Annotated in this window: 172 protein-coding genes, 1 tRNA gene and 2 pseudogenes; 26 read left to right on the top strand and 149 right to left on the bottom strand. The window is 42.7% G+C overall.

Going from position 1 to position 164721, the window contains the following annotated elements; translation table 11 throughout:
- From J2T50_RS07590 to J2T50_RS07570, 5 genes are all read right to left on the bottom strand, one after another.
- Positions 1–481, bottom strand: a 481-nt coding sequence (locus J2T50_RS07590) for a transposase (protein ID WP_253365343.1), incomplete at its 3' end; no start/stop codon positions are given.
- Positions 482–561: 80 nt separating this feature from the next.
- Positions 562–2166 (bottom strand): potassium/proton antiporter, encoded by a 1605-nt coding sequence (locus tag J2T50_RS07585; protein WP_253365342.1) that lies wholly within the window; start codon positions 2164–2166, stop codon positions 562–564.
- 143 nt (positions 2167–2309) lie between these two features.
- Positions 2310–3008 (bottom strand): Bax inhibitor-1/YccA family protein, encoded by a 699-nt coding sequence (locus tag J2T50_RS07580; protein ID WP_253365341.1) that lies wholly within the window; start codon positions 3006–3008, stop codon positions 2310–2312.
- 19 nt (positions 3009–3027) lie between these two features.
- Entirely contained in the window at positions 3028–3516 is a 489-nt protein-coding gene (locus J2T50_RS07575) for an HD domain-containing protein (RefSeq protein WP_253365340.1), read from the bottom strand.
- A 48-nt stretch (positions 3517–3564) separates the two neighbouring features.
- Positions 3565–4305 carry a TrmH family RNA methyltransferase gene (locus J2T50_RS07570; protein ID WP_253365339.1) on the bottom strand — a complete coding sequence of 247 codons (741 nt, stop codon included), beginning with the start codon at positions 4303–4305 and terminating at the stop codon, positions 3565–3567.
- A 78-nt stretch (positions 4306–4383) separates the two neighbouring features.
- On the opposite strand from J2T50_RS07570, the gene J2T50_RS07565 reads away from it, so the two are divergent.
- Positions 4384–4659 carry an acylphosphatase gene (locus J2T50_RS07565; RefSeq protein WP_253365332.1) on the top strand — a complete coding sequence of 92 codons (276 nt, stop codon included), beginning with the start codon at positions 4384–4386 and terminating at the stop codon, positions 4657–4659.
- A gap of 72 nt (positions 4660–4731) precedes the next feature.
- Positions 4732–5643: a membrane protein insertase YidC gene (gene yidC / locus J2T50_RS07560; protein ID WP_366515780.1), complete on the top strand. Its 912-nt coding sequence runs from the start codon at positions 4732–4734 to the stop codon at positions 5641–5643.
- Between the two features lie 99 nt (positions 5644–5742).
- Here yidC and greA read toward each other — a convergent pair whose 3' ends face one another.
- From greA to rsmH, 25 genes are all read right to left on the bottom strand, one after another.
- Positions 5743–6225, bottom strand: coding sequence for a transcription elongation factor GreA (gene greA, locus J2T50_RS07555; RefSeq protein ID WP_253365331.1), 483 nt, complete (start codon positions 6223–6225; stop codon positions 5743–5745).
- A 72-nt stretch (positions 6226–6297) separates the two neighbouring features.
- Positions 6298–7977, bottom strand: a complete 1680-nt coding sequence (gene mltG / locus J2T50_RS07550; RefSeq protein ID WP_253365330.1) for an endolytic transglycosylase MltG — start codon at positions 7975–7977, stop codon at positions 6298–6300.
- A 67-nt stretch (positions 7978–8044) separates the two neighbouring features.
- Positions 8045–8536: a GNAT family N-acetyltransferase gene (locus J2T50_RS07545; RefSeq protein WP_253365329.1), complete on the bottom strand. Its 492-nt coding sequence runs from the start codon at positions 8534–8536 to the stop codon at positions 8045–8047.
- Positions 8537–8587: 51 nt separating this feature from the next.
- The gene (gene murC / locus J2T50_RS07540) at positions 8588–9919 is read right to left on the bottom strand and encodes a UDP-N-acetylmuramate--L-alanine ligase (RefSeq protein WP_253365328.1); all 1332 of its coding nucleotides are present in this window, start codon (positions 9917–9919) and stop codon (positions 8588–8590) included.
- Complete coding sequence (zapJ, locus tag J2T50_RS07535; protein ID WP_253365326.1) at positions 9916–10572, bottom strand: divisome accessory protein ZapJ; 657 nt, start codon at positions 10570–10572, stop codon at positions 9916–9918. Before zapJ ends, murC begins: the two co-directional genes overlap by 4 nt.
- Positions 10573–10632: 60 nt before the next feature.
- Positions 10633–13728 carry a pilus expression-regulating Snf2 family helicase gene (locus tag J2T50_RS07530; protein WP_253365324.1) on the bottom strand — a complete coding sequence of 1032 codons (3096 nt, stop codon included), beginning with the start codon at positions 13726–13728 and terminating at the stop codon, positions 10633–10635.
- Positions 13729–13857: 129 nt separating this feature from the next.
- Positions 13858–14076, bottom strand: coding sequence for a hypothetical protein (locus J2T50_RS07525; protein ID WP_253365322.1), 219 nt, complete (start codon positions 14074–14076; stop codon positions 13858–13860).
- Between the two features lie 262 nt (positions 14077–14338).
- The gene (gene der, locus J2T50_RS07520) at positions 14339–15649 is read right to left on the bottom strand and encodes a ribosome biogenesis GTPase Der (RefSeq protein WP_253365314.1); all 1311 of its coding nucleotides are present in this window, start codon (positions 15647–15649) and stop codon (positions 14339–14341) included.
- 10 nt (positions 15650–15659) lie between these two features.
- The gene (locus tag J2T50_RS07515) at positions 15660–16376 is read right to left on the bottom strand and encodes an NADPH-dependent oxidoreductase (protein ID WP_253365306.1); all 717 of its coding nucleotides are present in this window, start codon (positions 16374–16376) and stop codon (positions 15660–15662) included.
- Positions 16369–17271, bottom strand: a complete 903-nt coding sequence (gene dnaI, locus J2T50_RS07510) for a primosomal protein DnaI (RefSeq protein ID WP_253365304.1) — start codon at positions 17269–17271, stop codon at positions 16369–16371. Before dnaI ends, J2T50_RS07515 begins: the two co-directional genes overlap by 8 nt.
- Positions 17268–18422 carry a replication initiation and membrane attachment family protein gene (locus tag J2T50_RS07505; protein WP_253365303.1) on the bottom strand — a complete coding sequence of 385 codons (1155 nt, stop codon included), beginning with the start codon at positions 18420–18422 and terminating at the stop codon, positions 17268–17270. The genes dnaI and J2T50_RS07505 overlap by 4 nt, the downstream gene beginning before the upstream one ends.
- Positions 18423–18425: 3 nt before the next feature.
- The gene (gene nrdR, locus J2T50_RS07500) at positions 18426–18899 is read right to left on the bottom strand and encodes a transcriptional regulator NrdR (protein ID WP_253365301.1); all 474 of its coding nucleotides are present in this window, start codon (positions 18897–18899) and stop codon (positions 18426–18428) included.
- Positions 18900–19016: 117 nt separating this feature from the next.
- Positions 19017–20126 carry an AI-2E family transporter gene (locus tag J2T50_RS07495; protein WP_253365299.1) on the bottom strand — a complete coding sequence of 370 codons (1110 nt, stop codon included), beginning with the start codon at positions 20124–20126 and terminating at the stop codon, positions 19017–19019.
- Positions 20127–20319: 193 nt separating this feature from the next.
- A complete protein-coding gene (locus J2T50_RS07490; RefSeq protein ID WP_253365297.1) occupies positions 20320–21009 on the bottom strand; it encodes a response regulator transcription factor in 690 nt (229 codons plus the stop codon).
- Positions 21010–21012: 3 nt separating this feature from the next.
- Positions 21013–22437, bottom strand: a complete 1425-nt coding sequence (gene gnd, locus J2T50_RS07485) for an NADP-dependent phosphogluconate dehydrogenase (protein ID WP_253365295.1) — start codon at positions 22435–22437, stop codon at positions 21013–21015.
- Positions 22438–22513: 76 nt separating this feature from the next.
- Positions 22514–23050: a DUF177 domain-containing protein gene (locus J2T50_RS07480; protein WP_253365293.1), complete on the bottom strand. Its 537-nt coding sequence runs from the start codon at positions 23048–23050 to the stop codon at positions 22514–22516.
- A gap of 65 nt (positions 23051–23115) precedes the next feature.
- Positions 23116–24006, bottom strand: coding sequence for a cation diffusion facilitator family transporter (locus tag J2T50_RS07475; RefSeq protein ID WP_253365292.1), 891 nt, complete (start codon positions 24004–24006; stop codon positions 23116–23118).
- Between the two features lie 77 nt (positions 24007–24083).
- Positions 24084–24386, bottom strand: coding sequence for an ArsR/SmtB family transcription factor (locus J2T50_RS07470; protein WP_253365291.1), 303 nt, complete (start codon positions 24384–24386; stop codon positions 24084–24086).
- A gap of 10 nt (positions 24387–24396) precedes the next feature.
- Entirely contained in the window at positions 24397–25314 is a 918-nt protein-coding gene (gene trxB / locus J2T50_RS07465; protein ID WP_253365290.1) for a thioredoxin-disulfide reductase, read from the bottom strand.
- A gap of 12 nt (positions 25315–25326) precedes the next feature.
- On the bottom strand, positions 25327–25551 hold the full coding sequence (locus J2T50_RS07460) for a DUF4059 family protein (RefSeq protein ID WP_253365289.1): 225 nt from the start codon (positions 25549–25551) through the stop codon (positions 25327–25329).
- Between the two features lie 12 nt (positions 25552–25563).
- Complete coding sequence (locus tag J2T50_RS07455; RefSeq protein ID WP_253365288.1) at positions 25564–26907, bottom strand: DEAD/DEAH box helicase; 1344 nt, start codon at positions 26905–26907, stop codon at positions 25564–25566.
- 116 nt (positions 26908–27023) lie between these two features.
- Positions 27024–28022 (bottom strand): phospho-N-acetylmuramoyl-pentapeptide-transferase, encoded by a 999-nt coding sequence (gene mraY, locus J2T50_RS07450; protein WP_253365287.1) that lies wholly within the window; start codon positions 28020–28022, stop codon positions 27024–27026.
- Position 28023: 1 nt separating this feature from the next.
- Complete coding sequence (pbp2x, locus tag J2T50_RS07445; protein ID WP_253365286.1) at positions 28024–30291, bottom strand: penicillin-binding protein PBP2X; 2268 nt, start codon at positions 30289–30291, stop codon at positions 28024–28026.
- 1 nt (position 30292) lies between these two features.
- Positions 30293–30616 (bottom strand): cell division protein FtsL, encoded by a 324-nt coding sequence (gene ftsL / locus J2T50_RS07440; protein ID WP_253365285.1) that lies wholly within the window; start codon positions 30614–30616, stop codon positions 30293–30295.
- Positions 30617–30625: 9 nt separating this feature from the next.
- Positions 30626–31579, bottom strand: coding sequence for a 16S rRNA (cytosine(1402)-N(4))-methyltransferase RsmH (rsmH, locus tag J2T50_RS07435; protein WP_253365283.1), 954 nt, complete (start codon positions 31577–31579; stop codon positions 30626–30628).
- Between the two features lie 206 nt (positions 31580–31785).
- Here rsmH and J2T50_RS07430 point away from each other — a divergent pair, with 206 nt between their 5' ends.
- From J2T50_RS07430 to J2T50_RS07415, 4 genes and pseudogenes are all read left to right on the top strand, one after another.
- On the top strand, positions 31786–31986 hold the full coding sequence (locus tag J2T50_RS07430) for a helix-turn-helix transcriptional regulator (RefSeq protein WP_253365281.1): 201 nt from the start codon (positions 31786–31788) through the stop codon (positions 31984–31986).
- On the top strand, positions 31983–32498 hold the full coding sequence (locus J2T50_RS07425; protein ID WP_253365279.1) for a DUF3278 domain-containing protein: 516 nt from the start codon (positions 31983–31985) through the stop codon (positions 32496–32498). The genes J2T50_RS07430 and J2T50_RS07425 overlap by 4 nt, the downstream gene beginning before the upstream one ends.
- A 102-nt stretch (positions 32499–32600) precedes the next feature.
- Positions 32601–33951: pseudogene (locus J2T50_RS07420) on the top strand (TrkH family potassium uptake protein).
- Positions 33952–33961: 10 nt separating this feature from the next.
- Positions 33962–34642 carry a potassium channel family protein gene (locus tag J2T50_RS07415; protein ID WP_253365277.1) on the top strand — a complete coding sequence of 227 codons (681 nt, stop codon included), beginning with the start codon at positions 33962–33964 and terminating at the stop codon, positions 34640–34642.
- A 47-nt stretch (positions 34643–34689) separates the two neighbouring features.
- On the opposite strand, the gene J2T50_RS07410 is transcribed toward J2T50_RS07415, so the two are convergent.
- From J2T50_RS07410 to J2T50_RS07330, 17 genes are all read right to left on the bottom strand, one after another.
- Positions 34690–34947, bottom strand: coding sequence for a DUF896 family protein (locus tag J2T50_RS07410; RefSeq protein WP_253365275.1), 258 nt, complete (start codon positions 34945–34947; stop codon positions 34690–34692).
- A gap of 103 nt (positions 34948–35050) precedes the next feature.
- Positions 35051–37090 carry a glycine--tRNA ligase subunit beta gene (gene glyS, locus J2T50_RS07405; RefSeq protein ID WP_253365273.1) on the bottom strand — a complete coding sequence of 680 codons (2040 nt, stop codon included), beginning with the start codon at positions 37088–37090 and terminating at the stop codon, positions 35051–35053.
- Between the two features lie 10 nt (positions 37091–37100).
- A complete protein-coding gene (locus tag J2T50_RS07400) occupies positions 37101–37739 on the bottom strand; it encodes an FMN-dependent NADH-azoreductase (RefSeq protein WP_253365271.1) in 639 nt (212 codons plus the stop codon).
- On the bottom strand, positions 37739–38653 hold the full coding sequence (gene glyQ / locus J2T50_RS07395; RefSeq protein ID WP_253365269.1) for a glycine--tRNA ligase subunit alpha: 915 nt from the start codon (positions 38651–38653) through the stop codon (positions 37739–37741). Before glyQ ends, J2T50_RS07400 begins: the two co-directional genes overlap by 1 nt.
- A gap of 273 nt (positions 38654–38926) precedes the next feature.
- On the bottom strand, positions 38927–39763 hold the full coding sequence (locus tag J2T50_RS07390) for an aldo/keto reductase (protein ID WP_253365267.1): 837 nt from the start codon (positions 39761–39763) through the stop codon (positions 38927–38929).
- A 9-nt stretch (positions 39764–39772) separates the two neighbouring features.
- A complete protein-coding gene (locus J2T50_RS07385; RefSeq protein ID WP_253365350.1) occupies positions 39773–40465 on the bottom strand; it encodes a methionine ABC transporter permease in 693 nt (230 codons plus the stop codon).
- A gap of 12 nt (positions 40466–40477) precedes the next feature.
- Complete coding sequence (locus J2T50_RS07380; protein ID WP_253365265.1) at positions 40478–41542, bottom strand: methionine ABC transporter ATP-binding protein; 1065 nt, start codon at positions 41540–41542, stop codon at positions 40478–40480.
- Complete coding sequence (locus tag J2T50_RS07375) at positions 41535–42902, bottom strand: M20/M25/M40 family metallo-hydrolase (RefSeq protein WP_253365263.1); 1368 nt, start codon at positions 42900–42902, stop codon at positions 41535–41537. The genes J2T50_RS07380 and J2T50_RS07375 overlap by 8 nt, the downstream gene beginning before the upstream one ends.
- Positions 42903–42982: 80 nt before the next feature.
- A complete protein-coding gene (locus J2T50_RS07370) occupies positions 42983–43834 on the bottom strand; it encodes a MetQ/NlpA family ABC transporter substrate-binding protein (protein WP_253365261.1) in 852 nt (283 codons plus the stop codon).
- 228 nt (positions 43835–44062) lie between these two features.
- A complete protein-coding gene (locus tag J2T50_RS07365; RefSeq protein WP_253365259.1) occupies positions 44063–44743 on the bottom strand; it encodes a gamma-glutamyl-gamma-aminobutyrate hydrolase family protein in 681 nt (226 codons plus the stop codon).
- Positions 44744–44842: 99 nt separating this feature from the next.
- Entirely contained in the window at positions 44843–45862 is a 1020-nt protein-coding gene (gene add, locus J2T50_RS07360) for an adenosine deaminase (protein ID WP_253365257.1), read from the bottom strand.
- Between the two features lie 142 nt (positions 45863–46004).
- Positions 46005–46883, bottom strand: coding sequence for an ATP-binding cassette domain-containing protein (locus tag J2T50_RS07355; protein WP_253365255.1), 879 nt, complete (start codon positions 46881–46883; stop codon positions 46005–46007).
- A complete protein-coding gene (locus tag J2T50_RS07350; protein ID WP_436300700.1) occupies positions 46876–47739 on the bottom strand; it encodes an ABC transporter ATP-binding protein in 864 nt (287 codons plus the stop codon). Before J2T50_RS07350 ends, J2T50_RS07355 begins: the two co-directional genes overlap by 8 nt.
- Entirely contained in the window at positions 47726–48571 is an 846-nt protein-coding gene (locus J2T50_RS07345; RefSeq protein ID WP_253365251.1) for an ABC transporter permease, read from the bottom strand. The genes J2T50_RS07350 and J2T50_RS07345 overlap by 14 nt, the downstream gene beginning before the upstream one ends.
- Positions 48568–49527, bottom strand: coding sequence for an ABC transporter permease (locus J2T50_RS07340; protein ID WP_253365249.1), 960 nt, complete (start codon positions 49525–49527; stop codon positions 48568–48570). The genes J2T50_RS07345 and J2T50_RS07340 overlap by 4 nt, the downstream gene beginning before the upstream one ends.
- Before the next feature lie 64 nt (positions 49528–49591).
- Positions 49592–51163 (bottom strand): ABC transporter substrate-binding protein, encoded by a 1572-nt coding sequence (locus J2T50_RS07335; protein WP_253365247.1) that lies wholly within the window; start codon positions 51161–51163, stop codon positions 49592–49594.
- Between the two features lie 155 nt (positions 51164–51318).
- The gene (locus J2T50_RS07330; RefSeq protein WP_253365245.1) at positions 51319–52035 is read right to left on the bottom strand and encodes a YebC/PmpR family DNA-binding transcriptional regulator; all 717 of its coding nucleotides are present in this window, start codon (positions 52033–52035) and stop codon (positions 51319–51321) included.
- A 191-nt stretch (positions 52036–52226) separates the two neighbouring features.
- Here J2T50_RS07330 and J2T50_RS07325 point away from each other — a divergent pair, with 191 nt between their 5' ends.
- Positions 52227–52538: a PadR family transcriptional regulator gene (locus tag J2T50_RS07325; protein WP_253365243.1), complete on the top strand. Its 312-nt coding sequence runs from the start codon at positions 52227–52229 to the stop codon at positions 52536–52538.
- 9 nt (positions 52539–52547) lie between these two features.
- On the top strand, positions 52548–53153 hold the full coding sequence (locus tag J2T50_RS07320; RefSeq protein WP_253365241.1) for a DUF2812 domain-containing protein: 606 nt from the start codon (positions 52548–52550) through the stop codon (positions 53151–53153).
- 75 nt (positions 53154–53228) lie between these two features.
- Here J2T50_RS07320 and J2T50_RS07315 read toward each other — a convergent pair.
- The 7 genes and pseudogenes from J2T50_RS07315 to dhaS form a co-directional block, all read right to left on the bottom strand.
- Positions 53229–53357, bottom strand: a pseudogene (locus J2T50_RS07315) (transposase); the annotation flags it as partial.
- Between the two features lie 208 nt (positions 53358–53565).
- Entirely contained in the window at positions 53566–54993 is a 1428-nt protein-coding gene (locus tag J2T50_RS07310) for a glycoside hydrolase family 1 protein (RefSeq protein WP_253365239.1), read from the bottom strand.
- A 17-nt stretch (positions 54994–55010) separates the two neighbouring features.
- The gene (locus J2T50_RS07305; RefSeq protein ID WP_253365237.1) at positions 55011–56873 is read right to left on the bottom strand and encodes a PTS beta-glucoside transporter subunit IIBCA; all 1863 of its coding nucleotides are present in this window, start codon (positions 56871–56873) and stop codon (positions 55011–55013) included.
- A 1-nt stretch (position 56874) separates the two neighbouring features.
- A complete protein-coding gene (gene licT / locus J2T50_RS07300) occupies positions 56875–57717 on the bottom strand; it encodes a BglG family transcription antiterminator LicT (protein ID WP_253365235.1) in 843 nt (280 codons plus the stop codon).
- 486 nt (positions 57718–58203) lie between these two features.
- Positions 58204–60297, bottom strand: coding sequence for an AAA family ATPase (locus J2T50_RS07295; protein WP_253365233.1), 2094 nt, complete (start codon positions 60295–60297; stop codon positions 58204–58206).
- 296 nt (positions 60298–60593) lie between these two features.
- A complete protein-coding gene (dhaQ, locus tag J2T50_RS07290; protein WP_253365231.1) occupies positions 60594–61580 on the bottom strand; it encodes a DhaKLM operon coactivator DhaQ in 987 nt (328 codons plus the stop codon).
- Between the two features lie 10 nt (positions 61581–61590).
- Complete coding sequence (gene dhaS, locus J2T50_RS07285; protein ID WP_253365229.1) at positions 61591–62130, bottom strand: dihydroxyacetone kinase transcriptional activator DhaS; 540 nt, start codon at positions 62128–62130, stop codon at positions 61591–61593.
- Between the two features lie 159 nt (positions 62131–62289).
- Between dhaS and dhaK the strand changes: the two genes are divergently transcribed.
- Genes dhaK through J2T50_RS07265 form a run of 4 tightly spaced genes read left to right on the top strand, consistent with a single transcriptional unit; the run spans position 62290 to position 64968 of the window.
- Complete coding sequence (gene dhaK, locus J2T50_RS07280; RefSeq protein WP_253365228.1) at positions 62290–63282, top strand: dihydroxyacetone kinase subunit DhaK; 993 nt, start codon at positions 62290–62292, stop codon at positions 63280–63282.
- A 10-nt stretch (positions 63283–63292) separates the two neighbouring features.
- On the top strand, positions 63293–63868 hold the full coding sequence (dhaL, locus tag J2T50_RS07275) for a dihydroxyacetone kinase subunit DhaL (RefSeq protein ID WP_253365226.1): 576 nt from the start codon (positions 63293–63295) through the stop codon (positions 63866–63868).
- Positions 63869–64243: a dihydroxyacetone kinase phosphoryl donor subunit DhaM gene (gene dhaM / locus J2T50_RS07270; RefSeq protein ID WP_253365224.1), complete on the top strand. Its 375-nt coding sequence runs from the start codon at positions 63869–63871 to the stop codon at positions 64241–64243.
- Positions 64244–64254: 11 nt separating this feature from the next.
- Entirely contained in the window at positions 64255–64968 is a 714-nt protein-coding gene (locus tag J2T50_RS07265) for an MIP/aquaporin family protein (protein WP_253365222.1), read from the top strand.
- 45 nt (positions 64969–65013) lie between these two features.
- Here J2T50_RS07265 and J2T50_RS07260 read toward each other — a convergent pair whose 3' ends face one another.
- The 29 genes from J2T50_RS07260 to J2T50_RS07120 all read right to left on the bottom strand — a co-directional run bounded on the left by J2T50_RS07260 (position 65014) and on the right by J2T50_RS07120 (position 86352).
- On the bottom strand, positions 65014–65733 hold the full coding sequence (locus tag J2T50_RS07260; RefSeq protein ID WP_253365221.1) for a MerR family transcriptional regulator: 720 nt from the start codon (positions 65731–65733) through the stop codon (positions 65014–65016).
- Between the two features lie 65 nt (positions 65734–65798).
- Positions 65799–66161 (bottom strand): PH domain-containing protein, encoded by a 363-nt coding sequence (locus J2T50_RS07255; protein WP_253365220.1) that lies wholly within the window; start codon positions 66159–66161, stop codon positions 65799–65801.
- 47 nt (positions 66162–66208) lie between these two features.
- Complete coding sequence (locus tag J2T50_RS07250) at positions 66209–67321, bottom strand: nucleotidyltransferase (RefSeq protein WP_253365219.1); 1113 nt, start codon at positions 67319–67321, stop codon at positions 66209–66211.
- 91 nt (positions 67322–67412) lie between these two features.
- Positions 67413–68474 carry a phosphatidylglycerol lysyltransferase domain-containing protein gene (locus J2T50_RS07245; RefSeq protein ID WP_253365218.1) on the bottom strand — a complete coding sequence of 354 codons (1062 nt, stop codon included), beginning with the start codon at positions 68472–68474 and terminating at the stop codon, positions 67413–67415.
- Between the two features lie 19 nt (positions 68475–68493).
- The gene (locus tag J2T50_RS07240; RefSeq protein WP_253365216.1) at positions 68494–68916 is read right to left on the bottom strand and encodes a hypothetical protein; all 423 of its coding nucleotides are present in this window, start codon (positions 68914–68916) and stop codon (positions 68494–68496) included.
- Entirely contained in the window at positions 68913–69908 is a 996-nt protein-coding gene (locus tag J2T50_RS07235; protein ID WP_253365214.1) for a lysylphosphatidylglycerol synthase domain-containing protein, read from the bottom strand. The genes J2T50_RS07240 and J2T50_RS07235 overlap by 4 nt, the downstream gene beginning before the upstream one ends.
- Complete coding sequence (locus tag J2T50_RS07230; protein WP_253365212.1) at positions 69905–70633, bottom strand: alpha/beta fold hydrolase; 729 nt, start codon at positions 70631–70633, stop codon at positions 69905–69907. Before J2T50_RS07230 ends, J2T50_RS07235 begins: the two co-directional genes overlap by 4 nt.
- Before the next feature lie 154 nt (positions 70634–70787).
- Positions 70788–71528: a class I SAM-dependent DNA methyltransferase gene (locus tag J2T50_RS07225; RefSeq protein ID WP_253365210.1), complete on the bottom strand. Its 741-nt coding sequence runs from the start codon at positions 71526–71528 to the stop codon at positions 70788–70790.
- A complete protein-coding gene (locus J2T50_RS07220; RefSeq protein ID WP_253365208.1) occupies positions 71515–71991 on the bottom strand; it encodes an HIT family protein in 477 nt (158 codons plus the stop codon). The genes J2T50_RS07225 and J2T50_RS07220 overlap by 14 nt, the downstream gene beginning before the upstream one ends.
- A 51-nt stretch (positions 71992–72042) precedes the next feature.
- Positions 72043–72396: a ribosome silencing factor gene (rsfS, locus tag J2T50_RS07215; protein WP_253365206.1), complete on the bottom strand. Its 354-nt coding sequence runs from the start codon at positions 72394–72396 to the stop codon at positions 72043–72045.
- Positions 72393–72908, bottom strand: coding sequence for a cysteine hydrolase family protein (locus tag J2T50_RS07210; protein WP_253365204.1), 516 nt, complete (start codon positions 72906–72908; stop codon positions 72393–72395). Before J2T50_RS07210 ends, rsfS begins: the two co-directional genes overlap by 4 nt.
- 3 nt (positions 72909–72911) lie before the next feature.
- Positions 72912–73502 carry a bis(5'-nucleosyl)-tetraphosphatase (symmetrical) YqeK gene (gene yqeK / locus J2T50_RS07205; protein ID WP_253365202.1) on the bottom strand — a complete coding sequence of 197 codons (591 nt, stop codon included), beginning with the start codon at positions 73500–73502 and terminating at the stop codon, positions 72912–72914.
- Entirely contained in the window at positions 73499–74131 is a 633-nt protein-coding gene (locus tag J2T50_RS07200; RefSeq protein WP_253365200.1) for a nicotinate-nucleotide adenylyltransferase, read from the bottom strand. The genes yqeK and J2T50_RS07200 overlap by 4 nt, the downstream gene beginning before the upstream one ends.
- A gap of 9 nt (positions 74132–74140) precedes the next feature.
- Positions 74141–74452, bottom strand: a complete 312-nt coding sequence (yhbY, locus tag J2T50_RS07195) for a ribosome assembly RNA-binding protein YhbY (RefSeq protein WP_253365198.1) — start codon at positions 74450–74452, stop codon at positions 74141–74143.
- Between the two features lie 17 nt (positions 74453–74469).
- A complete protein-coding gene (locus J2T50_RS07190; protein WP_253365196.1) occupies positions 74470–74805 on the bottom strand; it encodes a DUF6054 family protein in 336 nt (111 codons plus the stop codon).
- Positions 74806–74821: 16 nt separating this feature from the next.
- A complete protein-coding gene (gene yqeH, locus J2T50_RS07185) occupies positions 74822–75928 on the bottom strand; it encodes a ribosome biogenesis GTPase YqeH (RefSeq protein WP_253365194.1) in 1107 nt (368 codons plus the stop codon).
- A complete protein-coding gene (locus tag J2T50_RS07180) occupies positions 75929–76438 on the bottom strand; it encodes a YqeG family HAD IIIA-type phosphatase (RefSeq protein WP_301282830.1) in 510 nt (169 codons plus the stop codon).
- A 117-nt stretch (positions 76439–76555) separates the two neighbouring features.
- Positions 76556–76792 carry a GlsB/YeaQ/YmgE family stress response membrane protein gene (locus tag J2T50_RS07175; RefSeq protein ID WP_253365190.1) on the bottom strand — a complete coding sequence of 79 codons (237 nt, stop codon included), beginning with the start codon at positions 76790–76792 and terminating at the stop codon, positions 76556–76558.
- A gap of 161 nt (positions 76793–76953) precedes the next feature.
- Positions 76954–77307: a hypothetical protein gene (locus tag J2T50_RS07170; RefSeq protein WP_253365188.1), complete on the bottom strand. Its 354-nt coding sequence runs from the start codon at positions 77305–77307 to the stop codon at positions 76954–76956.
- Between the two features lie 120 nt (positions 77308–77427).
- Positions 77428–77778, bottom strand: coding sequence for a 30S ribosome-binding factor RbfA (gene rbfA / locus J2T50_RS07165; RefSeq protein ID WP_253365186.1), 351 nt, complete (start codon positions 77776–77778; stop codon positions 77428–77430).
- Positions 77779–77863: 85 nt separating this feature from the next.
- A complete protein-coding gene (gene infB / locus J2T50_RS07160; protein ID WP_253365184.1) occupies positions 77864–80653 on the bottom strand; it encodes a translation initiation factor IF-2 in 2790 nt (929 codons plus the stop codon).
- Positions 80654–80670: 17 nt separating this feature from the next.
- Positions 80671–81009 (bottom strand): YlxQ-related RNA-binding protein, encoded by a 339-nt coding sequence (locus tag J2T50_RS07155; RefSeq protein ID WP_253365181.1) that lies wholly within the window; start codon positions 81007–81009, stop codon positions 80671–80673.
- Positions 80966–81262, bottom strand: coding sequence for an RNase P modulator RnpM (gene rnpM / locus J2T50_RS07150; protein WP_253365179.1), 297 nt, complete (start codon positions 81260–81262; stop codon positions 80966–80968). Before rnpM ends, J2T50_RS07155 begins: the two co-directional genes overlap by 44 nt.
- Before the next feature lie 13 nt (positions 81263–81275).
- Positions 81276–82421 (bottom strand): transcription termination factor NusA, encoded by a 1146-nt coding sequence (nusA, locus tag J2T50_RS07145; protein ID WP_253365177.1) that lies wholly within the window; start codon positions 82419–82421, stop codon positions 81276–81278.
- Between the two features lie 38 nt (positions 82422–82459).
- Positions 82460–82930, bottom strand: a complete 471-nt coding sequence (gene rimP / locus J2T50_RS07140; RefSeq protein ID WP_253365175.1) for a ribosome maturation factor RimP — start codon at positions 82928–82930, stop codon at positions 82460–82462.
- 165 nt (positions 82931–83095) lie between these two features.
- Positions 83096–83734 carry a tRNA (guanosine(46)-N7)-methyltransferase TrmB gene (gene trmB / locus J2T50_RS07135; protein ID WP_253365173.1) on the bottom strand — a complete coding sequence of 213 codons (639 nt, stop codon included), beginning with the start codon at positions 83732–83734 and terminating at the stop codon, positions 83096–83098.
- Positions 83731–84525 carry a cell cycle regulator CcrZ gene (gene ccrZ / locus J2T50_RS07130; RefSeq protein ID WP_253365171.1) on the bottom strand — a complete coding sequence of 265 codons (795 nt, stop codon included), beginning with the start codon at positions 84523–84525 and terminating at the stop codon, positions 83731–83733. The genes trmB and ccrZ overlap by 4 nt, the downstream gene beginning before the upstream one ends.
- Before the next feature lie 49 nt (positions 84526–84574).
- On the bottom strand, positions 84575–85621 hold the full coding sequence (locus tag J2T50_RS07125; protein ID WP_253365169.1) for an ABC transporter permease: 1047 nt from the start codon (positions 85619–85621) through the stop codon (positions 84575–84577).
- The gene (locus J2T50_RS07120) at positions 85618–86352 is read right to left on the bottom strand and encodes an ABC transporter ATP-binding protein (protein WP_253365167.1); all 735 of its coding nucleotides are present in this window, start codon (positions 86350–86352) and stop codon (positions 85618–85620) included. Before J2T50_RS07120 ends, J2T50_RS07125 begins: the two co-directional genes overlap by 4 nt.
- Positions 86353–86413: 61 nt before the next feature.
- Here J2T50_RS07120 and J2T50_RS07115 point away from each other — a divergent pair, with 61 nt between their 5' ends.
- Positions 86414–86827 (top strand): HIT family protein, encoded by a 414-nt coding sequence (locus J2T50_RS07115; protein ID WP_253365165.1) that lies wholly within the window; start codon positions 86414–86416, stop codon positions 86825–86827.
- A 1-nt stretch (position 86828) separates the two neighbouring features.
- A complete protein-coding gene (locus J2T50_RS07110; protein WP_253365164.1) occupies positions 86829–87119 on the top strand; it encodes a chemotaxis protein in 291 nt (96 codons plus the stop codon).
- Positions 87120–87150: 31 nt separating this feature from the next.
- Here the strand turns inward: J2T50_RS07110 and lytR are convergent, their stop codons facing one another.
- The 4 genes from lytR to J2T50_RS07090 form a co-directional block, all read right to left on the bottom strand.
- Positions 87151–88305 (bottom strand): glycopolymer--peptidoglycan transferase LytR, encoded by a 1155-nt coding sequence (gene lytR, locus J2T50_RS07105; RefSeq protein ID WP_253365163.1) that lies wholly within the window; start codon positions 88303–88305, stop codon positions 87151–87153.
- 2 nt (positions 88306–88307) lie between these two features.
- A complete protein-coding gene (locus tag J2T50_RS07100) occupies positions 88308–88829 on the bottom strand; it encodes a GNAT family N-acetyltransferase (RefSeq protein ID WP_253365162.1) in 522 nt (173 codons plus the stop codon).
- Positions 88822–89262, bottom strand: coding sequence for a tRNA (adenosine(37)-N6)-threonylcarbamoyltransferase complex ATPase subunit type 1 TsaE (gene tsaE, locus J2T50_RS07095; protein ID WP_301282827.1), 441 nt, complete (start codon positions 89260–89262; stop codon positions 88822–88824). Before tsaE ends, J2T50_RS07100 begins: the two co-directional genes overlap by 8 nt.
- A gap of 85 nt (positions 89263–89347) precedes the next feature.
- Complete coding sequence (locus J2T50_RS07090; RefSeq protein ID WP_253365156.1) at positions 89348–90796, bottom strand: NCS2 family permease; 1449 nt, start codon at positions 90794–90796, stop codon at positions 89348–89350.
- A gap of 149 nt (positions 90797–90945) precedes the next feature.
- Between J2T50_RS07090 and J2T50_RS07085 the strand changes: the two genes are divergently transcribed.
- The gene (locus J2T50_RS07085; protein WP_253365154.1) at positions 90946–91758 is read left to right on the top strand and encodes a Cof-type HAD-IIB family hydrolase; all 813 of its coding nucleotides are present in this window, start codon (positions 90946–90948) and stop codon (positions 91756–91758) included.
- Between the two features lie 37 nt (positions 91759–91795).
- Here the strand turns inward: J2T50_RS07085 and J2T50_RS07080 are convergent, their stop codons facing one another.
- Positions 91796–93256 (bottom strand): carbohydrate-binding domain-containing protein, encoded by a 1461-nt coding sequence (locus J2T50_RS07080; RefSeq protein ID WP_253365152.1) that lies wholly within the window; start codon positions 93254–93256, stop codon positions 91796–91798.
- 247 nt (positions 93257–93503) lie between these two features.
- On the opposite strand from J2T50_RS07080, the gene J2T50_RS07075 reads away from it, so the two are divergent.
- From J2T50_RS07075 to serS, 5 genes are all read left to right on the top strand, one after another.
- On the top strand, positions 93504–94493 hold the full coding sequence (locus J2T50_RS07075; RefSeq protein WP_253365150.1) for a PTS sugar transporter subunit IIB: 990 nt from the start codon (positions 93504–93506) through the stop codon (positions 94491–94493).
- A gap of 74 nt (positions 94494–94567) precedes the next feature.
- Positions 94568–95377 (top strand): PTS mannose/fructose/sorbose transporter subunit IIC, encoded by an 810-nt coding sequence (locus J2T50_RS07070; protein ID WP_253365348.1) that lies wholly within the window; start codon positions 94568–94570, stop codon positions 95375–95377.
- A gap of 15 nt (positions 95378–95392) precedes the next feature.
- On the top strand, positions 95393–96304 hold the full coding sequence (locus tag J2T50_RS07065; protein WP_253365148.1) for a PTS system mannose/fructose/sorbose family transporter subunit IID: 912 nt from the start codon (positions 95393–95395) through the stop codon (positions 96302–96304).
- Between the two features lie 59 nt (positions 96305–96363).
- Positions 96364–96738, top strand: a complete 375-nt coding sequence (locus J2T50_RS07060) for a DUF956 family protein (RefSeq protein ID WP_253365146.1) — start codon at positions 96364–96366, stop codon at positions 96736–96738.
- A gap of 209 nt (positions 96739–96947) precedes the next feature.
- A complete protein-coding gene (gene serS, locus J2T50_RS07055; RefSeq protein WP_253365145.1) occupies positions 96948–98231 on the top strand; it encodes a serine--tRNA ligase in 1284 nt (427 codons plus the stop codon).
- A 59-nt stretch (positions 98232–98290) separates the two neighbouring features.
- Here the strand turns inward: serS and J2T50_RS07050 are convergent, their stop codons facing one another.
- From J2T50_RS07050 to J2T50_RS06965, 18 genes are all read right to left on the bottom strand, one after another.
- Positions 98291–99109, bottom strand: a complete 819-nt coding sequence (locus tag J2T50_RS07050; RefSeq protein WP_253365144.1) for an endonuclease/exonuclease/phosphatase family protein — start codon at positions 99107–99109, stop codon at positions 98291–98293.
- Positions 99110–99121: 12 nt separating this feature from the next.
- Positions 99122–99937: an endonuclease/exonuclease/phosphatase family protein gene (locus J2T50_RS07045; protein ID WP_253365143.1), complete on the bottom strand. Its 816-nt coding sequence runs from the start codon at positions 99935–99937 to the stop codon at positions 99122–99124.
- A 66-nt stretch (positions 99938–100003) separates the two neighbouring features.
- Positions 100004–102190, bottom strand: coding sequence for a PTS transporter subunit IIBC (locus J2T50_RS07040; protein WP_253365142.1), 2187 nt, complete (start codon positions 102188–102190; stop codon positions 100004–100006).
- Between the two features lie 217 nt (positions 102191–102407).
- Entirely contained in the window at positions 102408–106295 is a 3888-nt protein-coding gene (locus J2T50_RS07035; protein WP_253365141.1) for a pullulanase, read from the bottom strand.
- Between the two features lie 316 nt (positions 106296–106611).
- Entirely contained in the window at positions 106612–107382 is a 771-nt protein-coding gene (locus J2T50_RS07030) for an acetyl-CoA carboxylase carboxyl transferase subunit alpha (protein ID WP_253365140.1), read from the bottom strand.
- Complete coding sequence (gene accD / locus J2T50_RS07025) at positions 107375–108244, bottom strand: acetyl-CoA carboxylase, carboxyltransferase subunit beta (protein WP_253365138.1); 870 nt, start codon at positions 108242–108244, stop codon at positions 107375–107377. Before accD ends, J2T50_RS07030 begins: the two co-directional genes overlap by 8 nt.
- A 10-nt stretch (positions 108245–108254) precedes the next feature.
- Positions 108255–109628, bottom strand: a complete 1374-nt coding sequence (locus J2T50_RS07020) for an acetyl-CoA carboxylase biotin carboxylase subunit (RefSeq protein WP_253365136.1) — start codon at positions 109626–109628, stop codon at positions 108255–108257.
- An 18-nt stretch (positions 109629–109646) separates the two neighbouring features.
- Complete coding sequence (fabZ, locus tag J2T50_RS07015; RefSeq protein WP_253365134.1) at positions 109647–110069, bottom strand: 3-hydroxyacyl-ACP dehydratase FabZ; 423 nt, start codon at positions 110067–110069, stop codon at positions 109647–109649.
- Positions 110066–110530, bottom strand: a complete 465-nt coding sequence (gene accB, locus J2T50_RS07010; RefSeq protein WP_253365132.1) for an acetyl-CoA carboxylase biotin carboxyl carrier protein — start codon at positions 110528–110530, stop codon at positions 110066–110068. Before accB ends, fabZ begins: the two co-directional genes overlap by 4 nt.
- Positions 110531–111766, bottom strand: coding sequence for a beta-ketoacyl-ACP synthase II (gene fabF / locus J2T50_RS07005; RefSeq protein ID WP_253365130.1), 1236 nt, complete (start codon positions 111764–111766; stop codon positions 110531–110533).
- Between the two features lie 27 nt (positions 111767–111793).
- Positions 111794–112525 (bottom strand): 3-oxoacyl-[acyl-carrier-protein] reductase, encoded by a 732-nt coding sequence (gene fabG, locus J2T50_RS07000; protein ID WP_253365128.1) that lies wholly within the window; start codon positions 112523–112525, stop codon positions 111794–111796.
- Positions 112515–113447 carry an ACP S-malonyltransferase gene (fabD, locus tag J2T50_RS06995; RefSeq protein WP_253365126.1) on the bottom strand — a complete coding sequence of 311 codons (933 nt, stop codon included), beginning with the start codon at positions 113445–113447 and terminating at the stop codon, positions 112515–112517. The genes fabG and fabD overlap by 11 nt, the downstream gene beginning before the upstream one ends.
- 1 nt (position 113448) lies before the next feature.
- Positions 113449–114414, bottom strand: a complete 966-nt coding sequence (gene fabK, locus J2T50_RS06990; RefSeq protein ID WP_253365124.1) for an enoyl-[acyl-carrier-protein] reductase FabK — start codon at positions 114412–114414, stop codon at positions 113449–113451.
- Between the two features lie 164 nt (positions 114415–114578).
- Complete coding sequence (locus tag J2T50_RS06985; protein ID WP_253365122.1) at positions 114579–114803, bottom strand: acyl carrier protein; 225 nt, start codon at positions 114801–114803, stop codon at positions 114579–114581.
- 57 nt (positions 114804–114860) lie between these two features.
- A complete protein-coding gene (locus J2T50_RS06980; protein ID WP_253365120.1) occupies positions 114861–115835 on the bottom strand; it encodes a beta-ketoacyl-ACP synthase III in 975 nt (324 codons plus the stop codon).
- A complete protein-coding gene (fabT, locus tag J2T50_RS06975) occupies positions 115835–116269 on the bottom strand; it encodes a fatty acid biosynthesis transcriptional regulator FabT (RefSeq protein ID WP_253365118.1) in 435 nt (144 codons plus the stop codon). Before fabT ends, J2T50_RS06980 begins: the two co-directional genes overlap by 1 nt.
- An 80-nt stretch (positions 116270–116349) precedes the next feature.
- Positions 116350–117141, bottom strand: coding sequence for a trans-2-decenoyl-ACP isomerase (fabM, locus tag J2T50_RS06970; protein ID WP_253365116.1), 792 nt, complete (start codon positions 117139–117141; stop codon positions 116350–116352).
- Between the two features lie 150 nt (positions 117142–117291).
- Positions 117292–117942, bottom strand: coding sequence for an HAD family hydrolase (locus tag J2T50_RS06965; protein WP_253365114.1), 651 nt, complete (start codon positions 117940–117942; stop codon positions 117292–117294).
- A gap of 159 nt (positions 117943–118101) precedes the next feature.
- Between J2T50_RS06965 and J2T50_RS06960 the strand changes: the two genes are divergently transcribed.
- On the top strand, positions 118102–119457 hold the full coding sequence (locus J2T50_RS06960; protein WP_253365112.1) for an aspartate kinase: 1356 nt from the start codon (positions 118102–118104) through the stop codon (positions 119455–119457).
- 42 nt (positions 119458–119499) lie between these two features.
- On the opposite strand, the gene nagA is transcribed toward J2T50_RS06960, so the two are convergent.
- The 7 genes from nagA to J2T50_RS06925 form a co-directional block, all read right to left on the bottom strand.
- Positions 119500–120648: an N-acetylglucosamine-6-phosphate deacetylase gene (gene nagA, locus J2T50_RS06955; protein ID WP_253365110.1), complete on the bottom strand. Its 1149-nt coding sequence runs from the start codon at positions 120646–120648 to the stop codon at positions 119500–119502.
- Positions 120649–120748: 100 nt separating this feature from the next.
- On the bottom strand, positions 120749–121852 hold the full coding sequence (gene alr / locus J2T50_RS06950; protein WP_253365100.1) for an alanine racemase: 1104 nt from the start codon (positions 121850–121852) through the stop codon (positions 120749–120751).
- A complete protein-coding gene (gene acpS, locus J2T50_RS06945) occupies positions 121842–122204 on the bottom strand; it encodes a holo-ACP synthase (protein ID WP_253365098.1) in 363 nt (120 codons plus the stop codon). Before acpS ends, alr begins: the two co-directional genes overlap by 11 nt.
- 60 nt (positions 122205–122264) lie before the next feature.
- Positions 122265–124796, bottom strand: a complete 2532-nt coding sequence (gene secA / locus J2T50_RS06940; RefSeq protein ID WP_253365096.1) for a preprotein translocase subunit SecA — start codon at positions 124794–124796, stop codon at positions 122265–122267.
- An 82-nt stretch (positions 124797–124878) separates the two neighbouring features.
- On the bottom strand, positions 124879–125820 hold the full coding sequence (gene manA, locus J2T50_RS06935) for a mannose-6-phosphate isomerase, class I (protein ID WP_253365094.1): 942 nt from the start codon (positions 125818–125820) through the stop codon (positions 124879–124881).
- Positions 125821–125927: 107 nt separating this feature from the next.
- Complete coding sequence (gene scrK, locus J2T50_RS06930; RefSeq protein ID WP_253365093.1) at positions 125928–126806, bottom strand: fructokinase ScrK; 879 nt, start codon at positions 126804–126806, stop codon at positions 125928–125930.
- 104 nt (positions 126807–126910) lie between these two features.
- Complete coding sequence (locus tag J2T50_RS06925) at positions 126911–128800, bottom strand: sucrose-specific PTS transporter subunit IIBC (protein WP_253365092.1); 1890 nt, start codon at positions 128798–128800, stop codon at positions 126911–126913.
- Positions 128801–129004: 204 nt separating this feature from the next.
- On the opposite strand from J2T50_RS06925, the gene J2T50_RS06920 reads away from it, so the two are divergent.
- Both J2T50_RS06920 and J2T50_RS06915 read left to right on the top strand, forming a co-directional pair.
- Positions 129005–130444, top strand: coding sequence for a sucrose-6-phosphate hydrolase (locus J2T50_RS06920; RefSeq protein WP_253365088.1), 1440 nt, complete (start codon positions 129005–129007; stop codon positions 130442–130444).
- 1 nt (position 130445) lies between these two features.
- The gene (locus tag J2T50_RS06915) at positions 130446–131411 is read left to right on the top strand and encodes a LacI family DNA-binding transcriptional regulator (RefSeq protein ID WP_253365087.1); all 966 of its coding nucleotides are present in this window, start codon (positions 130446–130448) and stop codon (positions 131409–131411) included.
- 60 nt (positions 131412–131471) lie between these two features.
- Here J2T50_RS06915 and J2T50_RS06910 read toward each other — a convergent pair whose 3' ends face one another.
- From J2T50_RS06910 to J2T50_RS06890, 5 genes are all read right to left on the bottom strand, one after another.
- Complete coding sequence (locus J2T50_RS06910) at positions 131472–134381, bottom strand: EndoS/ChiA family endoglycosidase (protein ID WP_253365085.1); 2910 nt, start codon at positions 134379–134381, stop codon at positions 131472–131474.
- Positions 134382–134692: 311 nt separating this feature from the next.
- Positions 134693–135115 carry a transcription antitermination factor NusB gene (nusB, locus tag J2T50_RS06905; protein ID WP_253365083.1) on the bottom strand — a complete coding sequence of 141 codons (423 nt, stop codon included), beginning with the start codon at positions 135113–135115 and terminating at the stop codon, positions 134693–134695.
- A complete protein-coding gene (locus tag J2T50_RS06900) occupies positions 135105–135497 on the bottom strand; it encodes an Asp23/Gls24 family envelope stress response protein (protein ID WP_253365080.1) in 393 nt (130 codons plus the stop codon). Before J2T50_RS06900 ends, nusB begins: the two co-directional genes overlap by 11 nt.
- 48 nt (positions 135498–135545) lie before the next feature.
- The gene (efp, locus tag J2T50_RS06895) at positions 135546–136106 is read right to left on the bottom strand and encodes an elongation factor P (RefSeq protein WP_253365078.1); all 561 of its coding nucleotides are present in this window, start codon (positions 136104–136106) and stop codon (positions 135546–135548) included.
- Between the two features lie 105 nt (positions 136107–136211).
- Positions 136212–137288, bottom strand: a complete 1077-nt coding sequence (locus J2T50_RS06890) for a M24 family metallopeptidase (RefSeq protein ID WP_253365076.1) — start codon at positions 137286–137288, stop codon at positions 136212–136214.
- A 231-nt stretch (positions 137289–137519) separates the two neighbouring features.
- Here J2T50_RS06890 and J2T50_RS06885 point away from each other — a divergent pair, with 231 nt between their 5' ends.
- Entirely contained in the window at positions 137520–138356 is an 837-nt protein-coding gene (locus J2T50_RS06885; protein ID WP_253365074.1) for a hypothetical protein, read from the top strand.
- Positions 138357–138439: 83 nt separating this feature from the next.
- On the opposite strand, the gene J2T50_RS06880 is transcribed toward J2T50_RS06885, so the two are convergent.
- From J2T50_RS06880 to uvrA, 3 genes are all read right to left on the bottom strand, one after another.
- On the bottom strand, positions 138440–139144 hold the full coding sequence (locus tag J2T50_RS06880) for a DUF4811 domain-containing protein (protein WP_253365072.1): 705 nt from the start codon (positions 139142–139144) through the stop codon (positions 138440–138442).
- Position 139145: 1 nt separating this feature from the next.
- Positions 139146–140645: an MDR family MFS transporter gene (locus tag J2T50_RS06875; protein ID WP_253365065.1), complete on the bottom strand. Its 1500-nt coding sequence runs from the start codon at positions 140643–140645 to the stop codon at positions 139146–139148.
- Positions 140646–140800: 155 nt separating this feature from the next.
- Entirely contained in the window at positions 140801–143629 is a 2829-nt protein-coding gene (gene uvrA, locus J2T50_RS06870) for an excinuclease ABC subunit UvrA (protein ID WP_253365063.1), read from the bottom strand.
- 127 nt (positions 143630–143756) lie between these two features.
- On the opposite strand from uvrA, the gene J2T50_RS06865 reads away from it, so the two are divergent.
- Positions 143757–144701: a magnesium transporter CorA family protein gene (locus tag J2T50_RS06865; RefSeq protein WP_253365061.1), complete on the top strand. Its 945-nt coding sequence runs from the start codon at positions 143757–143759 to the stop codon at positions 144699–144701.
- A gap of 24 nt (positions 144702–144725) precedes the next feature.
- The gene (locus J2T50_RS06860) at positions 144726–145370 is read left to right on the top strand and encodes a DUF1129 domain-containing protein (protein WP_253365055.1); all 645 of its coding nucleotides are present in this window, start codon (positions 144726–144728) and stop codon (positions 145368–145370) included.
- An 88-nt stretch (positions 145371–145458) separates the two neighbouring features.
- On the opposite strand, the gene rpsR is transcribed toward J2T50_RS06860, so the two are convergent.
- The 28 genes from rpsR to J2T50_RS06720 form a co-directional block, all read right to left on the bottom strand.
- Positions 145459–145698 carry a 30S ribosomal protein S18 gene (gene rpsR, locus J2T50_RS06855; RefSeq protein WP_049618463.1) on the bottom strand — a complete coding sequence of 80 codons (240 nt, stop codon included), beginning with the start codon at positions 145696–145698 and terminating at the stop codon, positions 145459–145461.
- A 35-nt stretch (positions 145699–145733) separates the two neighbouring features.
- Positions 145734–146228 carry a single-stranded DNA-binding protein gene (locus J2T50_RS06850; RefSeq protein WP_253365054.1) on the bottom strand — a complete coding sequence of 165 codons (495 nt, stop codon included), beginning with the start codon at positions 146226–146228 and terminating at the stop codon, positions 145734–145736.
- A gap of 9 nt (positions 146229–146237) precedes the next feature.
- Positions 146238–146528 carry a 30S ribosomal protein S6 gene (rpsF, locus tag J2T50_RS06845; RefSeq protein WP_253365053.1) on the bottom strand — a complete coding sequence of 97 codons (291 nt, stop codon included), beginning with the start codon at positions 146526–146528 and terminating at the stop codon, positions 146238–146240.
- Between the two features lie 132 nt (positions 146529–146660).
- Entirely contained in the window at positions 146661–148322 is a 1662-nt protein-coding gene (locus J2T50_RS06840) for a DAK2 domain-containing protein (protein WP_253365052.1), read from the bottom strand.
- A gap of 2 nt (positions 148323–148324) precedes the next feature.
- Positions 148325–148690: an Asp23/Gls24 family envelope stress response protein gene (locus J2T50_RS06835; protein WP_222347130.1), complete on the bottom strand. Its 366-nt coding sequence runs from the start codon at positions 148688–148690 to the stop codon at positions 148325–148327.
- A gap of 134 nt (positions 148691–148824) precedes the next feature.
- Entirely contained in the window at positions 148825–149013 is a 189-nt protein-coding gene (gene rpmB / locus J2T50_RS06830) for a 50S ribosomal protein L28 (RefSeq protein WP_001140949.1), read from the bottom strand.
- Positions 149014–149306: 293 nt separating this feature from the next.
- The gene (locus J2T50_RS06825) at positions 149307–150188 is read right to left on the bottom strand and encodes a class II fructose-bisphosphate aldolase (protein ID WP_253365050.1); all 882 of its coding nucleotides are present in this window, start codon (positions 150186–150188) and stop codon (positions 149307–149309) included.
- 159 nt (positions 150189–150347) lie between these two features.
- A tRNA-Leu gene (locus J2T50_RS06820) sits at positions 150348–150433 on the bottom strand.
- A gap of 68 nt (positions 150434–150501) precedes the next feature.
- A complete protein-coding gene (gene pyrG / locus J2T50_RS06815) occupies positions 150502–152106 on the bottom strand; it encodes a CTP synthase (protein ID WP_253365048.1) in 1605 nt (534 codons plus the stop codon).
- Between the two features lie 145 nt (positions 152107–152251).
- Positions 152252–152842 carry a DNA-directed RNA polymerase subunit delta gene (rpoE, locus tag J2T50_RS06810; RefSeq protein WP_253365046.1) on the bottom strand — a complete coding sequence of 197 codons (591 nt, stop codon included), beginning with the start codon at positions 152840–152842 and terminating at the stop codon, positions 152252–152254.
- A gap of 85 nt (positions 152843–152927) precedes the next feature.
- The gene (locus tag J2T50_RS06805; protein ID WP_253365346.1) at positions 152928–153074 is read right to left on the bottom strand and encodes a FeoB-associated Cys-rich membrane protein; all 147 of its coding nucleotides are present in this window, start codon (positions 153072–153074) and stop codon (positions 152928–152930) included.
- 3 nt (positions 153075–153077) lie between these two features.
- Positions 153078–155231 (bottom strand): ferrous iron transport protein B, encoded by a 2154-nt coding sequence (gene feoB / locus J2T50_RS06800; RefSeq protein WP_253365345.1) that lies wholly within the window; start codon positions 155229–155231, stop codon positions 153078–153080.
- A complete protein-coding gene (locus J2T50_RS06795; RefSeq protein WP_253365044.1) occupies positions 155231–155701 on the bottom strand; it encodes a ferrous iron transport protein A in 471 nt (156 codons plus the stop codon). The genes feoB and J2T50_RS06795 overlap by 1 nt, the downstream gene beginning before the upstream one ends.
- Positions 155702–155843: 142 nt before the next feature.
- Positions 155844–157127 (bottom strand): trigger factor, encoded by a 1284-nt coding sequence (gene tig / locus J2T50_RS06790; protein WP_253365042.1) that lies wholly within the window; start codon positions 157125–157127, stop codon positions 155844–155846.
- A gap of 202 nt (positions 157128–157329) precedes the next feature.
- Positions 157330–157641 (bottom strand): hypothetical protein, encoded by a 312-nt coding sequence (locus J2T50_RS06785; protein WP_253365040.1) that lies wholly within the window; start codon positions 157639–157641, stop codon positions 157330–157332.
- Positions 157642–158071: 430 nt separating this feature from the next.
- Positions 158072–158398 carry an ATP-binding protein gene (locus J2T50_RS06780; RefSeq protein WP_253365038.1) on the bottom strand — a complete coding sequence of 109 codons (327 nt, stop codon included), beginning with the start codon at positions 158396–158398 and terminating at the stop codon, positions 158072–158074.
- Between the two features lie 201 nt (positions 158399–158599).
- Complete coding sequence (locus J2T50_RS06775) at positions 158600–159154, bottom strand: hypothetical protein (protein ID WP_253365036.1); 555 nt, start codon at positions 159152–159154, stop codon at positions 158600–158602.
- Positions 159155–159387: 233 nt separating this feature from the next.
- Positions 159388–159642: a tyrosine-type recombinase/integrase gene (locus J2T50_RS06770; protein WP_253365344.1), complete on the bottom strand. Its 255-nt coding sequence runs from the start codon at positions 159640–159642 to the stop codon at positions 159388–159390.
- A 76-nt stretch (positions 159643–159718) separates the two neighbouring features.
- Complete coding sequence (locus tag J2T50_RS06765) at positions 159719–160090, bottom strand: hypothetical protein (protein WP_253365034.1); 372 nt, start codon at positions 160088–160090, stop codon at positions 159719–159721.
- Positions 160091–160335: 245 nt separating this feature from the next.
- Complete coding sequence (locus J2T50_RS06760) at positions 160336–161178, bottom strand: ATP-binding protein (RefSeq protein ID WP_253365032.1); 843 nt, start codon at positions 161176–161178, stop codon at positions 160336–160338.
- Positions 161179–161187: 9 nt separating this feature from the next.
- Complete coding sequence (locus tag J2T50_RS06755; protein ID WP_253365030.1) at positions 161188–162042, bottom strand: conserved phage C-terminal domain-containing protein; 855 nt, start codon at positions 162040–162042, stop codon at positions 161188–161190.
- 11 nt (positions 162043–162053) lie between these two features.
- Entirely contained in the window at positions 162054–162248 is a 195-nt protein-coding gene (locus J2T50_RS06750) for a hypothetical protein (protein WP_253365028.1), read from the bottom strand.
- Positions 162236–162496, bottom strand: coding sequence for a hypothetical protein (locus J2T50_RS06745; RefSeq protein WP_253365026.1), 261 nt, complete (start codon positions 162494–162496; stop codon positions 162236–162238). The genes J2T50_RS06750 and J2T50_RS06745 overlap by 13 nt, the downstream gene beginning before the upstream one ends.
- Positions 162497–162556: 60 nt before the next feature.
- Positions 162557–162934 (bottom strand): hypothetical protein, encoded by a 378-nt coding sequence (locus tag J2T50_RS06740; protein WP_253365024.1) that lies wholly within the window; start codon positions 162932–162934, stop codon positions 162557–162559.
- A 218-nt stretch (positions 162935–163152) separates the two neighbouring features.
- Positions 163153–163434: a hypothetical protein gene (locus J2T50_RS06735; protein ID WP_253365022.1), complete on the bottom strand. Its 282-nt coding sequence runs from the start codon at positions 163432–163434 to the stop codon at positions 163153–163155.
- 70 nt (positions 163435–163504) lie between these two features.
- Positions 163505–163768 carry a hypothetical protein gene (locus J2T50_RS06730; RefSeq protein WP_253365020.1) on the bottom strand — a complete coding sequence of 88 codons (264 nt, stop codon included), beginning with the start codon at positions 163766–163768 and terminating at the stop codon, positions 163505–163507.
- 142 nt (positions 163769–163910) lie between these two features.
- Positions 163911–164198, bottom strand: a complete 288-nt coding sequence (locus J2T50_RS06725; RefSeq protein ID WP_253365018.1) for a hypothetical protein — start codon at positions 164196–164198, stop codon at positions 163911–163913.
- A gap of 88 nt (positions 164199–164286) precedes the next feature.
- Positions 164287–164721: Rha family transcriptional regulator (locus J2T50_RS06720; RefSeq protein ID WP_253365016.1), on the bottom strand; the 435-nt coding region annotated here is incomplete at its 5' end.

Below are 164721 nucleotides of genomic sequence, written 5' to 3'. Positions count from 1 at the left end.
CTACTTCGTCCCTCAATCGAAGTTCTCTCAACTTTTTTAGATAGGCCACCTCCGTTCTTAAACGCTCGTTTTCTTCCTGAAGACGCTCTAATTCAGTCATTTCCTCCCATGTTTTCTTTGGTTTACGTCCCATCTTTGGTGGTTTCCCTCTTGCTTTCTCAACAATAGTATAACCACTTTTCTTGTATTGGGAAAGCCAATTGGACAGGGTTCCCCTATTGGGGAGGGCATAATCAAGAGAGACCGATAATATAGATTGACCATCCAATAAAACTTTATCAATCATTTCCTTTTTCAGTAAAGGAGAATAGTGGGTATTTTTCCCTTTTTTAACAATGTCTAAGCCATAGCGTTTCATTAGCCGAAGCATATATTTAATAGTAGATTCCCTAACATCGAACATTTTAGACAAGTAGGGAATTGAATAGCCTTCTTGTCTTAATTGATAGAGTTGAATCTTATCTTCATAACTTAATTTCATAGAAAAAGCCCCCCATTCGTTAGACAAGAAATCTAACGAATGGGGGGCAGTTCAATCCCGCCAGAGGGTTCTTTTTCTTTTTATAAATTAGCACTTTCTAAATACAGGACCTTATCCCCGGCTAACAATTTGTTATCTCCTCGGGGGATAATGTACTTGCCACCACGATTGATGAGAATAACCAACATTTCTTTTTCAAAATCCTTCAGTTTTGTACCAATATGTGCATTGTCTTCTTCAATTTTCACTTCATTGATATGGATGTCACTCCCTTGAGTAAAGGATTTGGCAATACAAACAATCTTATCTCCTTCTCGGATAACGGTTTTCCCATTTGGTAATATGCGCTCTCCGTTACGATTGATGAAAACGACTAACAGGGCACGACTAATATCCATTTCCTCTAATTTCTTGTCTTTCCAAAAATGATCCCCATCCACAACAAAAGTTATAAATTCAATAGGAGTTTCATTAGAATAGTCCGTAAACGATTTGAGGGGATCTTGAAGAAGGTCAATCATATCCAATTTGGTTGATACAAATGGAAGCAAACTCCCTTGAATCAAAATAGACAGAAGAACAATACCAAAAGTAACATGGAAAATATCCAATTGAGTAGTTCCAACAATCTGATTACGTGCCATAATCGCAAAAACAATCGAAGCTGCTCCCCTTAGACCAGCTACAGATATGACCGCCTTTTGCGCCATTTTGGGTTTGAAAAAAGCCATTGCTCCTTCGACCACCAGAGGGCGAGCAATAAATGTTAAAAAGAGAAAAATCAGAAAAGCAATCGGCATATTTTTCACAATCAAGTGAAAATCGGATAAAAATCCTAATGTAAAAAAGAGAGCAATCTGCATGAGATTCGTAAAGGCATCGTAAAAATAGACAAGAGCAACTTTATTCTTCATCTTACTATTTCCAAGAAGGATGCCATACAGATAAACTGCAAGATAGCCGTTCCCATTGATATAGGATGTCGCACTGAAGGTCAAAATACTAATCGCAAAAATCAAAATAATATCAAAGCCCTCAGCTATCTTAATTTTTGTCAAAAACAACTTACAGATTTTAAACGCTAAAAAACCAAACAGCAGACCAAAAATAATTTGACTAAAAACACTCACAATCACTTGACTCTGAGACATGTCCTTGTTCAAGAGACCGATCGCTATAATCGTCAAAAGATAGGACGCGGGATCGTTGGATCCGCTTTCTATTTCCAGAAGAGATGATGTTCGATATTTCAGACTTAATCGCCGCGAACGAATAATAGAGAAAACCGACGCCGCATCCGTAGACGATATCACACTTCCCATGAGAAAACTCTCTAGTAAACCAAAATGCAAGATAAAATGACAAAACAAAGTCACACTAGCAGCTGTCAAAACAGCTCCAAAAGTTGATAATACGATGGCTGGCTGAACAACTTTTTTTGCCTCTTCCCAACGCGTTCCAAATCCACCATAAAAAATAATAAAAATCAAACAAATCGAAGCTATCTTCTCCGTCAGCAAATAATTCGCAAAATGGATATTCAAACCACTCGGGTGAGTAAAGAAAATTCCCACTCCTAAGAAAAAAATCAACGTGGGAATCCCCACCTTATTTGAAAACTTATTTAAAAAAATAGACGATAATACAACAAAACTACTCAAGATTAAGACAATATTTAAATCCATACTTCCCCCTTTATTTCTATTTTTATTTCTATTTCTTACTTTTAGTATAGTATATAGTAAAATGACTCAAGATGAAAGTTACGGGCTTGGTAAGAAAATGAAACAAGCTCCCCTGGTATCCAAGGAAGCTTTTTAGATTGTATTTAGTCTCTTGAACCAAAGATACGGAGGAGGTTCAAGAACAAGTTAATAAAGTCCAGATAGAGCTGCAAGGCCATTGATACGACCCAACCTTGCCCAACTTGACCGTTTGTTTCTTCAAAAACATAGCGAATACGCTGATTGTCATAAGCAATCAATCCTGCAAAAATCAAGACAGAAACGATTGAAATCATGAAGCTCATTCCTGAACTTCCAAGGAAGATATTGACCAGACTAGCAATAATCACTCCCCACAAAGCTGCGCGTAAGGCTTGCCCCATGGCTGATAAATCTTTTTTGGTCGTTGCCCCAATCACGGCCATAACCACAAACATAAGCGCTGAGGATAAAAAGGCATTAAATACCGCAGTCTGAGTATAAAGCATGAGCACAAAGCTAATGGTTACCCCATTGAGCACCGAATAGCCTAAAAACATAGGTAGTGCTGCTGGACTATTTTTAGCAGCCATAGCTGACGCTGCAAATACAAGACCAATCTCAGCTAGCATCAAAATCATGATGAAGCCTGACCCACCACCAACCAAGAGGTTGATGGTCGCTTGTCTAAAAACGGTCAGGGCCAAAAACGATGTCACAGCTGACAACCCGATACCGGCTGCTACAAAGCCATAAATTTTGGCAAAAAAGCGATTGAGACCAACTGTGTCGACCTGATTAATAACAAATGGATTATCGTTCATTTCTATCTCCCTATTCTTCTTATGGTAATTTCAAATGTCTTGGTTTTCTTCGCTTAAACCGATGCTGCAAGGGCAAGGTCGCTTCACGAACTGCCCAATACTTGTCCACACAGGTCACAATCCAAGACTCTTTGTAACGCGGTGGCGCAATGGTTGCTCCAAACATGTGTTTGACAATAATATCCTCTTCAACTGGATTGATATTCGTCAGCTTCTTTGCATTTCGCAGGGCAATACGCGGATGAACCCAGGCATGACTCTTGGCAAACTTTTGGTCGCGCCAGTCATAGTAAAATAAATCATGGAGGAGACCTCCACGTGCGGCCGACCGAGCATCCCAACCGAATTTTTTAGCTAATCGATAACTGGTATAGGATACATTGATGGAATGCTCCAATCGATTGGAATAATAGTGATGGGTAATGTCTACTAGCTTCTGCACCTTTGGTGAAGCCAGCAACTGCCCCACATGCTCCATATATTCTGGATCTTTCTTATAAGAAGTCATAAGCTGCCTCCTTTGATTCCTATTATACCACATTTTAACATCATCACCTTAAATAAAGCTAAACAGTAAGATTCCGGCTGCTACAGCAACGTTTAAACTTTCTGCTTGACCAGGCATGGTGATATGAACCAATTGGTCTGCTTTCTGAATCATTTCATGAGAAATCCCTTGCCCTTCATTTCCCATGACCAAGAGAAATTCATTGGGTACAGTCACCTGTTTGTAGTCTACTGAATCTTTTGAAAGGGTCGTCGCCAAAACAGGTACTTGATTTTCCTTACATAAATCAAGGAGCTGACCTCTTGCTACCCGGTAAATCGGCAAGTGAAAATGACTTCCTTGCATGGAGCGTAGCACTTTTAAGTTATAAATATCAGCAGATTTGTCTGAGATAAAAACCGCATCTAGCCCTGCAGCATCCGCTGTGCGAATCATAGTTCCCACATTTCCTGGGTCTTGCACATCTTCTAAAAAGAGGTACTTCCCAGATAAATTTGCCGGTAAATCCTGCTTAGGAAGTGCAATCTGTGCAACGACTCCTTGAGGAGTCTGACTATCTGCCAATTCGATCAAAATCTCACGAGTGACAAAAACGACCGATCCTAGCCCTGCTACCTTTTCCGCAAATTCTTCTAGTACAAAAATTCGCTCAATGATGGCACCACTTGCAAGGGCCTCATCCAACAAATGCCAACCCTCTATCAAATACGATTCCTTGCGGTATTTTTTCTGATGTAATTTCTTGGTTTGTTTGACCAACTGATTGGCCTTTGACCGTATAACTTCCATAGTTTCCTCTTTTTCTTTGACTATTTCCCATGATATAATAAAGTGAAATACTTGTCAAAAAGAAAGAAGGTCTGGACCATGCACAAGATAAAAATGGTTGCATCAGGGCGGGTACAAGGCGTGGGTTTTCGTTGGTCTGTCCAATTTTTAGCCTCCGAATTAGGGGACATCTACGGGCGAGTCTGGAACAACGAGGACGGAACTGTCACTATCCTTGCTCAGTCTGAACAATCGGAAAAGATCAGCCAGTTCATCCAAGAAATCCGCAAAGGACCCTCTCGCATGTCCAAGGTCACCTACCTAGACGTTCAATTGTCTAACTTTCCTGATTACTCTGATTTTAAGGTACAATAATCATCTTTAACTTGTATATTTTTCTCAAAAACAGTAAAATAGAGAGTATCTTGACAAAAAAGGAAAAGAAAAGTGAAACAATCTAAACGTTTATTCTTATCGGGCTTAGCCCTATCCATGTTACTATTTCTATCTGGCTGTGTGCAGCAGAAAAATGGCGTTCCAACTGGTGAAGGTTGGGTCTACAAGTTTTTAGTTGAGCCAATGAGCCACTTAATCAAGTTCTTCGCGGTTAACCAAGGACTTGGTTTTGGACTAGCTATCATTATCGTAACTCTCCTCGTGCGTACCTTGATTTTACCATTAGGAATTTACCAATCTTATAAAGCCAGCTACCAATCTGAAAAAATGCGCTATTTGAAGCCAATTTTGGATCCTATCCAAGAACGCATGCGTAATGCCGCTACTCAGGAAGAACAACTGGCTGCTCAACAAGAATACATGGCCGCTCATAAAGAGCTCGGTGTCAGCATGTTGGGTGGTATGGGATGCTTGCCTATACTCATTCAGATGCCATTCTTTACAGCACTTTTTTACGCAGCGAAATTTACAGATGGTATCGCAGAAGCAAGTTTCTTTGGTATCAACCTTGGAAAATCTAGTCTGATTCTCGTAGCAATTGCCGGTGTCCTCTACCTTTTCCAATCTCTTCTAATGACCGTTGGACTTGATGCGGAGCAAAAGAAGCAAATGCGTTCCATGCTCTTTATTAATCCAATCATGATTGTTATGTTCTCCATCAGCGCTCCTGCAGGCGTAACTCTTTACTGGGTTGTGGGTGGTCTCTTCGGTATCATCCAACAAGTCTTGACAACTTTCATTATCAAACCAAAAATCCGTGCTCAGATTGAGGAAGAATTTGCTCAAAATCCTCCAAAAACTCCAACACCATCAAAAGCAAAAGACGTGACACCAACCGCAAGCTCTGCCATTATCACATCAAAAAAAGACAGACGTAACGCTGGAAAACAACGTTCAAAATAAAGGGAAATGGACTAGGATAGCTTCCTAGTCTCTTTTCAAACCAAAAAGAATCCAGGACGAACACTCCTGGATTCTTTTTTATTGTCATAAAACGAGCTATTACTTCGTTTTTTCAACTTTCAAGATTTTGATATCATAGCTGCCAGCAGGTGTCTGAACAGTTGCCACTTCACCTGTTTTCTTACCAATCAAGGCATGACCAATTGGGCTTTCGTTTGATACTTTATTGGCAAAAGCATCCGCTCCAGCTGCACCGACGATGTGGTAGACTTCTTCATCCGTTTCGCCAACTTCTTGAACCGTTACTGTTTTACCAATCGCCACTTCATCTTTTGCAACAGCATCGCTATCAACGATTTCTGCGTAGCGGATTTTTGTTTCCAAAGTTGAAATTTGACCTTCTACAAAAGCTTGTTCATCTTTTGCTGCTTCGTACTCACTGTTTTCTGACAAGTCTCCGTATGAACGTGCAATTTTGATGCGTTCTACGATTTCTGGACGACGAACTAATTTTAAGTCTTCCAATTCTTGTTCTAATTTCAATTTTTCTTCCAACGTCATTGGATATGTTTTTTCTGCCATGTTATTTCCTTCTCTCTATTTTGTGAAAACAAAATTATGCGGGAAACCCACATAACCTTGTTCTAATCAATTTTAGTTCCCAATCTGACTGTTCACGTATGTTGCAACATTTTGTTCGTGTTGTTCTAAGGTTTCAGAATAGTAAACTGTACCAGTTTTGACATCCGCTACAAAGTAATAGTTATTTGTTTTGTTTGGATTGAAGGTCGCTTCAATTGCCACTTGGCTAGGGCTGTCTACTGGACCAGGCATCAAGCCTGTATTTGCATAAATATTATAAGGTGAATCAATACTTGTGTCAACAGCTGCATCTTCTGCTAGGGTTGTCTTTTCACCCAATTTGCCCATCGCATAAAGGATAGCAATGTTAGACTGAAGTGGCATGCCTGCATTGATACGATTATAGAAAACACCTGCAATGGTACGGCGGTCTTCATCTGTCGAACCTTCCTTCTCAACCAATGAAGCCATTGTAAGGAGTGAATTCACATCCAGACCTTTTGCTGCCAATTGGTCATAATAAGGTTGCAAACGCTCGTCCATAGCTACAATCATTTTTTCAACTAATTGCTCCATGGTTGTCGAGTCTGAGTACTCATAGGTTGCTGGGAAGAGGTAGCCTTCTAAGCGATAGATGACTCCGCTATCTGCAGCTGGAAGATTAGCAAATAGTTTTGGATAAGCAGCGACCATTTTATTGATGAAAGCCTCGTCAGCTACTAGTTTCAAGAACTCATCTGAAGAGAATTTAGTCTTGTCGTCTTTTTGTTTTGTGTTGACATTGTCAGTGATTGCTTGTGCAATTTGCTTAATCGTCGAACCTTCTACAATCAAGATTTTACCTGCAATCGGCTCTTGTGGAGCTGCAGTACCGCTTTCTTGTAGAGCTTTTGACAATTCATCAACAGACATAGACTGAGACAAATTATAGTAGCCACTTTGGAAGTTATTGTAGCTCTTCAACTTCGCATAGTAATTAAAGATAGTAGCATTCTTAATCAGATGTTTCTTTTCAAGAATCTTACCGATTTCAAGTGTTGTCGATCCTTCTGGAATCTCTACCTGAAGTGTTTTTGTCGCTTTTGTGTTGATTGGCTCAAGGCTAGATTTTACATAAGTATAGCCTGTTACGCCTGTCACTGCAACTGCAAGTAATACAACCGCGATAACGGTCATAACGATACGAGTTGCTGTTTTTTCTCGTTTTTTCCGGTGATGATTCACTGATGCTCGGCTCCGCGTATGTTTACGAGTGGATTTGTTTTCCTCTTCGGTAACGGTAGGAACGATGGTTTCTTCCAAGGTATTGGTATGTTCTGCTAGAAGCTCCTTGTGCTCTTCCATCGAAAAATGATGAACAACTGTCGCATCTAGGTCTTCTACAGGTGCCAAAGGTGTCTCCTCTGGTTGAGGAACTTCATTCAAGGGTTGCGTCTCCACAAATACCCCATCAAGCATCTGAGTTTCCTTAGCAGGCGCATCTTCGACGACTTCCTCTGTCGAAATCGTTTCGGTAACTTGATCTACTAGTGGAATTTCTTGTGTTACTTCTATTGACGAATCCGCTTCCTCAACAGGTGTAACTTCTACTTGATTGACATCAAAGCGTCGTCTCAAATCATCTACTGAGACACTCGTTTCTTCTGCCGGTTGTTGTGCTAGACGTTCCTGTTTCAATTGTTCTAAATCTCTTAAAATCTGGTCTCGAAACGAGGATTCTTGTGTGTCTTTATTTTCTACATTATCTGCCACACGTATTCTCCTTTCACACAATTACATGATATTATATCTTAATTAAGCCATAAAAGCAAGAAGAACCTTACTCTGATGGGCTTTCCCAGTACATTTCCACCCACTCTTCTCCACCTAATTGCGACGGAGAAAGACCAATTTCAGCAAATCCATTCATTTGGTAGTAGCCAACCAATTCTTCCTTACATGTTAGGCAAATTCCTTTGAAATCAGAAGCCACAGCTACTTCCTTTAAACCAGCTAGGAGCAAGGTTCCCAGCCCCTGTTTTTGATGAGTTGAGGCAATAGAGAGACTCGATATCCCTAGATAGGTTAAATCTCCCGCTGGAAGGCTCGTTTGCTCAAAGACAGCATCCGTTAAACTAGCTGTTGCCATCGGTGTTGCTAATAAATGTCCAACCAGACTTCCATCATCTTCGATGACCAGACAGGTCTTGCCTAATTTTTCTGCATAAAATGCGAGAACAGGAGAGGGTATTTGTTCCGTCAGAGGAAAATTCCCTTCCTCTAAAGCTCTGATACCTCCCAAGTCTCCTTCCTGTACAGACCGTATTTCCATTTTTATTTCTCCATAGAAAGAACAGACAGCATATCTGCCGCCTATCGTCTCTCATTGTACGTTATTTGAAAGATTTGATAAAAGTTGTTCAAATGAATACTCATAGGATTGGATATCGCCAGCCCCCATGAACACATAAACTGCATTGTCATGGTTCAAGAGTGGTGATGTATTCTCAACTGTAATCACCGCACCTTTTTTCTTGATTTTAGCTGCCAAATCTTCAACCTTGACTTGCCCCTTATCTGTTTCACGTGCTGATCCATAAATTTGTGCCAAATAGACAGCGTCCGCATCGTTCAAGGCTGCAGCAAACTCGTCCAAGAGGGCAATTGTCCGCGTAAATGTATGCGGTTGGAATACCGCAACAATTTCTTTACTTGGGTATTTTTGACGTGCAGCATCAATCGTTGCCACAATTTCTGTCGGATGGTGAGCAAAGTCATCAATGATGACTGTTCCGTTCACAACTTTTTCAGTGAAACGGCGTTTTACCCCACCAAATGTCTTCATATGCTCTGCAACCAAGTCCAAATCAAAACCTGCTACATAGAGGTTGGCAATCACAGCCGTTGCATTTAAAATATTATGACGACCAAAAGTTGGAATTTGGAAGCTGCCTAATTCTTCTTGACCATGGCGAACTTTGAAAGTTGAACCAGTTGTAGAGGGCTGCAAATCATAGGCTACAAAGTCGTTATCGTCTCCAAAACCATAGTAGTAAATTGGCGCTGGAGCCGTAATCTTACGCAATTCAGCATCTTCTCCGTAAACAAAGAGACCTTTTGTAACTTGCTTAGCATAATCATTAAAGGCGTTGAAGACGTCTTCCAAGCTAGTGAAGTAGTCTGGATGGTCAAAGTCAACGTTTGTAATGATGCTGTATTCTGGGTGATAAGGCATGAAATGGCGTTCGTACTCGTCTGATTCGAAGACAAAATACTTGGCATTGGCTGAACCGCGACCAGTACCGTCACCAATCAAGTAACTTGTATCTGTGATGTTGCGCATAACATGAGCCAACAAGCCAGTCGTTGATGTCTTCCCGTGGGCCCCTGCTACACCAAAACTTGTAAACTGGCGCATGAATTCACCCAAGAACTCATGGTAACGTTTATAAGACAAGCCTTGTGCATCTGCATAAGCAATCTCAACGTTATTATCTGGACGAAAGGCATTTCCGGCAATCAATTCAACATCGGCAGAAATATTGTTTTCATCAAAGGGAAGAATGGCAATCCCTGCCTGCTCCAAACCACGTTGCGTGAAATAATATTTTTCAACATCACTACCTTGAACCTTGTGGCCCATTTGATGCAACATTAGCGCTAAAGCGCTCATTCCAGAGCCCTTGATTCCGATAAAATGATAGGTTTTGGTCATGATTCCATATCCTCTTCCATGTGTGTTAAATTTAATTCCTGAGCTACACGGCGTTCATGTCTCACTTGTCGTTCAGGGTAATCATATACTTGGCTCCGCTTCAAGAAATCATAGGAATTTCGCTGAAGAGGGGCTTCTTCTTTTACACGGTCCTTTTTTTCCAAAGAATAAACCGCTGGCATATCGGCCAAAATGTAAGTGTCTTGACGCAGTTTATCTGCAAGGTAGCTCAAGTGTGTCAACTTGTGTTCTGGCACCAATGGTGCTGTAACTGGTTGACGCAAAGGCTTGTGCAAACTTGCTTTCTCATCCTGTAAATAAGCCGCAGATTTTTTCCGTTTCAAGTCTTCGCGAGCCTGCTCACGGGCCAACTGCCCCTGTGTTTTTTCAGAATAAACAGCTCGAGGAGGTGTCGGTCTTTGCAGACGTTCTCGTCTAGAGTAACCACTCGGCTGACTAGAAAAGAGCGGCGGCAATAAATCTTCCTGCACCACTTCCGTAGCGGCAACTGGATGGCTAAAATCCTTGTCTTGATAAGGCCCCTTGATATTGCTGATAAGATCGGACTCATCGTATAAAGTCATTTGTGGAGCTGGCTCCACCAAAACTTCATCATCTGCAATCAATGGAAACAGTGTCTGTCGTCTCGTCATACATTTTTTCCTTTCAAACTGGTATTATAGCATATTTCCTGCTTTTTCGGGAGTTTCAGCTCAGGAAAGCCCCAAAATCTCACGAATATCATCCACCGTCAAGCTAGCACGGCTTTCATTTCCATCAAGAACCGTCGTCACAAGATTTTTCTTATTTTCTTGCAATTCTTGAATTTTTTCTTCGATGGTGCCACGGGTAATCATACGATAGAATTCCACCGTTTCTGTTTGCCCCATGCGGTGGGCACGACTAATGGCTTGCTGCTCGGCTGCAGGATTCCACCACAAGTCAATCAAAATAACTGTGTCCGCTCCTGTTAGATTCAGCCCAACACCGCCCGCTTTCAGGGAAATCAAGAATGCATCTCGACTGCCCGTGTTAAAAGCAGTGGTCATTTCTTGGCGAAGATGGGTCGGAGTTGAACCAGTCAATTTATAACTGCTCAAACCTAAATGGTCCAACTCTTTCTCAATGATGTCCAGCATCTGTTTAAATTGAGAAAAAATTAAGACACGGTGATTGCCTTCCTTGAGTTGGATGAGAAGCTCTTTGAGATTTTCCAATTTGCCACTTTCTCCATCAAAATCATCCATAAATAATTTTGGTGTGTCACAAATCTGACGCAAACGCGTAATGCCAGACAAAATCTCAATTTTCTGGCGATTGATTTCAGCCTCGCTAGCCGAAGCCACACGCGCCTGAATTTGACGCAACTGGGCCAGATAAATGACCTTTTGGTCGTCTGACAGTTCATTGAGAACATTGACCTCTATCAAGTCAGGCAATTCTTCAAGCACATCCTCTTTCTTGCGACACAGGATAAATGGTCGAATAATCCGAGCCACATCCTCTGCAGCCAACTTACCAAAAGCGAGCTTGGCCGGCAATAGACCTGGCAAGACAATTTGGAAGATGGACCAGATTTCATTGAGGTTATTTTCAATTGGAGTCCCAGATAAGGCAAAACAATTGCCCACTTCAAACTCGCGTAATTGCTGAGCTATTTTTGTCTGGGAATTCTTCATCACTTGCGCTTCGTCCAAGAAAAGGTAATCGTAAGACTGGGCTTTGTAAAGGGCGACATCTTGTCGGAAAGAAGCATAGCTGGTCACGACCACTTGGTGGTCTTCCTCAAGCAATCGCTCGCGCTCAGCCTTGTTGCCGTAAATAACAGCCACATCTAGCTGCGGGGCAAACTTATGGCATTCTTCCTGCCAGTTATAGATCAGGCTCGATGGTGCCAAAATCAAAACTCGGGAATCCTTTGTCGTATGGCTCGCGATAAATGCGATAGATTGCAAGGTTTTTCCTAAACCCATATCATCTGCCAATATCCCACCAAATCCGTACTTATCCAAAGTCGACAACCAATGAACACCCAGTTGTTGGTAATCTCGAAGATTGGCTTGAATTGGTAGGGCGGGCAATTCTACTGCTTCTGGATGCGCTAATTCATAAGCCATGGTTCGGAAACTCTCCGTAAAGGAAATATGGTCCTGACCAGAAAAGGCATCCGCTAGCTGATAAGATGCCAGACTAGACAGGGTCATCGATCCTTGTCCACTTGACTTGGCCCGTAAAAAGGTCAAGGTTTGACTGACTCTTTTTAATTCATCATCAAAGACCAACAACCGACCTGTCCGGCTAGTGAAGTAGGCTTGCGCTGACATCAAGGCTTCTAAGGCATCCTCTACCTCATCAGCTTCAATCCCTGCAAAATCAAAGGAAACATCTAAAAGTGAGCCGCTACGGTCCACTTGGATGCTGGTCGCCTCCTCCACCAAGACATCACGCAAGTCATCAGACAAGTCCACCTGACCGAACCGCTTCATAGCTGGCAAGGTTTGTACAAAAAATTGGTACCAATCTTGGCTTGATAAACCCGTTCGTTGCCGTTTAAACTGACCACGAAAGCCTGCATGATCTAAAAAGCGATAAACCCCTTGTAAATGCTGGTAATGATAGGCAAAGGCCAATTCTTGCAATTCCTCTTGACTGCTTACCTGGCAATTGGGAAAGGCGAGAGAAAGTTGCAAGAGAAGCTGATTGTCCTCTCCCTTATCTAAGCGAAATTGCGGTTGAAAATCCTGAATTTCAAATCGTTTGGGTGCAGACACAGTCCCTATTTTTTTGAATTCCAAGAGGCTGAGCGCCAACTTATCTCGGTCTTGAAAATCAACTTGAACCGTCTTACGCCCCTGCTCATCCTTGGACAAGATATCCTTTACCGTTTTCAACAAGGTATCTTGCTGGGCATCCACTTGATAAAGGCAATTCCCAACCAAAAAGTAGCGCCCCGATAAGAGCTCACGTTTGGGCTTCTCTTCAATCTTCAGCTCGATTACCTGCGTGTCCACCTCGACCGAGAAGCGATACAAATTCGCCCTTGCATCAAAATCCACCAACCTCAAGGTGTCATATTTTTCATCATCACAATGAAATTCAAAGCTAGCTAATTGCTGAAGCAAGTCCAAGCCGTCTTCAAAAAAGGCCAGTGGCAAACGAAGATGACGTCCAAAATGCGCGAATACTTCACTTTCAAAAACTGATTTTTCAGGAATGATTCGCCACAAAAAATCCAGCAAGCCTTGACTAGCATCGTCAAAAACAGCATAGGACAACTTTTCGTAATAATTTTTTCCTATCTGGTAGGAGCTTCCTTTTTTGACAATTTTCAAAAAGGCGCCAATATCTCGAATGATATAGGAACGGCTATCCGGCAGGCGGCTGATTTTCAAGGTCCAATCAATATTTTGGTCATACAGCAAGAGCTGGCCCTCTACCGAGAGTTGGTAGCGAACTTCCAGCGTCTCATCTCCAGGCAAGACCTTATCCAGAAAAAGCCCTCCAAAATAGGTCCGTCGCTCGCGCTCTTCTTCCTTGGCTTCATCGCGGGACAGAGTTTCAATTGTTTCTTTGCCGTCCGCATCATTTTTCAAGTAGTATTCTACAGCTGCAAGATGGGGACAGTAGGCACGCTGCGCAAACAAGTCACAGGAACAACTTATTTTTTCCTCATCGAGCGCATAGCAAAAATCCTCTGCATCTACCTTGAAAAAAAGACAAGAGTCGGCACTTTTTTCTACACTCAACTTACCGGCCTCGTACAATTCAATTCCCTCTTGACGGACCCGTCCCGGCATCATTCTAGCCATAGATTCTCCTTTTCTTTATCCCTCTATTATAGCATACTTAATCCCTTTATTGGTGTTTTTTCATGATAAAAAGAAGGCTTTCACCTTTTTCTCTTTCTATCCAAAACAATCAAAATTGCCAGCAGCTACCTACTGAGGAAATTGAAACAGATTCTTTTCGAGGACAAAATCAAGGGCAAATACCTTGGTATGATCTCCATGAAAAGTCACAACCAACTGGTCTGTTGTTAATTCCTTAATCTGCCCCGCTCCAAAACGAGGATGTACCACCATACGTCCTCTGTAAAATTGCTTCTCCAAGACCTGTCGAAAACTCGGCAAGGGCTGGTCATAGTCTTGACTGCGCACCTGATAAATATCACACCTTGATGAGACATAGCAACGATTTTTCAGTTTTAAACACAAGCCATTTTCAAAAAATTGGTAGCGAGCTCTGTGGCGCTTTTCATCTCCTTGACTACGAGTGAATTTTCCTACATGCCACGAGGTTCCCGCCAGCTATCCCAAACCCATAGATTCTCCTCCTTTACACAATATAACATTCTATTTTATCAATAAATAGGGGAAAATGCTCAGTTTCAATAGAAAAACCTCCAAAAGGAGGTTCTGATTATTTACGTTTCCGAGCAATCAAATGAATCGGAGTGCCTTCAAATACAAAGGCTTTGCGGATTTGATTTTCCAAAAAGCGCATGTAAGAGAAGTGCATGAGCTCTTCTTCGTTGACAAAGACGACAAATGTCGGTGGTTTGGTAGCCACTTGTGTCGCGTAGAAAATTTTCAGGCGTTTACCCTTGTCAGTCGGTGTAGGATTGATGGCAATGGCATCCATGATGACATCATTAAGAACCGCTGATGGAATTCGAGTATTTTGACTTTCACTAATCTGCTTAATGAGGTCAGGCAACTTATGCAACCGTTGCTTGGTCAGGGCAGATACGAAGATAATTGGAGCATAAGACAAGTATTGGAACTGGTCACGAATATCGTCTTCCCAGTTCTTCATGGTGTGATTATCCTTTTCAATCGTATCCCACTTGTTGACCACGATAATCATCCCTTTACCCGCTTCATGGGCAAAGCCGGCAATCCGCTTGTCGTACTCACGAATGCCTTCTTCTGCGTTGATGACCATCAAAACCACATCTGAGCGGTCAATGGCACGCATGGCACGCATGACAGAGTATTTCTCTGTATTCTCGTAGACCTTACCAGATTTGCGCATACCAGCGGTATCAATCATGGTAAACTCTTGTCCTTCGCTATCCGTGAAATGCGTATCAATGGCATCACGAGTCGTTCCAGCCACTGGACTAGCAATCACACGGTCTTCTCCCAAGATGGCGTTAATCAAACTAGATTTTCCGACATTGGGACGACCAATCAGGCTGAATTTGATGATGTCTGGATTTTCTTCCTCAATTTCATGCGGTAGATTTTCCACAATGGCATCCAAAACATCCCCGGTACCGATCCCGTGTACGGATGAAACGGGGTAAGGATCGCCAAGACCCAAGGCATAAAAATCGTAGATATCACTACGCATCTCAGGATTATCAACCTTATTTACCGCTAAAATAACGGGCTTATTAGTCTTGTAAAGGATACGAGCAACGTACTCATCAGCATCCGTAATTCCTTCCTTACCAGACACGACAAAAACGATGACATCTGCTTCATCCATGGCAATCTCCGCTTGGTGCTTGATTTGGTCCATGAATGGCGCATCAACGTCGTCGATCCCACCTGTATCGATAATGGAAAACTTACGATTGAGCCAATCAGCTGTTGCATAAATACGGTCGCGTGTCACACCTTCCACATCTTCTACGATGGAAATGCGTTCTCCAGCAATCCGGTTAAAGAGAGTTGATTTGCCGACGTTTGGACGTCCGACAATCGCAATAGTTGGTAAAGCCATGTGGCCTCCTTTATTTCAATAATTTCTGTTCTTTTAAAAATGCTGCCGTCATCGGATGTTCTGGCTGACCAAACTGCATGGCTACACGTTCAGACCATAATTCAGTCTGGCGAGCACCTGCATAATCCGTCATGACCTGGTCAAAGTCCTTGATGACTTGGGCGTCCTGCTCCTGATAAAACTCTTCAAACACCAGTACTTCCTGCGGTAAGCGAGGCTTCACTTCATTTAATTTTTTAGGAACACCCAAGGCAATTCCAAAGATAGGATAGGTATAATCTGGCAACTGCAAAATCTTGGCAATCTCATCCGCATTTTGACGAATCATGCCAATAAAAACTCCCCCATAGCCCATACTTTCAGCAGCCAGTAAGACATTTTGCCCTGCCAAGGCTGCATCTACTGAGGTCACCAAAAGATTGTCCGCACCATCCGCATGAAAATTTTCTGCATGAAGTCGCGTCGCTTTTTCAGCCCGATTGAGGTCTCCGATAAAAATCAAAAACGTGTCACATTTCAGAATCCAAGGTTGTGGTTGTGCGGCATAGATGGCCTGCTTTTGCGTGTCAGACTGCACTTTTACAATGGAGTAGGACTGAAAATTTTTCCAGCTAGACGCTGCTTGTCCTGCTTCAAGGATAGCTTTCAAGTCTTGGTCGGGGATTTTTTGATCCGTGAAGGAACGAACCGAGACATGTTTTTTCATTAGGTCAATGGTTTCAGTCATGGCGTCGATTGCTCCCTTCCAAATGAATTTCTCTAGCAAGATAACGAATGCGCTCCATCACCCGGCGGGCCTGCCAAGTCTCATCTCCTATTTTCCCAGAAGAAAAATGGCGTTCCAAATCTGCAAATGAAAAATTTGAGGTAAAGAAAGTCGGAAGATTTTCCTGCATGCGGTACTGCAAGATGACCTGCAAGACATCATCTCGCACCCAAGACGAATGCTGCTCCGCACCGATATCATCTAAAATCAAGACTTGAGCTGCTTTGATGTCGTCAATCCGTTCTTTAACCGAACCAGAGCTAATCGCATTTTTGATATCCACGACAAAAGTCGGATAATGAAGCATGGTCGTTGCCAACTCATGACGGACCGATAGCTGATGAGCTAAATAAGCCATCAGATAGCTTTTGCCGATACCAAAATTCCCAAAAACATAGAGGCCTTTATTGTCACGACCGACCCGCTCTAAAAACTCACTAATGGCTTCATAAATCGGCATCCGATTGACATCTTCGAAGTCCAAATCTGCTGCCGTAACGGACTTGAGACTCGCTGGCAAAGAAATCAATTGAATGCGATTTTTGATGGTTTCCGCCTTGCGGTAATCCAGCAATGCTTGCGTCTCTTGGTAGGAAACATCGGCATAGCCTTCATTCATGACCAAGACAGGCTTGTAGCCCACCGCAATATAGGCAGAGTCTTTGGCCAAATATTTTTTTCGTTCATTGAGATACTCAAAGAACTTGGACAAGGAGCGACTGACCTGGTCTTCTGTCAGCTGATGCTGAGCAATAAATTCTGCAACCTCTGCATCGCTAACAATCTCAGCATAAAGCTCTTGAAAGGACTTACGTCCACCATTTTCTCGCTTCATATTTTCTTGAACTGGATTCATAGGTCACCTCCTTTTCCTTCCTCCCCCATCATCCGACGACGGAGTTCTTCAAGTCTTTTCTGATCTTGAACTGTTTTTTCTTGCTTCACTTCTTTTTTGCTCCACTCGGGTACATTGCTAGTTTCTACCGGTGTTTTCTGGCTAGGCTTGCTCATTTTTACACCCTCACGCAAGGCCAAAACTGCAGCTTCTGCCGTATCAACCCCACGATAAGAAAAGTCATTAGCCACCTTTAAGGCATACTTTTCATTCAAGTTGGCCGAATCCACACGATTATAGGTATAAAGCACAATGGCGTTGATGACCTCATCGAGTAAGCCCAGTTGCGCCATGTTTTTAAGACAAGTACGTTCTGTAGTTGTCAAGGCTGCTTTCCGGCTGTTTTTTAAGAGTTGTAAAAATTCTAGCGGCTTGTGTTTTTTACTTTCTTGAATGAAGGATACTTCTTGGGGTGAAAATTGCCCCTGGCTGACTGGCTTAGATTGCCATTTTTTAGCCATTCGTTTGGTAGAAATGACAAAATCCACAGCCGTTTCTTTGGCCACTTGATAAGATTCAAACCAAGTCCATCCAGCTTGCTCCGCCAAATGATGTAAGGCAACTGTATCTGTTTTCTCATCTTCAAAACGCAGATTGTCCCGTCCCATCAATTGCTTAAAGGACTGCATGTCAAATTCCTTGGACTGGCTCAAGTTTGACACCACTTGTCCCTCAACTGAAAAAACTTCTGAAAATTGCTTGCTGATTTTTTTATCTACAGATGGCAAATCTTGTTCTAGCAATTGAACGGCAGGCTCACCAATTTTTTTGACTAACAGCGAATGGTAAAGGGGGTGCTTGAGAAATTCCTGCTGCGATAAAGGACGAAGCAACTGCAAACTCACTCCATCCTCCAACTGATAGATGTCCAACAGCTTCATGGCAGATAAGACATTGAGAGCCGCTTCCACCGCCTGCGTCCCCAAACCTAGATGATTGAGCACACGACTAAATTTATACCGCCCACGACCATTGTCATAAAAAGACCAGAGATAGTGGTAGAGTGCCGTTGCCTCCAGCCCCAAAATCGGCTGGTAGCAAGCGGCCAAACTAGCAAAATCCGGCGTAAATTGTTGCCCTGCTAGGTAAGCATAGGTATCGTTTGGTTTCATAACTTAGTCCTGCTTTTTATGCTTGGCACTTTTTGTAATCTGCTTGAGCAAAATTTCCAACTCGCTCACATCCTTGAAGGAACGATAGACTGAAGCAAAACGAACATAGGTAATCTCATCCAAATCAACCAACTCTTCCATGACCAGATTCCCAATGACATCACTTTCTACCTCGTTATCACTCTGAGCACGAACCTTTTGTTCAATCCGATTGACAACTTCATCGATTTCAGCGCTAGAAACTGGACGTTTTTGGGCGGAACGAATAATCCCATTGAAGATTTTTTCACGAGAAAATTGCTCGCGCGTCCCATCTTTTTTTACGACAACTAGCGTCTTTTCTTCTACACGTTCATAAGTTGTAAAACGATAGTCACATTTTTCACATTCACGACGGCGGCGGATGGTATTGCCATCTTCCGCTTGTCGACTATCCACTACACTTGACTTCAAACTATTACATTTGGGACAACGCATCTTCTTTCCCCCATTTTATCATTATCATCTCATTGTACCACATTTCTAAGGAGAATAAAAGGGAGTGAGCTAGGCTCACCCCCTGACAAGATACAAGGTAACCAATACCAATTACAATCAGGCTTCGTCTGCGCTTTTTTCAGCCAATCGTTCATAGGTCCATTCCCGAACCAGACGATAAATAACTGCAAAAATCGGTGTAAAGAAGACCATCCCTATCAAACCAAATAAATTCCCACCAATCAAGGCAGCAGCCAAGGTAAACAAGGTTGGCAAGCCAACGGATTGACCGACAACACGTGGGTAAATGACATTTCCCTCAATCAACTGAATAATCTGGAAAAGCACAATCGACCACAGAGCCAGCAGCGGATTTTGGACAGAGACAAAGAGCGCACTGATCAAGCAAGCAGAAAGCGGACCGATGTAAGGCACGAAGGACAAAACGCCAGCTAAGATACCAGCCATGGCCGCATAAGGAATCCCAGATAAAGAATAACCCGCAAATACCAAGACCCCGATAATACAAGCCTCTACAATCTGACTCATCAGAAAACGGTCGTAGGTATCAATAATGACTTCACCCACATAAGTTAGGTTATGCACCACTTTTTCTGGGAAAATAGCCACCAACAACTTAGATGACATGGCTTGCAAATGCTCCTTGCTAGCCAAGATGCTCAAGGTGAAAAAGAAAGCCATAATCAAGGTTAGAACATTTGAGAAAATACCTGTAACATTTGTCGCCAATCCTGCTAAAAAGGACGTCACATAAGAAGAGACATTGTCCCAACCTGTAAATTTGCTAACATAGCTGTTCACTTCCTGTCCTACCTTACTGGACAGGACACCATTTTCTTGCAAGGCAGAAACCAGCTTTGGAATAGCTTCATTGGTCACACTAACCAATTGTGAAATCGTAGTTGTCAGCGTTGGTAGGATAATCATGACCAAACCTGTCACAATCAAGGCAAACGCTACCAAAACTCCCGCAATCGCTAGGGGACGACTAGATTTTTTCAAAAAAGGAACTTTTTCAATCAAATTCTCTAATTTTTTCATCGGTACATTGAGCACAAATGCAAAAATCGCACCAATCAAAAGAGAGTTGACGCTCCCGAGCAAGAGCGAAATCAGTTTCAAGATTGCTTCATACTGCAAAACAGCTAATAAAACTAGGGACGCAAAGGTAATCAGCAAGATTTTTTCCTTAAATGTGGTCTTCATATTACTTCCTTTTTACACAAATTTTAAACTATAGTCATTTCGTTTTATTTGATTGCTTCGCTAACTCGGTTTGCCGTACTTCAGTACAGCCCACACCTCTTTGCCTCGCACTAAAATAAAACAACTATATTAGAATCTAATCTAGATAAAAATCAGATGAGAGAACCCTCACCTGATCTTCGCTATAGGGATATTAGTCACGCATGGCATAACCAACTCCACGGATGGTTTTGATGTAGGATAACTGCCCTGGAATATCTAATTTTCCACGAAGGTAGCGGATATAGACATCCACTACATTGGTCTCCGTTCCGGATTCGTACTGCCAAACCTTTTCCAGCAACTGCTCACGCGTCATGGTTTCTTGGCTGTTCATCAAGGTTGCCAAGAGGTCATATTCGCGGCGGGTCAAAGCAATGAGTTCGGAACCGCGCGTCACCGTTCGATTTTGAAAATCAATTTTTAGGTCACGGTAAGCTGCATGCAATTTTACTTGCTTGCAATGCTCGTCGATAAAATCTCGACCACGAAAAATCATATCCACCTGACTCACCAATTCCTGGATGACAAAAGGCTTGATAATATAAGAAACAGCATAGGCTCGGATATCTTCACCGAACTGCTCCGCTTCCTCAGGTTCTGCTACGACAATCATCACTGTCGCAGGCTTAGTCTTGAGGATGTTTCCAGCCAATTCTTTACTGGTCATATCTGACAGTTGGAAACTCATAATGATAAAATCAAAATCTGTTTCATTTGCAAGCTGGAGCGCTTCTTCTCCTGTCGCAGCATAATCCACAATGTATTCTTTCTTCTGTAATTCCATTGATACAAAATGCGATAAATTTCGCTCTTTACCTGCAATTAAAATCTTTTTGGTCATATCTTATTTTTCATCATACCATGAATAATGGAAGAAGCCTTCTTTGTCTTTACGTTGGTAAGTGTGAGCACCAAAGTAGTCACGTTGAGCCTGAATCAAGTTGGCTGGTAAGTTTTCAGCGCGGTAGCTATCAAAATAAGTGATGGCTGCTGAGAATGTTGGTACTGGTACACCTGCCTGCACAGCCAAACTCACCACATCACGAACGGATTGTTGGTATTTAGCTGTTACATCAAGGAAGTATTCATCCAAGAGAAGGTTGGCCAAGTCTGCTTCACGGTTGTAAGCGTCTGTAATCTTTTGCAAGAAACGTGAACGGATGATACAACCTGCACGCCAGATTGACGCAATGTCTGCAAATGGCAAGTCCCAGTTGTTTTCTTTAGAAGCCACACGAAGTTGTGCAAAACCTTGTGCGTATGAAATAATTTTTGAGAAGTAAAGCGCTTGACGAATCTTTTCAATCAATTCAGCCTTATCGCTGTCGTAGCTCACTGCAACAGGTTTTGGAAGAACCTTGCTAGCATGCACGCGCTCTTCTTTGTAAGTAGAGATGTAGCGAGCAAACACAGACTCTGTAATCAATGACAATGGCACACCCAAATCAAGTGATTGTTGGCTTGTCCATTTACCAGTTCCTTTGTTACCGGCAGCATCCAAAATATAGTCTACAACTGGTCCATCTTGGCCTTCATCATCTTTACGTTTCAAGATATCAGCTGTAATCTCAATCAAGTAGCTATCCAATTCACCTTGGTTCCACTCAGTGAAGATGTCTGCCATTTCATCAACAGATAGACCAAGCAAGTGTTGCATCAAGTCATAGCTTTCGGCGATAAGTTGCATATCTCCGTACTCAATCCCGTTGTGAACCATTTTCACATAGTGACCTGCGCCATCAGAACCGATGTAGGTCACACATGGAGCACCATCTTCTGGAGCTTTAGCTGAGATTTCTTCAAGGACATCTGCTACCAATTCGTAAGCTTCTTTTTGACCACCAGGCATGATAGATGGGCCTTCGAGGGCACCTTTTTCACCACCAGAAACACCTGTACCGATGAAGTTGATACCAGAGTCAGCCAATTCATTTGAACGACGGATGGTATCTTCAAAGTAAGTATTCCCACCGTCAATCAAGATATCGCCCTTGTCCAAGTATGGAAGAAGCGCTTGAATTGTCGCATCTGTACCTTTACCAGCTTGCACCATGAGCATGATACGGCGAGGTTTTTCAATCGAATTTACGAAAGACTCCACATCATAACTTGGTACTAATTTTTTACCTGGGTTGCTCGCAACCACATCTTCTGTTTTGTTTGCTGAACGGTTATAGATGGCAACTGTATAGCCACGTGATTCAACGTTGAGGGCGAGGTTACGACCCATTACGGCCATCCCTACTACACCAAAGTTTGCTTTTGTCATGAGTTTGCTCCTCTGTAATAGTTTATCTTTTTCATTGTACAACAAAAAGGAAGATTTTGCAAATATTCTGTCAATTTCATTCTTGGTCGAAAAGCCCTTGTAACTGGGCAAATGGACTGCTTGCTTCTTTTTTCTCTTGCTGACTTTCTTGGAAATCATCTTCTGTCAAGACAGCCCAATCATTTCCAGATGGCATAGCAAAACCAGCTTCCTCTTCTGGTGTCAAAATTTTCAAGGGAACTGCCAGCAAAATATTGTCTGCAACACTTTCATCAAGGCGGATTTGTTCATCCTCTACTACCAATACCATATCTGCGTCCACCAAGTCTTTTTCCTTTAGGACGGATTCATCTGCCACAAAGATTTCATTGACTGCAATCGTCTCTACTCTCTCCACCGGCGCTAATGAACGGCTAGAGGCCAAGGTAATGGTGTAAGACATGCTGTAATCTAAAAAGTAAAATCCAGCTTCAAATCGAACACTTCCTTGAGCCAAAACTGGCGTCAAATCCAGAATCTCAGCATTACGACCCTTGAGTTCCTCGGTCACATCCAGGCTCTTTTCAAACTGAATACCCTCTGGATTTTTTTGAATATCATAAATATGAAACATCTATATCAACTTCCTATCACTATTTAGAGTTTTCATTTATTATACCACACTCAGCCATAAAGCTGTCAGTGTTGATGCCTGTGTTCAGATAAAATTACTTTGCGACAATGTTCTTGGTGTTCTTCCATATTTTGATCAAATTGAACTGTTGCTTCGACAATATTGTGACAATGAAGGAGTTCGACCACTTCTTGACGGACCGATTTTTCATCTGCGGCATCATCAATCCACAGATGAAGCGTTGCCACATGTTGCCGTCCATCTAAAGACCAAACGCTCAAATCTACTACTTTTTTCACATGTTCAACTGTTTCAACTTCATTTTCTATCTGCTGTAAATCAATGTCTGCTGGAACAGCTTCCATAAAAACTAAGAAATTTTTCCAAAAACGAGGAAGCGCCTTACTCAATATAAAAATAGAAATTGCAACGGAAAGTAATGGATCCAAAAAATACCAGTCTGTCACTTGGAGAACCAGAGCTACGATAATAACTGCTATCCATCCTAAGATATCTTCCAGAAAGTGTAGACTGAGAACTTCTTCGTTTTCTGATGACTTCTCAGAAAGGACAAAACTCCCCACAGCATTGATGACAATGGCAATCACACCAAGCAATAGCATGCCAATTTTATCTACAACAGGTGGATTAAACAAGCGTGGTACAGTTTCAACCAATACAAAAATTGAACCTACTATTAAAATCACCGATGTGACCATTGCTCCTAGGAGGGCAAAGCGGTCATATCCCAAGCTAAAGCGATCATTGCCTTTCTTCTTTGAAATTTTTTCTAAGAAATAGGATAAACCGATTGCAAGGGCATCTCCCATATCATGAACAGCATCCGCTAATAGAGCCGCCGATTGAAACAAGGTCCCAAATATAAATTCAACAATTGAAAAAGAGAAATTAAGCCAAAAAGCTATCAAGGTACTAGATACAAATTTATTTTTCATGATTTACCTCGCATGAATATGCTTTCATATATTATATATGATTAGACGTTCATTTGTCAAACAAAAAAAGAAGGATTTTATTCCTCCTCTTGGCTATGAGCTAGAGCCAGCTCAAACATATGACGAACATGCTCATCTACCATTTGGTAGACAACGTACTTGCCCATTTTTTGCCCCTTAACAATATGATTTTTTCGTAATTTACTTAGTTGATGAGAGACAGCTGACTGTTCCATACCTAATTCATAGATAATATCTTCAACTTTTAACGAACCTCGTTTAGAGAGTAAGTAAAGAATTTTCAGACGTGTCTGATCACCTAAAACTTTAAAAAGCTGGGCTGTTCTTTCTAATGACTGCATATCATCTTGGTAAGACATATAAGCAACCTTATCCTTCCAAAGCTGTCAAATAGTTGTAGACCTGCTGACCAGCCATGGCACCATCCCCTACAGCCGTTGTAACTTGGCGAAGGTATTTTTGGCGAATATCACCAGCCGCAAACACACCTGCTTGACTGGTTTCCATGAGGTCGTTGGTCACAATCCAACCCGCTTCATCAGTGATACCCAAGTCCGCAACAGAGTCCGTCATCGGATCCAATCCAACATAGATAAAGACACCACCAAAAGCATGCTCTGACACTTCACCTGTCTGAACATTTTTAAGGACAACAGATTGGACCTTGCGGTCATCGCCTTTGATCTCTTCGACAACACTATCCCAGATGAAATTGATTTTTTCATTGGCAAAAGCACGGTCTTGCAGCACTTGCTGGGCACGCAATTTATCACGACGATGCACGATTGTCACTGACTTAGCAAATTGTGTCAAGAAAGCTGCTTCTTCCACCGCAGAGTCTCCTCCACCTACGACCAATAAATCTTGGTCACGGAAGAAAGCCCCGTCACAAACTGCACAGTAGGATACACCACGGCTATTGTATTCTGCTTCACCCGGTATGCCCAACAAACGGTGTTTGGCCCCCATTGCAAGGACAATTGACTTGGTTTCCAGGGTCTCGTCTTCTGTAATCACTTTTTTGACAGGACCGTCAGTTTCCACACGAAGGACTTGTCCAAAAAGATGCTCCACACCGAATTTTTCAAGCGGTTCAAACATTTTCTCAGATAATTCTGGTCCGGAAATATTGGCATAACCTGGGTAATTTTCAATATCAGCCGTATTTTGCATTTGGCCGCCGTAAATCCCACGTTCCAAAAGAGCAACCTTGAGATTGCTACGACCTGCATAGAGCGCTGCGGTCATCCCTGCAGGCCCTGCTCCAATAATAATTGTATCGTACATATTTTCTACTTTCTAAACCCTAAACATGATAAGAATTCCAACGATTCCAAAAGCAAGAATCGGAATTGTCATGATATTGATCATCAACAAATCAATCAAAAACTGACGACGGTCATTCACTGTCTGATCCAGTCCTTTTCCAGCCCGTCTCGCAAACCAAATCAGACTCATCACGACAACAATAATCGCTGAAAAGAGGAGACTTTGAAGATAAAAACCTAAAATCGTTTGCAGCATGATTCACCTCAATTAAAAACTTTGGCGTTTGGCTTTGCGCTCCGCACGACCTTTAGCACGCGCTTCCACACGCTTGGTCTTACGGCGTTTTTCGTCAACTGCCCACTTGATTTTTTTCTTGTAGCCCGGTTTGATTTTTTTCTTTTTCTTCTTGACCAAGCCAATCATTTCTAAATCTAGTTTTTCATTTGATTTTTCACGATTGACACGACGGTCACGGTCATAAGTATCTTGAAATTCGCCATCTTTGATTTCTTTTGGTTGGAACTTGATATTCATCTTTTCCAACTCACGGATATCTGCATCATCACTTGGTTGATAGAGGGTGATGGCAATCCCCGACAAGCCATTTCGTCCTGTCCGTCCTACACGGTGGACAAAGAAGGATAAATCTTGCGGAATCGCGTCATTGATAACATGACTAACTCCTTCAATATCAATCCCACGCGCCGCCAAATCTGTGGCTACGATATACTCATAATCCAAGTTTTTCACTTGATTCATGATGCGTTTACGCTCACGCGGTGGCACATCTCCGTGAATCTTAGCAACCTTGAGACCATTTGACAAAAGATAGTGGTGCAAATCATCCGCACGTTCTTTTGTGTTAACAAAAATCATGGCCAAATAAGGTTGCATTGTCTTGGTCATTTGCAAGATTTGTGCATTTTTATCACGACCTTTTGTCGATACCAACCAATTCTCGATTGTATCCGCAATAACCGTCTGCGTCTTGATTTTTTCCATGACAGGATTAGACAAGTATTTCTTCAAAAACGGTTGTAATTTCTGCGGAATCGTCGCTGAAAAGACCATGAATTGCAACTGTTTTGGCAAACTCGAAGCAATCTTATCAACTGTTTCCAAAAAGCCCATGTCCAAGGTCATATCAGCCTCGTCCACGACAAATGTGCTTGCTTTATGGATTGCTAGGTCACCTGATTTGACCAAGTCGTAAATCCGTCCAGGAGTTCCAATCACGATATGGGGTTGACTTGTTTGCAGCTTGTCAATTTGGCGATTTTTATCTGTTCCGCCGACATAATTAACCACACGAATTTCTGTCTCTGAATGCTCAGCAATCTGCTTAGCCGCTTGGTAAATCTGCGTTGCCAACTCGCGCGACGGCGCTGTGATAACTGCCTGCACGTAGTCTTGTTCCTCATCCAATTTTTGGAAAATTGGAATCAAAAAGGTGTGCGTCTTTCCTGAACCAGTCTTAGACTCCCCGACCAAGTCACGCCCAGACAAGACAACTGGAATCAACTTTTCTTGTACTTCAGTTGCTGTGACAAAATGAATATCCGTCAAAGCATCTTGAATATAATTTTTTAATTTAAATTCTGTAAATTTCATAGTTTCCTCATTTTTCTACTTGTTTCTATTATACCAAATTTTTCCCTATACTGACATAATCTGAACTGACCTTCTCTGACAAAATAAAAAAAACCTAGGACTGAGTCCTAGATCCTTTATAAATACAAACAAGCAAGTGTCACGAGACTCATGACAAGACCCACTCCCCAAAGGAAAAAGTCTACTTGCCATTCAGACCACTTTTCAGCCTTACCTGACAAACCACCCAATTCCAAGTGATGATGGAAAGGAGTCATACGGAAGATACGGCGACCTTCCCCATATTTTTTCTTGGTGTACTTGAAGTAGCTGACTTGCAACATAACCGATGACGTTTCAAGGACATAGACCAAACCGATAAGGAGCAAGGTCCATTCCTGATGAAGAGCGATAGAGATGGTTGCGAGCATTCCCCCAAGAGCCAAACTTCCCACGTCTCCCATAAATACCTTGGCAGGTTTATGATTATAGACGAAGAAACCAAGAAGGGCTCCAATCATGGTGACACAGACAAGAAGGATGTCAAACCGCCCTTGATGGAAAGCAATAACTGAATAAGCCGCCAAACTAATTACCACTGAGATGGAAGCTAAACCGTCAATCCCATCTGTCAAGTTAACCGCATTTGAAAAACCAACTAACCAAAAAAGGACAAAGGCAATGTACAGAATCCCCAAATGGAGATGATAACCAAAAATATTGAGTTCCCCTCCGCCAAAACCTGCTACGTGAACACCGTAGAAAACCAATCCTCCAATGATTTGCAGAATCAATTTTTGTTTTGGATTGAGGCCCTCGTTAATCTTACGAAAGATTTTTAAGAAATCATCCAAAAATCCAACTGTTCCGTATAAAACAAGGATGAACAGAATGCCAAAAACCGCTCCTGTCATCATGTGGAATACAAGAGCAAACAGAAAGCTAACAAGGATAGCTACTACCAAGAAGACCGTTCCACCCATAGTTGGTGTTCCCGCCTTAAATTGGTGCTGTTTTACATCTTCGTGCATTTGCTGACCTTCTATTCGCTTTTGCTGATAAAAGGTAATAAATTGTGGCATGAGGAGGACTGTCGCTACAAAGGCGAGAATCCCTGCTGAAATAGCCAAAAACATATTATTCTCCTAGTGTAATGGTTAATTTTTTTAATTTCTTCAATGCTGTTCCGGTGTCGCTACTTTGTGCGGTGACATGACTACCATTGCCTTGATAGGTCACTTCTATCCCCGTCCATTTTCCAAACACCTGAACATTTTCCTTGGTCCAACCGTACATATCTGGCAACTCGGTGAAATCTGATGTCAACAGCAAGATTTGCTGATTAGCAGCTAGATTACTACCTTTCTTGACAGATACTTTCTTGATTTTTGAACCATTTCCCAAGATAATGGGTTGCACCAAATGGCGACGCAACTCATCTGCAGTGATACCTGGGCTATGGTTCGTCAAATCCTCCAACTTATACTCTGTTTCACCCGTAACCGTTGACAGACCTTGAGCTGGACCATCTAAGTTTAAACTATCTTTGAGCAACATGGCTTCTTTCAAAACTGGATTGACAATGGATTGCCATGAAAGAAGATTAAAGTTCTGTGGTTGTTGAAGAGTCACATACATGATAAATTGCGGATCTTCCGCAGGAACCATTGCAACAACGGAGTTGACATAGTCATTGGCACCTTCCATATAACCTGTACCGTCTGACTTGGCAATTTGGGCCGTACCAGATTTGACTGCTATATTGTAGCCGTCAACTGAGATCACTGCTCCTCCTGCCGCGTGGGAATACAGAGTTCCATAGTAGGGGTCCGTACCGACTGAAATCATATAATTCCTAGTCTGTCTAGCAGCGTCCGCTGAGACTGGATTTCCAACAACTTCTTTTTGAGAAATCCGAGAAGTATTGGTATTGGGGTCATAGGTTCCAGTGATGAATTTTGGCTCTAACATCACACCATCATTGGCGATAGCATTAAAGGCGCGAAGCATTTGTAAATGGGTGACGTTGATAGCCTGACCAAAGGAGGTCATGGCATAGGAAACAATATTGGCCTCTGGCAACATCCCTCCTGATTCGTCCGACGGATCAATTGACATTCCAAAACGCGTCGGATAGCCATATCGGAATTTTGCTAGATAGTTTAACCACTTCTCATCTCCCATGGCCTGCTCCAGTCGTGTCATACCGACGTTACTTGACAGGGCAAAACCTTGAGCGAAGTTGAGATATTGAGCATCGCGACCAGTATTGACCGTCCAGTCCTTGATGGTCGCATCGGCAATATCATATTTGTCATTGTAGTAAATTTCATTGGGATTGAATTTTCCGCTATCAATGGCAGATGCCAAGGTCATAACTTTCATGGTTGACCCCGGCTCATATTGAGATTGATAAAGGAGAGATAGCCAAGAAAAATCTTTGGCATTCAGACCTTCCTTGGTATCAGCGTCAAAACTTGGACGCTGAGTGGTGGCTAGAATTTCACCCGTCTTGGCTGAAACCAAGGTGGCACTAGCATTGACCGCTTTTGTATCGGTAAAGAACACATCCATATTGGTTTCCATGGACCGTTGCAAATCCGCAGACAGGGTCGTATAGACATCTTGACCGTTAATCGTCTCTTTTTTCACATCGGCAGTGTCCGGTAAAATCCGTCCCTTGCTGTCTTTTTCATAGACGATTTTTCCATCTTGCCCAGACAAAATCGCATTTAAGGCTGACTCCATACCCGTCTGGCCTAGTAAGCTTTGCGAACCATCTTTATTATCCACCAATTGGGCCAATCCTACAAAAATACTGGCAAAATTCCCGTTTGGATACATCCGACCTGGGCTGGTATCAAAGTTTATCCCTTTAATGCCAGCCTTTTTCATCAAATCTTGGATTTCAGTCATCGTTGAGTAGGAAATATTTTTACCAGCTGTACCGAAGTAAACCTGACTCAGATTGGGCAATTTTAACTGCTGGATGACAAAGTCTTTTTTCATCCCCAATTTTTTATCGAGAATCTCCGCCACCTTATCAAACTGACTATCTTGTACATAGAGCGGTTCTTTCAAGGCTGAGACATATTCTTTGTCAATGATGGCATAAATGGTGTAGGTCGTCGAATCTTGAGCAATTGCCATTCCTGTTCGGTCATAAATCGTCCCACGTTTGGCCTGCTTTGTAACCGTCATCTGGTGAACACTAGCTGCCCCCGCAGACAAATCTTGCCCAAACTTCGAGTCCGTCCCGATAATAATTGCAAAGTTAATCAAAAAAATAAAAAAGATAAAAACAGTCAAAAGAATGAGGCTTTGCCCCACTCTTCTACGATTTCTAGAGGGATAGGAACGATGTTTTAGCACGTACCGTAAAAATTTATTTTTCCTATTTGCCATATTACTCCGTCACTCCAATATTATTGTTGTTGAAGGTCAAGCCTTCCTTCTTCGCAATTTCCGTCAAATGTTCCTTACGCGACAATTCGTTGACAGCCTGCTGGGCATCATTCAACTCTGCTTGTTTGGAACTAATATTTTGATTGACAGTTGCCATGTCAGATTGGAGCTGCAGCAACCGAGTTTGGAGGAAAATAATCCCAATGGCTAGTACAATCCCTGAAAAAACGATACTACCATAAAAAGCCTTTTCCACTCTTGAAAAAGTTCTGATTTTTTCTTCAATAACTCGTCTTGCGACATCTCTACGTTTGTCTTGTAACATGGATTTCTCCTAGTTTTTATGTACTTTCTTCGCAACGCGCAACTTAGCAGAATGAGAGCGGTTATTGGCTTCTAACTCTTCTTCGCTTGGCAAAATTGGTTTGCGATTAACCAATTCCAATGGTACCTTCAAGTCGTCTGGGATGAAAGGCAAGCCTTTTGGTACATCCACCGTACTGTATTCCTTGAAAAGCTGCTTGGTCAGGCGATCTTCCAATGAATGGAAGGTGATAACCGATATCCGACCATCCAGTGCCAACAAATCAATAGCTTGTTGAATGGACTCATCCGCCGCACCTAGCTCATCATTGACCTCAATCCGTATGGCCTGAAAAATCTGTTTAGCAGGGTGTCCCTTTTTCTTGAGCTCTTTAGCTGGTTTGGCTGACTTGATAATCTCAGCCAACTCCGTCGTTGTCTCGATGGGTTTGACTTGACGTGCTTGCTCAATCTTACGCGCAATCTGCTTGGAAAATTTATCCTCTCCATATTTGAAGAAAATCCGTACCAAGTCATGGTAATCGTACTGATTGACAACTTGAAAGGCCGACAAGCTCTGCTCACGATTCATTCGCATATCTAGCGGCGCATCTTTTTTATAAGAAAAACCACGCTCACGCTCATCTAATTGTGGACTGGACACACCCAAATCGTAACAAATCCCATCAATCTCTGTCACACCTAACTCTGCTAAACGCGTTTTGAGATTACGAAAATTATCCTTGATAAAGGTCACCATGCCTTTTTCAATAAACGAAGCTAGGCGGATGTGGGCATTATCAATGGCCGTCTGATCTTGGTCAAACGCATAGAGATGCCCCTCTTGGCTCAACTGACTAAGCAGGTACTCGCTGTGTCCAGCTCCCCCCAAGGTCGCATCTACGTATACACCATCCGGCTTAATATCTAATAAATCAACCGTCTCATGCAATAGAACAGTTGTGTGATTAAATTCCTTTGTCATATCTGTTTATTATACCATACTTCCAAAAAAAGCTCCTTAAATTCCTATTTTGAAAACTTTTTCACAAAACATGTCATATATAGTTGACATGTCGTCTCATTCTTTTTATAATAACAGTATCAACTATATTTAACTTTTGGTGACGGTAACACCAAAAAATTTTAGGCAAATGTGTCGCATATATCCGACACAATCTAGGAGGTCCTATGAATCGCGTCAAAGAATTTCGAACCGAGGCTGGCTTATCTCAATTGGCTTTAGCCCAAGCTATCGGAGTTTCCAGGCAGACCATCAACATGATTGAAAATGATAAATACAATCCCTCGCTCGACTTGTGTATCAACCTAGCACGAGCCCTCAAAACAGACTTAAACAGCCTCTTTTGGCTAGAAGGAGAAAAACGATGAAAAAAGAAACAGTTACTGAAAAAATGATTAAACACTTTTACGGCATCACAGGTCCGATGGATGAATACAAACGCCGCGAGGCAGATCGCATTGGAAATATCTGCTTTATCTATCTGACTTGGCTGATTCTGATCGGCAATGTCATTGCTCTTTTTCTCAGCATAAAATTTCCTAAATTCACCGCCATCGCCTACCCTATCTTTTTGATGTTTGGACTATTTATTATCTTTTTCTACGTCATGCTCAAGGTCGACGCTTCCAACCTTACCACTATCGACGAGGAGGAGTTGACTCCTAGCGAACAGAAAAAAATGAAAAACGGTGGCTTAAAAGCTGGTCTATTTTTTGGTTTCTTCATGTATCTCTTTAGCGCTTTTCAAGTATCTTGGTCTGAAAATAAAGATTTTCTCTCACTTCTCTTAAGACCGCTGAATATCATTATCGGTATTATCATGGGGATTCTATTTGGACTAATCATGTCACTAATTGTGCAGGCGCGTAAATTTAAATAACCTAAAAAGTTGCCTAATCTGGTAACTTTTTCTTTCTTTTTTAGAAGAATGTGGTAGAATATCTTCATATTTTAATTTTAGAAGAAACATTTCGAGGAAATCATGCCTATTTTTAGGATTAAACTAACGCCTACTCAACGCATTATTATGAGTTTTTTAGGGGTTATTCTGACAGGGTCACTTTTGTTGACTCTTCCCATCTCCCAACAAGCGACCTCACAGGCTCATTACTGGGATAATCTCTTTACAACTGTATCAATGGTCTGTGTAACAGGACTCTTTACCGTTCCTGTCGCAGCCACCTATACAACTTTCGGTCAGATTATCTGTATGATGCTCATGCAGATTGGAGGGCTAAGCCTAATCAGTTTTATCGGACTGTTCTCCTTGCAAGCACGCCGGAAGCTCAGCTTTATCAATATTGCAACCCTGCAAGAAAGTCTCAGCCGAGACGATACTCGTAACTTCAAGCAGTTTATCTTTTCTGTCTTTCAGTTTACTTTTGCGGTCGAATTACTTGGTGCCTTGCTACTATCTCTGCATTTCGTACCGAAATTTGGTCTAGCTAAGGGGCTCTTTACATCGCTCTTTCTTGCCATTTCTGCTTTTTGTAATGCAGGATTTGACAATATGGGGGCTAACAGCTTGATTGATTACGCTACTGTACCAATCGTCAACTTGGTCATCGCAGCACTCATCATCATGGGGGGCTTGGGTTTCTCCGTCTGGTTTGACTTACAAACCCACTTGACCAAGCAAGGACACTGCCGAAAATTAGCCTTTCATACCAAAGTTGTTGTGATGCTGACTGCATTTATCTTATTCGTCGGGACCACACTGTCTCTTCTTATCGAGTACAACAATCCATCTACAATCGGAAATCTTTCTTTCGGCCACAAGGTGATTGCTAGCTTCTTCCAAACTGTTACCATGCGGACTGCTGGCTTTGCAACAATTGATTACACCAAGGCACATCCTGTTACCTTATTCCTCTACATCTTCCAGATGTTCTTGGGTGGGGCACCAGGTGGTACAGCAGGTGGTTTGAAAATTACAACCTTTCTGGCCTTAGTTCTATTTGCCCGCAGCGAGATTCTCGGTTTGACCCATACCAATTTTTATGGGACGAACAATTGATACCGTTACAATTCGTAAGACAGTCGCTCTTTTCAGCGTCTTTCTCATGACTTTTATCCTTGCCCTCTTTGCCATCAGCGTAACAGATCCACAGAAACCTCTGCTCTTTCTAATGTTTGAGGTCATGTCTGCACTTGCGACCGTTGGAGTTACGGCAAACTTGACGCCGACCCTGACACATGCCAGTCAGTTTATCATCATGGCACTCATGTTCTTTGGCCGCATTGGTCCAATGTCCATCCTCATGAGTATCTCAAATCGTAAATCTTCTCGAGAAGATAACATTCAATATGCAAAATCAACAATGATCGTCTAAAGGAGACAACATGCCAGTACAAACTATCGGAATTCTTGGTCTGGGAGTTTTTGGAACCAACATTGCTAAAACATTAGCCAAATACAACAGCCATATCATCGCTGTCGATAACCATGAAAGTCAAATCAATCAAATGGAAGCCATTCTCGCTCGTGGAGTTGTGGGAGACATCACCGACAAAGACTTACTACGCGCAGCTGGCATCGGCTCTTGTGATACCGTTGTGGTCGCAACAGGAAATAACTTAGAATCTAGCGTCCTTGCTGTCCTTCATTGTAAAGCGCTGGGCGTTCCAAAAGTGATTGCAAAAGCTAAAAGTAAAACAACTCGCGAGGTACTTCTCAAAATCGGTGCCGACCGCGTCATCTCACCTGAGCGCGAAACGGGGATTTCCCTTGCAAAACACCTCCTTCACCATGACACAACTGAGTTAATCGAACTAGACGGCAATATCAGTATCGTTGAATTTCAACCACCTGCAAAATGGATTGGCAAAACACTTGCCCAGCTGAATCCGCGTCAAAAATACATGATGAACATCATCGGATACCGCAGCAAATACGGAAGCGACCGCCAACTGCATATCCAACTCTCGCCTGATTACACCTTTAACGAAGACGAGTTGATTATGGCTGTCATGGACAATAACACGGTTGACCATTTTGAAGAGTACACCAACAAAATCTTATAATCAGAATCATAAAAAAGAGTGGAATTTTCTCCACTCTCTTTTTGTTTCTATGAATTTGGATCGTCCAAACTACGGCCGTGCAGACCTTTTTTACGTTGGACTTGGCGCAATTTCTCAGGTGTCACATCATTTCCTTCTTCATCAACCAGCTTGATTCCTTCAACATGGTGACGCACAGAACGACGGAAACCTTCAATGTATTCCTCACGCAACCGCGCTTGCTCAACTTTTTCCTCACCAGTCAGTCCGACTGATTTTTTCTTTTTCGCAAGCTCATTGATACGAGCGATTTTTTCAGGTGTCATGATTCCTCCTTTTTCAACTATTTCTTACGAGTCGTAGACGTGCTTCTATTGCTACAAATCTCTCCACGGTGAATAGTTTGGCTTGGCTTACTTGGTTCGCTCTTTATTTCGTGTTCAACAAATTGAAGACTGCGACCTTCTTAGCTTTGGCAACGAGGCTTGCAAGAAGAGCCAAGCGATTGTTCTTGATTTTCTCGTCTTCTGCCATGACCATGGTATTGTCGAAGAAGTCGTTGATGACTGGACTAAGTGCGAATAGTTTGTCTAAGTTTGCTACCATATCGTCTGTCAATTCAAGCGAAGCGACTGCTTGGCTGAGAGCTGTTTCTTGAGCATTTTCAAAGAGAGAGCTGTCCACCGCCACAGAAGCGTCAGCTTTTTCAGCTAAGTTAAAGGCACGTGACAAGCTTTCAACCGCTTCCTTGTAGCCGTCTGTTTTGCTCTTTTGGGCAATGGCTGCGCTAGCTTCAAGAACAAGACGAACTACGAAAGTATCCGATGCCAATACAGCTTCACGGATATCCTTAGCAATCGCTGCATCCATCATCTTCTCAATACGAGCAGAGATGAAGGTCATAACCTCGTCTTGATGTGAATAGGTCAAGCTGTCAAATGACAAACCGTACAGGCTAGCAATCAACTCATCAAGCGGAATTTCCCAGCCAAAGGCATCCAAGATACGAACGATACCTTGAGTCGCACGACGAAGCGCGTAAGGGTCATTCGAACCACTCGGAATCAAGCCCACTGAGAAGAAGGACAAGAGCGTATCCAACTTATCTGCAAGAGCCAATACAGCTCCTACTTTTGTCTCAGGAAGTGCTCCATCAGCGGATGTTGGCATATAGTGTTCACGGATAGCTGTCGCAACAGCTGCATCTTCACCGGCAAGGAGAGCGTATTTTTCCCCCATCAAACCTTGAAGCTCATCGAACTCTCCGACCATACCAGTCAAGAGGTCAAATTTGTAGATAGCTGCAGCACGAAGCACAGCTGCCTTTTCGTCTGCTGAGAGCTCAGCTTGGTCAGCAAGATAATCTGCGATGACTTTTGTGCGATCCATGTGTTCATGAAGAGAACCGATTTTTTCATGGAAGGTAACGTGTTTGAGTTTTTCAACCAAGTCTGCAATGACTAATTTTTGGTCTTCATTCCAGAAGAATTCCCCATCTTCTAGACGGGCAACCAATACTTTCTCATTTCCTTTGATGACATTCTCGATGTGCTCAGCGTTCCCGTTACGGACAGAGATGAAGTTTGGCAAGAGCTTGCCATTTAGGTCACGAACAACAAAATAACGTTGGTGGTTCTTCATTGAGGTAACCAACACTTCTTCAGGTACATCCAGATACTTGGTGTCAAATGAACCAACAAAGGCAGTTGGGTATTCGACCAAGTTGAGGACTTCGTTGAGAAGATCGGCATCAATTTCTACCTGAACATTGCGTTCTGCTTCGATAGCTTTGATTTGGTCTACAATCATAGCTTCACGTTCAGCTGCATCTGCGATGACAAATTGCTGACGCAAATCATCTTCATAAGAATTAGCTGAAGCAATTTCAGTTTCTTGCCCCAAGAAACGGTGACCACGACTCACACAACCTGAGTGGATATCGAGGAAATCCATATCCAATGCTTGGTCGTCAAGAAGAACTGTCAAAGTATGTACAGGACGGATGTATTCAAAGGTATTTCCAGCCCAGTGCATGTTAACTGGGAAAGTCAAGCTTGCAAGAACTTCTGGCACGCCAGCAAGCACTTCAACTGCATCTTTTCCAGTTTCATGTTTTGTGACATAAACATATTCTTCGCCCTTGATTTCACGGAATTCGATATCATCAACGGTCAAGCCTTTTCCACGAACAAATCCTTGTGCCGCTTTTGAGAAATTTCCTTCAGCATCCAAGGCAATTTTCTTAGATGGCCCTTTGAAGTCTTCTGTCAAATCTGTTTGTTTGTCTGCCAAGCCCTTAACACGAACTGCCAAGCGACGAGGTGTTGAAAATGTCTGAATGGACTCGAAAGACAGGCGATTGTCCGTCAAAAATGTCGCCATTTTTTGGCCCAATTGTTTCTCACTTGGGGTCACGACATAGGCTGGCAATTCTTCCAAACCGAGTTCTACTAATAAATCTTTTGTCATGTGTTACTCCTTACTGGTAAAATGTTGCAAAAACAGCATCCAAATCTTTAGCGGCCTTTTCCAAAACCTTGTCGGCGCCCAAGACACTTGTGCCTTCGGCACGGATAATTTGAAAATCAGAAAATCCCATAAATTCCTCGTAAATGGCTCTCAGATACAGGGCTGGAAACTCATAGGGAGTGTAGCGACCATTGTCCGAATAAACGGAACCTGATGCCTCTAAGAGAATCACCCGATAATCATCGGTCATCAGACCAACTGATCCATCTTTGGTGTATTTGAAGGTCTCGCCTGCCACCAAAATATTATCAATGTAAGATTTAGCACGCGCTGTGACATTAAAATTGTGCATAGGCGATACAAATGCTTGCCGTTTGTGGGCCTTAAATTGGGCTAAAAGTGACTGAGACTGGGTGGCCAATTTCGCTTCTTGCGCCGTCAGTTCTTGGCCTGTTCCCAACTTTTTCCACACCGCCAACAAGCCTTCCTTACTGATTTCTGGAATTTCTGTATCGTAGAGATTTAAAATTGTCAGCGTACTTTGTGGAAAAGCCTGTGTGAATTTCTGGCAAAACAACTCTTGTAAACGATGAGAAAAGGATTGTGGATTTCCAAAATCTGGATGGCTGTTAATAATCAGTGTATCCATTATTCTTCCTCAGCCAACAATTGCTCACGTGTTGCTTCGTCCAAAAGTGGGAAACCAAGTTTTTTACGCTCTGCGACGAATGTTTTGGCAACCACACGCGCCAAGTTACGAATGCGAGCGATGTAGTCTGCACGTTCCGTTACAGAAACCGCACCGCGCGCATCAAGCAAGTTGAAGGTATGTGAACATTTGAGAACGTAGTCATAAGCTGGGTGAACAAGACCTTCTTCCAAAGCACGTGCTGCTTCTTTTTCAAATTTTTCAAAATTTTCAAGCAGCATGTCTTGGTCTGAGATTTCAAATGAATATTTTGAATGCTCATACTCAGGCTGGGTAAAGATTTCACCGTATTTAACACCTGGCGCCCATTCGATATCATAAACCGAATCCACTTCTTGGATGTAAGAAGCCAAACGTTCAAGACCGTAAGTAACCTCAGACGTTACAGGACCAGTTTGCAAGCCACCAACTTGTTGGAAGTAAGTGAACTGTGTGATTTCCATTCCGTCAAGCCATACTTCCCAACCAAGCCCCGCAGAACCTGTTGATGGATTTTCCCAGTTGTCTTCAACGAAACGAATATCGTGTTCCAGTGGGTTAATTCCCAGCAATTCCAATGATTTCAAATACAATTCTTGGATATTGGATGGCGATGGTTTCATGACCACTTGGAATTGGTGATGTTGGTAAAGACGGTTAGGATTTTCCCCATAACGACCATCGGCAGGACGACGTGAAGGCTCTACGTAAGCCGCATTCCATGGCTCAGGACCGATGGCGCGCAGGAAAGTGTAGGGTGACATGGTACCCGCACCTTTTTCATTGTCGTAAGCCTGCATCAACATACAGCCTTGGTCGTTCCAGTATTGTTGCAAGGTCAAGATAATTTCTTGAAAAGTAAGTTTTTTACTCAATGTAGTATCTCCTTTTTCTGAAATAAAACTGTTGGGCACAAGCAAAAAGAACCGTTTTCTCCCCTCCTATGCCGAATGACATAGGGGCGTCGAAACGCGGTTCCACCCTAATTTATAACTTCATTTCTAACTATTAAATATCCGAAAGCGCCAGTTCTTTAGTAAACAGGACCCGTCTTCCACTACCACGGGCTCGCTAAACAAGTGTTCTAAGACTTTCTCTCTTAGTGACTATTATAGCAAAAAAGTGGGGATTTGTCTAATGATTATACATTAGAAATTCGTTTCATCAGGATTATAGGCTCCTGTCACACCTTGGATAGCTGTAATAGATTCAATATCTTCATCCGATAAAACAAGGTCTTGGAAGTCGAGATTAGCAATGATGCGACTATCCGTTACCGACTTAGGCAGGGGTAAAAAGCCATGTGCCCATGACCAGGCAAGGGCAATTTGTGCGACCGACTTATCGTATTTTTCAGCAATAGCCAGCATGGTTGGGTGACTAAAGAGTTCGCCACGTCCCAAGGGGCTCCATGCCTCAATCACGATATTTTTCCCTCTACAATACTGAACAATCTCTTCCTGGTAAACGCCAGGTGCTAGACGGATTTGATTGACCGCAGGGACGATGGCGGCTGTTTTTAAGAGCTCATCTAAGTGGTGAACCATAAAGTTACTCACACCAATTGTACGAATCAGACCCGCTTCAACCATTTCTTCCATGGCACGCCAAGTTTCCGCATTTGCAAATTGCCAGCTGTCACGAAGGTTAACAGGATTTGGCCAATGAATCAAATAAAGGTCCACATAATCCAACTGTAATTTTTGAAGAGATGTCTCTAAAGCTGCTTTTGCTTCGTCATAACCATGGGCATCATTCCACAATTTTGTCGTGATAAAGAGCTCCTCGCGCGGAATCCCTGAATCCTTCAGGACACGACCAATGCTTTCTTCATTTCCATAATAAGCAGCGGTATCGATATGACGATAACCTGCATCCAGAGCTGTCAAAACAGCGCGGTAAACCTCATCACCATCTTTTGATAAGTAGGTTCCAAACCCAACTGCAGGTATGGTTAAGCCATTGTTCATTGTGTAGTTTTTCATTGTCAACTCCTATTTGTGACTGAGCTTACGTGAAAGGAAGTCCCCGATAAACTGGATGATAAAAATAATCAGCAAAATCAAAATCGTTGCCAAGAAGGTAACATCATAGTTAAACCGTTGTTGACCATAGACCAAGGCAACCATTCCCAATCCACCTGAGCCAATAGCTCCAGCCATAGCTGTGTATCCAACCAAGGAAACCAGTGAGAAGGTTGTTACACGGATAATTTCTGGCAATCCCTCTCCCAAGTAAACCAGAACAATATCCCAGAAAGTTGCGCCAGATGCTTCTGCTGCTTCAATCACTCCACGGTCCAATTCAGCCAAGACCACCTGCACTTGGCGCGCATAGAATGGAAAGACGGAAAGCGCCAACGGTACCAAGGCCGCGTCTGTACCAATGGTTGTCCCGACAATTAACTTGGTCAATGGGAAAATCAAGGCCAATAGAACAATAAATGGAACCGCACGTAGGATAGAAGAAACCGTATCTAAAATCCAAAAAACGACTTTATTTTCCCGGATACCACTAGGACCTGTGATAACCAAGGCCAGACCTGTCACCAAGCCCATGACACCACCAACTGCAAACGATGCAAAAGTCATGTACAGTGTCAAATACGTTGCTGTCCACCAGCCTGTTTGACCATCCCAGCCAATCTTATACACATCTGGGAAATTGGTCTGAATGTATTGTAAAATCGAATCCAACATTTAATTTCCCTCCTTCAAAATCGTTACTTCAACTTGCGCAGTCTTGATTTCAGCAAGTGCCGCTGTCACATTTTCAGGCTGACCTGATAAGATAACAACCATTTCACCAACTGGCGTATCGTCCAGAATTTCAATATTGGCATACAGAATATTAGCCGTTACTTGATGGTTCTTATAGACTTGATTGAGCAAAGGCTCGTCTGTCGCATGTCCTGCATACTTGAGCTGAACCAACTTTTCGCCTGCTTGTAACTGACGAACGACTTCTTGCTTGTTGATTTTCACCATGGCTTCGTCGATTCCTGTTGCTGTTGTGATGAAGTCTTGGGTCAAGGTTTCTTTCGGATGAGAGAAGATTTCGAGCACAGAGCCTTCTTCAATCAATTGACCATTTTGCATGACAGCCACACGGTTTGCAATGTCCTTGACAATCTGCATTTCGTGGGTAATCAAGACAATGGTCAATCCCAATTTTTGGTTGAGTTCTTGTAAGAGAGCCAAGATTTGCTTGGTTGTTTTTGGGTCCAAGGCTGATGTCGCTTCATCTGAAATCAAAATCTTTGGATCATTTGCCAAGGCACGCGCAATGGCAACCCGTTGCTTTTGACCACCTGACAACTGAGAAGGATAGTTTTCAGCACGATCTGCCAAACCGACCAATTCCAATAATTTTGCAACTTTTTCTGCCTTCTCAGCTTTTGAAAGTCCTGAGTGCTTGAGGGCAAAGGCTACATTTTCTGCTGCAGTCATCTGAGCCATCAGGTTGAAATGCTGGAAAATCATTCCGATTTCGCGGCGCTTCTGACGCAATTGACTAGATTTCAGGGTCACCTTGTCCCCTTCAAAGATGACATCCTCATCAATGGTAATTTTTCCCTTGCTTGGAACCTGCAAGAGGTTGACAACGCGGACCAAAGTTGATTTCCCTGCACCAGAATAACCAACTATCCCATAAATATCGCCTTGATTGATATGGATAGTGACATCTTTAACGGCTTCAATGGTCCGTTTTTTCTGATGAAAAGTCACATCAATATGATCCAACTGAATCATTTTTTTACTCATAACTTGTAATTAACTCCTCGATTAGTTCAATGTGGCTGACATAGTCTGCAATGCGGACATTTTCGTCGCCAGCGTGGTCACGACTATTGGCATTTCCCATCCCAAATCCAGCTTGCGGCACACCCAAAGCATAGAAAACAGTATGCATTGGTCCTGTTCCAGGTGAGGTTGGCAAGACTGCAACCCCTTCTGGTGTTAATTTTTTAGCCAGCTCGATGACATTTAGGATAGACGGAGCAGACATATCACTACGGTAACTCATTTCGCCCAAGGTAAAGTCTACTTGCACCTTTTCAAAGTTATATTTTATCAGATGTTGGCGAATTTTGTCTAGTACATCATGAGGCTCTAAGCCTGGCACCAAGCGGACTTCCATCTTTGCAGATGCTTGCGCTGGGATGATGGTCTTAACACCTTGTCCAAGATAGCCAGTGGATAACCCTTCGATGGTCATAGAAGGCTCAAAATACAAACGTTTCAAAAATTCTTTGCGTTCTTCAACCAAGGTTGGGAGTGTCAAACCGTAAACCTCTGTCACTATTTGGCTAGTTGCTAGGGCAAATTCCTCCACCAAGGCCAACTCGCGTTCATTTGGTTCTTGAACCTTGTCGTAAATACCGTCTACCAAGATACGACCGTCAGCTGCACGCATGGATTGGAGTGCGTTAAGCAGGTACCAAGCTGCAGAATCCACTACACCACCATAAGATGAATGAATATCCAAGTTCGCACTCTTAACAGACACATCAAAGGTTACAATTCCTTTATTGCCACCAGAAATTTCCAATTGGTCCAGCACATTGCGTGAACCTTGCTCCCAGACGAGCAAATCTGCACCGACTAGATGAGATTTGTATTTTTCCAAATACTTATCCAAGTCAACAGAAGCTGACTCTTCTGCCCCTTCCATGATAAAGGTAATATTGACAGGAAGAACTTCATGCTGCGTCAAATACTGTTTAACAGCTGTCAGACGAGCAATAATATGCCCCTTGTCGTCATCTACACCACGGCCGTAAATATGCCCATCACGCACATCCACTTCAAATGGCTGTCCTGTCCAAATTTGGTCACCATCAGCAGGTACTGTATCGTAGTGATTATAAAAAATAATGGTCTTGGCATCGGGAAGTGGACTCTTAAACTTGGCCATCACAAAGGGTGCCGCATAGGAATCATCGAGAAGAACTTCAGCCCCTTCCGCCTCAAATAGCTCTTTCAAAAAAGTCGCAACTTCTAACAATCCAATCTGTTGGGCAAAGATAGATTTTTTTGAAATCAACACTTTCAACACTTCAAAATAGTGCTGAATCACTGCATCGGACTCAAATTCTTGAATTTTATCTAATTTTTCTGCCATGACTTACTCCTTTATAATAAGGCAAATGAGGCGTATGTGTTCACACGCCTCTTGCTATACGATCGTTTTCCCGTTGTTTTTTACCAAACTGGTTCGTCCAAACCGTCTGAAGATTTTTCAATGACTTTTTTCACGTCATCAGTGTGGTAAGCTTTGATGATTTTCTTGATGGCATCAGCCTTGTTTGATTTTTCCCAGTCTTTTTTCGCTGCAATGATGTTGTACCATTGCTCAGAATTTTCGTCTTTCACTTCTTTGTAAAGCGCACTCTTATAGTCCAAACCTGCTTCTTGAACGAAGGTGTTGTTCACAACTGCTGCTGCAACTGATTGAAGTGAAGAAGCTGTTTGGCTAGCATCCAATTCGGTTACTTTCAAGTTTTTAGGATTTTCTTTGATGTTGACAACAGTAGCCAATTCAGTTCCTGATACATCCAATTTAATCAAACCAGCTGATTGGAGGAGGTAAAGAGCACGGCTTTCATTTGTTGCATCATTTGGTACTGCAATCTCTGCTCCGTTCGGAATCTCTTCTACTGATTTGTATTTGTTTTTTCCATTTTCAGTACCTGAGTAGAGACGGATTGGTGAGATAATAGTATCCGCAATCGCTACCAAGTCACCTTTATTTTCTTTGTTCCAGTTGTTGAGGAAGTTGTGGTGTTGGAAAGCATTGATATCTACTTCTCCTTCAGCAACTGCGCGGTTTGGTTGAGAATAATCTGTGAACTCAGTGAACTCCAACTTCACATCGTCGCCCAAGAGTTCTTTAATCTTGTCCCATCGCGCTTCTTCTGTTGCGCTCAAGCCCATCACACCGATTTTTACAGTGTTGCTATCAGACTTGCTTGCCTTCTTTGAACCACATGCTGCAAGAGCACCAATTGACAAAACAGCCACAGCTGCTAATCCAAATACTTTTTTAAAATTCATACTTTTTCTCCTTTTTGAATGTGAAGGATTTACTTTCACATCCCTAAGTTTTTTAACTGTCATTATCTTATCACAAAGACAGGCGACTGCCCAATATAGAATTTTTAACTGCCACTTAAAATTCTTTTATCTCCTTTTTGTAAAGTATATAGCCGTAGACTATACCCTATATAAAAAGAAGCTGAGACGCAAGTTCTCAGCCTTTCCTGTTTATAAAGATTCAATCATTTAAAATTCTTTTACTAGATACTCAAAGAGGCGTCTGTTGGCTTCGCTATTTTCTAGCAGAAATTCGGGATGCCACTGGAGGCCCAAGAGCGCCTCGCCTTCGTAGGCTTCAATCGTTCCATCGCGCGGATCCTTAGCAGTGACGACCAAACCTTCTCCTAATTCTTTGATACTCTGTCGATGGAGCGAGTTAACCTGACGACTTTGTTGAAAGAGGTGGCTGACTCGACTATTGGGTAGCAACTGAACATCATGGCAAGTTCCTGACAAATCTTCCTGCCAGTGATTAGCGATTTCTTGATGAAGACTGCCGCCCAAAGCTACATTCAGCAATTGCATTCCACGGCAAACAGCAAAGATTGGCTTACCTTGCTTCAAAGCCTCTCGAATCAAAGCCAATTCAAATTCATCTCGTTCCAGTGAATAATCATCGCTATCAATGACTTTTTTCTCGCCATAAAATTTGGGATGAACATGCTGACCACCTGATAAAATCAATTTATCAATCATAGACACATAGTCCTTAGCAAGGCTCGGAGCTCCAACGGGAATCACAATCGGAAGCCCTCCCACCTCTGTTACGCCCTGAGACAAATCACGTCCTACCGCATCATAGACCATGCCTGACATGGCTGGTAACTCCTTGATATTTCCTGAAATTCCAACAATTACCTTAACCATATCTCGCCCTCCTTATTGTTGTTTTTATCTTAACACGGAACCTCCACTCCGTCTAATATATAAAATTTAAGGGCGAATAAAGAATTTTAATCTCCTCCTTTAAAGAAAGGGAGCATAGAACTCCTGGAGTTTGGTGAGCAGTTCCTCTTTCTGAGACTGGCTGGTAAAGGATGCGCGGATGGCTGTTTCATTATGCTGCAAAAACTCTTCTATGGTCGTTCCAAAATATTCCACAAAATGGCTGTATTCCTTTGTAAGATTGGTAGCGGACACCGTGCGATTGTCTGTATTGATGGTGATATTAGCGCCCGCCGCTTTTAACTCAAGGTAAGGAAAATCTGCTAGACTGGGTGCTGCTTTGGTTTGAAGATTACTCGTCAGACAGAGCTCCGCAGTTGCACCTTGACGGACAAACTCCTCGATAATCTCCGGTTGATGATGAATGGCTGTCACATGCCCCATCCGCTTGATTCCCATGGCTAAGCTCGTTGAAATATGACTCGGACAACCACACTCACCCGCATGAAGCGTCATGGGAAAACCAGATTCTTGCACTTGAGCAATCAGATCTCTGATCGTTTCCGGTGGAAATCCATGCTCATCTCCCGCAAAGTCAAATCCAACCAAGCCTTGTGGTGCTAACTCTGCTAGGTGAAACAAAATATCTCGTGTCGTAGCTGGATTGGATTGGCGCATACCGCATACCAGCAATTTGGCTACAATTCCAAACTCTTTTTCTGCACGTTGGAGTCCTGTCAAGACAGCCTCTACCGTCTCAATAGCTGTCAATCCTGCATCCATAGACAGTTCCGGTGCAAATCGAATCTCTATATAAAGAACATTTTCTTTCGCTGCTTGCTTAGCTACATCATAAGCTGCCACAGCCAAGGCTTCCTTAGTCTGCAAAAGCGGACGTACAAAATCAAAGGTCTTCAAATAATCCATCAGATTTTCCACATGATCCGGTGCAGTAATACAGGCTTTCAACTCTTCGTCCGACGCAGGAATGCTGATGGTTGCCATTTCTGCCAATTGACGAATAGCTGCCATTGAAAGAGAACCATCTAAGTGACAATGCAATTCTGTTTTGGCTAATTTTTCAAGGATTTTCTTATTCATTTCCGTACTCCCAAAAGGTATTTCTACCATTTTAGCAGAATAAGACGAAAATTCAAGAGATATTTTTGTTTTTATATGTATTTTCCGAATAAAAACCGAACATAAAACACGATAGCCATTTCTAGATATCGTGTTCTTGTATTTATAGATGATTTTTTCTGAAAAAGTGACCGTCTTCCACTTCTACCCAGTCAAATTGATCCGTCAAGGTGAAATCTGAAACTTGGCTCGATAATTTACTCAACTGTTCTTTAGCCCGACTTGGATCAAGCGGCAAATTCGCAGTCAAGAGATACTGAGTATAGGGATGTTGCGGATTTGCAAATAACTTGTCCGCCGGTGCTAACTCTACCAATGCTCCCTTATAGAGCACTGCAATCCGAGCTGAAAAATGCTCAACAACCGTTAAATCATGGGAGATAAAGAGATAGGACAGCTGAAATTCCTCTTGTAGCTCTGCTAACAACTCTAAAATCTGTGATTGGATAGACACATCCAAGGCTGAAGTAGGCTCATCACAGACAATGAACTGAGGACGACTGACTACCGCACGAGCAATTCCAATCCGCTGACGCTGACCGCCACTAAAGGATTTTGGTCGTTTATAGACATCATTTCCGCTGATGCCAACCCGCTCTAATATCGCCAAAGCCTGCTCTTCAGCTTCTTTTTTAGGCAATTTAAAAAGTGGTTCTTTGACAATTTCCAGGGCGGATAAGTGCGGATTTAAGGCTGAAAATGGATCTTGGTAAATAATCTGCAAGGCTTGATTTTTCAAATCTTGGTCTGACAGTCCTGTATAAGAAATGTTGCCAGACGTCGGCGTTTCCAGTCCCAAAATCAACTTAGCCAAGGTAGACTTGCCCGAACCCGACTCTCCGACCAACCCCAAGGTCTCTCCCTTGTACAAGGCCAAGTCTACCCCATTTACAGCCACATGACGCTGCTCTTGCCCTAGGATGTTTTTCTTGGAATAGACCTTCTCCACACCATTTACTTGAATGAAAACAGGTTTAGACATGGCTCATCTCCTTTCTCACTCGATGGCTTGGCGATACAGCTACCAGCTCTGTGAGACCCGCTACCTGCACATCTGTCTTACTCGCACTTGCTTCTAGACGAGCTGCACGTAGCAATTCCTGGGTGTAAGGATGGAGTGGATTTTGGAAAATATCGTCCACCGTTCCTTCCTCGACAAATTCTCCTTGACGCATGACCTTGACTTGGTCACACAAACCTGCAATCACACTAAAATCATGGCTGACAATCACAACCGTCAAGCCCAATGTTTCCTGCAATTCCTTGAGCAGGGCTAAAATTTGAGCCTGAATGGTTACGTCAAGCGCCGTTGTCGGCTCATCAGCAATCAGTACCTTTGGATTGGCCAAGAGAGCCATTGCGATCAAAATACGCTGGCGCATGCCTCCTGAAAATTCAAAAGGATACTGCTTGAGACGGAGTTCTGGATTTTGAATTCCCACCCTTCCCAAAATTTCAAGAATTTTGACTTGCCCTTCTTCTTTTGATAAATTGGGCTGAAAACGTCTCACAACTTCTTCTAGGTGGGAACCAATTTTGCGCAGGGGATTGAGCGAGGTCATGGGATCTTGGAAAATCATAGCCACCGGAAGTGAGCTTTGCTGGTCGATTGACCGTCCCTCGACTTCGATAGCATCATAGTCTACCTTCAAGCCCTTTGGTACAATCCCAAGCACAGACTTCATGGTCAGACTTTTTCCGCTTCCCGATTCACCCACAATGCCTAAAATTTGACCAGAAGGTACTGTCACATCCACACCCTTGACCAAGGTCTGATGAGATTTCTTACCCGTTTTTTCAATGCGTAAATTTTTAATGGCTAAACTAGTTGTCATCAACAGTCACCTCCTTTTGCAAACTATCGCGAATCAAATCTCCAAGATTGTTGAAGGAATAAATCGTAAACAGGATAAACAATCCCGGTAAAATGGCCATGTAAGGAGCACTTTGCAAGGTCGATTGGGCATTTTGCAAGAGACTTCCCCACGATGCCAAGGGCTGCTGAATCCCAATCCCTAAGAAACTCAGAGCTGACTCTGTCATAATGGCAGAGGAAATGCTAGCTGATGCCGCCACAATCAAGGTTGGCAAAATTGCCGGTAAAATATGACGACCAATAATCACCGAACGTTTGACGCCGATAAAGGACGCATATTGGACATAATCATGCACCTTGGCAGCCAAGGTCTCCGCACGAATCAGCCGCGCAATGGACATCCATGAAAAGCCACCGATAACAATAATGATCGTCGTCAATCCTGGTTTCAAAAAGACACTCAACACAATGACCAGCACCAACCAAGGAATTGAAGACAAGACATCCACAATACGCATCAACACATTGTCAATCTTTCCACCGAAGAAACCAGCTGTCAGACCAACCAGACTACCTATCGTAACAGAAGCTAGCATGGCCAAAACTCCGACTAAAAGTGAAATTCTCCCACCGTAGGCCACTCGAATAAAGTAATCACGTCCGACATTGTCTGTCCCGAAAATATGGGCCAGGCTTGGCGCTTGATTCATCTGACTGACATTGGTTGCGTTTGGATCAATAGGAATAAGTGGTGCAACCAATGATAGAATCAACAACAATACTAAAAATCCCGCTGAGAATAAATAGAGGGGAGAAGCCAACAATTCTTCTTTTAATTTTTTGAAAAATGTCATCCCTGTCCTCCTTTGGTAATACGTGGGTCAACGATTGAATAGAGGATATCCGATAAAAGATTTCCTAAAATGACCAAGGTTGCCGACAAGAGCATGACCGCCATAATAACAGGGTAGTCCAAGCTCCGCGTTGCAGTTGTCAGATAAGGGCCAACACCTGGCCAAGCATAGATTGTTTCTGTAATCAAAGCCCCAGTTACCAGCATAGGAAGCGCCATCCCAATCTGCGTCACAATCGGAATCAAAACATTACGCGAGATATGTCTGCCGAAAATAGCTGCGCGAGACGCTTGAAAAGCCTCTTGAACCGTCACATAGTCCTTGTCCACCTCTACGATAGCCGCCGTCCGAATATAACGGATTAACTCAGGCATAAAGGCCATGGTCAAGGTGATGTAGGGCAGAGCAAAATGTGCAAGAAAATCGCCAACATCACCTTCCTTGCCCAGCGTATGCATGCCGATGAAAGGTAAGGCATTCAAGCGGTAGCCAAAAATGTAAATCAAAATCATGGCAAACCAGAAAGTCGGAACGGCAATTCCAAAAGAGGCAAAACCATCAATCATACGGTCTACCCATTTCCCACGATTGGCTGCCGACACAAGCCCCAAGACAATCGCTAAAACCAAAGCTGTCACATAAGCAGGCAAGACCAAGGAAATCGTATGAGGAATCTTTTCCGCCAAATCCGCCGCGATGCTGTGCTGGGTCAAAAGTGAATTCCCAAAATCTCCCGTCAAAATCCCTTTCAACCAAATCAAGTACTGACTAAAGAAAGGCTGGTTCAACCCATGCTGCTCCTTCAATATCTCGATCTGCTCTAGTGTCATATTAGGCGTCGCGAGCGAATCAATGACATCATAGGGAGCCAGTTGAATCAGGGAAAATACGATAAAGGAAATGACCAGCAATAAGGGAATAGCTTGGGCAATTCGCTTTAAAATATATTTGAACATTTTTTCTCCTATAAATGCCTAAAACTGGAGCAATGTCCAGTCTCAGGTCTATCATCTTGTCCACCTAGTTTTTAACTGTAAGTTTTGACGGATCTTCAAAAGTATAAATTGGAATCAAACCAGCTTTTTCAACATTGCCAATCCGTTTGTTAACCGCCAAGATTTTCTTGTTGTCAACAATTGGGTAAATGGCTGCCTCATCGGCTAAGCTTGCTTGCAAGTCATCGTAAATTTTTTCACGTTTTTCCTTGTCCAACTCAACAGCTCCTTGGCTAAAGAACTCATCAACCTTACTTGACTTCAAGTGGAAGTAGTTTGAACCACCACCTGATTTGAAAAGTCGAGCATATTGTTCAGGGTCATTCCCCATGATATAACCGTTCAAGAAAAGGTCATACATAGTTGAGTCCGGTTTACGGATTTCAGTTGAAATGGCCGTTGAGTCTCCTCCAGCAAGTTCAACCGTGATGCCTACCTTAGCAAGTTGTTCTTGAATCAAGGTTGCTTGCAAGGTTTGTGCTACATCTGAAGCTGAGTAAGCTAGATTGAGTTTCAAGTTAGACACACCAGCTTCTGCTAATAATTTTTTAGCCTTTTCGAGGTTTTGGCTGTATTTTTCAACTTTTTTAGTTTGATATGGGTTGGCTACTGGCAAGAATGAATAAGGTGTTTCATAGTATTCTTTATCCAAATAAGCCGCTTGGTTCATCTCATCTTTGTTGAGAGCATAGAGAACCGCTTGACGAACACGAACATCTTTCAATTCCTCTGTCAATGTATTGAGTCCCATGTAGCCGACACGATTTTCAGTGTAAGCATAGGTCGTGATTTTGTTCTTATTTAAGTCAGCGATATCCGTTGGCAATACGAAGGCTGCATCCACTTCACCTGTTTGAAGGGCAACTTTTGTCGTATCTGCACTTGAGATGATACGAAGTACTAGATTTTCAATCTTAGCCTTGCCTTTGTAATAATTTTCATTGGCAGCCAACTTGATGTACTCACCGTGCTTGTATTCTACTAACTTATAAGGCCCTGTTCCAACTGCCTCGTTTGTCAACTGGCTAACGGAGAAGTCAGGTTCATCATTGTAAGCGTGTTTTGGTACAATGTAGGTCTCGGTAACAATATTGTCCAAGGCCGCTGCACTAACAGATGGAAGGATAAATTTAACCGTGTAATCATCCACTTTTTCAAAGGTTACAGGTTTGTCGTTGATCCAAAGACCATCCGCATTCCCATTTTCTTTTTTAGCTTTTTGCTCGTAGGTAAAGATGACATCATCCGCAGTGAATTTCTCACCATCAGACCATTTGACATCCTGGCGCAATTTAACGGTGATGGAAAGACCATCTTTTGCGATTTCGTAGCTATCTGCTAATTCATTGACATAAGAACCATCTGCCTCCACGCGCACAAGCGGTGAGTAAATCATGTTTGTCAAGGTTAATCCCCAACGGTCACTGGTATTGATTGGATTGGTTGAACTTGGGTCTCCATTGATTGCATAGGTAAATGTTCCTGAGCTTGCTGCTGTAGTAGACGAGCTTGTTTTAGTGCTTGAAGCTGAACCACAAGCAGCCAAGGTTACCACTGCTACGGCTGAAAGCAGACCTGCAACTAACTTTTTCTTCATCTCTGTCTCCTTAAACTTTTCTTAATAGGTATGGTCATTATCTTATCAGTTTCACTAGTTCTTGACAAATATATAGAATTAAAGAACTCTTAAAAAATTTTAATACCTAAATGATTGACATGCAAAAAAGACCGGACAAAGTCCAGTCTTTCATCTTAAAATCCTTCTACGTTTGTATAGATTTTTTGTACATCTTCGTCGTCCTCAAGGGCGTCGTAGAGTTTTTCAAAGGTAGCCAAGTCATCACCTTCAAGGACAACTTCTGATTGAGGAATCATTTCTAACTCTGTCACTTGGAATTCTTCAATACCATTTGCGCGAAGGGCTTCAATCCCTTTATGAAGATCTGTTGGAGCAGTGTAAACAGTGATTGAACCTTCTTCTGCTTCTACATCATCCACTTCCACATCCGCTTCTAGCAACAGTTCGAAGATGCTATCTGCATCGTCACCGGCAAATACGATAACCCCTTTTTTGTCAAAGAGATACGAAACGGAACCAGATGCACCCATATTTCCACCGTTTTTACCATAAGCAGCACGAACGTTGGCAGCTGTACGATTCACATTTGATGTCAAGGTATCCACGATAATCATAGAACCATTTGGTCCAAATCCTTCGTAACGACCTTCCACGAAGGTTTCATCTGTATTTCCCTTAGCCTTATCAATGGCTTTATCGATAACGTGGCGTGGTACTTGTGCTTGCTTGGCACGATCCACTACGAATTTGAGCGCTGCATTGCTTTCTGGATCTGGATCACCTTTTTTAGCGGCTACATAGATTTCTACACCGAATTTTGCATAAACTTTTGAGTTTGCACCGTCTTTAGCTGTTTTCTTAGCTACGATATTGGCCCATTTACGTCCCATGGGATTCACCTCTTATATGATGTTTTTCTTATTTTGAAAATAGCAGAACTAATTTCAGACTGCCCTATTATACCACATTCTTGGATTTTTGAGAAGAAAGGAAAGATTTTTCACTATACAGTTGACATGTATAGTCCAACGATATACAATAGAACTATAAAGTTAAACTGTATAGAAAGGAGATATTTCCTATGAAACGAAATAAATACTTGCCCTTAACGGAAACGACCTACTATATCTTACTAGCATTACTCGAGCCCGCACACGGTTACGCCATCATGCAAGATATAGAAGAATTGAGCAAAGGAGATGTCAAAATCGCAGCCGGAACCATGTACGGAGCCATTGAAAATCTTTTAAAACTCGGCTGGATCCATTCTGTCCCTAGCGAAGACAAACGTCGCAAGGTCTACCAGATTACAACTAGCGGTCGGGAAATTCTCCAGCTCGAAACCGAGCGCATTCGTAAATTGAGCCAACTTGCTGAAAAATTACATTTCTAGGAGTCTACCATGAAAAAACACAAAATTTTTACCTCTCTACAGGACGAAGAACAATGGATCAATGACATGCAAGCCCAAGGTTATCGTTTGACCAAGGTCAATCCTTTCCTCTGCTCCTACCAGTTCCAACCTAGCACAAGTCCGGAGTCTGCGATTGTTCGACTTGATTTTCATGAATACTTCACAAAAGAGGCTTACCAAGAATACCTGACGCTGTTTACAGATAGTGGCTGGCTGCATGTAGCTGGAAGTCGCTATAGCGGAACCCAGTATTTTCTTAAAACTGAAAAAGCTAAGGAAGATGTCATTTTTTCAGACGAAGAGTCGACCAAGGCTTTCTACAAACGTTACCAACATTACTGCTATACCTATTTCACGATTTTCTTAATTTTTTACATCTCTCAAACGACTACTGCTCGTCAGCACGGCTACCAACTGCTGAACCCCACAAGTTGGTTTCTCACACCCGGTCTATGGGAAAGACAAGGTTATCACTTTTGGGCATCCTTCTTATTTGAACTCCCCTTCGCTCTCTTAAGAAGTGGATTTATCCCCTATTTCTTCTTGGCGCTCGCCATTTTTTACCTCCAAATTGCTCATAAAAGTAAGTCATAACTATCCGTGAAAACGGGCGGTTTGTACAAGGCCAACAAGCCCATATAACCAGAAATGGCAATTGCCAAATTTCTATTTGAGATTGATGTGTTTGTCAAACATCATCAGAGCCCCCTTTCCTTTCAACAATCCCATAAAAAAGCAAGACACACCGATTCGTATTGGAATACTCACTAACATATGAACATGGTCTGGTAGTATGTTTCCTCTTCAGATACATACGGCAATACTTTTGGACTGGAGACACTTAATTAATTAGATTTAGAATCTTAAGTCTTATTACATAGTGACCAAGATATCTATACTTCAAAAACTTTCTATCGAAAACTTAATAAAGATAGTATATCAAGTACGTCACATTTTATAACGAAACAAAAATTTAAGGAAAGTTACAAGACTTTCAGATATAATCTTACTCAATAGAATCCCCATTAAGACAAGCTCCATTGGTTTGAATGACCTGTCGATACCAATCAAATGATTGTTTTTTGTATCGCGTCAAGCTGCCTCTGCCATCATCATCTCGGTCAACGTAAATCAAGCCATAACGCTTGCTTAATTGGGCTGTTGACATGGAGACACAATCGATACATCCCCAAGCAGTGTAGCCCATGACTTCAACGCCATCTTCAATCGCTTTGGCAACTTGAACGAGGTGCTGCTTCATGTAGTCGATACGATAATCATCTTGAACCATCATGCTGCCATCTGCGGTTGGCACCAGCTGATCCTTTGCCCCTAAACCATTTTCAACAATAAATAAAGGAATTTGGTAGCGGTCATAGTACTGATTCAAAACCAGACGCAGACCAATTGGGTCTATCTGCCAACCCCACTCCGAAGATTCTAAATGTGGATTGACCAGACCGCCTAAAATATTTCCCTCACCAGTAGGATACTCTTCTGGATTGTGGGCCTGTGTGACACTCATGTAATAGCTAAAGGATAGAAAATCAACCGTATGTTGCGCCAATAATTCCTTATCTCCATCTTCAAAAATAATCTCAATCCCATTTTCTTTAAAATAAGAATTGATGTAGGCAGGATATTTTCCGCGAACATGAATATCAGAAAATAAAAGATTAAGGTTTTCAAATTCACGCGCAGCAAGCACATCTCTCGGATCAGAGGTCATTGGATAAGCAGGCATCGCCAAAATCATACACCCAACTTTAACATCAGGGTTAATTTCATGCGCTAGTTTTGTGACACTAGCAGATGCTACCAATTCATGATGGATGGCTTGGTATAAATCTTGCGGGCTCAGCTGTTCTTTTTCCGTCATGATGCCACCGCTGGTAAAGGGCATGTGCAAAATCGAGTTGACTTCATTGAAGGTCAACCAATATTTGACTTTACCCTTGTAACGTTCCATGACTGTCTGAGCAAAGCGCTCAAAAAAGCCAATCAGACGTCTATCTGTCCAACCATTGTAGGCTTTGGCCAAATGCAGAGGTGTCTCATAATGCGACAAGGTTACCAAGGGTTCGATGCCATATGTCAACAACTCGTCGAATAAGTCATCATAAAATTGCAAACCTGCTTCATTGGGCTGGTCATCGTCACCGTTTGGAAAAATACGAGACCAAGCAATGGAAGTTCGAAAGACTTTAAAGCCCATCTCGGCAAAAAGAGCAATGTCTTCTTTGTAGCGGTGATAAAAATCAATCGCCTCTAATTTTAAATTATCGCTGGTAGGACTGTCTGTAAATTCTCCTAGCCCACCATTTGGAAGGACGTCTTGTACGGACCAACCTTTTCCATCTGCCTCAAACGCTCCTTCCACCTGGTTGGCTGCCACTGCGCCGCCCCATAAGAAATCCTTTGGAAAAACTCCCATTCTTTTCTCCTTTTATGTTATAAAATTACTAACAAAGCATCCTCTTTGCTTACCATTTTTTTATCATCTTGAATGATAATCTCCAACTGCTCAGCCGAATTGGTCACGACCATAGGACTGATGAGGGAATAGCCTTTTGAAGCAATAAAATCAGTATCCATTCGCAAAAGTGGCTGACCGCGTTTCACGACATCACCAACAGACACTAACTGCTCGAAACCTTCTCCTTTTAACTCAACCGTATCAATACCGACATGAATCAAGACTTCTACACCAGCTTCATTTCTCAAAGCAATAGCGTGTTTGGTAGGGAAAAATGTGATGATTTCGCCATCAAAAGGAGCATAAACTTCTCCCTGACTTGGCAAAATAGCAAAACCTTCTCCTAATAACTTGGAAGAAAAGGTCTCATCAGGAACGGCTGCCAAAGGAAGCATCTCACCTACCATCGGACCGTATAGAGTTTGTTTAGTCGATAAACCACTCTTAACTTGAGAAATGTCTGCTGCATCACTTACTTGCTTTGGATACTCTTCCTCAATTCCCAAGAACCAAGTCAAAATGAATGTTAATACAATCGTCGCAGCTGCAGCAATCAAAGCATTTGTAAAATTAGCTCCACCTGATGGGTCGATGTACTGTGGTAAACCGATAATAGAAGGAACAACAAAGGTATAAGAAGCAAGATTGACAAAACCAATAAAAGCTCCAACCAGACCACCTGAAATCATGGCTGCATAGAGTGGCTTTTTAAATTTCAGTGTGACACCATAAAGTGCAGGTTCCGTGATACCCGCTAGCAAAGCTGAAATCCCTGCGGCAAGGGCAACTTGACGTGTTTGTTTTTGTTTCGCCTTGAAAGCTACGGCAATAGCTGCTGCTCCTTGAGCCAAGTTAGAAGCTAACATTGCTGGTAAAATCAATACATCTGGTGTCGCAATCGAAGCGGCCAAAAATATTGGTGCAAAGGCCCAGTGCATCCCTGTCATGACAACAAGTGGCATAATCGCTCCCAAAATAGTTAGAGCTAACCACGGAGCTACATGATAAATAGCGAGCATGGTATTGGATAACCCCTGACCGATAATCACACCAATAGGACCGACAACCACTAAGGCCAAAAAGCCAGAAATCAAAATGATTAAGGTTGGCTGTAAGAAACTCTTCATCACGCTTGGAACTAAACGATTGACCCATTTTTCAATGTATTGCATCAAGTAAACCATGATCAAAATCGGAATAACAGATGAGCCATAGCTAGCAGGAGTAACTGGTGCTCCAAATAGAGCCAACGGTTTACCTTCTGCTACCATTGCGACAAAGGAAGGATGCAATAAAATCCCTGCGACCGTCGCTGCTAAAACAGGTGTCACCTTAAAGCGCGCTGCTGCTGAATAAGCAATCATCACAGGCATAAAATAATAAGCCGCATCGCCAAAGAAGTTAATAAAGGCAACGGTTTGAGAATCCGCACTCGCTAAGCCAAGCATAGGAAGCAAGATGCCCACCACTTTGAGCATTCCGCCACCAAGAAGGGCTGGAATAAGCGGTGTAATCACTCCCGCAATTGTTTCAATCAAGCGCTCAATAATAGTACCTTTTGCTTTTGAAGGATGGGCTTCATCTTGATTGTCAAAATGCCCTAGGCTTAAAAAGGCTTGATAATAATTATTAACATCATTTCCCAAAATAATTTGATACTGGCCGTTTTTGCGCATCACGCCAATCACGTTTGGAACGGCTTTGACACTCTGGTCATCCACCAGTTCATCATCTTTAAGGACGAGACGTAGACGCGTCACACAGTGTGTCACACGTTGAATATTTATTTCGCCACCAACAGCAGCTAAAATAGCCTTGGCAGTTTCTTTATAAGTCATATTAAGTCTCCTTTAAATTTTTCACTAACCGTTTCACATGTACAGTTAGATACAATTGTTCACTTGCATTCAGCTGGTAATGATAGTCTCGTGCCATATCCTTACCGATTTCTTTGACACATTGGTAGGCTTTAGGATATTTTGCCTTGACAACCAAGAGTAAATCCGCATCATCATCGTCGTAAGTTGTTCCTGACAAGACCCGTTGTGCAAACAGCTTGGCATGAGTCATAAAACGATAATAGTCAATCGAATCTTCGTCCAATTCTGTCTTAAAGGTTGTCTTCACTTTTTGCTCGATAGAAGACACAATTTCCGTGATTTTCTGGGGCTCATTAAATGGATTATCCAAGCCAGCGTTGACAAAATGCGTCGCAATAAAGGCTGCCTCATCAAGCGCAAGAGAAATCCCCAAATCACGCCCAATCAGCTCGAGCGCCTTGATACCAATCGCATATTCATCCGGATAATACCGCTGAATTTCCCACCTCAAGGGATTTTGAATGAGCATCCCTTGCTCGTGCCGTTCGATGGCAGAATGGATATGATCCGTCAAATTGATATAGAGAATCTCGTCCAGCATCTTCCCTAGCTTAATTTTACCTAGATTGATAATCCTTTCCGAGCATGCCACAACTTCTGGCGGAACTGTAATAAATAATTCCGTAAATCGGTTCATGTTGTCACTGTTTTTTAAAACAAATGATGTCTCAATAGCATGGACGTCAATACTATCTCCAACTTTTTTCTTAAATGCAATGCCTTTTCCCATCAACAAAATGTCTAGACCTTGATGGTTAGTCGAAATGGCTGCATTATGGTTTAAAACTCGCTTTATAATCATAAAAGTCCTAGTCCTTCATTATATCACAATAAAAAATGACCCATCCAAAAGTTGCCCAAAAAGCACTTTTCGAATAGGTCCCTGCTCACAAAGTTGTGATAACATCCTTTAATACTCTGATTGTTATGTCTCTAGCCTGCTTACCCGAAGTAATCACATCTGAGAACACTTTAATTTTATCATCTCCTTCATTTCCTGTCAAGCGTTTTCAAAAGAATATCACTCTAAGCACATGAAGAAAAATTCTAAAATGAAGTTAGCCACTTGAAGATAAAAAACATCTCATAGAGATATAATTGTAATCTACCACAATAATAATTAAAAGGACTCCGATACGCAAGAATAATACGCACCAAATCTGTAAAGGAAAGTTTGAGCTCGTTTGCACTTTACACTATAAAAATCGCATGAAATTAATGTTTTGAAACAAAGAATTTCATGCAATTTTTATCTAAACTTATGTGAGTCTTCCCAACATCCTCTCACTTATGCTACACAAATGTGAACTTCTTGATTATCCAATTCAGCTTTGAGGTGTTGTACGTCTGTGTGGTCAAGGTAGAAGTCTGTGACTTTGTCACGGATTTGACTTTCAATGACCCGACGGAGTGGACGTACCCCCATTGCTTCGTCATAACCTTCTTCAATTAGGTGTTGAATGACCTCGTCGCTAACTGTCAAATCCAGACCTTTCTTCGACAAGGTTTGATTGACTTCCTTAAGCATGAGGTCTACAATTTCGCCGAGGTCTTCCTTACTCAACTTGGTAAATTCGATAACAGCGTTGAATCGATTGAGAAATTCTGGGCGGAAGTATGGTGCGATGCGTTCCACGATTGGTAGCTCTGCCATTTCTCCAGCAAAATCATGCCCGAATCCAGCGTTTGAAGTTGCGATAATCACCGTGTTCTTGAAGTTAACGGTATTGCCTTGTCCATCTGTCAAACGGCCGTCGTCCAGCACTTGGAGCAAGAGGGTAATGACCTGCGGATCCGCCTTTTCAATCTCATCCAGAAGGACAATCGAGTAAGGATTGCGGCGCACGCGCTCAGTCAGAGTATGGGAATTATCATCGTAGCCCACATAACCTGCTGTCGTTCCGATCAGCTTAGAAACTGCTGTCCGATCACTATATTCGGACATATCTAAGCGGATAATAGCTTCCTTGGTGCCAAACATATCCAGTGCCAACTGCTTGGCCAACTCGGTCTTACCGACACCTGTTGGACCAACGAAGAGGAAGCTGCCGATTGGACGATTGCCATCATCAAAGCCCGCACGATTACGGCGAATCGCACGCGCTACTGCTTCCACAGCCTGGTCTTGTCCAATCACTTTCCCTTCCAAACGAGTGGCCATTTCCTTGAGACGTTCGATATCAGAAGCACCCATTTGAGAAACAGGGATGCCTGTCAAGCGCTCAACTGATTGGGCAATATCGTTGACTGTTGCGGTTACTTTTTTGTCTTCGGTATGGTTTTCAATCTGCTTTTGCAACTCCTCGATACGAACTTTAGCTTTAAGAGCTTGCTCATAATCTTCTTGCTCAGCATAGGTTTCTTGCAGTTTCTTTTGATGCCCTATCTCACCTTCGATGGACTTGACATCTGTCACAGGATGTTGCGCTGCCAAGTGTGCTGCGGTCATATCTACCAAATCGATAGCCTTATCTGGCAAACTCCGTTGCGGAATGTACTGAATAGAGTAATCGACCGCTGCCTTCAAGACTTGGTCTGGCAAGATGACATTATGGTGTTCTTCATAAAGAGCGCGAATGCCCTTCAAGATTTCCAAGGTATCTTCTGGTGATGGGGCATTGACCTTGACCTCATTGAAACGACGAGCCAAAGCTGCGTTTTTCAAAATGGTATTGCGGTATTCATCCTGTGTAGAAGCCCCGATAATCGTCAACTCACCCCGTGATAGAGCTGGTTTAATCATGTCTGCCAAGCCCTTGGAACCTGAATCACCACCAGTCGAGCCCGCGCCTAAGATTTGATGAATTTCATCAAAGAAAAGAATAATATTGCCCGCCGCCTTGACTTCTTCCACCAAGTTTTGAATATTTTCCTCAAAAGCTCCACGGTACTGAGTGCCCGCTTCCAGGCCAGAAATATCAATGCTGATGATTTCTTGATTCTTGATAGCCGCTGGCACATCGCCTGCAACAATGGCTTGTGCTAAGCCTTCGACAACGGCAGTCTTGCCGACACCCGCATCACCGACCAATACAGGATTGTTCTTAGTCCGACGAGAAAGAATCTCAGCCGTTTCTTGAATTTCCTTGTTGCGTCCGATGACAGGATCAAGCTTGCCCTGACGCGCTTCTTCCGTTAAGTTGGTTCCCAGCTTGGCCAAGATACCATCTTGCTTGACTTGCCCTTGTTTTTGGGAAATGGCTTGCGCCCCGTCTTCTTGTGGTAATTGACCAGTTTGACGGTAGACCGCAAATTCTTCCGGTGTGACCTCGCGGCCATTGATGAGGTAACGGCGATTTTCAGAACGATAGCCGCCCATATTCCCCATGAGTTGATTGAAAATATCGTCCATATTGTTAAAGTTATTAAAATTGTTGTTCATTGTGTTCTCCCCTTTTGACTATTACTGACCTTTTTGTCTAAAAATAAAAGCCTGCCTGTCTCGGAATAATTTCAGGCTCAGTAACATAGTTCTGACTATAACTGACTTTTTCTTCAAAAATGAAATGACTTCTCATGTCAGCCACCTCCAACTTTTCTTTTCAACTAAGGTTTCTTGACCTTATGTACCCATTATACTCCATTAGTCAGTAAAGGTCAATAGTTTTGACTGACTATTTTTGACCTTTTTTAAAAAAGAAACACCGCCCGCTAAACAGACGATGTTTTCAACTTCATTTACCAACCAAAGGCATCTGTGGGAGCCTGTAAATAGTCCAGCCACTTGGCATCTTGCAGACGACAAAGCGTGATGGACAAACCAGCCATGTCCAAGCTGGTAATCAAATGCCCTGTCTTTGTAAAGGCCATCTCTAAGTCGTCCAAGGCGAGGAAATCCAGCACATCATTGGTGAAAATCAGCTCCTCCATCTTAGAAGTCGCACCGAGATTGTTGATGAGTAGGATATAGGCATCCCCATCCTGCCACTTCAGTTTCATTTTTAGTTTATTGATGAGCTCATTGGCCAAGGCAGCTGAGGAGTCAAACGGAACTGTCCGATAACCCGGCTCGCCGTGAATGCCGATTCCAAAGGAAATATACCCTTCCTCCAGCTGAAACATGGGATGATTGTCCCCCAGTATAGTAGCTGGTTTTGTGGCAAAACCCAGTGTAGCCATAGAAGTCGCTAGCTGCAAGCCCAAGGCTTCTAATTGATCCAAACTAGCGCCACGAGCTGCCGCTTCTCCCAAAATCTTGTGCAGCAAAATCGTCCCTGCCACCCCTCGATGCCGTAATTGAAAGCTGGCTGTCTCTACGGAAATGTCATCATGGGACACGACGTATTTGACAGCAATTCCTTCCGCACGCGCCGCATGAATGGCCTGCGAAAACTCTCTCAAGTCTGCTTCAAAGTTTTTGACGATGACAAAAACGCCCCTGCCCTTATCCAAGAAACGGATAACTTCCAAAATATCTGCAGCACACGGTGGGACAAAAATCGGACCGCTAATCGCCGCTGTCAGCATTCCCTGCCCGACATAGCCAAAGTGAGCTGGCTCGTGGCCACTCCCTCCGCCTGATAAGATGGGAATCTGCTGCTCTGACACCCCTTGATGATAAATCGCCGGTAAATTTCCAATTTGTTTGAGATGGGGATTGATTTTTGTGATGGCTTCGATATTTTCCAAAACAAAATCCATTCCTTTATTACATACCTGTACCATAAGTCTCTACCTAATAATTTTCTAATGACGTCGTAATCAATTGCACAATTGCCTGACTATCTAGCTGGCAATAGCCCGTCGAGCAAGTGAGGTAATGCTTGATGAGATTGGCCAAAGCCAGACTATGATAGGTGACAAACAACTCTCTTTCTTCAGCTACTTCAAACTCTCGAATACGGTAATCCGCTATCAATTTGTCAATCAATTGCTGGCAATAGCCCTCAAAGTAGGAAGAAAAATCATTCTGATCTGCAATGTCAAAGAGTTTCTTATAAAATTCCCGATTGCTCTGGAAAAAATGCAGCAACTCGGTGAGCAATTGCATCCCAGATATATAGTCCAGATTATCCGTCACTTGCTCTCGCAACTCGGTCTGAAAAATCCATTCCAGCAGCTCGTACTTATCCACAAAATGATTGTAGAAAGTCTGCCGTCTCACACCTGCCTCTTCCATAATATCCCGAACCGAAATTTTATCGAAAGGTTGGGTCACAAATAACTTTTTAAAAGCCTTTGCAATCCGCTTTTTTGTAATCAACGAGGAGACCATTCTTTCCTCCTATCTATACGAATTGATTTCCTTTAGTGTATCACGTTTTCCGGTGATTGAAAACCATTTCAAAGCGGACAGAACTTCTCTTTTGTCCATTCCAGAAAAGGCTTACAAGATTTATAATAAAACTGTAAAAATCACAAAGGAGTTATTCTCATGAAAAAAATCATTAACAAACCAACTGACGTCCTCCCTGAAATGCTAAATGGACTAGCTTTTGTTCATAGCGACCTTGTGCATCGTGTGGACGGATTTGACATTATCGCGCGCAATGCTGAAAAAACTGGTAAGGTCGGCATCATCTCTGGGGGCGGAAGTGGACACGAACCTTCTCACGCTGGATTTGTCGGTGACGGTATGCTCTCTGCAGCTGTCTGCGGTGCTGTCTTTACTTCTCCAACACCTGACCAAGTCTTTGAGGCTATCAAAGAAGCTGACGAAGGCGCTGGCGTTTTCATGGTCATCAAAAACTATTCTGGCGACGTCATGAATTTTGAAATGGCGCAAGATATGGCTGAAATGGAAGGCATCCAAGTTGCTAGTGTCATTGTGGATGACGACATTGCTGTGGAAGATAGCCTTTATACCCAAGGACGCCGCGGAGTGGCTGGTACCATCTTTGTTCATAAAATTCTTGGGGAAATGGCTCGCGCTGGCAAATCACTTGAAGACATCAAAGCTTGCGCAGACGAATTAGTCAAACACATTCACACTGCGGGTCTCGCACTCAGCGGCGTAACTGTTCCTGAAGTAGGTAAACCAGGTTTTGTCCTTGAAGAAGACGAAATCGAGTTCGGTATCGGTATCCACGGAGAGCCCGGCTACCACAAGGAAAAAATGCAAAGCTCTCACGAATTAGCCCAAGAACTCGTCACAAAACTGGTTGACTCATTTAGCGCCAAAGCTGGCGATAAATTCGGACTTCTCATCAACGGCCTGGGCGCTACACCTCTTATGGAACAATACATATTTGCCAATGATGTGGCTCAACTCTTGGCTGAAAAAGGAGTGACTGTTACCTACAAAAAATTAGGCAATTACATGACCTCTATTGATATGGCTGGCTTGTCATTGACCTTGATTCAGTTAGAGAATGAAGACTGGCGTGCTGCCCTTGAAAGTCCAGTCACTACTATTGCTTGGGGATAAGGAGAACACAATGGATGTACAAACTGCTAAAGCTTGGATGACAACTTTCAACGCGAAAATCCAAGAACACAAAGACTACCTCTCAGAGCTCGACACTCCTATCGGAGACGGAGACCATGGTGGCAATATGGCACGCGGCATGGCAAGTGTCGTAGAAAATCTCGATACTGATTTTGCTAGCGCAGCCGATGTCCTAAAAATGGTCTCTATGCAGCTCTTAAGCAAGGTTGGAGGCGCTTCTGGTCCTCTATATGGCTCTGCTTTTATGGGCATGACCAAGGCGGAACAAGCCGGCGCTCCCATCGCAGACGTCCTAGCTAGCGGCCTTGAAATGATTCAAAAACGAGGAAAAGCAAAGGTCAATGAAAAAACCATGGTCGATGTCTGGTCTGGTGTGGTCACAGCCGCTAAAAAGGGGACTCTTTCTGAAGCGCTGATTGATGAGCTGGTTGAAGCTACAAAAGACTTGAAAGCCACAAAAGGTCGTGCTTCCTATGTGGGTGAGCGCTCGATTGGGCACATCGACCCAGGTTCACTCTCATCTGGTCTACTCTTTAAATCATTACTTGAAGTCGGAGGTATCTAAATGGCTGATGTCGGTATTGTTGTCGTTTCACACTCAAAAAACATTGCGCAAGGCGTCATTGACCTCATCTCAGAAGTGGCAAAAGATGTCTCCATCACCTATGTCGGCGGGACCGAAGATGGTGGCATCGGCACATCATTTGACCAAGTTCAAGCCGTAGTAGAGCAAAATGAAAAAGACACCCTACTCGCCTTTTTTGACCTAGGTTCTGCCAAGATGAACTTGGAATTAGTCGCTGACTTTTCAGACAAAACCATCCTCATCAATTCTGTCCCAATCGTTGAAGGAACCTACACTGCTGCTGCTCTCTTGCAAGCTGGTGCAGACCTCGATAGCGTCAAGGCACAACTTGATGAACTCACTATCAATAAATAAAGGAGATTATCATGACTCAATTTTTCGGTGAATTTATAGGAACCTTTATCCTGGTTCTCCTCGGAGACGGGGTTGTCGCAGGGAACATTCTCAGCAAGACCAAGGAAGAAGGGACTGGCTGGACAGCTATTGTCCTTGGTTGGGGCATTGCTTGTACCGTTGCCGTCTACGTATCTGGACTCTTTGGCCCTGCCCACCTCAATCCTGCCGTAACACTTGCCATGGCTTCTATCGGCGCACTTGCTTGGAGCCAAGTATTTCCATTTATCATCGCCCAATTTTTAGGCGCCATGCTAGCCGCTCTTGTCCTCTATCTCCACTACTACCCTCACTGGAGTGAAACAAAAGACAAAGGCTTGATTTTGGCTAGTTTCTCAACTGGACCTGCTATCCGCCATACTCCTTCAAACTTTTTAGGAGAAGCACTTGGAACAGCTGTTCTTGTCATGACCATTATGGCTATCGGTCCTAACAAGGTAGCCGCAGGCCTTGGCCCAATTATCGTTGGTCTTGTCATCTTTGCCGTTGGTTTCTCACTTGGCCCAACAACAGGCTATGCCATCAACCCAGCGCGTGACCTCGGTCCTCGTATCATGCACGCCATACTCCCAATTCCAAACAAAGGAGACTCTGACTGGTCTTACGCTTGGATCCCAGTAGCTGGACCAATCGTAGGCGGTATCATCGGTGCCATCATTTACAACTTAGCTCTCGGCATGCTATAAAAAAGAACCCACAGAAAGTTCGCTCTCTGTGGGATTTATTTTTGTCTAACTGCCCTGACAATACAGAGCGATGGCCTGTGAGATAAAAGTTGCGGTGCCTTGACCACCTGCACGATCAATATTCTTCGTGAAACGCTCGTCTGCCACATACATCTGTCCCAGGCTTGCCAAGATTTCATCGGTACAAGTATAAAAATTTGCCGTGATATATTCCTGCAAAGCCCTGACTTGAGCTTGCACCTGAGCATCTTCCACCGGCAATTCCTTGAGTTTTCCAAAGTCTGCCATGATGTGGTTCATTACTTGCGGTACTGTTGAAAAATCGCTGGCACTATGCTTGCTTTCAAATTCTTGATAGGTTGATGTCTGCCCCCAACGAGCTCTTGCTTCCTCTCGAAAGGCATTTAGTTCTGTTTGATCATAGGCTGTAAAATCAGTCATTTTTCGTCCTCTCTGCATGGCTTTCGCCTGATCAATGACAGCTTCCAAGTGAGCTTTTTTCAGCTCCAACCAACGAATCTGGTCCGCCAAAGCCTGGCTTCGGTCATAGTCTGGACTATCCATGATTTCTTTTATTTTTTTAAGAGGAAACTCCAGCTCTCGAAAGAGGAGAATCTCCTGCAATCGAACAAAGCACTCATCATCATAATAGCGATAGCCATTTTCCCCCACAAAAGTAGGCGCAAATAAACCAATCTCATCATAATAATGGAGCGTGCGCACGCTAATCCCCGAAAGCCGACTCATCTCTTGAACTGTCTTCATCGTTTACCTCTCTATAGGAGTATAGCCTATCACGTAACGTGAGGGTCAAGGGGGAAGTTATCATTTTAATCCAGCAAAGCCTGTGCAATGAGCTTATCAAATCGACGAATATCCACGCCCTTTTTCAACTGAATCTTAATATGTCCAGCTCTTGTCCATAATTCTACTTCAGAATTAAAATCTAATAATCCTGCATTTTCAGATGACCACATATTGATTGATGAGTACGGAAGTGAGTAAATTTCCACCTTTTTACCAGTCAACCCTTGAGCGTCACGAACAATGAGGCGCTTAGTCGTAAAAATAGCACTGTCACGAATCGTTTTATAAGCAGCAACCGCATCTTCGCCAGGAAGCAAAAGATTAGTAACGTCATTAGGAATGGCACATTCTGAAACAAATGTCCATTGAAGAGCTTGAGTATCCATAAATATCTCCTTTATAGTAACTTAATATTATTTTACCATTTCTAAAACTATTTTAAAATATTAGTTATTAACTTTCCCCTCACCAGCACACGCCCCCATGTCTGCTCGGCTATTCTCTCATCTCCCAGTTGGTAGACAGCATCGGCTTGTTGGGTCAAGTCATCCCAAGGTTGAGCTCCTATTCGTGAGACGATTTCCATAGATTTTTTCACAGTTTTGAGGTGCTGACGCCCTCTTTCTGTAAATCCGAGGACTCGAACGGCTTCTGGGAGCGAGTTTTCCACAGCATTGACCAAAATATAAGTCAAAATCCGTCTCACACGCGCTTTCGTGTAGCGTTTGGTCGCCACTTTATCCACCAATTCCTCCACATTTTCCACATGGCGAATGTGGGATTTAATCCGATTTGCAACCTCTTCATTGACTTGGTAAATTTGCGTCAGATCAGCATTGGTGAGAATTTGGTATTTGAGGAGGGAAAAATAATTATCCCAAGACACTTGCGGACTCTCCAAAAACAGCTCTGCGCTAGGCATAAAACTCTGGACAAAGTCCCTATCCGCCTTATGCTGACGGATACTGGTCGCCGAAGCATACTCGACTTCTTTTTCCTTGGAATGATAACCAGCACCCTGCCGCTGAACGGGATTCAAGCGGATACCTTTTTGACTTGCTGCCTTGGTATAGGCAAGCCCCAAAATGTGATTTGGCGTATCGCCAGAAAATTGAATCCCCGTAAACTTCTCCCACATGGCCTGCGTTTTCTGTGGATAAGATAGGTGCTCGGGCTGATTTTCTAAAAAGACAGTCATCTCCTCAGCCTTTTCCACATAGATATCTCCAATGTGGTTGTAATCAAGGACCGACTCGGTACCAAAGGTTAAGTTGTCCACACCTAACGTTGCTAGAATGTCTATGGCTCCTTGGGCAAAATAATCCGCCGACTGCACCGCAACCAGAAAAGGGAGCTCGACCACGAGGTCGGCTCCATTTTCCAGCGCCATCTGGGCGCGCGTCCACTTATCAACAATAGCAGGCTCCCCCCGCTGCATAAAATTGCCCGACATGGCAACAATTTTGATCCCTTGAGCCTGCTTCAGCAAATACTTATGCCCATTGTGAAAGGGATTGAATTCGGCGATGATACCTGTGACTGTCATAGAGGTCCTTTCAGATTCGTTTGTATTATCTTCATTATAACATAGTTGAAAATGGCATGTTCTTACAAGGAAACACCCCTTTTCTCTCTATTCACTCCTTCTCCATCTCCACCTGACGGTTATCAATCTGGTAAATGCTCAGCATATTGATCACCAGCCACGAACGTTTGGGGTAGGCGACATATTTTGCTTGCCAGCTTGGATTAAACTTAGATTTGTAGGCACGTAGACCACTAAAGGAATAAAAACGATTGGTAAAGTTATAGATGAAAAAGGCGATTCGTTCTTGTAGGAAACTGCTCTCCAACTGTCCTACATTTGCTAGAGGGGCCATGCCGAGGTCAAAGGAATGCTTGCCTTGGGCTTGAAAATGAAGAAAGAGATTGACAAAGAGATAGTCCATCACCCCATCGGGTGCATTTTCCCTATCATATCGCATCAAATCAACACTGCCTACCTTGTCATGACGCCCCGGCATGGTATTAGCAAAAGCGACCAGCTCCTTATCCGCATTGGTCACTAGTGCAAGCGGAGCTTCTTGTAGATAATCTTCTGCAAAGAAACCAAGCGAGAAACCTTTTTCCTGACGTCTTTGCAACCAAGAATCGGATATATTTTTCAAGTCTGTCAGCATTTTATCATCAAAGAGCGGTTGGAGGACTTGAAAGGCATAGCCTTGTTTTTCCAATCGGTGGATGACTGCCCTGTATTTTCGTCCGTGTTTACCGTCGATATTGAATTGCACCAAATCCACCATAGCACGCTCACCAAACTTCATAAATTCATAGCCGTGTTCATGTAGGGTCAAGGTCGTTTCCTGTCCGACTTCATAGAAAAGCACTTCTAAGTTGGCCTCCTTGGCTTGTGCTAAACAGGCAACAATCGCCTGGTCTATAGCATCGGGATTTCCGATTGGCTCAGACATGACCACGATTTCGTTGCGCTCTTGGGCAAATTGGAAAACAACTTGGTCGCTGTCTTCTTCTTGGTACCAAAAGAATCGCTTATCCCTCAGAAAAGCCAGTCCACTATCCGTGTCACTGTCCCATTTTTCCAAAAATGAATGCAGCCGCTCAAGCTGAAACTCCTCTCCAAAAGGTTTGGTGTGTCCTTTCAGATACAGCAAGGAAAGAAACACAAGAAATGCAATCACCAAGACACCGGCCGCGTATTCACCCCAAAGACTGATATAATGTTCGGGACGAAAATGCCTTACGTGGTGTAAATGGGCAAAGGTGAACCGCGTTTGATTGCAATAAATGTACAATAAGTCCTAGATCCTTGGTTAAACTTTCTAGCGAATAGATAAATTGGCGGCGCGTCAGCAAGGGACGCATAATGAACAAAATCAGTAATGTCAAGATTAAAAAGAGACTCGTTATAAAAGAGGGAGTACCTAGATTGACATATAGCAACGAGATAAAAATCAAGGCCAAGCCATATGGAAACGCTCGTTTCATCCGTGCTTTAACAACTCTAGCCAGCAGGATAAACAGCACACCCAGGACAATACTTGAAAATTGCCAGACCAACTGTGCGCGCACAGGGTCAAATTGCCTAAAAATCCGTAAATTGGCAATATTTTCAGGAATCAAGGCTGATAGAATGAGAAAAAAACAAAGAGTCTTAGAAAGGCTAACTCAAGATTGGTCGTCAAGGCTGTGGAAATCGTTTTGGGTAATCCCAAAAACTTCTGATTAACACGACCACCGATATGTTTGATAAAAAAGCCAACTCCAACTAAAAATGGGAGGATATAGTAAGCAATCCGAAACAACAAAAGCCATGTGACTGCTTGCGAATGCCCTAGACCTGCAGATGTTAATCCAGAAATTAAGACAATATCAAATCCACTAATTCCACTCGGAATCATGGACATGAGTCCTACCACAACCGCGATGATGTAGATGGGAATCAAGTCATAAATCGGCAAGTGAAAACCAGCCAAATAGCCAATGCTGATAAAGGAAAGAAGAACTCCTGTCCAATCTAAAAAAGAGGCAAGCAACAGCTGGTGACGATAGGTTCTATTCAACTGCCCAAAGTAGGTCAGTGATTTTCGTGCCGAAATGAAATAGACGAAGGGCAGATAGAGCATCATCCCATGATTCCCTTGGGGAAGAAGTAAGCAGACCAATGAAATCCCTGAATAGATTGATAGACCACTCATGAAAAAGGGCATCACCTTGGAAATCTGCTGCGCTACAGACTCGTCACTCGCTTTCCCCTCTGAGTAAAAAGAATAACACAAGCCTATCTCCACCAGACCTGCAAAACCAGCCAGATTATTGATGGCATTTGTCGCAAAGCCCGTTTCAAAAATATAGGACTTACTGTAGTTGGTTTTCAACATTTTATTTAAGATGATGTCATACCAGACCATCGGACATACTGTTATAAAACCAATCACCAGTATCAATATAAGGTTGAACAGTGGGATGGTATCCAGTATCCTTTTAATGTCTGCGATAGAAATCGTCTTACTGAGTCGTGTCAACTCTACGATGACCAAGATAGATACAATTACAAAAAATACAGTTTTTAGCCGTGATTGGTAAGGTTGAAGTATATCTTTTATTTTTTTCACACGAGTTTCCTTTCCATTGCAGTGAGTAGTTCCAACACCAAGTCATTAAAGTCATCTGGGCATTGCCTTGCCGGATGATGACCGACATGGGGCAAGTTGATAAACCTTCCTCTAGGAAGCTGCTCGGCTAGTTCTTGTAACGTATCAGCCTTTACCATATCATTTTCTCCCATGAGTCCCCAGACCGGCATTGTCATTTTGTGGATGTCTAATGGTGTAAGGTCCAAGTCATCGTCCATCAGTTGGGCGACTTGATAGGCTCTTTTGAAGTTCGAAAACAGAAGTGATGCTAATTTCAAGCCCCACACTTCCAGCTTGATTCCGATTTGCGCCATCAACTTCAAGTCAGAAAATCGGCAATTTCCCGCATTAAACAAGATTCCCCCGACTCTAGCTGGGTAATACTTGGTATAGGTAAGGGCTAGATTGGCACCATCACTATGCCCGACCAACAGACAAGAGGAAATCGCCAAAAAAGACAAGAACTCCTCCACATCCTTGGCCATATGCTCAAAACTTAGTTGTCGACCATTATGACCAGACTTCCCATGAGCCCTACTATCTACCAAAATCAAGCGAAAACTCTGACTCAAGACCCTTTGGTTGGCAAAATAGTCTTTGGATAGGCTATTCCCATGCAAAAAAACGATGGGGAATCCCTGACCAAGATCATCATAGAAAATTTCTATCCCATCACTCGCATGAAAAATGTGGTTCTTTGCCATGACTGACCTCCTCATGACTGTCATTGATTGCACTCATTATAACATAAAAAGCCCATTTTTATGGGCTTTTATGGAGTTCTCTTCTGCTGCAGAGGATTTGTACAACATCACAAAATGATTATTTTTCAATAATCCTCTCCTTCATCGGCTCACTCTACTTCTGCGCTACGAAAAACCAGCGTGCGGAAGTTTTAGTCGGTTCCTTGTCTTCAAAGTCTGCGTAAAGTTTGAAAGACTTGAAACCAGCCTGCTCTAAAAGAATATCGTAGGTCAGCACATCATAAGTGCGCTCCACGTGCACTTCATCGTGTCGGCTAAAATTGCCATCTGCTTCTTGGATAAAAAAAGTCAGCTCGTGCACCACCGAATGCGGCGCCTCATCCTCATAGGTATCCCAAACCATAGCAAAGTCATCCGCATTTTCATGGTAAGAATACCCTGGAAAAACCTGATCCGTCTGATAGGTTGAATGCACATCAAAGATAAAAACACCGTCATCCTCAAGAGCGTCATAAACCTGCTTGAAGACATCTCCGACCTCCACCTCGTCCTGCATGTAGCAGATTGAGTCCGAGTAACAGGTCACAAAATTGTATTGACCAGCCTGCGAGAGATCCAACATATTCCCCTGAAGAAAGTCAATAGACTGCTTGGCAGAAGCTGCACGCTTCTCAGCAATTTTCAGCATATCGCTACTCAAGTCAAGCCCTGTCACATCAAATCCTGCCTGAGCAAAGCGCACTGACTGAATTCCCGTCCCACAAGCCAGTTCCAAGAGTTTCTTTTTGTCCGTTGCCTTTGGCAAATGGCGGAGCGAAAAGTCCGTCCACTGATCATACAAAGAATCATCCATCACCGCATCATAGACCGATGCAAAGGTTTCATAAGTTGCCATGATTTTTCTCCAATTTTTCTAATGCTTCCAAAAGTTGAGCTTTCATAAGGGTCAATTCATTTGCTGTTGGTTTCTTGGCCTCGTCATACATGAGTTCCATAGGATACCACCAAACTGGTCCTTTTCCTTGATTACCATAGTCTCCCAAGTCGCCTGCGCTCCTTGGAAACAAATGCCAATGAACATGCGCAGCCCCATTTCCAAGCAACTCACAATTCATCTTTTCTGCATCAAAAGCAAGTTTTACATCCTCAGCCACATCTGCCATCTCGGATAAAAATAAATTGCGCTCTTGTCTATCCAGTTGATCCAGCTCCGTCACATGACCTTCCCCTAGAAAAAGCGTATAGCCCTTAAAATACTGATGGTCTCCTAGGACAACATACCCCGTCTGCAATTCTTTGACAAAATAGGGATTTTGCCTCTTTTTTATCAGGTCAATTCTTTGGCAAATCAAACACATTGACTTAACTTCCTCCTAGATGAAAAAACCTGTCTAGCAACAAGGTATATTTTATGCTAAATACTCAGTCACATCCACACTCGGTGCGTCATGCCAGAGTTTTTCCAAGTTGTAGTGGTAGCGTTGGTCTTCTGAGAAGATATGAACTACGACATCATTCAGATCCAAAAGAACCCAACCGCTATTGCTATCACCTTCTACGTGGCTAGCACCGCCTCCAGCTTCTTTGACTTTCTCGCGGATATTATCTGCGATAGCCTCCAATTGGCGGCTGTTGGTACTACTTACAATGACAAAGTAATCTGTCACACTGGTCAATCCAGCCACATCCAAAGCCAAGATATCCTCGGCACGCTTTTCATCTGCAGCTTTTACAACTACTTCTAATAATTCTGTTTTGTTCATAAATTTCCTTTTAAAATTGTTTCTAAATCATCTACTTGGGCAAAACATTGGTCCCAAATAATCTCATGATAATCAATCAAGATGTCTGCAGCGATATCTGGGTCTGCAAAGGTCGTCGTTCCGTGTTCTACCACAGCCACCTCATAACCTAGTTCAAATGCTACTTTGACCGTCGCGTCAATGCAATAATTGGTTGACATCCCGATGAGAATAAGTCGCCCAACACCTTCTTGCTGCAGGTAGGCATGGAGACCTGTGTCCTTGAAGGCACTATTGTAGTGCTTGTCAAAAATTTTTTCCTGCTCGCTCGGCGCAACCAACCTCGAAATCTCCCACCCCTGTGTCTGGGGAATAAATTCCTCGTCGTTGTGGCGGACATAAATCACCTCTAGCCCTTTTTGACGGCAAGCGGCAATGGTTTCCTGCCACAAGGATACGCGCTCCTCAATGGCATAGGGCTCACTATCCACAAGCAAATTTTGAATATCAATTACCAATAAAACTGTTTTCATCGATTACTCCTTCAAACAACCCACATAGCTATTGTAAGTTTCAATAGTTTGAGGATGGATGGAAATGCCTTTTTTAGCTAAAAATGCAATGGTCTGCGCTGTTTCAAAGGCCACTGCCTTATCAAGACTGACACGCGCAATGGTACGCGCTTCCTCGACAACCGGAAAATCCCGATTAGGCTCAATGTAGTCTGCCACATAGAGCACCTTGTCAAGGAGAGTCATGTCTTCAGCGCCAACTGTATGGCACTGAATAGCCGTCAGAATTTCTTGGTCCTTAACGCCAAAATCCTCAGCAATCTTATAAGCCCCCACCACACCATGCCAGATGTTATTGCCCCAATTTTTCAAGTCGGCTTCCAAGTCATACTTGTCTATCAAGTCTAGAAAAACTTGGTCTTCTATCTCTTTGGCATAGTCATGCAGAAGGGCAGCTAGACTGGCCTTAACGGGGTCACAGCCATATTGGTCGGCTAATGCCAAGGCTGCTTTTTCTACGCCAAGCACGTGGGCAAACCGTTTCTCGGACATAGCGCCAGCAATTTTTTCCAAAAGCTCCTGACGCGTCAAGCTCACATACGAACTGTAGTTCATAGATAAAGTCCTTTTTCCTCGATGTAATCCAAGACCTCGTGCGGCAACATGAAGTTGGGTACGCGGCCCTTTTGGATAAACTCACGCACCATGCTGGACGAGATGTCCATAAGTGGCACATCCACCCAGATAACGGGATAAGAAGTCCCTGCCTTATAGCGTGGACGCTGAACCCCTACAAACTGGACAAGCTCCACTAACTCATCAATCTTATGCCACTTGGGCAGGTAATCCACCATGTCTCCACCGATAATGAAGTAATAGTCTGTATCTGGATGCTTCTCCGTCAACTCTTTCATGGTTTCATAGGTGTAGGAAATCCCACGACGCTCCAACTCAATGGTTTCAATGTCCAAGCCTTCGATTCCAGCAATGGCCATTTTAAGCATATTGAGCCGATGCAATTCGTCAATGGTTTCCTTTTTGTCCACATGTGGCGGCGTAAACTCGGGCATAAGATAAACCTTGTCCAAATTCAATTGCTGACGCACTTGGTCAGCCACCACCAGATGAGCATTGTGAACGGGATTAAAATTCCCACCCAAAATCCCAACTTGCTTACGCTTGGGCTTGCGCAATTCTGGCTCTAATTCAACTTTTGTAAAAGGGGTTACCAGTTCAATCGCCATAGGCTCTCCTTAAATCTCTCTCACTTTAACGGATAATTTTCGATTTTCTTTTTTAGCAGATACTTTGAAAAGGGTCAAGACACGACCAGTTTTTGCAACTGAGTCGACACCGATTTCTTCTTCCAAGATTTCTGCTACTTCGTGAATGTTTTCATCCGTATTTTGGAGCAACTTCACCTTAATCAACTCACGCGCATCCAGCGCGTTACGAATACTGGTTTTGATTTGGTCATTGAGACCATTTTTCCCAATCTGAACGATTGGCTTCATAGCGTGTGCTTGACTGTTGAGAAAAGCACGTTGTTTTGATGTTAATGTCATATTTTTTCCTTTTTCTGTTAGTGAAATCCAAATTCTTCTAAAATTTCTTTGCCCTTCTTGAGAAAATCCTTCTGACTTCCCCACGAAATATCAAGTATTCCTACTCCTGCCGCAGCAGCAGTAATGTCTGCTTGAACGCTTTTATCATCTGGACGTAAAAGAAGAATTGTCAGACAAGCGAAACTCTCTGTCCGAAAATAATACTTTTCAAAAATCAACTCCATCACTTCAACAGAGCCAAATCTTCGGTGAACAATGTTAACTGGGTCTGCAACCAGCTTTTCACAAAGGGCATCTTGAATCGCGGTAAATGAGACTTCTTGTGTCGTGACAAGTGTAGATTTTTCAGCCATAGCCAACTCCTTTAGCTTAGATGATAGCCTTTCGAAGAACGACGTCTACGCCTTTTGGTGCCCAGGCAGCGATTTTTGCTCTGCCATTGACACGAATCCAGCCTAGACCTGAGAAAACGACGTCCGTTTTTTCATTGATGGTAAATTCGTGGCGAACCAATTCCGGGAAATCTGGCAATTCCTTCTTCGAAGGAGGCGTCAGCAGACTTCCAGCATGTTTTTCATAAAATTCACTAGCTCCGGCGAGCTTGGTGCGGTGTAATTCCAAAGTATTTTCAAAGAAAGCTGTAAACCCTTGGCGTTCCCCCTCGACAAAGTCGAAACGCCCCAAACCAGCTAGAAAGAGTGTCTGCTCTGGATTAAGCTGATAGGTTTTTGGCTTGATTTCCTTTTTAGGGCTGATGTATTTCAGATTTTTAGCCGTCAGGTAATGCGCCATCTGGTGGCGGTGGATAATCCCCGGCGTATCAAAAATGTAGGAACCGTCATCAAGCGGAATCTCAATCTTATCCAAGGTTGTCCCTGGGAAGCGAGAAGTCGTGATGATATCCTTATCTCCAGTGATTTCTTGGATAATGGCATTAATAAGCGTTGACTTGCCGACATTGGTCACTCCGACCACGTAGACATCACGCCCCTTGCGGTGCTGTTCAATCTTCTTGATCAAGTCCTTAATGGCCTGCTTGTTTTGAGCCGAGGTGAGCACCACATCTACAGGACGTAAGCCGACTTCATGCGCCCGTTCTGTCAACCACTGGGTCACCTTTCCAGTCTTGACAGACTTGGGCAAGATATCTTGCTTATTGCCCACTAGGAGCACATCATTGCCTGACACAAAGCGTGGCAAGCCGGGGATGACAGAGCCGTTAAAGTCAAAAATATCAATGACATTAACCACCAAAGCCTGACTATCGCCTACCTCGTGGAGGAGCTTCATAAACTCATCATCCGAGATATTGACGTCTGAAATTTCATTGTAATGACGCAAGCGGAAACAACGTTGGCAATAGAGTTGCCCCGTCTCTAGGCCTTTTTCAAGTGCAGACTGCGGCGTATAACCTGCTACTTCCTTTTGACTGGTCTGAATGGCTGCCCCGCAGCCGATACAAAATAATTCTTCCACTTAGATTTCCTTTTTATACTGAATTGGACCATACTTGGCAATGATTTTCTTGAGCATGCGGCGTTCGCGCCAGCGATTAAATTGAGTGACCCATGCATCTGATACGACCAAGGGTTTGACCAAAATCGAGCGAATACCTGCTCGCTTAGCTGCACGAATGTCTGTCATCAGCTGGTCTCCTACCATGACAACCTCATTTTTTTGGACACCAAATCGTTTCAAAGCCCGATCAATCCCCAAGGTAAATGGCTTCATGGCACGCGACTCAAAGTCAATTCCAAACTTATCCACCGCTTTTTTCACACGTTCATGGTTGTTATTTGAAACAACCACCACACGGATACCCGCAGCGCTTAATTCCTGCAACCACTGACGCATCTCTGGAGTCCCGTCAGGATTATTCCAAGCAATCAAGGTATTATCTAAATCGACAAAAACAGCTTTAATTCCTTCTCTATTGAGACTTTCCACCGTCAAATCATAAACCTTTTCCAAGGCAAAATCCGGCATATATTGTTTTACGGTCACAGGTTACTCCTCTTTTTGCTAATCAGTTTATTTTATCATAAATCCCTTAAAATAGCCATTAAATGCGAAAACACTGGGCTTTACACCAGCGCTCATTACTTATTTTTTCCCAAGAAAGAAGGACACCACTGCAATGACGATAACCGCTCCAGCGATGGAGGGAATCAAGGCCATTCCCACCAAACTAGGACCCCAATATCCAAATAAAGACTGCCCCACAGACGAGCCAATCAATCCAGCCACGATATTGGCTAGACAGCCCATAGACTTATCTTTGCCCGTAATCCCACCAGCCATCGCACCAATCAAAGCACCCACAATTAAAGACCAAATCATCTCTTCACCTCATTTTCTTTTTTATCAGTGTACACTAGATTGCGTAAAAAGTACAAAGAAAACACCGGAAAGACCGGTGTTCTCAGGAGATATATGAAAAAGAATAAATAAAGTATACTCACCTTTCCTTAATCTTCCCTTAAAATAAAATGTATCCCCTCTTACCAAACAGGTGCCAAAAAAGAATCCAAGCAGAGAGTTTCTGTACATTCAATAGAATGGCTCAACTGTTTTTTCAAGTGATTGAAAAGGTGGTGTTTTTGGTCTGCCAACAAATAAATCCCCGCCTCTCCTAGCTGAAGGTCGACAAAACCTTGAACAGTCCCTTCATGACGAATCAAATAAATCGCTTCTTGCACCAAATCAGCTAGCAACAATTCTTGCAGGTGCTGAATTTGATTTAGTTGCGACTGAAAACCTTCTCTTGTGACCTTTTTCGCTAAAAACGCTTGTGCAAGTTGGTTGAATTTTTCCCAATTCCTTGCATCAATTTTTTCTAAATGAAGATGCTGCATATGAAATCTCCTAAATATATATGTTAGGGCTATTCTAACTTATTTTTATTGTATTAGCAAGTATTTTATTGAAAAATATACAAAAAAACGCATGAAATTGCTTTCAAGCGTTTTACAGATTTATTCCTTATCAAGGTTACGTAGCATCTCATCAATCTTATTACCGTACTCGATTGACTCATCTTTTGCAAATACCAAATCTGGAATTTTATACATTTTCAGATTTTTACCAAGTTCACGTTTAATCGTACCCGTAGCTTTTTCCAAGCCAATCTGTGCTTTCTGATTGTCAGAAGCCAAGGTCGAGTGAATGGTATAATAAACGCGGGCTGCAGATAGGTCTCCTAGCATTTGAACATCTGTGATTGTCACATCTTGCACGCGCGGGTCACGGACTTTCAAACGGAGAATCTCATTGACTTCGCGCTTGATTTCCATTCCAACGCGGTCAACACGAAATGAATTTCCCATCTTCTTCTCCTTTCTCTATCTTAGAAATGCTGAGTTTCCTCAGCTTTATGTTTGTTAATTGTATAGCAACCGAAGTTAGATTTTCTTACTTCTTGATTTCTTCCATGACGTAAGCTTCAATGGTATCATCCACTTTCAAGTCGTTGAAGTTGTCAATCATCAAACCACCCTCTTGGGCATTTCCGACTTCCTTAACATCATCCTTATAGTGTTTCAAACTTGCCAATTTGCCATCAGCAATAACCACACCGTCACGGATAACACGGACGCTTGAATCACGAGTGACTTTACCGTTAATAACCATAAATCCACCGATTGTCCCGATTTTAGAAACTTTAAATGTTTCACGGATAATCGCTTCACCGATGATTTTTTCTTGGTACTCAGGATCAAGCATACCCTTCATAGCGTCTTCCACTTCTTCAATCACTTTATAGATGATGCTATGGAGACGAATTTCAACTTCTTCGTTTTCAGCTTGTTGGCGAGCGATCGGTGTTGGACGAACGTTGAAACCAATGACAACTGCATTTGAAGCGGCAGCCAAGGTCACGTCTGATTCGTTAATGGCACCAACTGCAGAGTGAACGACATTGACGCGAACGCCTTCTACATCAATCTTCAAGAGTGATGCTGCAAGGGCTTCTACAGAACCTTGAACGTCTGCCTTGATGATGACATTAACCGTCTTGACTTCACCAGCTTTGAGGGTGTCAAAGAGATTTTCAAGAGAGACACGTTGCGTCGCTTGACGTTGTTTCAAGAGGGCACGTTTTGCACGTTCTTCACCGGCTGCACGAGCTGATTTTTCATCTTCGTAGACCGCAAAATGGTCACCCGCCATAGGTGCTTCGTTCAAACCAGTAATCGAAACAGGAGTTGACGGACCCGCTACTTTAACACGACGACCGAGATCATTTGCCATGGCACGAACACGTCCAAATGTATTTCCGACAACGATTGGGTCTTGAACATTCAAGGTACCTTGTTGAACAAGAAGAGTTGCAACTGCACCTTTCCCTTTATCCAAGTGAGCCTCGATAACTGTACCGATTGCACGAACGGTTGGGTCTGCTTTCAATTCTTGCATTTCTGCAACGAGAAGAACCGTTTCCAACAATTCATCGATGTTTTTGTTGAATTTAGCCGAAATTTCGACAAACTCAGAATCACCACCCCAGGCAGTTGAGATAACACCGTGTTCTGCCAATTCACCGATGACACGCTCAGGATTTGCTCCTGGTTTATCGATTTTATTAATAGCAACGATGATTGGAACACCAGCTGCTTTTGAGTGGTTGATGGCTTCAATGGTCTGAGGCATAACACCGTCATCAGCCGCTACAATCAAGATGGTAATATCTGTGACAGATGCTCCACGCGCACGCATAGATGTGAAGGCAGCGTGTCCTGGTGTGTCCAAGAAAGTGATTTTCTTGCCATCAGCTTCGATTTGGTAGGCACCGATATGCTGAGTGATACCACCCGCCTCGCCTGTTGCGACACGAGAATTACGAAGAGTATCCAAAAGGGTTGTCTTACCATGGTCAACGTGTCCCATGATGGTCACAACTGGTGGACGTTCTGTCAATTCGTCTTCATTGAGGTAGCCATCTTCTACGAAGAAACGTTCAATATCCGCATTATCCACTTCAACTTTTTCCTTGGCTTCAATACCATAATCCACCATAAGGAGTTCAATGGTATCCCCGTCCAAGGATTGGTTTTGAGTCGCCATGACACCCATCATAAAGAGTTTCTTCACGATTTCTGCTGGCTCGCGCTTGATACGTTTCGCGATTTCTGCAACCGTCATACCTGACGTGTATTCAAATTCTGTCGGCAATTCATGGAACTTACGTTCTGTGACTGGTTTCACAACTTGTTTGTTATTGCCTTTTTTGTTTTTCTTATTGTTGTTCCAGTTACTATTTCTTTGATTTCTCACTTGATTTTGATTATTTCGATTCTTTTGTTGTTTTCTTGGACCATCTTCAACATCACTTGCAAAGTCACGTTTTTTATTTGGTCGTGCTTGTTTCTTACGACGGGTGTCAGCTGCTGGTTCCGCTACAGGAGCAGAAGTTACTGCTGGAGCCACTTTAGATTTTACAACTTCTTCTGGCTCTTCAAACTTAATTTCTTTCGGTTTGATTTGTTTTTGCTTCTTCGCTTCTTGTGCTTGACGGAAACGTTCTTCGCTACCGCGAGCGTATTCCGCATTTTGTTCTGCTTTCAGCGCAGCTGCACGCGCTTTGAAATCAATCTTGGTACTTGGTGCTGAACTTGAGGCTGGTTGGCGGTTTTGATTAAAGTTTCCTTGATTACGTCCTTGATCTGAACGATTATCACGACGGCGATCGTTGAAACGATTGTCTTGGCGACGCTCGTTGTTTCGACCTGAGCCTTGATCATTGCGACGTTCTTGATTGCGATGATCGCGACGGTCGTTCTGATTACGGTCTTTATTGCGATTATTCTGTTGACGGTTATTACCTTGACCTTGAGCACGTTTTGCAGCTTGTTCTTTTGCACGCGCTTCACGCTCGGCTTTAAAGTTACGACTCTGCGGACGTTGAACAGCAGGTTTAGCTGGCTCAGCGCTTGGTGTCACTGGTGTGGTCGCCTTTTCTACTGGCTTGCTTTCTACCTTTTTCTCTACAGGAGCTGGCTTTTCTGCCGGTTTTGACTCCACTTTTTTTTCTACTTTTGGACTTGTTACTGAGAAGCTAGCTGCAATTTTTTGAGCTGCGTCTGCTTCGACTGATGACGCATGGCTCTTGACATCAAAGCCTAATTCCTGTGCCTTGGCGACAACTTCCTTACTAGTTCGCCCAATTTCACGAGCGATTTCATTCAATCTCTTCTTAGACAATCTCTTGTCCTCCTCTTCTATTCCATAATAGACCTCATCTTCTTCGTAAATCCAGCATCCGTAACAGCTAGAACTTTTCTAGCTTTGCCTAATGCTGCGCTTATTTCTAGCGTTGAAAAGGTGGTGTTGACTTCTACTTGATAAGTCTTGCTTTTGTCTGTAATTTTCTTTTGCAAATTAGCTGCTGCATCGTTTGCCAGAAAGACTAGTTTTGCCTGTTTTTTCTGGATGCTTTCAACGACCAAATCTTCTCCCGAAGTGATCCGACCTGCCCGCTGAGCCAATCCTAATAAGCTTAAGATTTTATCTTTTTTATTCGAGTCCAAGCTCTCTCCTCTTGACCTTGTGGTCAACATAGGCAATCAATTCATCATAAAATGCTGCATCGACCTCCATGCTGAAGGCACGGTTAAAGACTTGTTTTTTCTTAGCTTGAAGTGCTTCATCATTGTCCAATTTAATATAGGCACCACGTCCATTGGCTTTACCAGTTGGATCGATTGAAACCTGTCCTTCTTTATTTTTAACAATGCGAAGTAAATCACGTTTATCAATGATTTCTCCAGAAACAACTGATTTTCGTAAAGGTATTTTTCTAGCTTTTGCCATCTTTACCTCCAAATTAATCTTGATCTTCGATGATTGTTTCTTCTACTTCTTCAGCTTCTCCGTAGAGTTCTGCTTCTGTTGCTTCGTACTCGGAAGCTGACTTGATGTCGATACGGAAACCTGTCAAATGTGCTGCCAAGCGTACGTTTTGACCACGGCGGCCGATCGCAAGAGACAATTTGTTGTCAGGAACAACGACTGTTGCGTGCTTGCCATCTTCTGTGTCAAATAGCACTTGGTCCACTTCTGCAGGTGCAATCGCGTTGTAGATGAATTCCGCTGGATCTTCTACCCACTCGATGACATCGATATTTTCTTCTGTTGGCACCATGCGGTCCAATTTTGCATCATAGCGTGCTGGATGGAACTTGCTGGTGATTTTCTTGACATTGCTTCCACCACGTCCAACGATTGTACCGATGGCATCAACGTTTGGATTGTGGCTACGAACTGCAACTTTTGTCCGATCTCCAGCTTCACGTGAGACGCTCATGATTTCAACTGTGCCGTCAAACACTTCTGGAATTTCTTGTTCCATCAGACGTTTGATCATTTCAGGATGGCTACGGCTAACAAAAACATTGACACCGCGTCCATTATCTTCAACCTTGTAAACATAGACTTCAATACGGTCATGTGATTGGAAGATTTCTCCTGGAATTTGGTCTTGTTTTGACAACTGTGCTTCCAAAGTTCCCAAGTTAACATAGATAAAACGATTGTCAAAGCGTTCTACCGTACCAGTCATGATTTCACCTTCATGCTCTTTGTAAGTGTTGAAAGTGATGGTACGTGTTTGCTTGCGCATTTTTTCCATAATGGTTTGCTTAGCTGATTGAGCAGCCACACGACCAAATTCACCTGGTGCTTCTTCAAACTTAATTTTATCCCCAAGTTCGTAAGCTGATGAAATAGCCAAAGCATCTTTCAAGCTGATTTCCAAACGGCTGTCAAAGACTTCATCCACCACTTCGCGAACAGTATAAACACGAAAATCACCTTTTTTCTCATCGTATTCGATAGCTGCTGACTCAGACTGACCATAGCGGCGTTTGTAAGCAGAACGAAGAGATTCTGTCACTGCATCGATGATGTCCTCTTTTTTAATACCCTTGTCTTCCTCCAAAATACGGAAGGCTTCTAGCATTTCTTTACTCATGTTTCTTTCCTTTTGACATTCAAAAGGTCCTTTCTTTCTTAAATTTTTACAGCAAGACGGGCCTTAGCCACTGTCTGATAGGGAATGATGATTTCCTTTTTGCGGGTCTTATCCATGTATTCCATGACAAGTTCCTCTCCGTCAAAGCTCAGCAAGTTCCCTTCAAAAACCTTGGTTTTATCAATAGCTTGATACAACTTGACATGAATGTAACTTCCCACAGCTTTTTCTAGGGCCTCCTTGGTTTTCAAAGGACGCTCTAAGCCCGGGCTTGTCACTTCTAGCATATATTGTTCAGGGAAAGGATCTGGCTTAATACTGTCTAGGAGCGGACTAATGACTTCCGACAACTCAGCAGTATCATTGAGGGTGATTCCCCCTTCCTTGTCTACAAAAATCGATAAAACATAGTCGCTGCCAAGTTTGCCATACTCCACATCAACCAACTCATATGGTGCCTGGATAGCTGGCGCTACCACTTCTGTCACCAATTCAACAATTGTTGCCATTCATACCTCCTTGCAAAATCTGAGAACAAGTCAAAGGGTTGGCACACGACCAACCCCTTTCTTCTCTATTTTTACTTAGTATAGCATATTTTCCGCTTTATGTCTAGAAATATGCAGTATTCAAGCAAATTAGCAAAAAGAGCTCGATTGCTCGAACTCATTTTCTTAATTAAAAATTGCTTCTACCCGATAAATGACCTGTCCCTTACTTGAAAATTTAGCTTCGTACTCAGTCATGACATTTCCTTCAAAATTGCTAGCGTGCAAATCTAGCCACACTTGCTTGAGGGTCATGCCGTATTGTGAGAAACTAGCCAAGCTGTACTCAAACAAGCCACGGTTATCCGTCTTGAAATGAATTTCTCCATGTTCAGGCAAGATTTGCTTGTAGGTATCCAAGAAGGATTTGTAAGTCAAGCGGCGTTTTTCATGCTTGGTTTTTGGCCATGGATCTGAGAAGTTCAGATACATCATGTCAACCTCGGCATCCGCAAAATAGTTTGTCAGACTTGAACCATCTACACGAAGCAACTTGACATTGGTGGCGCCACTGTCGAGAACCTTATCCAGTGCATAGCTGAGGACTGAAAGCTGGATATCAATCCCGATATAGTTGATATCTGGATTTTGCACGGCCATACCAGTGATAAATGCTCCCTTACCAGAACCTACTTCGATGTGAATAGGATTGTCGTTTCCAAACACTTCATACCATTTTCCTTTGGCATCTTCTGGATTGAGGATGACGTATTGGGGGTGATGTTCGAGGTGCTCTTCTGCACCTTTTCTTTTTCTCACTCTCATAATTCTTTGTAAAATGTCTCCCTAAATTGACGAAGAGCGTAAATTTCTCTATTCGCCGCTTCTAAATTGTAACTCTCTGCGTATTTTGTGATTTGATTGAGGTAACTCATTTGACCATACCAATAAACCTTACGCAAGACGGTTTTATTATACTTGTAGCCGTAATCTTTGAGCCATTCTTCCCATGACATACGAGGGATATAGTGCGTCAATACATAGGCCACATCCAGCATTCGGTCTGTCAAACAGGCTGTTTCCCAGTCGGTCAAATAAACGAGCCCGCTCGTTGTTTCAATCCAGTTTTTGTGGTGCAAGTCTCCGTGGACAAATGTCGCTACTTCTTGTTGGAAGTTTGGTAAATGCGCCAACAAATCTGCACAAACAGACTGTAAATAAGTGTTTTGTTGCAAGCGATTTGGAGCATCATTTTGCCATTTTTTCACCAAATCACGTGGCTCTTGATAGCTATAATTCAACTGCAGAGCTTGATTAAGCAAGATACGTGAAAAATGCATGCGCACCAAGATTTGGCGGACTTGTTTGCTAGTCATGTCCACACGCTCTAAGGTATGCCCATTTAGCCATTCTTGCTCTACGCGTTGCCCCTTTCCTACTTCCCTATTGATAGAAATAACTGGTGGCGTAATTTGCTCCCGTGCCAAGGCTGACACGATTGGAGGCATTTCGTACTTGACAAAGACAGGCGTACCATCTGATCTTAGGCCTTTAAAAGCTTTTCCACTGTTACCTGCAATTGATTGTAATTGTAGGCCTCTATTTTCAAACTGCATGCCTGACTCCTTTCTAAAATTCCTTACTATTTTACTAGTTTTCCAGCGGTTAGTCAAACAATTTTTTCGCTTTTATTGGCAAATAAACTTGCTTCAAAATGACACCGATTCCAATAACAATTAATACGTATTTTTTCTCTGCTAAGAGAAAAAGTGCTAACAAACTTTGTAGTGCGACAACGCTATAAAATACCAGCCCAATGACCCTCTGACAGCTCTGCCTTTTCCCAATAGAAGAAATCGGATAAAGTTGCGCCAAATACTGATAATCATAGACGTTATAAAGTGGCAACAATTGAAAGAGTAAAAGGTAATCAAAGAGGGCGGTCAAGCCAACTGCCAACCAGGATTCTTGAATGGTAACTAGAAAGACAAGACTAAGTCCCGACAAGCGCAAAGCCAAGGGGAAGAAATCCCCCGATCTCAAAAATGCCCGTAAGAAGAGATAATCCCAAGTCTTTCCATGGTCTTTTTTCACGAAACCTAACAGCGGGTCCAGGTAAGCTCTTCGTTTGACGCTGCTCGTAATGCCTTTTACTGTCGTAAAGAGTGCGAAAAATTGTAAAATTCTTTGCTTACGCCCTTCTTCCTTAGAGATTGCTCGCTGCCAATTCAGACCTTGGTCACCAAGCAAGTTCTTGACTTGATGCATGTGCCAGATGTACTTTCCAGCCAAAAGGCCACACAAGAGCAAGATGATAAGGAGATGAGGCCAGCCCAACTTGAGATACAAGGGAATGAGTAAGACATAGCCTAGAACTTGCATCATCCCCCAAGTAAGAAAGGTAGTCTGACCAGCTTTCTTCACTTGTGCTGTGACCTGATTTTCTTTGACTAGGAGGAAGAGCTGGTCTGCCTCCTCAAGATAGGTGGCAAGTCTTCCCGAAAAGAAAAGAATTCCCAAAACCGTTGCAATCAAGAGATAAATATACCAAGGATTGGATGGAAAATGCAGCAACAAGTCTCTGTACTGAACCAGTAAGAATCCAAGGAAGGCCATTAGAACCAAGACAAAATGGTCATTTAAGACATAGCGGAGATACTTGGCACAGCGATGCAAAAACAGCTGACGTCGCTTCTGAAAAACTGTTCTCATGCGTCCTCTCCTTCTTTGGTCAAGGCCAAATAGATTTCATTGAGACTGGCATTTTCCTGACCAAATGCTGCGCGTAATTCCTGCAAGGTTCCCGCTGCTCGAATGCGACCTTGGTGCAAGACAACGAAGCGGTCACACATTTTTTCTGCTGAGTCTAGCACATGGGTCGACATGAGAATAGAAGCGCCACGCGCCTTTTCCTCATCTAATAAATCAATCAAATCCTGAATCGCCAGCGGGTCCAAGCCCAAAAACGGCTCATCCACGATTAACAAACTCGGCTCCACCATCAAGGCGCAGATAATCATGACCTTCTGCTTCATCCCCTTCGAAAATTGCACAGGAAACCAGTCCAATTTTTGATCCAGACGGAAGATTTTCAAGTACCGCTCAACCCGCTCCCAAACTTGCTCCAAATCCAGGTCATAAGCCAGCGCCACGACTTCTAAGTGTTCCTTCAAGGTCAATTCCTCATAAAGACTTGGCGTTTCAGGGATAAAGCCAATTTTCTTCCGATAAGTTTCCGCCTGCCCTTGTAATTGCAGACCATCCAGTGCAATAGTACCTTGATAGGGCGTCAAGAGACCGATGACTTCCTTAATCGTAGTTGATTTACCGGCTCCATTTAGCCCGATTAAACCGACCAACTCACCATCATTCACTTCAAATGAAATATCTTTTAATACAGGAATGTTGGCATAGCCCCCTGTAAGATTCGTAACTTCTAACATGCTTTTCTCCGATTTTTTGATATAATCATTATAACAAAAACTATAGAAGGAAGCTCAAACTATGTCAGATTGTATTTTTTGTAAGATTATCGCAGGAGAAATCCCTTCATCAAAGGTTTATGAAGATGACCAGGTTTTAGCCTTCCTCGATATCACTCAGGTTACCAAGGGGCACACCTTGGTGGTGCCAAAACAACATTTCCGCAATATGCTTGAGATGGATAGCGAAAGCAGCAGCCAGCTCTTTGCTCGTATTCCTAAAATTGCGCGTCACCTTCAGCAGACTCTAGGGGCAGCCGGCGTCAATATCCTCAACAATAACGAAGAAGTTGCGGGACAAACTGTTTTTCACACCCATGTCCATCTTCTACCGCGCTTTAGCCAAGAGGACGGCTTGGACATTCGCTTTACAGCTAATGAACCTGATTTCCCAGCTCTGGCCCAACTCGCTCAGGAACTTTACTTAGGAGAATAGTATGAAATTATCTCATTTACTAGCTGCTAGTGGTGCAGCCCTTGCTAGCTACTGGCTGGTCAACAATCGTGAAAAAATTGTACAAGAAACATCTGAAACAATTGATTTGGCGAAAAAAAGTCAAGCGAGCTACCAGACTATTCAGCAGCAACTTGCCACCATCCAATCTTACCAAGAACCACTGCAAGAAATGGCAGAAGACTTGCAATACAAACTCAGAACCTATCAGCAAAGTATTGCAGGAAATCTAGAAGAAATTCAAAAAATCACTGAAAAATATGCTAAAAAATAAAGAGCCCAGGACCTCGGTCCTAGGTTCTTTTTTATTGATAAGTAGAATCGCTTTCGCTCGTTCCATACGAGGTAGACTCTGTAGACACTGTAGATTCTGTGTTAGTCGTTGTTGTCTGACCTGTACCCTGAGTCACTTCTCCTGTAAAGGCATCTTCAACTGTAATCGGATTGGCATAACCAAAGAGGTTTTCATAAACTTTGACATTGGTTTTCAATACCGTAGCAGGTTCCAAGCCTAACGACTTCTTGATGACATTTTGCATTTCAAGCAAGTGCTCGCTCGTTGGAATTTGGTAAGAAATCTCATTGACCATTTGTCCCTCACCTGTTAACTGGTAAGATTCAATTTTTTTCAATGAATCCTTGTAACCAAGGAGACTTGGAATGGTCGAAGAATTGATTTTCACATCCGTTCGCATATTATTGGCCAATACGTCCAATATTTTTTGGTATTGGGTAATGCCATCTAGCTGCAGTAACTTATTAAGGAGGATGCTAATTACTTCACGTTGGCGTTTTTGACGACCATAATCCCCTTCTGGATCTTGGTAGCGCATCCGTGAATAAACAAGGGCTTGCTCACCATTGATATGTTGCTTCCCAGGGTCTACCGTTGCAGTATAAGCTGGCTCCGTATCGGAGATTGAAATGGTAAATCCAAGCGTATTATTCACTGTAATACCGCCAACCGCGTCTACCAAACTACGAAGGCCATCCATATTGATTTCCATGTAGCGATCAATATGCGTATTCATCATTTTTTCAATCGTCGCAATCGCCATCGGCGCCTGTCCATAGGCATAGGAATGGTTCAACTTTTCTGCACTACCGTAGGATGTGCCATCTGCATTTGCAATTTCAACCATGATATCCCGTGTCAAACTCATCATCGTGGTTGTCTTCGTTTTCGGATTGACTGTCACCAAAATCATGGAGTCACTTCGGCCACCTTCCCACTCACCACCGCGAGTTGCCTGATCCATGTCCACTCCCATCAAGAGAATGGTCAATGGTTTTGTGGCTTCAATGACCTTATCATCGATGTTGCGACCAAGGTTGTTATAGGTTTTGTTTGCTGCTGATGTGGATGATTGGTATAAGGTCCAGCCATATGTGCCCACTGCTCCCAGTGTCAAAAAGACAAGAGCTAGAAACATTAAAAAAATTTTCTTTCCGATTTTCATCTCTACTCTACCATTCTCCCCATGTAATATAGGTCTAACCATTCTCCCTTGTCCGTGCGAGCTCCACGTTTTTGCACTCCTTCAATCTCAAATCCAAGCGATTGATAGAGTTGAACGGCTCGCTCATTGCGCACTTGAACAGTCAAGGACAAACGCCCCAAGACCTGATTAAACTCTGCCCACTTGATCACTTCTTCTAGCAAGGTTCGGCCAAGGCCGTAACCCCAGTAAGCTTTTTTCACTGCTAAAAAGACTGTGCCAATATGACCAATGCGATACGGTTTCTCCGTCTTTACACTGGCTAAACCAATGATGTCTGAACCAATTTTCGCAACAAGACAAAGCTGGTCTAGACTTTCCAAATTAGAGGCAAAAATAGGTTCAACATCTTCACGTGACAAGGTAAATTCGTCACCACTCACATCTAAAAACTCAGTCTCATCCGCTACCTGATGCATAAAGTCAATAAAAGCCTGCGCATCCGCAACTTGCGCCTCTTCAAAAACAACTTCCTGCTCAGCCATGGTTCAGCTCCTCTGCTAAAACTCGGCTACGAGCTCCATGGCTTTCAAATCTCAGCTCACGTCCATCTCCGCTACGCTCAATACGAACAGTCAGATAATCTGACAAGACAGCAGCATCCAGCAGTTCCCCCCACTCGATAACCGTAACACCGTCCCCGTACAAAAAATCGTCCAAATCTATCGAATCTGGGTCATCACCGATGCGGTAAACATCCAAGTGATAGAGCGGTAAACGACCTTCATATTCACGCACAATTGTGTAGGTCGGACTTTTAATCATTTGGTTAATTTCCAGACCAGTCGCGATTCCCTTAGTAAGCGTCGTTTTTCCCGCCCCCAAGTCTCCTGACAAGACCAGAACATCTCCAGCTTGCAAAAGACTTCCTAATCGCTGACCAATGGCTGTTAGTTCTCTTTCATTTTGGCTATACATAGACCGTATTATATCATAGAATACCTTGTTTGTCATTTTCTGCACAAAAGAAAAAACCGTCGACAAGCGACGGTTTAGAGCCAAACTAAATAATGGCCAAGATAATAAAGTTCAAAATAAACATTGCAGTTGCTGCCCATAAAATTGGATGGATTTCTTTTGTTTGACCCTTAACAATTTTCACCAAGCAATAGAAGATAAACGCTGCAGCAATACCGTATGAAATAGAGTAGCAAAGTGCCATGAAGAAGGCTGCAAAGAAGGCCGGAAGCGCATCTTCGAAATTGCTCCAGTCCACATCAAGGAAAGAAGACACCATCATCACCCCAACGATAATCAAGGCTGGCGCTGTAGCAGCTGCGGGTACAATCCCAACAAGCGGCAAGAGAAGAATGGAAAGAAGGAAGCAGACTGCTGTTGAAACAGCGGTCAAACCAGTACGACCACCCTCTGCAATCCCTGCAGCTGATTCGACATAAGTTGTCGTATTTGACGTACCAAACAAAGCTCCAATAGATGTACCGATGGCATCAGCAAACAAAGCGCGGTCCATTTTTGAAGAGAAACCTGATGAATTTTCAAGAGCGGCTTCATCTTCTGCTGAGAAGATACCTGTACGACGACCTGTACCGATAAAGGTACCAAGCGTATCAAATGTGTCTGACAAACTAAAGGCAAAGATGGTCATGAGTACCAATGGCAAACGGCTACTGTCGCTAAAGAGGGACTTCATACCGCCAAAGGCTGCGAGGAAGGTTGTCCCCAATTCACCAAAAGCTGAACCCATGTCATTTGTAAAGCTGATAGCAGACAAGTCAACAACACCCATAGGGATGCCAATCAAAGTTGTTGCTACAATCCCAATCAAAATGGCACCACGGACATTTTTAATTACCAACACTGCCGTCAAAAGAAGGCCAATAACAGCTAAAAGAACTGCTGGATCAGTAAAGGCAGAAATAGCTGGAACCACTCCACCGTTCGCCGCAACAGATGTCACACCATTTGACAAATCTGCTGAAGCAGGAGCCGTACCATTGATAGAAACAATATCGCCAGCTGATGCTGAGAAATTGATAATATTCGCATTTTTAAAACCAAGATAGGCTACGAAAATACCAATACCACCACCGATAGCATGTTGCAAGCTAATTGGAATAGCCTTAATAATACTTTTACGGACTTTGGTCACTGTGATAAAAATATTAAACAAACCACAGAGGAAAACCATGGCCAAGGCTTCTTGCCAAGTAAAGCCAAGACCAAAAACTACTGTATAGGTGAAGAATGCATTCAGCCCCATACCTGGTGCAAGGGCGTAAGGTACATTTGCAAACAATCCCATGAACATAGTTGAAATAACTGAAGCGATAATAGTGGCCAAGAAAACAGCTTTTGTTGGCATGCCTGCTGCACCCAAGATAGATGGGTTGACAAACAAGATATAACTCATAGCAAAGAAAGTTGTCAAACCTGCCATGATTTCAGTAGATACGGTTGTACCGTATTCTTTTAATTTAAAAAAACGTTCCATTTTTCTAAAAATCTCCTTTATTTACGAACGATATTTAAATTATACTCTAAATAATTCACTTTTTCAACAATAATTCCCTATATTTTTTTATTTACTTTCTATTTTAGACGATTTTTGATATACTGTTAGGAAAGTTAAAGGAGTTCCTAATGAAGAAAAAAATGATTGCCTTGGACTTAGATGGCACTCTTCTCAATAACCAAAGTCAACTAAGTGACTACACGATTCAAACCATTCAAAACGTAAAAAATGCTGGCCACACCGTGATTATTGCAACAGGTCGCCCTTACCGCATGGCGCATCAGTTTTACCAGCAACTAGGCCTAGATACCCCGATGATTAACTTCAATGGTTCCCTGGTGCACATTCCTGAGAAAAAATGGCAGTGGGAGCAAAATATCCTGATTAATAAGCAATACTTGATTGATTTTTTGAAATACAAAGAACAATTTCAGGCTATTTTCATCGCTGGTGAATACAAAAATAAATTTTTCATCACCCAAGATCACTTGAACGAAATCCACCCTAGTTTAATGGGAGTAGAACAAATTACACCCGATACACTGATTAAGCCCGAATTGATTACAAGCGACCCGCATTCTATCCTCATGCATACACGCGCTGAGGACCGCCATGAATTTGCCAAGGAGATGCGTACCTTGTTCAAGAACGAGCTCGAAATCAACACTTGGGGTGGCCCGCTCAGCATTCTTGAAACCTGTGCCAAAGGTGTCACTAAAGCGTCTGCTCTAAAGTATTTATTGGACCATTATCAAGCGGAGGCTGCTGATCTTATCGCCTTTGGGGACGAACACAACGATGTCCAAATGCTGCAATTAGCTAGAACAGGCTATGCTATGAAAAATGCCAGCGATACCCTCATCCCACATGCTGACCGCATGACCGAATTCACTAATGATCAAGATGGCGTTGCTCGAGAATTAGAGCGATTGTTCTTATAACTAAAAAACTCAGATTGACATCTGAGTTTTTTTGATTTTACCGTTGACCAGGTCGGCTACCCCCGCCGCCAGGACCCCCGCCCATGCCACCAACTGTTTGAGTCGTTAGGCTAGCTGTTGCTGTAGTGGATTGTCCATCAACTTCTACCGTATAGGTTTCCCCCTCTTTGATGGCAGAGGAGCTGACTAACGCTGTTTCAAAGACTTGTGTCGCAGTATAGGTCGCCAAAACCTTACCGGACGAATCTTTCACTGTAATGGTCGAACCAGCTTTGCCACTGATGCTTGCCATGATAGAAGCCTGGCTAGAATCTTCTCCAAATCCCATGGCCATACCAGCCGAACCAACGATAAAGACATTTCCTCCAGTAATTTTTCCGATGCCGTCATAATCTAGCGCGCCATTGCCATTATCTGGGGCACCGCTGACAAATAAGGTTCCGCCATTGACCGTCAAATCACCGTTGGAGTCCAATCCGTCACCACCTGCTGTCACATTGATTGTCCCGCCGTCAATAGTTAAGTAAATACCCGAGTTTCTAGAGGAATTCGCTGCATTGATACCATCATCCTTAGCTGTTACATCAATTTTCCCGCTAATAATATGGATAGCTGCACCTTCCAAACCTTCATTCGAATCACCAACTGTTACTTTTCCTCCGTCAATGACTAGATTATTTGAAGCGTGAATGCCATCATCTCCAGCTGTAGCAGTGATAGTCGCATCTTTTAGGTAGATATTGCCCAGACTGGTATCCTTATCATTGTCCGAATGAAGTGCATCTTCTGAAGCAGTTACTTCTACTGTCGCATTGGTGATATTGAGTGCATCATTAACATTGAAGCCGTGTTTCACTGCTGAAATCGTGTAAGTCCCGCCTGTGATACGCAAATCGTCATTGGCTTTGATCGCATTTTTAGACTTACCGTTAACAGTCAGACTTCCTTCTCCGTTCATGACCAAATCACTTGCAGAAAAGATAGCCGCATCTGCGTCTGCATCCGAGTTGTTGGCTGTGTCAGAAATGGTATTTTTCGAGTCTTTTGCCAAGGTCATAGTCACCTTATCAGCTTCTTCCACCTTGATAGGAGACTTGTCACCCGTCATCGTAACATCTTTTATGACAAGATGGACTTTGGCTGTATCAGCCGCCTTCACGACAATTTGCACATTTTCAGAACTACCAGAAATAATGTAGGTTCCTTCCGATGCAATCGTTACCGTAGAACCTGACACACTCACACCGTCCCCAGAAACCTTGGCAGTTGAGCCAGATAACTGAATGGTAGAAGCCGTTTTTTCATCGTAACTTGTATCATAATCGGATTCTTTGAAATAATCCGTCGTTGTTACAGCCGATTGACTCGTTGTGGCGCTACTTGAAGTTGTCGTCGAAGAGGTCTTGCTCGTAGCCGAACCATGGCTACATGCCGTCAGGACAAGTGTCGATAACAACAGAACCATACTTGTTTTCATCTTTATTTTACTAGGTTTCATATTTTTTCTCTTTCTTTTTTTGTTGCTTCAATGATACGGAAGTTACCTTAAATCTTCCATAATATATCCTTAAATTTTGCTTAATGATTTAACAAGTATAACTATGCATTTTCTGATACCGGTTCCATTTTCCTATAATAAAGGATTGACAAAGTCTCTGTAAGCGGTTTATAATAATGTATGTTTAGAAGAGAACAATTTTATTATAGTTAACTCTTCAAATCAAATATATTTAGGAGGATCAATAATGAGTATTGGAATCATTATTGCAAGTCATGGCGAGTTTGCTGCTGGCATTCATCAGTCTGGCTCCATGATCTTTGGCGAACAAGAAAAAGTACAAGTTGTTACTTTTATGCCAAGTGAAGGACCAGATGACCTCTATGCTAAGTTCAACGCCGCTATTGACGCATTTAACGGTGATGACGAAGTCTTGGTCTTGGCCGATCTTTGGAGTGGATCTCCATTTAACCAAGCAAGTCGCCTTGCTGGTGAACGCCCAGAGCGCAAGATTGTCATCCTTACAGGTCTCAACCTACCAATGTTAATCCAAGCCTACACAGAACGCATGATGGATGCTTCTGCAGGTGCGGAACAGGTTGCTGCAAATATTCTCAAAGAAGCACGCGATGGCGTGAAAGTGCTCCCTGAAGAATTGGAACCAGTTGTTGAAACACCCGTTGTTGCTGCACCTCAAGTGAAACAAGCTGCGATTCCAGAAGGAACTGTTATCGGTGATGGCAAGCTTAAAATCAATCTTGCTCGTATCGACACACGTCTCTTGCACGGACAAGTTGCGACAGCTTGGACACCTGCTTCAAAAGCAAACCGTATCATCGTAGCTTCTGATAAAGTAGCTGCAGACGAATTGCGTAAAGGCTTGATCAAACAAGCAGCTCCAAACGGTGTCAAAGCAAACGTTGTTCCAATCAAGAAATTGATTGAAGTTGCGAAGGACCCTCGTTTCGGCGAAACACAAGCACTCATTTTGTTTGAAACACCTCAAGAAGCTCTCGAAGCCATTGAAGGTGGTGTTCAAATCGGTGAATTGAACGTTGGTTCAATGGCACACTCTACTGGTAAAACAATGGTTAACAACGTATTGTCTATGGACAAAGAAGACGTTGCAACTTTTGAAAAATTGCGTGACCTCGGCGTTCAATTCGATGTACGTAAAGTACCAAATGACTCTAAAAAAGACTTGTTTGACTTGATCAACAAAGCAAACGTCAAATAAGCTATTTGAAAAATTTTCCTGTCAGATTCAAACGTTTCCCTGACAGAAACCCATTTATGAAAGGATTATGATTGATTATGGATATTTCAATTATTTCTATGATTTTGGTCATCTTCGTTGCCTTCATGGCTGGTCTTGAAGGTATCCTCGACCAATTCCAATTTCACCAACCGCTGATTGCATGTACCCTCATCGGTCTTGTAACAGGTCATCTTGAAGCCGGTGTTATCCTTGGTGGTACACTTCAAATGTTAGCTCTTGGTTGGGCTAACATCGGTGCTGCCGTTGCGCCCGATGCAGCCTTGGCTTCTGTTGCAGCTGCTATCATCATGGTAAAAGGTGGCGACTTCACAATGAAAGGGATCACTTTTGCCTACTCATCAGCTATCCCTCTTGCCGTTGCTGGTCTCTTCTTGACAATGATCGTACGTACTTTGTCAACTGCCCTTGTTCACGCTGGTGACAAGGCTGCCAAAGAAGGTAACTACGCAGCAATCGAACGCTTCCACTTGATCGCTCTTGCAATGCAAGGTTTGCGTATTGCTATTCCTGCAGGATTGCTTCTTGCTATCCCATCAGAAGCTGTACAAAGCATTCTTGAAAAAATGCCAGAATGGCTCAACGGTGGTATGCAAGTCGGTGGTGCCATGGTCGTTGCCGTAGGTTACGCAATGGTTATCAACATGATGGCAACTCGTGAAGTATGGCCATTCTTTGCAATCGGTTTTGTCTTTGCCGCTTTGACTCAACTTACTTTGATCGCGACTGGTGTTCTCGGTGTTGCTATTGCTATCATCTACATTAACCTTTCTAAAAAAGGTGGTAATGGTGGAGCTACTGTAGCATCAGGTGACCCAATCGGTGACATCTTAGAAGACTATTAGAAAGGGGTAAGACAAATGACTGAACAATTGAAATTAACAAAATCTGACCGTCAAAAAGTTTGGTGGCGTTCAACCTTCCTTCAAGGTTCTTGGAACTATGAACGTATGCAAAACATGGGTTGGGCATACGCACTTATCCCAGCTTTGAAAAAACTTTACACTACTAAAGAAGACCGTGCTGCTGCCCTTGAGCGCCACATGGAATTCTTCAACACACACCCATACGTAGCTGCTCCTATCATCGGTGTAACCCTTGCCCTTGAAGAAGAAAAAGCAAACGGTACTGAAATCGATAACACAGCTATCCAAGGTGTGAAAATCGGTATGATGGGACCTCTTGCCGGTATCGGTGACCCAGTATTCTGGTTTACAGTACGTCCTATCCTTGGTGCACTTGGTGCTTCTCTTGCACAATCAGGTAACATCATGGGTCCAATCCTCTTCTTCGTATTGTGGAATGCAATCCGTATGGCCTTCCTTTGGTACACACAAGAGTTTGGTTATAAATCAGGTAAAGAAATCACGAAAGACTTGTCTGGTGGTATCCTCCAAGACATCACAAAAGGTGCTTCAATCCTTGGTATGTTTATCTTGGCGGTCTTGGTAGAACGTTGGGTATCTATCAACTTCACTGTTAACTTGCCATCTACAAAACTTTCTGAAGGAGCATATATTGCTTTCCCTAAAGGAAATGTAACTGGTGCTGAATTGCAAGGTATCTTGGGAGATGCCCTCAGCGGATTGAGCTTGACTCCTGAAAAAGCAAACACACTTCAAGCGCAATTGAACTCATTGATTCCAGGCTTGGCTGGACTTCTCTTGACATTCCTCTGCATGTGGTTGCTTAAGAAAAAAGTTTCTCCAATCGTTATCATCGTTGCACTCTTTGCAGTTGGTATCTTGGCTCGTTTGGCTCACATCATGTAAGACCAAAAAGAGTTTCCGAAAGGAAACTCTTTTGCTATAATACTAACAAAGGAGACAATATGGCACAATCTATCAATTCGACTGTAGAACTAACAACAACCGGTGTTTCTTACTTAGCAATCGGTGGCAAGGTAGGGAAATTTTTGCTGGGGAATAACGGTCTTGAATTCTACAACGATAAAAATGTAGAAGATTACATCCAAATCCCTTGGGACTCCATCGACCAAATCGGTGCCAATGTCACTGGAAATAAAGTGAGCCGTCACTTTGAAATCTTTACTGATCAGGGAAAATTCCTCTTTGCCTCAAAAGACTCTGGGAAGATTTTAAAAGTTGCGCGCCAGCATATTGGAAACGATAAGGTTGTGAAATTACCAACGCTTGTCCAAACAATTGGACAAAAAATGACAAATCTATTTGCCAAAAAAAAGTAAATAGAGTATAATAATTCAAACGGATAAGTAAGAGCTTTCCCTTTTCCAGAAAGCCTGCGGTCGCTGTGAGCAGGTAAAGAGATGCTGTGAAATTCTACCGTTCGATACAAATTAAATAGTCAATTAAGAGCACCTTGGTGAAGTTGGATGGAACCGTGCATGCGCACTCCAACGATAGCTAGGGTGTTTTGTTTTTATGGAGGAATATTATGCTTGATTTGAAACGCATTCGTACAGACTTCGATGCCGTTGCTGAAAAATTAGCCACTCGCGGTGTCGCTCAAGAAACATTAACAGAAATCAAAGAACTCGATACCAAACGCCGCCAACTTTTGGTCCAGTCTGAAGAATTAAAAGCAGAACGCAATTTGTCATCAGCTGCCATTGCCCAAGCAAAACGTAACAAAGAAGATGCTAGCGAGCAAATCGCTGCCATGCAAAAAGTATCAGCCGACATCAAGACTGTCGACGCTGAACTCGCAAACATCGACCAAGCCTTGCAAAACATCATCACTGTCTTGCCAAACACACCACACGATACTGTTCCTGTCGGTGCTGACGAGGAACAAAACGTTGAAGTTCGCCGTTGGGGAACGCCTCGTGAATTTGACTTCGATATTAAAGCACACTGGGACTTGGGAGAAGACCTGGACATCCTCGATTGGGAACGTGGGGCTAAAGTCACAGGAACTCGTTTCCTCTTCTACAAGGGTCTTGGAGCACGTTTGGAACGCGCTATTTACAACTTTATGTTGGATGAGCACGCTAAAGAAGGCTACACTGAAATGATCACTCCTTACATGGTCAATCGCGATTCTATGTTTGGTACTGGTCAATATCCAAAATTCAAAGAAGATACCTTTGAAATCAACGACGAAGAACGTCCATTCGTTTTGATTCCAACGGCTGAAGTCCCATTGACAAACTACTACCGCAATGAAATCATTGACGGCAAAGAATTGCCAATCTACTTCACCGCTATGAGCCCATCTTTCCGTTCAGAAGCTGGTTCTGCAGGACGTGACACACGTGGGTTGATTCGCTTGCACCAATTCCACAAGGTTGAAATGGTGAAATTTGCCAAACCAGAAGAGTCATACGAAGAATTGGAAAAAATGACTGCCAACGCTGAGAATATCCTCCAAAAACTGGGCTTGCCATACCGCGTTCTTGCCTTGTGTACAGGAGATATGGGCTTCTCAGCTGCTAAAACCTACGACTTGGAAGTTTGGATTCCAGCCCAAAATGCCTACCGTGAAATTTCTTCTTGCTCAAACACAGAAGATTTCCAAGCCCGTCGTGCCCAAATCCGTTACCGTGATGAAGCAGATGGCAAGGTTAAACTTCTCCACACATTGAATGGTTCTGGTCTTGCAGTCGGACGCACAGTTGCTGCTATTCTTGAGAACTACCAAAATGCCGATGGTTCTGTAACCATTCCTGAAGTGCTTCGTCCTTACATGGGAGGAGCTGAGGTTATCGCACCTAACTAATCAATGATAACTAAAAAGTCTAATCTTGGAATGTTCAAGATTAGACTTTTCTTTTTTGTCTATACCCATCCAACTTCAACGGCTATACCATAGTGGTCGCTCACAACCGGTGCATTTCCCCCATCAAAGGATACGAATGACGTCTTCACTTCCAACTCCTTGCTAGCAAAGATGTGGTCCACCTTTAAGGCATCTTCATTGCCCTCCCAGCCATCAATATCTGCAACGATAGTGTGATCTCCCTGCGAATGGACGGCCGTTTCGTGACAATCATGCAGGCCCAAAGAACTCTCCAAAATCAAACTATAACCATCGCTATGAGTCGGAGCGTTGAAGTCTCCCATCAACAATAATGGCGTAGAAAATCCTTGAAGATAGTGCTCCAATCGCTGCCATTCTGGTTCAAATCCTCGCCCCTCCCAAGAAAGGTGGAGACTCGTCACCGTAACCGGGACACCGTCCAACTCCATTTGGGCGACTAGGACACGCCGCGTATGAAAATTGGTCTCATCATCAAAATCCGAAACCAGTATATCCTGCGCCTCAAAAGGAGTCTTGGATAAAATCACCACACCTTCGTGAAAATCTTGGTAACCAATGTGGTTATAGGCCCAGGACCAGTAATAATTGCGGCCATGGTTTCTCAGATAATTGACCAAGTACAGGGCGTAGTTGTCTTCATGAATCGGCGGCGTCTCTGCTATCGGAATATAATTTTGCAACTCTTTTGCAACAGGACTCGTTCTTAGCTGATTGATTTCTTGCAGGCAAACAATGTCATAATCCATCTCGAGAATGTGCTCTGCTATGTCAAATAAGCGTTTTAGGGGAATGTCTTCCAGCCAAGAATGAGCATTCAAGGTCAAACACTTTGCCATTTTTCTCTCCTTCTATCGTGTGATTTCCACCATCACTCCAAAATGATCGCTGATGACTGGAGATTCTTTCCCATCAAAGACAACTATTGATTTCTTGATGGGGAGGTCTAGGTTCGTAAATACATGATCAACCTTTAGCAGCTGTTGATTACCTTCCCAACCATCAATATCCGCTTGAATAGTATGGTCTCCCACCACTTCCTCGGCCGCTACATGACTGTCTCGAAGAGACAAGAGGCTGTCCATTATCCTTTTATAACCTTGATTACCTTGTGGATTGTTAAAATCTCCCATAAGGATGACGGGGAGCTTTTGTGCCACTAAAACGCCTTCTAGGCGGCCCCATTCTTCCTGGAAGCCTTTATCCCACCAAGATAGATGCAGACTTGCCACCTGCACTTTTTTACCTTCTAAAATAGTCTCTGCAACCAAGGCTCTCCTAGTGTGGTAATCGTACTCATCGTCCGCATTCGAAACGAGAACTGCCTGTGGAGCCAGCTCTGCTTTCGCCAAGATAGCTACGCCCTCATGGTAACGATCGTAGCCGATATGATTATAGGCCCAGGACCAATTATAGTCTCTACCATACTCCTTCAAACGACGCACCAAGTTCAAAGCATAGTGGTCTTCGTGGATAGCAGGGCTTCCTTTGATTTCACAATAACCATCGAGCTGCGGAGCTAGGGCAGAATGAATTTCTTGATTGACCTCCTGTAGGCAAATGATATCATAGTCTTCTTTGACAATGGCCTGAGCCAATTGCTCAAGTTTTTCCAGCGGATTTTCTTCCATCCACGAATGCGTATTGATTGTTACTAATTTTGCCATAGACCTCTCCTTCTAAATAAGGAAGTGGGACCAAGTTCTCTGACTTCGTCCCAACTTTCTTATATGTTACAAGCTAACTTTTGCCACTGTTGTATGAATGGTTTGTTGACCTGTTTGTTCGAGTGTGACAGATTCGATCTCCATCATATTTGTAAAGACGACAATCACACTGTTTTCTTTTCCAGCTTGACGAATAGCATCCAAGTCTGCTACTACTGCCAAGTCTCCTGCTTGCACTTTTTGACCTTCCGCAATGTGCACTTCAAACGGATGCCCCTCAAGAGATACCGTATCTAAGCCAATATGTACCAAGACCTCCAGACCACTGTCTGTGACCATTCCAAAAGCATGTTTGGTTGGGAAAATCGTTGTAATGGTACCAGCAACAGGCACGACAATCTGTCCATCTGTTGGCTCAACTGCGAAGCCATCTCCCATCATTTTTTCTGAGAAGACTGGGTCTTTGACAACTGATAATTCTTCTACCAACCCATTTGCAACAGTCTGAATCTCTTCTGTAATTCCCTTAAAGGCTGCTACAGGAACTGCTGTAATTGGCTCACCAGTTTCGACATTCACGATTGGAATAACGGTACCTGAATCCAATAAATCTTGGATATCTGACTTCAGTACATCTGCTTTTGGACCATAAATGGCTTGTACACCATTGCCTTTTGTTACCAAGCCCATGGCACCGGCTTTTTTCCATGCGGACTCTGTACCAACCTTGGCAGCATCTCCGACAGTTACACGCAAACGTGTCATACATGCATCCACATCAACGATATTTTCACGACCCCCAAGAAGGTTAATGATTTGGACAACTTGTGAGTTACTATCTGCAGTTGCTGCTGAGCTAGCTGCTGCAACTTCTCCACCTTCACCGTCATCATAGTTACCATTTCGACCTGTAGTTGCCAGGTTGAGTTTTTTAATCATGAAATCTGCGATAAAGTACATTGCGACAGCAAAGCCTAGACAGACAAGGACAAAGAAGACAAGATCCATTCCCAAACCGGCTTTAATCGCAATCGGTGTACGTGTCAATAATTCAATATTCCCAAATGAGTGCAAACGAAGGTGAACGATATCTGCCATTGCAAAGGCACATCCTTGCACCACCGCATAGACAATGTAAAGCGGCATCGCTGCAAACATAAACATGTATTCGATTGGTTCTGTAACACCTGTCAAGAAGACGGCAGCTGCTGCAGAAACAAACATTGATTTGTATTTTTTCTTTTTGTCAGGGTCAACATTGCGGTACATCGCCAAGGTCAATCCCATCAAGATAGCTGATGAACCGATCATTTGTCCCACTTTGAAACGAGCTGGTGTGACATTTGCCAACAAATCATTATAGGCTGTCATATTTCCAGCGTCTTTGAAATTCATCAAGTCTGTTACCCATGCCAACCAGAGTGGGTCTTGACCAAATACTTGTGTACCTGCTTGAGCACCCGTCATGATTTCATAGGTACCACCCAAGGAAGTGTAGTTCATCGGAATGGTCAACATATGGTGAAGGCCGAATGGCAAGAGCAAGCGCTCCAAAGTACCATAGAGGAAGGGTGCCAAGATAGGCGCTGTATCTTGTGAGCTGGCAATCCACATACCAAAGCCATTGATTCCTGACTGAATAACTGGCCAGATGATAGAAAGGATAACCGCCACAACCGCTGAACGGAAGATAACAACAAATGGCACAAAGCGTTTGCCGTTAAAGAAAGTCAAGGCATCTGGAAGTTTACGGTAATTGTAGTATTTATTGTAAGCTGTAGCACCGACAAATCCGGCGATAATCCCTACAAATACCCCCATATTCAAGGCTGGTTGCCCTAAAATAGTGACAAAGTAATCGGATACCTTAATGGTTGCCCCAAAAACAGTCCGAACGGTAGCTTCTTTATCCGCCACCATTGCAGAATTGACACCAAAAAAGTTACCTGTAATCAGATTGAGCAAAATAAAGGAAATACCGGCTGCAAAGGCTCCTCCAGCACGATCCTTCGCCCAGCTACCACCGATAGCAAGAGCAAAGAGTAGGTGGAGATTTCCAATAATTCCCCAACCGATTTGAGCAATCACATTGGCTACAAGCGCCAAGATATGATTTGATGGGGCCAACAATGGAAGTGAGTTCCCAATTGAAACCATCAGACCCGCGGCTGGCATTACCGCGATAACAACCATCAATGCTTTTCCGAATTTTTGCCAAAATTCGAAGCTGAACAATTGCTTGATATTTTTCATATCTTTCTCCTTTTACGTTTTGTGCAAACGTTTGCTTTATTTTTACTAATATTATATACCATAAAAACTGGAATGTAAACCCTTTCTTTTTGATTTTTATAAGTTTTTATGACTTTTTTTCATTTTCATCGCGATGCAGAAAAAGTGTGATTGCCTGACCACTCTCCAAACACATACAAAAAAGATTGAGGGAATACCTCAATCTTTTTTGTAATGACTAATCGTCCTGACGTTTCTTGACAAGCCCAATTCCTGCAAGAAGAGTTGCGACTCCAAGAGCTGTAAGGGCCGTACTACTCTTATCACCTGTACTTGGAAGAGACTGTTCTTGTTTCGTTGGCTGTACGGATTCTGCTTGAGCTTTTGGTGCAGCCGTATCATCAGCTTTTCCAGTCGACAAGTTTGTCACGTTTTTAACCTCGTCTTTATCTGCTGGTACATTTGGTACTGGCGCTGGCTTGGCTGATTTTCCGTTCTGATCAGCAGGAGCTGGAGCGATTTTAGCCACTCGAATAATGGTTGCTGTCAAGGCATCTAAGGTAATACCATCAGCCGTAAAGTGGACGCCTTCTGGATTGCTAATGGCAGTAATACCTGCTTCTTTGCCATCAGCTAAGACCTCTCCTTTTAGAAGGGCTTTGAAAGCATCTCCCAAAGCAATGGTTCTTGACTTGGCGTCAGCATTGACCAAGACAGCATAGATATCGCCATTGCTTGCAGTGACTTGGTAGCCAATCACCAAATCTTTTTCAGCAACACCATTCTCGCCTGGGACGGTAATCAATGTCACAGAAGCATCGACCGCATCCTTACTTCCTAGACGGAAGGCATCTGTCGAGCGACGTAAGGCAATCAATCCTTTTGTATAGGCTTGGCTGCGGGTATTTTCTGGATAACGTTCTGCATTGGTTGCTTTTGTCCAGTCAAAGTGGTTGATGGCATCTGTTGAATCATAAGAATCATGAATGAAATAAGGGTATTCAAATGGTGTGCCATCTTCATTAGTCAAGAAGTGTGATTTATTTGGTACCTTATCATCAGCAACCTTGCCCTTGTAAGCCGGATCTCTGAACTGTTTGGTACGACCGTATTCTTGTCCTGAATGGATAAACGGTGTTCCTTGTGCAGTCAAGACCAGCAAGTTTCCAAGACGAAGACGACGGTGGATTTCAGCATTATTTGCCGCAAGGGCTGGGTCTTTTTTGATGGACTGAGCGATGATGTCAAACAAGGTCAAATTATCATGGGCTGCAATGTACTGAATCACATCACCTGGATCATCTGCGGTAAAGTTGGTTGGCTGCGCTTTGATATTCTTAAAGACAGAAAGCACATCACGCGCTCCACCTGTGATAAAGGCTGGTGAGCCTTCATTTGGATAGCCAGATTTCAAGGTATTTCGAATGTCATCAGAGAAGGACGCAACCGTATCAGTCTTGGACATCCAGGACTGGTCTGCTGGTTGCTCAGGCATGTTTTCATCGCCTTGGTAAGTCACCCAACCCTCACCTAACATAATCACTTTAGGGTTAATGGCTTTTGCTTCATTGAAGGCTTTTTCAATAGCCGCTGCATCATGGTCACCCATCATGTCAAATCGGAAACCATCAACCTTGTAGTTTTCCACCAAGTATTTAATCGAATCAACCAAAACACGACGGCTCATGTAGTGAGTGGTTCCAAGGCGGCCACCACCAAATGATGTCCGAGGAGTACCATCAGCATCCATAAAATGGTAATAGTTTGGCTCAAGATTTTCAAAAATATCAACATTAGCCGTGTGGTTGTACACCACATCCAACATCACACCCATACCACGTTTGTGAATTTCATTCACCAAGTTTTTAAACTCTTCAATGCGTTTTGCAGGATCTGTCGGATCGGTTGAGTACATACCTGTCAAGGCAAAGTAGTTTTGTGGGTCATAACCCCAGTTGTAGTTGGTATTGCTTGAGCTGTAGGTTGACAAGCGTTCTTTATTAGCCAATTCATTGACGAAGTAATAGCTCATGACTGGGAGCAACTGCACATGCGTGATACCCAAATCTTTCAAGTAATCCAGGCGCTCTACAAATGAAGCAAAGGTTCCGAACTGATTGTTGAGTTCAGCTGAAATGGCTTCGTCTGACGTGAAGTCGCGCACATGCGCTTCATAGATGACTGCATCTTCACGTTTGGTGAAACCTTTGATATTAGCAAAACCAAGATTCTGCTCACCAATCGCTGCCACATCAACGATAGCGGCTTTAGCCACCTTGTAAGATGGTCCTTTATCAGCAAGACTGCTATTCCAAGCTGCTAATGACTTCGCATAAGGGTCTAAGACCAGAACAGACTGATCTCCGCGCGTAATTTCATAGTGGTAGTAATAGCCACGGAAATCAGGAATATTTAAAGCAGTTGTTGCTGATAGCGTCGTTGTCCATTCACCCTTGGTTCCTTTGGTCATAGCGACCTTACCAACTACTTTAGTTTGGTCTTGTTTGTCGTAAAGAACAACAGAAACGGCGTCCGCACTCGGTGACCAGAGGGTCATATCAACCTTGGCACCTGCTTCTTTGACACGAGCACCTAGCTCACCATCATAGGCGTATAAACTGTCCTTGTACTGCCAGTTTGCGCGTGCCTGCACAGCATCTTTTTGATAGGTGACGGTAAATGGCCCTGACGCTTGGTCGAATTGGCCAGTAATGGTCACTTTGTTTGCTTTTTCGTCTACTGTTACATCTGTAATTGGCTGTACTGTTTTATCCTTAGAAGTCACAGTCAAGTTTTTCAAAATGGTCTCCTTATCGGTATCTGAGAGTGTTGTAAAGCTTGCTTCAATGGTCGTTGGGCTCACTTGTTGAGCACCTGTAATGCGAACATTGTTGACATAGTAGGGATTGGTATAGATGGTTGGATCATCGTCTCGCACAAACAGTTGCGTGTGGTTTTTCAAATCTTTAAATACGTAATCTTTTGGTTGCACCTTGACAGCATCACCAGTCTTACTTTCGTCCAGAATCAAAAAGCCTAGTTCTTTTAAGTCTGCGAGTTTGACATCAAGATAAGCACCGTATTGACCTACACCTTTAAAGTTGACACCATCTGGCCAGTCGCCTTGTTGCTTGGTAACCGATGAATCCGCACTTCCCCACAACCACAAGTATTTTGTGGCATAATCTTTATCGCTACGTAAGTAATTGATACGGATACTGCCTTCTGCAAGCGGCTCATAATAGGAGACTTTCTTATTAGCCCCAACCCAGACTTCATTGGTCTGTTGATTGAGCAATTCGACAAAGTTATCACCTGTCAAATTATCGCCCTTGGTGTTGTTAATCAAGAAGCCTACTTTCGAGCGCGCTCCTGTTTTTAACTTGACATCAAGGTAGTAGCCATAGTCATCTTTTTTAGCTGCTGCAAGGCTCGTCGCACCATTTGGCCAACTACCGACCTTATCTGAAGGTGTTTCCACATCTTCCCATGTCCATAATCCGAGTGATGACACCTCTCCATCAGGCAAAGTCTTAAAATGCATCCGAAGGGTATTCTCAGCGATAGGATCTGCTGTTTTCGATGTTGCTACTGACGTTTCTGCTGCTGTAGCAACTGGCTGAGTAGCAGCTGCTTTATCTGCCGTTGTTGCTTCGCTTGGTTGGGCAACTACTGCCTCTTCAGGGCTTGTAGTTGGTGTTTCTGTTGTGGCAGAAGATGGCTCATTCTCCTTAGTTTGTTGAGCTGGAACTGGCTCAGATGCCGTTGCTGGAGCCGCATCTTCCTCTGGTTTTACTGATTCGGCTGTTGGCGCATTCGGAGAGTTTGTTGCTGCGGGTTGTGTGGTGGGCACAGATTCCTCTACGACCGACTCTACTGAAACAGAGGGCTGTTCTGTCGGTGCTGGAGCTACGGTTTCAGGTGTATCTGTCGATGTCGTAGCTGGTTGTACAAGCTCAGTTGTTGCCCCTGTCTCTTCAGCTAACACATGCGTTTGCACACTTCCTAGCCCTAAAAATAAGGCTGTCGCAATAGTCACAGATGCGGCACCTACTTTTAATTTACGGATACCAAAGTACTGACGACGTTCAGGCTGTGCCCCTTGTTGGTGATTGAATCCTTTCATATATTCCTCCAAAATAATAGTGTTGAAATCGTTTTCATAACCATTATACAAAATCAAACACATTGACGCAAACGTTTTCTTGAATTCTAAGAATATAAAAATGAACTATTCGGGCTTTTATTATCTAAAAATATAGAAAAATGAAGACCGAACTGGTTGGCTAAATACCAGAATGTCAGCCGATTTTACCATCTGCTAATGCTTGCTCAATACAATTTTTTCATCGCTTATAAAAACAAAAAAAGCCGGATGCAGCCATCCAACTTCCTCACGATACCAGCGTCCATCTTTCAAACTATAAACTCAGATGTGGGTATCAATATTTTCTAAAGCGCTTGTAGCGATCCAACAACAGCTCCTCTACTGACTGGTTTTTCAGATGAGCTAATTCGGCAATCAATTCTTCTTTTATCGCTGCGGCAACTTCCCGAGCAAATTTACCATGTTCAGGAATAATTTTGTCAACGATATCCAATTTCAACAACTCATAAGAAGTGATTTTCATCAACTCGGCTGCTTCCATGGCTCGACCGCCATCCTTCCAGAGAATAGAGGCGAAACCCTCCGGACTCAACACAGCATAAATAGAGTGTTCCAGCATCCAAACGCGATCAGCAACCGCCAGAGCCAGTGCGCCGCCAGAGCCTCCCTCACCGATAATAATAGCAATAATCGGCACTTTGAGGTCACTCATTTCCATCAGATTACGGGCAATGGCTTCTCCCTGACCACGCTCCTCGGCACCAACACCTGGATAGGCACCGGCTGTATTGATAAAAGTAATAACTGGACGACCAAATTTTTCAGCCTGCTTCATGAGTCGCAAGGCTTTTCGATAGCCTTCTGGATGCGGTTGACCAAAATTTCGATTGAGATTATCCTGTAGATTTTTCCCTTTTTGGATGCCAACAACGGTCACCGGACTACCGCCAAGGAGGCCTACACCACCAACCACAGCACCATCATCCCGAAAATGACGGTCTCCGTGCAATTCGATAAAGTCATCTAAGATATGTTCTGCATAATCCAAGGCAGTCCAACGCCCCTGATCACGGGCTTGACGAATTATATTGACAATATCACTCATAAGCACCTCCGTGTATTCTTAATAAACCAGCAATCGTCTGGCGCAACTCCTGCCGCTTGACAATAGCATCCACAAAGCCGTGTTCCAACAAAAACTCAGCCTTCTGGAAATTATCTGGCAAATTTTCTCGAACGGTATTTTCAATTACACGACGGCCTGCAAAGCCGACCAAGGTCTGGGGCTCTGCCAAGATGATGTCTCCTTCCATAGCAAAAGAAGCTGTAACCCCACCCGTCGTCGGATCGGTCAAAACGGTCAGATAAAAGAGTCCCGCATCGGAATGTTGCTTTACAGCAGCTGAAATTTTCGCCATCTGCATGAGACTCATAATCCCTTCCTGCATGCGTGCCCCACCCGAAGCGGTAAACAAGACCACAGGAAGTCGCTCTTGGGTCGCAAGTTCAAACAGACGCGTAATCTTCTCACCGACCACTGTCCCCATGGAAGCCATGATAAAGTTGGCATCCATGACCCCGATCGCTACTTTTTGTCCATCAATCTTAGCCAGACCCGTCAAAACAGCTTCATCTAGACCCGTTTTTTCCTGAGTTGCTTGCAATTTTTCCATATAACCGGGAAAATTCAATGGATTTTTAGTCTGGATACCCGTAAATAACTCCTCAAAGCTATCCTTGTCCACAATCAAATCCATCCGCTCATAAGCCGAGATACGGAAGGTATAACTACAAGCAGGGCAGGCCTTGGCTGCTCCAAAATCCCTTTGGTAGACTGTCTTTTTACAGCCTGGACATTTGATAAATAGCTCGTCTGGTACTTCTGGCTTTGCTTGCGGACCAGCTTGGATCGTTGAACGATTCGGATTGATACGGATATACTTATCCTTTCTCGAAAACAAGGCCATGATTTCTCCTTTATTCTTCTAATTTGTTACGGTAATTTGGAAGAAATTCTTCCATCAAGTAGGCTGTATCATAATCTCCAGCCACCACACGCTTATCTGAAATCAATTCCCACTGGAAGTCAACATTGGTCGTAACTCCCTCAATTTCCAATTCATAGAGGGCGCGTTGCATTTTCATCAAGGCTTCAAAGCGATTTTCCCCGTGAACGATGACCTTGGCAATCATAGAGTCATAAAAAGGCGGAATCGTATAGCCGGTATACATAGCCGAGTCAACCCGCACTCCAACACCACCAGCCGGCAAGAATAACCCCTTAATCTTACCCGGACTAGGTGCGAAGTTAAAGGCTGGATTCTCCGCGTTGATACGGCACTCGATGGCATGTCCTGTGATGACAATATCCTCCTGCGATACACTCAACTTCTCGCCAGCAGCAATTTTGATTTGCTCTTTAACAATATCCACTCCCGTGACAAATTCGGTGACAGGGTGCTCTACTTGGACACGGGTATTCATTTCCATGAAGTAAAATTCACCCTTTTCTTCGTCCAATAAAAACTCAATGGTCCCAGCATTTTCATAAGAAACAGCCTCAGCCGCCCGAACAGCTGCTTGACCAATCTTGTCTCGCATCGTTTGCCCAATCGCAATCGATGGTGCTTCTTCCAAAACCTTTTGATTATTCCGCTGGAGTGAGCAATCGCGCTCTCCCAAGTGAATAACCCGCCCATGCTGGTCAGCCAGTATCTGCACCTCAATGTGGCGTGCAGGATAGACAACTCGTTCCAAATACATAGCCCCATTGCCAAATGCAGCTTGGGCTTCTTGTGAAGCGGACTCGAAGGCTAGTCGCAAATCTTCAGGAGCCGTTACCTTACGAATTCCCTTTCCTCCACCACCCGCAGAAGCTTTCAGCATGACCGGATAGCCAATCTCTTCAGCGATTTTCAAGGCTTGGTCTGCCGTATAAACTTCTCCATCAGAGCCCGGGATAACAGGCACACCCGCACCAATCATCTCTGCACGCGCATTGATCTTGTCGCCCATGGTGTCCATGACCTTGCCTGACGGTCCGATAAATTTAATCCCAACTTCTTCACACAAGGTCGCAAACTTGGAATTTTCACTCAAGAAACCAAATCCCGGATGAATGGCTTCCGCCCCTGTCACAACCGCTGCAGAAATAATCTGCTGCATATTGAGATAGGAATCTGTTGAACGAGCCGGACCAACACAGATAGCCTCATCCGCCAAAATCGTATGCAAGGCTTCCTTGTCTGCTTCTGAGTAAACCGCCACCGTCGCAATTCCTAATTCCCGAGCAGCACGAATAATGCGCACTGCAATTTCACCACGGTTGGCAATCAAAATTTTACGAAACATGGCTGATTTTCTCCTTTTCTAATTTCCAATGCCAAAAGTCAAGGTCCCAGAAGCGGCTAACTTGCCATCCACTTCTGCTTTGGCTTCGACCACTGCAATCGTCCCACGACGCTTGACAAATTTAGCCGTCATGATGAGCTGGTCTCCTGGAACAACTTGTTTTTTGAATTTAACCTTGTCCATGCCCGCATAGAAAACCAACTTGCCCTTGTTTTCATCCTTGGATAATTCCAAGATACCAGCCGTCTGTGCCAAGGCTTCCATAATCAAAACACCTGGCATGACTGGATATTCTGGAAAATGTCCATTGAAAAAGGGTTCGTTAATGGTCACATTTTTAAGGGCAACAATCTCATCGTCCGACACTTCCAAGACACGGTCGACCAAGAGCATGGGATAGCGATGGGGCAGAGCTTCTTTAATCTTTGTAATATCAATCATTTGATGCGTACCAATCCTTGTCCAAATTCAACCACAGCTTCGTTGGCGACAACAATTTCTGTCACGACACCGTCACGAGGTGCTGGCACTTCATTCATGACTTTCATTGCTTCAATGATAAGCAAGGTTTGTCCTTTTTTAACCGTATCGCCCACAGACACGAAAGCTGCTTGGTCTGGAGATGGAGAAAGGTAGGCCACCCCGACTAACGGACTATCGACAAGTTCTCCTTCTGCAGCAAATGGTGTGTTTTCCTCCGCAGCTGCTACTGGTGGAACTGGTGCACTTGCAACGGAAACTTCTTGAACTGGAGTAGGTGTGACAACTTTTTCTGGAACAAGAGCTGGTCCATGTTCATTTTTGCTGAAGGTCAATTCCCCTTCTGCATTTCGATAGGAAAATTCTCGCAAAGATGAGCCATCAAACTGACTCATCAAGTCTTTCACTTCTGAAATATTCATCTAGTCCTCCCAGCGCTTAAAGGCAACAACCGCATTGTGCCCACCAAAACCAAAGGTATTTGAAATGGCATAACGAATATCCATGTCGCGACCTTGGCCCATGATAATATCTGCCTCAATATCGTCTGATAATTCCTGGGTCCCAGCTGTCATCGGTGCATAGGAATGACGGATTGCTTCAATCGTTGCCACAGCCTCAATCGCACCTGCTGCCCCCAACAAATGTCCTGTAAAGGATTTTGTAGAAGATACTGGCGTTTCAGTCCCAAATACCGATACAATCGCTTGGCTTTCACCTTTTTCATTGGCCGGTGTAGACGTTCCATGTGCATTGATATAATCCACATCTTCTGGAGTAATGCCTGCTTCTGATACTGCTAATTTCATAGCCTTGATCGCACCCAATCCTTCTGGATGTGGGGAAGTCATATGATAGGCATCACAGGTATTTCCATAGCCCACGATTTCGGCTAGAATTGTCGCACCACGTTTCTGTGCATGCTCCAAACTTTCCAAGACCAGTACTGCAGAACCTTCACCCATGATAAAGCCATTTCTATCTTTGTCAAATGGGATTGATGAACGAGCTGGGTCCTCTGTCGTAGACAAGGCTGTCAATGCCTGGAATCCACCAATTGCAAAGGGCGTAATGGCCGCTTCTGCCCCACCCGCTAGCATCACATCTTGAAAACCAAACTTGATTTCACGGAAAGCTTCACCAAGTGCATCGTTAGAAGAAGCACAGGCTGTGATAACACATTTACATGTACCGTTAGCACCGACGGCCATGGCAATATTTCCAGCCGCCATATTGGGCAAGGCCTTAGGAAGGGCCATCGGACGAATACGTTTTGGACCTTTTTCATTCATACGAGCAACTTGCTCTTCAATTTCCAAAATCCCGCCGATACCAGTCGATAAAATCACTCCGAAACGGTCATGGTCCACTTGCTCCGTATCCAGACCCGCATTGGCAACAGCTTCACGCGCTGCATAGAGTGCATACAGCGAGTAGTTATCATAGCGGTTGCTATCTTTTTTTACAAAGTATTTGTCAAAAGGAAAATCCTTCAACTCTGCTGCATTACGAACATTATACTCACTTGTGTCAAATTTTGTAATTGGACCAATTCCAATCTTACCTGTCGCAAGACTCTCCCAAAATGTTTCTGGTGTATGTCCAATTGGTGATGTCACACCATATCCTGTTACCACAACTCGATTCGCCTGTGTCATACTCTTCTCCTCTGCTTTTTACTTTTCCTACATGGAAATTCCGCCATCAATGGCAATAACTTGTCCTGTCAGATATTCTTGACGAGCTAGAAAGGCTGCAACCTCTGCAACCTCATCCGGTTGACCAAAACGCTTCATCGGGATTTGCCCCGTCATCGCCTCTTTGATTTTATCTGACAATACAGCTGTCATATCTGATTCCACAAAACCTGGGGCAATCACATTGACCCGCACATTTCGTCCAGCAACCTCACGCGCCAAGGACTTAGAAAATCCAATCAACCCTGCCTTAGAAGCCGCATAATTGGCCTGGCCTGCATTCCCAATCAAGCCCACCACACTGGATACATTGATAATGGCTCCTTCGCGTGCCTTTGTCATCGGCTTCAAAACCGCCTGCGACATATTAAATGCACCTGTCAGATTCACTTTCAATACCGATTCAAAATCTTCTTCTGTCATTCGCAACATCATGCCATCTTTTGTGATACCAGCGTTGTTGACCAAGATATCTACTGACCCCAAAGCCTCGATCGCTTCTGCCACCATACGCTTGGCATCGGCACTACTTGAAATATCTCCTGAAATTCCAACAACCTTAACGCCGTAGTCAGCAAATTGCCCAAGCAAATCTTCTGACAAGGCAGAGCGACCATTTAGAACGACATTAGCACCGAGACTCGCAAATTTGTGAGCAATCGCTAGACCTATTCCACGACTTGACCCCGTTACAAATACATTTTTATTCTTAATTTCCATTCCATCCTCCTAAAAGAGTTTCAAAACTTGCCACATCATCCACTTGATAAACTGGCAACGTTTTGTCAATTTTTTTAATAAAACCAGATAATACCTTCCCAGGTCCAACCTCTACAAATTGCTCGATACCGAGTTCTTTCAAGCAAGCAATCGACTCGTAAAAGCGCACAGGCTCCATCACTTGACGGGCCAACAAATCAGCAATCTGATTGCCTTCCATGACTTCTGCCTCCGTATTGCCAACTAGAGGAACCCGAAAGTCTGCAAAGTGAATACTAGCTAATTCCTCTGCCAATTGCTGGCTAGCTGGTGCAAGCAAAGCAGTGTGGAAGGGGCCTGATACATTGAGAGGAATCAGTCGCTTGACTCCGGCCTCCTTCAATAATCTCACCGCTTCATCGACAGCTTCTACTTGACCACCAATCACAATCTGTGTAGGGGTATTATAATTTGCAGGGCTAACAACACCTAGATTCGATGCTTCTTGACAAACTTGTTCAATCAAGGCTACATCTGCATTGAGCACTGCAACCATTTTTCCGCTACCTGTGGGAGCGGCTTCTTCCATAAAAGCACCGCGTTTAGCAACTAAGACCAAGGCTGTCTCAAAGTCCAAAGCTCCTGCAGCCACCAAAGCCGAATACTCTCCAAGCGACAAGCCCGCCACAGCATCAGGCTCAATCCCATGTTCTAGCAACAAGCGATAAATAGCCACCGATGTCGTCAAAATAGCTGGCTGAGTATAGCGAGTTTGATTTAATTTATCCTCCTCCAGGTCAATCAAGTCACGAACATCATAACCCAATATCTGGCTAGCTTGGTCAAACGTCTCTTTCACAACTGAGAATTTTTCATATAAATCACGCGCCATCCCCACAGTTTGCGCACCTTGACCAGCAAATAAAAAAGCAGTTTTTGTCATCTTAGTCTCCCACTGATGCCCAACGAGCTACTTCTTGACGAATGACCTCTGCCGCACCGTGATAAATATCTTTCAAAATTTCTTCACAGGTTTCTTCTGCGCGAACAAGCCCTGCGATCTGTCCCGCCATAACAGAACCATTTTCTACATCACCGTCCACAACCGCATTGCGAAGAGCTCCTGCTCCTAAGACTTCAATGTCTTCTGCCGACTTTTCACCACGTAAAAAATCTTTTTCCGCAGCTGTATAAGCAGATGACAATTTATTTTTCAAAGCACGGACAGGATGCCCTACGATAGAGGCCGATACCACTGTATCAATATCCTTGGCTTTCAAGATCTTCGCCTTGAAATTTGGATGCGCATTGGATTCCTTAGCAACTACAAAACGTGTTCCTACTTGGACAGCTTCAGCTCCCAACATAAATCCAGCGGCCGCACCACGGCCATCTGCGATTCCTCCAGCAGCAATAACTGGAATAGACACCGCATCAACGACCTGACGAACCAAGGTCATCGTCGTCAATTTCCCGATGTGCCCTCCAGCTTCCATACCTTCTGCAATCACCGCATCTGCACCCAGTTTTTCCATTCGTTTTGCCAATGCCACACTCGGAACCACTGGGATGACTGTAATTCCCGCCTGATGGAAACGTTCCATATACTTGCCCGGATTACCCGCACCAGTCGTTACGACCTTGACACCTTCTTCGATGACCAAGTCGACGATATCATCTGCAAATGGAGATAAAAGCATGATATTCACACCAAAAGGCTGATCTGTTATCGATTTGACTTTATCAATGTTGGCTTTGACAACCTCTTTAGGAGCGTTTCCTCCACCAATGATTCCCAAGCCACCTGCATTTGATACTGCACCAGCCAAGTCCCCATCCGCGACCCAGGCCATACCGCCTTGAAAAATCGGGTATTTGATTTTCAATAATTCTGTAATTTTTGTTTGCATCCTATCCTCATTTCATTTGCTTAGATAATACTTTGATGTTCAAAACATTACCTAAACAAGAGGGAGGTGACTCCCTCCACTCAGTCTATATAATTTGATATATAAAATTTTTGAATATCAAACTATTTTCACCAAATAAAATGCTATATCATAGCATTTTAGATTTATTTTGTTTGTTCTTCAACATAGTTAACCAAATCAGCAACTGTGTTCAAACCATCTTCAGATTCGATTTGAATGTCAAATGCATCTTCAATTTCTGAGATAACTTGGAACAAGTCCAATGAATCTGCATCCAAATCTTCAAAAGTTGTTGTCAATTGAACTTCTTCTGCATCCTTACCAAGTTCTTCTACGATGATTGCTTGTACTTTCTCAAATACTGACATGTTGTGTCTCCTTTTATATAAAAAAATTTTTTAATAACTGTAAAGACAGTTCATTAACTAAAGTTTGAGTAGGATGGCTCCCCATGTAAGGCCACCGCCAAATCCGCTTAACAGCACGGTTTGCCCACCATCCAATTGCAAGGTTCCATTTTCCACCAATTCAGATAGTAAAATAGGAATTGTGGCTGCGCTAGTATTGCCATAATTGGCCAAATTCGTCGAAAATTTTTGAGGATCAACCTTCAATTTTCGAGCGATTTTTTCCAAAATTCGAACATTGGCTTGGTGGAGCAGGAAGTAATCCACCTGTTCCGCTGAAAATCCTTGTTTGTCTAGCAAGGCAGCAATTGTTTGTGGCACATCTCGCACCGCAAAATCAAAGATTGCTCGGCCATTCATTTTCAGGTGAGGATTGCCTTCTTCCCTAGTAGAAAAGGGAGAAGTTAGCCCTTGTTGACCCGATGTCAATCCCTGACCTCTTGCTCCGTCTGTCCGCAGAATTTCAGCTAAAAACTGTTTTTGTGAACCAGCTTCTAGCAATATACCGCCCGCACCATCTCCAAACAATACAGCTGTGGTACGATCTGTCCAGTCCACTATTTTTGACAATACTTCTGCACCAATCACTATCCCTTTTTGATAGGTGCCCGATGCGATCAGTTTTTCTGCCATTGACAGGGCAAATACAAATCCTGAACAAGCCGCGGAAAGATCAAAGGCAAATGCCCGACTGGCACCAATATTGGCTTGAACCAAGGCAGCAGTTGATGGCATATTGCTATCTGGGGTAATGGTGGCTACTAAGATAAAATCAATATCCTCCGCAGCACTACCACTCTTAGCAAGGAGTTGCTCCGCAACCTTGGTTGCCAAGTCACTCGTTTGCTCTGTTATGACAATTCGGCGCTCTCGGATACCAGTCCGACTGACAATCCAATCATCGCTGGTATCCATGATCTGCGCCAAATCATCGTTGGTTACAATCTGTTCTGGCAGATAATGTGCAACCTGACTAATTTTTGCATAAGTCATTACTTCAAATCCTCTAAGAAATCGTAAAGATTACGCAACCCTCTTTTCATAGCCTGAAACTCTATCTCACTCATACCACTGGTAATCTTCTTCACCATTTCATTGTGAAAACGTTGGTGAAGAAGATAAACCAAGCGGCCTTTCTTGGTCAGATAGAGGTGAACAACTCTTCGGTCCTTTGTCGATCGAACTCGTTCGATATAACCTTTTCGCTCAAGATTATTCAGACTAGTCGTAACCGTCCCCAATGTCACCATCAAGGCGCGGGATACGTCACTTGGTGTCGCATCTTTCTTGTCCCCAATGACATCAATGGTATGAACTTCTTTGATTGACACGTCGTTAAATCGACTGCTACGAAGAGTTGCTTCTTCTATGATTAAGACGTTATTAAAGACTGATGTTAGGTATTCATTAATCTTCTGGTCTTCCAAAATAAGCACCTCCTGTATTTTTGCAAACAAAGTATACACCAATACCATTTGATTGTCAAACTTTTTTACCCATCTAATTATTAGAACCCTTTAAACTGTGGACGTCTTCGTTCAGAATGAGCCAAGACACCTTCTTTGAAGTCTTCCATAAAGGCCAACTCTTTCTGCAAGCGCAATTCAAGCGTACGATAGGCTTCCCATTCTTCAAATTGACTCTTCCACATCATTTCTTTAATGGCGCGATAAGAATTTGCCGACCCGCGCAATAATTTTTTGATGGTTTGTGTGACTGTCTTCTCTATTTTTTCAGATTCAACCGCCTTGTATACCAGGCCATACTCCTGAGCTTTTTCTGCTGATAAACCTTCGCCCGTCATCGCTAACTGGCTAGCACGATTGACCCCAATAGCGCGCGATAAGAGGAAAAGTCCGCCAGCATCTGGCGCTAAACCAACCCCCACAAAAGCCTGAATGAACTTTGTCTTGAAAGATGAAATGACAAAATCAGCTGCAGCAGCCATATTGGCAGCTGCACCCGCTACGGCGCCATCAGTCACCATTAGCACGACCTTGGGTAGCTTTTTGATGGCAAATGAAATATCATTGACTAGCTCAGCAATCTGAACCAGTGATGAAATGTCATCGGCATCAACTGCTCGCTTCATTTCCACCAAATCGCCCCCAACTGAGAAAATAGAACCGTTGGCTTGAATTTTTAGGATGGAAACTGCTCCATCCTTCTCCACTAATGAGAGGACTTCTAGAATTTCTTGGCACATGGGAATATTGAATCCATTGGAAACTGAAGGTCGATTCAAGGTCAATGTCGCAATCTTGTCATTCACTTCGTACTCAATCGTTGAAAATGCCATACCTTCTCCTTTTGTTTGATAATTAAAACATTTGAAAGTCAAATTTTGACTATTGTAGCATATTTTTTCAAAAAATATACAAATCCTTGCAATTCTGAATGTGACATCGGATGAAAGCTCGGAATAATCAAAAAAATCATTAGCTGCTCGCTAACGATTCTCTTTTATATTTTCTATTACATGACTCAGGTTACGAACGAGGCGATTGGCCTGACTTTGATCCATCCCAAGCTCTGTATCCTCAATCGCCCAGACCTCTAGCCCTGCACTGACAGCGGCCTGAATTCCTTTGGCGGAATCTTCGATTACCAAGACTTCGGATGCATCATAGGCAAGAAAAGCTTGAGCTTTTTGGTAAACAGCTGGATCTGGCTTATAGGCTGGACAGTCAGCCCCGGAAAAAACAGTCTTAAAATAAGGAGCAATTCCAGCTTCTTCAATAGCCATCTGAACGTATTCTTTCTCAGTATTTGAACCAATAACAAGATCCAAACCCATCTCTACCAAGGCCTTCAGACTTTCCCGCGTATCTGGGAAAATCAACTCCTTATAAGGAATGGGATGTTTTTCCTTATAGGCCGCATATTCCTGACTTAGCTGCTCAATATCCCAATCTACTGGGCTATCTTGTAAAATCAATTCCCAAACCTGGCCGGATTTTCCCCCTACAAAGATTGCTGGTGGCAAATGATCAATTGAAATCCCCTTGCTGGCAAAAAAAGCTCTGCGCCGTTGATGATAAAAATTCTCCGTATCAAATAAGACGCCATCCATATCAAAAATAATGCCCTTGTAAGTCATTGTAATCCTCCAGCAAACTTTCACTTTTACTTCCATTTTACCATAAAATAGGCTATAATTATAGCTTTTAATAGGTTTCTGATATGACTTGAAACTTTTAAGCTTACTGACAAGCTACCTATATTTTGCTATAATAATAAAAAGTTTAAAGGAGCTCTTATGAAAGTTACAAAATTTGGCGGTAGTTCACTGGCTTCCGCTGTCCAAGTACAAAAAGTTTTTTCAATTATCCAAGCTGATCCAGAACGTCGTTTTGTTGTCGTATCAGCTCCAGGAAAGCGCAATGCCGCTGACACCAAAGTAACCGATGCTCTGATTAAGTACTACAAAGAATACGTCGATGGAAAGGATGTGACAGCCAGCCAAGCATGGATCATCAAACGCTACCAAGATATGGTGGACGAGCTAGGTTTTCAAGCAAAATCCATGGCAAAAATCGCTCAGGATATTGAAGCCTTGGCGACTCTTCCAATTGAAGACAACGATTTCCTCTACGATACCTTTCTTGCCGCAGGAGAAAATAATAATGCTCGACTCATCGCAGAATATTTCACCCATGCTGGTCTTCCAGCCTGCTACATCCATCCAAAAGAAGCTGGATTGATTGTCAGCTCTGAACCTGGAAATGCACGCATTTTACCATCCAGTTATGACCGGATTGAAAGTCTGCATGATGCTGAGGAAGTGTTGATTATCCCTGGATTTTTCGGTGTGACTGTTGACAATCAGATTTGTACTTTCTCCCGTGGCGGTTCAGACATTACCGGTTCTATTATTGCCGCTGGTGTGAAAGCGGATCTCTATGAGAACTTCACTGATGTTGACGGTATCTTTGCCGCTCACCCTGGCATCATCGACAATCCGCATTCAATCGAAGAATTGACCTATCGAGAAATGCGTGAATTGGCTTATGCTGGTTTTTCTGTCTTACACGATGAAGCCTTGTTGCCAGCTTATCGTGGAAAAATTCCCTTGGTCATTAAAAACACAAATAACCCTGACCACCCTGGCACTCGCATTGTTCTCAACCATACAAAAGAGGCTCAACCTGTAGTCGGAATTGCGGCAGACGATGACTTTGTCAGCATCAACATCTCCAAGTACCTCATGAACCGTGAGGTCGGTTTTGGGCGCAAGGTCCTTCAAGTTTTAGAAGAGCTCAATATTCGTTGGGAACACATGCCAACAGGAATTGACGACTTGTCCGTGGTGCTTCGCGGTCGGGAATTAACTCCTATTAAGGAAGAAGAGATTCTTCGCCAACTTAACCACAAACTAGAAGTAGATAAAGCCGAAATTGAACACGACCTTTCTATCATCATGATCGTTGGAGAAAAGATGAAGAGCCATGTCGGAGTTGCTGCGACTGCAACCCATGCCCTTTCTGAAAAACATGTCAACCTTGCCATGATTTCGCAGGGAGCAAGTGAAGTATCTGTCATGTTCGTCGTTAAAACAAGCGAGCGCGACGAAGCTCTTAAAGCTCTCTATGATGCATTTTTCAACGCAAACTAGACCATAAAAAGCTGAGAAGTACTTTTCTCAGCTTTTTATTTTTTATTTTTCAAAACGTTTGACACCATCGAGATAGGTAACTTTCAAATGTCCTTGATCGTCTACGAGGATGAAGTCAGCTGCTCGTCCTGGTAGAATTTGTCCACAAACATTGTCAATGCCTACCGATTTGGCAGGAGCCAAAGAGGCCATCCGTAGAGCATCTGGTAAGGAAACTAAGCCCCATTTCACTACATTTTCAACAGCCTGAACCAATTCTAGGATAGAACCTGCAAGATTGCCTGTCTCTTTCAAACGAGCTGTCCCATCTTTGACCACAACTTCAAACTCGCCCAGTCTAGATTCACCTTCACCTTGACCTCCTGCGCGCATACAATCTGTGATTAAAACTGTTTCTTCCGCGCCACGTGCCTTGAAAACAATGTCTGCCGCAGCAGGATGGACATGATGTCCATCACAAATGACTTCTGCAAAAACTTTATCTAGCTCAAGCGCTGCCCCAACCATACCCGGCTCACGATGATGTAGACCGCTCATTCCGTTGTAGACATGAACAAAGATGTTGGCACCTGCCTCTACCGCCGCCTTGGCTTGGTTAAATGTCGCATCACTATGGGCTAAAGCTGTATGGATGGACTTGCTATTTGCAAAATCAATAAATTCTTTCACGCCTTTACGCTCTGGAGCGATGGCAATTTTATTAACAAGGCCTCTGGACAAACTGTGCCACTTATCCAACCGTTCAATGACAGGATCGCTCATGTATTTTGGATTTTGAGCACCTTTGTACTTTTCAGTGAAAAATGGACCTTCTAGGAAAATACCCTGAATCTTGGCACCTTTTTCCTCACCAGCGTGAAGACCAATTGTCTCACAAACAGCATCCAAATTCTCTGTCGTATCTGTCAAAGTCGTTGGCAACCATGACGTAACGCCACAAGAAAGCAAGCCTTCTGAGATGACTTTAATTCCTTCAAAATCATTGTCCATAACATCGTGTGAGGCGTAGCCATGGATATGGGTATCAACCAATCCTGGAGCCAATATATATTGACTATAATCTTCAATCTCACCATCTGGCTTTTCTAGAAAAATCTCACCAAAGAGACCGTCTTCAGTTACTTCTAGATAAGCATTTTCTACTTCTTTTTCTGCCAAAATCACTGACTTCACATGGATATATCGCGACATGTCTTCCTCCTTTTTTGGTCTATACCGATATTTTCCTTCATTATACGCTTGAAAAGGGAGATTGTCAAGTTAGAAAAAGAGGCCACGGGCCTCTTTTGTTTTAATCATATACTCTCGGAATACGGTCTGAAAGCAGACAGACCACCTCATAATTGATAGTTTGAAGATAATCCGCCCAATCCTGCGTCGTAATCTCCTGATCATTATCTTCCCCGATGAGAGTCACTCGCGTACCAATCGGATAAGAGCGAGGCAATCGTAGGGTGATTTGATCCATAGAAACACGTCCAACAACGGGACAAAATTGACCATCAACCAAGACCTTGAATCCTTGCATTTTGCGGATAAAACCATCCGCATAGCCAATTGGTACCGTACCAATCCACTCCTCACCCGAGGCAGTGTAGGTCCCACCATAGCCGACCTTGGCACCACTTTCTACTTGCTTGACATGCACCAATTCTGAAGTCAGAGAAAGAGCTGGTTGAATCGGATAGGGCATCTCCAAGGTACGACCGCTTGGATTCAGCCCGTAAAGCACATCTCCTAAACGCACCGCATTAAAGACTGTCTCCGGATGCCAGATGCTGGTTGCAGAGTTACTAGCATGCACCAGCTGCGGACAACTGTCCAGACTACGAATCAATTCTTGGAAGAAGGCAAGTTGTGCCTCAAATTGCTGCTGATCTTGCTCATCCGCCGTTGCAAAATGTGTAAAAATCCCTTGCACGGATGCTCCATTTTCAAGCAGAAGCTCTTGGGCTGTTTCTAGCTCAGTTTTATTTCTAAAGCCAATTCGTCCCATACCACTGTCGACCTTCAGATGCACAATCAAGTTATCCAAGTCCAAGCTAGTTTCCAGTAGTAAATATACCCATTCCAAGCTGGCTACTGCCAGAGTGATATTAAAGTCTATAGCTAGTTGAGCAACCGATATTGGAACGACCCCAAGGACAAGAATCGGTGCCTCAATGCCAGATTGGCGCAAATCTAGGGCTTCATCTATATTTGACACGCAAAAACCATCTACCAAAGGCGCCAATTGTCTTGCAACTTGCTGGACACCATGACCGTAGGCATTGGCTTTGACAACGGCCAAGCCTTTGGTTTCAGCCGACAAATGCGCCATTACTTGTTGAAAATTATCTGCAATAGCTTCGACATCTACACGCGCTACAGTTGGTCTATGTATACTAGCTTTCATCTTCTTCCTCCAAAATCAAGCTGGCTTGCACATATTGTCCGGAATGGCTAATGCTCAGCCAAGCTTTCCCATTAAAAGGCGATTTATTCACATAGGGGACACCTTTCTCATCATTCAAAATCTCAATATCATGAAACCCCAAGCTTCCAATACCTGTCCCCCAAGCTTTTGAGAATGCTTCTTTAGCCGCCCACCGTCCTGCCAGATATTCGATTTTTCGTTTTCCACTCAAGATGTGAAACCGTTCCAATTCCCTCAAGGTTAAAACCTTTTCGGCAAAACGGGGGCGCTTCACATATGCGGATTCGATAGCAGAAATATCCTGCAAATCTATTCCATGTCCAATAATCATATCTATCTCAAAAGGGCTGGTTGGTGATTTGATTCACACCTCCAGCCCTCATTCCTCTATTTATTGTAAACCAGCACGTCCGTGACAGTTTTTGAATTTTTTACCAGATTCGCATGGACATGGATCATTGCGGTCAACACCTTCAAAAGTTGGTGTAGCGACAGCTTGAGCTTGTCCTGGAATGATATTCTTAACTGCAGTTGTATGTGCCTCTTGGCTTGTACGTTCACGTTCAATATTGTCATGAATTTGTGCTTTCATCATGAGACGAGTAACGTCAAACTCGATAGCCCCAATCATGTCATTGAACATCGTAAAGGCTTCTGATTGGTACTCAACAACTGGGTTGTTTTGAGCGTAACCACGAAGGCTAACTGCATTACGCAATTGGTCAAGTGCGTCGATGTGGTCTGTCCATTTATTGTCTACCACGCGGAGAATCAAGACTTTTTGGAACTCACGAACGCGCTCTTCTTCACGTAATTTTGCAATTTGACTATCATAAACAGCAACTGCACGTTGGAAGAGGTCATTTTTGATTTGATCATCTGTTCTGCCTTCCAAGTCAGCACGGCTGATTGAATCTTCTGCCACCAAATTAACTTGGGCAAATTTCAGAATAGCATCAATGGCTTCATCGCGTTTACTCGCCTTGTGCCCATCTACCTGACGGTCGATTGTGCGCTTAATCATGCCCTTGATTTCAGGAGCAAGGTCACGGTCAGCGGTAATCACATCATGACGCTGGCTGTAGATGATTTCACGTTGCTCACGCATGACATCGTCATATTGAAGAATTTGTTTACGAGAATCGTAGTTATTTCCTTCAACACGCTTTTGTGCACCTTCAACTTGGCGCGTCAACATACCTGACTTGATAACAGATTCTTCTTCTGTCAGATTCATACGCTCCATAAAGGTTTTGATGCGCTCTGAACCAAAACGTTTCATCAAGTCATCTTCCAATGAAAGATAGAATTGTGACTCACCTGGATCACCTTGACGACCTGAACGTCCACGAAGCTGATTGTCAATACGACGGCTTTCATGGCGCTCTGTACCAATAACACAAAGTCCGCCAAGTTCACGAACGCCAGGGCCTAACTTGATATCCGTACCACGACCAGCCATGTTGGTTGCGATTGTAACCGCACCACGCTGCCCAGCATTCATGATGATTTGAGCTTCACGGAAGTGATTTTTCGCATTAAGTACTTCGTGCGGAACTCCTGCCGCTACTAAACGTTTTGAAAGGAGGTCTGATGTTTCAACCGCAACAGTACCAACCAAGACAGGTTGCCCTTTTTCGTAACGAGCTTTTACATCCGCCACAACTGCATTGAACTTGTATTCCAAACTTGGGTAGAGCAAATCTTCGTGGTCAACACGCGCAATTGGCTTATTGGTTGGGATTTGTACTACACGGATGTTGTAGATTTCACGGAACTCTTCTTCCTCAGTTTTACCAGTACCCGTCATACCTGACAATTTTTTATACATACGGAAAAGGTTTTGGTAGGTTACTGAGGCACTTGTTTTCGATTCATTTTGAACAGGAACGCCTTCTTTGGCTTCAATCGCTTGGTGGAGGCCATCTGAGTAACGACGCCCTTCCATTGTACGACCTGTAAATGGATCGATAATCATGACTTCTTGCTCATCATTGACCAAGTAATCAATGTCGTAAATCATGATGTAGTTAGCACGAAGCGCATTATCGATAAAGTGCGTAAGAGCTACGTTTTCGATGTCGTACAAGTTGTTCAAGCGGAAGAACTTTTCAGCTTTATCAATACCTGAATCTGACAAACCAATCGCTTTTGATGACACATCAATAATGTAATCATCCTCAGCCAATGACTTCACAAAGCTATCTGCCATGAAGTAAAGTTGGTTGGTTTCAGAATTTGTCGCACCTGATACGATGAGCGGTGTACGAGCTTCGTCAATCAAAACAGAGTCTACTTCGTCGACCAAGGCATAGTTCAATGGACGTTGTACCATGTCTTCCGCACGAACAACCATGTTATCACGCAAGTAGTCAAAACCAATTTCTGAGTTGGTTGAATAAGTGATGTCACAGTTGTAGGCTTCACGTTTTTCAAATGATGATTTGGCTGCCAAGTTAATTCCGACAGACAAGCCCAGCCAAGAGTAAAGCTCACCCATTTCAGTCGCATCACGAGTTGCAAGGTACTCATTGACCGTTACAACGTGGACGCCTTCGCCTGCAAGGGCATTCAGGTAAACGGGCATAGTCGCCGTCAAGGTTTTCCCTTCACCCGTACGCATTTCTGGTACATCACCGTGGTGAAGAACGATACCACCCATGATTTGGACTGGGTAGGGGTACAATCCCAATACACGTTTTGAAGCTTCGCGTACTACCGCAAAAGCTTCGTAAAGCAAATCATCTAGACTTTCGCCTTTTTGGTAGCGTTCTTTAAATTCTGCAGTTTTTGCTTGCAAGGCTTCATCTGACAATGCAGCCATTTGGTCTGCAAAGGCGATAACCTTGTCTGCCATTTTTTCTAACTTTTTTAACTCACCCTTGTCGTTTTCAACAAGAGAACGTAGGATATTTTTTGCCATCATATACTTCCTAATTTTATTTCAGTTCAATACCCTATTTTACCACAATGATAGGATTTTTTCAAGGAAGCACGTGCATTTATTAGGCATGGCTAGCAATCATTTCCAGTTCTCCATCAAATGTCCATCCCTCCACAGTTGCAGGTAGGATAAAATGTTGACCTTTTGTCAGTGGATAAGTTTCCCCATCAACTGTCAAGGAACCTTGACCGGACAAAACACTTACTAGCGTGTAATCAGCCGTCTTTTTCATCTCAACCGATCCTGAAACCTGCCATTTATAAACCGTGAAGAAGGCATTGCTAACAAAAGTAGTCGCTTGCAGATTGCCCACAGAAATAGTATCTGGGTAAGAATTCGCCACGGGTCCAATCGTCATCACATCAATTGATTGCTGGATATGAAGCTCACGGAGATTACCCGCATCGTCGCGACGATCAAAATCATAAACACGATAAGTCGTATCGCTAGACTGTTGCGTCTCCAAAATCATAATGCCTTTTCCAATCGCGTGCATGGTTCCGCTCGGCACATAGAAAAAGTCACCTGCTTTGACCGGTATGTGCGTTAGCAAATGGTCCCAATCTTTTGCATCAATCATAGCCGCTAATTCTTCGCGCGTCCGAGCATTGTGCCCGTAGATAATCTCGGCACCTTCGTCAGCAGACAAGATATACCAACACTCGGTCTTCCCTAACTCTCCTTCATGCTCCATACCATATTGGTCATCCGGGTGAACTTGAACACTTAACCAGTCATTGGCATCCAGTATCTTGATCAACAAAGGGAAAACAGGCTCTTGGCTATTTCCAAAAAGAGCTGGCTCATTTGCATAGAGTTCGTCTAGTTTACGACCGGCAAACTCCCCATTTTCAACAATAGAAACACCATTTGGATGAGCAGATACGGCCCAATATTCCCCTACCTTGTCACTTGGTAAATCATAACCAAACTCGGTAGCTAAACGACTACCACCCCAAATTTTTTCTTGCAAAACTGATTTTAAAAATAACGGTTGTGCCATCACAATCTCCTTTAAACGATGATTTCTTACTGCCATCATACCAAAAAGCACCTGCTTCGTAAATGAAAAGCTGGCCTTTCTAGACCAGCTCCTATCATTTGTTGAATTTATTCTGAAATTTGTTTTGCAAGTGCAAAGTTACCGAGTGTAGCAGAACCATTTTCAGCAACTGCCGATGTCACGATGTATTCTGTCACATCTGGTGTTGGCAAGTAGCCATTCATCAAAGAAGTGAATTTTTCACGAACACGACGCAACATGTGCTCTTGCGCCATAACGCCACCACCGAAAACGATGACTTGTGGACGATAAAGCAAGGTCGCTTGAACAGCAGCTTGGGCAATGTAATAAGCTTGTACATCCCACACATCTGAATTTTGCTCGATCAACTCACCACGAATTCCTGTACGAGCTTCCAATGAAGGACCTGCCGCTAAACCTTCTAAACAGCCATTGTGGAAGGGACATACACCGTTGAATGCACGTGCTTGGTCCTGCGGATGCAAGGCTACATAAGTATGCCCAGCTTCAGTATGACCCAAGCCTCCGATAAATTCACCATTTTGAATGGCACCTGCTCCGATACCTGTTCCAATCGTATAATAAACCAGGCTACGCACGCCTTTACGAACAATGGTTTCACCAAATGCAGATGAGTTTACGTCTGTCGTAAAGTAGAAAGGAATTTTAAATTTTTTTGCAATTAAACCCAACAAATCAACGTTTGACCAGTGAGGTTTTGGTGTGGTTGTCACATAACCGTAAGTTGGTGAGTTTTGGTCAATATCAATTGGACCGAAAGAACCAATCGCAACTCCTGCCAAGCGGTCTTCATAGCGCTTGAAAAACTCGACCGTCCGCTCAATTGTCTCATAAGGTGTTGTTGTTGGAAATTGTGTTTTTTCGACAACCTGAAACTCCTCATCACCAACTGCACAAACAAATTTTGTCCCACCAGCCTCAAGGCTTCCATATAATTTTGTCATCTTTCTCTCCTTGTTTTAATCTTGCTCCATTATATCACATTTTGTAACCGTTTTAAACAATAGAAAAAGGCTTTCGCCCTTTTCTATTTCAGTTTTTTATCACCTTATTTTACAACTTTAATAAAGTCAGCACCGTGTGCAACTGTACCTGATGCAAATCCATCAACTGTTGTAAAGTCAGCTGTATTTGTCACGATGATCATAGTTGTGTCATCCAAACCAGCTTCAGCAATTTTCGCTGCGTCAAATTTAGCGATTGGTGTACCCGCAGTGACTTTATCACCAGCTGCGACCAATTTTTCAAAACCGTTACCGTTCATGGAAACTGTGTCAATACCGATGTGGATCAACAATTCTGCACCTGAGGCAGTTTTCAAACCGTAGGCATGACCTGTTTCAAAAGCAATGGTTACTTCAGCATCTGCTGGTGCGTAAACAACACCTTCAGAAGGTTTAACAGCAAGACCTTTCCCCATAGCTCCTGATGAGAAGACTGGGTCATTTACATTTTCAAGAGCAACTACGTCGCCTGAAAGTGGTGAAATCAATGTTTCTTCAGCAAGTGTTGCAACTGGAGTTACAGCTACTTCTTCTTTTTCATCAGCTTTCACTTCATCTTCATAACCAAACATATATGTCAAGACAAAGGCAAGAGCTGTTGTGGCAAGAACCATGATAACGTATTTAAGAACTTGACCATTGAGGTAAAGAAGGGTACCAGGGATGATGGTAATACCAAAGCTTGTACCTGCAAGGTTCATGATATTTGCCAACCAACCACCGAATGCACCTGCGATAAGACCCATTACAAATGGTTTACCGTAACGCAAGTTAACACCGAAGATAGCAGGTTCAGTAATTCCGAGACCAGCTGAAAGTGCTGCTGGGAATGCAAGAGCTTTTAGTTTAGGATTTTTTGTTTTCACACCAACCGCAAGAGTTGCACCAAGTTGTGCCGTCATAGCAGCTGTGATAATTGCGTTCAATGGGTCCGCACCTGTTTGTGTTACCAAGTTAGACTCAAGCAAGTTGAAGATGTGGTGAACACCTGTGACAACGATAACTTGGTGAACACCACCAAGGATAAGTCCGCCCAAGCCGATTGGCAATGACAACAACCAAGTTGTAGCAATTTCAACACCAGACTCAACTTTGTGGAAGACAGGTCCGATGATAAAGAGTGCCAAGACTGACATTACCAAGAATGTCAAGAATGGTACCAACAAGAGGTCCAATACATCTGGAATTTTTTTGTGCAACCATTTTTCCAACTTAGCACCAAGCAAACCTACGAAGAAGGCTGGAAGCACTGAGTTTTGGTAACCAACAACTGGGATAAAACCAAAGAATATAAGTGGTTTCGCATCACCTGATGCCACAGCCCATGCATTTGGAAGTGCAGAGTTAACCATCATCAATCCCAAGACAAGACCAAGCAGTGGATTTCCACCAAAGACTTTAAAGGCTGACCAAGCAATCAAGGCTGGGAAGAAGGCAAAGGCTGTATCTGTCAACACCACAGTATAAGTGTAAAATTGTGAAGCAGAGAATGCTTTTGCTGTTGTACCAAACAAAGCAAGAACTGTATCGTTATTGATTGCTCCACGGATACCCATGAAGAGACCAGTTGCTACGATAGCAGGAAGCAATGGAACAAACACGTCACCGAATGTACGGATAGCACGTTGGAACCAGTTACCTTGTTTGCCAGCTTCTTCTTTTTGCTCATCTTTTGATGCAGTAGGCAAGCCAAGCGCTGCTACTTCATCATAAATTTTGTTTACTGTACCAGTGCCAAAGATAATTTGGTATTGACCTGAGTTAAAGAAAGCACCTTGTACTTTTTCGATGTTTTCAACAACATCTTTATCGATGATGGACTCATCTTTGACCATGACACGAAGGCGAGTTGCACAGTGCGCTACACTACGCACGTTTTCAACGCCACCAATTGCGTCAATGACCTGTTTTGCAATTTCAGTGTTTGAAGCCATTTGCAAAATTCTCCTTAAATAATTTTTTATATCTCTTGAAAGTGTTTTCACATCTTTCTACGTTCTCCATTATAGCACAATAAAAAAATATGTCAAACGTTTTGCAGAAATTTATTTTTTAATGGGTAAATCATTGATTTTTAGCCTGAAAACGTTTAATATAAAAAGTGACATATTTGACAGAAAACAGAAATAGGAGACACCATGAATTTACCAACTGAAGTCCGCTATCGTCCATATGCTGATTGGACAACTGAGGAAAAAGAAAAAATTGCTGCAAATGTTGCCAATTCTCCTTGGCATGCAAGCTACCATTTAGAACCAAAAACTGGTCTACTCAACGACCCAAATGGTTTTTCCTACTTTAATGGGAAATTTCAACTCTTCTACCAAAACTGGCCTTTTGGCGCAGCACATGGGTTGAAACAATGGATCCACACTGAGTCCGATGACCTAGTTCATTTTACAGAGACCGGTGTCAAGCTTTTACCTGACCATGCACACGATAGCCACGGTGCCTACTCAGGCTCGGCTTATCAGATTGGCGACAAACTCTTCCTTTACTATACAGGGAATGTCCGCGACGAAAACTGGGTTCGCGATCCACTTCAAATCGGAGCTTGGATGAACAAAGAGGGGCAAATCGAAAAATTTGACCAAGTGCTGATCCAACAACCTGAAGATGTAACAGAACACTTTCGCGATCCACAAATTTTTGATTACAAAGGACAATTTTACGCTATTGTCGGCGCACAAAATCATCAAAAACACGGCTTCATCAAACTCTATAAAGCCGTCAATAATGATGTTAAGCATTGGGAATTTGTTGGCGACCTTGATTTCGGTGGAACAGGTTCTGAATACATGATTGAGTGCCCTAACTTGGTCTTCGTTGATGAAAAACCTGTACTACTTTACAGCCCTCAAGGTTTGGACAAGTCTGAACTCAACTACGACAATATCTACCCAAACACTTATAAGATTTTCCAAAGCTTTAATCCCGAAGAAGCTAAGTTAGTCGGCGGAACAGACATCATCAACCTCGACTACGGTTTTGAAGCTTATGCGACTCAAGGTTTTAACACAGAGGATGGTCGTGCTCTAATCGTTAGCTGGATTGGTCTTCCTGATGTGGATTACCCAACTGACTGCTACGACTATCAAGGCGCTATGAGTTTGGTCAAAGAACTTTCCATCAAGGAGGGTAAACTCTATCAAAATCCTGTCAAAGCCATGAAAAATCTCCGTTCCAGCCAAGAAACTTTCGGAGATAAGAATACAACAAATAATTGCTATGAGTTGAACTTGACGATTGCTGAAAATAGCCAAGCTGAATTGGTCCTCTTTGCTGACCAAAAAGGAAATGGACTAGCTGTTACAATCGATACTAAAAATGGAAATGTGCTGATTGACCGCTCAAAAGCAGGCGAACAGTACGCGATTGACTTCGGTGTGACACGCAAATGTAGCATTGATACTGCTGAAACAAGTGCTCGTATCTTCATTGACAAATCTATCTTTGAAATCTTCATCAACGGAGGTGAAAAAGTCTTTACCGGACGTGTTTTCCCAGGCGCTGACCAGTCAGGCATCCAAGTCCTATCTGGCAATGTGACCGGAACTTACTACGAGTTGACTTACTAATATGGTTGCAAAATTAACAGACGTTGCAGAGTTGGCAGGGGTTAGTCCGACCACTGTCTCTCGCGTTATCAACAAAAAAGGCTATCTTTCCCAGAAAACCATCGACAAGGTCCAGGCTGCTATGCGGGAACTAGGCTACAAGCCCAATAACCTCGCTCGGAGTTTACAGGGAAAATCCGCCAAACTAATCGGACTGATTTTTCCAAATATCAGTAACATTTTTTACGCCGAACTGATTGAGCGCTTGGAAATTGAACTCTTTAAAAAAGGCTACAAGACCATCATTTGCAACAGCGAAAGCGATCCAATCAAGGAACGCGAATACCTGGAAATGCTGGCTGCCAATCAGGTTGATGGAATTATTTCTTCCAGTCACAATTTGGGAATCGATGATTACCAACGCGTTGAGGCTCCTATTGTCGCCTTCGACCGTAATCTCGCTCCAAATATTCCGATTATCTCTTCTGATAACTTTGAAGGTGGAAAATTAGCCGCCCAAACCTTGGAAAAAAATGGCTGCAAACGAATTATCATGATCACCGGAAATGATAACTCCGAATCTCCGACCGGACTCCGACAGTTAGGATTTTCCTATCATCTGGGGAAAACCATCCCTGTCGTCAAGGTTCCCAACAACCTTTCTAACCTCCGTCGGGAAATGGAAATCAATTCAATCATTGGACAATACGAGCCAGATGGTATCTTTGTCTCAGATGATTTAACCGCCATATTAACTATCAAAGTCGCTCATCAACGTGGGCTTTCTATCCCCCAAGACCTCAAAATTATCGGTTATGACGGAACAGAATTTATCCAAAACTTCTACCCTCAGCTGGCAACCATCAAGCAGCCGCTTGGAGAAATCGCCAACCTGACTGTGGAAGTCCTCTTGAAAAAAATCGCGGGTGAAAAGACAAATCGAGACTACGTTCTCCCTATCGCTCTCCATCCTGGAAACAGCATCTAAAAAAGCGTCCCTATCGGGAACGCTTTTTTAGATTTTAGGAGAACTATTTATGCACGACGGTCAATGTTTAGCGGCTATATCAGCCAATTCTTTCATTTTGAGTTTCATTTCTTCAACTAAATCTTTCAATGCTTGAGCATAGGCTGGCTCACCCAACTTAGCATCTATACGTGAATCAAGGATAGCTGCTTCTGCCAATAGCCGCTGGATTTGTTCCCAGTTTTCAGAATACTCACGTTGAACCAAACTATTTTTCAAAGCTCGGTATTGCTCTTGAATGCTATAGCCCGCAGACTTAGCTTCTGCCGCAGTTTTTAAATCTGTGGCAAGAGTGACTAGCTTATCAGCTACTGCGTTCAAGCCAGCTTGACCTTGACCATTTGCCGCGAGAGTATTCATAGCTTCTGTCACTGCTTGATCAAAGGTAGCAACTGCTACTGTGAAACCAGCTTTTTCAGCCTCTGAACGAGCTGTCGCCACCATTTTAGTAGCTTCGGTATACTTTACATCATCTACTTTCCAACCAAGCACTTGAAACTCAGATAGATATGGGACTCCGTGTCCTTGAGTTTCCTTGATGAGGAATTTGCAGAAGCGAGCTACTGTATTCACAGCTTGGCCCTCTATCACTTTCCCATCCTTCACTTCAGCAACTTGCACCCAGTCTTCTTCCTTCAAGTTGGAAATATCTGTCACAGATGCATCTTTTGGAACCAAGAAAATTGCTTCTTTAACGATATTTTCTGAACGATCGAGACCGCCAATTTCTTGCGCATTTATCAGGCGAATATAACGAATATCTGATAATCCACCCAAATCAAGTGTAAAGTCACTGGTTTCTTGGTAGGAAGTGTATTCGGTTGACTTATCATTGTCGAGTGCTTTTTTAATTACCCCGTCCATATCATAACCCGCATTAACAGGCTTAGCTTCTAGACTCAGGTTGGTCATCACTTTTTGACCAGAACCGACCTGAACTGTCATCCGGTGCACTTCTTGACCTTCATGGAACACATGAACAGTATATGTTTCATTTTTATCCGTTGGAATTATCCAGCTCGTCCCTTCTTCTAGGTTCGAAGTGTAGGTGACAAGACTGTGGTCTTTGTAACTCGCTGCAAATTGCTCATAGGCCCAGCTTGGGTCCACAAATGGTTTCCCTGCGACTGTCAGCTCCTTGTAGTTTGCAAAGTCAGAAGCCTTTCCAATCGGATAACCGACTTTTGTGACACTGCCAAAAACAGATTCTTCTTGAATATTGTAACCCGCATCGCTGATTGGCACTTGCACCTCTGTTTGCGCATAGGTCCTTGGTAAATAACCTTTGGGTTGCTGCTGTTCAAATAATGTTGATGACGCTACGTCCCCTGGATTATTCTTTGTAACAGTGAAAATGAGGGTTTCAAGTCCCTCTTTATCACCTGCAAAGTCAAATTGATTCTTAGACAAATCAAATTTTTTCAGGCTCACCAAATCTTGGACACCAAGCTCAGAAAGATCTTCCAAATGACAAGATGGTAATTCTAACACTTCCAGACTAGTCATATGGCTCAATTTAATCTGACCATTTTTTCGGACAGACCCTGGCAAATCTTGACTTCTCAGACTTTTCAGCTCATTCAAGCCCGACAACTCGATACTGGCTGCATGACTTAACTTTTCCAAACCAGCCAAATCCTTTATCGCAAGATTTTCCAGTTTCAATGTCTTATCAAAAAGCGCTAAATCCCCTCGATAAAGACCGACTTGAGACTTCACCGCCTCCAACAAAACAGGATCACGAAAATCAGACGCATCAATCTCATCATATCGATCATCCTTCATCATCAAGGCTTTCAACGCTCTCGAAATCGGATAATCGGTGTGGACAATCTTATCTGTTTCTGGATCAGCAGCTCCCTTCTTGCCACCTCTTGGATGGCCCACACCATCACGGTCAAGTGCATAAGAGAAGATTCCACCTTTCAATCCTCCCGTCTTAGGCTGCCAAGTCGCATATTTTTGAGCCCGTGTCCCTTCGATACTTTGAGCAGATTCTGGGTGGCTCGGATCATAATTGTTAATATCTCCCCAGCGATTTGACCTATCATTTTCTTCATAGAAGGAGAAGCCAATCAGAAATTGTCTTGGCTCAATGTATTTCCGATACCCCTCCCAGTCTTTATTTAAATTTCCAAAGTCATCTCCATTTGACTTTTGTGAACCATAATATTGGCGCAAAACCAGGTCAAGAGAGCCTGCAACTGTCACAAAAAGAGGATTTTTTTCAACAGAAAGAGTCGTATCCATGATTAAGAGCTTAGAAGTATCTTCACCCGATTTACCAATCAACTTCGTGATTTCTTGGAATACAGCTGTGGCTCGCGCCAATTCTTCTTCTGTAGTTAGATTATGCGTAATATCATAATCTTCTCGCTCAACATCAATATCCAAACCATCAACACCACGGTCGTAGACGTATTTTTGCACCAAGGCCTTAGCAAGAGCTTTATTGCCCTCCTCATCATTTGCAAATGATTTAGCAAAATCACTCTTTCCTATCAACTCTTTGACACCAATGGTTTGGACAACTGCTGTGCCCTGCGCATGCATCTTTGGAATATACTGAGTTTTTAATGTATTCCAGAAAGGACTTTGCGGATGAGTCCAGTCTTCGAATATAAAGAGCACATCAACTCCAGCCGGTACTTCCTCAATCGAGTTCGGACGATTAAAGGATTCATTTTTCTCCTTGTCGGTCGCCGCCTTGTCATGCCATGTCCGGAAATAGCCTCCGTAAATTGGCCCACGGGCACCTGCACGAATTTCTGATACGATTCTTGCTGCGCGACTATCTTGGTCTTGAGCATAAACCACACTTGGTTCCAGACCTGGGATAGGTAGCCCTCCGACTACCTGCAAGGATGCTGTCGCCAAAATAGCTGTACAAGCCAATCCAACTACACACTTGGTTAGATGACGTTTATCCATGTTATCCTCCTTGAATATTTATGATAGAACTGACGAAACCGCCATTTATTTGTAAGCGATTTCATTTTTAACGATTCAAGTATAACAGCAGTCCATTCCTTTTAAACATACAGAAAATATAGATTCTATGATACAAAGTCAAGAAAAATGTCTTATTTTTATATTATTTTATCCCGTCATTGTTTTGAAAACATCTCGAAATATCCCTGTAACTATAATATTTTTACTTTTATATTTCTAATTTAACACAATCTATCAAAATAAAGTTTTAATTTTATTATAAAAAAACACTCCCGAATAGGAGTGTTTGATTATTCTTCAGTAACAAAATGAGTCAAGACGCCATTGATAAACTTAACAGATGCTTGGTCTGAAAAATCTTTAGCCAACTCAATCGCTTCATTGACAGCAACACGCGCAGGTGTTTCATCAAAATAACGCGCTTCATATAAGCCGAGACGCAAGATGCTCTTGTCAATCGTCGTCAAGCGGTCCAAAGTCCAACCTGATTTCAAATACTGACTGAGCTCTTTATCCAGCTCTTCACGGTGTGCATCCACACCTGTTACTAGATTGAGTAAAAAGAGCGGAATTTCCACTTCTCCTTCTACCTCTTCCTTATCGTAAAGGTAAGAAAATTGTGCTGCATGCAAGGGATCTTGTCCAAACTCAAGGGACACAATTGCCTGCAAGGCACACTGGCGCAGGTATCTTCTCGAATCTTTATTCTTCATCGAGGAAATCCTCACCGAATAAGTCTTTCAATTCTGGTTTTGGTGTTTTTTCTGGAACAATACCGTCCACATGAACATTCACAGTAGCTACCGTTACTTCAGCATAGTTATGGATAGCCGCTTTAACTGCTTTTTGGATGTTCATTGATACTGTAGGAACATTGACACCGTATTCCAAATAAACATAGATGTCTGCTGTCACAACACCTTCTTCATCTGTACGAAGGTAAACTCCGCGATTAAGAGCTGTTTTTGACAAACCATCTGTAATATTTTTGTTGTGAAGCGAATGCACGCCTTCCACTTTAGCAGAAGCGATACCTGTAATAACTTCTAACACGTGTGGTGCGATAACGATCTCACCAAGGTTCTCTTTTGACATAATTTTTCCTTTCTTCCATTTCCACCTAACCGGTGAAGTAAGCGAGGATTAAGCGCGTGAAACGTAAGTTCCTTCAGCAGTATTGATAACCAATTTTTGACCTGCTTCGATAAAGTCTGGTACGTTTACCACAAGACCAGTTTCCAATGTAGCTGGTTTTCCTGAGCCTGTAACAGTTGCACCTTTGATAGATGGTTGTGTTTCAGTAACTGTCAATTCAACAGTTGTTGGTACTTGAACTCCAATCACTTCTGTTCCGTAGAATTGGATTTTCACTTCTGAATTTTCCAAGATGTAAAGCAATTCTTGTTCTACGTTTACAGTTGGAATTTCGTATTGCTCAAAGCTTTCAGTATCCATGAAGTAAGCAATATCATCCATTTGGTAAAGGTAAGTTGCCACGCGAGTTTCGATGATGGCTTGGTCAAATTTTTCATCTGGACGGTAAGTTGTATCAAATGTTGAACCAGTACGTACATCACGCAATTTCATACGCATGATGGTATTTCCTTTACCTGGTTTGTGGTGGCTAGCTTCCAATACGCGGAGCAAACGGCCATCGTCTGTTGTGAACGTCATACCTGATCTTAATTTACTTGCATCTACCATGTGTAGTCTACCTCTTCAAAAATTTATTATTCGTTCTATTTTATCATAGAACTGGATTTTTCTCAAATCTTTCATACAAAAAGACCGACAAGGTCGGTCTGATTTTTATTTCAAAACAATCAATTCTTTGGGTGCATTTGTCAAGACTTCACAGCCTGTTTCTGTAATCAACAGGTCGTCTTCAATGCGAACGCCGTATTTATCAGGCAAGTAAATCCCTGGTTCATCTGTTATCACATAACCAGCTTTAAGTGTTTCATCCGAATTGCCAAAATAGGGAATTTCGTGAATATCCAAGCCCATACCGTGCCCAATACCGTGCGTAAAGTAATTGCCATAACCTGCATCTTTGATAATGGTACGTGGAACACCATCAAAATCTCGATAAGTCATCCCAGCCTTAGCTTGCTCAATCAAAGCTTTATTGGCACGCAGGGTAACATCATAAATCTCCCGTTCTTCATCTGTAACCTGACCAATATGAATAGTCCGCGTCATATCACTCACATAGTGCTGGTAATAGCAACCAAAATCAAAGGTCACAGTCTCACCCGCCAAGATGAGCTTGTCGCTAGCACGTCCATGAGGCATAGCAGAGCGATAACCAGATGCGACGATAAACTCAAAAGAAGCCCCATCTGCCCCCAATTGACGCATACGAGCATCTAGGAAATGATTCACAGCCATTTCTGTCGTTTGACCTGGCTTGATAAAGTCCAGAACATCGACAAAGGCTTGGTCTGAAATGGCACAAGCTTTCCGAATCGTTTCAATCTCGACTTGGTCTTTCACCATCCGCAGTTCTTCGATGAAGTTGGTCTGTGCTGCTAGCGTAACTCCTGGGAAATTGGCTTGTAGCCCTCGATAAAATGAGAAGGTTACTTCACTTTCAAATCCAATTTTTTCCAACTTGTCCGCAGCTACAAACTTAGCAACTTCCACAAGTGGCGTTCGTGTTTCGATGATGTCAAAGCCCTGTACATTTTCTTTCGCAATCAATGTATAACGTGCATCTGTCAAAAAGAGACGGCGTGTTTTTGAGATGAAAACTGTACCAGCAGTTCCCCAAAATCCAGTTAGATAGTAAATATTATTTTGTCCCGTGACCAAAAAACCATCCAAATCTGTCTGTGCCAACTTGGTGCCAAAACGTGCTAGTCGATCTGCTAAATGTTGTTTCATGCCAACTTCTCCTATCTTTTTACTAGTTGTACTCCTTGAAAACCGACCTATGTTAAACTGCGCCTTGTTCTACATCGGCACCGTTTATTTTTGATTTTCATTGAGTATTATTGTAGCACGATTATCTAGGGAATGGAAGAGGTGGACAACCTCAAATTCCCATTGACAGAACACAAACTACATTTTAAAATAGAAACGTAGATATTTTATTATAATTTTAGGGAGATTTTTATGAAAAAGAACAGCATTTTGACAGTTTGTCTCTACATTGTAGGGATTATCTTGGTCTGTGCTATTGTCATCAAGCTCATGCCTTTCATCTTCGTCGGTGGACTAGCCGGACTTTGGTACAATACAAAGAAAAAGCCCAATCAAAAATGGCGTAATTATTCGATTGTTGCTATCGTCATCGGACTGGTTGGGAGTGCTATTTTCCTCCCATCAACTCAAAAGGAGACAACCACCCCGTCTTCTACCAAAATAACTTCATCCACTACAACCACCACCAAGAAAAAGAAAGCGACACAACAAAATTTTGCTACAAAGCCAAGCGTTGACAAGAAAATTGTCGAAGCGGAAAAAGCAGTAGGCTTGCTCGAGCAAAAAACAAGTCGTGAACAGTATGTTCTTGCAGTTACTGCTCTGAGCAAGGTGACCGATTCACAAAAGAAAGCAGAGTTTCAAACTCGCTTGGAAGTAGCTGAGCAGAAACTCATTGCACAAGAAGCCGAAAAAGCAGTCAAATACCTTGAAGACAATCAATATCGAAACAATGTTGATTCCGCCAATGAAAAAGTGAATAAAGTAGTGGATGAAGCTCTACGTGGTAATCTAACCCAACGTGTCGATGCAGTCGTTAACGCAATCAATATAAAAGAGGAACAAGCTGCCGCGGAGGCTGCCGCACAACAGCAAAATCGAATCGTTTATGTGGCGCGCCAAGGGACGGCCAATGTCTACTGGTACTCTAAAAACAGCATGCCTTCAAACACGAACTGGAACAATGTGGTCGAGATGACAGAAGCTGATGCTATCGCGAATGGAAAACGCCCTTCGAAACGAGAGTAACATACGACGCTACACCCAATAACCCGACACAACTACAAGTACCATCAGACAGCAAAAGCCCGAACATCCGTTCAGGCTTCTTTTTATTCTGCAATATTCAGAGCAGCTTTGATCGCTGCGATTTGTTTTTCAGCATAGGTTTGTGGGTTAGACTTGGCCAAAGCCATCATGGCTTGCGCTTGCTCTGGATGCTGAGCAGCTTGTACCTTCATTTTTCCGACCACGTCCTGCAATTGATTGGCCTGGTCTTCTGTCAATGCCATCCATGTTTTTTGAGGAAGATAGGCGGTCGTTTTTTGTGATACCAACTCACCTTCTTCACCACCGATACCGTAGAGCCATTTCGCCCAATCAGACTTCCACTCATAGCGTTTGGTGGTCGTTTCGACATAAGCTTTCTTCACGTCTGCCAACTCATAACCAGAGGTTTTCTTGACGGCTTCTGAGATTTTTTTCGTATTCGGAATAAAATGCGCAGTTGCATCAGCAGAATCCTTGGCATCACGGTAAACCAAAACTTTGTTATCAGAATCAGTCCCAATTTCTTTGTAAACGATAAATCCGTAAGGGGCACTGGTATTCCCTGTGCTATAAAGATCCTTCTGGGTTGTTGTTGTCACAATTTTCATACCAGTATGATGGACAAAATGATCCGTCAACAGATAGATGGTCCCCCCTAGTGCTAGCAAAGAAAGAATTCCCAAGCTCACACGAATAGCAGGTTTTGAAATCAGCATCCAGCTAGCAAACGTCGCTAGTGTTGCTAGGATAATCAATAAAACTATCATCTTACGCCTCCCCTTCTTTGGCGATGTGTTTTCCTTTACGAAGGAAATGCGCCACAACGAGACCAATTACTGCAAAAGACAAGCCCAGCGCAAAAGACACATGGAAACCATCCAGACTAGCATCCAGCATTTTCGCTGCGTATTGAAGCGGATTAGCATCTTTCAAGGCTGCTGCAGGTTTGTGGTCATTGATAACATTCTGTGTCACGCTAGACAAGAGTGCAACCACAACTGCAGAAGCGATTTGGCGAACTGTATTATTGGCTGCTGTCCCATGAGCAGCTTCATGAGGAGGTAGGGCACTCATAGCACTAGCTGTCAAGGGCATCATCACCATAGCAATCCCAAACATCCGAACTGCATACAAGAGGGTTACAAAATGAGTAGCGGTTGTTGCTGTCAGATAGATAAATGGTACCGTACCAATTCCCAAAACAACAAAACCAATCATCGCCATCCGGCGAGCTCCGACCTTATCGTAGAACCGACCTGAAATCGGGCTGACAATCCCCATGACCAAAGCCCCTGGCAAGAGAGCTAGCCCTGAATTCATGGCAGACATCCCACGTACATTTTGCAAGTAAAGTGGCAGCATCATCTCCACACCCATCATAGCCATCATCGAAAGGGCAATGGCTACTGTAGTAACTGCGAATTGTTTATTTTTAAAAACGGTCACATCCAAGAATGGTGTCTCCATTTTAAATTGGCGATAGACAAATAACGCAATAACGATCGTTCCGAGAGTAATCGGTGCAACCACATAGGTCATATCCCCCCAGCCGTGAGAGGCTACATTTGTGAACCCCCACAAAAAGGCCCCAAATCCAAGGATTGACAGCAACAAAGACGACGTATCCAAGCGAACGTCTTTATTTTCAATAACATCTTTTACCAAGAATGGTGTCAAGGCAAAAGCGATAACCAAAATGACTAGCGGAAGGATAAAAATGGCTCTCCAAGTCAAATCATAGCCTGCCACTGTAAAATCTTGCTTCAAAATCCAACCAGCCAAGGTTGGACCAATAGCCGGTGCCAGACCGACAACTAGACCATTTAAGCCCATCGCCGCACCACGTTGCTCAGCTGGAAAGACGTTGATCATCACCACCTGCATCAGAGGCATGGAAATCCCAACTGAAATGGCCTGGATTATGCGTCCAGCCAAGAACAGCGTCCAGTTTGATGTAGGGGACAATGTCGCCATTAATAAGCCAACAATTAGAATCGCATACGAGGCTGTATACAGCCACTTTGTAGAAAAGCGGGTGGCCAAAAAAGCAGACACTGGTATCATGATGCCATTTGCTAAAAGGAACCATGTTGTGGCTTGCTGGGCTGTGGATAAAGAGATATCAAAACTCTTCATCAAGGTTGGGATAGCTGTACCTAGGCTAGTTTGATTCAACACCCCAGCAAAGGTCGCCACCAAAAGAAGGATAATCATAGCTGTCCTATTGTAAGGTTTTCCATGAATATCATGTGTATCTTTGGTATTCATTTTTTCTCCAATTCTATCTATTCATCATGTTCTTTAAAAATAGTTCTCATGAAAACTATTTATGAACGATTGTTAGTGTATTCTTTTTTTGAAAAATATGCAAGAAAAAAGATTGGAAGCTATCTAACATGCAAAAAACAGCTCGAAAGCTGTTTTTACATGTTCAATTTTGGTTTCAGGTATTGGCCTGTATAGCTTGCAGGATTGGCCGCAACTTCTTCTGGCGTACCTGTAGCAACGATGGTTCCGCCACCAACACCACCTTCAGGTCCTAGGTCAATAATATGATCAGCTGTCTTGATGACATCAAGATTGTGCTCGATAACGAGGACCGTATTGCCATCATCGACAAAGCGTGACAAGACCTTCAAAAGACGAGCAATATCCTCTGTATGCAAACCGGTCGTCGGCTCATCCAAGATATAGAGAGACTTACCAGTTGAGCGTTTATGAAGTTCTGAAGCCAATTTCATCCGTTGAGCTTCTCCTCCTGACAAGGTCGTTGCAGGCTGGCCCAAGGTAACATAACCCAAGCCAACGTCTTGAATAGTCCGCAATTTCCGCTCAATTTTTGGTAGGTGCTTGAAGAACTCTACTGCATCATTGACCGTCATATCCAAAATCTCAGCAATATTTTTTTCCTTGTAGTGAACTTCCAAGGTCTCACTATTGTAACGGCGGCCATGACAGACCTCACACGGAACAAAGACATCCGGTAGGAAGTGCATCTCAATCTTGATAATTCCGTCACCCGAGCAGGCTTCACAGCGCCCACCCTTGACATTGAAAGAGAAACGCCCTTTCTTGTACCCACGAACCTTGGCTTCATTTGTCTGGGCAAATAAATCACGAATATCGTCAAATACACCTGTATAGGTCGCTGGATTGGAACGCGGTGTACGACCAATCGGACTTTGGTCAATATCAATGAGGCGATCCACATGCTCAATCCCCGTTAAGGCTTTGTGCTTGCCTGGTTTCTCTGAATTATTGTTGAGCTTGTGAGCCACCGCCTTCTTGAGAATGCTATTGACAAGCGTTGACTTACCTGAGCCAGACACACCTGTAACAGCAATGAATTTTCCAAGTGGGAAACGTGCCGTCACATTTTGTAGATTGTGCCCTGTCGCTCCCTGGATTTCTAGAAAACGTCCATTGCCAACACGACGTTCTGTCGGCACAGGAATCGTCCGTTTGCCTGACAAATATTGACCAGTGATGGATTTCTTGTTTTTAGCAACTTGTGTTGGTGTTCCAGCAGCAACAATTTCCCCGCCAAAAACACCTGCACCTGGTCCCACATCAATCAGATAATCCGCTGCTATCATGGTATCCTCGTCATGTTCCACCACGATTAAGGTATTGCCCAAATCCCGCATTTTTTTAAGGCTATCAATCAAGCGGTCATTATCTCGTTGATGGAGGCCAATCGACGGCTCATCCAAAATATAGAGAACACCTGATAGGTTGGAACCAATCTGCGTCGCCAGGCGAATCCGCTGACTTTCTCCACCTGATAAGGTACCCGCTGTCCGAGATAAGGTCAAATAATCCAGACCAACATTGCTGAGGAAAGTCAGACGATCCCGAACCTCTTTGACAATCGGCGTTGCAATAGTAGCTTCATTTTCTGACAGTTGCAACTTGGACAAGACTTCCAGATGGTCTGCAATAGACAAGTCTGAAATCTGCCCGATGTGAAGTCCCTCTTGACCACCCACCTTAACAGCCAAGGCTTGGTCATTGAGGCGGTAGCCGTGACAGGCTTGACAGGTCAATTCATTCATGTAAGCACGCATGACATTGCGCGTGTAATCACTATTGGTATCGTGGTAGCGACGATTCACATTTGTCACTACGCCTTCAAAAGGAATGTCAATATCGCGGACGCCGCCAAAATCATTTTCATAGTGGAAATGGAATTCTTTCCCATCCGAGCCATTCAAAACCAAATCCTGCTCTTCTGAGGACAACTTTTCCCAAGGCGTGTCCAAATCAACACCAAATTGTGTCATGGCTTGCTCGAGCATACTTGGGTAATAATTAGATGAAATTGGATTCCACGGTGCAATCGCTCCTTCTCTCAACGTCTTACTCGCATCTGGCACAATCAAATCCGTGTCCACTTCCAGACGCATGCCCAATCCATCACACTCCGAACAAGAGCCAAATGGCGCATTGAAAGAAAAGAGACGAGGCTCCAACTCAGGAACTGTAAAGCCGCAGACTGGACAAGCATAGTGCTCTGAAAACAGCAATTCCTTGCCATCCATGGTATCGATGACCACATAGCCATCCGCTAGACGCAGAGCCGCCTCAACCGAGTCAAACAAGCGAGAACGAACACCCTCTTTAATCACAATGCGATCGACAACAATCTCAATATCATGCTTCTTGCTCTTTGACAACTCGGGAACTTCCGTCACGTCATAGACTTCCCCATTGACACGGATACGGACATAACCATCTTTTTGAATTTTTTCAAAAATCGTTTTGTGCTGCCCTTTTTTCTTGCGCACAACAGGTGCCAAAATCTGGAGACGCTGGCGCTCAGGGAGGGTTAAAATCTCATCCACAATCTGCTCAACAGACGAAGCTGAAATGGCTCCATGCCCATTGATACAGTAAGGAGTTCCGACACGGGCATAGAGCAAACGAAGGTAGTCATGAATTTCCGTTGCCGTCCCAACCGTAGAACGAGGATTTTTCGACGTCGTCTTCTGGTCAATTGAAATCGCTGGGCTTAACCCCTCAATCGAATCCACATCTGGCTTTTCCATATTCCCTAAAAACTGACGTGCATAGGCCGACAAACTCTCCACATAGCGCCGTTGCCCCTCCGCATACAGGGTGTCAAAGGCCAAACTGGACTTACCCGAGCCAGACAAGCCCGTCACAACGACCAGCTTATCCCGCGGAATCGTCACATCAATATTCTTTAAATTGTGGGCGCGAGCCCCATGAATTACAATCTTATCTTGCATATTTTCTTTACCTCTTAAACCTCACTATTATAACACATTTTCTATAAAAAACTTTTCCTTTACATCCATTTTTGGTATAATAGGGGATGCGCCTTGTGTGCTAAAATTCAACTGAGGAGGGTCCTGTATGAAGCAAATTTTTCTTTCTACAATTACTGATTTAGAAGAAATCCAAACATTCCAACCAGGTGCTTGGATTAACTTGGTAAACCCTTCCCAGAGCGAGTCAATGGAAGTCGCCGAACATTTTAACATCGACATTACCGACTTACGTGCTCCACTCGATGCGGAAGAAAGTTCCCGTATCGTGGTTGAAGACGACTACAAGCTCATCATCGTTGACGTTCCCATTCTCGAAGAACGCAACAACATGACCTACTACGTCACCATCCCGCTCGGTATTATCTTGACAGAGGATTCGATTATCACTACCTGTCTGGAAAAATTGCCTCTCTTTGATCAATTTATCCATCACCGATTGCGGAATTTCTACACCTTTATGAAATCACGCTTCGTTTTCCAAATTCTCTACCGCAACGCACAACTCTACCTCTCAGCCCTGCGGACCATTGACCGGAAAAGCGAAGAAATTGAAAGTCAACTCCATGAAGCCACAAAAAATGAAGAATTGATTGTCCTCATGGAATTGGAAAAAACCATTGTCTACTTTAAGGCGTCCCTGAAAATGAACGAGCGAATCGTCAAAAAATTATCTGGGTCATCCAGCCTCTTACGCAAGTACGAAGAAGACGAAGACTTGCTAGAAGATACCATGGTCGAAACGCAGCAGGCCTTGGAAATGGCTGATATCTATGGAAACATCTTGAACTCCATGACGCAAGCCTACGCCTCTATCATCTCCAACAACCAGAACACCATCATGAAGACACTAGCCTTGGCAACCATCGTCTTATCCATTCCAACCATGGTCTTTTCAGCCTATGGAATGAACTTCAAAGACAATACCATCCCCTTCAACGACATTCCTCACGCCTTTGAATGGGTCATCTTCGCAGCCTTTGCGATTAGCCTCTCTCTCACCTTCTACTTCATCCGCAAAAGATGGTTCTAGGTCCCCACATAGAAAGACAGTCAAATGGAATTACAAGAATTAACTAAAAAAAATCAAGAATTTATCCACATTGCGACAAGCCAACTCATCCGTGACGGCAAGTCAGACCAAGAAATCAAAGAGCTTCTTGAAGAAGTCCTCCCAACTATCATTGAAAATCAGAAAAAAGGAATTACAGCTCGCGGCCTCTATGGCGCACCTAGCGACTGGGCCAAGAGCTTTACAAAATCAGAGGACAGCAACACTGTTCCTGAAACTAATGACAACCCTTGGCTCATGTGGGTTGACTCTAGCCTGCTCATTTTAGGAATTTTAGGCCTTGTCAACGGCTTGATGAACTTCTTCCATTCTGGAACGCAGTACGGACTTCTCACTTTCTTGACCATCGGATTTGGCGTCGGAGCTGGAATCTATCTCATGTATCACCTCATTTACCGTAACATGGGTAAAGTCGGCCAGCGTCCTAAATTTTGGAAAGCTATTTTCTATCTGATTTTAACGACTCTTGCTTGGTCAATTGTCTTCTTCCTAGCAGCTCTGATTCCAGCAGCCATCAACCCAACCCTATCACCAATCGCTACGATTATCATCGCTGCAATCGCCTTTGGATTACGTTACTACTTGAAAAAACAACTCAATATTCGCAGCGCTATGCAGCCTGTACAATAAAAAAGCAGACCAAACTAGTCTGTTTTTTTTGCATAGTAGTCACTCTTTTTCTCAAAGCAAAAGAAAAAGGTCCATAGGACCTCTTTTTTTAATCTTCGTTTACGAATGGCAAAAGAGCCATAACGCGAGCACGTTTGATTGCTGTTGTTACTTTACGTTGGTTTTTAGCTGAAGTTCCAGTCACACGACGTGGCAAGATTTTACCACGTTCTGAGATGAAACGGCTAAGAAGCTCAGTATCTTTGTAATCAACATATTCAATTTTGTTAGCTGCGATGAAGTCAACTTTTTTACGGCGTTTGAAACCGCCACGACGTTGTTGAGCCATGTTTTTCTCCTTTATAATTTTAATTCAGTCCATCCTTAGAATGGAAGATCATCATCTGAAATATCCATTGGATTGGTTGTACCAAATGGACTTTCTTCGCGTGCAAAGTTTGGTGTAGATTGTGCAGGTGTTTGATAAGATGAATTGTAGTCATTTCCACCAGAATATGAATTCCCAGCGTTGTAACCACCACCTTGACCTTCACGTGCAGTACGACTTTCCAAAAGTTGGAAATTATCCGCAACAACTTCCGTCACATAGACACGTTGTCCTTGCTGATTTTCGTAATTACGAGTCTGGATACGACCTGTAATTCCAACCAAGGCACCTTTTTTAGCCCAGTTTGCTAAATTTTCAGCTTGCTGGCGCCAAATAACAACGTTAATAAAGTCCGCTTCACGTTCACCATTTTGATTTTTAAATTGACGGTTAACAGCCAAAGTAAAAGTCGCAACAGCTTGGTTTGACGGTGTGTAACGAAGCTCTGCATCGCGGGTCATACGACCAACTAGTACTACATTATTAATCATACACTATCCTTACGCGTCAGTTTTGACGATCATGTGACGAAGAATATCGCCGTTGATTTTTGACAAACGGTCAAACTCGTTAAGAGCTGCATCATCGTTTGCTTCAACATTTACGATGTGGTAAAGTCCTTCGCGGAAATCTTTGATTTCGTATGCAAGACGACGTTTTTCCCAATCTTTTGATTCAACAACAGTTGCACCGTTGTCAGTCAAGATAGCGTCAAAACGTGCTACCAAAGCGTTTTTAGCTTCTTCCTCAATGTTTGGACGAATAATATAAAGAATTTCGTATTTAGCCATTGATAGTTCCTCCTTTTGGTCTAATGACCTACACTCATCGGTGCAGGTAAGTGAGGGATACTCACAAGAAATTATTATACCATAATGTACAAGAAAAGCAAGAAAAAAGCAGGCTAGGGCCTACTTTTCTATTTATTCGATACTGAAAAGATATGGATAAACCGGTTGATTTCCTACGTGAATCTCTACTTCGATATCTTCGAATTTTTCTTCTAAGTCATCTGCAATTTCTTGAGCCAAGTCCTTGCTTCCGTCTTCACCGACGTAGATTGTCACGATTTCACTGTCCTCATCCAACATTTTAGCAAATGTTTTTTCCAAGGTTTCCATCATGTCTGGATTTGACACAACAATTTTTCCATCAACCATACCAAGGTTGTCATTCTCATGAATTTCTAACCCATCAATAGTTGTATCACGAACCGCCGTTGTCACGCTACCGCTTTTCACATCTGCAAGCGATGCTGTCATTGCCTCAAAATTATCTTCGATAGACGCATTTGGTTCAAATGCCAAGAGACTTGTGAATCCTTGAGGAATTGTGCGTGTTTCAATCACTTTAACAGCAACTTCTGCAACCTCTGCTGCCGATTGAGCCGCCATGAAAATGTTTTTGTTATTTGGCAAGATGATAACGTTACGTGCATTAACCAAATCAATTGCTTTAACGAAATCTTCTGTTGATGGATTCATGGTTTGTCCACCTGAAATCACATAGTCAACACCTTGTGATTTGAAGATATCTGTCAAGCCTTCACCTGCTGCGACAGCAATCACTGCGTATTCTTTTCGCTCAGCTGGCTTTTGGTAACTATCTTTTTCAAGAACAGCCTCATGCTGATTACGCATGTTGTCCACTTTGACTTTTACCAAGCTACCATATTGAAGACCTGCTTGCATAACAAGTCCTGGATCTTCTGTATGAACGTGAACTTTGACAATCTCATCATCATTGACTACAAGGAGAGAATCCCCAAGGTCATTCAAGTAGTTACGGAATTCTTCGTACTCAAAATTTTTTACATAAGTAGGACCTTGACGAAGTGCAACCATGATTTCTGTACAGTAACCGTAGGTAATGTCTTCTGTCGCAACGTGTCCTGCTACAGATTTGTGGTGCTCCGCATTGATCATTTCAGTCATAACTGCTGGAGTTGCTTGGAATTCCTCTGAAGCGATGTATTCTCCTGTCAATGCTGACAAGAAACCTTCATAGATATAAACCAAACCTTGACCACCTGAGTCTACCACACCAACTTCTTTCAAAACTGGAAGCATCTCAGGGGTTTTCTTAAGGGCACGATTAGCACCTTCAAGAGTGGCGCGCATCACTTCAACTGCATCATCTGTCTCTTCAGCTTTTTTAAGAGCAGCCGTTGCAGCACCACGAGAAACCGTCAGGATTGTCCCCTCAACTGGCTTCATAACTGCTTTATAGGCAACTTCTACACCATTTTGGAAGGCGTGCGCCAAGTCTTTCCCATCCAATTCAACTTTACCTTTGATTGATTGACCAAAACCACGGAACAATTGTGAAGTAATAACACCTGAGTTTCCACGAGCTCCCATCAAAAGACCTTTTGATAAGATTTGACCAACTTCACCAACTGTTGAAGCAGGTTTATCTGCTACTTCTTTGGCACCGTTTGTAATCGTCATCCCCATATTTGTACCAGTATCTCCATCTGGAACCGGGAAAACGTTCAATGAATTCACATATTCTGCTTGTTTATTCAAACGAGAAGATGCTGCTTGCACCATTTCTTGAAATAAACTAGTTGTAATTTTTGACACAATTATTCTCCTACGACCTTAATATTTTGAATATAAACATTGACAGTATCTGCTGCAATTCCAAGTTGATTTTCAAGATTAAATTTTACACGTTCTTGGATATTGCGAGAAACTTCGCTGATTTTGACACCGTAACTCATGACAGTGTAAACGTCAACCGCAATGTTTCCTTCTTCAGTCGTTTTAACAACAACACCTTTGGCATAATTTTCCTTACGAAGGAGGGCCTGAAAATTATCCTTGATGGCTGACTTACTCGCCATACCGACTACACCGAAAATTTCAGTTGTAGCGCCACCGACAACTGTGGCAATCACGTCATCAGTCAATTCGATTTGGCCGTCTTTTGTATTGATTTTAACAGTCATATTTTGCTACCTCAAATAGTTTTATCACACTATTCTACCATAATTTCAATCTCCTGTAAAAAAGAAGATTGTGACAACCGATATCTTCTTGACTTTTACAACAAAAAATGACCCTACTGGATCACTTCTTTTTATTAAACACGTTCAACTTTGCCTGATTTCAAAGCGCGAGCTGAAACCCAAACTTTTTTAGGTTTACCGTCAATCAAGACAGTAACTTTTTGAAGATTTGGTTTAACAGTACGTTTTGTTTGGTTCATAGCGTGTGAACGGTTGTTTCCTGAAACAGTCTTACGACCTGTAAAGTAACATACTTTAGCCATTTGTATTTCCTCCTACGTAGTATAATCAAGGATGTGCTAGCACCACATACCAGACTATTCTACCACAATTCAAACCTTGATGCAAGAACTTTTTTCTATAGAAGAAAAAGACCTGAATAATCAAATCTTTCCTTTTGATTCAATTACGCTTTATTCGCTCCAAATCAAAGATTTGTTCGCAGATAACCTATATTCTCCACTACAAAGTAGAAAAAGATCTGTGAATAATCAGATCTCCTTCACTTTATTCAATTAAGCTTTGTTTGCTCCAAATCAAAGATTTGTTCGCAGTTTTACGCCTTATTCGCTGAACCGAATACGTCAATGCGTTCTTCAACTGATGCTTGGATAGCTTTTACGCCGTCAGCCAAGAATTTACGTGGGTCAAAGAGTTTTTTCTTGTCGTATTCTGCTTCGTTTGCTTCATAAGCTGCTGCAAATTTACGAGTAGCGTTAGCGAATGCGATTTGGCATTCAGTGTTAACGTTAACTTTAGCAACACCAAGTTTGATAGCAGCTTGGATTTGTTCGTCAGGGATACCTGAACCACCGTGCAATACGATTGGGAAACCTGGAACAGCTTCAGTCAATTTTTTCAAGTGGTCAAGGTCAAGACCTTCCCAGTTTGCTGGGTATGGACCGTGGATGTTACCGATACCTGCAGCAAGGAAATCGATTCCTGTAGCAACCATAGCAACAGCGTCTTCGATCGGTGCCAATTCACCTTTACCGATGATACCATCTTCTTCACCACCGATAGTACCAACTTCAGCTTCAACTGAGATACCTTTAGCGTGTGCCAATTCAACTACTTCTTTAGCTTTTGCAAGGTTTTCTTCAACTGGAAGGTGTGAGCCGTCAAACATGATTGAAGTGTAACCAACTTCGATACACTCAAGTGCATCTTCGTAGTGACCGTGGTCAAGGTGGATAGCAACTGGTACAGTGATGTTCATTGACTCAACAAGACCAGCAATCAAGTTGCGAGCTACTTTGTAACCACCCATGTATTTTGCTGCACCCATTGAAGTTTGGATAAGAACTGGAGCTTGTTTAGCTTCTGCTGCACGCAAGATAGCTTGTGTCCACTCAAGGTTGTTTGTATTAAATCCACCAACAGCATATCCGTTTTCACGAGCTGCTTTGACAAATTTTTCTGCTGAAACTAATGGCATTAGAATCGCCTCCTATTATTTTTTGGGGTTATCCCCATACCCTTTTATTCTACCATTTTTTCATAGAAATGGCTAGTCTAATCTGATTTTCTATGCGCTTTCATAATTTTCTTTTATAAATTGCAACAAAAAAAGACAGGCACAAAACCTGTCTACCTCTGCGGAAAGGGGGACTTGAACCCCCACGACCTAAAGCGGTCACAGAATCCTTAGTCCTGCGCGTCTGCCAATTCCGCCATTTCCGCTTAACACAAGAACCAGTATACCATGACACTAGTTCCTTGTCAACAACTTTTTTCAAAAAAATTGAAAATTAGTTTCCATTTTCCACTGCAGCAGTCACAAAGGCTGTGTAAAGCTCTTCAGCATGGTTTGGACGGCTGTGGTACTCTGGGTGATATTGAGCAGCTACGAAGAATTTTTTATCTGGCAACTCAACGATTTCCATCAAGCGATTATCTGGTGACACACCTGAGAAGACAAAGCCAGCTTCTTCAAATTGCTCACGGAATTTAGTGTTAAATTCATAACGGTGACGGTGACGGCGTTGTACCACTTCTTGATTATTGTAAGCTGCAGCTGCTTTTGAACCAGTTTTTAATTTACATGGATAAAGTCCCAAACGCAAGGTACCACCCATATCTTCAACATCAACTTGGTCACGCATCAAGTCAATAATTGGGTAAGCTGTGTCTGGATTTAGCTCAGCTGAGTTTGCCCCCTCAAGATTAAGAACATTGCGGGCAAATTCAATACAGGTCAGCTGCATACCTAAGCAGACTCCAAGCATTGGCACATCATTTTCACGTGCATAGCGAATGGCTTGGATTTTTCCTTCTGTACCACGTTGACCAAAGCCACCAGGGACGATAATCCCATCAGCATCACCCAATAAGGCTGCTGCATTATCTACAGTCACATCTTTAGCATTGACCCATTTCAAGTCGATGGCTGCATCATTTTCATAGCCTGAGTGTTTGAGAGCTTCAACAACAGACAAGTAGGCATCGGGCAATTCCACGTATTTCCCAACAAGGGCAATCTTTCTGGTTTTCTTAAGGTTCATCACCTTATCCACCATGGCTGTCCAGTCTGTCATATCTGCTTTTGGCGCATCCAATTTCAGGTGATCACAAACGATTTGGTCCATTTGTTGTGCTTGAAGATTGAGCGGGATTTGATACAAGTGCTCAACATCGCGAGACTCGATAACTGCTTCTGGCGCAACATCACAGAATTGGGCCAGTTTGTTTTTAACTCCTTGCTCAACAGGCTGCTCGGTACGAATGACCAACATGTTTGGTTGGATACCAAGTCCACGCAATTCCTTAACAGAGTGCTGGGTTGGTTTGGTTTTCATCTCACCCGCTGCTTTAAGATATGGCAAAAGTGTCGTGTGAATGTACATAACATTGTCAGACCCCACATCTGCTTTCATTTGACGAAGGGCTTCAAGGAAAGGCAAGCTCTCAATATCACCAACCGTTCCACCAACTTCAGTGATAATCACATCTGAGTCTGTTGTCACCGCCGCGCGTTTGATTTTATCTTTCAAGGCATCGGTGATATGTGGAATAACCTGAACAGTTGCTCCTAGGTATTCCCCACGACGTTCTTTGCGCAGGACTTCGCTGTAAATCTTACCTGTTGTCACGTTTGAGTATTTGTTGAGATTGATGTCAATGAAACGCTCGTAGTGACCGAGGTCAAGGTCAGTTTCAGCCCCATCATCAGTGACATAAACTTCTCCGTGTTGGTAAGGACTCATCGTCCCTGGGTCAATGTTGATGTAGGGATCAAATTTTTGGATGGTTACTTTAAGACCACGATTTTTCAATAAGCGACCCAAGCTGGCTGCCACAATCCCTTTACCGATGGATGATACCACACCACCTGTTACAAAAATATACTTTGTCATATTTACTCCTTTTGTATCTTCTCTTCTGGGAAAAACAAAATAGCCCCCTAGAAACTAGGGAGCTTTTTTCTGACCTCTAAAAGAGATGCCCGAACAATACTATAAACTATTTTCGGTTACTTGTCAAATATCGAACTCTGAAAAATTACTCAACTTCTTCTAAGTCATCGTCTGAGTAATCATCATCTTCTTCATTCAATTCAACGTCTTCTTCCAAGTCATCATCTGGGATGATTTCGTTGATTTCTGAATCGTATGATTCGACCTCATCTTTTTCGTCATCTGGATTTTCTTCGTCGTATGAGGTATTTTCTTCTACGTCTTCATCGTCGTATGAATCTTCATCTTCAGGATCGTCGTTACCATAATCAATGGCATCGTCATCACCATCCATAAAGGCATTAACACGTTTTTTCTTACGTTTTGGTGCATCTTCATCGTCTTCTTCAAGTGTAATCACTTCTTCGTCGATTTCGTCGATTGCATACCATGAACGAAGACCCCACTTGTTTTCACCTAGAGGAATAAAGCTGCCATCCACATTCAAGTCTGAATAGAAGATTGGAAGCGCAGCACGAATCTCGCTGTTTGATTTTTCTAAGTAATTTTGGATTTCGTTTACCAAGTCATTGAAGTACATTTCATTATCACGACCACGTTCTTCCAAGATAGCACGCGCCACCTCGATCATTGATAATTCACTTTTTTCTTGTCCTGCAAATACATTTAATTCCAAGGCTATTCTCCTTTTTTGTCTTTCCTTGCTATTTTACGCTAATTTTCGCAAATAGTCAAAGATATTACCAAGGCAAATCAACTTTCTATCCTTCTTTGTGCGAATGCGGCATTTGTTCTCTCACCGGGCAGTCCACATGACAATCTCCGCAAGAACCTTTTTGATATATCGTATGTCGAATACTGAGTCCGACAGCGAGCGCAATGAGCGCTGCAATAATAATTGTTGCCATCATTTATCCTTCTTTCCAAGCTGCTAAATTATCCAAGCCAATGACTTTTTCCGTAGCCGTACGAGGTTTACGGATAATGAAATACCCCATACCAAGCAAAGCCAATCCAGCTACTCCTGTCCATAAATTGAAGGTTTGTCCATAGAGAAATACCAGTCCGAACTGATAAATCACTAGACTGACCACATAAGCCAAGAATGTCTGAAATCCGATGGCGTACAAGGTCCATTTCCACTCAGCCATTTCACGCTTAATAGCTCCCATGGCCGCAAAACATGGAGCACACAGGAGGTTAAAGACAAGAAATGAATAAGCTGCTAGCGCAGAGTAATCCTGCTGCAAGCTGTGCCACAAAACTTTACTCGTTTCTCCCGCATCAGGATTGTTATAAAGAATCCCAAAAGTAGCAACCACCGTTTCCTTGGCTGCCAGTCCCGTGATAGCCGCAACGGTCGCCTTCCAATTTCCAAAACCAAGCGGTGTAAACATCCAAGCCAAACCACGACCCAAGCTAGCCAGCAGAGAATGATCCGTTTCGACTGCTTGCAGACGGAGATTGTAGTTGGACAAAAACCAAATCAAGACCGTCAAGCTGAAAATAATAGTACCTGCTCGTTTGGCAAAACTCAAACCTTTCCCCAGAGCGTAACGAAGAACCGCCGTCCATTTAGGGAGATGATAGGCTGGTAATTCCATAATAAACGGGCTGGTATCACCACTCAAGGCCTTTGTCTTTTTCAACGCAATTCCTGAGAGAATGATGGTGCCAAATCCGACAAAATAGGTGCTCGGAGCCACCCACGGAGTTTGCGGAAAAAACGCTCCTGCAATCAAGGCGATAATTGACAACTTAGCCGAACAAGGCATAAAGGTCGTTGTCATGATCGTAATTTTTCGCTCCCGCTCGTTCTCAATCGTCCGACTGGACATAATCCCTGGCACACCACATCCCGTTGATATCAACATCGGAATAAAGGATTTGCCCGAAAGACCAAAACGTCTAAACACACGGTCCATCACAAAGGCAATCCGGCTCATGTAGCCGATATCTTCCAGAACGCCCAAGCAGAGAAAGAGCACGATAATCTGTGGCAAGAAGCCTAGAACAGTCCCCACGCCGGCAATAATCCCATCTATAATCAAGGACTGCAACCACGACTCAACCGCTAGACTTTCTAACCAAGATCGAACAGTTTCTGGAATCCACTCTCCAAACAAAACATCGTTGACCCAGTCCGTCCCCATTGTCCCAACAGTCTGAATGGATAAGTAATAGACCAGATACATGACTAGCGCAAAAATCGGCAGCGCTAAGATACGATTGGTCACCACACAGTCAATCTTATCGGACAAATTGAGCTTAAAGTCACTTTCCTGACTTTGCACCAACTGACAGACTTTTTCAATGAAAGCATAGCGCTCATTAACCACGATAGACTCCGCATCCTCTGTGAAAATTTCCTCCGTGATACGGATGATATCCTTAACCTCTTTCTCCTGAAAAGCAGATAGAGGCATCTCCGACCAGACCAAACTATCCCCTTCGAATAATTTGATGGCATAAAAACGGCTAGATTTTTCTGAAACGCTATTGCCTAAAACCTCTACAATCTGGGCCAAGGCAGCTTCAAATTTATCATCATAGGTTGGAAAAACTGAAGCATCAACTTGGTTATGCCTTGGCTGAGCCACCACCTTCACCGCCTTATCCACCCCAGTATTGTGCAGCGCACTAATCGCAACAACTGGCGTCCCCATCAAATAAGCCATTTTCTCCATATTGACCGTTCTGCCTTGCGCCTGCAGTAAATCCGTCATGTTTAAGGCAATGGTCACTGGTACTCCAGTCTCAATCAACTGCGTCGTCAGATACAGATTTCGCTCCAGATTTGTCGCATCTACCACATCCAAAATAGCATCTACATGCGGGCTCAAGAGGTAATCTCTAGCCACCTTTTCTTCCGGACTGTAGGGAGACATGGAGTAAATACCTGGCAAATCTTGCACCGTCCAGTCGCTATGATTGCGTACAGTTCCGCTTTTGCGTTCGACCGTTACCCCCGGCCAATTTCCCACTCGCTGGCGTGATCCCGTCAATAAATTAAACAAGGTCGTCTTTCCCGAATTCGGATTTCCAATCAATGCAATCTGTGTCATCATTTTTCCTCCTCGATAGGCGCCACGCTAATGAGCTGGGCTTCTGACTTCCGTAAACTAAGTTCATAGCCTCTCAGACTGATTTCTATAGGATCTCCTAAAGGGGCCACCTTGCGCAAATACACTTTTGTATGCCGTGTTAATCCCATATCCATCAAGCGGCGTTTGGATTCATTGACCGCAAAAATCCCTTGAATAGTAGCAAATCGTCCAACAGGGAGCTCAGATAAAGAGATTACTGCCACCTCATTTGCAGCCTCCCTCACTTCTACCTTAGATAAGATGGAAGCATCAAAAGCTAAGCGATTAGCCTTTAACATGACAATAGCGCTCTGCTTGGTTTTCGATACCAATTCCAAGCGTGAACCAACTTTCAATCCCAGATTCGCCAAATGATGCACACTGTCATCTGGCAGTTCGATAGATATTATTTCATAAGGGCAGGAGACCCTTGCATCTAGCAAAATCAAGTTTCTTGACCTCCGATACAAAATGTGGTATAGATTTCTATTTTATACTAGTATAGCACACTTTAGAATTATCAGACGATTATCATAAAAAAATATTTTCCCACGCAAAAAGACCGGAATCACTTCCAGTCTTTTTAAATGATTATTTTACAGTTGCTGTGCTTGTGATCAATTCAACAGCTTTTTTCACTGTGATGTCATGTTTCAACATGTCTTCTGAAAGAAGCCCACGAACTTGTGGCACTTCCATGTTGTAAGTTGCAGCCAATTCTTCGATTTCAGCAGTGATTTCTTCTGCGCTTGCTTCGAAACCTTCTGCTTGTGCTACTGCTTCGATAACAAGGTTTGTTTTTGTACGTTTTTCAGCGTCAGCTTCGTATTGAGCGTGAAGATCTTCTTCAGTTGTACCTGTGATTTGGAAGTACATTTCTGGTGAGATACCTTGTTGTTGCATACCACCCAAGAATTCGTTCATAGCGCGGTGTACTTCTTCGTGTACCATTTCGCCTGGCAATTCAACGATTTCAGCGTTTGCTACAGCCAAGTCGATTGCTGCTGATTCAACAGCGTCGTCAAAGGCGATTTCTTTTGCTGCTTCCAATTCTTTACGGTATTTAGCTTTCAATTCGTCCAAGGTTTCAACTTCTTCGTCGATGTCTTTCGCCAATTCGTCATCCAAAGCTGGAACTTCTTTTACTTTAACTTCGTGGATTGTTGTCACGAATACTGCTGGTTTACCAGCCAAGTCAGCTGCTTTGTAGTCTTCAGGGAATGAAACTTCAACGTTTACAGTTTCACCAGCTGCATGTCCAACCAATTGGTCCTCAAAACCTGGGATAAATTGACCTGAACCAAGTTCAAGTGAGTAGTTTTCACCTTTTCCGCCATCAAATTCAACTCCGTCGATTGAACCAACAAAGTCAATCACTACAGTGTCGCCTGCAGCTGCAGCGCCTTCTTTGATTGCCAATTCGGCCAAGTTATTGCGTTCGCGTTCAACTTTAGCGTCTACTTCTTCGTCTGTTACTTCTTTAGAAACTTCTACTGAGACTGCAAGGTTTTTGTAGTCACCCAATTTTACTTCTGGTTTTGTAACAACTTCAGCATTTACAACCCAGTCTTGACCTTTTTCCATAGAAACAACGTCAATTTTTGGTTGTGCAACAACTTCGATACCAGCATCTTTAACAGCTGCTTCGTATGCGTTTGGCAACAATGCGTTTACAACATCTTGATAAAGAGCTTCTTCGCCGAAACGTTTGTCAAAAATGGCACGAGTGATTTTACCTTTACGGAAACCTGGAAGGTTGATATCTTTTTTAACTTTGTTAAATACACGATCCAATTCTGGTTTGATGGCTTCTTGAGCGATTGTGAAGGTCAATACGCCATGGTTTGTTTCTTTTACTTCAAATGATACAGACATTAGGTCTTACTCCTTAAAATTTTATTGTCATTCTTGTCAATTCTACCATAAAGTCTTAAAAAAAACAAAATTTTTAGCTATTTGGTATGTGTTTAAAGCTCAAGAAACAGTCACTAAATATTAAAGTTGTTTTCCAATCAAAAACAAGCCAACTTTCGCTGACCTGTTCTGATTTTTTTATTTCAACCTTTGATCATTCTACTTATTGATTTTCTGGTATCGCCTTTTTCACCTCACCAACTGTTGCAGGATTGGCATCACTAAATAAAATCTTTTCACCATCCTCACTTCGCATTTCAACTTTATATGTTTCTTTTGTTTCATTTTCATTAACGAAGAAACCACCACACTCAATAATAGGCGTTTCATCAGGATATTTCGCTAGCATTGAAAGCAGATCTTTGTCTGTTTCTGATAATTTCACTAATTCTTTTACAGTTCTGTTAGAATACGTAGCATTAGTGGACTCAACTGCTGAAATATGGCTTGTTGCACGACTGTTGAGAAATACCATACCCAATATTATTAAAACACCACTGCCATATAATATTTTTTCATATCTACCCCCTATTTATTTGATTCAACCATGCTTTTGAGTATATCATAGGTTTCAAAAAGTGTCAAAAACGTTGATTTAAAGCCGTTTTCACACTTTACATTTTTCAATAGATTTACACTGATTTCCGTAGTAAGTCAGTAAATTAGTCAGTATTTTTTAGCGGTATTTTATATAATTTGACTCAATAGAAAAATAATGAGTCCAGCGGGCAAGAAACTAGCACTTTAGAATAAGTGCTTTTTTTATGCATGAGCAAAAAGAAAACACCTATAAGGTGCTTTCAAGTTTCACACAATCACTGTGTATTTTTTCGCGCTAAAAACCTCTTTGATTTTTATAATTATATTGTATCACATTGTTATATTTTAAGCTAGTATTATCACTATCACTTTTTTAATACTTTCACAAGCTGAAAAGGAAGGGAGCTATTTCTAATCAAAATATTTGCCTTACATTGGTAAAAATCTGTCTGAAGCCAAATAAAACTGACATCGTAATTTTTAAAAGCACGGAGTTCCTGATTAGTTGGATAACATGTGATATGACAAACAACATTGACTTTGGATAATAGTCTTTTAGTCAACAAAATCTGGTCTTTTTTAGTTGCACGTTCATGCATATAATCTAGGTCAGTAACAAACGGAAAATGAGCCGTTGCAAAGGTTGTTTTTCCAGAACCAATTAGACCACAAAGAAAAATAACTTTTTTCATTTTTCCTCCAACTCTTTAATCGTAAGTATAGTCCCTAATAAATAGATAATGTTTAACCTTTCACGGGCTGGCGATTCGCCATTTTGGCGCGAGAAAATTTGTACAGTGACTGCATGAAGGGCAGAGCTTGGAAGGGGGAGGGACCCCTACCCCCATGCTCAATCTAATAGAGGTCACTGTACAATTACAATCAGAATGTTATTATTTATAATTCAAAATCATCTTATACGATTCAAACTCTTTAAAGAAATTCATTGCGTCTCTTAGGTTGTCGCCCCTAACTTCATAAGAGTATACGTTGAAACCTGTTTCGCCTTGTGGTGTGAAATTGTTTTGTAAATCTCTGATTGTTTTTTCTGCCTCGTCTCTCGGCTGCCCTGATTGTTGATACAATTCTTCCAGTTTCTGTAGCAACTTACTTGCTTCCTTTAATAGTTTATCATCCTCTTGTTTGATGTATTCGCGTATTTCGGTTTCAATCGCTTGTGTCTGTTCTTCAGTGAGATATGTTTTATTTTTTATTTTCTCAGCACGATTTTCAAGCATTTCTTTTTGGGTATTCAATACAGATATTTTTTCCTTAGCTTTGCTATAGGCTTCAGCGTCAAGGGCTACTTCAGCACTATCCATTGCCTTAAGTTGCGCGCTAATTTCTGCTTCAACTTCTGAAAGTTGGTTTGTGATTGTCGCCAGCTCTTCTGTTTGTTGCTGGCGAGTTTGTTCTAAAAGTTGTTTATTTTTTTCGATTACATTCATTTTATTTTCTCCATTTTTTAAAATCTTTTATGTTGTTCTGTTAGAATATTTTTTGTTTCATTCCTTATTTTAGGCTTCCTATACTCCATTTTTACCCCCTCCCAATTAGTCATATCTTATATTGTGTCTAAACCTTTCCCATATCTTAAAGCCTATCATATTAACGTTTTAGCCTGTTTTTCACCTTTTTACCAGCGTTCTCTTTTTTATGACTAATTAAAGACTGGAATTGCTTATATTTCTATCAAATAGTCTTGTGTTTCCATAATGTACCGTAGAGTTATTTCTGGGCTTGAATGATTGAATATCGCCATTAAATCTGCAACATTGCCATATTTTTTATAATAGTGATAGCCAAATGTTTTTCTCATGGTTTGGGTTCCAATATTTGAAAGCCCTATTGCTTTACCAGCCTTACTTAAAAACCAATATACTGTACGTCTGTGTAGTGGTTTGTTCGTTCCTGTTCGACTTGTAAAAAGATATATTTATTGCTATATAAAATACTTTGAACGTTGTTCAATACCTACCCACTCATTCCGTTGAACTTCATCTTTTGGGGTTTCATTGTTCACCGTTGATTTCCTTACATTCATTGAATAAGTCGGTATACAGTATTGCAAAATGTTCTAGCGCCTGCACTCTGACCTCTATATATTTTTCAATAGTTATATTTAGTTTTTCGCATAGTTGCTTTCGTGTTTTCTTCTCCTTTCCCCTCCCTTTATATTGGTTAATTAAAATTTCTCTTTCATCTCCTTTCAGTCTGTTTATAGCTTTGTCTATTAGTTTAACTAATACCGCTCCACGTTCTGAAAATGGCATGTCAGATAATCCCGCCAGTTTTTTAAATCCATGATAGCTGATTAGTATTCTTTCAGCATATTTCTGTTTATTGTTTATGTTCATTTTGTTGCTAGTAAATAGTATCTTCATATCCTCTGAATTTAACATATCTTACATTCTGTTAAATTCAAGACCCCTCAAAAACTCTTACTCTTGCAAGGATTTGAGCCTATTTTCCAAAATGCAATTTACTTTTTTTCAATATGTTAAATTCAGTGTACTTTTGTGCTAAAATTGCAGCATTATTGGTTGCTGTAAAATCTATTAGATTGGGCGGTGGTTAGTGTTTTTAAGACTTTATCTATCACTTAGCATTCTCCTTATTCAATATTTTTTTATCTCCCTATCCGTTTCTGTAACTCGGTCAACTTATATCGCTTATCAGCAATTCCAAATACTTTAAAAGCATTCCCATCTAAACGCTCTAAAATACGACTGTAGTTTTTCTCACCAAGTGCCAGCTTTAACTCATCGCTACTTAAGTTGCTGTTGATAATAGTATTCTGACGTTTATCCAGTATCTTGAAAAGCAACTCACGTTCCCACTTACTAGCTTCATCGGTTGCTTTTCCTCTGCTACCTAAATCATCTAAAATAAGGAAGTCTACACCACTTAGCAGCTTAATAACTTCAAACTCTGTCCGCTTAGCTTCTTTCCCATAATTCCAACCATGCTTAATTTCACTAACAATATCTGTCAGGCTTGTAAAAAGGACACTCTTAGGGTTCTTGTCTTCCTTAAAGCCCTCATTGATCGCTTTAGCAATAGCTAGACTTAAATGACTCTTACCTGTTCCCGTATTGCCAGATATGAGAGTATTTCCAATCATCCCTTGTAAGTATTTGTTAGCTTGGCTCTTAGCAAAATTTAATAGTTTCTTTTCTTCTGCAGTCTCTGCGATAAAATTATCAAAATTCGCTTCCTTCAACTTACCAGGTATTAAACTTTCCCTTTCAAAAACCTTATAGGTTTTTTGGGCTAACTCCCTCTCCTGCCCCATCTTCTGTAATGTATCATTATCCGATGCAATTTTTTTCTCTACACATTTAGGACAGAAAGGGGGGATAGTTCGTTTATGTTCATCATTCCCAACTTGCATACTTAAGCTTAAAAGTTTGACGTGATGAATCGGACACAATTCGTCAATTTCAACTGTTCTTTTAAATTCTTCAAACATAGCGACCTCCTAAAATGGTAAATCAGGAAAATTATCATTTGGATCTATTCTTTTATTTTTAGGTTTCTGATTCAAATAGCTATCAAACTTAGTTCCAAAGAGTGTCTCAGGTCTCAAATATTTAGCAAACTCTGGATTATCTTTCCATTCTGCCGTTTTGATATCGACCACCTGTTTGAAGTCTTCAAGTGTATAGCCCTCTCTAAAACGTGCTTGCAACAGTTTTTTTGTCTTATCAACAAATTTATATCGCTTGTTAGCTTTTTGATTTAAATAGGCAATCGGTGTCCAAAGTTCTTTATTCTTTGTTTTTTCTAATTCTTTTATGGCTGTTTCTTCAAGCCAATCAGGAAAAGTATAGTCGGGATTTCCCGACAATATATTATCTAATATATAACTATTACTCTTGCTATAGCTCTCATCTCTTATCTCTATCTCTTTCTCTACGTTATTTTGCGTTATCAATGCGTTATTTTCTAACGCACTTTGTTTTTTCTTAGCTTGAAAACGCCGTTGTCGTAAAGCGTTAGAGGTAATTTGCCCCACCATTTCTGGCATACTATTCAAGTAATACTTATCGGCTTCCACAATCTCAAGTAACCCTTTTTTCTGTAAGAAAGCTAGCGTCACCGCAACATTCTCAGGATCTTCATGGATTGCTAAGGCTACTTCCTCAGCAACATTATCCCCAATATTTTCAAAGTAAAATATACCTTCATCAGCCATGGACATCAATAACATTTTTTGATAAATGATTGTATATGTATCTCCGCCTGCAATCTTTCGTAGCAACTGAATTTCCTTCTTCTCAAAGAAGTCCTTTTCCAACTTTAGAAAGTAATATGTCTTTTCTTTACCTGCCATTTCTACTCCTCCTAATTGTAGTATTTTCCAGTAAGTTGAATAATAGCCCCATAATGCTCATTTTTTAGCTTGTTAGTGTCTTCTTCATCTTCCAGTTTAATTTGATAGCTAATACGGCTCATTTTGTGCCATTGGTAGATGACCAGCCTAATCAGCACGATAAAGAAAAAAATTGCTTGTGATGGTGTTAAATTTAGTTCTTGCATTTTCTTTTCTCCAAGTAGTTACTGATATACTGATTCTGTTCATCAATACTCATCTTTTTAAACATTTCAACTTCTTCAATGCTTATCTTTCTATTGATAAAATCTGTAATAAAAGCAAATAGTTCCGGATAGGTGTAGCGCACTTCTTTTAAAATATCTAATATTTCTTTTTCTTCCATTTTCCCAGATACTTTTTTCTCTCTCAAAATCTCCGTTGTATATTTTGTTAACAGTTCATCAGTTGTCATATCCTTCCCTCCTCTGTAACTTGTTACTTGTTTAACTAGCTATAGCTAAATAATCTCGTGTTACCGTAAGTTGTGTTGTATCGTAGTTCTTAAGTACTGCTCTTCTGTATAAGCAACATACGCCTCTTGCTCTTCAATCGTTTTGAAGAATTTTTTAGCCTGTCTCTTAAAAAAGGCTTGTCTCATAGCATCAATCTCAAAAATACCTTGGCTGAATATAACTCCTGTAGAATTTTTAGAAATTGCTTTTAATTTCTGGGCATTGTTCAATTCGGGTAATTCAATCCATAGCAATCTTTGTAATTCCTCTTTTATGAATCCTATCTGTGTAGATAAAATAGATTCTTCAATAAAGTCATTATTTTCACTTGCTTTCTGCAGTTTATTGCTAATATTATCCAAGCACTGAATAAGAATTTCGTAAGTAGTTTCTACCATTGTTTTTCCCCTATTTTTATTTTCTATTAGTCATCACACTATGGCGTGTTTTTTGCAACTATCAAGCTGTTGCTCGCTCTGCGGTGGTATGGTACAATGAATGTACAAATATTTACTAAACCCCTTTTAATAACAACTTGTCTGCTTGTTAATTTGGTTTTAGTTTGTAAGTGGAAGGCTTGGAAGTTTGGTCGCTCTCAAAGCCTTTTTTATTGCTCTCATTCTTCTACACCTAAAAAGCCTAGCAATTCACTGATTTTATAGAATACAGTGCGACTATCGTTAATCGGTGGGGTGTAGCGTTTTAACCCTAATGACTCCCAGCGAATAATTGTATTGTGGGCTATATCTAGCTCCTCCTGCAATTCCTTTTTACTGATCAGCCCCGTCAAACTCTTTTTAGGCTGATGGTAGTCCGTCAGCAACTCAAAAGCTGTCTCTACTGACTTTCTGACCGCTCGATTTACTTCCTCTTGGTCAAGAGTAATTAGTGATGCCATAGAAATTCTCCTTGTATGTTCTCAATTACGTTTATAAAACCAACCTTTTCAGCTTGCCCGCTGGTTAATCTTAATCCTTCTTATCCTTTTTTGTTTTTGGGGTAAGTGGTTGATAGATTAGATGACGATTTTCAATCAAGTCATATATCCAATCCAAACTCTGTGAGAGTTGTTCAAGAGATGCTCCCAAATCCTCCGTATCTAATTCAGCGTAATTCATGCTGACAGATTCAGAAAGTTCTACGTCACGTTTGACCAATTCCTTAAAGTCTCGAAAATATTTCGGAATATAATTCCCATTCTTATCTTTTACAAATTTGATATCATCTGCCATTTTCTTGTTCTCCTTTATCAATTTTTTTCTTTGTCTGTATAAGGGTTTCTACCATTGATTTTCAGACTTATGTTTCTTTCTCGGTATATTTACCCTAGGAAGATAAAATACTTCTTTTTTCTCCCTAAACTATCGGCGCAAATTAGCGAATATTTGACTTTAGCCGTTCGGCTCTTTGTCGTTTTTGTTCTTCAGATAGTTTTGGTTTGTTTTTTACAAATGGATTAACTGAAAAATCCTCCAAATTTGTCAGCTTGGCACGTACATATACGCAGAAATCATTTTCAAGTTCCTTTTCAAGGCTTTCAAAAGCTTCTTCGGTTTTCAATATCTTTGTAACGTGTCTCCTAACATTGCTTTCAAAGTACCAGCAATCATCTAGTTCATCATAGCGGATAACTGTCTCCCGCTCTTCGGGTAAGTATGCCATATTTCTAACTCCTATATCGTTCTATCGCTGAAATCCCAGCACATAATTTTTAAGACTGTTTTAACTGTCTTTTTTAATACCATAAATATCAAACCTCCGATAGTTTCCATCCTCCTTTTTTGTCTACAAGTGCTTTGATATCGTCATACTTCATATCAAGATTAATCAAAGCGATTGCCATATCTTCCAATGCTTGGTATTTTACAAGCTCCGTACTTGTTAAGCTATCCAGCCCCGTCTTTCCGCCTCGCTGGTCAAGTAATTTCTTCTTGTTTAGCCCTGTTACGCCCTTTAGTAAAAGGTTTGTAACCGTGCTATAAGCGTGCTTGGGTGCTTGTCCCCAATTCTTGATAGCTTCATTCAAGGTCTTACGTTTTGGCTTCTCTAGTGCCCTCTGATAGCGAAACTCTGCTACCTCGTTGCGTAGTTCAAAGAATGCTTTGACTAGGTTCTTTTTGAATTCTCTGACGGGTTCGGTGTTTCCTAGATAGGTAACTAATAAAGTCGCCTGCTGTTCGTTTAA

Source organism: Streptococcus gallinaceus (assembly GCF_024170225.1).
GTDB lineage: Bacteria > Bacillota > Bacilli > Lactobacillales > Streptococcaceae > Streptococcus > Streptococcus gallinaceus.
The sequence above is the reverse complement of the archived record's forward strand: the minus strand, read 5'-3'. Positions and strand labels throughout refer to the sequence as shown.

Bases quoted from the DNA above. Each gene is read 5' to 3' on its own strand.
- efp (WP_253365078.1), bottom strand. From the start codon at position 136,106: ATGGTAGATGCAAGTAAATTAAGATCAGGTATGACGTTCACAACAGAC.
- J2T50_RS06965 (WP_253365114.1), bottom strand. From the start codon at position 117,942: ATGACTTACAAGGGCATTATTTTTGATATGGATGGCGTCTTATTTGAT.
- fabM (WP_253365116.1), bottom strand. From the start codon at position 117,141: ATGGCATTTTCAACGATTGAGTACGAAGTGAATGACAAGATTGCGACA.
- J2T50_RS07565 (WP_253365332.1), top strand. From the start codon at position 4,384: ATGCACAAGATAAAAATGGTTGCATCAGGGCGGGTACAAGGCGTGGGT.
- J2T50_RS07340 (WP_253365249.1), bottom strand. From the start codon at position 49,527: ATGTTCAAATATATTTTAAAGCGAATTGCCCAAGCTATTCCCTTATTG.
- J2T50_RS07040 (WP_253365142.1), bottom strand. From the start codon at position 102,190: ATGAAAAATATCAAGCAATTGTTCAGCTTCGAATTTTGGCAAAAATTC.
- add (WP_253365257.1), bottom strand. From the start codon at position 45,862: ATGAATAAGAAAATCCTTGAAAAATTAGCCAAAACAGAATTGCATTGT.
- dhaQ (WP_253365231.1), bottom strand. From the start codon at position 61,580: ATGGTACAGGTATGTAATAAAGGAATGGATTTTGTTTTGGAAAATATC.
- rpmB (WP_001140949.1), bottom strand. From the start codon at position 149,013: ATGGCTAAAGTATGTTACTTTACAGGTCGTAAGACTGTTTCAGGAAAC.
- J2T50_RS06740 (WP_253365024.1), bottom strand. From the start codon at position 162,934: ATGGTAGAAACTACTTACGAAATTCTTATTCAGTGCTTGGATAATATT.
- lytR (WP_253365163.1), bottom strand. From the start codon at position 88,305: ATGAAAATCGGAAAGAAAATTTTTTTAATGTTTCTAGCTCTTGTCTTT.
- J2T50_RS07080 (WP_253365152.1), bottom strand. From the start codon at position 93,256: ATGAAACCTAGTAAAATAAAGATGAAAACAAGTATGGTTCTGTTGTTA.
- J2T50_RS06805 (WP_253365346.1), bottom strand. From the start codon at position 153,074: ATGGCAACAATTATTATTGCAGCGCTCATTGCGCTCGCTGTCGGACTC.
- fabD (WP_253365126.1), bottom strand. From the start codon at position 113,447: ATGACAAAAACTGCTTTTTTATTTGCTGGTCAAGGTGCGCAAACTGTG.
- trmB (WP_253365173.1), bottom strand. From the start codon at position 83,734: ATGAGAGTGAGAAAAAGAAAAGGTGCAGAAGAGCACCTCGAACATCAC.
- gnd (WP_253365295.1), bottom strand. From the start codon at position 22,437: ATGACAAAAGCAAACTTTGGTGTAGTAGGGATGGCCGTAATGGGTCGT.
- J2T50_RS07260 (WP_253365221.1), bottom strand. From the start codon at position 65,733: ATGAAGACAGTTCAAGAGATGAGTCGGCTTTCGGGGATTAGCGTGCGC.
- J2T50_RS07030 (WP_253365140.1), bottom strand. From the start codon at position 107,382: ATGAGTGATATTGTCAATATAATTCGTCAAGCCCGTGATCAGGGGCGT.
- J2T50_RS06750 (WP_253365028.1), bottom strand. From the start codon at position 162,248: ATGCAAGAACTAAATTTAACACCATCACAAGCAATTTTTTTCTTTATC.
- J2T50_RS07120 (WP_253365167.1), bottom strand. From the start codon at position 86,352: ATGTTAGAAGTTACGAATCTTACAGGGGGCTATGCCAACATTCCTGTA.
- scrK (WP_253365093.1), bottom strand. From the start codon at position 126,806: ATGACAAAATTATATGGAAGCCTTGAGGCTGGTGGGACAAAATTTGTT.
- rsmH (WP_253365283.1), bottom strand. From the start codon at position 31,579: ATGACAAAGGAATTTAATCACACAACTGTTCTATTGCATGAGACGGTT.
- J2T50_RS06765 (WP_253365034.1), bottom strand. From the start codon at position 160,090: ATGAAGATACTATTTACTAGCAACAAAATGAACATAAACAATAAACAG.
- J2T50_RS07250 (WP_253365219.1), bottom strand. From the start codon at position 67,321: ATGACAGTCACAGGTATCATCGCCGAATTCAATCCCTTTCACAATGGG.
- J2T50_RS07495 (WP_253365299.1), bottom strand. From the start codon at position 20,126: ATGAAGACCACATTTAAGGAAAAAATCTTGCTGATTACCTTTGCGTCC.
- J2T50_RS07320 (WP_253365241.1), top strand. From the start codon at position 52,548: ATGAAAAAACACAAAATTTTTACCTCTCTACAGGACGAAGAACAATGG.
- zapJ (WP_253365326.1), bottom strand. From the start codon at position 10,572: ATGACGAGACGACAGACACTGTTTCCATTGATTGCAGATGATGAAGTT.
- J2T50_RS07230 (WP_253365212.1), bottom strand. From the start codon at position 70,633: ATGGCAAAGAACCACATTTTTCATGCGAGTGATGGGATAGAAATTTTC.
- J2T50_RS07175 (WP_253365190.1), bottom strand. From the start codon at position 76,792: ATGATTTGGTCTTTAATTGTGGGTGCTTTGATTGGTGCGATGGCTGGT.
- J2T50_RS06780 (WP_253365038.1), bottom strand. From the start codon at position 158,398: ATGAAAAAAGTTATTTTTCTTTGTGGTCTAATTGGTTCTGGAAAAACA.
- J2T50_RS07455 (WP_253365288.1), bottom strand. From the start codon at position 26,907: ATGAAATTTACAGAATTTAAATTAAAAAATTATATTCAAGATGCTTTG.
- J2T50_RS07380 (WP_253365265.1), bottom strand. From the start codon at position 41,542: ATGAGTAAAAAAATGATTCAGTTGGATCATATTGATGTGACTTTTCAT.
- nusA (WP_253365177.1), bottom strand. From the start codon at position 82,421: ATGAGTAAAGAAATGCTAGAAGCCTTCCGTATTTTGGAGGAAGACAAG.
- glyS (WP_253365273.1), bottom strand. From the start codon at position 37,090: ATGACAAAAGATTTATTAGTAGAACTCGGTTTGGAAGAATTGCCAGCC.
- serS (WP_253365145.1), top strand. From the start codon at position 96,948: ATGCTTGATTTGAAACGCATTCGTACAGACTTCGATGCCGTTGCTGAA.
- J2T50_RS06925 (WP_253365092.1), bottom strand. From the start codon at position 128,800: ATGGCTTCAAACACTGAAATTGCAAAACAGGTCATTGACGCAATTGGT.
- J2T50_RS07570 (WP_253365339.1), bottom strand. From the start codon at position 4,305: ATGGAAGTTATACGGTCAAAGGCCAATCAGTTGGTCAAACAAACCAAG.
- J2T50_RS07110 (WP_253365164.1), top strand. From the start codon at position 86,829: ATGAAATTATCTCATTTACTAGCTGCTAGTGGTGCAGCCCTTGCTAGC.
- J2T50_RS07190 (WP_253365196.1), bottom strand. From the start codon at position 74,805: ATGGCTGAAAAATCTACACTTGTCACGACACAAGAAGTCTCATTTACC.
- alr (WP_253365100.1), bottom strand. From the start codon at position 121,852: ATGAAAGCTAGTATACATAGACCAACTGTAGCGCGTGTAGATGTCGAA.
- J2T50_RS07200 (WP_253365200.1), bottom strand. From the start codon at position 74,131: ATGGCGATTGAACTGGTAACCCCTTTTACAAAAGTTGAATTAGAGCCA.
- J2T50_RS07325 (WP_253365243.1), top strand. From the start codon at position 52,227: ATGAAACGAAATAAATACTTGCCCTTAACGGAAACGACCTACTATATC.
- J2T50_RS06835 (WP_222347130.1), bottom strand. From the start codon at position 148,690: ATGACTGTTAAAATCAATACAAAAGACGGCCAAATCGAATTGACTGAT.
- greA (WP_253365331.1), bottom strand. From the start codon at position 6,225: ATGGCAGAAAAAACATATCCAATGACGTTGGAAGAAAAATTGAAATTA.
- J2T50_RS07310 (WP_253365239.1), bottom strand. From the start codon at position 54,993: ATGGGAGTTTTTCCAAAGGATTTCTTATGGGGCGGCGCAGTGGCAGCC.
- J2T50_RS06850 (WP_253365054.1), bottom strand. From the start codon at position 146,228: ATGATTAATAATGTAGTACTAGTTGGTCGTATGACCCGCGATGCAGAG.
- rsfS (WP_253365206.1), bottom strand. From the start codon at position 72,396: ATGAACAAAACAGAATTATTAGAAGTAGTTGTAAAAGCTGCAGATGAA.
- rpsF (WP_253365053.1), bottom strand. From the start codon at position 146,528: ATGGCTAAATACGAAATTCTTTATATTATTCGTCCAAACATTGAGGAA.
- J2T50_RS07180 (WP_301282830.1), bottom strand. From the start codon at position 76,438: ATGCCGGATTTTGCCTTGGAAAAGGTTTATGATTTGACGGTGGAAAGT.
- J2T50_RS06775 (WP_253365036.1), bottom strand. From the start codon at position 159,154: ATGAATGTAATCGAAAAAAATAAACAACTTTTAGAACAAACTCGCCAG.
- nagA (WP_253365110.1), bottom strand. From the start codon at position 120,648: ATGTCGCGATATATCCATGTGAAGTCAGTGATTTTGGCAGAAAAAGAA.
- J2T50_RS07480 (WP_253365293.1), bottom strand. From the start codon at position 23,050: ATGTTTCATATTTATGATATTCAAAAAAATCCAGAGGGTATTCAGTTT.
- J2T50_RS07170 (WP_253365188.1), bottom strand. From the start codon at position 77,307: ATGCAGCATCTTCATTTAGAAAAAATTGATGCAAGGAATTGGGAAAAA.
- J2T50_RS06785 (WP_253365040.1), bottom strand. From the start codon at position 157,641: ATGGTATTTCTCAACAGTCGTGCAACAAGCCATATTTCAGCAGTTGAG.
- dhaL (WP_253365226.1), top strand. From the start codon at position 63,293: ATGGATGTACAAACTGCTAAAGCTTGGATGACAACTTTCAACGCGAAA.
- yhbY (WP_253365198.1), bottom strand. From the start codon at position 74,452: ATGACATTAACATCAAAACAACGTGCTTTTCTCAACAGTCAAGCACAC.
- pbp2x (WP_253365286.1), bottom strand. From the start codon at position 30,291: ATGGCAAATAGGAAAAATAAATTTTTACGGTACGTGCTAAAACATCGT.
- nusB (WP_253365083.1), bottom strand. From the start codon at position 135,115: ATGAAGAATAAAGATTCGAGAAGATACCTGCGCCAGTGTGCCTTGCAG.
- J2T50_RS07505 (WP_253365303.1), bottom strand. From the start codon at position 18,422: ATGAAACCAAACGATACCTATGCTTACCTAGCAGGGCAACAATTTACG.
- J2T50_RS07530 (WP_253365324.1), bottom strand. From the start codon at position 13,728: ATGGCTAGAATGATGCCGGGACGGGTCCGTCAAGAGGGAATTGAATTG.
- J2T50_RS07210 (WP_253365204.1), bottom strand. From the start codon at position 72,908: ATGAAAACAGTTTTATTGGTAATTGATATTCAAAATTTGCTTGTGGAT.
- J2T50_RS07355 (WP_253365255.1), bottom strand. From the start codon at position 46,883: ATGTCTAAACCTGTTTTCATTCAAGTAAATGGTGTGGAGAAGGTCTAT.
- J2T50_RS07410 (WP_253365275.1), bottom strand. From the start codon at position 34,947: ATGACACCTGAAAAAATCGCTCGTATCAATGAGCTTGCGAAAAAGAAA.
- der (WP_253365314.1), bottom strand. From the start codon at position 15,649: ATGGCTTTACCAACTATTGCGATTGTCGGACGTCCAAACGTCGGCAAA.
- J2T50_RS07545 (WP_253365329.1), bottom strand. From the start codon at position 8,536: ATGGAAATACGGTCTGTACAGGAAGGAGACTTGGGAGGTATCAGAGCT.
- J2T50_RS07580 (WP_253365341.1), bottom strand. From the start codon at position 3,008: ATGAACGATAATCCATTTGTTATTAATCAGGTCGACACAGTTGGTCTC.
- yqeK (WP_253365202.1), bottom strand. From the start codon at position 73,502: ATGAACTACAGTTCGTATGTGAGCTTGACGCGTCAGGAGCTTTTGGAA.
- rpsR (WP_049618463.1), bottom strand. From the start codon at position 145,698: ATGGCTCAACAACGTCGTGGCGGTTTCAAACGCCGTAAAAAAGTTGAC.
- J2T50_RS07585 (WP_253365342.1), bottom strand. From the start codon at position 2,166: ATGGATTTAAATATTGTCTTAATCTTGAGTAGTTTTGTTGTATTATCG.
- J2T50_RS06860 (WP_253365055.1), top strand. From the start codon at position 144,726: ATGGAATTACAAGAATTAACTAAAAAAAATCAAGAATTTATCCACATT.
- fabZ (WP_253365134.1), bottom strand. From the start codon at position 110,069: ATGATTGATATTACAAAGATTAAAGAAGCTCTGCCCCATCGCTATCCC.
- J2T50_RS07050 (WP_253365144.1), bottom strand. From the start codon at position 99,109: ATGGCAAAGTGTTTGACCTTGAATGCTCATTCTTGGCTGGAAGACATT.
- J2T50_RS06985 (WP_253365122.1), bottom strand. From the start codon at position 114,803: ATGTCAGTATTTGAGAAAGTACAAGCAATCATCGTAGAAGAACTTGGT.
- J2T50_RS07430 (WP_253365281.1), top strand. From the start codon at position 31,786: ATGAATCGCGTCAAAGAATTTCGAACCGAGGCTGGCTTATCTCAATTG.
- nrdR (WP_253365301.1), bottom strand. From the start codon at position 18,899: ATGCGTTGTCCCAAATGTAATAGTTTGAAGTCAAGTGTAGTGGATAGT.
- J2T50_RS07400 (WP_253365271.1), bottom strand. From the start codon at position 37,739: ATGGATACACTGATTATTAACAGCCATCCAGATTTTGGAAATCCACAA.
- tsaE (WP_301282827.1), bottom strand. From the start codon at position 89,262: ATGTATAGCCAAAATGAAAGAGAACTAACAGCCATTGGTCAGCGATTA.
- J2T50_RS06760 (WP_253365032.1), bottom strand. From the start codon at position 161,178: ATGTTTGAAGAATTTAAAAGAACAGTTGAAATTGACGAATTGTGTCCG.
- J2T50_RS07090 (WP_253365156.1), bottom strand. From the start codon at position 90,796: ATGGAACGTTTTTTTAAATTAAAAGAATACGGTACAACCGTATCTACT.
- J2T50_RS07155 (WP_253365181.1), bottom strand. From the start codon at position 81,009: ATGTTGACCACAAGGTCAAGAGGAGAGAGCTTGGACTCGAATAAAAAA.
- J2T50_RS07065 (WP_253365148.1), top strand. From the start codon at position 95,393: ATGACTGAACAATTGAAATTAACAAAATCTGACCGTCAAAAAGTTTGG.
- J2T50_RS07085 (WP_253365154.1), top strand. From the start codon at position 90,946: ATGAAGAAAAAAATGATTGCCTTGGACTTAGATGGCACTCTTCTCAAT.
- J2T50_RS07265 (WP_253365222.1), top strand. From the start codon at position 64,255: ATGACTCAATTTTTCGGTGAATTTATAGGAACCTTTATCCTGGTTCTC.
- trxB (WP_253365290.1), bottom strand. From the start codon at position 25,314: ATGTACGATACAATTATTATTGGAGCAGGGCCTGCAGGGATGACCGCA.
- J2T50_RS07020 (WP_253365136.1), bottom strand. From the start codon at position 109,628: ATGTTTCGTAAAATTTTGATTGCCAACCGTGGTGAAATTGCAGTGCGC.
- secA (WP_253365096.1), bottom strand. From the start codon at position 124,796: ATGGCAAAAAATATCCTACGTTCTCTTGTTGAAAACGACAAGGGTGAG.
- J2T50_RS07045 (WP_253365143.1), bottom strand. From the start codon at position 99,937: ATGGCAAAATTAGTAACAATCAATACGCATTCGTGGATGGAAGAAAAT.
- J2T50_RS07075 (WP_253365150.1), top strand. From the start codon at position 93,504: ATGAGTATTGGAATCATTATTGCAAGTCATGGCGAGTTTGCTGCTGGC.
- J2T50_RS06885 (WP_253365074.1), top strand. From the start codon at position 137,520: ATGAAAAAGAACAGCATTTTGACAGTTTGTCTCTACATTGTAGGGATT.
- J2T50_RS06890 (WP_253365076.1), bottom strand. From the start codon at position 137,288: ATGAAACAACATTTAGCAGATCGACTAGCACGTTTTGGCACCAAGTTG.
- dhaS (WP_253365229.1), bottom strand. From the start codon at position 62,130: ATGGTCTCCTCGTTGATTACAAAAAAGCGGATTGCAAAGGCTTTTAAA.
- mraY (WP_253365287.1), bottom strand. From the start codon at position 28,022: ATGTTTTTGGCTATTTCAGCAGGGATTCTCGCCTTTGTAGCGACAGTC.
- fabF (WP_253365130.1), bottom strand. From the start codon at position 111,766: ATGACACAGGCGAATCGAGTTGTGGTAACAGGATATGGTGTGACATCA.
- J2T50_RS07345 (WP_253365251.1), bottom strand. From the start codon at position 48,571: ATGACATTTTTCAAAAAATTAAAAGAAGAATTGTTGGCTTCTCCCCTC.
- licT (WP_253365235.1), bottom strand. From the start codon at position 57,717: ATGATTATAAAGCGAGTTTTAAACCATAATGCAGCCATTTCGACTAAC.
- J2T50_RS07115 (WP_253365165.1), top strand. From the start codon at position 86,414: ATGTCAGATTGTATTTTTTGTAAGATTATCGCAGGAGAAATCCCTTCA.
- J2T50_RS07370 (WP_253365261.1), bottom strand. From the start codon at position 43,834: ATGAATTTTAAAAAAGTATTTGGATTAGCAGCTGTGGCTGTTTTGTCA.
- J2T50_RS07475 (WP_253365292.1), bottom strand. From the start codon at position 24,006: ATGAAAAATAAATTTGTATCTAGTACCTTGATAGCTTTTTGGCTTAAT.
- J2T50_RS07375 (WP_253365263.1), bottom strand. From the start codon at position 42,902: ATGGCAGAAAAATTAGATAAAATTCAAGAATTTGAGTCCGATGCAGTG.
- J2T50_RS07255 (WP_253365220.1), bottom strand. From the start codon at position 66,161: ATGGATACTCAAGCTCTTCAATGGACATTTGTTTCAGAATGTGCCATT.
- J2T50_RS07470 (WP_253365291.1), bottom strand. From the start codon at position 24,386: ATGTCTTACCAAGATGATATGCAGTCATTAGAAAGAACAGCCCAGCTT.
- J2T50_RS07330 (WP_253365245.1), bottom strand. From the start codon at position 52,035: ATGGGACGTAAATGGGCCAATATCGTAGCTAAGAAAACAGCTAAAGAC.
- dhaK (WP_253365228.1), top strand. From the start codon at position 62,290: ATGAAAAAAATCATTAACAAACCAACTGACGTCCTCCCTGAAATGCTA.
- dnaI (WP_253365304.1), bottom strand. From the start codon at position 17,271: ATGAATCCAGTTCAAGAAAATATGAAGCGAGAAAATGGTGGACGTAAG.
- feoB (WP_253365345.1), bottom strand. From the start codon at position 155,231: ATGACACAGATTGCATTGATTGGAAATCCGAATTCGGGAAAGACGACC.
- J2T50_RS07515 (WP_253365306.1), bottom strand. From the start codon at position 16,376: ATGACTGAAACCATTGACCTAATGAAAAAACATGTCTCGGTTCGTTCC.
- J2T50_RS06865 (WP_253365061.1), top strand. From the start codon at position 143,757: ATGAAGCAAATTTTTCTTTCTACAATTACTGATTTAGAAGAAATCCAA.
- ccrZ (WP_253365171.1), bottom strand. From the start codon at position 84,525: ATGCAGTTTGAAAATAGAGGCCTACAATTACAATCAATTGCAGGTAAC.
- ftsL (WP_253365285.1), bottom strand. From the start codon at position 30,616: ATGTTACAAGACAAACGTAGAGATGTCGCAAGACGAGTTATTGAAGAA.
- manA (WP_253365094.1), bottom strand. From the start codon at position 125,820: ATGGCACAACCGTTATTTTTAAAATCAGTTTTGCAAGAAAAAATTTGG.
- J2T50_RS07575 (WP_253365340.1), bottom strand. From the start codon at position 3,516: ATGACTTCTTATAAGAAAGATCCAGAATATATGGAGCATGTGGGGCAG.
- tig (WP_253365042.1), bottom strand. From the start codon at position 157,127: ATGTCTGTATCATTTGAAGTAAAAGAAACAAACCATGGCGTATTGACC.
- J2T50_RS06900 (WP_253365080.1), bottom strand. From the start codon at position 135,497: ATGTCAAAAGAGAACCTTGGTGAGATCGTTATCGCACCACACGTGTTA.
- J2T50_RS06875 (WP_253365065.1), bottom strand. From the start codon at position 140,645: ATGAATACCAAAGATACACATGATATTCATGGAAAACCTTACAATAGG.
- J2T50_RS06745 (WP_253365026.1), bottom strand. From the start codon at position 162,496: ATGACAACTGATGAACTGTTAACAAAATATACAACGGAGATTTTGAGA.
- J2T50_RS06725 (WP_253365018.1), bottom strand. From the start codon at position 164,198: ATGGCATACTTACCCGAAGAGCGGGAGACAGTTATCCGCTATGATGAA.
- acpS (WP_253365098.1), bottom strand. From the start codon at position 122,204: ATGATTATTGGACATGGAATAGATTTGCAGGATATTTCTGCTATCGAA.
- J2T50_RS07295 (WP_253365233.1), bottom strand. From the start codon at position 60,297: ATGAACAACAATTTTAATAACTTTAACAATATGGACGATATTTTCAAT.
- J2T50_RS07365 (WP_253365259.1), bottom strand. From the start codon at position 44,743: ATGGTTAAGGTAATTGTTGGAATTTCAGGAAATATCAAGGAGTTACCA.
- J2T50_RS07225 (WP_253365210.1), bottom strand. From the start codon at position 71,528: ATGGCAACTTATGAAACCTTTGCATCGGTCTATGATGCGGTGATGGAT.
- J2T50_RS06915 (WP_253365087.1), top strand. From the start codon at position 130,446: ATGGTTGCAAAATTAACAGACGTTGCAGAGTTGGCAGGGGTTAGTCCG.
- J2T50_RS07490 (WP_253365297.1), bottom strand. From the start codon at position 21,009: ATGACCAAAAAGATTTTAATTGCAGGTAAAGAGCGAAATTTATCGCAT.
- J2T50_RS07415 (WP_253365277.1), top strand. From the start codon at position 33,962: ATGCCAGTACAAACTATCGGAATTCTTGGTCTGGGAGTTTTTGGAACC.
- fabG (WP_253365128.1), bottom strand. From the start codon at position 112,525: ATGGAAATTAAGAATAAAAATGTATTTGTAACGGGGTCAAGTCGTGGA.
- J2T50_RS07305 (WP_253365237.1), bottom strand. From the start codon at position 56,873: ATGACTTATAAAGAAACTGCCAAGGCTATTTTAGCTGCTGTTGGTGGC.
- J2T50_RS07060 (WP_253365146.1), top strand. From the start codon at position 96,364: ATGGCACAATCTATCAATTCGACTGTAGAACTAACAACAACCGGTGTT.
- J2T50_RS07125 (WP_253365169.1), bottom strand. From the start codon at position 85,621: ATGAGAACAGTTTTTCAGAAGCGACGTCAGCTGTTTTTGCATCGCTGT.
- J2T50_RS07460 (WP_253365289.1), bottom strand. From the start codon at position 25,551: ATGCTGCAAACGATTTTAGGTTTTTATCTTCAAAGTCTCCTCTTTTCA.
- J2T50_RS07035 (WP_253365141.1), bottom strand. From the start codon at position 106,295: ATGAAAGGATTCAATCACCAACAAGGGGCACAGCCTGAACGTCGTCAG.
- murC (WP_253365328.1), bottom strand. From the start codon at position 9,919: ATGACCAAAACCTATCATTTTATCGGAATCAAGGGCTCTGGAATGAGC.
- J2T50_RS06735 (WP_253365022.1), bottom strand. From the start codon at position 163,434: ATGGCATCACTAATTACTCTTGACCAAGAGGAAGTAAATCGAGCGGTC.
- J2T50_RS06755 (WP_253365030.1), bottom strand. From the start codon at position 162,042: ATGGCAGGTAAAGAAAAGACATATTACTTTCTAAAGTTGGAAAAGGAC.
- J2T50_RS07390 (WP_253365267.1), bottom strand. From the start codon at position 39,763: ATGAAAAACTACACAATGAACAATGGCTTAACCATACCTGCAGTTGGG.
- fabK (WP_253365124.1), bottom strand. From the start codon at position 114,414: ATGCAAACAAAAATTACAGAATTATTGAAAATCAAATACCCGATTTTT.
- rimP (WP_253365175.1), bottom strand. From the start codon at position 82,930: ATGGCAACAATTGTTGAATTGGTGACAGAAGTGGTAGCGCCAGCTATC.
- accD (WP_253365138.1), bottom strand. From the start codon at position 108,244: ATGGCCTTGTTTTCGAGAAAGGATAAGTATATCCGTATCAATCCGAAT.
- rnpM (WP_253365179.1), bottom strand. From the start codon at position 81,262: ATGGCAAAAGCTAGAAAAATACCTTTACGAAAATCAGTTGTTTCTGGA.
- rbfA (WP_253365186.1), bottom strand. From the start codon at position 77,778: ATGGGAAATTCATTTCGTGTTGACCGCGTTGGAATGGAAATCAAGCGC.
- pyrG (WP_253365048.1), bottom strand. From the start codon at position 152,106: ATGACAAAGTATATTTTTGTAACAGGTGGTGTGGTATCATCCATCGGT.
- dhaM (WP_253365224.1), top strand. From the start codon at position 63,869: ATGGCTGATGTCGGTATTGTTGTCGTTTCACACTCAAAAAACATTGCG.
- J2T50_RS06825 (WP_253365050.1), bottom strand. From the start codon at position 150,188: ATGCCATTAGTTTCAGCAGAAAAATTTGTCAAAGCAGCTCGTGAAAAC.
- J2T50_RS06920 (WP_253365088.1), top strand. From the start codon at position 129,005: ATGAATTTACCAACTGAAGTCCGCTATCGTCCATATGCTGATTGGACA.
- uvrA (WP_253365063.1), bottom strand. From the start codon at position 143,629: ATGCAAGATAAGATTGTAATTCATGGGGCTCGCGCCCACAATTTAAAG.
- J2T50_RS07335 (WP_253365247.1), bottom strand. From the start codon at position 51,163: ATGAAGAAAAAGTTAGTTGCAGGTCTGCTTTCAGCCGTAGCAGTGGTA.
- J2T50_RS06910 (WP_253365085.1), bottom strand. From the start codon at position 134,381: ATGGATAAACGTCATCTAACCAAGTGTGTAGTTGGATTGGCTTGTACA.
- J2T50_RS07220 (WP_253365208.1), bottom strand. From the start codon at position 71,991: ATGTGTTTGATTTGCCAAAGAATTGACCTGATAAAAAAGAGGCAAAAT.
- J2T50_RS06960 (WP_253365112.1), top strand. From the start codon at position 118,102: ATGAAAGTTACAAAATTTGGCGGTAGTTCACTGGCTTCCGCTGTCCAA.
- J2T50_RS07425 (WP_253365279.1), top strand. From the start codon at position 31,983: ATGAAAAAAGAAACAGTTACTGAAAAAATGATTAAACACTTTTACGGC.
- J2T50_RS06880 (WP_253365072.1), bottom strand. From the start codon at position 139,144: ATGATAGTTTTATTGATTATCCTAGCAACACTAGCGACGTTTGCTAGC.
- J2T50_RS06980 (WP_253365120.1), bottom strand. From the start codon at position 115,835: ATGACTTATGCAAAAATTAGTCAGGTTGCACATTATCTGCCAGAACAG.
- J2T50_RS07100 (WP_253365162.1), bottom strand. From the start codon at position 88,829: ATGGCTGAGCAGGAAGTTGTTTTTGAAGAGGCGCAAGTTGCGGATGCG.
- J2T50_RS06730 (WP_253365020.1), bottom strand. From the start codon at position 163,768: ATGGCAGATGATATCAAATTTGTAAAAGATAAGAATGGGAATTATATT.
- accB (WP_253365132.1), bottom strand. From the start codon at position 110,530: ATGAATATTTCAGAAGTGAAAGACTTGATGAGTCAGTTTGATGGCTCA.